We start from the raw sequence: 230,686 nt of genomic DNA on the forward strand, positions 1-230,686 counted from the left end.
GACATCCTGACGCAGGTGGCGGCCGTGACCAAGGCCCTGCACGCCGTCAGCCTGGGCCTGGTGGAAGAACACATAGGCCACTGCGTTGTCGGTGCAGCCTCCGAACCTGATCCCGACCTGCGGGCTGAAGCCATCGACCTCAAGGTCAAGGAGGCGGCGGGTGCCATCGGGCGCCTGCTGCGCTAGCCACAACCACCACCCACCAGCCGACCAACCCCGTCCTCACATCAACGTCGGCACACCTACAAGGAGTCAGCAATGAGCACCATCTCCACCAAAGTCCACGTCTCCGGCATGACCTGCGGGCACTGCGTATCGGCCGTAAGCGAGGAACTTGAGGCGCTGGCCGGCGTCGAGGAGATCGACATCGACCTCAATTCCGGCGGCGTTTCGACCGTCACCATCACCTCCACGCAGAAGCTCTCCCCCTCCGAAATCGGCGAGGCAGTGGCCGAGGCGGGCTACCTAGTGGTGGCCAACGAGGCCTGACCCGCCTCCCGTCCGCACCGCGCAACCAAGATCCAGCACGACCAGAGAAGGACCAGTCATGGGCACCGAACGCCTTTCCGCGGGCTCCGCCAGCCGGGTGATCGAACTCGACGTCGAGGGCATGACCTGCGCGTCGTGCGTCAACCGGGTGGAAAAGAAGCTCGCCAAGCTCGAAGGCGTCGAGGCCACCGTCAACCTCCCCCTGGAAACAGCGCACGTGACCGTCCCCGCCGGCATCACGGACCAACAGATCACAGACCAGGTTGCCTCCGCCGGCTACAAGGCCCGAATCAAAAATCCCGCATCTCCGGCCAACGACGGCGGTGCCGGCATGCGGAAGCGTGCGTCTAAGATGGGCCCACGCCGGCAGGGTACCCTGGCCGAGCTTGCGAGGCGAGGGAGCCGGTGGGGAGGAACGAGCGAGCACTCGGAGCATGGCGGACCGACGGAGGCGCCGGAGTACCACGAAGACCACATGGCGCACGGCGGCAAGGCGTCAGAGCTGAAACCGCGCCTGCTCGTCGCGGCAGTCCTGGCCGTGCCGGTGTTCCTCATCTCGATGTTCCCGGCTTTCCAGTTCCCCAACTGGGGCTGGGTGGCGGGCGCCCTGGCGCTGCCGGTGGTCAGCTGGGCGGCCTGGCCGTTCCACAAGGCGGCCGCCATCAATGCCCGCCACCTCGCCTCCACCATGGACACCCTGGTATCGCTCGGAGTCACCGCTGCCTACCTGTTTTCCGCATGGCAACTCCTGGCCGACCCGCGCCTGACCGAACACCCAGGCATGGAGCAGATGGGCGGCGCGGGTACCGGCGGACTGTACTTCGAGGTGGCCAGCGTGGTCACCACTTTCCTTCTACTGGGCCGGTTCCTGGAGGCGAACGCCAAGGCGAAGGCCGGTGACGCGCTCAGGGCCCTTCTGGACCTCGGCGCCAAGGACGCCACCATCGTGCAGGACGGCGCCGAGGTGAAGATCCCGGCAAGCCGGCTGGCGGTCGGGGACCTGATCGTGGTCCGCCCGGGCGAGAAGATTGCCACCGACGGCGTGGTGGTGGACGGCGCCTCAGCGGTGGACGCCTCGCTGGTCACCGGCGAATCCGTTCCCGTAGATGTCGGTCCGGGCAGCCATGTCACGGGTGCCACCATCAACACGTCCGGCCGGGTGCTGGTCCGGGCCACCCGTGTCGGCGCGGAAACCACCCTGGCTCAAATGGGGCGGCTCGTCTCCCAGGCGCAGACCGGAAAGGCGCCTATTGCCCGGCTTGCTGACCGCATCAGCGCAGTATTCGTGCCAGTGGTCCTGGCCATCGCGCTCCTCACGTTCGCTGGCTGGCTACTAGCCGCTGGGCCCGATATCACCGGGTCCGAGCTCCGCGCGGCCTTCACGGCCGCGGTGGCCGTGCTGGTCATCGCATGCCCCTGCGCCCTAGGCTTGGCCACCCCCGTGGGTCTCCTGACCGGCACCGGCCGCGGCGCGCAGCTGGGCATCCTCATCAAGGGCCCGCAGGTCCTGGAAGACACCCGCACGGTGGACACCATCCTGCTGGACAAGACCGGAACCGTCACCAGCGGCCAGCTCTCCGTCGAGGCCACCGTGGCATTCGTCCCGTTCAGCGAGGCGGAAGTCCTGCGGCTGGCCGGAGCGGTCGAGTCGGCGTCGGAGCATCCGATCGCCGTCGCGATCGCCGCCGCCGCACAGTCCGCCGCGTCTGCCATGCCCGCCGCGTCTGCCATGCCTGCCGTGCCCGCCATGGGGCGGCCGCCGCACACCATTCACGGCGGTAGTGAAGCGGGCGACGGCGCCGGCCTGCCCGCCGTCGTCGGCTTCCGGTCCGCACCCGGCGGCGGAGTGGTGGGAACCGTGGAAGGCCGGCTCGTGGTTGCCGGGCGCAGCGGGTGGCTGCGTGACAACGGCGTGGAGCCCACGCCGGCACAGGATCAGGCGCTCCGCACCGCGGAACAGTCCGGCGCGACGGCCATCTGGGTGGCAGTCGACGGCGAGCCTGCCGGCATCATTGAGCTGCGGGATACGGTCAAGGCGGGATCGGCGGCGGCCGTCGCGCGGCTCAAGGCCCTGGGCCTGCGGCCGATGCTGCTCACGGGTGACAACGCCGCGGTCGCAGCCCAGGTGGCCGCCGCCGTCGGAATAGCCGCGGACGACGTCTTCGCCGGCGTCCTGCCCGAGGGAAAGGTGGAAGCGGTACGTCGGCTGCAGGCTGGCGGTGCCACCGTGGCCATGGCAGGAGACGGCGTGAACGACGCCGCGGCCCTTGCCCAGGCCGATCTGGGCATCGCAATGGGCTCCGGCACGGACGTGGCGATCGAAGCCGCCGACCTGACCGTGATGGGCAACGACCTAGGGCAGGTGGCCACGGCGATCGAGCTGTCCCGCCGCACGCTGGCCACCATCAAGACCAACCTGTTCTGGGCCTTCTTCTACAACGCAATGGGCATTCCCCTGGCGGCCCTCGGCCTGCTCAATCCGATGATCGCAGGCGTGGCCATGGCAGCGAGCTCGGTGCTGGTGGTGGCCAACTCGCTCAGGCTCCGCCGCTTCGGCAGGTAGTAGCCCAGACCTAAGCGGTACCGAAGCGGATGGCCGAGCGGGCCTTCGCCTTGGCCGCCTCCTCGTCGCGGTCCTTGGCCGGGGCGTGGGTAACGAGGGCGTCGAGCAGGTGCTGGGTCACGTGCGCTATCTCGTGCACGGCCCATTCAAACGCCTCCTCATTGGCCTTCGACGGCTTGGTGCTGCCGCTGATTTTGCGCACGTACTGCAGTGCCGCGGCGTGGATCTCCTCGGACGTAGCGTGCGGTTCGTAGTTGTGGAGGGTACGGATATTCCGGCACATACCCTCATGCTAGGCTCTGGAACGCCGAGGATCGACCCTTTTCGCCCCGCTCGGGAGGACACCGTCCATGGGCAGGACTGCATGGGGAGCGCTGCCCATCGACACTCTTTTGGGCCGAAGGATAGTTTTGAGGCAATGGATCTTCCGGACGAGCCGGAGGCCACGGGGGATGCCGACTGGATCGGGTCCGTTGATTAAAGGAGATATATCTGATGGCAAATGTGTGGGGTGCAGACGTTGAGCAACTGCGGAACCTGAGCAGGCAGCTCAGTGCTGGTTCGGCCGAAATCCAGAGGCAGCGGAACCTGCTGACAAACGCGCTCACGAACACGGAATGGACGGGCCCGGACGCGGTGGCATTTCGCAGCCAGTGGGAGGGCGAGCACGTTCAGTCCCTCGCCAGGGTGGCAGAGGCTCTGGAACAGGCGGGCCAGCAGGCTACCCGCAACGCTCAGCAGCAGTACGACGCTTCCCAGGGCTAGACCGGGAACGCACCGGAGGGCCGGGCGCAGCATGCGTCCGGCCCTCCGGCATTTAAGCAGTAAAGGCTTAGGGGACGGGCTCGACGTCGTTCGCATGGTCAAGCGGCCTGGTCACAGCTGCCTGGTCCCCCGCTTTGGCTCCCCGGAGCTCATCCAGCCGGACGAACAATACCCCGCCTACAATCAGCACGCCGCCAAGGAGCTGGATGGGGCCGGGCAGTTCGCCAAGCAACAGCCAGGCCCAGATCACGGCGAACAGGACCTCAGTGAGGGACACGAACGAGGCCACCTTGGAGCCGAGTGCGCGTGCAGCCATCACTCCTGAGACGTAGGCCAGCACGGTGGCCAGCACCACGAGCCCGCCCAGCGGAACCCACCAGGGGGTGGTCCACGAGCCGAGTTTTGTATCGGCCGTGCTGATGGCCATGGGCAGGAGTCCCGTGGCTGCCGTCAGCCACATGACCGCCGCACCCACCAGAAGCCCTCCCGATGCAAGAACGATGGGCGGCAGGGTGTCATTCTGCTTGGCAGTGATGAAGAAGTACATGGCCAAGCAGACGGCAGCGGCGAGGCCCCAGAACACACCGACGGCGTCGACCTTCACCGCACCGGTGAGGTCCAGTACGAGGACAAGGCCGCCCAGGGACAGCAGCGTCCCCGCAATTGTCAGGGGGCGGGGTCGCTTCCGGCTGGCCACCCAGAGCCAGAGGACGATCAACACCGGAGCGAGGTATTCGAGCAGGAGCGCCACGCCAACGGACAGCCGGGCCACGGCGTTGAAGTAGAACAGCTGGCATGCAGCCACGCCGATCAGGCCAAACAGCACGATCGTGACCCAGTTGGACCGCAGCTGGCTCCAGCGGCCGCGAAGCGCCAGACCAGCAGGGATTGCAAGGATGAGTGCGGCCGCTGTCAGCCGGGCCGTGACGGCGGCCCCGGGCGTCCAGCCGGTTTCGAGCAGTGACTTGGCAAAGGAGCCGGAGAGCCCGAAGACGGCAGACGAAAAGAGCGCGATGCCCAGTCCTGATGCGAGGAAGCCAGAGGGCTTTGCCGAGGAGGCCGGAGCCGTGGCGGAAGCCGGAGCCGTAGCCGGAGCCGGAGAAAACAGCGCTGTGTTGGCGCGGCGGTTCGATGCGGACACGGAGGCCTCCCGTCAGGAGTAAAGTGGGGTATTGGTCCTGACATTACGCCCCGCATTGTAAGGAGTCAAGGTGGTTTTTGCCCCTGACACAGAGCTCTCACTGCGCTTCGTGGTGAACCTCATCAACTCTGCCGCCAACGGCGAGGAAAGCCTGGCCACGGTGAAGGACCTCGACGAGTTCCTGCAGCAGGAGGGCTTTACCGGATCCCGCACCCACGACGCCGCCGAACTGGCCAGCGTCCACGCACTGCGCGCAGAACTGGGAACTTTGTGGACCGCAGACGAGGATACAGCCGCGGCCGGTGTGAACCGGCTCCTGCGGGAAGCCCACGCGCTCCCCCAACTCCTCAAGCACGACCAGTGGGATTGGCACCTGCATGCCACCACGCACGATGCCCCACTGGCGGACAGGATGGGCACCGAAGCCGCCATGGCACTGGTGGACGTGATCCGCAGCAAGGAGATGGACCGTATGCTCGTGTGCGCGGCCGATGACTGCGACGCCGCTGTGCTGGACCTCAGCCGCAACCGGTCCAAGAGATACTGCGACACCGGAAACTGCGCCAACCGCGCGCACGTCGCGGCCTACCGCGCGCGCCGGGCCAGCGGGGAGTAAAGCGCCAGCGGGAAGGGTGTTAGGAGGCTCCGCCACCGGGCCCGGACTCACCGGTTCCGGCCGTACCAGCACCCGGGGCGTCCGGACGGCGCTGGGTTCCCTCACTCTGGGTCCCCTGCGTCCCGTGGCCGCCGTGTCCCGGCGAGGACTTCCGGGCCGAGCTGAGGTTCACGCCGGAGCCTTTACCCAGGTGGGCGGCGTTGTCCTTGTAGCTCATGGACAGCATCGCCGCGACGACGAGGGTGACAATGAAGGCGATGCCGGCCGCAATGAAGGCCAGGTCGAACCGCGGCGACCGGGCACTGCCGCCGGAGGCGAAGATCAGCACCGCGATGAACGCCACCACAGCCCAGAAGGCGGAGAACATCAGGGGTCCCTTGACCGAGGTCCGCAGATTGCGCGGTTCTCCTGGTTTCTGGTGTGCCAAGGTGATTCCTCCCGTGCGGGCGGCGCGATGCGGCCTGCCCGCTGTGCTGTGTGCTGGTCTTGAAGGGTACTGGTAGCCAAAGGCTGTTCTACAAGGAGTAGAACCCTTGGTACTAGTTTACGGCCTTTGACGCGGCCGCCCGCGCATCGTGCCGGAGCGAGAGGCCTGCCAGGATCCAGAGCACGCCCGAGATGATGGCGCCGCCGCCGGCAACGCCCAGCAGCGCGTGCGGGCCAAGCCCCACGAAGAACGGCAGGGTGCCGGCCGTGCCCAGCCCAATAATTCCCGATGCCAGCCAGTCGCGGGCCAAGACGTGCCGCCCGCGGAACCTGATGCCCAGGTATAGCTCGGACGCCGACGCCACGGCCAGCCCCACAGCACCAACAACGGCGAACACCAGGCTGCCCTGCAGGAACAGCAGGGCCACGCCGGCACCGGTCAGGGCAGCTCCCGCGGCGGAAAGAATGCGGCCGGCAGGCGCCTCACGGCGGAAGCCGGTCAGTGGAATGCCCCACAGCAGGATCAGGCCGGTGGCCAGCAGGTACACCCCGCCCGCGAGCGACATTCCGGTCACGGAAGGAGCCGCCCAGAACACAGTCACGGCACCGAACAGCAGTGCGGCGGCAGCCCGCAGCAGGGCGGGTTTCCACAGCTCCGACGAGGGGGCGGGCACGTCGGATTCGGCAGGCTTAGCGGGGGAAGTCACCGCTCCAGTTTAGTGCTCCGGCCTGCGCCGGCGAATCCGGGCCGCAGGCTACGAGCCGAGCACCATCCAGCGGTCTGTCCTGGCCCGCAGCCCCAGCGTCACGGCGCGGGCGCACATGTACCCCAGCGAAAAGGCTACCCACACCCAAACGAGCGCCGCCGCGCCGTCGGCCCCGGCCAGCGGCACCGCCAGCAGCAGCGGAAGGTACACCGCAAGATTTACGACGCCGGCAATCGCCAGATACTTCGCGTCGCCGGCCCCGATCAGCACCCCGTCGAGGACGAACACATACCCCGCCAGGGGCTGGCCCGCGGCCAGCACCCACAGCGCCGCGGTCAGGACCGACTGGACGCCGGCGTCCGGCGTGAAGAGGGCCCCTGCGAACGGAGCCGCCACGGCGAGCAGTGCGCCCGTGACCACCCCAAAGCCGGTACCCCAGCGGATCATGGTCCGGGTCAGGATCCGCGCCTTGCCGGGGTTGGAGGCTCCCAGCTCCTTGCCGATCAGCGCCTGGGCGGCGATGGCAAGGGCGTCCAGCGCGAAGGCGAGGAAGGTGAAGACAGTCATGGCCAGCTGGTGGGCAGCCAGGTTCACGGCACCCTGGGCCGTCACCACGAGCACGGTGGCAAGGATGGCGATGCGCAGGCTGAGTGTCCGCAGCATGAGCCAGGAGCCCACCTTGGTCATGGCCCGGATCCCATGCCAGTGGGGCAGCAGGCTGACGCCGTGGTGACGGGCGTTGCGCTGCACCATCACCAGATACACCGCGGCCATGGCCCACTGCGCGATGCTGGTTCCGACTGCAGATCCGACGACGGACAATCCGAGTCCGTAAACCAGCACCAGGTTCAGCACGATGTTCAGCGTGAAACCCGCCGTGGCCACCACCAACGGTGTCCGGGTGTCCTGCAGCCCCCTCAGCACGCCCGTGCCGGCAAAGATCAGCAGCATCGCCACCAGCCCGGGCATGGACCAGCGCAGGTAGTCCACGGCGAAGGTGCGGATTTCCGGACTCGGCCCCGTGAGCCCGATCAGCGGCTCCGCAGCGACGAACCCAGCCAGCGCCAGCGCGGTCCCGAGCAGCAGGGCCAGCCAGACGCCGTCGCGCCCGGCGGCAAGTGCCCTTCCGATCTGTCCATCACCCACCGCCCGCGCCACGGCAGGGGTGGTGGAGTATGCCAGGAAAACCATCAGCCCCACGGCGGTGTGCAGCACCGCCGAGGCCAGACCCACACCGGCCAACTGGCCAACACCTAGGTGCCCCACAATGGCCGAATCGGCCAGCAGAAAGAGCGGTTCGGCGATCAGCGCGCCGAAGGCGGGAACGGCAAGCCGGAGGATTTCCCGTCCGTGGCTGTCGGGCTTTGGGGTGGAAACGGCGGCGGAAGGCGATGGGGGCACCACTTCAGCCTAGCCGCCGAAAAAAAGATAACCGCGACACATTAGTTGACACTTCAACAAAAGTTCGGGACAGTGGAAAGGAAGCTTCATCCGGCGCGCTGCAGATCGCGTGCCCAAAAGAGACAACCCCCAATCGAACCGAACGGTGAGAATCTCCATGAACCAGTCCACCCAGACCACCACAGCCCTGACGATCCTGCGAGTCATCACGGGGTTCCTCTTCGCCGCGCACGGCTGGCAGAAGTTCAGCGAATTCACCATCGCCGGGACGCAGGCATCCTTCACCAAGATGGGGGTTCCGGCCGCTGAGGTCGCCGCCCCGGTCGTCGCCACCCTGGAGCTGGTGGGCGGCATCGCCCTCATCCTCGGCGTGCTGACCCGCGTCTTCGCCGCACTGCTTGCCCTGGACATGCTTGGCGCCCTCTTCCTGGTCCACGCCTCGGCCGGAGTCTTCGTCGCCACCGGCGGCTACGAGCTGGTTCTCCTGCTCGCAGCGGGGGCAGCGGCCATCGCCCTTGCCGGAGCCGGCCGCATCTCGGCGGACGCGGCCCTGTTCGGCCGCAGCAATTCCAAGCTCAAGGTACTTGCCTAGCCTTCCCTGAATGCGGCACCGCTCCAGAGCGGTGACTGTCAGGAAACGACGACGGCGGCCACTCGCCTGGGACTTCGGTTCCAGGTGGGCGGCCGCCGTCGTTCGTTTGTTTGCTCGTCAATTGGTCAGCCGGTAACACCCGACAGTTCGTCCGGAGTGTGAGCCAACGTTGCCGTGCGGACGGTTTTGCCCGACTTCAGGTCAACGGCATGGATTTTCCGCGTTGCCGGCTCGGTTACATAGGCGGTGGAGCCCTGGACGTACAGGGTTGGCCGGGGGTCCTGCCACGCCTCCGGCTCCTGCCAGGCGGCAACGACGGGGACCGTGGACACGGTGGTGCCTGTCACCGGGTTGAGGACGTGCAGCGCACCATCGGTGCCGAGGACCAGCGCTTCCCCGGCCGGCCCGCGCCCCAGCGACCGGAACGAATAGCTCGTGCCGAGTTCCACCAGCTTCAGGACCTTGGTATCCGTATTCACCAGCGAAATCCTGGTGGGCCGCTCCAGGACCGCGTCTTTGTCCACCTTGTAGTCCCCGAGCACCACGGGCGACGCCGGCGAGCCGGCCTGGTTGCCCATCCGGCCATAGGCGTCAGGACTGGAGATCTTGGAGAACCTGCCGTCCTTGAATACCAGCATCCCGTCCTCACACCCGAAGATCACGGCGTTTTCGCCGGCCACTGCCTCGCCATGGACGCCGGGGCAGTTCGGGCTACTTAGGATTTCCTTGCGGTCCGAACTTGTCTCCTTGGGGCCCGAACCCGCGGCCGGCCCCAGGAGGACCACCGCATTGCGGGCGTCCTCGTCGCCCGCGGTTACCAGCAGCTTCCCGTCCTCCAGCTCCACCGCCACGCCGTGGTGGGCCTCGGGCGCCGTATAGGTGATCGTTTCCGGAAGGCCGTCCTCCGACAGCTCGCCGAGGGCGGCCGACTCGAAGGACTCCACCTTGCCGGACCCGTCGCTGAACAGGACAGTTCTTCCGGCGTGCCGCACCACATGGCCGGGCTTGCTCGCCTCGAACGCATGATCCGTCAGCGCGGGCTGGGCGGCGTAGGAGTGGCCGTGGTCGCCGTGCCGCTCGGTCCAGACGCCGGCGTCGAGGACGCGGAACGAGTCATCCGCCGCCACCAGGACGTGGCGGCCGTCCCCGGCCGGGCTGATGCGGTTGTAGCCGTCCAGCTCGACGTCCGCGACAGGCTCGAGGGTTGCGGCGTCCAGCACTCCGATGCCTCCCTCGTAGCCGTACGCAAGGCGTGGTTTGGGGGCGCGAAGTTCCGCAGGTTCTGCGGTCTCGACGTTCCGGGAAGTGCCGGCAGAACTTTCTGCCGGCTCCTGACCGGGGCTTCCTGCGCAGCCGGACAAGAGGAGGGCAGCCCCGCAGGCCGCTGCCAACCGGATGGCGCGGGGTCTTGTGAACGGCAGTGTGAAGGGCCGGGCGAAAGCCGCGATGGGGCGGCCGCCCCGGCGCGTGGTAGTTCGGGCAGCAAGGACAGGTCGTCTCGGTAACATGACACTAATGATAATCATTATTAATAAGACGCAAACCATTCCTGCCCGTTCATGACGGCGGAGGCGCAGGCTGCCCGGGCTTATGGCGCGCGGGAGCGCGTTTGTGAAGTCGGGGATCTGCCCCGGGGACTGCGGTCAGTAAACTGCGACCATGAGCGAGACTGCCGCCAACTCAGTAACTCTCCGCTTCCTGGCCGCCCCCATGGATGTGGGCCACAGCGGATCCGTGGACGCCGGAACGGTGCTCGAGTGGGTGGACAAGGCGGCCTATGCGGCCGCCGTGGGCTGGGCCAAGTCCTACTGCGTCACCGCTTACGTAGGGAACATCCACTTCGCCGACCCGGTGAACGTTGGTGACATGGTGGAGGTCACCGCCACCATCGTCTATACGGGCCGCTCCTCCATGCATATTCGGACGGTGGTCTCCTCCGGGGACCCCAAAGGCGGGCCGGCCACCATGCGGAGCCAGTGCATGGTAATTTTTGTGGCGGTTGGCGAGGACGGGAAGCCCATCCCGGTAAAGCAGTTCGAGCCGGCAACGGCGGAAGAGCTGGAACAGCGGGACCATGCCCTGGCGCGGATCGGTATCCGTGAACAGATCGTCAAGGCCATGAGCGCCCAGGAATATACCGATGCCGGCACCGCTGAGCGCGTGGTCCTGCGGTTCATGGCGGCACCCACGGACGTGAACTGGGGCGGGAAGGTCCATGGCGGGATCGTCATGAAGTGGATCGATGAGGCCGCCTATGTATGCGCCTCACGCTACTGCGGCCGGGACACGGTGGCCGTCTTCTCCGGCGGAGTCCGGTTTTACCGGCCGCTGCTTATTGGCCATGTGGTGGAGGTGGAGGCGCGGCTGGTCTACACGGGCACCAAGGGCATGCACATTGCCGTACATGTCCGTTCCGGGGACCCCAAGGGCCGTGAGCTGAACCTGACCACCTACTGCCTCACCGTGATGGTTGCCCGCGACGCCGAGGGCACCTCGGTCCCCATCCCCGCATGGACGCCCGTGTCCGAGGAGGACAGGCGGCTCCACGCCCATGCGCGTGAGCTCCTGGAGATCAGGGCGGCAGCCCCGGGGAACAGGCTGCCCAACCACCTGCTGCAGTCACAGCCGGGCTAACACCGGCAGCCTAGAAGCCGCCGCCGCCTCCGGCATCCCCCGCCATGTTGGCGAACCGTGAGTAGTGGCCCTGGAAGGCCACAACAATGTCCTTGGTGGGACCGTTGCGGTGCTTGGCGATGAGGATGTCCGCCTCACCGGCGCGCGGGGACTCTTTGTCGTAGACGTCTTCTCGGTGCAGCAGGATCACCATGTCGGCGTCCTGCTCGATGGACCCCGACTCTCGCAGGTCGGAGACCATGGGTCGCTTGTCCTGGCGCTGCTCAGAACCACGGTTCAGCTGCGACAGGGCAATGACGGGGACCTGAAGTTCCTTGGCCAGCAGCTTCAGCGCACGCGAGAACTCGGAGACTTCCTGCTGGCGGGACTCCACCTTCTTGCCCGAGCTCATGAGCTGCAGGTAGTCGAGGATCACGAGCTTGAGGTCGTGCTGCTGTTTGAGGCGGCGGCACTTGGCGCGGATCTCCATGAGGGACATGTTGGGGCTGTCGTCAATGAACAGCGGGGCATCATTCATGCGCCCCATCGTGGTGGCGATCTTGGACCACTGCTCGTCCTTGATGGTGCCCTTGCGGAGGTCCTGCAGGCCGATGGTGGCCTCGGCCGAGAGGAGGCGCATGGCGATCTCGTTGCGGCCCATTTCGAGGGAGAACATCACTGTGGCGAGGTTGTTCTTGATGGCGGCCGAGCGGGCAAAGTCCAGCGCGAAGGTGGACTTACCCACGGCGGGCCGGGCGGCGATGACGATCATCTGGCCCGGATGCAGCCCGTGCGTCAACTCGTCCAGCTCGTAGAAGCCGGTGGGAACGCCCACCATGCCTTCACCGCGGTGGCCGGAGGCCTCGATCTCATCCACCGTGGACTCCATGACGTCCTTCAGGACGACGTAGTCTTCCGCGGTGCGGCGCTCGGCGACTGCGTAGACCTCCGCCTGGGCCTGGTTGACCAGGTCTTCGACTTCGCCGTCCTGGCCGTAGCCGAGCTGCACGATCTTGGTACCGGCATTGACCAGCCGCCGGAGCACGGCGCGCTCGGCCACGATCTCGGCGTAATAGCCTGCATTCGCGGCCGTGGGTACGGTCTGAATGAGCTCATGGAGGTAGGCCGGTCCGCCGATCCGGTTGATCTCCCCGCGCTTGGTCAGCTCATCGGACACCGTGACGGCATCTGCGGGTTCGCCGCGGCCGTAGAGGTCGATGACGGCCTCATAGATGGTTTCGTGTGCGGGGCGGTAGAAGTCCTGACCGCGCAGGATCTCAACCACGTCAGCAATGGCGTCCTTGGAGAGCATCATGCCGCCCAGGACGGACTGTTCGGCTGGGATGTCCTGGGGAGGTTTGCGGCTGCCTTCGGATTGGCGGGTACCTTCGATTGAATCCAGGTGCGTAACTGACAAAGCTGCCGTCCTCCATTGTGTCCGCAGTCCGTGCAGGAGGACTGCGGCGCGTGTGCCGTGTGCCGCGGTGTGCCGCGCAGCAAAACTGCTGCCCGGGCTAATGCAACTACACCAGCGGGCCCTGACATTTTTCGGTCCGGGCTATTGAACCCCGGCGACGCCTCATCCACAGGTTTTCCACAGGGCAGCACCAATCACCCAGAGTCCGGCTGTCCGCAGGCTCCGGTCTTCAGGCCGGAAGGGAAAACTCACCCGAATGGGGTGTCTCCGCTACGTTAGCGCCCGCCTGCCCACTCACAAAGCCCGCAGTTTCGCACCTCTGTGGATAACGTGTGCACAAGACACCGCTGCTTGTGCACAGCCTGTGGGGGAAGCTGTGGATAGAAATCTTCTTTTCGGCATATATGCGGCCTGACCTGCGTAAACATCCGGATTTTCCTGTGGACGAAATAAAGTTTTGCGCAAAACCTTCATCCACAGCCGTAAGCATCTGCTGGGGATACCGGCCGGTAATTCCAGCCTCAGTGGGCGTTTTCACCCACTACATTCCCGCTTTGTGAGGCGGGTCACCGACGTATGCCGAGTCCGTTCCCAGATGCATGCCGCACGGATGGATCTTGCTTTCCGGGGCCATGACCGGCGTCACGGGCGGAGCGCACCATGCGCAGCCCGGCATATGCTGTGGATAACGCGGATCTGGCGTTAAGCTCTAGGTATGGGCGACGTTCTGACAGTCTTGGTTCCTGCCCTTATCCTCGCTGCAGCCCTCTGGGCTCTCGCTACGGCGCTGAAGCCGCGTGACGGGGGCATGTCCGACGCAGACCGCTATCAGCTGGATCTGGCAAGGCGTTCCCAAGCCCACTACGCAGCCCAGGTCCAGGCAGCCATGGCGGCCCGGGCACGATTGGAGGCCGCGGCCCTGCCGAGCCAGAACCGGCAGCAGCAGATCCAGCAGCATGACCATCGCCAGACACTTCCGCCGGGTCACCCCGGCCATGATCCCGGCCACCACGCTGACTACCCGCACGGCTCCTACCCCGCGGCGCTTACGACCGGGACCACACTGAACCCGCAGCTGGCGCTGCAGCTGCAGACGTTGGTGCGCAACGGGCAGAAGCTCCAGGCCATCAGGCTTCTGCGCCAGGCCACCCACTCCAACCTTTTGACCGCCAAGCAATATGTAGATCGGCTGTAACCATGGAATCGCTCCTGATCCCCCTCCTGATCCTCGTGGCCGTTGCTGTGGCCGTGGCCCTCATGGCACGTGCGTTGGGCCGCCGCCGGCGCACGGTCAGAGAGCCGGCCAAACCGCCTGTGGTGTCCGCAGAGCTGGCAAGGGAGGCGGCAGCCAAGCTGTCCGAGGATGAGCACCGGCGGCTGTACGCACTCATCGCCCAGGGCCAGGCAATGGCCGCGATCAAGCTGTACTACGAGGTGTCAGGGCAGGGCTTGCGCGCGTCACGGGACGCGGTGGCCGCGCTGGCAGCCCACCCGCAGCCTTTCCAGTCCCCGGCCCAGAAACCCAGCGAACCCGAGGACGACGACGAGCCGCCGCAGCGGTTCCCGTACAGGTACCGGGCCATAGCCAGCAAAGGCGATGTCACCCGGGAGGTCAGCAGCAACATGCTCAATGACGAGATCTACGGCCGCATCCGCACACTCGCCAGGAGCGGAAATATCGAGGCCGCGGCCAACGCGCTGACCCGGCACTCGGACATCACGCTGAAACAGGCACGCGAATTCATCGCCCTGCTGGACGACTGACTACCGCCGGCCGATTGGCCGGCGCCACTCAGAAGTCGAACAGGTCCCCCAGCCAGCCTTCCTTCTTCTTGTGGCGGCGGCGGTCATAGTCGCGGTCGTATCCCTTGCCGTAGTTCCGGTCGTCGTAGCGCGGCTGGTCCCGTCGCGGCTCGTCACGCCGTGGTTCAAAGTTGCGGTACAGCGGCGGAGGTGCCATGCCAGGCGCAGGTGACGCAGGTGCAGGGGAAACCGGCGCCGCAGATGCCGCCGGCGCCCCGGCGTTGACGCGGTCGATGATTTTGTCCAGCTCGCCGCGGTCCAGCCACACACCCCGGCACTGCGGGCAGTAGTCGATTTCCACGCCGCTGCGTTCGCTCATGACCAGGTCTGAAGAATCAATGGGACATTTCATGCCCGGCACAACGAGCGGGTGCTGCGATTAGTTCGCGTTACCGCCCGCCTGAGATCCCGGCCAGCAGCTGTTCAAAGGGCAGCGACTCCAGCAGGGCGGGTTTGCGGCCCGGCTGGTCCCCTTCCAGGAGGCGGCTGAACTCGGCCGCCGCCCTTTCGATCCGCACCGAAAGGGGCGTGCCGCCGTCGTCCGTGTTACCCCAGTCCTGGGGTCCGGCGAAGACGGCCGTGGCCGCGGTCCGCGTGCGCAGGTAGCTGAAGAGCGGGCGCATGGCGTGGTCGAGCACCATCTGGTGGCGGTCCGTTCCGCCGGTGGCCCCCAGGAGGGCCGCTTTGCCGTCCAGGGACTTGGGGTCGAGGACGTCAATGAAGGACTTGAACAGCCCGCTGTAGGACGCGCTGAATACCGGTGACACCGCAATGATGCCGTCGGAGGCCTCGACGCCGGCGATCACCTCTGCCAACCGGGGCGGGGCAAAACCCGTGACGAAGTTGTTGGCGATGTCCACAGCCAGATCACGGAGCTCCACGACGTCGGTGGTCACCTCGTAGCCGGCGGCGGCCAGCTCCCGCGTAGCGGCGGCGGCCAGCTGGTCGGCCAGCAGGCGGGTCGACGACGGCACTCCCAGTCCGGCGGACAGAACGGTAATGTGGCGGGTCTCCATGGCGATCTCCTCTGGTTGGCGCTATATATGCATTTGCATCTAATCGCTCAACCGGGCAGCCCTGCCCTTTATTCCGCCACCCCCTAAACCGCCCAGTACACTGCCTCCATGGCGGAAAACAAGACACAGGTGACAGGGGTTTCGGCGGACGACTTCATTGCGGCTGTGGAGCACGCGGGCCGCCGGCAGGATGCCCTGCGGCTGCGTGCCCTGATGGCGGAACTGACGGGCCAGGAACCGGAGATGTGGGGCCCCACCATCGTTGGATTCGGCCGGGTGCATTACAAGTACGCCACCGGGCGCGAAGGGGACACTGCAGCCGTGGGGTTCTTCTCCGCGCAAGGCCAGTCTCTCGCTGTACGGCCTGACGAATGCGCCGGAGTCGGCCGCGCTCCTCGACCATCTGGGAAAGCACAGGACCGGCGCCGGCTGCCTCTATATCAACAAGCTGGCGGACGTCGATGAAGCCGTGCTGGCCGAGCTGATCAGCACCGGCTACCGCTACTGCACCACGGTCCTGCACCGACAGTAGGCAGCCGGCCTGAACCTGCCGGCAATGACGAAGCCCCCGCCGTCGGCTTCCCGGAGGAATCCGACGGCGGGGGCTGTCAGCAGTTCAGGACTGCGAAGCAGATCCGGCAAACGCCGGGACTACTACTTACCTGCGACTACGTCGAGTTCGATCACAGCGGCAACGTCGTCGTGCAGACGGACGTTGGCCTGGTAGGAACCAACCGACTTGATGTGAGCCGGCAATTCAACCTTGCGCTTGTCGATGCTGCCAAGGCCTGCGGCCTCAACAGCGTCGGCGACGTCGGCCTGCTTGACCGTGCCGAACAGGCGGCCGCTTTCGCCGGCCTTGACAACCAGCTTGACCGGCTTGGCGGACAGAGCGGCGGCCTGCTTCTGAGCATCTTCCAGGGAAGCGTGCTCGCGGGCGACGCGGGCAGCCTTGATGGACTCAACCTGCTTCTCGCCACCCTTCGACCAGGTCAGGGCGAAACCGCGGGGCAGCAGGTAGTTACGTGCGTAACCGTCCTTAACCTCGACAACGTCGCCAGCAGCACCGAGACCGGTTACTTCGTGGGTCAGAATGAGCTTTGCCATGTTAGTTAATCCCTTTCCTTAACCCCGGCCAGCGCCGGAGTAGGGCAGCAGGGCAACTTCGCGGGCGTTCTTGATTGCCTGGGCGATCTTGCGCTGCTCCTGGACCGTGACGCCAGTGACGCGACGGGCGCGGATCTTTCCGCGGTCGGAGATGAACTTGCGCAGCAATGCTACGTCCTTGTAGTCGATGACAGTGATGTCAGCGGCCTTCAAGGGGTTGGACTTTGGTTTGGGCTTACGGAGTTCAGCCTTAGCCATCGTGGAGCTCCTATTCTAGGGAGCCCGTGAATCGTGATCCACGGGATGGTGGTGGTCCGCCGCGGCGTGCAGAGAGTGCCGTACGGAACGCTCTGGCGGATACTGCGCCGGACCTTTGGTTTGTTGTTTAGAAGGGAGGTTCGGAATCCGGGCCGTTGCCCCAGCCGCCGCCCGCATTGCTGACTCCGGGCGTGGCCCAGGGGTCTTCCTGCGCTGCGGGCTGCTGGTTGCCGCCCCAGTTTCCTCCGGTGTTGCCGCCCTGGTTTCCACCCTGGCCGCCACCGAATCCACCGCCACCGAATCCGCCGCTGTTGCCGCCGCCGAAACCGCCCTGGCCGCCGGAGCGCTGGGTGCGGTTGACCTTGGCATTGGCGTAACGCAGGCTCGGGCCGATTTCATCGACTTCGAGCTCGATAACGGTGCGCTTCTCGCCTTCTTTTGTTTCGTAGGAACGGCTCTTCAGGCGGCCGGAAACAATCACGCGGGTGCCCTTGGTGAGGGACTCCGCGACGTTCTCCGCTGCCTCGCGCCAGACCGAAGCGCGGAGGAACAGGGTTTCCCCGTCCTTCCACTCATTGGACTGGCGGTCGAAGGTGCGAGGCGTGGACGCGATGGTGAAGTTCGCTACTGCCGAACCTGACGGTGTGAACCTCAGTTCGGGATCATTGGTGAGATTACCGATGACCGTAATAGTGGTTTCGCCTGCCATCTACTGCCTCCTTGTTCGTTCCTGCGGTGTAAAGAATGAAAGTTGGTAGCTGAAATTACTCAGCAACAACCTTCTGCTCTTCGGGGCGGGTGATCTTGGTGCGCATGATGGTCTCGTTGAGACCCAGCTGGCGGTCAAGTTCCTTGGCGGTAGCCGGCGTCGAGGTGAAGTTCACCACGGCGTAGATACCTTCGGACTTCTTCTTGATGTCGTAAGCCAGACGGCGACGGCCCCAGATGTCAACCTTTTCGATGGTTCCACCATCGTTGGTGATGACGTTCAGGAACTTCTGAAGCGACGGCTCTACGGTACGCTCTTCGACCTCGGGGTCGATGATTACCATCAATTCGTAAGGACGCATATGTGAACCCACCTCCTTTGGGCTAAGCGGTTACGGTATTTCCGTAACAGGAGGTTCATTTGCGATGCCGTGCAGGCCCGCGGCCAAAATAGGACCAGGGCGCAGCACAGACTTCACTATCTTAGTGCATCGGGAAGGGTTTCCGCGATTCGGTCAGCTCCAAGGCTATGGGCCACCCATGGTGGGCGGAAAGTACCGGCCCGCCTATGTGGAAAACGGTGAGGGGAATACTGGAGCCATGACGATTCTGAAGTCCGTGCTCCTTTTCACCCTGGCTGCCGTGGCGGAGATCGGCGGAGCCTGGCTGATCTGGCAGGCCGAGCGCGAGGACAGGGCGTGGTGGTGGGCCGGACTCGGAATCGTGGCGCTGGGGTTCTACGGCTTTGTGGCCGCCTTCCAGCCGGATGCCCATTTCGGCCGGGTCCTGGCGGCGTACGGCGGGGTCTTCATCGTCGGCTCCCTGGTGTGGGGCATGCTTCTGGACGGTTTCCGGCCCGACCGCTGGGACCTCATCGGAGCCGCCGTCTGCCTCGTCGGCGTCGCCGTCATCATGTTCGCCCCCAGGCAGGGCTGACCCCTATACAAAGACATCCGCCCGGTCGGGCCGTAAACGGCCAACCGGGCGGATGATTATTCAGAGTGCGGAAGTGTGGGCGGATTACGACGCCGGGCCGGACCCCACGCCTGCATCAGCGGTTTCCGCGGACGTCTCGGAGGCTGCCGGCACCCCAGCACGGCCCGGGCCGCCCTTGCGGTAGCGCCATACACCGATGCCGACCACCACGGCGGCCAGGGCCACGGAGAGCAGGAGCGACTCGCGGGTGGAATCCAGGATCACCATGCCGATGATGAGCGCCACGATGCTGCCAATGGCCAGCCAGGTGAGATAGGGGAAGAACCACATCTTCAGCGACAGGTCCTTGGCCGCGGCCCCCATCCGGCGGCGCAGCACCAGCTGGGACGCGGCAATGACCAGCCAGACGAACAGCGCAATCGCACCGGAGGTGTTCACCAGGAACAGGAAGACCGTGTCCGGGGCGATGTAGTTCAGTCCCACGGTGATGAAACCGACCACGGTGGAGGCCAGCACCGCTGCGGCAGGCACGCCGCGCTTGGAGATGCGGGTCCATGACTTCGGGGCGTCGCCGCGCTGCGAGAGCGAAAAGAGCATGCGGCTGGCCGTGTAGAGGCCCGAGTTCAGGCAGGACAGCACCGAGGTGAGCACCACGACGTCCATGATGGTGCCCGCGCCGGGGATGCCGAACAGCTCGATGACCGCGACGTAGGGGCTCTTGGCCACGTTGGCGGAGTTCCAGGGGAGCAGCGTGACAACAATCGCGATGGAGCCGATGTAGAAGACAAGGATGCGCCAGACCGTGGACTTCACGGCCTTCTTGACCGCTTCAACCGGGTTTTCGGATTCACCGGCTGCGATGGTGGCGATCTCAGCACCGAAGAACGCGAAGACCACCACGAGGATTCCGGCCAGGACTGCTCCCGGACCGTTGGGCAGGAAGCCCCCGTTGCCCGTCAGGTTGCTCAGGCCGGGCGCCGGAACTCCCGGAACCAGGCCGAGGATCGCTGCCACGCCGAAAAGGAGGAAAAGAATGATGGCTGTGACCTTGATGGAGGCGAACCAGAACTCGAACTCCCCGTAGGACTTCACCGAGCCCAAGTTGGTCAGCGTGAGCAGGACCATGAGCGCCAGGGCCCAGACCCACTGGTCGATGCCGGGTACCCACCGGTGCATGATGGCGGCACCGGCTGTGGCCTCGATGCCCAGCACGATGATCCAGAACCACGCGTAGAGCCAGCCGATGCTGAAGCCGGCCCAGCGGCCCAGTGCCTTGTCGGCGTAGGTGGAGAAGGATCCGGTTTCCGGGTTCGCGGCCGCCATCTCGCCAAGCATCCGCATGACGAGGATGACCACGATGCCCGCGGCCATGTAGGCCAGCAGGATGCCGGGACCGGCCTGCTGGATGGCCGCGCCGGAGCCGACGAACAGGCCGGCGCCGATGACCCCGGCAATGGCGATCATCGACAGGTGCCGGGGCTTTAGGGATTTCGACAGTTGTTGGTCAGCGTGCATGGCTGCGCCATCCTCGTTTTGATTGCAGGTTTTGGGGCGGTGGCCGGGCGGCAAGGCTGGAGACTGTGCCGGGGACCACACTGTGCGTTTCACACTAAGGGAGCCGGGGGCAGGTCCGGGCTGTGCAAAGTTACAGTTTACGGCACGCCAAAACAGACACCCTGCCAGCCATGCACCGCGGTGGGCAACAGAGGTTGCCTGATGGGCACTTTTGTAACCGCGCGGAAATCTGTCGCTTCCCTATCAGGCTTGCGCTGCGGCTCCAAAGAACAGCTCTGTCACCCGGGCAAGGCGGTGCGGATCCTCGACGCCGCAAAGCTCCCGGGCTGAATGCATTGAGAGCAGGGGAACGCCCACGTCCACGGTCCTGATGCCCAGCCGGGTGGCCGTCAGCGGGCCGATGGTGGAACCGCACGGCATCACGTTGTTGGACACAAACTCCTGGTAGGGAATCCCTGCCTCCCCGCACAGCCGCGCCCAGAGGGCAGCCCCGGCGGCGTCGGTGGCGTACCGCTGGTTGGCGTTGATCTTCAGCAGCGGCCCGCCATTGAGGACGGGGCGGTTGACGGGGTCGTGCCGTTCGGCGTAGTTGGGGTGGACGGCGTGGCCGGCGTCTGCGGAAACACAGAACGACGCCGCGAACGCCTGCCGCCGCTGGCTCGCCGAGGCGCCCAGCCCGTCGGAGATCCGGACCAGGATGTCTTCAAGCACCGGCCCGCAGGCCCCGGAGCGGGATGCCGAACCGATTTCCTCGTGGTCGAAGGCTGCGAGCACCGCAATCGGCGCGGTTTCCCCGGCAGCGTCCGGGCCGCCGTCGGAAGCGTCAGCGTGCGCGATGAGTGCCGTGATCCCGGCGTGCGTGGCGGAAAGGTTGTCCAGGCGCCCGGAGGCGAAGAACTCACTCCTGACCCCGAAAACCGCAGGCGGCTGCGTGTCCGCGATGATGACGTCGTACCCGCCGATCCGGGCCGGATCGACCGGCGTTCCGGCGCCGGACACCCGGTCGGCCAGTACCGCCAGCAGGTCCTCCCCGCCAGGATCGCCCAGCCCGAACACCGGGTTCATGTGCTGCTGCTTGTCTAGGGTGAGGCCTTCATTCACGGCCCGGTCCAGGTGGATGGCCAGCTGCGGAAAGCGCAGCAGCGGGCCGGTGGCCGTCAGGTGATGCGTGCCGTCGAGCATCACGAGGCGCCCGGCCAGCTGCAGTTCCCGGTCCAGCCACGAGTTCAGCAGCGGTCCGCCGTAGACCTCGACGCCGGCCTGAAGCCAGCCGAAGCGGCCGGTGGTCGGCTTGGGCTTGAGCTTGAACGACGGCGAATCCGTGTGGGCGCCCAAGATGTTGAACCCGGTGGTGGGCCCGGCATCCCCGGGGGTCACCCAGGCGATGAGCGCACCGTCCCGGATGACGTAGAACTTCCCTGCCGTGGCGTCCCAGGGCTGCAGCTCGTCCAGGCCGGTGAAGCCCGCCTCAGTCAGGCGCCGGGCGCCTTCGTGCGCGGCGTGAAAGCTCGACGGCGAGGCGCTGACGTAGGCGCCCAGGTCCCGGATGTGCTCTGCGGCGGAGGAATGGAGAGGCATGGCTCCGAGTCTAGCGTTGCCCTATATGGTGACGTTGAGCCCTGCCGTGTAGCCGCCGGAGACGGAACCGGACATGGTGGCCAGCTGGTAGATGCCGCCGTCCTCGCCGAAGACGTTGTCCGATCTCAGCGTGGTGTTGGGGAAGTTACGGGCGCTGGTCTCGTAGCCCGCGGAGGCGTAGACCTCCCGGCAGGCGGCGTCGGTGAGGGCGATCTGCGAGACTGCAAGCACCTGCCCGGCCGCCGTCGCGTTGTTCATGGACTTAAACACCTCGAAGTGGATGTGCGGCCAGCGGCCGTTGTAGGCGCCGGGATAGACGGTCTTGAAGGTGACCTGGCCGTTAGCGTCCGCCTCCTGCACGCCGCGCAGGAAGTTCTCGTTCTCCAGCCCCGAATCGTAGAGCGAGTACCGCCCCTCCTTGTCGCAGTGCCAGGCATAGACGGCTGCCCCGGCCAGCGGGACGCAGCCGTTGGCGTTGTCGAGCAGGGTCAGCGTGACAGTCAGCGGGACGCCGTCCGCTTTCGTGGTGGACGTGCCGAAGCTTGAGGTGATGTCCTGCCGGACCACACCCGAGGCTTCCAGGACGTTCGGTCCGTTGGATCCGTCGCCAGGGAATGGGCCGGCCGTCTCCTGCGGAATCTCCACGCCGCACTCGGCGATCGCCCGGGTCACGGTAGGGGACGCCGAAGCCGAGACGGCAGTGGAAGGTGCCGGCTCCGTCGTCGTCGTGGTGGCGGAAGCCGACGACGGCGGTCCCGATGGTGCTGATGGCGGCGCCGATGACGACCCTCCGGGAGTGCACGCCGCAAGTGCGGCCGCCGTGCCGGCGCCGAGGAACATGCCCAGCGAACGTCGTGACACCAGCGTGGATAGATCGAATTCGAGCCCGCGGTCATGGTTGGGATGCGGCTCGTGCCGGGGCTGCCGTCCTTCGGGGAGGCGGGGTGCGGTTGTCATGGCACCATCCAACTCCAGCGGGCTATGGCCTGCATAGAGTCCCGCTGTGCGGAAGCTGTGCATGCTTCGCCGAGCGGCCCGTTTCAGTAGTCGGGGTTGCTCGGGGTCACCAGGCCTGTTTCGTACGCGTACACCACGGCCTGGACGCGGTCGCGGAGGTGCAGCTTGGTCAGAATCCGCCGCACATGCGTCTTCACGGTGGCCTCGGACAGGAAATAGCGGTGCGCGATCTCGGCATTGGACAGCCCCTCGGACATCGCTTCGAGCATCTCGGTTTCCCGGGGGGTCAGGTCCTCCAGCAGCGGGTCGCGCGGAGCAGGTGCCGCGGCGGGCGGCGACGCCGTGCCCGGACCATCCGAAGCGGCGGCGGGTCCGGCCCCGCGGACATACGTTTCAAGTAGCCGCTGCGTGACCCGGGGCGCCACGACGGCGTCCCCGCTCGCCACCACCCGCACGGCCTGGACCAGTTCGGCGGGAGCCACATCCTTAAGCAGAAAGGCCGAGGCGCCGGCCTGGAGACCGGCGAAGGCGTACTCGTCCAGGTCGAAGGTGGTCAGGATGATGATCCTGGCGCGCGAGCCCGAACCGGTGATGGCCCGGGTGGCCTCGATCCCGTCAAGCGTGGGCATCCGGACGTCCATGAGCACGACGTCAGGATCGAGGTGTCCTACCTGGCGGACGGCGTCGGCCCCGTCGGAGGCCTCACCCACCACCTCAAGGCCGTCCTCCCCCTCCAGGATGAGCCGGAAACCCATCCGAAGCAGCGGCTGGTCGTCCGCCAGCAGGACCCGGAGGCGTCCGGACTCATTCATTTGTTCCCCCATGTTGCCGTTCTCCAAGTTGCCGTCCCGCATCCGGTCAGCGTGCTGCCGGCGTGGTGCCGGTCTGCATATTGCCGTTCAGCGTGCCGCCGTTTAGTGCCAGGACAGCCCGCACGCGCCAGCCGCCGCCGGCGGCCGGGCCTGCCTCCACCGTACCGCCGTAGATTCCGGCCCGTTCCTTCATCCCCGTCAGGCCCTGTCCGGTTCCGAGCGGCGCGGCAACAAGGGCGCCGCCCGGGCTGCCACCGCCGGGGGTGACGGCCTCAACGGTGCCCCGGCCGTCGTCGAGCACTTCAATGGTGACCGTGGAATCCTGGCGCACCACCAGCACGTCCACCCGGCTTAGCGCCCGGCCATAGCGCAGCACGTTGGTCAGCGATTCCTGCACGATCCGGTACACGGTCAGCTGCAAGGCCACGTCCTCCGGCAGTGCCGGGCCGGTGTGCGAGTAATGGACCGGAAGTCCCGCGGCCCGGAAGCCGTCCAGCAGCTTCCCGAAGCTGGTGCCGTCCGCCAGCGGCTCACGGGGCGCGTGGCCGGCGGCCGCGTCATCCCGCAGGACCCCAAGCACCCGGCGCATGTCCGCCAGTGCGGTGCGGCCCGTCCGGGACAGTTCCGCCAGGACCTCCGCTGCGCGTTCCGGATCCCTTCGAACCACGACGGCGGCGCCGTCGGACAGGGCCACCATGACAGTGAGCGAGTGGGCCACGACGTCGTGCATCTCCCGGGCAATCCTGTTGCGTTCGTTGACCGACCCCAGGCGGGCGGCCCGGGCCGCCCACGCTGCAGTTTCCTGCTCGTGCTCACGCCGTTGCCGGACCGAGATGCCGATTCCGGTGGCGATGACGTTGGAGAATACGATGCTGGTGCCCGCCGCAATGCTGGTCACGAGACGGAACTCCTCGGGTGAGGAGGGAGTTCTGGGCAGCTCCCGCTCGAGCGGCCCCACTGCGGCCAGGAAGTACAGCAGTGCCAGCGGCGCCGAGGCCACCGCCATCGTGACCAGGGCAAAACGGCGCGTATGCACCACGGCCACGGCGTAGAGCGAGAACCACAGCCCTGCCGACACGTTGGATCCCCACGGATGAAGCAGGGTCACGCCAACCTCAGCCAGCGCGATGAACACCACCACGGCCACCGGGCGCCGGCGCCGCAGGAACAGGGACAGCGCAACGGCGGCAAGCAGCCCTGTCGCGGCCCACCTGCCCGCATTCACGGCGTCGATCACGGTGGGCCCCACCAGCAGCGCATAGCAGGCGACCACCACAGCATCCATGACCCGCGGACGCCGGTACAGGTAGCGCCGGACCCGGCCCCGCCGCCGGGCAGCAAGCTCGGCAAAGGACGCGTCAGCCGGGGCGGCTGACGCGTCCTTTCCCAAAACAGCATTCGTCATGTGCAAGACCTGGCCCGGCTAGACGTCCCTTTTCTTCAGCAGGATCATGGCCAGGATCACCGGTACCACGACCCAGGTGCCCAGCACGAGGGCAGCCTGCCAGACTTCGAGCGTGTCCGGGACGTGCTCTACGGCGGTCATCGGGTTGATCGTGTTTCCGGGGAGGTACTTGCGGGCCTCCTCGAAGAAGTCGCCCGGGATGAGCTGGAACGCGATCGGTGCCACGAAGAACAGGCCAACGAGGGCCATGATGCCGCCGGCGGAATTCCGTAGCAATGTGCCGAGTGCCATGCCGATTGCGGCCACCGCGGCCACATAGGCGCTGGTGACGAGGAGAAGCTTGACCGATTGCGGGCTTGCAAGGTCCAGCTTGAGGCCGAAGTTGTCCAGGATGGGCACCGATACCAGGCCTGCGATGTAGGTGGATACGGCCGTCAGGACAAAGGCGCTGACGATGACCACCACGAGCTTGGCAACGAATGCGGGCAGCCGCTTGGGCACGGCAGCGAAGGTCGAACGGGCCATGCCGGTGGTGAACTCCGAGCTCATGAGCAGGACGCCCAGTGAGCCCAGGATCAGCTGCGCAAAGGATACGCCGGAGGTGGGCACCGTGACGGCGAGGTCACCGCCCTGTGCCGCGATCGCTGCAGCCGCCTCGGGGTCGGAGGCAGCCTGGTCCGCGAACTGGCCGGTTCCCCAGGCGGACAGGGCGCCGAAGCCAACCATGACGACGGCCGTCGAGGCGAGCAGGATCATGGTGGACAGGAGCGTGCGGAACTTGATGAATTCCGAATTCAGGACCCGGAAGAAGCTTGGACCGGGCCCCGGGCTAGCTGCGTTGCGGATGGCGGCGCGGCCGGGGCCGCCGGCGGGCTGGGTGGAAGTCGAAGTACTCATGGCGTCAGTTGCCTCCGGACTGGGCGGGAACCGGGGCTCCCGTAGTGATCAGCGAGTGGTATTCGACCTCGTCCTTGGTCAGCTCCATGTAGGCCTCCTCGAGGCTCGCCTGGAGCGGGGTGAGTTCGTAGATCAGTACCTGGTTGTCCAGGGCGCTCCGGGCAATCTGGCGCGGGTCCAGGCCAGTGACCTCAAGGAGCTCGTGGTCCTGCAGCTCCACCGAGACCCCGGTTCCGGCCAGGACGTGCATGAGCCTGTCGGGCTGGTTCGAGCGGACCCGGGTCCGGCTGTGGCCCTTGCCGGTGATGATGTCCTGGATGGGGGCGTCCGCAATGATCTTTCCGCGGCCGATCACGATCAGATGGTCGGCGGTCAGGGCCATCTCGCTCATAAGGTGGCTGGACAGGAACACCGTGCGCCCTTCGGAGGCCAGGTACTTCACCAGGTTGCGCACCCAGACCACGCCTTCCGGATCGAGGCCGTTGACGGGTTCGTCCAGGATGATGGTCTGCGGGTCGCCGAGGAGCGCGGCGGCGATGCCGAGCCGCTGGCCCATGCCAAGGGAGAAGCCCTTGACCTTTTTCCGGGCCACGTCCGCGAGCCCTGTCATGTCAATGACCTCGTGCACCCGCTTCCGCGGGATGCTGTGCGTGGCGGCCATGGCCAGCAGGTGGTTGTACGCTGTGCGGCTGGTGTGGACGGCCTTGGCGTCGAGCAGCGCCCCGATTTCCCGCAGTGGTGCCGCGTGCCGGGCGAACGGGACACCGTTGACGGTCACCGTTCCCGCCGTCGGGGTGTCCAGGCCCATGATCATGCGCATGGTGGTTGACTTGCCGGCCCCGTTGGGACCCAGGAAGCCGGTGACCTGGCCGGCTTGGACGGTGAAACTGACGCCGCCGACGGCGGTTTTGTCGCCGTAGACCTTTGTCAGGCCTTCTGCCTCAATCATGGAAGCTTTCCTTTGCATAGCTGCTGGCGTGCTGTCTGGTGTGCACGTTCCACGCTACCCACGCCGCCCGCCGAATTCGCCGGTCTCAGGGATGATTCAGGGGCCAATCAGGGTTTCCGGGCATCATCCGGTGGGATGAGGCCCTCAACTGTCTTCCCGCGGTGAGTAGTAGCGCAGGGCGGCCCGCTTCAGGGTGAACTCGGCAGCCCGGACCCCGGGCATGGCCTCGCCGTCCACCGCAAGCACCATGGGGGCCGTGCCGCTCTCCACACGGACACGGGTGGCCTCCGCGAGGTGGGTGATCCGGGACGTCGCAACCGTGCCGGTCAGCACGGACCACAGCATGCGCAGCCGGGCGAAGGACTCGTCGGCGGTGATCATCCTGACGTCGAGTACGCCGTCGTCCAGCACCGGCCGGACGAGCGGGGCGTGGTCCCTCGGGTAGTAGCGGCCACGGCCCAGGTACATGATCCAGAGCCTGTGCCGGACGCCGTTGACGATCAGTGTGATCGGCTTCTCCACGGCGAAGGTCCGGAACATCGCCACGACACCGGCGAGCGGCTTCCCCAGGGCGGGCTGCAGCTGTTCGCGGCGCCGCACCAAATTCGGGTACAGCCCGATGCTCGCGGTGTTGAGCATGATGAGCTCCACTTTTTCCGGATCGTCCGCGAGTCCGCGTTCAACGGCAACGGCGCCCACGTCGGCCAGCGCCGCTGCTCCGCTTTCCGCTGCGGCCACCGCCTCCACCAGGGAAGGCGTGCCGACGTCGCGGGCGAAGTGGTTGAGGGTTCCGCCCGCCAAAACCAGCAACGGAAGATCATGCTCGACGGCGGCCGCCGCGGCAGTCCCCACAGTTCCGTCCCCGCCCCACACCCCGAGCGCCCGGATGCCCGGAATGGTGGCCGCCTCCGTCATCCGCTGGGCAACATCGTCCTCCGGCGCCATGAGAGTTATATGTGCTAGCGGGAATACTTCCTTCAGCGCCGCTGCGGTTTCCTCGGTAAAGGAGCCCCCCAAGGTATTGACGGCGATGCTCAGCCCCTCCCCGTGAGGGACTTTGGCCACCTCCACCCGCCGCCTGGAGGTGGCAGGCATGGGCGGCCGCACCGGCCACCATTTCCTTGTCACGAGGGCAGCGCCGGCCCCGATCGCGGAACCAAAGAGCACATCCGAAGGCCAGTGGGCGCCGGTATGCACTCTGGAGTATGCGACGCCCGCGGCCACGGGGGCCACAACGGCTCCCAGCACCGGCTGCACCATGCCCGTGCCCAGGGCGAACGCCACGGCTGAGGCCGAGTGCCCGGACGGCATGGACGAACTGGTGGGCTGGGGATGGACGAACCGGAAGACCGGCAGATGCTCAGGCAGGGGCCGCGCGCGGGGAAGCAGGGTTTTGAAGACGAGGTTCGTCACGGCGGAGGCCACACCCTGTGCCAGCAATCCGTGAACCGCCGCGCGCCTGGTGCGTCCCGGAATGGCAGCAGCCACGGCCGCTACGCCAAACCAGAGCTTTCCCTTGTTGGCCGAAGCCGAGAGCCGCCGGAAAAAAGTGTCATGGTGCCCGCCCGGAAAGCCGGAGACGGCCCGCATCAGCGTGCGGTCGAGGGCGGCGACCCAGCCGGGTCCGCGGCGCAGCATTCGTCGCATTTCCCCACCCTACCGCCGGGTACGAGGATGTGATCCCGCTACGGCAGATTTCTGTCCCGGGCGGCGGGTCATTCCCTGACGGGAAGGGGCTTGGCTGCGCCGGCGAGCAGCAGGGCAACCAGGATGGGCACGCCGATGGCCAGCAGTGCCAGGTGGATTCCGGTCAGGTCCCCGAGGTAGCCCAGCAGCGGGGGACCGGCCAGGAAGGCGACGTAGCCGATGGTGGAAACCACCGACACCCTGGCCGCGGCGTGCCGCGGATCGTCCGCCGCGGCTGACATCCCCATCGGAAACGCCAATGCAGCCCCCACTCCCCACAGCGCCGCTCCAACAGCGGCCAGCCAGAGGTTTCCGGCGAATACGAACAGGGCCAGGCCGGCCGCGGCGGCGGCCATGCTTCCCCGCAGCACTGTCACCCGGCCGTACTTGTCGATGACGGTGCCGCCGAAGAAGCGCATGGCGGTCATGGCCAGCACGAAGAGTGCGAAGAGCAGGGCGCCTGTCGACTCGGAGGTTCCCAGACCGTCCACGGACGCCTTCGCGATCCAGTCGTTGCCCGCACCCTCGGTCAGGGTGGCTCCGAGGACCACCACGCCAATCAGCAGGGTGCGGCCGTCCCGCCATGCCGAGGGTCCGCGGGCAGCCTTGGGTTCGCCGTCGGCGGGCTGTTCAGGGGCGGTGTGCGGGAGGAAGTAGCGGGGCACCACGAATGTCAGCACGGCAACCGAAACGGCAATGACCAACAAGTGCTGCGGCAGGCCAACCCCAAGCCCGGACAGGCCCGCCCCGATCAGGGCACCCAGGAAGGCGCCGCCGCTGAACGCCGCGTGGAACTTGGGCATGACCGTCTTGCGGAGCCGGTGCTCGACGTCGGCCCCCTCAACGTTTTGGGACACGTCCCACAGCCCGATGCCGATGCCGAAGAAAAAGAGCGCGGCGGCGGTTCCGGGCACCGACTCAGCGAGGAGTGACGCGGCGATTCCCACGCCCGCCAGTGCGGCCAGGAAGCCGCTGGCCCGCACAGTGTTGGCGGTGCCTATCCTGTTGATGACGTGCCCGGCGGTGGGAAGCGCGATCAGCGATCCGACGGCCGTGCACAGCAGCAGGGTCCCCATCTGGCCCGACGAGATGCGCAGGATCTCCGTGACAGCCGGAATGCGGGCTGCCCAGCTCGCAAAGACCAGGCCGTTCGCTCCGAAAATGATGAACGTTGCCAGGGCGGCGGCGGAGACCTGCCGGCCGGCGAGCTGCTGGGTTGAGGTCATTCGACAACTCTAGTGCCGCCGACGCTCTCTCACTTCCCGCAGCAAATCGGCCGACGCTCTCTCATCGTGTGAGAGAGCGCCGCACCAAAACGTGCAGGAAATGAGAGAGCGTCCGGCGTCAGCGGGCGCGTTCCACCCGCTTCTCGTCCCAGACGGGCTCGGCCGACTCGTACACCTTGCCGTCGGAGCCGAAGACCAGGAAGCGGTCGAAGGTGCGGGCGAACCAGCGGTCGTGGGTGACGGCCAGGACCGTGCCCTCGAAGTGGTCGATGGCCCGTTCCAGCGCCTCGGCTGAGTGCAGGTCGAGGTTGTCCGTGGGCTCGTCCAGCAGGAGCAGCGTGGCACCGGAGAGCTGCAGCAGCAGGATCTGGAACCGCGCCTGCTGGCCGCCGGAGAGCGACTCGTACTTCTGCTCCGACTGTCCCGCCAGTCCGTAGCCGTCGAGTGCCCCGGCAGCGGCCTCGCGGCCCAGCCCGGAACGGTGCTCGTCGCCGCGGTGCAGGATTTCGAGCAGTGTGCGGTTCATCAGGTCGGGCCGGACGTGGGTCTGCGCGAAGAACCCGGGCCGGATACGGGCGCCAAGCTTCACGGTGCCCTCGTGGGGCACTTCGGCGATTTCGACGTCGGACACCGGAAGGTGTTCCCGCTCCGGATCCGTGCCGCCGGTAGCGAGCAGCCGCAGAAAGTGCGACTTGCCGGAGCCGTTCGAGCCCAGCACGCCCACCCGGTCCCCGAACCAGATCTCGGTGGAGAAGGCCCTCATGAGGCCGGTCAGCTCCAGCTTTTCGGCCACGATGGCGCGCTTGGCGGTGCGGCCGCCCTTGAGCCTCATCTGGACGTTCTGCTCGATCGGCAGGGCTTCCGGCGGCCCGACCTCAAGGAACTTGGCCAGACGGGTCTGGGCTGCGTGGTAGCGGTTGGCCATGTCTGAGCGGAAGGCGGCCTTGTTCTTGTACATGTTGACGAGTTCCTTGAGCTTTGCGTGCTCCTCGTCCCACCGCTTGCGGAGCTCCTCGAAGCGGGCGTTCCGGTCCGCCCGTGCCTCGACGTAGGAGCCGAAGCCGCCGCCGTGGATCCAGGCCCCTGCCCCGTTGATGCCGGGTTCAAGGGTGACGATGCGGCCGGCGGCGTTGTTCAGCAGCTCCCGGTCATGGCTGATGAAGAAGACTGTCTTCTTCGATTCATTGAGCTTGTCCTCGAGCCAGCGCTTGCCCGGGACGTCGAGGTAGTTGTCCGGTTCGTCGAGGAGCAGGAGTTCGTCGGGACCGGCGAAGAGCGCCTCCAGCACCAGCCGCTTCTGCTCGCCGCCGGACAGCGTGGACGCCCGGCGGTGCTGCGCGCGGTCAAAGGGCAGGCCCAGGGCGGCCATGCAGACCTCGTCCCAGACGGTTTCGACGTCGTACCCGCCGGCGTCCCCCCAGTCGACGATCGCCTGGGCGTACCGCATCTGGGTGGGCTCGTCGTCGTGCTCCATCATGGCGAGCTCCGCCTCATCCACGGCGCGGGCGGCGTCCGCCAGCGCCGGCGGTGCGGCGGATACGAGGAGGTCGCGGACTGTCGAGTCGTCGCGGACCTGCCCCACGAACTGCCGCATGATGCCCATGTTTCCGGAGCGGCCGATTACGCCTTCGTCCGGGGTCAGGTCGCCGGAGATGATGCGGAACAGGGTGGTTTTGCCCGTTCCGTTGGGTCCGATCAGCGCCGTCTTGGTGCCGTCCGGCACCTTGAAGGTCACCCCGTTCAGCAGCTGGGTGCCGTCGGAGAGGAAGTAGTCAATGCCGGAAACGTCAATATGGGCCACCGGGCAATTCTCCCATGCCCCGCCCGCCGGAGTTTTTGTCCAGATCGTGCCCAAGAGGGCCCTAAAGTCGCGACAATTGGACAAAAACTCCAGCGAAGGGTCAGCCGGCGGCGGTCAGGAACTTCTTCAGCAGCGGGCCGGAGGTGGTGGCGCCGAGCCCACCGTCCTCAACGAACACGGCAACGGCCAGGTCACCGTGCACGGCAATGATCCAGGCGTGCGTCTTGGGCGGGTTAGCGTTGCCGAACTCGGCGGTTCCCGTTTTGGCACCGACGGGTTCGCCGGGGACCTCGGCCAAGAACCCGGCGTGACCGGAAGTCACCACCGCCCGCATCATGTCTGCGAGGGCCGCGGCCTCCGCTTTGGTGACCGGCGTCTGGGCGGTCTTGGCCGGGGCTTCAGCTGTGACGGTCGACGACGGGGCGGAACCTTCCGGGGTCGGCGCCGGGCTGGCCGACGACGTTGCGGGAGCCGTCTCCTCCACGAGGACCGGTGACACGGGCGAGCCCTTCGCCACCGAGCCTGCCATCACTGCTGCCGCCAGCGGTGACATCAGCACCCGGCCCTGGCCGATCATGGCTGCCGCGTGCTCGGTACCCTCAGCCTCGCCGGGAACGGAGCCAAGGAACGCCTCGGCGCCCAGCTTCGGTGCCTCCACGGCCACCCCGAGGGAGGTGGCGGCCGACTCCAGCTGGGCCTGGGTGACCTTGTCCCGGGCGGCGATGAAGGCGGTGTTGCAGGAGTGCGCGAAGGCGTCACGCAGGGTCACGGATCCGAGCGAGTCCTTGGGATAGCCCTCGGCGTTCTTGAATTTCCTGCCGTCGACGGTGAGCGTGGGCGTGCATTCAACGGTGGAATCGGGGGTGAATCCGTTGCGCATCATGGCGAGGGAGTCCACCACCTTGAAGGTGGATCCCGGCGCGTACTGGCCGAGCATGGCGGTGTTGTAGCCGTTGCTTCCGGGTCCCGACGCTGCGGCCAGCACCGCTCCCGTGGACGGCCGGATCGCCACGATGGCGGATGCCGGCTTGATGTCGGCCAAGGTTTCCTCGGCGAGCTGCTGCAGCTTCGTGTCGAGGGTGGTCTGCAACGGTGTGCCGGGAACTCCCTGCACTTCAAAGACGGTGCGCCGCGGGTCCGTGGGTGCGGCCTGGATCTCTTCCCGGGTCAGATCGGCGCGCTGCACCCGGACGACGGTGCCATCCGTGCCGCGGAGCTGGGCGTCATACTGCTGCTGGAGTCCGCCGGTGCCGATCACGTCACCGGCGGTCAGGGCCCCGTTGGACTTTTCAATCTGCTCGGCGCTGGCTTCGCCCACCGTGCCGAGGACGGCCCGCGCGAAATTCCGCGTCGGTGCCAGCGGCAGTTGGTCCGGGATGGCCCGGCCACCGGGGATGGCCTCGATCTCGGCGTCGGTCACGGCGCGGTCGCTGGTGTTGCGCAGGGTGATGGCCGGAACGAACGCTTCCGCGCCGGATGCCGCCACCTGCTGCACGTAGGCCGCGGGATCCACGCCCACCAGCTTGGCGAGCTTGGTGGCGGAATCTGCGGCATCGGCGCCTCCCAGCTGGGGCTTGTCGATGCCTACCTTGACCACCGGTCGCAGCGTCACGAGCTTCTGGTTGCCGGCGCCGAGAATGTCGGCGCGCGGGGACGACTGGGTGGCCTTGCTGAGGATTTCCCCTTCGGCCAGGTTGGGGACGAGTAGCCCGGGCGACCATACGGTGAGCCACTTGTCGCCGGATTTCCGCAGGTCGGCCGAGACGGTGTACTTCCACTCGCCGGTGGAAATCTTCCAGCTGTAGTTGAGCGGGATACGGGCGGTGTCCCCGTCGAGCGTCAGCTCACCCGCTTCGACGGAGGGCTTGGCCGGCGCCAGCGCCTTGAAGACCTGGTTGAGCTGGTCATTGGCCACTGCCGAGTCGCGCCCGTCGAAGGCCACCGGGCGGAGGTCCAGGCCGGCGACGGCGGAGGCAAGCTGCTTCGCCGCGGCTTCCGCGCCGCCGCGGCCGTCGTCGCACGCCACCAGTGAGCCGCTGAGTATGAGACCGGCAAGGACAAGTGAAAGTTTTTTAGTGTTCCCCACTGCGTTATTATCCCCCGGCGGCTGCCCGACGCCAGCCACGCCACAGCAACACCCGTTCGCTCTTGTGGAAGAAGGGCGGGCTAAAGGCCAAGGGCAGGGACGTCCAGCCCAAATATGTCCTTGAGCGCGTGTTTGGCCGCGTGGAACCCGGGCATGCCGGTGACCCCGGGTCCCGGCGGCGTCGAGGAGGAGCAGAGATATACTCCGCGGGCCGGGGTGCGCCATGGAACGGACGAGACGACCGGACGCTGGACCAGGCCCCGGGGATCCAGGAGGCCGGCGCTGAAGTCGCCGCCGACGTAGTTCTCGTTGTAGGCGGCCAGTTCGGCCGCCGTCGTCACCTTGTGCCGTACGACGAGGTCCCGGAACCCGGGGGCGAAGCGTTCCAGCTGGTCCATGACGGCCTGGCCCATGTCCACCGTGGACCCCGCAGGGACGTGGCAGTAGGTCCAGAGGATATGCCTGCCCTCCGGCGCGCGGCCTGCGTCAACGACGGATGGCTGCGAGACCAGGACGTAGGGCCGCTCCGGGTGCCTGCCCTGGGACACTGCGTTCTCCGCCTCGGTCATCTCCGCCCGGGTGCCGCCCACGTGCACCGTTCCGGCCCCTGCCAGTCCCGCACCGGTCCACGGCACAGGCCCGGACAGGATGAAGTCCACCTTGCACGCGCCGTTGCCGAACCGGAAGGACTCCAGCGCGCGGCGGTAGGAGGCGGGCAGGCGGCTGCCGGCGATGCGAGCCAGGGCGGGAGGCGCAACGTCCAGAAGCACCGCCTTCGCCGGCTCGAGCTCCGCCAGCGAGGTGACGCGGAAACCCGTCTGCAGCACACCGCCGTGGGCTTCAATGTCCGTGGCCATCGCCTCGGCGATCGCAGAGGATCCGCCCACCGGAATGGGCCAGCCCCCGCTGTGTGCCAAAGCGTTCAGCAACAGGCCGGCCCCCGCCCCGGACAGTGACGGCAGGCGCCCCACCACGTGGGCGGCCACACCGCTGACCAGCGCAGGTGCCCTGTCCTCCCGGAACCGTAAATTCCAGGTCGGCGATCCCTGCTCAAGGGTCCGCAGGCCCAGAACGGCGGCGGCCAGCGGGTGACCGGGAATCCTCAGCAACTGGTCGGACGTGGTCTGCACGATGCCGTCAATGTGCCGCACCAGCGGAGCGATGAGCCTGCGGTAGGCGCGCCCGTCCCGGCCCAGCTCGTCCGCGGTACGGTCGAGCGACCGGTACGCAAGGGCCGAACGCCCACCGTCCAACGGGGAGCCGAACTGCACCGGCGGAAGCAGCAGGTCCACCCGCCGCGCCAGGTCGAACGCCCGGAAAAAGGGCGAGGCCAGTGCCATCGGGTGAACGGCGGAGCAGACGTCGTGCCAGTGCCCTTCCTCCATGACCTGGGACGTCCGGGAGCCCCCGCCGAGCTGGTCCGCGGCCTCATAGACGTGCACCTTGAGCCCCGCCCGCGCCATGACGACGCCGGCGGCGAGTCCGTTAGGTCCGGAACCTACGACGGCCACATCAGGCATCGGGGGCCACCGTCCGCCACGGGACCAGGGACGCCGAGGGACGGAGCAGGTCGATCCGCAGCCTGTCCGCGGCGTTGTCGAAGGGGCCGCCGTGGGGATCGTCCATGGCGTGCCGCCGGATCGGATCGTAACGGGGGTCCCAGATGTCCCAGGCGACCCGCAGCATGAGATATGCAGTTGCAAGCATATGGGCGGCTACGGCCAGGACGTAGTAGGGCATGTCGATGTTGTGCTGTGATACGCCGCCGCTGGTCACTTGGCCAAGATACATCCAGATGGCGGCCCAGTGCAGCCCCTCGATGCCCTGCCAGACCAGGAAGTCACGCCACTTCGGCCGGGCGAGGGCAAGCAGCGGCACCAGCCAGAGGACAAACTGGGGTGAGTAGACCTTATTGGTGAGGATGAAGGCCGCCACGATCAGGAAGGTCAGCTGCGCAATCCGCGGCCGTTGCGGGGCGGTCAGGGCCAGGACCGCAATGAGGACGCAGGCAAGCAGGAACACATTCAGGGCCAGCGAGTTGATGGCCTCCGGAGTAAGGAGCGTCCAGCGCACCCGCCCGGCCACCAGGTTGTACGCAAACCAGGGCGAGCTGTAGCCGGCGGGACGGTCCTGGGTGAACTCGAAAAAGTACTTCCAGCCGGCCGGGTCCCGCGCGGCAATGGGCAGGTTGACGGCGAGCCAGGCCGCGGCCGCGGAGGCTGCCGGGACCAGGAAGGCACGGATCTTCCCTGTGCGCAGGGCCAGCAGGAAGATGGCGCCGAAAACAAGGACGGGATAGAGCTTGGTGGCAGTCCCCAGTCCGATCAGGACGCCGGCCAGGACCAGCCGCTCCCTGGAAAGGAAGTACATGCCGAGAGCCAGCATTGCCACAGCCCACATGTCCCAGTTGATCACTCCGGCGAGGACGATGCCCGGCGCCAGGGCCACCATGGCTGCATCCCAGGGCCGCCGGCGGGCCATGCGGGCCGTGGCCAGTACCGTGACAATCCAGACCGCGGCAATCAGGGTGGCGTTAACATCGAAGTAGCCGAGGATGCGGGCGTTGGTGACTCCCTCCCCGGGCACCAGGCGGGCCGTGATGCCGGCAATCAAGCCCATCAGGACGGGATACTCGAAAAACGCATCCGGCGTGAAAAACGGAAAGGCCCCGTCGCCCAGGCCCCGGTTGCGGAATAGCTCCGGGAAGTCCGAGTAGCAGGTGGCGTAGAACTGCGACGGCGTCTCCCAGCCGTTCACCCGGCAGTAATCCTTGACGGCGATGGCAGCGAGGGCGGAGAGCACGGTCAGGATGATCAGCACGCGTTCCACTGTGAAGAAGCCGGGCGCAACCACCCCCGGGGCAGACCGCCGGCCCAGGGGCCCGCCGATGAGCTCGGTGAAGTTGCGCAGGAGCCGGTCGCTGCGGCTCGGCACCACCAGGCGCGCGAGCTTTCGATCGGGCGGCGGCTGTGTCTCCTGCATGGTCTCGAGCTTACCGGTGGCTCCCTGGCCTGCGGTTCAGCGCATACCGCTCATCTGCTGATGCATGAGCACATAGACGTCCTCGCGTTTCTGGTCCAGCAGCTGGCCGTCGAACTGTGATTGCTGGACCGGTGCAAGCCCGGAGCCGGAAAGGCCGGCATCACCGCTGGAACCGCGCTCGGAGAAAACCTCCTGTAGTTTGCGGAGCATAGTTTTTTCACCTCCCTTCGGAAAAGTGATGAGAAGAATCCGGGCGTGGCAATTACAGCCATTCGGGGATGCAAAGAAATGGCTGTAAAAAGGCAAAGAAATGCCCGGTAAAGGAAATGTAATTAGAAAAGGCGGCATTGGCCCGCGAAGCGGCAGCGCGGCAAGCCCAACAGGAAGCTGGGTTCCGAACTATGGGGGAGCTGCGCAACCGCGTGGTTCCGCTACGGCAGACTGCCGGGTCAGAGCTTCTGGGAAAGCGGCAGAATTGGCCGCCGCGGGCCGGCCTGCGCTCCCGTTACAAGTGGGAGACGGGCAGGGCCGTCAGAATTAGGCTCGGGTGAGTCCGTGAAGAGGGCGCGGGTCAGCAACGAAGGCCGGGAACGCGGTGATGGTCATCTTCCATCCGCTAGTCAAAGTAATCATTTTCCCAACCTCCTTTTCTGCTCTGCCGGTGCCGGCTGACTGGCCGGGCAACGGGCGCCATGACCCTGGCGGATCGCACTGGGGTCAGGAATAAAAGTACACCAGGAATGATCCGGTTGACTACTTATTTTCCGAAAATTCGAAAAACAAATGCAAAAGGAACCTTTTAGAGGCCCCAGCGGACAATGGCAGGCGTCCTTTTGTCCCAGCCCAGGGTGCAGACTTTTGCTGTTCCCAGAATGAAGTGCCGGCCCTCTTCAGGTTCGAGTTCCAGCCAGCGGGCGGTGAGGATGCGGGAAAAGTGGCCGTGGGCCACAATCAGGACGTTGTCCAGCCCTGACTCCAGGACCCGGGCCACGATCTTGTCTGCCCGGGCGGCCACATCATGCAGCTTCTCGCCGTTGGGGACGCCGTGCGTCCAGATCAGGTAGTCCGGGTTGTCCTTGCGGATCAGGTCCGAGCTGATGCCCTCATAGTCGCCATAGTCCCATTCCACGGCCAGCGGTTCGTGGACTGCATCCGGAAAACCGGCGAGTTCCGCGGTGCGCCGGGCGCGGCGCAGCGGAGAGGTCAGGACCAGGTCGAAATCAACGCTGTCCAGGACCCTGCGCGCCTCGACAGCCTGCTGCTCGCCCTCCACTGTCAGTGGCAGGTCCGTCAGCCCGGTGTACTGGCCACTCTTGGACCATTCGGTTTCGCCGTGCCGCAGGATCCAAAGCTGGGGTCGGGCGATGTTGGCGGCGTTCACTTGGACTCCTCGGTTAGGGAAGATTCGACGTCGGCGGGAGAGTCGGGAGACACAGAAGTAGCGGGAGCGTCGGCAGACTCAGATATAGCAGGAGCAACGGCTTCGGGCTGCTCAGCCCACCAGGCCCGCAGACGGGACTCGGCGTCGGCCGGGTCGAGCGGGCCGTTCTCCATCCGTTCCTCCAGCAGGAACTTGTACGCCCTGCCCACGACGGGCCCGGGCCTGAGGTCCAGCAGGGCCATGATCTCGGCGCCGTTCAGGTCCGGACGGACCGCGTCCAGGGATTCCTGCTCGCGGAGGGCCGCGATCCGGGATTCGAGGTCGTCGTACGCAAAGGACAGCCGGTCGGCTTTGCGCTGGTTGCGCGTGGTGACGTCGGAGCGGGTGAGGCGGTGCAGGCGCTCCAGCAGGGGCCCGGCGTCGGTCACATAGCGGCGCACGGCCGAGTCGGTCCAGCCGGCATCGCCGTAGCCGTAGAAGCGCATGTGCAGTTCCACGAGGCGGGCAACCGCCTTGATGGTGTCGTTGTCGAAGCGCAGGTTCTTCATCCGCTTCGTCGTCAGTTTGGACCCCACCATGTCGTGGTGGCGGAAGCTGACCGCGCCGCCCGGTTCGAACCGGCGCGTAGCCGGCTTCCCGACGTCGTGCATCAGCGCCGCAAAACGCAGGACAAAGTCGGGGCCGGGGACGGCGCCGTCGGAATCAGTCTCCAGGGCGGCCGCCTGCTCCAGGACTTGGAGGGAGTGCTGGTAGACGTCCTTGTGGCGGTGGTGTTCGTCTGCTTCGAGCCGGAGCGCGGACACCTCGGGCAGCACGAACTCGGCGAGGCCGGTGTCCACGAGCAGGTCGATGCCCACGCGGGGATGCCGCCCGCACACGAGTTTGACCAGCTCATCGCGGACGCGCTCGGCCGAGATGATGCTGATGCGCTCGGCCATCCGGGTCATGGCGACGCGGACATCGTCCCGCACGGACACTCCAAGCTGGGACGCAAACCTCGCCGCCCGCATCATCCGCAGGGGATCGTCGGAGAAGGATGCCTCGGGAGCGCCCGGGGTGGCCAGCGCGGAGGCGTGCAGGTCGCGGACTCCGCCAAACGGGTCCACAAGTTCCAGCGAAGGCAGCCGAAGGGCCATGGCGTTGATGGTGAAGTCGCGCCGCAGCAGGTCGTCCGTGAGGGAGGAGCCGAAGGCCACCACAGGTTTCCGGGACTCCGGGTCGTACGCTTCGGCACGGTAGGTGGTGATTTCAATCTGGAAGCCGGCCTTGCGCATGCCGATCGTTCCGAAGGCGCGGCCGATCTCCCAGAAGTTGTCCGCCCACTTCTTGATCAGGGCCACGGTCTGGTCGGGCGTCGCGTCCGTCGTGAAATCGAGGTCGGGGGAGGTGCGGCCCAGGAAGAGGTCCCGGACCGGGCCGCCAACGAGCGACAGCTCATGACCGGCGTCCACGAACCGCTGACCCAGCTCCAGGACCACCGGGTCCACCTGGAAGTCAACGGTGTGAAGATCAGTCTTTTGATGTGCGTGCGCCATAGTTACTTAAGCTTGTCAGAAAACCAAGCCACACCGCACCAAATCCCGTCATTGTGCGATGGCGCCGGCAAACCCCGTCACATGCAGTCCACCCGGAAGCCATGTCCCGGTCATCACGGCGGGGCAAGAGTCGTTAGAGTGGACTGCATGGCCCATCCAGTACCGAGCGCTCCCGGCAGGAGGACGAACCCACCGTTGCCGTCGGCAATCGGTGCCCACGTCGCGCCTGCACCGCACTCGGCCCCGGCCTCGCTCCCCACCGTCGAGGAGGTCTCCGCCGGAGGCGTCGTGGTGGACACGTCCGACGACGAACTGAGGGTAGCGATTATTGCCCGCCTTAACAGGGGCGGACGGCTGGAGTGGTGCCTGCCCAAGGGCCACCCCGAGGGTCGGGAGAACAACGAGGAAGCCGCGGTCCGTGAGATTGCCGAGGAAACCGGCATCGACGGTGACATTCTGGCCCCGCTGGGCAGCATCGATTATTGGTTTACCGTCAGCGGGCACCGCGTGCACAAAACGGTGCACCACTACCTGCTGCGCGCCACCGGCGGCGAACTCACCATCGAAAACGATCCTGACAAGGAAGCGGTTGATGTTGCCTGGGTTCCCATCCACGAGCTTGCGCGCAAGCTTTCGTTCCCCAATGAACGCCGCATCGCCGACCTGGCACGCGAAGTACTTCCGGAGCACCTCTGACCGTCCGGCAGTGCCTGCCGGACACCCCGTTGCGTGCCGCGATATCAGCGCCCAGGTGAGACGATGAAGACGATGTCAGCAGCCAATCCGTCCTCCGACCAGCCCGCGCAGCCGGGCGAAACACCTCCGGGTGTGACGCCCGCCAGCGACGCAGCCTCCAGTGCCGCGCAGCCCGGCGAGGCCCGTTCCAGCGCCATCATGGCTGCCGGGACGCTGGTGTCGCGTGTGCTGGGATTCGGCAAGACCTGGATGCTCGGCGCGGCGCTGGGCCTGGGCTCGACAGTGAATGACACGTTCATCAACGCCAACAACCTGCCCAACCTGATCTTCCTGCTCGTGGCCGGCGGGGTGTTCAATGCCGTGCTGGTCCCGCAGATCATCAAGGCCAGCAAGGCTCCGGACAGGGGAGCGGACTACATCAGCAGGCTGCTCACGCTGGCAGTTCTCGTGCTTCTGTCCCTTACCCTGCTGGTCACGCTGTTGGCGCCGGCCGTCATCGAACTCACCACGCAGGGCTACTCGCCGCAGCAAAAGGCACTGGCTGTTACCTTCGCCTTCTGGTGCCTGCCGCAGATCTTCTTCTATGGCCTCTACGCGCTGCTGACGCAGGTCCTTAATGCCAACGGCGCCTTCGGCCCGGCCATGTGGGCCCCCATCCTGAACAACATCGTGGCCATCGCCGGCCTTGGCATGTTCATCTGGATCTTCGGTGCCAACAGGGACAACCCGCACTCGCTGGATAACTGGGGTGCTTCCCAGACGTTCTTCATCGCCGGGTTCTCCACCATCGGCGTCCTCTCCCAGACGGCCATCCTCCTGGTCCCGGTATTCCGGCTGAAGCTGGGGCTCCGTCCGCGCTTTGGCTGGCGCGGGGTGGGGCTGGGCCATGCCGCGAGGCTAAGCGTCTGGACGCTCCTGACCGCGGCTGCGGGGCAGCTCGCGTTCCTGTACGTCATGCGGATCGCCACCATCCCCGGAGCCGAGCGGCTCCGGCTGCAGGAGGCCGGCGACCCAGCCGGCGACATGCTTCCGGGCAACGCGGTCCTGGAAGTGGCCAGCCAGCTGTACCTGCTCCCGCACTCGATCATCGCGCTCTCCCTGGCAACCGTGCTGTTCAACCGGATGACCCGCGCCTCGCAGGACGGCAACCGGGCGGAGCTCCGCGAAGCCCTGTCGCACGGGCTGCGGACCATGGCGGTGGCAACGGTGTTCGGTGCGCTGGCGCTGTTCGCCCTCGCCGGGCCGCTGGGCATGTTCTTCTCCGGCGGTACCCGCACGGACGGCGTAATGCTTGCGCAGACGCTTACCATCCTGGCGCTGAGCACCCCGTTCATGAGCGCCAACTTCATGATGTCCCGGGTCTTCTACGCCAACGAGGACGCGCGCACGCCGTTCTACATCCAGCTGGTGCTGGCCCTGGTGAATGTGGTGGCCGCGTTCTTCATCCAGTTCCTGCCGTTCGATCAGATCATTTTCGCCATCGCCGTACTTTACACCGCGGGGAACATCCTCTCGGTGGTCGTCTCCGCCATCTTCCTGCGCCGCCTGCTGGGGCACCTGGACGGTCCGCGGATCATCAACTCCTATATCCGTATGGGCTACGCCGCCCTCGGCTCGGCCATCGCCGGTGTGGGTGCGCTGTGGCTTATGGGCAGCTACAGCCCGGTGGGCTTCGCCTGGAGCAGCCGGCCGGCCGCCCTGGCGACCATCACCGTCGTCGGGCCTGTCATGCTGGCGGTGTACCTGATGCTGCTCAAGCTGTTCCGCGTCACCGAGCTGCGCGATCTGCTGCGGCCGCTGCTGGGGCGGCTTGGCCGCGGTTCCGGCGGGGATTCCAGTGCACCGGCGGCTGCGCCCGCTGCCGCGGCTAACACCGGGGATTCGGCTGCCGGAGCGTCCGCTGGCACCGCTGCTGTGCGGCGTCCGACGCCGGAACGCGCCACGGTCTCTTCGGACACCGGACTGATTCCCCGGATTTCCGGCGAGTTCGATTCCGCCTCCTTCCGCGCCGGGCCCGCGCCGCAGCCGGAACCGGAAGATTACGACGCCGCCACTTACCTTCCCGAGGAGGACGTCCCCGGGACGGCGCGTGGGAACGCCCTGCGCGGGGAGATCCCGCTCCCTGGCCGCCGGACCTACCAGGGAACCCCCGGCCAGAACCCCCACTTTCCGTCACGGCGGAGGAAGAAAAAGTAGCCCGGGAGAGAGCCGGTCAGCCCCGTCTTCCGCGGCCGTTGCACAGCATCGGCTAGGATCGAGGGGAACAAAGGTAGTTGCAGACCACGGGTCCGCCGGCGCGCCGGAGGCCTTTCAGGGCGATGCATCGCCAGGGCCAGAAGCATTTCCCGGACAGGCTAGGAGGAACACGTGTCCCACCCGATCGATGTCGGATCAGTACTTGGCGGCCGCTACAAGGTCACGGCCACAGTGCTGAGCTCGCATGACCAGGATCTGGTGCTGGACGGTGTGGACCAGGTGCTTAACCGTTCGGTCAGCATCCTGGTGGCCGGCCCGTACAACGCCGATCAGGTGGCCCAAAGTGCCCGTGAAGTGGCCACGGGGGAGCGCCCCGGGAACGTGCAGATTTTGGACCTTGGTGTCAGCGACGCCACGACCTACCTGATCACCAACCACACCTCCGCCGCTGACCTGCTGGACCTCGTGGTTGCTTCCAACCCGCCCTACGTGGAGCCTTTCTTCACGGACACCCTGGGCAGCGAGATCTTCGGCCAGGCGCGCTCCAACGAACCCGAAACCTACGACGAAGACGACGAGGTCGAAGCCGGGTACATCAACTACAGCGAAGGCCAGTCCGGACAGTATCCTGCCACCGCCCCGAGTCCCGCCGGCGGCCGGTCCGCCCACGGGGCAACGGTTCACGAGGCCTCGGCTCCGCAGGGGCGCGGGGAGCAGGCTCCTGCTCAGGCACCCACAGCGCCGGTGCGGAAGGCTCCCGTCGTGCCACCGCTTCCGGCTGCCCGCCCCGTCGCGGGGCCGGCTGCGGCAGGCGCGGCCGCCGCAGGTGCCGCCATCGGCGCTGCCGGTGCGCGGGGAAACCGGCAGAGCGTCCCGGAGACCACTGCGCCGCAGCCGGTTCAGCCGGACAGGGGCTACGAGCAGGACGCCGGCCACGAGTCCGCCCAGCACGACAACGTTGAGCAGGCGCTCCTGCAGCGCGACAGCAACCGTTCCGGAAACGCCGCACGCGGTGCCGCCGGTGCAGGTGCGGCAGCCGCAGCTTCCGCGGGGGCGTCCGGCGGCGGCCGCAGCTCATCCAAGGTGTCGCTGTGGTCCCAGAACGACTATGACTACGCCCCCGAAGACGGCTATGACGACGACGCCAGCGACGCGCACGAGCCGGACCGCCGGGCAGGCAATTTCCCTCCCGTCGCCCGTACCGGCGCTGCTCCCGCTGCCGACTATTACGACGATGAAGACGACGAGCCACAGAAGGAGCCGCGTTCCATGCGTTGGCTCGTTGGTGGCCTTCTCGCGGCCGTCCTGATCGTCGGACTCATCTTCGCCGTGACCAACCTCGGCAGCCTCTTCAAGAGTGCACCGCAATCGGAAGCAACCCCCGGAGCCAGCGCACCGCCGTCGGCTGCCACCCAGCCGAGTACCGCCACGCCGACCCAAAGCACCGCTCCGGCGGCAGGGCCGCCGGCCATCGAGGGGATCACCCGTCAGGGCAACTTTGATTTCGCTTCGACCTACGACGGCGACCTCGGCAAGGCGTCCGACGGAAACGCGGCGAGCTACTGGTCAGACATGGAGTTTGCCACCGAGGACTGGGGCGGCCTTGCTCCCGAGGGTGTCCCGCTGGTGGTCAAGCTTAAGAGCCCTTCCAAGGTCTCCTCGATCACACTGAACCAGCTGGGTGCCTCGGGTGGAAGCATTACGGTCTTCACCAACGACCGCCCGTCGCTGGACGGTGCAAAGCAGGTGGGAACCAACAGCTTCACCTCGCCTGACCTCACCATGCCTCTGGCCGAACCGGTGACCGCCCAGTACGTCATCGTCTCGATCAAGAACCTGCCCAAGCTCGCAGCCCCGAAAACCCGCTTTGGCTACGGCCTGCGGCTCGCAGAGATCAAGGTCCAGTAGAGGACAACGCCCCTTAGTGGACACCACGCAGTAGGGGACACTGCCCGTTCAGCGGTCACGTTCCTCCGGGGCGTAACCGGCATGCCCTGGGTGGCCGGAGACGGTACCCTTGTGGAAAGTCCCGTGGGCGGTGTTCTCGTGCAGGCACGGGCGTTTCGGCCTGCCTGCAAACACGTTTGGAATATTCCACACTGCCAATCAGTTGTGCCATGTGGCCGGCCGGAAGGCTGGCGCATCGACAAAGGAAGAGGTTCACCGTTCAGTGAGCACCGCAGAAAACAGCGCGTCAGAAGTACGTGATGTCATCATCGTCGGCTCCGGCCCGGCAGGCTACACGGCCGCCGTGTACACGGCCCGCGCCAACCTGAAGCCGCTGCTTCTGGCTGGCTCCGTCACCGCGGGCGGTGAGCTCATGAACACCACTGACGTCGAGAATTACCCTGGCTTCCCTGAGGGCATCATGGGACCTGACCTCATGGAGAACTTCGAAAAGCAGGCTGCGCGCTTCGGCACCGAAATCCAGTTTGAGGACGTCACCGCCCTGGATCTCGACGGCGACATCAAGACCGTCACCATCGCAACGGGGGAGACCTTCCGCGCCCGGGCCATCATCTTGTCCACCGGCTCGGCGTACCGCGAGCTCGGCCTGGCCAACGAAAAGCGCCTCTCTGGCCACGGCGTTAGCTGGTGCGCAACCTGCGACGGTTTCTTCTTCAAGGACCAGGACATCGCAGTGATCGGCGGCGGCGACTCGGCTATGGAAGAAGCGCTCTTCCTCACCAAGTTCGCCAAGTCCGTGACGGTGGTCCACCGCCGCGACACGCTGAAGGCCTCCAAGATCATGGGTGACCGGGCACAGGCCCACGAGAAGATCAACTTCGTCTGGAACACCGCCGTCGAGGACGTCCTCGGCGAAGCCAAGGTCACCGGCCTGAAGCTGAAGAACCTGGTCGACGGCACCGAGTCCGAACTTGCCGTGACCGGCGTCTTCGTGGCGATCGGCAACGATCCGCGCACCGAACTCGTCAAGGAAAGCCTGGAGATCACGGACGCGGGAACCATTGCCGTCGAGGGCCGCAGCTCCCGCACCAGCATCAAGGGCGTCTTCGCCGCCGGCGATGTTGTGGACCCGACCTACCGCCAGGCGATCACTGCGTCCGGCTCCGGCTGTGTTGCGGCGATCGACGTCGAGCACTACCTCGCAGACCTTCACGCCTGACCGGCGCTGAGAATCATTCGAAGAGAGAGACAAAGGTTATGAGCAACGCAAAAGACGTAACAGACGCAAGCTTCAGCAGTGACGTACTCGCCGCCGACAAGCCGGTAATCGTTGATTTCTGGGCCGAATGGTGCGGTCCGTGCCGGAAGCTGGGACCCATCCTGGACGAGATCTCGGTGGAGTACGGCGAGAAGGTCAACGTCGTCAAGGTGAATGTCGATGACAATCCTGCCATCGCTGCCGAGTACGGCATCACCTCCATTCCTGCCGTGTACCTGTTCCAGGGCGGCGAAGTGAAGAGCACGGTTATCGGTGCCAAGCCGAAGCAGTTCTTCGAGAAGGAATTCGCGGACGTCCTGTCCTAGCGCCAACGCCGGACGGGATATCTGACCGGCAGCGCCAGCAACGCGTGTCGCCAAAAGGTGGCCATTACTCCCAGGTGAGTGGTGGCCACTTTTTTGTTCCCCAGGTTCCTCTCGGCGGCCAAGGCAACGGCAGTGCCTGCCCAGCTTCGGGTGCGGGACGACTCTCCAGCAACGTAGGCCGAGCGATCCTCGAGCCGTGTCGTCGGCCCGATCTACGGTTCTCTGATTTTGCAGCCCTTCCCCGGTGGGGATCCTCCTGCAGTCGGTAGGAAACCTTTCCGGGTCTCGTTCTGTGCTGATCCTCGCCAGGATCCCTCAGGCAATCCGGGTTCGCGATACCGGTGACTTGCTGTCAATGATCAGCGCCAATCGCGACTCATCGAACCGCACTTCTTCCAATTCCGTCGCTCGACTTTGGAATGTGTAGATCTGGTCGCGCCACTCGACCGAGTGCCGAACCGCGCCTATTCCTGGAACCGCGCCTATTCCTGTTGGGAGGACGCTACATAGGTGGACTTGTTTCACGTGAAACGCTGCGGGCCATCTCTCTCCAGGACCAACGCCAAGCCGCGCGCCACGAGTCCAGGTCAACCCACTTTCCCGAAGGAATCTGAAAGCGTAACGCCTACAGTAGTTACATTGCGAACGTGAAATGCGCTTGTCCAATAGCGGGTACTGTGCCACTTGCTGTCTCGACAGTTCGACAAACCTCGTCTGCGAATGTCTTCATGAAAGCGTTTCGGGATCGCGACCATATCCATGTCCATCCCCGCCCAAGCTGGCGGAATGGCACCAAAGTCTGTACGCACCCGCAAAAAAGGCGCTACCGACAGCTCCTGAATAAGCCGCAGGTCCGCTGCCGATGGCACACTCAGCACGCAGCCGCCTCACCTGAAAGACAGTCGCTCAGGACGGTGGATCACGTCTCGGGGGACCGTACACAGCCACAGGGCCAGCAAACCAGCACCAATCAGTGGCAACCATGTTTCACGTGAAACATGAGCTCCTGGCGGAGCGATGGGATCTTGGCGTACCAACAGCAAAGAGCGGCGGCTAGTAGAACAAGAGAGGTTCGTTGCCGCACCCGGATGCTGGTCCCGCTCACGACGACAGCCTCAAACCTCCCGACCGACAAACCGATGTCTCCGCGAGTCTGCGCCGTGGGCCGCTATTCGTTAGCGGCCACAGCTCCACCCGGCACACCAAAAGCGTCCCCGACTGTCTGGCGGCGGCGAATCTACAGTCCATCTCGTGCCGAGCCCGGCGCTAGGCCCCATTCCGCAGCACGTCACCGCCGGGAAATACCACTGCGCGGATCAGGAGACACGCATCGATGCAATCAGACCGCCAGGCACTGTACGGACTGGTTCCCAAACGGGCGTTCGAGCCAGTAGTACGCAGTGCAGCCTGGACAGAGCTCCACCTCGCCCATTTGAGAAGAGTGTGCGCGCGCTGCATAATCGCAGTTTCTACTCGCGGCAGGACGAGGAATTGCCGTCGAAGTAGCCTCATGAAGCGCGGGCCAACTCCCACCGCATCGACACCCGTTGTCGCAGCGGCGCGACTGACTTCGTCGTCTGGGCCGCCCCGGTATTCGCGGTCACCTGTCATGATGGGAGCGCTCCGTGCGTTTGTTGCCATTTACCAACAGACATGTCGGGCGTGCGGAAGACGCAGTACCCCTGATTCCTTCCTCTCCTGACGTCGGAAACTAAGCAGCGCGTACCCCCGAGCGGAGCCCCAAGGCTCGCTTTCCGCCATCGGCGGGACGGTGCGGGTAGCGGCTGAATGAGGGGAGACCGTCTCCGGGGAGCGTTCAATGTTGTTCCTTGTTCGGCCCTTGGGTGACATGGGTTCAGGCCGTGCACGATCAGGCCAGCGGCCCGCGCCATGTTTCACATGAAACGACGGCGCTCCATCCTCCTGGCGGAAATGTGCGCCAAGGCTCTCAGTTTCACGTGAAACACTCCCCAGCACCGCACTGCACCCTGCAACAGCACCGCGACAGTCGGATGCACGGCCCCCCTTGCTTCCGACCGCCTATCCGCCACCGTGCGGCAGGGTGCTCGCTGCTCCGTCCGTCTTGCGTTGGTATCGATGCAACAGCCCCACCAGGTTGCTGACGAGCAATCCGACCTGGCCGTGAACGCCCAACCCGCAGACCAGCCTTTCGATATCACTATCAATACGTCGCATACACACCCATTGCGAGCCGCCTGAATACGCGTTTGTCAGGGGGAGCAGGGACGACTATTGTCGAACGGGCTCGCGCCTGGGCTGTCGCCGGTTTCACGTGAAACAAGAGCCAGACGGGGCCTAATAAACAAGAATCGATGCTATCGCGACCACGCCGTCATGTGTGTGCGGTGCTCTCCGGACCCGCGCCCGCCCTTGATGCCTCCATTCTTGTCACCAAACCACGGGCATACGGGGCCACAGCGGACAGCACGGCGGTACTCGAATCAATCCTTCCGTGGAGCGCGGCCACGGCTAGCATGTTGCAGATTCGCGCTGAGGGGGACGCAGCCAGCTCTACCGCCCATGGCTTTGACTGGCCTGCGTCCGCACTCCCCGAGCGCTGCAGAATTACGTCATCCACAGCCTCCATCCAGGGCCGGCCATGCTCGCAGTCGCAGAATGCCCTGGGTTCTGTCAGTGGCGATCAGCTGGCGAACCGGACAGCGGAAACCAGCGGTGCTGGACTGGATGATGGCTTCAACTTGGCTTCAAGCCCAGTGCTGACACAGCGTGCAGCACCAGACCTCGGGCGACATGATGCATGCGAGACGGAGAAGATCATGTGTTCACAGGCGGAGGGTGGGGCCGGTCGCTGCTCGGGGCTCTTTCCTGGCTGGTGACAACATATTCGCTTCAACGCAGGAACAGTGCTCTTGACCGCCTTCTTAGCCACATACGACGACGCATTGGTTCCCAAACATCCCACGGCACAGAACTGCGATCTCTGCCTGCAGCACAGAGGTCCCACTAGGGTGACAGCGTAACTGCAACTTTCGGCGACGCGCTGCAGAGCCGCCGCAGGACGCCACATCTCGATGGGGGATCGTGCACATGAAACTGCTCGACCCCGACTGCTTAGAAAGGGGGCGGGAGCATCCATGCGATGCTGTCTTCCTTCTTCTTGGAGGAGCAAAAATGGAAAGGCCGCGTCGACTCTTGACTAGGCCACGCCCCCTGCCGGCATACGTTACTGCCGCGGTAACGTCGAGCTCAACGATTAGGAGTGCCACGGCTTCATCACACCTCTTTCAATACCCGGACCAATCAATGCGTCACTGCCTTAGGATGCGGCTACAGGGCGGCTCCTATCGGCGACTACCAACAGTGAATTCTCGGGCAACTAGATGGGCTCACGGTCTGCCCCCTCACGGGACCACGCATCTGAGCGAGCGCACAGGGCCGGGCATCTCCGATGTTGGCGGTCCGCGTGCGCTGTCGGAAATCACTTCGGGGGGAATCGATCAACCCACTCCAGGCTGAGCCATTGGCTGACATACGCCAATATGCCAAGCCTCGCCATGACATTATTCACAGTCTTATCCACAGCCGAATCCACAGGTTTATCCACAGCAGCTCACCCCGCATGAGCGCGCGCCCGCGTTGTCCGTGAATACCCTCACACTGCATCCGATTTGAACCATGTCTCGTCGCCGGTCTGGCTGTGACACTTTCGCGCGGGTTACAGGTCGGCAAGCGCCGCTTATTGTGCCGAACATCACGCGCGAGTTAACCTTTTTCGTGCGATGACCGAGCCTCCGGCCCGCGGAGAAACGGCGTAACTCCTGAGGCTGTCCGGTTTCACGTGAAACACCCGCGGCTGTGCCGTAGCAACGAGCGGCGTACACGTGACAACCTGCTGGGACCACCACGCACTGAAGCGGGGCGCGTGGGCGATATCCACCTTTTTACCCACAGAGTTATCCACAGCCTTATCCACCGGCTTATCACCAGCTTTTGGAGCCACGGGACAAGGTCAAACACTTGCTCCAGCTCAGGCCGAACTGCACCCATCGTTCTGGTGGCGGACATCCACCGGCGGCGCCGCATCTCGCCCCGCTGCTGGCACCGGCGGGCAGGGGATAGCCACCCAGCGGTCTGCGTGAACGGAACGTTGCCGAGACCAACGCAACCGGCGACCCAGATTTCGGGAGCAGATCAGCGTGGAGGCTGCCGTTTCAGAGACCGTGAACGAGACGCGCAAGGGGAGGATCGAGTGCGAGGGCACGTTCCCATTCAACCAGTGCCATCCCCCGTGGTGGGGCCGGGCGGGACGCCGTGTCGTGTCGAAGCCGCCACCCTTTCCGCATACAGAGCCACCCGACCGAGATGCGGGTGTGCACGTTCTCTGTCGTCGGATCATCCAATCAGACCGAATAGCCGTGTAGGCCCCCAACGGCGCCCCACGCAATCCACTCAAGGCCATCATTGCTAATCTGAGCCCTTAGCCTGCTCGAAAGGCCCAGCAGGAACGTTTCACGTGAAACGAGGTACCGGCATTGCCTTGCGCGGCGAGTTGGGAATGGAAGCCATTCAGAGGCCCTGTTGAGGTCGCACGACGACCGGCGGCCAGGCTAGGCATCCGAACGATGCCTGGCCCATGCGAAGCACGCCGGCGCTGCCTCGGGAGCAGAGCCGATGAGCGAGACAGCAACCGTGATCATCAGCCGGGTCCGCGCCGCACCAGTAGTAGTGTGATGGGTGCACTGCTCACAGGCTTCGACTCGAGGCCGGAATTACTATTGAAGCCCGGTGTGGCTCACCCATCGACTGCTCTTCGTCATCGGGCCGTTGTTCCGTTCGAGACGACTGACCACTTTCCCTCCAGTCATCGAGTACACATACCCGGCTGCTAACGATGGGCAGTACGGCGTGCACACTCAAACCGCTCCGCTGTTGGCAGAAAGGCCTGTCGTTGCCCTATGCCCACCCAAGCAGGGGATAGCAGAACTGGCCGTCCGCCAGGACCATGAGCGGCTAACCTCGTGGAAGTAACCCCTTCCCTTGAACGACAAACAGGCGGGGCCATCGTTTCACGTGAAACATTTCCGAAGGGCACCCGTGCGCCGCTGGGCAGCACCCTCGCGGTTTCCAGGCGGACCCCCGCTGACGCCTGTGAGCTACGCAGGACGCCGCTGGCTACACTGCTAGACACGTCATCGTGGTCTTGTGACCGCCCCAGGCGAATAGCCGCGAGTGGATCTTTATGATCGAAGCGCTTCGCTAAGCCGAGAGCAGTCCAGCGCACTCTCAGTTTCCCGAGCGCCCAACCGTCCCCGTAGCTGGACACACTGTACCCAGGGCCTGGACGAAACGGTGTGCGTGCCTTCCTGCCTCAGCGTGATACATCGGATCGGCAGAGTTTGCACTGCATTGCTGGGTTGTGCAGATCAAACCGCATGAGTCCGGCCCGGACATTCGAGGATACAGGGGAGGCGCGCGCCTCGTGCGTTTGTGGCTGTGCGAGTACAGGAGATAGCACCACGCACCGCTAAATGCTTCTTATGGGTGGGGGGTCAAGCTAGCGAGGGCGGCTACTTTGCATACGTTTCACGTGAAACAGGGGCCGATCGACCTAGCCTCGAAGCTACTCAACTACTGAGGCCGTGAGGCCGATAAGACACCGCCAGCATTCATTTTCGCTCGACCAAGCATACGCAGAGCGCGCACTACGAGACTGCAGCCAGATAGAACGCTGAATCAGTGCAGGAGCGGTTAGGAGGGCGCTGAAAGCTGTCACAGGCTTCCTCCGGGCCGTACAACCCATCTATCCCCGGTTTACGCGCGCTTCCTTCCCAAGGCGCCAGTGCAGCCGGGCCGTATGGGTCGACCAGGACGGCTTAGGCGCATTTCATGGCCGGGTAAACGACAATTGGCCCGGGGTGACAGCTCAGTCGAGCTAAGCGGCGAAATGTTAGCCATGCTGAGCCGAGCACAATGCGCGGAGCCAGTTGCGGCCGTGCGCATACCCCACGGCGCAGGAAAATGACTCGTTCCGGAACTGCAGGCACTAGAAGTAGACAGATTACCGCGCCGGGCGTCCGCATGTGAGCCATTTCCTCCGCGCCGAGACGTTCCCTGTTGGTACGGCAATCGCGTGTGCCATCCGTGACCCAGTGCCTACATCCGTCGTCCGCCGCTCAATCCAGCTTGGCTGTACAGCCGATACAGATGCCGCAATGGCCCCCCGCGCACCCCGGCATTAGAGTCGATAAAAGCCACAGACGGGAACAAAACGCGCCGGAACAGAAAAGGGCCCGTTCGCCTGAACGGGCCCTTTCGACTGGTCCTTTAGTTTTCCGCCCCCGGAGCCAGGACGTCCATGATGCGGTTGAGGTCTTCAACGCTAGCGAACTCGATACTCACGCGGCCTTTACGCGCTCCGAGCGAGATCTTCACGTTGGTATCGAGCCTGTCCGAAAGCGACGACGCCAGGTAATCCAGCCGCTCGTGGCGTGCGCCCGGGCGGGGAATGTTGTTCTTGGCCGGCGACGCGGGTTCGCGGTGCAGGGTTACCGCTTCCTCGGTGGCACGGACCGACATGCCCTCAGCCACGATCTTCTGCGCCAGGCGTTCCATGGATGCCGCGTCGGGAAGGGAGAGAAGAGCCCTGGCGTGGCCGGCGGACAGCACGTTGGCCGCAACACGGCGCTGCACCAGCGGCGGGAGTTTCAACAGCCGCAGAGTGTTGGATACCTGCGGGCGCGAGCGGCCGATACGGTCGGCCAACTGCTCGTGCGTCGTTCCGAAGTCCTCCAGCAGCTGCTGGTAGGCGGCCGCCTCTTCGAGCGGATTCAGCTGGCTGCGGTGCAGGTTTTCCAGGAGTGCGTCGCGGAGCAGGTCGTCATCAGTGGTGTCCCGGACAATCGCGGGGATCGTGGAGAGCCCAGCGGCTTGGACTGCCCTCCAACGACGTTCACCCATGACCAGTTCATACGGTTCTCCACCCTTTTCGGTTGAAGTACGCACCACAATTGGCTGGAGGACGCCTATTTCACGGACGGAGTGAACGAGCTCCGCCATGTCGTCCTCATCGAAGACGGAACGGGGCTGTTTACGGTTTGGATGGATGTCCGTGACAGGAATTTCCGCAAAACGGACGCCTGGTACCTCGACGAGGTCAACACCGTTGTCCGGCACAGCAGCGGAGTCTACGTTCTTCCCGGCAGCGGCGGCCAGGGCCGAATCGGCATCCTTCCCATCCCCGGAGGACGTGTCCGGGCGAACGGCTTCGGACGTCGCTGCATCCTTGTCGGCCTTGGCCGCCCCGGTCTTTGCAGAAACCGCGCCCGGATCCGAAGCACCGCCGCTGGACGCGGCGGTCTTCGCCGTGGACTTGGCAGGGGAGAGCTCCACCGCATCCGAAGTACCCTTAGTGCCTGCGTCAGTGCCCGGCTCAGTCGGGGCCTCTGCCAAAGCCTTCCGGCCGGACCGGCGTGCAGGCGTTTCGTCGAGGTCAGACTCATCCGGTTCAACGGCCGGCACGGGTTCAGCCGTCTTGCGCGCCTCGGGGAAGAACAGATCCACAGGGCGCGACGGAGCTGCTCCGTTACCCGAAGCGCTTGCGGACGCGGAACTTGGAATGAGTGCGCCAAGACCGCGACCGAGCCCGCGTCGCTTATCGCTCATGGATGATTCCCTCCATCGGAAGAGCCCGGCTATGCCGGGCTCCGGCTGTTGCTGTGTTTGGAAAATTCTAACGCTCAGCGATTTCCGCTGCGGCTTCCAGATAGGACAACGCGCCGCTGGAGGATGGATCGTAGGTCATGACCGTCTGCTGGTAACTCGGCGCTTCGGAGATTCGCACGGAGCGCGGCACGACGGCGCCGAGGACCTGATCCGGGAAGTGCTGCCGGACTTCAGCTGCCACCTGGGCGGCCAGGTTGGTCCGTCCGTCGTACATGGTCAGCAGAATGGTGGAAACTTCCAGATCTGCATTCAGGTGCTTCTGAATCATCTCAATGTTCTTCAGCAGCTGGCTGAGTCCCTCGAGTGCATAGTATTCGCACTGGATGGGGATGAGCACCTCACCGGCTGCACAGAAGGCATTGACCGTCAGCAGGCCCAGGCTGGGCGGGCAGTCGATGAAGATGTAGTCGAGCCGCTGCTCGCCCTTCTTCTGCCGAGCCTTGGCATAAACGTCGATGGCGCGGCGGAGGCGCTGCTCCCGTGCCACCAGGGAGACGAGCTCGATCTCGGCGCCGGCCAAGTGGATGGTGGCCGGAGCGCAGATAAGGTTGCTGATGTCCGGGCACTGGGCGACGACGTCTTCGAGAGGCAGATCGTTGATCAGGACATCGTAGATGCTGTCAACGTCGGCATGGTGCTCAATGCCCAGTGCCGTGGACGCGTTGCCCTGCGGGTCGATGTCGATGACCAGGACGTTCAAGCCCGCAGCGGCCAGCGCCGCAGCGATGTTTACGGTGGTCGTGGTCTTTCCCACTCCACCCTTTTGGTTTGAAACCGTGAAGATGCGTGTCTTCTCCGGCTTCGGCAGGTTACGGCCGAGGAGCCGTTCCCGCCTCCTGTTCTCGTGCGCGAGCTCCCGTGCGATGGGGCTCGAGTCATCCAGGTTATCCAGGACGTTGCCGCGGGCTGCGGTTTCACGTGAAACCTTGGGAGCACTCGTGGCTGCAACCGGATTGGACTGATTTACTGTCGTAGCGACCGGTGATACGCCAAAGGCACGCGCCGACCCCAGAGACACGAACGGGGGGATCCGCTGCGTGGAGGTTTCGCTACTGGTCACTGGGACACACTCACTCTCGTTCGGCTTTCACTGCCGTTCTCTAGCCTAACCGCTACACCCTAAGGACCCGCGGCACCTTGCGGGCTAGGCCCTCTTTTGGGTCTTCTTAACTACGATGCGCACCACCGTGGTGGGCTCCTCGAGCAGATCCTGGCCAACAGTGACCACCGACGTCTCGACGCCGCCAAGCTTACGGATGGCCTTAGCCGCCTTCTCGATCTCATCGGCAGCGCTGCGGCCCTTGATGGCCACTACTTCACCCTCGCCGCCCAGAAGCGGAATGGTGAGGCCGGCAAGATTGCTCAGGGCGGACACCGCCCGGGCGGTCACGACGTCGGCCGTCACCATCCCAACGGCAAGCTCGGCGCGCGTGCGCATGACGGTGACATTACTTAAACCGAGATCGTCAACCACTTCCTGCAGCCAGATCACCCGGCGCTCCAGCGGTTCGATGAGGGTCAGTTCGAGGTCAGGACGGGCGATAGCCAGGCAAAGGCCCGGGAGTCCGGCGCCACTCCCGACGTCGGCCACGTGGCTGCCCTGGGCGATTTCGCTCTCGATTACCGCGCAGTTCAGGACGTGGCGTCCCCAGAGCCTGGGGATCTCCCGCGGTCCGATGAGCCCGCGCTCGGTGCCTGACGTAGCCAGGTGTTCGACGTACCGTTCAGCCAAGCCCAGGCGGTCGCCGAAGATCTTCTCCGCCGCCTGGCGCTCGGCTGCCGTCATTTCAACCATAAGTAAGTCAGCCAACGGTTCAGTCGGCGGAAACGACGATGTGCCGGCCTGCACCCTCGCCCTCGGACTCACTGACGAATCCAAGGTCGGCGACGGCGTCGTGGACGATCTTCCGCTCGTAAGCGCTCATGGGCGCCAGTGCGACGGCGTCGCCGGTTTCCTTGACGGAGGCGACGGCGTCTTCGGCGATCTTCTGCAGGTGGCCCGCGCGTTCCTTCCGGTAACCGTTGATGTCGAGCACCAGGCGTGAACGGTTTTCCGTCGCAGAAAGCACGGACAGCCGCGTCAGTTCCTGAAGGGCCTCCAGGACCTCGCCGTCGGGCCCAACGAGGCTTTCCAGCCCGGCAGACTCTTCCTCGGCCACGATCGAGATGTAGGTCCGGCCGTTGCGGACCTCAATGTCAATGTCGCCGTCGATGTCGGCGATGTCGAGCAGTTCCTCAAGGTAGTCGGCGGCTACATCGCCCTCTTCTTCCAGGCGGCTTGCCGTCGTGCCCTTGCCCGAATCTGCGGTAGCGGCAACGGAGTCCTGGTCTTCGCCGGCTTCAGCGGAAAGTGCGTGTTCAGAGCTCTCAACAGACATTACTTCTTCTTCCTGTTCTTGCGTTGTGGCTGAATGCGCTGCGTCCGGGCCTCGGCAACCGAGGCGGCGGCTTCCGCTTCGGGGTCAGCCTTCTTGCCGCCCAGGATGGGAAGAGCCGGAAGGCCCTTGGCGGCACGGCGCTCGGCGAGGGCCTTAGCGGCGGGGGATCCCGGCGTCGGCATGCGGCGGATGACAAAGAACTGCTGGGCCATGGTCCACAGGTTGGTGGTAGTCCAGTAGATGAGAACGCCGATGGGGAAGTTGATGCCGCCCACACCGAACACGATCGGCAAGATGTAGAGCATCATCTTCTGCTGGCGCATGAACGGGCTGGCCATGGCCTCCTCGGACATGTTCTTGGCCATGATCTGCTTCTGCGTGATGAACTGGGAGGCCGTCATGGCCAGGATCATGATGATGCTCAGGACGACGACGGCCACGTTGGTGACACCGCCGTGCAGCAGGGCAGCCGACAAGGGAGCCCCGAAAATGCTGGACTCATCGAACTGCACTACCTGTTCCTGGCTCATGGCTCCGATGCCCTGACCCTGCGTTTTGGCCGAGCTGATACCGGACAGAACCTGGAACAGCGCAAAGAAAAACGGCATCTGGATCAGCATGGGCAGGCAGGCCGAGAACGGGTTGGTCCCGTGCTTCTTGTACATGGCCATCTGCTCCTGCGCCATCGCCTGGCGGGAGAGCTGGTCTGTCTTGCCCTTGTACTTGTCCTGCAGCTTCTTCAGATCCGGCTGCAGCAGCTGCATGCCGCGCTGCGCCTTGATCTGCTTGACGAAAACGGGAATGAGGGCTGCCCGGATCACCAGCACCAGGCCGATGATGGACAGAGTCCACGTCCAGCCGGATGCCTCAGGCAGGCCGATGGCGCTGAGGCCTTCGTGGAAACCCACCATAATGATGGACACAAGCCACTTGAACGGAAACATGATTGTTTCAAAGAAGTCCATACGATATCCCTATTCGTCAGGCCGCAGCGCGGCCTTCTTCATCAGTCTGAGCAGCCAGATACTTGTCCGGGTTGTTCAGCACAACAATTGTGGGGGTCCGGTTTTCAGGCCATTCCCGGTGGCCGGCGGGGACATGGTCCACGCCACCGGCGTTCCACGGATGGCAGCGCGCCAGACGCCTGGCGGCGAGCCAGCTGCCCTTGACGGCACCGTGGACTGTGACTGCTTCAAGCGCATAGGCCGAGCAGGAGGGAAAGAAGCGGCAAACCTGGCCGTATAAGGGAGAAATCACCTTACGGTAGGCCAGGAGTAGAAGAATGAGGATATTGCGGGGCAGGTTCCAGATGAAGCTGCCCGCAGCCGCTGCTGCGGACTTGGGGTAAGGGACGACGGCGGCACTCGGGTCAAGCACGCTGTGTCCCCTCCTGTGTTGTTCCGTCCGGTCGCGTTCCGGCCGGCCTTGTTCCGGTTACCCCCGGGGGGCGGCCAGCCAGCCGCCTCATGGTGTTTGCCAGGGCAGCGTTGTAGTCCGCCAGGAGTTCATCCCAGCTGGCTGTTGCGGAGGCCGGCAAAGCACGCACCACAATAGCGAACCCGGTGCCGTACTCGTGCAACGAGACAGCGCCGGCTTCTCTAAGTCTCCTCTTAACGAGGTTCCTGGCAACAGCGTTCCCGACAGCTTTGGAAACGATGAAACCGATGCGGCTGGGTTCATCGGCTCCAATAGTTGCCGTATATAACACTACGTTCCGGCGTCCATTGCGGACGCCGGAACGCACAGTTGTTGAAAAATCGGTTGAAGTCCTCAGGCGGTTCCGGGTGGCAAGCACCGCTAATCTCGCAGAAGGAAGAAGACCGACAAGTCAGTATTTAGGCCGACAGTTCGGTGCGGCCCTTGCCACGACGGGCGGCCAGAATGGCCCGGCCGGCACGGGTGCGCATACGAAGGCGGAAGCCGTGCTTCTTGGCCCGACGGCGGTTATTCGGCTGAAAAGTCCGCTTGCTCACGTTAGTTACTCCAGTGGATCAAAGGTGCGCCCACCCGATCAGTAAAAGGGGAAGAACTGGCCGACGCTAAGTTTTGTATGTGTCTGCTTCCCCTGGATTTTCCCGGAACACGCAAAGTGTCCAGAAGTCCAAAATGGGGTCAGAAAGCAGGCACAAAGGACTCCACAACGTTAGGGCAAAACGCCGCCGGGAGTCAAACCGGCAGGCCATCCGGCGTGTTTCCCCAGCTGTGGCTAACGGTGCCCAGAACCTGTGGATGAAGCGGCTCGCGATCGCGGTTTTGGAACCACAACCGTGTAATTATCCACAAGGCACTTCCCAGCTATCTTCTAGGCTTTTCATCCCCTAGAGTGTCCCAGTAGCCGATTATCCACGCACTGTGCATAACCCTGTGGATTAAGCCGGGCCAGCACCCTGGCTTCGGGCTTGCGGCTGCATGTAATGCAGGCAGCAAGCTTTGAGGAACCAAATTTGATGACAGTAGACGAAGCCAACCACGCCAACACTGTCGGAAGTTCCTGGCGGCGCGTGGTGAATCTTCTCGAACAGGACGACCGCGTCTCACCCCGGCAACGCGGCTTTGTCATCCTCGCCCAGGCCCAGGGCCTCATCGGTTCCACCCTTCTCGTTGCTGTGCCCAACGAACTGACCAGGGAAGTGCTCCAGACCCAGGTCAAGGACGCACTCGATGATGCCCTCCGGAACGTGTTCTCGGACGACATCCGCTGCGCCATCGACGTAGACACCGATCTGGTGCCCATCCACGAAGAGCCGGAACCCGCCGTCGAGCTTTCCCTCGCAAACGATCCGTCCGTCGAACAGAAGCCGCAGCCCATGCTGCCGAGCACCTCGCACGAGTTCGGCCGGCTCGATCCCAAGTACGTTTTCGACACCTTCGTGATCGGCTCCTCCAACAGGTTTGCCCATGCTGCGGCCGTCGCCGTGGCGGAAGCCCCGGCCAAGGCGTACAACCCGCTGTTCATCTACGGCGATTCAGGCCTGGGCAAGACCCACCTGCTGCACGCCATCGGCCACTACGCCCGCCGCCTCTACAGCGGCATCCGCGTCAGGTACGTCAACTCCGAGGAATTCACCAACGACTTCATCAATTCGATCCGTGACGATGAAGGCGCCAGCTTCAAGACGACGTACCGCAACGTCGACGTCCTGCTGATCGACGACATCCAGTTCCTGGCAGGCAAGGACCGGACCCTGGAGGAGTTCTTCCACACGTTCAACTCGCTGCACAACAACAACAAGCAGGTGGTCATCACCTCGGACCAGCCTCCCAAGCTGCTGGCAGGCTTCGAGGACCGGATGAAGTCCCGCTTCGAGTGGGGCCTACTGACCGACATCCAGCCGCCGGAACTGGAAACCCGCATCGCCATCCTCCGGAAGAAGGCCCTCAGCGAAGGCCTCTCCGCCCCGGACGACGCCCTGGAGTACATCGCTTCGAAAATCGCGAGCAACATCCGCGAACTCGAAGGCGCCCTCATTCGTGTGACGGCGTTCGCCAGCCTCAACCGCCAGCCCGTGGACGTGGCCCTCGCTGAGATGGTGCTCAAGGACCTCATCACCGACGACGGCGCCCAGGAGATCACGTCGGGCCAGATCCTGCAGCAGACCGCGGAGTACTTCAAGCTCAGCATGGAGGAGCTCTGCAGCAAGTCGCGGACCCGGACGCTGGTGACCGCACGCCAGATCGCCATGTACCTATGCCGCGAACTGACCGACATGTCGCTTCCCAAGATCGGCCAGGAGCTCGGCGGCCGCGACCACACCACCGTGATCCACGCGGACCGAAAGATCCGTGAGCTCATGGCCGAGCGTCGTGTGATTTACAACCAGGTCACCGAGCTCACCAACCGGATCAAGCAGCAGCAGCGCGACTCCTGATCCCAGGTTCTTGACCTTATTAACAGGGGCGTGTGGATAACCCTGTGGACAGTTAAGGGGACAACCGCGGTTAATGGGCTTAAAACCCTTAAGGCGTCTGTGGATCACCGCAACGGGCCAAAAAGGTTGTCCCCATCCACACCCTGTTTAAAACGTGCCGAACCCACAGTCCATGAACAGGGCTTAACCGCGGATCCGAGCCGTGAGACCGGGTTATCCACAGTTTCCACAGCAGTTATTAACACTACTAATCCCAAAAAATTGAAATCCCTCAAATAACAATCTCGTTCCCGGACCTCCACCGCACCGGCCAAAGCATCGCCCACCGGGTCCCGGCTGAGCCGGCATCACCGGCGGGGATGGGGAAATCCTTGTAGTTCCGGCTAAGCTGTCTGCAGCGCTCCCATCCCTGGGTTTGTTTGCGGTCGCCCATGCGCGGACCATGCAGGTTCCGGGACTTTGGGGGCACCGGTCTTGTGGGCTCCTTGCGAGTTCCCGTTCAGAAAATGGCAGCAGCAATGAAAGGCGGCACCCTTCCGTGAAGTTCAGAGTCGAACGGGACGTCCTGGCAGAAGCCGTCACATGGACAGCCCGGTCGTTGTCTCCGCGGCCGCCAGTACCGGTACTCTCAGGCCTCCTTCTCAAGGCCGAATCCGGGACCGTCAGCCTGTCCAGCTTCGATTACGAGACCTCAGCAAGGCTTGAGATTCCTGCCGACATCAGGGACGAAGGCACCATCCTGGTTTCCGGCCGCCTGCTCGCGGACATCTGCCGAAGCCTGCCGTCGGCGCCGGTGGACATCGAAACCGACGGCAACAAGGTCACACTCACCTGCCGCCGAAGCAGCTTCCACCTGGCCACCATGCCCGAGGCGGAATACCCGCCCCTTCCTGCACTTCCCACCATCACCGGTACTGTCGCCGGCGACGCCTTCGCCCAGGCTGTGTCCCAGGTGATCATCGCGGCCAGCAAGGACGACACCCTTCCCATCCTCACCGGCGTGCGGATGGAGATCGAGGATGACCTCATCACCCTCCTGGCCACGGACCGCTACCGGCTAGCCATGCGGGAAGTACCCTGGAAGCCCGTCACTCCGGGCATTTCCACGAGTGCCTTGGTCAAAGCGAAAACGCTGAACGAGGTTGCCAAGACTTTGGGTGGCAGCGGCGACATCAACCTGGCCATCGCCGAGGACGACAGCCGGCTCATCGGCTTCGAAAGCGGCGGCCGCACCACCACGTCACTGCTGGTCGACGGCGACTACCCCAAGATCCGCTCGCTGTTTCCGGATTCCACGCCGATTCACGCCACGGTGCAGACCCAGGAACTTGTGGAGGCCGTCCGCCGGGTCTCGCTCGTTGCAGAACGCAACACTCCCGTCCGGCTCGCGTTTACGCAGGGCCAACTGCACCTCGACGCCGGCACCGGTGAGGACGCGCAGGCCTCCGAAGAGCTCGAAGCACAGCTGTCCGGCGAAGACATCACCGTGGCCTTCAACCCGCACTACCTCGTTGAAGGCCTCAGCGTGATCGAAACCAAGTTTGTGCGCTTCTCGTTCACTACGGCACCGAAGCCCGCCATGATCACCGCGCAGAATGACATCGACGGTGAGGACCAGGACGACTACCGCTACCTCGTGATGCCTGTGCGCCTCCCCAACTAAGCCTCTTGCCCAACTAGGTAGCAGCTGAGGGGCTTCTGAGCCCTCAGAACGCCCCGAGCTGCTACCTAGTTGGGTGATCCTGATTCCCCAACCATCCGCGCAGAAAAGAGTTCACACGGTGCATATCGGACTGATCGGCCTTGGAAAAATGGGTTTCAACATGCGCGAACGGCTGCGCAAGGGCGGGATCGATGTCACCGGCTTCGACCGCAACCCCGAGGTCACCGATGTTGCCTCCACGGACGAGCTCATCGCCGCACTTCCTGCCCCGCGCCTGATCTGGGTCATGGTTCCGGCCGGTGACATCACCGACGCCGTCATCACCGAACTCGGTGCGAAGCTGCAGCCCGGCGACATGGTGATCGACGGCGGCAACTCCCGCTTCACCGAGGACCAGAAGCATGGCGCGGCCCTGGCCGAAAAGGGAATCCGTTTCGCCGACTGCGGCGTCTCCGGCGGAGTCTGGGGCCTGCAGAACGGCTACGGCCTCATGGCCGGCGGCGACGCCGAGGACATCGACCGTGCCCTTCCCGTCTTCGATGCGCTCCGCCCGGAAGGTGAGCGCGCGGACAGCTTCGTCCATGTGGGCGGTGTCGGCGCAGGCCACTACGCCAAGATGGTGCACAACGGCATCGAATACGGCCTGATGCAGGCCTACGCCGAGGGCTATGAGCTCCTCGCCGCCAAGGAAATCGTCACGGACCTGCCAGGCACGTTCCGCGCCTGGCAGAAGGGGACCGTTGTCCGGTCCTGGCTGCTGGACCTCATGGTGAAAGCCTTGGACGAGGATCCCGGACTGGCCTCCATCGACGACTACGTCGAAGACTCCGGTGAAGGTCGCTGGACCGTGGAAGAGGCGATTGCCAATGCGGTTCCGGCGCCGGCCATTACTGCCGCGCTGTTTGCCCGCTTCGCCTCCCGCGAGGACAACTCGCCGGCCATGAAGATGGTGTCCGCACTGCGCCACCAGTTCGGCGGGCATGCCACCCGTCCAGCCAAGTAGTGTACCTAGAACACCTGTCCCTGACCGACTTCCGCAGTTACGCCCAGGTCGATCTCCAGTTTGATCCGGGCGTCACGGTTCTGGTCGGCTCGAACGGCATCGGCAAGACCAACCTCATGGAGGCCATCGGCTACCTGGCCACCTTGAGTTCGCACCGGGTCAGCGCCGACGGGCCGCTGCTGCGCTTCGGAACCGACCGTGCCCTGATCCGGGCGAAGCTGGTCCGCGGCGAACAGTCCACCATCCTGGAGCTCGAAATAAACGGCGGCCGGGCCAACCGCGGACGCATCAACCGCAGCAACCCGGTCCGTGCGCGCGACCTGTTGGGCATCTGCCACACGGTCCTGTTCGCCCCGGAGGACCTCGCGCTCGTCAAGGGCGATCCGTCGAACCGGCGCCGTTTCCTGGACGAGCTCCTGGTGAGCCTTATTCCGCGGCACGCTGCCACCCGCAGCGATTATGACCGGGTGCTTAAACAGCGGAACGCATTGCTGAAGTCGGCACGTGCCGGCAAGTTCACCGCCGGCCACGAGGCCACCCTCGATGTCTGGGACCAGCACATGGCACGGGCCGGGGCGGAGCTGCTGCACGCCAGGCTGGAACTCGTCGAGCGGCTCCGGCCGCACCTCAACAACGCCTACGCCCAGCTCACCGATGGCTCGAAGGCCGCCGATGCGGTCTATCGCTCAACGCTGCAGAACGTGATGGACGACGACGGCGAGCCGGCCAGCGCTTCGACGTCACAGTCCGGGCCGGGAAACCCGGCCGAGGATCTGCGCCTGCTGTCCGTGGACGAGCTTGCCGAACGCTACGTGCAAGCCTTCGCGGCGTCCCGCCGCAGAGAACGCGAGCGGGGCATCTCACTGGTGGGTCCGCACCGGGACGAGCTGGAACTCGTGCTGGGTCAGGCCCCCGCCAAGGGGTACGCATCGCACGGTGAAACATGGTCCATGTGCCTGTCCCTGCGGCTGGCGTCCTACTACGTCATGCTTGACGACGCCCGCACCGGAGGCTCCGCACCGATCCTCATCCTGGACGACGTTTTCGCCGAACTCGACGTCCAGCGGCGGCGTAAACTGGCCGCAATAGTTGCCGGCGCCGAGCAGGTGCTGGTCACCGCCGCTGTCGACGCCGATATTCCGGACGAGCTGTCGGGCCGGCGGGTGAAGGTAATCCCGGGAGGAATCGATGAACAGGGATAAGGACGGCGGCCTGCAGCCGGGCCGCGATCCCGATGAAATCGATGCCGCCCAGGCGGCGCTGAACAGAATGCGTGAGGCAGCGGCAGCCCGCGGCGAGATCCGCCGGAAGGCGCCGCGGGCCGGCGCCGGTCAAAAACCGCGATCCGCTTCCGGGGGAACGCGGGGCTTCAGCCAGTTCCACTCCACCGGACGCGATCCCTTGGGACTGGGAAAAGTGGTGGGGCGGCTGGTCGCCGAACGCGGCTGGACCTCCCCGGTGGCCGTCGGCTCGGTCATGGCCGAGTGGCCGGCGCTTGTGGGGCCGGAAATCTCTGCCCACTGCACCCCGGAGAGCTTCACCGATACCACCCTCCACGTCAGGTGTGATTCCACGGCGTGGGCGACTCAGCTCCGGCTGCTCAGCATGAGCCTGCTCGAAAAGTTCCGTTCCGAACTTGGTGATGGCGTGGTCACGAGCATCCAGGTGCTGGGCCCGGCGGCGCCGAGCTGGCGCAAGGGCGGGCGTACCGTCAACGGCCGCGGACCCCGGGACACCTACGGATAAGAGTGAAACCGGAAACGGCGTACAGGGCGCTCAAACCGCCGTCGGCCGTATAGGAGCCCAAAACGTGGTCTGCTGGAGCCTTGCAGGCGGAGTCAATGGCCAGCGAGAGGCACATCGGGCCGCGTCCGCGCCCCGCCAATGCAGGAAACAGCCGTGTTTCACGATAGAATTCCCCTAGATAACTGGGCGCCGGTGAAACGTTGACTGAGTCCGTTTTCCCGCGCTTTCTTCATGAGCGGGAGCGGTTCCGCAGGTCGACCAAGTAGCTGGCGCTACAGTGACGTGCCTTTTGGCGACCGCCCTTTGCTTCGGCGGACGGCGGAGGCCGGCCATCAACGAACATAGAGGAGTCGAAAGCGCCTGTGGCTAACGACAATGCAGATATCGAGGCAGTGGAGCCCGTAACGGAGGATGCCCCACCCGCGGGTAACCCGGCTGAGACTGCCACGCCGCGGGAGTACGGCGCCAGCGACATCACCGTTCTTGAGGGCCTCGAGGCCGTACGCAAACGGCCCGGCATGTACATCGGCTCCACCGGACTGCGCGGCCTGCACCACCTGGTGTACGAAGTGGTGGACAACTCTGTGGATGAGGCCCTCGCAGGCTACTGCACGCACATCGAGATTGTTCTGCAGGCGGACGGCGGCGTCAAGGTAACCGACGACGGCCGCGGCATCCCGGTGGACATCCACCCGACCGAGGGCAAGCCCACCGTCGAGGTGGTCATGACCATCCTGCACGCCGGCGGAAAGTTCGGCGGCGGTGGCTACGCCGTTTCCGGCGGCCTGCATGGTGTGGGCATCTCCGTAGTCAACGCCCTCTCCTCCCGCGTGAACACCGAGGTCCGCCGGCAGGGCCACGTTTGGCGGATGGCCTTTGCCGACGGCGGCAAGCCCCAGGGCGCCCTGGTCCAGGGTGAGGAGACCAGCGAGACCGGAACCACCCAGACCTTCTACCCGGATGCGAGCATTTTCGAATCGGTGGAATTCGACTTCGAAACGCTCCGCGCTCGGTTTCAGCAGATGGCTTTCCTCAACAAGGGATTGCGCATCACGCTCACTGACGAGCGCCAGGCAGCAGCCGGCACGGACGAAGCCGGCGACCTGGACCTGGACGGCGTCCTCACCGAGGGTGAGGTCCTCGCCGAGCACCGCACGGTGGTGTACCAGTACAACGACGGTCTCCTTGACTACGTCAAACACCTCAACTCGAGCAAGAAGGTGGATGTAGTCCACGAGGACGTCATCGCCTTCGAGACCGAGGACACCGAGCGGCACATCGCCGTCGAAATGGCCATGCAGTGGACCACCGCGTACTCCGAAAGCGTGCACACGTACGCCAACACCATCAACACCCACGAAGGCGGAACCCACGAAGAAGGGTTCCGCGCTGCGATGACGTCGCTTATCAACCGCTACGCGCGGGACAAGAGCATCATCAAGGAAAAAGAGGAGAACCTCACCGGCGACGACATCCGTGAAGGGCTGACGGCCGTCATCTCCGTGAAGCTGTCCGAGCCACAGTTCGAGGGCCAGACCAAGACCAAGCTGGGCAACTCCGAAGTCAAGGGCTTCGTCCAGCGCGTGGTCACCGATCAGCTCGGCGACTGGCTGGAACGCAACCCCGGCCCCGCGCGCGACGTGATCCGCAAGGCCATTTCCGCCGCTCAGGCCCGCATGGCCGCGCGCAAGGCCCGCGACAATGCGCGCCGGAAGAGCCCGCTGGAGTCCTTCGGCATGCCGGGCAAGCTCTCTGACTGCTCATCGAAGGACCCCTCGAAGTGCGAGGTCTACCTGGTGGAGGGCGACTCCGCAGGCGGTTCGGCCAAGCGCGGCCGCAACCCCGAAACGCAGGCCATCCTTCCGCTGCGCGGCAAGATCCTGAACGTGGAGCGGGCACGCCTGGACAAGGCACTGGGCAACAACGAGGTCCAGTCCATGATCACCGCGTTCGGCACGGGCATCGGCGAGGACTTCGACCTGAGCAAGCTGCGGTACCACAAGATCGTGCTGATGGCTGATGCCGACGTCGACGGCCAGCACATCACCACGCTGCTGATGACCCTGCTGTTCCGCTACATGCGCCCGCTGATCGAGAACGGTTACGTCTACCTCGCACAGCCCCCGCTGTACCGGATCAAGTGGTCCAACGCACCGCACGACTACGTCTACAGCGACCGTGAGCGTGACGCCGTCCTGGTTTCCGGCCAGGCCGCAGGGCGCAGGATTCCGAAGGAAAACGGCATCCAGCGCTACAAGGGTCTGGGCGAGATGGACTACACCGAACTCTGGGACACCACCATGGACCCGGACCGGCGCACCCTCCTGCAGGTGACCATGGAGGACGCCGCCGCCGCAGACCAGATTTTCGCCGTGCTGATGGGCGAGGATGTCGAGTCCCGCCGAAACTTCATTCAGCAGAACGCCAAGGACGTCAGGTTCCTCGATATCTAGCGGTTTCCGCGCCTGATATTCCAGAACCGACATATACCTGAAACGGAAAACACAGACTATGAGTGACGAAACACCCGAGGTCCCGGCCGAGTCTCCGGACGGCACGGAGCCGGTTCTGGAGGGCGACGTGCTGGTCGACCGCGTGGAGCAGGTGGACCTGCAGACGGAGATGCAGCGCTCCTACCTCGACTACGCCATGGCCGTCATCGTCGGCCGTGCGCTGCCGGACGTACGCGACGGGCTGAAGCCCGTCCACCGCCGCGTGCTGTACGCGATGTTCGACGGCGGGTACCGCCCGGACCGTGCTTTCAACAAGTGTGCCCGTGTGGTGGGCGAAGTTATGGGCCAGTACCACCCGCACGGCGACACGGCGATCTACGATGCCCTGGTGCGCCTGATCCAGGACTGGACCATGCGCTACCCGCTGGCGCTGGGCCAGGGCAACTTCGGCTCACCCGGCAACGACGGCGCCGCGGCCCCGCGGTACACGGAAACCAAGATGGCGCCGCTCGCCATGGAGATGGTCCGGGACATCGACGAGGAGACTGTCGACTTCCAGGACAACTACGACGGCAAGAACCAGGAACCCACCATCCTCCCGGCGCGGTTCCCCAACCTGCTGGTCAACGGGTCCTCGGGCATCGCCGTCGGCATGGCCACCAACATCCCGCCGCACAACCTCCGTGAGGTGGCCGACGGCGTCCAGTGGTACCTGGCCAACCCGACCGCCAGCCGCGAGGAACTCCTCGAGGAACTGCTGAAGCGCATCAAGGGACCCGATTTCCCCACCGGCGCCACCATCCTGGGCCACAAGGGCATCGAGGACGCTTACCGCACCGGCCGCGGCTCCATCACCATGCGCGCTGTGGTCAATGTGGAGGAGCTGCAGGGCCGCACCTGCCTCGTCGTCACTGAGCTGCCTTACCAGGCCAACCCGGACAACCTGGCCATCAAGATCGCCGAGCTGGTCAAGGACGGAAAAGTCCAGGGCATCGCCGACCTCCGCGATGAGACGTCCGGCCGCACCGGGCAGCGCCTGGTCATCGTCCTGAAGCGCGACGCCGTTGCCAAGGTGGTGCTGAACAACCTCTACAAGCACACCCAGCTGCAGGAGAACTTTGGCGCGAACATGCTGGCGATCGTGGACGGAGTTCCGCGCACCCTCAGCCTCGACGCCTTCATCAGGCACTGGGTCACCCACCAGCTGGATGTCATCGCCCGGCGCACACGCTACCGCCTGCGCAAGGCCGAGGAAGAAGCGCACATCCTGCGTGCCCTCCTCAAAGCACTGGACATGCTGGACGAGGTCATCGCCCTGATCCGCGCCTCGAGCACTACGGAGGCAGCACGCGATGGCCTGATGCAGCTGCTGGAAATCGACGAGATCCAGGCCCGCGCCATTCTCGACATGCAGCTCCGCCGGCTGGCTGCCCTGGAACGCCAGAAGATCCAGGACCGCCACGCCGAGCTCGAAGCGATGATTGCCGAGTACAACGCAATCCTCGCCTCGGAGGAACGCCAGCGCTCGATCATCAGCGAGGAACTCGCCGAGATCGTGGCGAAGCACGGGGACGAGCGCCGCACGCAGATTCTCATGGGCTACGACGGCGACATGTCCATGGAAGACCTCATTCCCGAAGAGGAAGTGGTGGTCACCATCACCCGGGGCGGCTACGTCAAGCGCACCCGGAGCGACAACTACCGCTCGCAGCAGCGCGGCGGCAAGGGCATCAAGGGTGCCCAGCTGCGCGGCGATGACGTGGTGGAACACTTCTTCGTCACCACCACCCACCACTGGCTGCTCTTCTTCACCAACTTCGGACGCGTGTACCGGGCCAAGGCCTACGAGCTTGCCGAGGGGGGCCGCGACACCAAGGGCCAGCACGTGGCAAACCTGCTGGCTTTCCAGCCGGACGAGCACATTGCCCAGGTGCTGGACCTGAAGGACTACCAGCACGCGCCGTACCTGGTGCTGGCCACCAAGCGCGGCCTGGTCAAGAAGACCCGGCTGGAGGACTACGACACCAACCGGTCTGCAGGCGTCATCGCCATCAACCTCCGGGATGAGGACGAACTGGTCTCCGCGCAGCTGGTCTCCGAGACGGACGACCTCATGCTGGTCTCCCGCAAGGGCCAGTCAATCCGCTTCACGGCGACCGATGACGCCCTCCGGCCCATGGGACGTGCCACGTCCGGTGTGACGGGCATGAAGTTCCGCGAGGATGACGAGCTGCTCGCCATGAACGTGATCGCCGAGGGATCCTACGTTTTCGTGGTGACCGAAGGCGGCTACGCCAAGCGCACCGCCGTCGAGGAATACCGGCTGCAGGGCCGCGGTGGCCTGGGCATCAAGGTGGCCAAGCTCGCCGAGGAACGCGGCGACCTTGTGGGGGCCCTGGTGGTCCAGGAGGAAGACGAAGTCCTCGTGGTCATGGGTGGCGGCAAGGTGGTCCGCTCATCCGTGGCCGGCGTCCCTGCCAAGGGGCGCGACACGATGGGCGTCATCTTCGCGAAGCCGGACAAGAACGACCGCATCATCGAGGTGGCCCGCAACACCGAACGCGGCCTCGAAGAGGAAGTCGAAGCCAGCGCAGAGCGTGAATCCGAGGCCGACCACACCGATGAACCGAGTGCGTCAGAAATCTTGGCTATCGCTGCCGATGACGTAACGTTGGCTGAAGATGCCGGACCAGACGAAGAAGCCGCAGAGGCGGATTCAGGACTGGCCGATGAAGCAGAAGGAACGTCCGGCGATGCTGAGGCGAACGAAGACAACACCGGAGGTAACGAGTGAGCAATTCCGACTCATTTCCCAAGCCGAGCAGTAATGGTCCCGGCGGGATGCGTCAGCCGGCATCCGCTCCCCGGGTGAATGCCCCGGTGCGTCCCCAGCAGAGCCCGGCCACGCCGTCGGGCCCTCCCGGACAGCGTCCCGCAGGTGCTGGACAGCGCCCGGCGCCAGCAGGACAGGGCCAGCGGCCGGCCGCACCGGCACAGCGCCCGGCAGCCCCCGGACAGCGGCCGCAGGCCCCACAGGGTGCGGCCGGACTGGTCAAGCCGGCTCCGAAGGCAAAGGTGCGCCGCGCCCGGCTTCTGGTCAGCAAGGTTGACCCCTGGTCCGTCCTGAAAATGGCGTTCCTGCTGTCTGTAGCGCTTGGCATCGTCACAGTCGTGGCCGCCATCGTGCTGTGGACCGTGCTGGACCTGACCGGCATCTTCGATCAGGTGGACAGCCTGCTGGGAACCCTCGCCGGTTCCGAGGGCGGCGGCTTCGAGCTGAAGAAGGTCGCATCGCTTGGCCAGGTGGCATCCTTCGCGACCATTATCGCCGTCGTGAACGTTGTCCTGCTGACCGCACTGTCCATGCTGTCGGCCGTCCTGTACAACATCTCGGCCACGCTTGTCGGCGGCATCGGCGTGACCCTCACCGACGACTAAAAACCCTGTATTTCCGCGGAAAAACTCCGGTGGAATGCCTCGATTTGAGATCGGGCCGGGATGTGCTGTAAAGTCTTGTCTCGGCCCGATGAGGCATCGGGGCGTATAGCTCAGGCGGTTAGAGCGCTTCGCTGATAACGAAGAGGTCCCAGGTTCAAGTCCTGGTACGCCCACGGAACCTGCACAGGTTCAAGACGAGGTTTAGGCCGGATTCCATAGGAATCAAGCCGGAACGGGGTGCATGTGAAGAAGTTGCTGGTTATTGCAGCTGCAGTCGCAGGCGCCCTCCTCTACAAGAAAAAGGTGCAGGAATCCGAAGCCCGGAAAACAGTCTGGAGCGAATCAACCGACAAGGTTGAATAGCCCGGATCCCGGTGCGGAGGCTGGTCAGCCAGGCTCCGGAACTAGGGTATTATTGACGGGTTGCTTCTTATGGGGGCATGGCGCAATTGGTAGCGCACCTGCTTTGCAAGCAGGGGGTTCGGGGTTCGAGTCCCCGTGCCTCCACCATAAGGAAGGTCCCGGCCGGAAACGGCCGGGACCTTTTGCTTTGCCTGGGTTTCGACAGGCTCAACCGTCGCGGCACACTACTGTGGAACAGTGAATCTTTTCCTTGCTGCCTTGGGTGTCCTGGGCGTGGCTTCGTCAGGACCGCTCATCGCCGCCACGCTCGGTGCCACCACTGTCACGGCCCTTGCCATCGCCTTCTGGCGCAATGCCATCGCGGCGGCCGTCATGGCCACCCCTACGCTGGTCCGGGAGCCGCGCCAGTTCGGCCGCATCGGGCGCTATGAGTTCCGCTGGTCGCTCGTGGCGGCCGTGGCCCTGGCCCTGCACTTCGCCTGCTTCATCACGTCCCTCCAGTTGACCTCCGTGGCTGCCGCTACGGCCCTCGTTTGCCTGCAGTCCGCCTGGATCGCCATCATTCAGCTCTTCCGCGGCGTGCGGCACCGCTGGCAGGTCCTGGTGGGCCTGGGCATCTCCTTCGGCGGCGTCGTGGCCATTACGGGTTTCGACATGGGGACGTCCACCGACGCCCTGCTGGGCGACCTCCTGGCCATGGCCGGCGGACTCCTCGCGGGAATCTACACCCTCGCCGGAGGCCGGGCCCGCCAGAGCATGACCACCGGAACCTACACGGCCCTCTGCTACGGCATGTGTGCTGTCCTGGTCGCGGTCCTGGCGCTCTTCACCAACCAGCCCCTGTCCGGGTTCGACGCCGGCGGCTGGCTCGGAATTCTGGCAATCACCGTGTGCGCCCAGCTCGTGGGACATACGGCATTCAACCATTTGCTGGCCACCATGAGCCCTCTGCTGGTGTCCATGATCATTCTGCTGGAAATACCGGGAGCGGCGCTGCTGGCTGCCGTGTTCCTGAACGAGACGCTGCCGGCGGGCACCTACGGCGGGCTGGCGCTCATTCTCGTGGGCCTCGCCGTCGTGGTTGCCGGGCAACGGAATGGCAAAGCCGAGCGGAACAAGCCGCCGGAGGAACGCCCGCTGGCGGAGCTGGGAGCTGACTGAGGAAGCCGGCCGGAATGACGGCGCTACTGGCCGCCGCGGCGGACTGGCTGGCTGGTGTTGACGGTGTGGATGGCACGCAGGAGCTTGGCGGGGAAATACACGGAGAAGAACACCACCATGGGCGCCTTAAGGGCCATCTTCTTGACGTTGTGGGCCTTGTATGTCCGGTCGAAACGCGTCACGTAGTACCGGTAGTCCCGGGGTGAATCCTCAAGCCGGCGGGCCGACATCCCGGAGACCATCTGCGGCCAGTACTGGACTTTGAGGTCGTGGTCCGCCAGATGCAGGGACAGGTCGATGTCCTCGTGCATCTCGTCCTTCTCGTCCCGGCAGGCTTCGGCGCGGATGGTCTCCCACGCAGAACGGCGGAGGGCCATGTTGGACCCGAACAGGAAGTGGTACTGGTGTTTGGCCAGCTTCAGCATCAGCTGGCGCATCTTGTCGTCGGCCTTTAGGCCGAAACGCCGCATCGGCATGTCGTAATAAACCACGGGGCCGGTGGCAGCCGAGGTGGACAGGTCTTCGAAGGCCTTCTGCACCTGCTCCACCCAGTCGGGTTCCACCACTGAGTCGGCATCGATCCGGCCCAGAATGTCCCCGGTGGCGTGGTCCAGGCCAAAGTTACGGGTGGGAATGAGCCCCTGCTCCCGATCCTGGCGGAGGAGGATGATGGGGCTCTCGGGATACTCCTGCTGCATTTGCGTGACGATCGACGCCGTGCGGTCCTTGGACATGTTGTCCACCACGATGATCTCGTGCGCCGGAACCGACTGGTACACCGCAGCGATGAGGCACTGCCGGATGACACCTTCCTCGTTGTATGCCGGGATAACAATCGATACGCGCGGCTCAGTGTCAGTCAAGGCATCCTCTGCGGATCTATCGGGTGACATCACCTCAAACTTAGCACCGATGCTTTCCATCCCGGCGGCACCGTGCCTTTCGGGCAGTGCGGTGTGCGGATGCTCCCGCACAGACGACAGGAGGGGCCCCGCGGCTGCGGAACCCCTCCTGTTAGTGCCCTTACGGGCAAATGGCTACGACTTCTTGTCTGCACCGTTCCCGATGTTGGATGCAGTCTTGGCATCCGAGGAAACTTCGCCGGCGTCGGAGTCCGCGTCCTCGGCAACGTGCTTTGCCTTGTCAGCAGAAGTGTCGGCTTCGTCCTCGGCGGCCAGCGCAAAGGCAGCATCGAGCGGTGTATCGGGGGTCGCGGAAGAAGAGCTGTCAGCCGGGGTGGCCGGAACCGGTGCCGGCGTCTCCGCAGCCGATCCAACACCCGCGGTGGATCCAACACCGGTGGCCGATGCCGCGGGGGTGGTGACCTCCGAGGTGGACGGTGCGGGCGTTACGGGCGCGGGGGTCTTCCACGGGTCCTCGACCGGCTTCGAAGCCTTCCACGCCGCAACGCCGGCGGCCACGGCCGCGGCGATCACACCGACAATCAGGAGGCCGCGCTTCTTGGGCTTCTCCGGCTCCACCACCAGGGCCTTGCCGGTCACCGCGCGGCCGGCCTCGGACGCGGCCGACTTCAGGTGCCCGCCAGCCAGATTCGCCTGCTCCTGGATGGTGTGGATGATGCCGACGTCGCCGAGTCGCTGGGCCACCGCGTCGATGCGTGCCGGCGTGCCTTCAAGGGTCCGGTGGACGGCCTCGGAAGCGGTTCCGATCTGGTCGGAGAACCGGGGAAGGTATTCCACCACCACGCGGTCGCGGGCCTGGGTGATGACGGGTGTTGCCCGGTCCAGGGCCTCGTGCATGCGCGGTGTGGCACCCTCCACGACGTCGTGGATCTTGGGTGCAAGCTGCGCCAGGCCGTCCTGAATGCGGGGCGTCACCGTGGCAACACCGCCGGCAAGGTTATGGGCCGCCACCTTGAGCCCCTCCTGGATTTTGGGGGAAGCGGTATCAATGCCTTGCTGCAGGCGCGGAACTGCCCAGTCCACTGCTGCTTCCACGCGGTCTTTTGCGTTCTCGACTGCAGAACTGACCGACAACTCCAGTTCGCGGGCAATACGATCCGATTTCTTCACAACTACCTCCCGATTAATGTGACGGTTCTGTTGTTAGCCTACGTGCACGAATAGCCGGGCTGCTATCGTTCCGGCGGATTCTCGGTGGATTTCACCCAGCGCGGAACTGTCTTTTCAGCCCGTGTTCGCGTTGACCCGCCGTGAAAGAATGGCCCTATGACTGCCTCAGCAACTGCAAAAGCAACCATCCACACCAGCCTCGGCGACATCGTCGTGAACCTCTTCGGCAACCACGCGCCCAAGACTGTTAAGAACTTCGTCGGACTTGCCACCGGCGAACAGGCCTGGACCCACCCGGAGACCGGCGAGGACAAGACCGGCACGCCGCTCTACGACGGCACCATTTTCCACCGCATCATCAAGGACTTCATGATCCAGGCCGGCGACCCGCTGGGCCGCGGCACCGGCGGACCGGGCTACCGTTTCGACGACGAGATCCACCCCGAGCTGAGCTTCAGCGCACCGTACAAGCTGGCCATGGCCAACGCCGGCATCCAGATGGGCAAGGGAACCAACGGTTCGCAGTTCTTCATCACCACCATCCCCACCGACTGGCTGCAGGGCAAGCACAGCATCTTCGGCGAAGTTGCCGATGAGGAATCCAAGAGGGTTGTGGACGCCATTGAAGGTGTGCGCACCGGCATGGGCGACCGCCCGGTTGAAGATGTGACCATCAACAGCATCGACATCGAGCAGCTCTAGCCACATGAGCTACGGAACTCCGGCGGCGGAGCCGTCAGCGCAGGCACCGGTGTGCCCACGGCACCCGGACCGGCCCTCGTATGTCAGCTGCCAGCGTTGCGGGCGGCCGGCATGCCCAGAGTGCCAGCGTGCGGCCGCCGTCGGATTCCAATGCGTTGACTGCGTCAACGAAGCAAAACGTACGACGCCGACAGCCCGGACCGTCTATGGCGGCGCCGTAGCGTCCGGAAAGCCTGTAGTAACGTTCGCGATCATCGCGGCGTGTGCACTCCTGTTTGTTCTGCAGTGGGTGCTTCCCGGAAACGTGGTGTTCCGGACCCTCGCCTACGCGTCGGTTTACGCAACGCCCGAGTACGGGGTGTTCCAGCCATGGCGGATGCTTACCTCCGCTTTTCTGCACTCCCAGGGCTTCCTGCTCCACATCGTCCTGAACATGTATACGCTGTGGATTTTCGGCCAGGCGCTGGAACCGCTGCTGGGGCGGATCCGCTTCCTTGCTGTGTACCTGCTGTCCGCCATCGGCGGGTCGGTGGGATACCTGCTTATGACGCCGATCCTGCCCGAGGGCGGCCCTGTGGGCCTGGTCGGTGCTTCCGGCGCGATCTTTGGACTGTTCGGCGCCATGCTCGTGGTGCAGCGGCACCGGGGCGGTGAGACCAGACAGCTCTGGGTGCTCATCGCCATCAACGGCGTCATCGGCTTCATGGTGCCGCAGATCGCCTGGCAGGCCCATTTGGGCGGCTTTATCACCGGCGCGCTGTGTGCGGCCGTGATTGCGTACGCCCCGCGCGGCCCACGGCGCAACATCCTGCAGGCCGGAGGACTGGCGCTCGTTCTGGCCCTGCTGGCCGTGGCTTCCTGGTACCGCGTGCTCCTGGTGTCCTGACAGCTTCTGACGGCCTCCTGGTCCGGCCCCTCCCCCTAATGCCCCTGCTTTCCGAAGCGGGGGCATTTTTGTGTCCACTGCCCGCGGCCGGGAACGCACGCCGTCCCGCGAGTTTTCCACAGGTGTTATCCACACTGTTAATAACTTACACAGTTGTAAGTCAACTGCCGGCCCCTCTGATAGCGGGCTGCTGGGCCGCTTCCGGTCATTTTGCACGGTTCCGTCCACACCTGTGGATAACTTTATGGCCCGCCCCTGTGGTTAAGTGGACAACTTTGCCCAAATTTGGCCTGAGCGCGGCGTCCTGGGCATAAGCAGGGACATCAGCGTCGACGACGGGACTTAATGGTCGTCCTTTCAACAGGGTTATTCACACTGTTAATAACTCAGAGGGATGCCATTCACTGATGGAGGTGCTCCACAACGCCTACATTCTGGTGTTTGCGCATCCACTACCCACAAGTTTTCCCCACCTGTGGATAACTTGTGGGTAGCCGCCTGTTGCTAAGTGGATAACCCGCCGTGTGCGCGCAGCGCGCCCGTGTAGTCTCTGACACACAGCCACGGGGATGAACCCGTGCGACCCCTAGGAGCAATGACTTGACTAGCCACAGCCACATTTATCTGGACAAGCAGCACCCCCCAGCCTGGCGGGCCCTGAACGGGCTCGGGTTGAAGGCCAAGGAAGCGATGCTGGAAGCCGGCCTGGACGAAAAGCTCATCGAACTGCTCAATGTCCGGATATCGCAGATCAACGGCTGTGCGTACTGCCTCGACATGCATGTCGCCGATGCCGTCAAGGGCGGTGAATCCACGCAGCGCCTGGCCGTCCTGCCAGCCTGGCGGGACACCGCGGTGTTTGAGGACCACGAGCGCGCCGCGCTGGCCCTGGCGGAGAGCATCACGGTTCTCCCGGACGCCCGTACGCGCGAGCTGGAGGACGCCTACGCGCGGGAGCAGCTCACCGACGAGCAATACTCAGCCGTGAGCTGGCTGGCCATCGCGATGAACGCCTTCAACCGCGTGTCCATCACCAGCCAGCATCCTGTCCGGCCTCAAAAGAACTGAACGCGGGGTTTTCCACAGCCATTTCCACAACTGTTAATAACTTGGGAAATGCAAGTTTGGCCGTCCGGACGCCGTCACCCGGGCATGCAGCGCCTTTGCCGCGGGCTGCAGTCGGCGAAGTTATCAACACTGTGGATATCTTTACTAACATGCGTGGACCGGTGGCGCAGGGCGCCGGTGCGGGGCCTCGCAGCGGCTCAACGCCCGGCAGCGGTCAGGCCCAGACGCCTGAGGTTCCCCTGCGGTGGCTGTCCACCAGGTGCGTGTCCACCATGCCGATGGCTTCCATCAGGGCGAACATGGTGGTGGGCCCCACGAAGGCGAAGCCCTTCTTCCGCAGCGCCTTGGAAAGGGCGATGGACTCGGGGGACGTGGTGGGCACGTCGGCATACGTGACGGGGGCGGGAGTCGAGGTTGGCCGGAACGCCCAGACAAAGTCGACGAGGCCGCCCTCGTCCCGCAGCGCGATGGTGGCACGGGCATTGGTAATCGCGGCACGGATCTTGAGGCGGTTTCGCACGATGCCGGGGTCCTGAAGCAGGCGCTCGACGTCGGCCTCGGTAAAGGCCGCCACCGTCTCGGGATGGAAGTCGTCGAAGGCCGCACGGAAGGCGGGGCGCTTGCGCAGGATCGTGGCCCAGGACAGGCCCGCCTGGAAAGCTTCGAGGCTGATGCGCTCGTAAAGGCCCTGCTCGTCCCGGACGGGCAGGCCCCACTCAGTGTCGTAATACTCCCGCAGAAGGGGATCCGTGGAAGCCCACAGCGGACGGGCCAGGCCATCCTCGCCGATGATGATGCCTTCTGCGGTCATGGGCGTCGGTTCAGGAGCGCCAGCGCGTGGTCATCAGGAAGCCGATGATCGCAATGCCGAACCCGGCCAGGATGTTCCAGGACTCCCATGCCTGCACGGGCAGCTGGCCTTCGCTGATGTAGAAGGTGATGATCCAGAGCAGCCCGATGATCATCAGGCCGAACATGACCGGCTTGAACCAGACCGGGTTCGGCTTGTAGGCCTCGGTGGAAACGGGCTCGGCCGGGCGGGCAGTCTTCTTACGTGGCTTTGACTCGGGCACATGTCCTCCTTGGCGGCTGAATCAAGAGGATGGACCGGGGCTTGATATCCTGCTGTAAGGGGATTGCCGGCGGTCCGCACACTCTTGGTCAGGTCTGAAGTCTTACTAGCAGCCAATTCTAGCTGTAGTTCAGTCCGCGCCGGTGCCCCGCAACCGCCTTGGAGGAGATCGCGTGGTACTGCAGGAGAAGGTGACGGCAACCGCTAAGCCGGCAACCGGCGTCGTCATCCTGCGAAAGGCCGTCCAGATCTTCGGTGAGCTGCTCATCACCGCCGGCATAGTGCTGCTCCTGTTTGTCGCATGGCAGCTTTGGTGGACCAACGTGGAGTCCGATGCCAAGCAAACCGCCGCGGTCAAGGACTTTGCCAGGGACCTGGGTGGTCCGGTGGCCCCCGCGCCCCCACCGGCTGCGACAGCCGGCACGGCCCCTTCCGCCGCGAAGGACTACGGAGCGCCAGCGGTGGGAGAAGCCCCCGGGCACGGCGGAACCATCGGAATCATGTACATTCCCCGCTTTGGTGAGAACTACACCCGGCCCATTGTCGAGGGCACCAGCGGCGATGTCCTGGACACCCTGGGCCTCGGCCACTACGGCAACACGTCCATGCCTGGCGCCGTGGGCAATTTTGCCGTGGCAGGCCACCGGCAGACACACGGCGCCGTGCTGGACAACATCCACACGCTGGTTCCCGGTGACCAGATCTACGTCCAGACGCGGGACGGTTACTACGTCTATGTGTTCCGCAACAACCGCATTGTTCTGCCGAGCGAAGCCGATGTCCTCCTCCCGGTGCCCAACCAGCCCGGGGTGCGCCCCACCGAAAGGCTTCTGACCATGACCAGCTGCAATCCACGCTTCGGCTCCGAGGAACGGATCATCGCCTATTCGGTGCTGGACCGGTGGCAGCCCGCCTCTGCCGGGCCGCCCGCCGAGATCGCAGCCCAGGTGGCACGGGCACGGGGGGAAGGCTAGGCATGTACGGCTGGATTTTCCGTCACCTGCCCGGGCCGCTCTGGCTCCGCGTCCTCACGTCGCTGCTGCTGGCTGCCGGCGCCGTGTTCCTGATGGTCGAGTTCCTTTTCCCCTGGATGTCCCAGTTCACCCAATTCACCGACTCAACGATTGGTGCGCCAAGAAACCCATGAGCACAGCAAAGATTCTCGTCGTGGACAACTACGACAGCTTCGTCTACACCCTGGTGGGCTACCTCCAGGAGCTGGGCGCCGAGACAACGGTGGTCCGCAATGACGATGTGACCCTCGCCGAAGCGATGGAAATGGCAGAAGCGCGCGACGGCGTACTCATCTCACCCGGCCCGGGCTCGCCGTCCGAAGCGGGCGTCTGCATCGAGCTGATCCGCTGGTGCGGGGAGAAGACGAAGCCGATGTTTGGCGTCTGCCTGGGGCACCAGGCCCTTGCGGAGGCGTACGGCGGGACGGTGACCCATGCCCCGGAGCTCATGCACGGCAAGACGTCCCTGGTCCAGCACGACGGGGCCAGCGTTTTCGCCGGCCTGCCCTCCCCCGTGACGGCCACGCGCTACCACTCCCTGGCCGCCGTCCGGGACACGATTCCCGAGATCCTGGAGATCACGGCGGAAACCGCCAGCGGCGTCATCATGGGCCTGCAGCACCGCACCGCGCCGCTGTGCGGTGTCCAGTTCCACCCCGAGTCCGTGCTGACCGAGGGCGGCTACCAGATGCTGGGCAACTGGCTCGAGTCGCTTGGCATGAAGGGCGCCGCCGAACGGGCAGCCAAGCTCAGCCCACTCATCCAGCACTAGGATTCGCGGGCGGAGGGCCTACTTGCCCTTCGTGGGGCTCGGTGTCGGCGTCGGCGTCGGGGTGGGTGCCGGCGCCGGGGCCTTGGCCACTGTCACTGTGATGGCCTTGCCCTGCTCCACGAGCGAGTTGACCGGGTCGCTCTGACCGGTCACCTGGCCCGGCTGGACCTGGGAGTTCTCCACCTCACTGATGACGGCAACCAGGCCGAGCTCCTTGAGCGCTGCCTCTGCCTCGGCACGGTTCATGCCGCGAAGCTCCGGCATAGCCACCTTGCCTGTGGACACCAGGATCTCAACGGTGCTCCCCACCGCCACCTGCTGGCCGGGCGCCGGCTTGGTGGTGATCACCAGGCCCGCCGGAACAGTGGCGCTGTTGGCCATGGTGGTGGACGGCGCGCCCACCAGTCCCGCCTGCCGCAGGATGTCGCGGGCTGCCGCCTCCGTCCGTCCCGGTAGCGTCTCCGGGATCTTGACGGCACTGGGGCCCGACGAGATGTTCAGGACAATTTCCGAGTTCGGTTCCAGCGACGATCCCGCCGGCGGCGCAGTGCCAATGGCGGTGCCCTTGGCGATCGAGTCGTGCTGCACCCGCTTGATCTGCGGCCGCAGCTTCGCGTCGTAGAGCGCCTGCAGCGCCTCTGATTCGGAGAGCTTTTCCACCGCGGGAATCGCCACGCGCACCGGTTCGGCAGGCGGCTGGTTGAGGAAGTTGTAGAACCACAGGCCGCCGCCGGCCAGCACCATGAGCGTGAAGATGACGAATGTCGTAATCCAGGCCCGACGGCGGGACGTCTGTAAGCCCGATCGCTCCCGTTCGCGGGGCAGGCCCAGGGGAAGTTCATCGTGCTCGGCCGTCTCGTAGACCGCCGCGGCCTCGGTGGGCAGCACGGACGCATCATCGTCCGTGTCCCGGGTACGGCGCAGGCGGCCCGCGGGGGCGTCATCGAGGAAGCTGGCTCCGGTCATGGAAAACGCTTCGGTGGGGGGCGTGCGGTGCTGCTCAGGAATGTCATTGGGGTCCGTCGGCGCTTCGCTTGGCGACAATGCCGGAACCGGGATCCCGTTCCTGGCAGCCCGCAGCGCACGGCGGAAGGCCGCGGCGTCCTGGAAACGGTCAGCGCGGTTCTTCTGCAGCGCCTTTTCCAGCACGCTGTCCAGTGCCCTGGAGATCTCCGGATTGAATTTGCTGGCTGGTTCCGGCTTCTCGCGGACATGCTGGTACGCCACGGATACGGGGCTTTCACCGACGAAGGGCGGGCGGCCGGTCAGCGTTTCGTACAGCAGGCAGCCTGCCGAGTACAGATCGCTGCGGGCATCCACTGCCTCGCCGCGGGCCTGCTCCGGCGACAGGTACTGCGCGGTGCCCACCACTGCCTGGGTCTGGGTCATGGTCGCGGAGGAATCGGCCACCGCGCGGGCAATGCCGAAGTCCATGACCTTGACCATGTCCGAGTTCGCGCAGTACATCACATTCGCCGGTTTGATGTCCCGGTGCACAATTCCGGCCTTGTGGCTGTATTCCAAAGCAGACAGGACACCCAGCGTGTACTCCACCGCCTGGTCAATGGTGATGTCACTGGCCCTGATCAGGTCCCGGAGCGTCTTGCCCGCCACGAACTCCATGACGATGTAGGGAACGCGGACCTGGTCATGCGCGTCGCCCGGTACGGTGTGTTCGCCCGTGTCGTAGATGGCCACGATCGACGGATGGTTCAGGGCTGCGACAGCCTGGGCCTCGCGCTTGAACCGGGCCTGGAACTGGGGATCACGGGCCAGGTCGGGCCGGAGCAGCTTGATGGCAACCGTCCGGCCCAGCCGGGTATCCAGGCCGCGGTGTACATCGGCCATGCCCCCGCGGCCGATGAGTTCGCCCAGTTCATAGCGTCCGTTCAGGACGCGCTGACTGGTCACCGGGATGTTGTCTTCCCGGTGTGACGGAGTTCGCGGCGTGGTCACGGGTTATGGTCCGCTGGGCGAGCCGCTTGGAGTCGGCGTGGATGTGGGTGTGGGAGTAGGGATCAGCGCCTCGGACAGGTGGTACGTCACGACAGTGCCTGCGTCCACCTCCCGGCCGCTTTCGGGCTCGGACCGGACGAACGTTCCGGCGTCCTGGCCGGGTTCGCCGGGCTCATCGGCACCTTTTTGCCAGCGCAGACCGGCTTTCTCGATGGCTGACTGGACTTCGGACTCGCTGCTGCCCGTCCCGATGTCCGGTACGGCGATCTTCTTCGGTCCCTTGGAATAGGTGACCTTGACGGTGTCGCCGGCCTGCAGCGGGCCGGACGGGTTGAGGTCCGTGACCGTGCCGGGGGTGGCCGGGTTGAAGACTTCATCTCCGTTAACCTTGAGCCCGAGCGCGATCAGTTCGGCGCGGACCTCGCTGTACTGCTTGCCGAGGTAGGCGTCCGGAATGACGTTGATGGCCTCGGGAGTGGACTGCGTGGGCGTCGGTGTGGGGGTCGGCGTCGGGGTTGCCGACGTCGGGGTCGGCGTGGGCGTGGAACTGGTGCTCACGCTGCGGCTGGGTGTGCTGGACGTGGTGGCGGCAGGACTCTGGCCCGGGAACAGGAGGCCGCCCTGGCTGAGAAGGATACCGGCGACGGCGAACAGCACCAGCAGGATCAGGGCGATCAGCGGCCAGGTCCACGGGCTGCGCTTCCGCCGCTCGGGCTCGTCGGCGGGTTCGCCGTCGTACGGTGCCGCGTACTGGTCCTCTTCCTGGTCCCAGCTGCGCTCGGCGGCCAGGGCATCGGCACGCGACAGCGTGCTCCCCGCCCGCGTGGGCGCGGCGTCAGAGGGGTTCCCGGCGGCCGCAGCAGCGGCGCCGCCGGCGGCTGCACCGGCGGCTGCCGCGCCGAGCACGGGCAGCGCGGAGGTGGCCGCCGTCGGGCTTTTCTCAGAACCGATTACGCCGGTGGGTGCCGTGGCGATGTTGACCGGGGCCGTCATGGCGCCGGTGCCCCCTTCGTACAGGAGCATGCCGGGAACAGCGGCATGGGCTGCCGAGATGTCACCGTTTCGGATGGCCTCTGCTGCCTCGGCCAGCTTGATGGCGTTGGCCGGGCGGTTCTTCGGATCCTTGGCCAGCATGGACATCAGGAGCGCCCGGACCGGCTTGGGCAGCGACTCCGGCAGGGGCGGCGGCGCGTCGTTGACCTGGGCCAGGGCGATGGCGATCTGGGATTCGCCGGAGAACGGCCGGTGCCCGGTGAGGCACTCGTAGCCGATGACCCCGAGCGAGTAGATGTCGGAGGCGCCGGTGGCGGTCTGGCCGGTGGCCTGTTCGGGGGCGAGGTACTGGGCGGTGCCCATGACCTGGCCGGTCTGGGTCAGCGGCACCTGGTCCGCCAGGCGGGCGATGCCGAAGTCGGTGACCTTGACCCGCCCGTCCGGGGTGATGAGCAGGTTTCCGGGCTTGATGTCACGGTGCACCAGGCCCTGGGCGTGGGCCACGGACAGTGCCCGCGCCGTCTGCGCCATGATGGACAGCGTACGGTCCGGTGAGAGCACCTGCTCATGCTCAATGATGCTGCTCAGGGGCTGGCCGGGGACCAGCTCCATCACGAGGTAGGCCGAGCCTTCCTCCTCGCCGTAATCGAAGACGTTGGCGATGCCCACGTGGTTGAGGAGCGCGGTGTGGCGGGCCTCGGCGCGGAACCGCTGGAGGAAGCCGGGGTCGCCCGTGTACTCCTCTTTGAGCACCTTGATGGCCACGATCCGGCCCAGGATCTGGTCCTTGGCCTTCCAGACTTCACCCATGCCGCCGATCGCAATACGCGTGGTCAACTGGAATCTGCCGCCGAGGGTGATTCCCGATGTAGGCCTCACTTATTCAACACCGCCTCAAAAATTCTCTTTGCGTTCGGACTGGTTAGCTGTGCTCCGGCGGTAATGTCCACGCCCTGCATGACGACGGTGACGGACACTTTCGGATCGTTAGCCGGGGCGAACCCCGTAAACCAAGAGTTGTTCAGGCCGTCCCCGAGTTCGGCGGTGCCGGTCTTGCCGGCGACCTCGACGCCGGGAACGGCGGCGCCGGAGCCGATGCCCTCGCTGACCACGCTGGTCATCCACTCGGTGATCTGCCCGGCGATCTCCGGCGTCGTGGAGGTCCGCAACGCCACCGGCTTCGGTTCGTCGATCACGCGGAGGTCAGGGGAACGTACGGCCTTGATGAGGTTCGGGGCCATCTGCACTCCGCTGTTCGCAATGGCCGAGGTCATCAGCGCGATCTGCAGCGGCGTCGCACGGACGTCGCGCTGGCCGATGGCGGACTGCGCCAGTCCTGCGTCGTCGAGCTCCGAGGGGAAGATGCTGGGGGCGTAGTCCAGCTTGAGCTGGTCGCCGAGGTCTGAATTGAAGCCGAACTTGCTGGCCTGCTCAGCGATCGCCTTTTCCCCGAGGTCGCGGGCAATACTGGCGAAGGGCGTGTTGCAGGACTGCTGCAGCGCGAACGCGAAGCTCGCTGTGTTCCGGGTGTAGCAGTTCCCGCCGGCGTAGTTGGGCAGCTGGTACTGGATGCCCGGGAAACTCATCTGGGCCGGGTTGGGCAGCACGCTGTCGGCGTTGTACTTGCCGGATTTCAGGGCTGCCGCCGTGTCCACCAGCTTGAAAACCGAGCCCGGTGCCAGCAGGGCGCCCGTGGGGCCGCTGACCGAGGGGTTCAGATTGATGCCCGGGACCTTGATGGCCGCGTTGTAGGCTGCCTGCTCCTTGGCCACGTCCTGGGTTGCGATGAGGTTGGGATCGTAGGAGGGCTTGCTGACCATGGCCAGGATGTTGCCCGTCTTGGGATCGGTCACCACGATCGAGCCCCGCTGGCCGTCCGGGATGAGGTCGTAAGCCAGCTTCTGGATCTTGGGGTCAATGGTCAGCTCGACGGACGCGCCCTTGGGCTGGTTGCCCAGGAAGAGCTGTCCTATCCGGTCGAAGAAGAGCTGGTCCGAGCTTCCGGCGAGCTGGGCATCCATCGCGCTTTCCAGGCCGGTGACCCCGTAGCTCCGGGAGAAGTATCCGGTCAGCCCGGCATAAAGCTCGGGCTGGTTGTACCGGCGCTGGAATTTGCAGGATTCGTTGCCTGGCACGGATTCAGCGATGGCGGAACCACCCACGAGGATCGCTCCCCGGTCATTGCAGTAGTTCTGCAGTATGGCTCGCCGGTTCCACGGATTGGCTTTGAGCTCGTCCGCGCCCACCACCTGGACGTAGCTGATCGCACCGAAAATCAGGGCGAACATGGCGATCGCAGCGATCCATGAATGTCGAATGGCCTGGTTCACAGGTGTTTCACCGCCTCGGTGGGAGCGTCTGGGAGAGTCTGGGTGGCGTTCCGGTCCTGCCGGCTTCCGGCGGCTGTCACCGGAGCCGGCTTCTGCGCCTCAGGTGTGCGGCCGGGCTGCATCGGCGAGGTGTCCACCGGGCCGCGGGCCGTGTGCGAGATCATCAGCAGCAGGCCAACGATGATCCAGTTGGCCAAAAGCGAGGAGCCGCCAGCGGCCAGGAACGGCGTGGTGAGGCCGGTCAGCGGAATCAGCCGCGTGACGCCGCCGATCACCACGAAGCACTGCAGCGCCACCGCGAAGGACAGGCCGCAGGCGAGGAGCTTGCCGAAGGCGTCGCGGGTGCCGAGGGCCGCACGGAAACCGCGGGTGAAGAGCAGCAGGTACATCATCACGATGGCGAACAGGCCGATCAGGCCCAGTTCCTCGCCGAAGGAGGCGATGATCATGTCGCTGTTGGCGAACGGCACCAGGTTGGGCCGGCCCTGTCCGAGGCCGGTGCCCACAAGTCCGCCGCTGGCCATGCCGAACAGGCCTTCCACGATCTGCCCACTGCCGCCGGGGGACCGCCCGAAGACTTCCTCGGTGAAAGCATTGAGCCAGCTGTCGATGCGCAGGCCAACGTGTGAGAAGACCTTGGACGCCACGAAACCGCCGCCGAGGATCAGGGTGAGGCCGATGACCACCCAGCTGATGCGGCTGGTGGCCACGTAGATCATCACGATGAACAGGCCGAAGAACAGCACGGACGATCCGAGGTCGCGCTGGAAGATCAGCACGCCGATGCTGACGAGCCACGCCGTGATCATAGGCCCCATGTCCTTGAATCGGGGGAACTGCATGGGCCCGATTTTGCGGCCGGCCAGCATGATGAGGTCGCGGTTCGAGGAAAGATATCCGGCGAAGAATATGGCGAGCGTGATCTTGGCAACCTCACCCGGCTGGAATGTCATCGGACCAAGGCGGATCCACACCCGGGCGCCGAGGATTTCGCCGGCGGAGATGCCGGGGACCAGCGGAAGTATGAGGAGCAGCGCGCTGACGGCCAGGGAAATGTAGGTGAAGCGGCGCAGCACACGGTGGTCCTTGAGGAACCAGATCACGGCGATGGCAACGGCCATGGCGATCACGGTCCAGCGCAGCTGGTTGTTGCCGGTGTCGTCACCTGGAGCGTCCAAGCGGTGGATCATCGCCAGGCCGAGGCCGTTCAGCGTAACCACCAGCGGAAGTATTACCGGATCGGCATACTTAGCGCGGAGCCGGAGGACCACATGGAACACCAGGGACGCGACGGCGAGCAGGCTGGACTGGAACCAGAAGTCAGTGTCCAGCGAGGTCTGCTCGTCAATGCTGATCAGTGCGTTGGCGCCGATGCTGACCAACAGGGCGAGCACCAGCAACAGCAGTTCCACGTTGCGCCGGGGTTTGGGCATGGTGTCGGCGTGGCTCATTGGCCCCCCTCACAGGTTGCGGTTGGGGTGGGTGCGGCCGAGGCTCCGGCCGTTGCGGTTGGCGATGCCGTCGGCTTGGCGGTTGTGGTCGCCTTCGGTGACGTGGCCGTCTGCTTCGGAGTGGCTGAGGCCTTGGCCGTGGCCGATGCCGTAGCCCTCGCCGAGGCGGTGGCCGTGGGAGACGGCGTCAGGCACTCATCCGAGGGTGCGGTGCTTCCCGTGCGCTCAAGGTTCTTGACGATCCGCTGGGCATCGTACAGATCCCGCGCAGGAACCGTCTGGCGGACCCGCTGCTGCGAGAACTGGGGCAGCGTATCCATCCGGATGTCCGTGACCGCTTCCAGGGTGGAGAGCTGGATGGGGCCGAGGCGCTGGGAGACGCCGTTGAAGATGGCCACCCGCTGGTCGAATTCACCGATGTAGTAGCGCGTCTGGGTCCAGGCGTAACCGAGCCAGAGGCCGACGGCGAGGACCACGAGTGCGGCACCCGCAATTCCCAGGGTAAGCCAGCGGCGCGGGCGCCTCGCGGGCGTGAACTCCTCGGCCTCATCGCGGGCATGGTCCGACTTGTGTGTCAGGACCGTTGCCGCGCGGCGCGCGACCGTACGGCCGGCAATGGTGGGGATGGAACCGGTCTCGGCAGCAGCGACGGCTGCGCCGACGAGGATGTGGGGCCGGGAGGACAGCTCCTCGCGCAGTACTTCCGCGGACAGGTGCTCGCCCAGATGCGGATCGGTGCTGGTGGCCGGTTCGTTCGACGGCGGTGTGCCGGCTGCCTCGCCCGTCGCGTCCCCGGATGTCCGGTCTGACTCGGAGTTGCCGGCCGCCGGGACTGCCGTTGGCGGGGCGGAAGGATCTGTGGATCCGGGCTTTGATTCCGTTGGCCCCGACTCGCCGGGTTCGGAAACCGGGGCGGCGGGTGGCTCATCCGGGGCCGCGGCCTTCGTCCCGGTGATCGCTTCCGGTTGTTCGGCGTCAGGGACGATGTCGACGGCGGCCGTGCTGACGTCGTCGGGCGTTTCCTCCACAATTTCCACCATGACAACGGTGACGTTGTCCGGTGCGCCCGCCTCGAGGGTGAGGTCAACGAGCGTCTCGACGCATTCGCTCAGATTCGGTGTTTCCCGCACGGTGCGCTCCACGACGTGGCCCGCGACGTAGTTCAGACCGTCGGAGCAGAGCAGCCAGCGCTCTCCGGGCTGCACCTCGATGGTGGCGAGGTCCAGTTCGGGGCTCGCATCGACGTCACCGAGGACGCGCATCAGGACGTTCTTGTGCGGATGGGTTTCCGCTTCTTCGGGACGCAGCCGGCCCTCGTCGATGAGGCGCTGGACGAAGGTGTGGTCGATGCTGATCTGCTCGAACTCGCCGTCGCGCAGGCGGTAGGCGCGGGAGTCGCCGATGTGGGCGAAATGGAGCTTGCCCTCGGCCAGCAGCAGGGCGGTCACCGTGGTGCCCATGCCCGCCAGCTTGGGATTGATATGAACGAGCTCCGAGAGCAGCGAGTTCGCGGTCTGGATTTCGTCTGCCAGCACGGTGCCGGCGTCGTCATCGTAGTCGTCGGTGTCCAGGTGGATCATGTCCAGGACAGTGGCGGCGGAAGCAACATCGCCGCCGGCGTGGCCGCCCATGCCGTCCGCCACGACGGCCAAGTGCCGGCCCACGTAGGCGGAGTCGTCGTTCTTCGCGCGGATGCGGCCGACGTCGGAACGTGCCGCATAGCGCAGGATGAGGGGCCGAGGCGAGGCTGGCACCTCGCCCGCGGGCATGTCCGGAGCGGCCATGGCTACGGCCTCAATTCAATGACCGTCTTGCCGATTCTCACGGGTACACCAAGGTCCACGGGCAGGGCCCTGGTGAGCTGCTGTTCGGCCAGATAGGTGCCGTTGGTGGAGCCGAGGTCCTCGATGAACCAGCGGCTTCCCTGTGGAAAGAGCCGGGCATGCCTGCCGGAAGCGTAGTCATCCTCGAGGACCAGTGTGGCCTCCTGGGCGCGGCCCAGCAGGATGGGGCTGGCAGCAAGGGGGACAGTACGGCCCTTGAGCGGGCCTTCGGTGACGAGCAGTTGGCGGGCCTGCTGCTTTGCCGGAGCGGGGGCCGGTTCGGCCAGTTCTGGGTTCTTACGCACCTGCCGGGCGGTGGGGGCACCGGTGGCGGCCTTGCGGCCAATCATGAGGTCGCGCCGCATGGCGGAGACGATGCTGAAGATGAGAACCCAGAGAAGAAGCAGGAACCCGAAGCGCAGGGCCGTAATGGTCAGTTCGCTCATGGGCGGCCGCCATTGTTGGCGGGCAGGAGGCGGAAGATGATTTTGGTCCGTCCCATCGTGATGGTGGAGCCGTCGGTGAGCTCCATGCTGCCGGCCACTTTGTGTCCGTTGACGTAGCTGCCGTTGGTGGAGCCCAGGTCGACGGCGGTGGTGGTGCCGCCCTGGGTCTGGATTTCCAGATGCCGGCGGGAGACTCCGGTGTCGTCCACTAGGATGTCAGCCTCTGATGAACGGCCCAGTACGACTGAGGGCGCATTGAGTGAATAGCGCTGTCCGTCGATGTCCAGGACTGGCTGGAGACGGACGGGCTGGCGGCTCGGCGCTGCCGGCACGTTAGCCCGCGGAGCAGCCGGCGCGGCCGGCGCTGCACCGGAGGACTTTTCGGTTTTGGAGGTGATCTCGAAGTCGCCGGGCCGGTGGGATTCGTCCCGGCGGAAAGAAATGCGGACCGGCCCCTGGAGGATGTAGCCCTGGCTGCGGACGTGGTTGATCACGACGTCGCAGAGTTCTTCGGCCAGGGGAGTTCCCCATTCCTGGGCGCGCTGGAAATCCTCGTCGCTCAGGAGCACGTCGAAGATGTTGGGCACCAAGGTGCGTCCGGCGGCGATCGTGATGGCCTTGTGGTCCACTTCGCGGCGAAGGCGGCTCGCGATTTCCACGGGCTCAACCTGGGCTTTGGAGCCGGTGGAGAAGACGCCGCGGACGGCCTTTTCAATGCCGCGTTCGACCTTGTCCAGCAAACCCATGGTCCTCTCCTTTCCTTGCTGCTGAGGGACAGCACGTCCCGTGGAACTCGTTCTGGCGATGCGGTCACAACAGAGCACCGTGCCCGCCGGAAGCGGGCCCCTATGTATCCGATACTACTTGCCACGTCTGCGAAAGACCTTAATTCACAACGCGCCGGGAACCCGATTCGTTCACGTTTCTTCAGAGGATGTGGGGGCCATCACAGGCCAAGACCCTGCCTCCGTAGTGGCGTCGAGGGCCAGTCGCAACCTCGGCACCGCCGGGGAAAACAGGCCGCAAGGGGGCTGCAATGCCCCGATTAGGAATTTGCGGGGAATGTCCGTTATGCTTGATCTCGCTGCTTTCACGAGGTGCAAAACCGGATTCCGGTTGGGCGAAGTGGAAGAAGTTGCGCGCGAGTGGCGGAACGGCAGACGCGCTGGCTTCAGGTGCCAGTGTCCGAAAGGGCGTGGGGGTTCAAATCCCCCCTCGCGCACGCATCAGAACCCCGGGAAATCAATGATTTCCCGGGGTTCTTTCTTGTTTCCGCGCCGTTCTGGGTCTGCAGCGCGGCTACGGACTTGTCCGCGTCCACCGGAACCTCCACCGGCTTCATGGCACTCGCGATTTTCTGCCCCTTCAGTTCGACCGTGTACGTCGAGCAGTCGCGGACGGCTGCATCGCTCTTGTCGAACTGGGCTGTCATGACGGCAGGGTCCTTAACCGCGAACACCGTCACGATCGTTGCAGTCTTGGCTTCCGCCGCCAGGCTTGCTCCCGCTGCGTAGGTGTTGCCTTCCGGAACCTGGGTGTTGTTGTCCGCCAGCACCCCGCAGGCTTCCGGCGTAATGACGGCGTTCTTGAGCAGTTCCCGGGCGACGACAAGCCCCTGGTCCAGCCGGGCGGCGGGAACCACTGTCAGGGCCCGTCCCTGCGCATCCTTGAGTCCTGTGACGATCGCCGTGAGGTCCTGGTGTAGGCCTTCGCCGCTGACGTCGGTGCGGCGGACGAGGTGGCTGGTTCCGCCGTCGTACTTGCCTCCGGTGAGGCGCTGGATGGAGCTGCCGTGCTTGACGGCGCCGGCCCCCCGCATCCTGCGAGGAAGAGTGCCGCGGCGGCGGCGAGGGAGATTGGTGCGATGCTGCGCTGCATGAGTGGATCCCCGTTCCCTGTGCCGGGTGTCCCGCGGGTTTTCGCGGGACTATCCCGAAAATCGCGCCAGCCGGGGGCCGGAGCGCAGGGAGCAGCGTTCGGCTTTCGCCCGGCCGCGTGCGATTGCTCCGAGCGTACGACGCTTGTCCTTTCAATGCCAGAGCCACGGCGACACAAGCGCAGCCCCTCGCAGGAGAAACGCCTCGGGGCGGGTGCCGGAATTCCGACACCCGCCCCGAGGGCCCAGGACACTGCTGGTAACGAAAGGCCGCTACTTCGCTGTTGACGGCTCCATCCGTGTTGAGGCAGGTGCCGCTGCCTTCTCCGTTACGTCGGAGGCCGGCTTCCGCTCTTTGAGGAAGTACACCAGGATGGCGGCCACCGTCGATGCCGCCGCCAGGGCGAACAGGCCAGGCACAACGCTTCCGGTCTGCTCCTTGATGATGCCGAACCCGAACGGTGCCACGAAACCGCCGAGGTTGCCCAGGGAGTTGATGATGGCGATGGCGGGGGCGAGGACCAGCGGGTGCAGGGCAGACTGCGGAATGGTCCAGAACAGTGGTGATGCGCTCTTGAAGCCCATGGCTGCGACGGCCAGGAACACCAGGGCAAGGACCGGGGAGGCGACGGCTGCGGCCAGGGTGCCGACGGCGGCCACGAGGAGTGCGGCGACCAGCAGAGGGCGCTTGGACTTCGCCTTGTCCTGCCACTTGGCGGCGAAGTACATGGCGAAGACGGCGCACACCCAGGGGATGGAGGAAAGGAAGCCGACGCTCAGGTCCGTGGTGCCGGGGATCTGCTTGACGATGGTGGGCAGCCAGAATGTGTTCGCGTAGATGGAGAGCTGCACGGAGAAGTAGATGCCGCACAGCAGGAGGATCTGCGGGTTGAGCAGCATCTTCCAGCGGTTGACCTTGCCGCCTTGTGTGCCATTGGCCGTCGTGTGCTGGGCGTCCTCCTGGGCGATGGTTGCTGTGAGAGCCGACTTCTCACCGGCGGTGAGCCACTTCGCATCCTGAACCTTTGCATCCAGGAAGAAGAACACCGTGATGCCGACGACGACGGAGAGCACTCCTTCGAAGCCAAACAGCCACTGCCAGCCGCGCAGGCCCAGGACGTCATGCAGGCTCAGGAGCAGGCCGGCGATGGGGCCGGACAGGGCGGCTGCCACTGAGGAGCCCGCGATGAAGACGGCGGTCGCCTTGCCGCGCTGGCCGGCGGGGACCCAGCGTGCGAAGTAGAAGATGACGGCCGGGAAGAAGCCCGCTTCCGCGGCACCGAGCAGGAACCGCAGCACGTAGAACATCGTCTCGTTCTGCACGAACGCCATCAGGAAGGACACGATGCCCCAGCTGATCATGATCCGGGTCAGCCAGATCTTGGCTCCGTACTTCTCCATCATCACGTTGCTCGGGAGCTCGAAAATCGCATACGCGAGGAAGAACAGCCCGGCGCCGAAGCCGTAGGCCGCGGCACCGATGCCGACGTCAGCCTGCAGATGGTCCTGGGCGTAGCCGATGTTGGACCTGTTCAGCTGGTTGCACACGAGCATCACCAGCATGATGGGCAGCACGCGCCGGAAAAACTTCTTCATGGCCGAAGCCAGATCCGTGACAGCGGTGTCTACAGACTGCATGGGGGAATCCTCTTTGATAGAGCAGCAAGATCACGCTGTGGGGACTACGGGGCAGGCCGTTGTGGTCCTCGCCACAGCACGTATTAACTGTAAGCAGTAGGTTTCATGCCCGTCCAACACGCATATTGCATGGCGCGATACCCGCAGGGAACTACTCCGGCTTACCGGGGCCCGACCTCGGCCTTTACTGCCGTACCAGGGCAGCCGGCCTCGAGGATCACCCGCTGGGCAGTGCTGCCGAGGAAGAGCTTTCCTACCGGGGAGCGGCGGCGGACCCCGATCACAATCAACTCGATGTCCTCCTCGTACGAGGCATCGATCATCAGGTCCGCCGCATCCGTGCCCTCGTTGTGGCGCAGTGAGGCATCCACGCCAACGGCCGCCGCGGCGGCGATGGCGTCCCTGATGTCCGACTCTGATGCGGCAGAGGCTTCGCCGGGCAGCGGGCCCATGATCTCCAGCCCGGTCTTGCGCAGTGCCGCCTCTCCGATAGCGGCGCTGAGTGCCGCACGGCCTTCCTGGGTGGCAACATAGCCCACGGCGACGCTCATGCGTGCACCGCCGTCAGCACAGAACCTGTGGTGACATAGGAACGCAGGTTGGCGAGGGTCAGTTGGGCCATGTCCGCCCTGGTCTCGTGGGTGCCGCTTCCCAGATGGGGCAGCAGGACCACATTGTCTAGGCCGAGGAGGTCTTCCGGAACCTTCGGTTCGTCTGCAAAAACGTCCAGTCCTGCGCCGGCGAGGCGTCCGGCCAGAAGGGCAGCCACGAGGGCTTCCTCGTCCACGACGGAGCCCCTGGCGATGTTGATCAGATACCCGTCCGGGCCCAGGGCCGCGATGACGTCGGCGTCAACCAGGCGTGCCGAGCGGGGACCGCCGGCGGCGGCCACTATCAGCACATCGCAGCCGGCCGCCAGTTCAACGGGGGAGGCCGCATATCGGTAGGCGACGCCGGCCACCGCATTACGGCTGTGGTAGCTGATGTCGCAGTCGAATCCTTCAAGCCTGCGCGCGATGACCCGTCCGATCCGGCCGAGCCCGAGGATGCCGACCCCCCGGCCGCTGGCCTTGGTGGCCAGCGGAAAATTGCCCTGGCTGAGCCAGTCCCCGCGGCGGACATAGCGGTCCGCGGCGCTGGTCTTGCGCAGCACGTCCAGGTAAAGGGCGACGGCGGTATCCGCCACACAGTCGTTGAGGACGTCGGGGGTGTTGCTGACGGTGATGCCGCGTTCGGCGGCCTGCGCAACGTCAGTCGTGTCATAGCCGACGCCGAAATTGATGACGGCGCGCAGGTTGGGCAGCGCCCGCATCAGCTCAGTTCCGACACCAAACTTTCCTGACGTCACGGCGATCTCGAAGGACGCGCCGTGCTCCTGCAGGAACCCCTCCCGCTCTGTACCGGCATCGGGGAGGCGGACGGCGCTGTAATCCTTCCGGATCGATTCTTGGACGGCTGGCATAAGGGGCCCGACCTGCAGGACGGCGATGTTCTTCATATCTGCACCCTAGGATTACGATCCATACGGGTCCAACATGTAAATGGCATTGATCGATGCCCGGAGTGAATCGATCTCCTTTCTTCTGCGGAACCACGCGGATTTCCTGACGACGTGCTGGCCGTCACAAGGTGCCACTGCGGCCCTGGCCGTCCTGCCGGCTCCTTCGGCGCCCCGCAAAATCCTTGTGGACCCCCTGGACCTCAATTAGCTTGAGTCCAGCGCGGCCCAAGTACCTGATCCTGACGCCCTGTTCCACTTGTGCAGGACCAATCGCTGCCGCAATCACCCGATCCGGAGGAAATACAATGACGTCTTCTTCAAAGCTCTCTTTTCCCGCCGCATTGCTCAAATGGCCGGCGCTGGCCTCAGTCGCGGTGCTCGGCCTCAGCGGCTGCTCAGTAGCCAATTCCGACGCCGGTGCCGCCTCCTCGAACACAGTCCGGGTGGTTTTGGGGCAGGAACCGCCCACCCTGGAAGCCTGCGAGTCGAACCTGACCTCCACCGGGGTTGTGGTGCGCTCGAACGTCACCGAGCCGCTGATCGAACGGAACCCCAAGACCGGTGAACTCGAGCCGAAGCTCGCCACGGAGTGGAAAGCCACGAGTGACACGGAATGGACGCTGAAGCTGCGTGAAGGCGTGAAGTTCCAGGACGGCACGCCGTTCAACGCCGAAGCAGCCGCCTTCACCATCGACAGGGCGGTCAACTCCAAGCTCGGCTGCAACGTGGAGGGCTACGTCTTTGGCGACGCGGACCTCAAGGTGAAGGCCGTGGACGCCACCACCCTGACCGTCACGACGCCCGAGCCCGATCCCATCCTGCCGCTTCGCCTGTCATTCCTTGAAGTGGTCCCGACGTCCACCAGCACCACAGCAAAGGTCCGTGAGCCGATCGGCACCGGCCCCTACAAGATCGAACAGTGGGACGCCGGCCAGAAGATCACCCTCGCCACCTGGGACGGCTACTGGGGTGACAAGCCCGCCTACGCCAAGGCCGAGTACCAGTGGCGCTCGGAAAGCTCCGTACGGGCTGCCATGATCACCAGCGGCGAGGCCGACGTCGCCATGGGACTCAGCCCGGATGACAACATCGGCGACCTCGGCGTCGACTACCCCAACAACGAAACAGTGGCCCTGCGCCTGGACGCCAACGCTGCGCCGCTCAACGACATCCGCGTCCGCCAGGCCATCAACTACGCCATCGACAAGGAGGGAATCGTCAACTCCCTCTACCAGGGCAAGCACAAGGTGGCCGCACAGCTGGTTCCCGAGGGCATCGTGGGCCACAACTCCGCACTGAAGGGCTGGCCGTTCGACCTGGACAAGGCCAAGTCCCTCGTCGCCGAAGCCAAGGCCGACGGCGTGGACACGTCCAAGCAGATCTCCATGGTGGTCCGCAGCGCCCAGTTCCCCAAGATCACTGAACTGGGCCAGGTCCTCCAGGAGCAGCTCAGCCAGGCGGGCCTGAACGTCAAGCTCAAGATGCTCGAAACCAGCCAGCACCTGACCTACCAGGTCCGTCCCTTCCCCAAGGATGAAGGCGCGGTGGCTCTGATGACCCAGCACGGCAACCAGGCCGGCGACGCAGCCTTCACCGTGGACCAGTACATGCTGTCAACCGGGGCCCAGAGCTACTTCGGCACCCCCGAGTTCGACGCCATGATCAAGAAGGCCGATGCGGCGTCCGGCGACGAGCGGAAGAAGGACTTCGAGGAGGTCTTCGCGTACCAGAACGACAAGATCGTGCAGTTCGCCCACATTTCGCACCAAACCGGCATCATCGGCAAGGCCAAGTCCGTGAACTACACGCCCAACTCGTCCAGCGGCGACGAGCTGCGCGTTTCGGAAATGACCCCGGCAAGCTAGCCCGGACTTCCGGGAGAGAAGGACAGCCATGCTGATCTACTTGAGAAAGCGGATTGTCTCCAGCGCACTGCCCCTGGTGGTGGTGATTGTCGGGGTGTTCGCCCTGGCCAGGATGACGGGAAATCCGGCCAGCCTGTACCTGCCGCTGAACGCCACCCAGCAGATGCGCGACGATTTCACGGCACGCAACGGCCTCGACCAACCGCTGCTGGTACAGATGGCCGACTACTTCGGCGGCGTGCTCCGGCTCGATTTCGGGCAGTCCCTGCGCACCGGTCAGGACGCGGCCGCCATGGCGCTGCGTGCCTTCCCGGCCACCCTGCAACTGGCCGCCACCACCATGGTGCTGGCCGTGCTGCTGGCACTCGTGGTGGGGTGCTGGGCCGCGCTGAAGCCGAACGGCATTGCCGACCGGATCTCAAGTTTCATCTCCATGGCTGCCGCTTCGATCCCGGATTTCTGGCTGGCAATCGTGGGCATCTGGGTATTCGCCATCACGCTGGGCTGGCTGCCGACGTCAGGTGTGTCGGGAGCCAGCGCCTGGGTGCTGCCCATCGCCACCCTGCTCCTGCGGCCGTTCGGGGTGCTGGTCCAGATTGTCCGTGGCTCCATGGTGTCGGCTCTCTCCGAGCCGTACATCAAGCTGGCCCGCAGCCGTGGCGCCGGCGAGCTCCGCGTGGTCACGCACCACGCGCTGCGCAACGCAGCCGCCCCGGCTCTGACGGTGGCAGGCGACCTGACCGTGGGACTGGTCAACGGCGCCGTCGTGGTGGAGACCATCTTCGGCTGGCCCGGGATTGGAAAGCTCATGATCGACTCGATCCTGCAGCGCGACTTTGCCGTCCTGCAGGCAGCCGTGCTGCTCACCGCCGTCGCGATCTTCACCCTGAACATCCTCATCGACATGGGTTACGCGCTGCTGGACGCGCGCGTGCGTCCCGTCACGGTCAAAGCCCACGTCCGGCCCGTCGCGGTTAAGGCTTAGGAGTAGCCATGCAGAGTTCACTGACTGAGAGCGCGACGCCGGAGCAGCTGCCGGAGGGAGCCCAACTCCCGGAGGGCGGCACCAAAGCTACCAAGGAAAGTAAGCAGGATGGGAAGCTGAGCCTGTTCCGCCTCCTGCTCAAGGACCGCTTCGCCACCGTCTCGGCGCTGGTTCTGGTTCTTGTCGGCCTGACGGCGCTCCTTGGCCCCGCCCTAATGGGAGACCTTGCCACCAAGCAGAACCTGCTGTTCGCCAACAAGGCACCGTTCACGCTGGCGCACGGTTGGGAGTACTTCCTGGGCAGCGATTCGCTGGGCCGGAGCATGCTGGCCCGGCTGGTGGTGGCCAGTCGGACCACCCTGTCTGTCGCCTTGCCTGCGGTGGCAGTGGCGCTGGTCATCGGGTCCCTGTGGGGCGTCTGGGCCGGCTACCACCGCGGCTGGCGGGAAAACGTGTCCATGCGCATCGCCGACGTCATCATGAGCTTCCCCTCCCTGCTGCTCGCCGTCGTCGTCCTCTACGTCTTCAGCCCCTCGGCCGCGAACATCGTCCTGATCCTCGCCCTGACCCGCATCCCGATCTACCTGCGAACCGCCCGCGCCGAATCGGCGGAGCTCCAAAGCCGGACGTTCGTGGACGCTGCCCGGACGTTCGGGGCCAAGCCCAACGCGATCATCGTCCGGCACGTCATCCCCGTGGTGCTGCCGACCCTGCTCACGCTGGCCACGCTCGAATTCTGCTACGTGATGCTCGCCGAGTCCTCGCTGAGCTTCCTGGGCATCGGCATCCAGCCGCCGGACGTCAGCTGGGGGCTCATGGTCTCCCAGGGCCGGCAGTACCTGCAGACCGCGTGGTGGCTGTCCATCTTCCCCGGCGTCGCCATCGTGGTGACCACCATCGCCGCCAACGTCCTCGCCGCCTGGCTGCGAATCGCCACCGATCCGGCCCAGCGCTGGCGCCTGGCACTTCCCCGCAAGCGGCTGATCGCCCGCATTCCAGTGAAGGAGACCCAGCCGTGAAAGCAGCTGCCGAACAAGCTCCCGTAAAACGCACCCGCGCCGCGGAAACGGCCGGCGCGGCCGCCCCAGAAGCGAAGGCCCACGACGTCGTCCTGCAGGTCCTCGACCTCGCCGTGGACATCCGCACGCACCGCGGCACCGTCCGTGCCGTCAACAGCGTGGGATTCGAAGCCCGTGCCGGGGAAACCCTGGCATTGCTCGGGGAATCCGGCTGCGGCAAGTCCATGACTGCGAAGGCCCTGGCCGGCATCATGGACCCCGTCTGCGACCTGGCCGACGGCGAGATCCTCCTCAACGGGACCGACCTCGCCGCCCTCAGCCCCAAGGAACGGCTCAAGTTTGCCGGCCCCGGCCTGGGTATCGTCTTCCAGGACGCCCTGACCGCTTTGAACCCCGTATATACAGTAGGAACCCAGCTCGGCGAGGCCTTCCGGATCCACCGCGGCCTGAACGCCAAGCAGGCGCGCATTGAGGCGATCGACCTGATGAAGCGGGTTGGCATTCCGGAGCCGGAATCACGCGTCAATTCCTACCCGCACCAGTTCTCCGGCGGCATGCGCCAGCGCATCCTCATCGCGATGGCCGTGGCCCTGAACCCGCGGCTGCTGATCGCCGATGAACCCACCACGGCCCTGGATGTCACCGTCCAGGCGCAGATCATGCAGCTGCTCCGCACCCTTCGTGAACAGGGCCAGATGGCCGTCATCCTCATCACCCATGACCTGGCGGTGGTGGCGGAGGAAGCGGACTCCGTGGCGGTGATGTATGCCGGCAACGTGGTGGAGAGCGGCCCGGTGTCCGAGGTTTTCGCCGACCCCCGGCATCCCTACACCAAGGGGCTCCTGGAATCGGTGCCCGTCCACCTGGAGCGCGGGGCGCAGCTGAAGTCCATTCCAGGCAGCCCGCCCGAGCTCCACGACATCCCGGCCGGCTGCGTCTACCAGTCGCGCTGCCCGCTGGTACAGGACATCTGCCGGGCCGAGCGCCCCGCCCTCCGGGCGGTTGATGGCTCGCCCGCCCGCACCGCCGCCTGCCACTTCAGTCAGGAAATCACCAATGCCTGAGCCGCTTCTGGCCATTGACGGCCTGACCAAGACATTCCACGTAGCCAAGAGCGCCAGCGGCAACACCCGGCTCAAAGCCCTGGACGGCATCAGCCTGACGGTTGGACGCGGGGAGACCCTCGGCCTGGTGGGCGAGTCCGGCTGTGGCAAGTCCACCCTGGCGAGGACCCTGATGATGCTGGAAACACCGGACGAGGGAACCGTCACCTTTGAGGGAACCAACCCGTTCGGGCTGCGCGGCAAGGAACTGCTGAGCTGGCGGCGCCGGGTGCAGATGGTGTTCCAGGACCCCTTTGCCTCCCTGAATGCCCGCATGAACGCCGGGGACATCATTGCCGAACCATGGGCCACGCACCGCAGCCTCTATCCGACGTCCAGGGAACGCGACGCCCGCGTCCGCGAACTGCTCCACATGGTGGGGCTGCGTCCCTCCGATGCCCGCAAGTCACCGCAGGAGTTCTCCGGCGGACAGCGCCAGCGCATTGGCATCGCCCGCGCCCTGGCACTGAACCCGGACGTCATCATCCTCGATGAGCCCGTGTCCGCCCTGGACCTCTCCGTTCAGGCGCAGGTCCTGAACCTCCTCAACGAGCTCCAGCAGGAACTCGGTGTTTCCTACATCTTCATCTCGCACGACCTGACAGTGGTCCGGCACGTGGCGGACCGGGTGGCCGTGATGTACCTCGGACGGATCATCGAAACCGGCGCCACCGAGGAGGTCTTTGACCACCCCCGGCACCCCTACACGGCGGCCCTGATGTCCGCGTCGCCCAAGCTGGATGTCAGCGGAACGCAGCGGGACAGGATCGTTCTCCGCGGGGAGCTGCCCTCGCCGCTGGATCCGCCGTCGGGCTGCCGTTTCCGGACCCGGTGCTGGAAGGCGCAGGACATCTGCGCCGAGGTTGCGCCTGAACCGCAGGTGCTGGCGGCCCCGGACGGCACGCGGCATGTTGCAGAGTGCCATTTCCCGCTCGATTCCATCAAGGGCCTGAGCGGAGCCGTGGCCACAGCATTGTGACGGCTGCCGAATACGCCCTCATCGCCGGCGTGATCTTCCTGGCGGCCTGCCTGCAGGCGTCCAGCGGCTTTGGCATGGGAATGCTGGCAGCGCCGGTGATCGCCATGGTGGATCCGGCGCTGCTGCCGGCCACACTGATCCTCCTGGCCCTGCTGGTCACGGTGCTGGTCACCGTGCGCGAGCGGCAGCACCTGGACCTGCGGGGCACCGGGTGGGCGTTGCTGGGCCGGATCCCTGGAAGTCTCCTCGGCGCGTGGCTGGTGGCAGTGCTCTCCCGCGAGGGCCTGGCCTGGGTGGTGGCGGCGGTGGTACTGACCGGACTGGTGCTGGCGGGGCGGGGCTGGGCGCCCCGGCCTGTCCGGGCCAACCTGATCGCTGCCGGTGCGGCCTCGGGCATCATGGGCACGGCCACCTCCATCGGCGGCCCGCCCATGGCGCTGATATGGCAGGGACACGACGGTCCCCGGATGCGCGGCACCATGAGCGCGTTCTTCATGGTGGGATCGACAATCTCGATGGCGATGCTCTCCATAGCCGGAGCGGTCACGGCGGAGATGCTGACGCTGGCACTCTGGATGGTTCCCGCAGTTGTGGGCGGCTACGCCGCATCGCGGTTCGTTAACCGATTCCTCAACCCGACGCGCCTAAGGGCCCTGGCGATCGCCGCGTCGGCGCTGGGAAGCGTGCTGCTCATCGCCCAGCTGGCATGGCAGCTGGTTCTGTAACCAAGCAAAAGGGTTCTGTTACCAGTGGTGTCTAAGCCGCCGGCACCGGACGGGCCACGAGGTTCACCAGGCCCTCGCCGCGGGCAAGCCGGCCGATGTTGGCGGCGATGTCGGCGGCCCGGCGTTCAAACGTGATGCGCGCGTGCCCGGAATGGTGCGGTGTGAGCACGGTGTTCTCCAGCTCCGCGAAGGGCAGAGCCGCCGGCGGGACCACGCCGTCCGCCGGCTGCCCCCACCAAACGTCGATGCCGGCCCCGGCGATGCGCCGTTCCTTCAGCGCCGCGTACAGTGCGGACTGGTCCACCACAGGCCCCCGCGCCACGTTGATCAGCAGGCCCGTGGCCTTCATGGCGGACAGTTCGGCGGCCCCGATCATCCCCTTGGTATCGGCGTCCAGGGGCACCGTGACCACCACGACGTCGGACGCGGACAGCAGCTCATGGAGCTGCCCGTTTCCGCCCACCCAGTCGAGCCGGACGCCGTCGGGAAGGGGAGCGGCCGGGTTGCGCCGGACGGCCCGGACCTTCATGCCCAGCGACCCGGCCACGCGGGCCACCTCGGCGCCGATGGATCCCAGGCCCACCAGTCCCAGCGTCAGGTCGGAGAGGACGGGATGGAACGGCACCTCGGCGTCCGTGGCGATGGTCCGCCACTCTCCCCGGCGGAGCGCGCGCTCGGCAGCGGCAACATTGCGCGACAGCATCAGCGTGACCATGAGGACATGCTCTGCGATGGGCCGCGCGTGGTGGAAGGTGTTGGCCACCAGGGCAGGGGGCGCCAGGTGCGGGAACGAGATCTTGTCGTACCCGGCGCCAGTGACGTGGACCAGGCGCACCCGGGACGCCGTCTCGGCCTCTGCGGGGCTGAGGAAGGAACAGACGACGACGTCGGCCCCCGCCAGCGCGTCCAGCCGCTGTTCCGGGGTCCAAGCCGCAGCCATGTCCCAGTGGTGTGCACCGCCGTCGTACTTTTAATTGGTCCGCAAAGCGGCTGATGATGGGGTCGGTGACCACAATCCGCAGGGATTCCGTGGCCGGCGCGCCGGCCTCTTCCGTCACCACCGTGGGCTCTGCAGCTCGTAGGAGGGGTGGAGCCGCTGCATGTAGCCGGTGTCGTCCCGGCTCCTGAGTCCGCAGTGCAGGTACTGGCGGTGCAGGCGTTCCAGGGCGTCACGGTCGATCTCCACGCCGAGGCCCGGCCCGGTGGGGACCTGCACGGCGCCGTCCGTGAACGTGAACACGCCGCCGGCAATGACGTCCTCGGACGGGTCTTTCCACGGCCAGTGCGTGTCGCAAGCGTAGTCGAGATTGGGCGTGGCCGCCGCGAGGTGGACCATGGCGGCAAGGCTGATGCCCAGGTGGGAGTTGGAGTGCATGGAGAGCCCCAGGCCGAACGTCTCGGTGATGCCGGCCAGGACCTGGCTCCGGCGCAGGCCGCCCCAGAAGTGGTGGTCCGAGAGGATGACGTCCACGGCGCCGGCGGCCACGGCGGGTGCCACATCGGCAAAGCTGACCACGCACATGTTCGTTGCCAGCGGCATGCCCACCTCGCGGCGGACGGCCGCCATGCCGTCAATGCCGGGCGTGGGGTCCTCGAGGTACTCCAAAACCCCGTGCAGCTCCTTGCCTACCCGGATGGAGGTTTCCACGGTCCAGGCGCCGTTGGGATCGATGCGGAGCGGCATGTCCGGGAATTCGGAGCGGAGGGCCTGGATGGCCGCAATCTCCTCCTCGGGCGGGAAGACGCCGGCCTTCAGCTTCAGCGCGGTGAAGCCGTAGCTGTCCACCATGGTCCTGGCCTGCCGGACGATCCCTTCAGGGTCCATAGCGGCGACCCAGGCGTCGTCCGCCTGGCCCGGGTGGCCTGCCCACTTGTAGAACAGGTAGCCGCTGAACTGCACCGACTCGCGGACGGCGCCCCCAAGGAGGTCGCTGACGGGCCTGCCCAGCAGCTTGCCCTGGATATCCAGTGCGGCGACGTCGAACGGGGACAGTACGCGGTCCGCTGTGCTCGACCCCGTGACCATGCCGCTCATGCCATGCCCACCCTGGATGGTGTCCTGCTGCAGCGCTTTGGCGATTTTGCTGCGCAGCAGATTGATGTTGAACACGTCGGTCCCGGGCAGGGCGGCGGCCGCGAGTTGGAGCCGGGCGAGGTGGCCGGCGTCGCCATAGGTCTCGCCGAAGCCCGAAACGCCGGCGTCCGTCTGGACTTCCACGATGGCCCGCAGGGCGAAGGGCTCGTGGACGCCCACGGTGTTCAGGAGCGGAGGGTCCTTGAACGCCACTGGCGTGATGGAGACGCCGGTGATTTCGGCCTGGTTTAGGTGCTGGGCGGGATCGTATGCCTGGTTCACTGCGCTGTGCTCCTTTTGGTCGGCTGATATTTCGCCAAAGGGGTTGATAAAACCTGCTTTGTTTACGACCATAAGGGGAGTCATCAATTCAAGTCCAAGCTAATTTCTGCACTCAACAATTCAGTAAGGGTATGGATGTTTTCGCTACCTCAGTTAGAAGCATTTGTGGCCGTTGCTGAAGAACTGCACTTCGGTGCTGCAGCGGAGAGGCTGAACATGACGCAGCCGCCGCTAAGCCGCCAGATCCAGATGCTCGAGAAGAAGCTGGGCGCGCAGCTTTTCGGGCGGACCAGCCGGAAGGTGGAGCTCACGGCCGCCGGCGCCACGCTGCTGCCGAGGGCGCGGCAGATCCTGGACATGTGCATCAAGACGGATCTTGACGTCCGCCGGGTCTCGTCGGGCCAGGCCGGCACCATCACGGTGGGCTACACGGCGATAGCAGGGCACAGTGCGCTGCCGCTGATGCTGCGCCGTGCGGCGGAGAACATGCCGAGGGTGTCCTTTGTGCTCCGGGAGCTGGTGTCAACGGACCAGATGGACGGGCTGGTGAAGGGGAACGTGGACATCGGCCTGCTGCGCCCCATCGTCGCCCGTCCCGGGGTGGTGTCCCGGCCCCTGATGCAGGACCGTCTGGTGGTGGCACTGCCCGAAGGCAGTTCGCTGCTGGGCAACATGGCGGGACGCAACGGTGAGCCGTTGCCGCTTGGCTACCTGGACCGGCTGCCGCTGCTGATGTATTCCACCAAGGAGGCGCGCTACTTCCACGACCTGGTGCTCCGGCTGTTCGCCAGCGCGGGCGCGCACGCCAACATCACCCAGTACGCCAGCCAGGTTCCGGCGCTCTTGGCCTTCGTGCAGGCCGGACTGGGAGTGACGCTTGTTCCTGCCTCGGCCATGGCTTTTGCCCCGGCCGGTGTGGAATTCCACGAGATCGACGGGCGGAACGGCGTGCAGGAACTGAACCGCGTGGAACTGGAGCTCGCATGGAACGAGGAGACGGCCAACCCCGCGGTTCTGAGGCTTCTGGACCTGATCGAGTCACCGGCCCAGCCCGCGCCCGCGACCGCCGAATAGACGCCGGTTGCGCGGGCGCTTATTCGCGCCCGGCCCGGAGCCTGCGCCGGGAGTTGGCCAGGTGGTTGCGCATCGCCGCGGAGGCTGCGGCGCCGTCGCTGTCCGCGATGGCGGCGAAGATGGACCCGTGTTCGTGCACCACCTGTTCGAAGTGGTCCCGGGCGTAGTGCTCGACGCCGGTCATCAGCCGGGTGCGCGGCATGGCGATCATGGTCTGGCCGAGGGAGGCGAGGCAGTCCGTGTAGAAGGGGTTTCCTGAGGCAGCGGCGATGGCTTTGTGGAATTCGAAGTCGGCCTTCATTGCGTGCGCGGGGTGCTCGCCGCTGTCCGTGAACTCGGCCAGCGCCTGCCGCAGGGCGTTCAGCTGCCGTTCCGTGCGGTTTCCGGCGGCCAGCGCGGCCGCTTCGGTTTCGACGCCGATCCGGAATTCCAGCAGGTGCAGCCGGTCCTCGGCGGTGACCACAGACCTGGTGGGCGGGCCCGACGTCGGACCCGCCGGGGGCGGGGTCAGCACAAAGCTGCCCCGCCCGCGTTCGGTTTCCACGAGGCCTTCTGCCTGGAGCCGCGTGAGCGCGGACCGGACGACGGTCCGGCTGACGCCGAACTCGCCGATCAGGGTGTTCTCGCTCGGAAGCTTCTCACCGGGCTGGATGGCGCCGTCGACGATGCGGGTGCGAAGATCGGCGGCGAGGTCCGCGGTCAGGTTCCGGCTCATGGATTCAAGGTTACGCGCCGAATTCCGCGGTCTCGGTGGTCCACGCGCGGGCCTGGTCGCTGAGGCTGACGCCGAGGCCCGGGCGGTCCGGAACGATCATGCGGCCGTCCTTGGTTTCGAGGCGTTCGTTGAACAGCGGGTCCAGCCAGTCGAAGTGCTCCACCCACGGTTCACGCGGGTAGGCGGCGGCCAGGTGAAGGTGGATTTCCATCGCGAAGTGCGGGGCCAGGCCCAGGCCGCGTTCGTCGGCCAGGGCTGCCAGGCGGAGGAACTGGGTGATGCCGCCAACACGCGGGGCGTCCGGCTGGATGATGTCGCAGCCGCTGGCGGCGATGAGGCCCTTGTGCTCGGCCACGGAGGCGAGCATTTCGCCGGTGGCGATGGGGGTGTCCAGGACCTGGGCGAGGTGGGCGTGGCCCTCGAAGTCGTAGGCGTCCAGCGGCTCTTCGATCCAGATGAGGTTGAATTCCTCGAGCTGGCGGCCCATGCGCAGTGCCGTGGCGCGGTCCCACTGCTGGTTGGCGTCCACCATGAGGGGCACGTCCCAGCCGATGTGTTCGCGGATGCCTGCCACGCGGCGCAGGTCTTCCTTGGTGTCCGGGAGGCCCACCTTGATCTTGATGCCGCCGATGCCCTCTTCCACGGACTGCGTGGCGCGGGCCTTCACCTCGTCGAGGGTGGCGTTCAGGAAGCCGCCGGAGGTGTTGTAGGTCTGGACCGAATCGCGGTAGGAGCCCAGGAGCTTGGCCAGGGGCAGGCCGGCGCGCTTGGCCTTGAGGTCGTACAGGGCGATGTCGATGGCGGCGAGGGCCTGGGTGGCAACACCCGAGCGGCCCACGGAGGCGCCGGCCCAGAGCAGCTTGTTGTACAGCTTGCCGATGTCGTTGGGGTCCTCGCAGATGATCCCTTCGGCAACTTCCTTGGCGTGGGCGTACTGGGCGGGGCCGCCGGCGCGCTTGGAGTAGCTGAAGCCGAGGCCGGTGTGCCCCTGCTCGGTGGTGATCTCAGCGAAGAGGAAGACGACTTCGGTCATGGGCTTCTGGCGGCCGGTGAAAACCTTGGCGTCGCTGATGGGCACGGCCAGCGGAAGTCGTGCGGTGGAAAGTTTGACGTGCCGGATCAGGTCGACGGTACTCATGAATTCTCCTTGGGAAGGTGGGCAACGTCGCCCGCACACTCAGGATATAAGTAGTGAACTTGTATTACAAGTAAGTACATTCGTGCGCCGCGAATCGGCCCAGTTAGGCGGCCACCCGCCGTCGTAGCACTTTGGAAATACGGCGCACTGTTACGGGCCCCGGCCGTAGTCTGTTTACATGCCTCGTTTTGCGCTTGATATTGACTCCGTCCCCCGTCCTGTCCGCTCGCAGGAGCTGCTCGACGCCGTGAACCAGCGGGTTGTCATTGCCGATGGGGCGATGGGCACCATGCTGCAGGACCGGGAACTGTCGCTTGAGGCCGACTTCCAGAACCTCGAGGGCTGCAACGAGATCCTCAACCACACGCGCCCTGATGTCATCGGGGACATCCACGACGCCTACTTCGCCACAGGCATCGACGCAGTCGAAACCAACACCTTCGGCGCGAACTGGTCAAACCTCTCCGACTACGGCATCGACGACCGGATCGAAGAGCTGGCGCGAAAGGGTGCTCAAATCGCCCGCGAGCGCGCAGAGGCTGCAGAAAAAACGGACGGCCGGATGCGCTGGGTCCTCGGCTCGATGGGGCCCGGCACCAAGCTCCCCAGCCTCGGGCACACCAGCTACGACTACCTCAAGCAGACCTTCGCCCTGCAGGCCGAGGGCCTCATCGATGGCGGAGCGGATGCCTTCCTCATCGAGACGAGCCAGGACCTCCTGCAGACCAAGGCTGCGGTCAACGGCTGCAAGCAGGCGATTGTGGCCCGCGGCGTCCGGCTCCCGATCTTCGTCGAGGTGACTGTCGAGACCACCGGAACCATGCTGATGGGATCCGAGATCGGCGCGGCGCTCACGGCGCTTGAGCCGCTGGGCGTCGACGCCATCGGCCTGAACTGTGCCACCGGGCCGGATGAGATGAGCGAGCACCTGCGCCACCTGTCCAAGCAGTCCTCCGTGGCCATCGCCTGCATGCCGAATGCCGGTCTGCCGGTGCTCACCGCCGACGGCGCGCACTATCCGCTCTCGCCTTCCGAACTCGCCACCTCGCACGAGCAGTTTGTGCGGGAATTCGGCCTGGGCCTCGTGGGCGGATGCTGCGGTACGACGCCGGAACACATGGCCGCCGTCGTCGAACGTCTTGCGCCCTTCCGCACCAGCGGCGCCGTCGCCGGCGGCGGGAGCGGCACCGCCAGCGGGAGCAAAACAGCCGGCCGCGTTCCCACCGAGCGCGAGCCAGGCATCGCTTCCCTCTACCATCACGTGAATTTCGACCAGGAGTCCGCGTACCTCGCCATCGGTGAGCGCACCAACGCGAACGGCTCGAAGGCGTTCCGCCAGGCGATGCTCGAGGAGCGCTGGGACGATTGCGTTGACATCGCCCGGGAGCAGGTCCGCGTCGGCGCGCACCTGCTGGACGTCTGCATCGACTACGTGGGGCGCGACGGCGTGGCCGACATCAAGGAGGTCGTCTCACGTTTCGCGTCGGCCTCCACACTCCCGCTCGTCATCGACTCCACCGAACCGCCCGTCCTGCAGGCCGGCCTCGAACTCATCGGCGGACGCCCGGTGGTCAACTCCGTCAACTACGAGGACGGCGACGGCCCCAACAGCCGCTTCGCGCGCATCATGCCGCTCGTGAAGGAACACGGAACCGCAGTGATCGCCCTGACCATCGACGAGCACGGCCAGGCGCGCACCACCGACGGCAAGGTGGCCATCGCCTCGCGCCTCGTCGATGCCCTGGTGGGCGAATGGGGGATGCGCGTCGAAGACATCATCGTCGACGCATTGACCTTCCCCATCGCCACCGGCCAGGAAGAAACGCGCCGGGACGCGATCGAAACGATCGAAGCCATCCGGCAGATCACCACGAAGTACCCCGGCATCCAAACCACCCTCGGCGTCTCGAACGTGTCCTTCGGCCTGAACCCGGCGGCGCGCATCGTCCTGAACTCGGTGTTCCTGCACGAGGCCGTGCAGGCGGGCCTGACCAGCGGCATTATCGACGCGGCCAAAATCGTGCCGCTCGCTTCACTCCCGGAGGACCAGCGCAAGGTGGCCCTGGACCTCGTCTGGGACCGCCGCGAATACGACGCCGAGGGCAACCTGACGTACGACCCGCTGGCCAGCATGCTGGACCTGTTCGCCGGCGTCGACACCGCAGCGCTGAAGGACCAGCGCGCGGCGGAACTCGCGGCGCTGCCCACCGGGGAGCGCCTGGAGCGGCGCATCATCGACGGCGAAGGCAAGGGCCTTGAAGAGGACCTGGACCTGGCCCGCGCCGAGGGACTGACGCCGCTCGGCATCATCAACGACTACCTGCTCGAAGGCATGAAGGTGGTGGGCGAGCGGTTCGGCGCAGGCGAGATGCAGCTGCCGTTCGTGCTGCAGTCCGCGGAGGTGATGAAGACCGCGGTGGCACTGCTCGAGCCGCACATGGAGAAGTCGGATGCTTCGGGCAAGGGCACCATGGTGATCGCCACCGTGCGCGGCGACGTGCACGACATCGGCAAGAACCTGGTGGACATCATCCTCACCAACAACGGCTACAAGGTGATCAACCTCGGCATCAAGCAGCCGATCGCCGACATCATCGCCGCGGCCGAGGAACACGACGCCGACGTGATCGGTATGTCCGGCCTGCTCGTGAAATCCACGGTGGTGATGAAGGAGAACCTGGCGGAGCTGCAGTCCCGGGGCCTCGGGAAGAAGTGGCCGATCATCCTCGGTGGCGCAGCCCTGACTCGTGCCTACGTCGAGCAGGACCTGGCGGGCCAGTTCGACGGCGAGGTGCGCTACGCGAAGGACGCCTTCGAAGGCTTGTCCCTCATGGAACCGCTGGTGCGCGTTGCCCGCGGTGAGGCGCCGGACGCCGTCGGCCTCCCCGCTTTGAAGAAACGGATCCATAAAGGAGGCCCGAAGTTTAAGGTGACCGAGCCGGAGGCCATGCCCGGGCGTTCCGACGTCGCCGCCGACAACCACGTTCCTTCGCCGCCGTTCTGGGGCACGCGCATCGTGCGCGGCGTCTCGCTCCACGACTTCGGTGCTTTCCTCGACGAGCGCGCCACATTCATGGGGCAGTGGGGGCTCAAACCTGGCCGCGGCGAGGACGGCGCCTCCTACGAGGAACTGGTGGAACGCGAGGGCCGGCCGCGCCTGCGGTACTGGATGGACCGCATCCTCGGCGAGGGAATGCTCGACGCGTCCGTCGCGTACGGCTACTTCCCGGTGGTCTCCGAGGGGGAACAGGTGGTGGTGCTGCACCACGGAGAGGACCGCGACGGCGTCCTCGGCACCGCGGGCCTGCTGGCCCCCGACGGCGGATCAGGCGGTCCGCTCGGCACCGAGCGGCTGCGCTTCGACTTCCCGCGGCAGCGCCGCGACCGGCACCTGTGCCTCGCCGATTTTGTGCGTTCGCGCGAATCGGGGCAGATCGACGTCCTGCCGGTGCAGCTGGTCACCGCAGGCGGCAATGTGGACGAGGTGACCGCCAAGCTGTTCGCCGGCGACCACTACCGCGACTACTACGAGCTCAACGGCCTGGTCATGCAGCTCACCGAGGCACTCGCGGAATTCTGGCACGCACGCATCCGCGAGGAGCTGGGCTTCGCAGCGGAGGACCCCAAGGACAAGGCAGGCCTGTTCAAGCTCGACTACCGCGGTGCGCGCTTCTCGCTCGGCTATCCCGCATGCCCGGACATGGAGGACCGCCGCAAGGTTGTGGAACTGCTGAAGCCCGAGCGGATGGGCGTGGTCCTGAGCGACGAGCTCATGCTGCACCCCGAACAGTCCACCGACGCGTTCGTGTTCCACCACCCGGAGGCGAAGTACTTCAAGGTGTGAGTTGGTGCCGGTCCCCGGCCCGGGAGGATTTAGCGTGTGCGGCCTGGCCGCCGGTGCTTCCGCCCGGGCTGGAGACCGGCTTGACCCGCCGCAGTGCGGCGAGGATTGCCCGCCCCACCACGGTGATTCCGATGATTGTGGTGACGGCGCGCAGGGTGTCCCAGCCCGCCGTCGAGGTCAGGAGCGAGTAGAGCAGGAAGCTGCTGAGGTTGGTGCCCAGCGGTGCGCCGGGCACGTAGGAGATGCCGGTGCCGGCGCCGACGGCGAAGGGCCAGAACCACAGGTTGGTCAGCAGGCCGAACACGTAGGACGCCAGGACGCCGTAGCCGCACAGCATCCAGAGCTCGGCTTTTCCCCGCACGCGTTGGGGGAGCAGGCCTGCCCCGGCGCCCACCCACGCGCAGGCGAAGATCTGGAACGGTGACCACGGGCCGATGCCGCTCCACAGGGCGCTTGAGACGGCGATGGTGGCGGCGCCGAGGAGCATGCCGAAACGCGCACCAAAGGCCCGGCCGGCCAGGATCAGCAGGATAAAGACTGCCTCCACACCCCCGACGCCGGTGCTGGCCACCCGCACTGCCGAGCCGACCGCGGCCAGGACGCCGAGCAACGCCACCGTGTGTGCGGAGCGGACCGAGCCGTCGAGGGACACCACGATGGCAACGACGGCAAGGGGTGCAATGGCAAGCGCGCCGTAGGGGACGGCCGCGGCGGCATCCTCGGGGAGGGCCGCGGCGAGCAATGGCCAGCAGAATGCACCGAGGGCCAGGAGGTTTGCAGCCGCGAGGACGGTGAGTTCCGCAGCCCGTGGCATCCGGATGCGGCGGGCTTTTTCGGCGGCGGGGAGGTCTGTTGGCCGGTCAACGAAGCGGGGTGCTGCGATTTCGACGACCGGCGCTGTGGCGGCGCTGGCCTGCACGGCTTCTGTCGGGGAAGCGGGGGCGACGCCGTCCTGCATCGGGAGGATCCGGGCGCCGAGGCCGTGCGCAAAATCGAGGTCGTGGGTGGCGATCAGGACCGCCGCGCCGGCGTCCGCTGCGGCCCGCAGCGCCACCGAGACTGCTGTACGCGCCGCTGGATCGAGTCCGCGCGTCGGCTCGTCGATCAGGAGCACCTGTGGGCTGTCCATGGTCTGCAGCGCGATGGCAAGGATCCGGCGTTCGCCTGCCGAGAGGTCCCGGGGATGCTCGTGTCCAATGGGGATCCGGACGTCCCCCCGCAAACGGGCAAGGTGTGCAGATGCGGCGCCACGGGCAGGCTGTCCGCCGTTCTTTCGGCGCGCCTGGCGTCGCTCTGCCGCATGGAGTTCTGCCGCGACGGTATCCCTGGTGAAGAGGTCGTCGGAGGCGTCCGGCACAAGGGCGACGCGGCCGCCGTCGGCCGCGTTTTCCCCGGGCGTGCCTTCATTGAGCGTGCCTTCACCGAGGGCGAGTGCCACAAGGAGGGACGACTTCCCGGCACCGTTCGGACCCACCAGGGCGACCACTTCACCGCGGTGCAGGGTCAGGGATGCGCTGCGCACGAGAGGCTTGCCCTCGCGGTGCACCGCGAGGTTTTTCACGGTCAGGACGGGCGCGTCCTGTACGTGGGGCTCCGCCGGCTGTGCCGGCGTCGTACGGTCGGCGACCGGACGCGAAGGTGCGGGACCAACACCCGGCACCAGGGCGCCGTCGTCGATGGTCCACCACGAGTCTGCAACGGGTACCAGGGGTTCCGCCCGGTGCTCCGCCACGATGACGCAGACGCCGGCGTCGCGGGCGAGGGCGTTGAGCACGGCAATGACGCGTCTGCGTGCTGCGGTGTCGAGGTCTGCAAGGGGCTCGTCAACCAGGAGGAGGGCCGGATGCTCCACTATCGCGGCGGCGATGGCTACGAGGGTTGCCTCACCCGCGGAGAGGGTGCCTAGATTCCGGTCCAGCAGCGCCGACACGCCAACACGCTCCGCAACCTCCAGCACCCAGCCTTTGGCGGTAGCGGATGCCACGCCGCGCAGCTCCAGTGCGAGGGAGATTTCGTCCCGGACCCGGGTGGTGGCGAATGCGGCGCGGGGGTTCTGCAATACGACGCCGACGAGCCGGGCAGTGTCGCGCGGTGGCGCGGTGGCGCGGTCCGTTCCGGCGACGCTCACCGTGCCGGAAATTTCTCCGCCGTCGACGTGGGAGAGGAGCCCCGCGATTCCCCGCAGGATTGTGGACTTGCCGGAGCCCGTCGGCCCGGTAATGACCGTGATTGACCCACTCGACGGCGCGAAATCGGTGACACGCACCTGGGCGTCACCAATGCGGAATTGTGCGTCCCGGACGAGAACCGGTGCTTCGATGCCACGCGCCGGCAGGTGTGGTGACCGGCTCCCGAAGCCGCGCAGCTCCAGGGCGGCGGCAACCCGGCCGGCGTGCTCAAGCGTGCGCTCGAGCACCGGAACAAGGGCGCGGGGTCCGAAGCGTTCGCCGCGCAACCGAAAAGCCAGCCGCACGGATTTCACGGCGTCGGAGAGCGCCGGGAGCGCCGCCCATGCCACCACAAGCATCCGGGCCATCCCCTGCATGGGGCCGCCGCGGGCTAAGTGCACAAAGCCGCGGGCCACATCCACCCAGGCGTTGAGCACGCCGAAACCGAGGATCATCCCCGCAATCGGCAGGGCGGACAGGACCGCTTCCCACAGGCCAGGTGTTGTGACCGGACCGAAGAGGACCACATGGGCGTACGGGGCAGGCAGCGGCAGCGGCGGGATGTTAAGCAGAACCGGGCTGCCCGTGCCCGCCCCGTTGAAGAGAATGCGGTAGATGACCCGCGCCGCGATGAAGACGGCGGCGAGAGCCGCCGCTGCGCGTAACGGCGCGGGTCGAAAGGTCACGCCGCGGGTGCGGCCGGTGCGCCGTCGACCGTGAAGAGCAGTTCCAGGCTCTGGCCTGGGCTAACTTTCAGGGTGGCGAGGCCTTCCTGTGCGTATGCCCAGGCTCCCGAGGCCGGCTTAACCCACAGTGCCCAGTAAGCAAAGGAGGCGGGCGTCTTCTTGCATTCTTCCTTGTACGTGCCGCCCTTGTGGGCGATGTCGAAGTCCGCGGCGGGCACACCGTTCACACGGCACACCAGTTCCGTGGGGTATTGGTCGGTGCCCTCGGTTTTCACCTTTGCCTCGTCGAGCACCTTGGACGCCAGGGTCGGCCCATCCACGGGGACGCAAACGGACGTGTCAGCGGCGGCCTGCTTCAGGGCGCCCGAATCGACGATGACGTTCACACCCGCGCAGGGCTCGGAGGCGGCGCTGGATGAAGCCGCTGCCGTGGCCGTGGCCGTTGCCGGGGAAGCCGGTGCTGAGGTGGAGGGCTGGGCAGCCGGCGTGGAACACGCGGCGAGAGTAAACAGGAGACCGGCGGCGGCGAGGGAGCTCGCGGCGGCGGTGCGGATCTTAGTCAAAGTCACCAGTCAAGGGTAGGACGTTGCTGGTCCGGATTGGATGCCGTCGCGTTGTGTGACGTGAGGTATCTGTCGACTAAGGTTGCGGCCCTCGGGGGAGGGGTGGGTCTGGTGAATTGGTGAACCGGACTCCTTGACGAAGCTAGGCTCGGCCGCTCGGGTCAGTGTAGCTCTTGAGGCACCCCCAGCGGACAGTATCTCGGGCAGGGCATACGCCAATCAAGAGGGCAGTATTCACGCGGAACTCTGGCAGTTGGGGTACGACTCCAGAGTGTCGCGTTGGAGGACCCGTATATGCGAGGTTCCCACCCAGGTCACGGATTCGGAAAAGAGGGAGCAAACCGTGCTGCAAGGTGGTGCAGCCACGCACTCGATCTTAGTGTCCACCAAGACGCAACGATTACGTCGCCATCCAAAGGGTCATCTAGAGGCTAAACGGGCCAAACCGACCGGCAGCTACGCCAGCGGCGAGGATGCCGAGGGTGATGTTGATGATGACGTTGGGTTTTTCGTTTCGTCGGGCATGGGTGACCGCCGCCCCTGCCATGAGGAGTGCGAGTCCTGTGGCGGCAGTGGGCACGAGGAACGTGGCGATGTTCAGCAGGGCAGGCAGGACCAGGCCCGCTGCGCCGAAAATTTCCACTGTACCGATGCTTTTCACGGCGCCGTCGGAGAAGTCTTCCACCCAGCCCTGGCCGGCTGCGGCGAGTTTCGCCTTGGGTTGGGCAAGTTTCATGGTTCCGGCGGCGAGGAAGAGGAGCGCAAGGATGGCGGTGATGATCCAAAGGGTGATGTTCATGATGGTGTTCTTTCTTTGAGGTGCGCTTTGGCGGCGGTGCTGGGGCGCCGGCTGTCAGCGAGGATTTCGCGGACCAGGGGCACGACCTTGCTGCCGTAGAGTTCCACGGCCTTCAGGCGGGCGCTGATCGGTTGGGCGCCTGAAGTGAAGATGAGGTCGAAGCGGCCGACGTCGAGGGAGGCCACTGCACGGGCGATTCTCTTGGCGACTGTGTCGGGTGAGCCGACATACATCGAACCGTGCTGTGTCTCGGCTTCGAATTCCTCACGCCGGACTGGTGGCCATCCGCGGAGGGCTCCGATGCGGTCCCGCACCACTTTGTAGTGGGGAAAGAAGATTTCCTTGGCTTCGTCGTCGGTATCGGCAATGAAACCGGGGGAATGCATGCCTACCGGCCAGGCGGTGGTCCCGAATTCACCGGCCGCCCGCTGGTAGAGGTCGATGAAGGGCATGAACCGTTCGGGCTGTCCGCCGATGATGGCCAGCATGAGTGGGAACCCGTACCGTGCCGTGCGGACTACGGACTGCGGTGTGCCTCCGACGCCGACCCAGGTTTTCAGTCCCCCCTCGGTTTTGGGGTACACGTCGGCGTCCGACAGGGGAGCCCGCGTGGTGCCGCTCCAGGTCACGGGTTTTTCGTGGAGGAGCCGGGCGAAGAGTTCAATCTTCTCCTCGAACAGGATGTCGTAGTCCTTGAGGTCGTAGCCGAAGAGAGGGAAGGATTCCGTGAAGGAGCCCCGGCCCAGGATCACTTCGGCGCGGCCGCTGGAGAGCGCATCCACCGTGGCGAACCGCTGAAAGACCCGCACGGGATCATCGGAGCTGAGCACGGTCACGCCGGAACCAAGGCGGATACGCTCGGTGCGGGTTGCCATGCCGGCCAGAACGGTTTCCGGCGCTGAGACTGAAAACTCTGCGCGGTGGTGTTCACCAACGGTAAAAACATCGACGCCGAGCTGGTCTGCGAGTACCGCCTCGTCCAGCAGCTGCCGAATGGCCCGTGCATGGCTGACGGGTACAGCGCTGTCATCCATGGGCACATCGCCGAACGTGTCCAGGCCAAAAATCAGTTCGCTCACGACTCTCCTCTAATTGACATGTCAATCACTTAATTGACGTGTCAATCATCTGTCGGTATGGTTGAGCTGTCAAGCGAGGGCAAGGTGGTCATGGGACATATTGAAAAGGGCGGCCGGCAGAGTCCGAGTCCCGATGAACTGGCCGTGTGGCGTGAGTACGTCGAGACCGCGGAGGCCCTTCGGCAGGCCTTGGCCGGAGGACTGCAGGCAACGTCGAACGTATCGCCGGGCGACTACGCCGTACTTCTGGCCCTCAGCGAGGCCGACGAACACAGGCTGCGCTCCTCGGTGCTCGCGGACGGCATCGGATGGGAGCGAAGCCGGCTTTCCCACCACCTCGGGCGGATGGAAAAACGGGGACTGGTCCGCCGCCACCGGTCCGGCTCCGACAGCAGGGGCGCGGAAATCGAGTTGACCGACGACGGCGCCAGGACCTTTCGCAGCTCCTCGGCATCACATTTGCGGCTGGTCCGCCGGCTCTTCATTGATGCACTCGCGCCGGAGGACCTCGAAGCCGCGGGCAGGGTCGCCCGGCGCCTGCGCCATCACCTAAGGGACTTTACCCTCGAGCAGGCCGCCGATTGACACTGCCCTTCACGGCAGGGGCCAGCAGCAAGATGTGATTGTCGCTGGATCCAGCTCTCAATTGGGCACGGAGGTCTTTGGATCAGGGATGACCTAAACGCGACATTGAATTCGGATGCCTCGTGCATCAATCGCCGGGGCCGCGGCCAGAATTCCCCGCGGAGCTTATCGCCACTGAACCGGCCGAAGTTGCATTCAACTTGACTTTGGCGCATCAGGGGCCTGTCTGCAGTTTGCGCTGACAGGCCCCGCGTTCTCAGCTTGAAAGGCAGGCCGAGGGCTCCCTGGGGTCAGACAAGCAGGCGAGATCTTGGGGCCGGGGAATGGGCATCAGTCAGTCTGTTTCTGGCCCCGTGCAGTAGAAGCAGTCGGTCTCCCCCGTGCCGTTGCATTGGCTTGTCTGTATGGTCAGCACGCCTTGTGGATCCTGTTCCGATTAACTTCAGTGTTAGGAGCGTGTAAGCACATGGTGGTCAATAAGGTGATCGGCTATGGACATGGCAGAGGTAGCAGCCGGTGATGGCGCATTCCGTAGAAGGGTAACGGGCCCGACCTGGTCGATGGCGAAATCGTCAAGGAGGGAGCCATCACTTGCCCATGCTTGGGCACGGACGCCGGCGGCGGTCTTAGCGGTTAGATCGCCAATTTCAAGTTCCGGGATGAATCGGCTTGCTTCCTTGAAGTACAGGGGCTTGATGAGGCTCGCTGCGATCTCCTTGGCGCCCATTTTCCAGTGCTGTTTGGCCAACGCAGGCGCCCCAGGCCAGCTTGCTGATTCCCAGGTGTCCTTCAGTGAGATGTTTCGCCACCCGTAGCCCTCGCGGGCAAGTGCTGGAACAGCGTTGGGTCCAACGTGGATGTCATCGTAGACGCCGCGTGTGAAGTGGACGCCGAGGAAGGGGAAACTGGGATCGGGAACGGGGTAGATCATGCCCTTGACCAGGTGCTGCTTCACCGCTGAGAGCGCCCAGTATTCTCCACGGAAAGGCAGGATTTTCGGGGAGGGCGATGCGCCAACGAACTGGGCAACCAGGTCTGATTGGAGTCCGGCGCACACGATGAGGCGGTCAAAGACCAGTTCTGCCGCGGTCGTGGTTACCCGGACCTTGCCGTTCGAGTTGGTGATGTCTGTCACTTCGTGTCCGAGCAGTATCCGGCCACCGCTTTGGCGAATATCTTCGGCCATAGCCTCTGTGATGGCGGCGTAGTCAACCACAGCTGTTTGTGGGGAGTGCAGGGCAGCAACTCCGGCAGCGTGTGGCTCGATCTCCTTGATTTGTTCGGCGTTGAGCCGGCGGAGGCCCGGTACGTTATTGGCGACGGACCGTTTTTCGATGTTCTCCAGTGCGGGCATTTCTTCAGCTGTCAGGGCAACCACGAGCTTGCCCACCTCGCGGTAGGGGAGGTTCTTGTCAAGGCAGTAGTCGCGGGTGAGGGCCCTGCCGCGTGCGCAGAGGGTCGCTTTGAGCGATCCGGGCGCATAGTAGAGTCCGGCGTGGACCACGCCGGAGTTGTGCCCTGTCTGGTGCATGGCAACGCGGTGCTCTTTTTCCACCACGGTGACGTCGCCGATACCGCGCTGGGTAAGGGCACGGGCGATGGCGATGCCTACAATGCCCCCGCCGATGATGCCAATCTGTTCGGTCATCGTTGTCTCTGTTTCATGTATGGCTCCCCTGGGGGATGCGTTTCAATTCTTGGATTAGTGCAAGGTCAGCTGGCGGTCCAGCCGCCGTCAACCATGAGTAGTTGACCGGTGACGTAGCTGGATGCGTCGGATGCCAGGAACACGGCGGCGCCGGCGAGTTCTTCCGGTTCGCCGAATCGGTTCATGGGGATCCGCTGAAGCATGCGCTGTTTCCGCTCCGTGTCGTTGAACACCGTCTCTGTGAGTTTGGTTCGGATGTAGCCGGGGCCGAGGCCGTTGACCCGGATTCCCCGTCCCGCCCACTCAAGGCTGAGGTTACGAAGGACTCCGTAGATCCCTGATTTGCTGGCCGTATAAGCCACAACGGAGGGTAGGGAGAGCTGGCTGGAGAGCGAGCCGATAAAGATGTGACTCCCATTGCGGCCTTTTTCCAGTTGGCGTTTTCCGAGTTCCTGGCTGAGCAGGAACGGCGCGGTGAGGTTGATGCTGATGACCCGATCCCACTCATTTGAGTCAAAGGACTCGGCGGGTTCGCGATGTTGAACCCCGGCCGCGTGCACAACGATGTCGATACCGCCGCCCAGGCCGTTTTCTATTTTGTCGAGAAGGGGGGCTGCGGCGCCGCGGACCGACACGTCCGCGGGGAAGGCGGTGGCGGCTGGGCCGATGTCCTTGGCTGCAGCGTGGAGCTCCTCTTCGCTGCGGGACACCAACGCCACCTCCGCACCAGCTTGCGCCAGTCCGTTTGCGATAGCAAACCCCAGTCCGCGACCGGCGCCCGTGACAAGTGCGCGTTTCCCTTCAAGGGAGAATTGGTTTCCTGCGCGCATTATTGGGTCCTGATCGCGGCAGTTTTGATGCGTGTGTAGAAGCTCAGAGCCTCTAGGCCCTGTTCCTTGAAGGGGGAGCCTGAGTCCTTGAACCCGCCAAAGGGATGGTGGATGTCCCATCCCGTGGTGGGCTGGTTCACCGAGACCTGGCCGGTGTCGACGCCATTGATGAAGGCATGCGCGTGGCCAAGGTCCTTGGTGAACACAGCGCTGGAGAGTCCGTAGGCCGAGTCGTTGACTGCGTCGATGGCTTCTTCCACCGTGTCCACAACAGTCATGGCCAGCACCGGTCCGAAGACTTCGTCCCTCCAGATATCCAGGTCAGTTGAGATGCCGAGGAGGGTTGGTTCAACAAAGGCGCCGGTCTTACGTTGTCCTTCGTCGAGTGGTGCAGTGGCGATGACTTCGGCGCCCTGTCCGATCGCTGCTGAGATGTGGGCTTGGATTTGCTGCTGCGCCTTCTTACTGACGACGGGACCGAGGCTGGCGCCCGGAGTGTTTCCGTTGCCAACTTTGAGTTCGGCTACGGCGTCGACCAGTCTGCTGCGGACCTGGGTTTCGATGCTCCGCTGCACGATGAGTCTGCTGGTGGCGGTACACCGTTGGCCGGCCTGGGCGAAAGCGCCGGCGATTATTGTGGGGACTGCTGCGTCCAGGTCGGCGTCTTCGAGAACCACTGCTGCATTTTTCCCGCCCATTTCGGTTTGAACGCGAATGCCTGTCCCGGCGAGTTCCTTTTGCAGCTGTATGCCGATCTCGGTCGAGCCTGTGAATGAAACGGCGCGCAGCTCCTGGTGGGAGGTGAGCTTATTCCCGATGTCTGCTCCGCGGCCTGTGACGGTGCCGAGGACTCCTGCCGGAAGCCCGGCCTGGTGGAGGAGTTCCGCGAGCTTGAGGGCGATGATCGGTGTTTCGCTGGCGGGCTTGAGCACAACGGCGTTGCCGGCGAGCAGGGCCGGGGCGAGTTTCCTCGCGGGTGTCAGCAGCGGGTCGTTCCACGGTGTGATGAGGAGGACGACCCCGATCGGTTCGCGGATCTGGCTGGCGAAAGTGCCAGGGCGGGCGTCCGGCAGGTACTCACCGAACGGTAAGCGGGCGAGGCCGCCGTAGTATTCGAAGAATTCGGCCGATTTCCCGACTTCCCCGGTGGCTTCCGCACGGGTTTTGCCCATCTCGGTGACGATGGTGGCAATCAACTCATCCGAGTGCTGCCTGATCAGGGAGGCCGCGTTCAGGAGGATCCGCCCGCGCTCCAGATGACCGGTCTTCTTCCATACCTTTGCGCCTTCCGCAGCCGCGGTGAAGACCTCGTCCAGGTCTTCCGGGCCCATGGACGGGACCCGACCGATGATGTCGCCATTTGTGGCCGGGTCCGTGACATCCAGGGTCATTCCCAGCCGGGCATCGACGAATTCGCCGTTCACCAGGTTCTTAACCAGTCCGATCGTCATCTCGTCTGCTCCTGCATGCTTCGTGCCGCCGTTGTGGGTTGCTGTGCTCATCGGTTCACCGCGGTTGTCCGCGCCGTGGCTTGGAAAGCCGCGGCAAGATCTCCTGTGCGCATCGCAGTGACGAGACGTTCGAGTGATTCTTCTTCCAGCGGTTCTGGGTTGGTGGGCCTGGGGTACTCCCGGACGCAGCGTTGCGCGATCGACGCTTCCGCATGCTCCGCGATGCTTGCTTCACCCAGTGTGGTCGGCAGTCCCAGCCTCTTGGACAGATCAAGAATTTCCTGTGCGGCCGTGTGCAGGTCCTCACTCCTCCCGCCAGTGATGGCGCGCGCCAGCGCAGACGCAAGGTCCGGATCCAGGTTCTGGTTATAGGCGATGCAATAGGGCAACGCCAATGCGCAAGAGGTGCCGTGTGGCATGGGGTGTTCGTACGACAGGCAGTACGCCAGCGAATGGCCCATAACAACCCCGGCGTTGAGCGCCTGCCCAGCCAGGTGCGAGCCCCAGAGGCAGCGCGCCAATGCGTCCTGGTCCCCGCCCGCAGCCTTCTCGAGGTTAGGCATCAGCAGCTGGATGGCACCCATTGCATGGTGGGCGGAGAGAGGGGAGGCGCTGGTGGCCATTAGCGATTCAATGGCGTGCGCCAGAGCATCCATTCCAGTCGAGGCCACCACACCGCGGGGCAGGGAGGCGACCAGATCGGGGTCAATGATGGCCGCCTGTGGAACGTACCGGGCACAGGAGGAGGCCCGCTTCGCACCGTCCACGGTGACCATGGCGATACGGGTGGCTTCCGCCCCGGTTCCGCAGGTCGTCGGGATAAGTACCAGCGGTGCCACCCCATGTGGTGGATCCACCGCGCCAAGCCAATCAGCTGACCCACCCTCGTTCCGCAGCAGCAAAGAGATGATCTTTGACGAGTCCAGTACAGAGCCACCGCCGATGCCGATGATGGCACCCGCCTTTGCGTTCCGCGCCTCCTGCGCTGCTTCGTCTACTATCTCCGCCGTGGGCTCGCTTCCAAAGCCTGTCCGAAGCACTACTTGGAAGCCACCGCCCTCAAGGGCAAGGAGCAGATTTTCTGCCAGCCCGAAATTCACCACAGCGTCATCGGCGGCAACGAGCACCGTTCCTCCATCGAGGCCGAACTGGGTGCGGAGGACCTTGACGATCTGCTTCGTGGCGCCGCGCCCGCCGATCACGGCAGTCGGCGCCAGGAACTCACTGGGGGCAGCAAGATCGGGAACCCATCGTTTTGACATCGTCGTCACACTTTCATGTATTGGATACAATTTCTATTCAAAACTAACCGACAGGGCCCTTCACCGTCAAGGCTGAAGACGGCGAATAAAAACTGGGAGATAGCCAAAGAGGCGCTATTCCAAGGCGAAAAGACGGCCTCTGCTGAACTGAGGCGCTGCGTTTGCCAGCACTCCGCGCTTCCGGGTTTGGCGGCAGAACCATTCGTTAGCAGCAGGTTTGGATACAATCGCCTTTATGCAAAAATCTCCGGACGCGAAGCAAGGTTGAGCCGGGTGCGACGGATGTGCCCTCGGACCAAGCTCGCTGCTGCCTCGTGGTCCTTCCTGACGATGCTGTCGACAATCAACCTGTGTTCGGCGTCAGTAGCCCATTGCCGGTCCAGGTCCAGCCCCTGCGCGAAAGCCCGCCGGTAGTGCTGGGTTGAGTTCCAGAAGCGCAGCACCAGATCATGCAGGAGGCTGAACTCGGCACCTGCATAGGTCAGCAAATGGAATTCCCGGTCGACGCGCAGGAACGTCTCCACATCGGTTGCAGCGGCAATCTCCTCTGCGAGTTCCCTCAAGCGCTCGACCTGGCTCGAGGAAAGGTGGTCGATGCTTTCCCTGATGGCCAACGACTCAACCTGTTCGCGAAGCTTGTAGGTCTGGTCAAATTCGAAGGCATCAAGTTTTGCCACCCACGCTCCGGCGTTGGGAACGATCGCCACCAAACCTTCAGCTTCCAGGAGCTTCAGTCCTTCCCGGACAGGGATGCGGCTGGCATTGAATCGCTCGGCGAGTTCCTCTTGGCCGATCCGTTCCCCCGGGCGTAGGGCGCCCTCAAGGATGTCTTGGCGGAGTTGCTGTGCTATCCGCCTACCTGTTGCCCCTGCGGCCTTCTCGTCCTTCATCCGACTTCTTCCATGTGTGAGTTTCCAGCTGTCAACCCAGTATGGACGGTGAAACGTTGAACCGAGGGGCCAGAGCAAGAGCAGGGTGTGGCCAAGGCCCCCTCAGCGCGAGGAGTCATGGGGGCCTTGGCGGCTGTCACTGAATGCCCACCAGACGTCCGACGGTCCGACGGATGTGCCGGCGGTTTTCGCTAGCGGGCATAGGGGTCGGCGATGCCGATGTACTGAGTGTAGAGGTACTCCTCGATGCCTTCGAGGCCGCCTTCACGGCCCAAGCCGGACTGCTTGACGCCGCCGAAGGGGGCGGCGGCGTTGGAGATGACACCGGCATTCAGTCCGAGCATCCCTGTTTCGAGTCGTTCGCCCATCCGGATGCCGCGGTTGAGGTCGCTGGTGAAGACGTAGGCGACGAGCCCGTATTCACTGTTGTTGGCCAGACGGACGGCTTCGTCTTCGCTGTTGAAGGTGATGATCGGTGCGACGGGCCCGAAAATTTCCTCGGACAGAATACGTGCCCCTTCTGTCACGCCGCTGAGGATGGTGGGCTGGTAGAAGTAGCCTGGCCCGTCCACGGCGTTCCCGCCCACTACTGCCGTGGCTCCCTCGGCTATGGCGTCGGTAACGAGTTGATGAACTTTATCCCGGCTCGTGGCGTCAATCAGCGGTCCCACCTTTGACTCCGCTTCGGTGCCGCGGGCGGTGGTCATTTCCTTCATCCTCGCGGCGAACTTGGCAGCGAATTCGTCAGCGACGGACACGTGCACGATGAACCGGTTGGCGGCGGTACAGGCTTCTCCCATGTTCCGCAGCTTGGCCAGCATGGCGCCGGCGACGGCGGCATCGAGGTCGGCGTCCTGGAAGACCACAAACGGGGCGTTGCCGCCCAGTTCCATCGACGTGCGCAGGACGGTTTCGGATGCATCAGCGAGCAGGCGGCGGCCCACCTCGGTGGAACCTGTAAAGGACAGCTTACGGAGTCTGGCGTCCTTGATCAGCGGCCCGGTAGTGGCGCCGGCGCTGGTTGAAGCGATGACGTTCAGGACACCGGCGGGCAGGCCGGCTTCCTGCATGACGGACGCGAACAGTTGCGAGGTTAGCGGTGTGAGTCTGGCCGGTTTGAGGATCATGGTGCAGCCCGCCGCAACAGCTGGGGCGATCTTCCGGGTGGCCATGGCCAGCGGGAAATTCCATGGAGTGATGAGCAGGCAGGGGCCCACGGGCTTCTTGGTCACCAGCAGCCGGGACTTCCCATCCGGGGAGATTGAGTAGCGTCCGAACGCCCGCACGGCTTCCTCGGAGAACCAGCGCAGGAATTCCGCGGCGTAAGTTACCTCTCCGCGGGCTTCAGCCAGTGGCTTGCCCATCTCCATTGTCATCAGCAGTGCGAAGTCCTCGCTACGCTCCGTCACCAGTTCAAAGGCGCGACGGAGTATTTCGCCCCGTTCCCGGGGAGGAACCTTCATCCAGGACTCCTGCGCCGCGGCAGCAGCGTCCAGGGCTGCGGCGCCGTCTTCAGCGCCGGCGTCGGCAATACTCATCAGAACTTTGCCTGTTGCAGGGTCCTCGACGTCGAAGGTTCCGGTGGAGATGGCTGGCCGCCATTGCCCGTTTATGAGGAGGCCCGTAGGAACAGAGTCCAGGAGTTCTAGTTCTTTCAATGCGGGAACAGACATTCTTTTTCCATTCGATGAGGCGACTGGTTTTTTGGTGGTGCTACCGGAAGCATTAGTAGGCTTTTATTCGTTGTTCGACCACAAGGTGGATGAGCGCGAACCGGCGGTCTTCGTCGATGGCTGTGAGAGCTGCCTCGATAGCGGCGGGAATGTCGCCGTCGTGTTCGACTTTGATACCGAAGCCCCCGAACGCCTGCGCCATCAGGGCAAATTCAGGGTTTTTGAGCTGGGTGCCGGAGACCCGGTCAGGGTAATGCCGTTCCTGATGGGTGCGGATGGTGCCGTATTCCTGGTTGTCCATCACGACCACCAGGGGAGTGGCCCCGTACTGTGCGGCGGTGGCGAGTTCCTGGCCGTTCATGAGGAATTCCCCGTCCCCGGCAATCGTCACCACGCGCCTGCCGGGGTAGGCCAGCGAAGCTGCGACGGCGGACGGAACCGAATAGCCCATGGAGCCGTTGCGGGCGCTGAGCATAGAAGCGTAGCGCTGGGTGGGGAAGTAGCGGTGTGCCCAGTTGGTGTGCTCCCCTGCGCCCAGCGTCACGATGGCGTCGGCGGGCAGTGTGGGTACGAGGTTGGCCATCAGCGTATCCATTCGTGCTTGTCCGGCCGACGGCGTGGCAGGCGGGAGGGCGGCGAAATCCTCCTGCTCCCTGCGCATCTTTGCTGTCCAGTTTCTCCATTCGTCCCTGACAGGGAGGTCGATCCTGATGAGGTCCCGGACGAAGACGTCGGGTTTGGCCACAATCTGGTAGGAGACCGGGCCGGAGCGGCCGCGGAGGGAAGGGTCAATAGTCACCAGGAAGTTCTTTTTCTTCCAATCCTGACGGCACAAGAACCCGTCGGTGATGACGTCACCGGGGACAGTGCCGACGAAGACCAGCAGATCAGTTTCTTCCAGCAGGTCATAGGTGGGCCGGGGCCGGCCGTAACCGATCGGACCGACGTAAGAGGGGGAGTCAAAGGGGACAGTACCTTCGGTGCGCCATTCTGCCGCGGCGGGAATATGGTGTTTTTCCAGCCAGCCGGTCAGCTGGCTGGCGCCGTCCTGGGTCCAGTCGTTTCCGCCGGTAACAAACAAGGGCTTACTGGAGGCGGAGAGGGCTTGGGCCAGTGCAGCCGAGTCCACCGTGGTCATTCCACCGGTGGCCACCGGAATAGGCGGATGCAGTTCGGCAGGTATCTGCTGGCGGATGACATCCTCGGGCAGACCGATGACGACCGGTCCGGGCCGTCCACTCATTGCGGCGAACATGGCCTCTGCGACGATTTCGGAGGCACGCTCCGCGTGGTCCAGGACCATGACACGCTTGGCTCCGGTATCGAACCAGGCTTTGATATCGAATTCCTGAAAGGCTTCGCGGTCACGGTGTGCGAAGGGAATCAGTCCAACGAACAGCACCATGGGCGTCGAGTCCTGCCACGCCGTGTGCAGGCCGACGTGGGCGTTCGCCGCCCCGGGCCCGCGGGTGACCATGGCGATGCCTGGAAGTTGGTTCATCTTGCCGTCGGCTTCGGCCATATAGGTAGCCCCACCCTCATGTCGGCACACGATCGTCTCAATGGTTGAGTCGTGTAGGCCGTCCAGGACGTCGAGGAAGCTTTCGCCCGGGACGACATGGGCGCGCTGAACTCCGTGTGCAACGAGTGAGTCAACAATGACGTGCCCTGCCGACTTGATCCCGATCCCGGCGGGCCCTGGGGTCGGCTCTATATCAGTGGTGGTCTGCGTCATCGGGAAAGCACCGGATCTCCCGCGGCAAGGCAGTTGCCTCCCCTGGCACAAGCTGCAATCAGCGGGGGAGTGGGGGACGGTAACTTCATTGTTTCTTCCTTTTCTATTTAGGTCTGCGTTGCAAGCGGGAACACGGCGGGGCGTTGCCCGGGTGCGCGGATAACGTCCACCACGAGCCCTGTTTAGCCGTCGTGGTCCGGGCTTCGCTGAAAGATGTCTGGGCGGGCTGCCAACTTCAAGCGCGTTCTCCTGATGTGTGCGCGGATGAGGTGTCCCGCGGTTTCGTCGTCTTTCCTCACGATGCTGTCCACGATGAGGTGGTGTTCAGCGTCGGTTGCCCACTGCTGTTCGAACTGGAGTTCCCGCGCGAAAATGCGTCGATAATGCACAGTGGAGTTCCAGCACCGGTGGACTATGTCGTGCAATAGCGGGAACGAGGCCCCCGCGTACGTCGACAGGTGAAAATCCTGGTCAAGGCGCATGAAGGTCTCGGCGTCGGGTGCCTTCGTGATGTCGTCGGCGAGCCTTTGGAGCCGATAAATCTGTGATGTGGACAGCCGATCAATGCTTTCGCGGAGAGCCAGGCTTTCCACCTGTTCACGCAACTTGTAGATCTGGTCGAACTCAAAGGCGTCCAGTCTCGAAACCCAGGCGCCGCTGTTGGGCACGATGGTGACGAGCCCTTCCGCCTCCAGGATCTTCAACCCTTCCCTGACGGGTATCCTGCTGGACTCGAAGCGTTCGGCCAGCATTGCCTGCCCGATGCGCTCACCTGGGGAGAGGAAGCCTTGGAGTATATCCTCGCGTAGCTGCTCGGCGATGTTCCGCCCGGTCCTCCCGGCCGTGCGAGTTGTTTCCATGAGTCGGCTTCCCCTTTCCGAAGCTCTTGTCCGCTTGCCTGAGGGTTCACGGTCCAAGAACTCCGTCGGCCCGGCGCAGTGTCGTGAGGCCGCCGGGCCGGCAGTAGTTGCAGAAGGTGGCGGTTTAGGACTGGAAGAATTCCAGCAGCCTGGGGTACACGATCTCTGGGATTTCGAGGGTGGGGCTGTGCCCCACCCTGTCGAAAATGACGAGTTCACTGTGGGGAAGTCCGTCTGCCACTTCCTGTGCCCAGGCCGGCGGGCGCGCGTTGTCCTCAGTTCCTGAAAATATGAGCACGGGAAAGTCGATCTTTGGGAGGAGGTCCAGGGCGCTCTCCCTCGTCATAACGCCCATCATTGCAGGCCGCAGTCGTCGCGGCACCGCGTTGATTCTGTCCCGCCAAAGCGACACCATAGCTGTCCGGTCAGGATCCGCGAGGCAGGTGGCTCCAAACATGATTCCCATCGTCTCTTCCAGGACTTCTCCAACGAAACCGTGGACGCTGGCGCGCTCGGTCCAGTCGACGTATTCCTTGTGCGTCTCACCGCGTGCGGAGGAACCGGCCATGACCATTTTGCGGAACAGCTCGGGCCGGCGCGCGGCGACCCGCACGCCAACATCTCCGCCCATTGACTGAACGACGAGGTGGATATCCGTCAGCCCCATTGTGTCGATCAAGGCCAGGATGTCCTCGGCGTTTTCGTCCATGGTGATGACGTCCGCGTCGTCAAGGTCACTCCTTCCCTGTCCGCGGAATTCCGGACGAATGATGCGATATTTCCCTGCAGCCGCTTCAACCAGACCATCGAACATGCGGGAATCGAGAAACAGCGAATGCAGGCATAGGATGACGGGCAAATCAGCTTCCCCGGTGTCATCGACAAAGAGGTGCGTGTCACGCACCTGCACAACTTCTTGGATCCTGGCCATGATTATCTAACTCCTAATAGTTCAGTGCTCTTGATGATGTCTTATGCAATCACCTGCGGAACGTCCGTCAGGCGAGGGTATTTGCCGGGGCCTGGTTGCAGCTTTTGGGAGAAACGAGTGCCCGGTCTTTGGCTTTGAATCTGCCCACGGTTTCGCGGGTAAACAGGGCCAGGAGAACAGCGGCGAAAATGCATGCCCCACCCATCACGTAAAGGCTCCAGTTGTATCCTGCAGCGGAACTGAATCCGCCACCAGCTCCGATCAGGAAACCCAGGGCAAGCGGGGAAGCACCGCCCAAGTACATTGTGGTCAGCAGAATCGAGTTGGCAGTACCCATGCCACCCCTTTCGGCGGCATCAGCGACGAAACCGTAGAGCACGGGGAAAATTCCGTTGGTTGCCATGCCCAGGAACAGTTGAAGGCCTACGAGCCAGATGAGGCCCTGGGACGCATACTGCAGCATGAAGATGCCGGCCCCGAGCCAAACAAAGGTAAGGATCGAGGTGAACTTCCGCCCGAAAATGTCAGAGACATGACCCCACAGAATCTGCCCCACACCGCCGGTAATGGTGAAGACCGCGGAATAGGCAGCTGCCTCGGCAAAGCTGTAATTGCCGACGAAGGCGATGTATTGCGGGAGCCAGAAGCTGACACCCGTGTAAACGGCGATGCCAAGAAGGGCAGCAACCGAAGGCACGATGACATTCGGATTTCGCAGGGCACGCCCCAATGCGCCGGGTGCTGCCGGCTGGTGCGGCTCGTCGCCGTCACGGAGGGGCGCCGTGTAGCCGGCTGCTACGACATCTTCCTCGAACCGGTCGTAGCGCTTCTTGGTAGCGAACAACCAATAGCCAATCCAGATCGGCACCATTGAGAGCGGAATGATCAGGAACGTATCGCGCCAGTTCTCTGTCCCCACCCAGGTCAGGATGCCACCGACCGCGACGGAGGTGATCAGTGTTCCCCACGGGTATGCGGTGTGCTGGAGTCCAAGGAACAGTCCACGCTTCTCCACAGGAGCTGATTCAGACATGCTGGAGACTTCAATGGCTTCCCCGGCACCACCAAAAGCGTTCTTGACGCTCTGCAGGGTAACGAAGGCCCAGATCGACGATGTCACAGCGGCTATTCCGCCGAGGATCGTGAAGATGAAGTAGCCGACCGCCATGACAGCATTCCGGTACTTGCGCGCCCACCCGTGACCCCCCTTGTCGAACCAGGGACCTAGGGGGAGTGCCAGCAACGACGCGGAAACCGTCACGATTGCCGACACGATACCGGTCATCTCCGGAGTGAGGTGGTACTCCGTGACGATCGACGGAAGAACGAAAAACAAGAGCTGGCGGGTGCTGGCATTCAGGGCGTAGACCAACCAGAGAAATACGAGGGCATAAAGGGTGTAGCTGGGAATTCCTTTATACGTCCGCTGCGGAGCAACGCGAGGTGGCGAAGAACTGGACATCGGTAAGCCTCTTTCAGGAAATCAAGCAGGTGTCGGAGAGAACGAAGCCGTCAGATGAAACTGGGGCCCGTAAAGGAGGGGACACGTGCGCACATCGACGGAGCTGCGGGGCTCGGGCAGGCTTAGCGCACCAAACGGGTGGCGTAAGCAAGTGAGTCATCATTGCCTCTTTGATTTATGCACGCGGGCGGCCATCTGGCCGTGAGATGCGGGTCCTATCCGGTGAAGCGGCTGAGGGTACGCAGCCCCCGTCTCCCCAATGAAACGGAGTAGCCACCCAAGCAAGATGCGGTGCTTCTCCTCACAATGCTAGAACTTTGGATACGAAATTGGCAATAGCTCTGAAGTGAGCCCCTAAAATGAGCGAATAGGAGCCGTCGGGTTGCTTCGATCGTATCCAAACGGTATGGTTTGTGACGGGCAACACTCATCCTTGGGGTTGCACTCGCGTACCCTTCGGTCCCAGCCAGGTGATTCGAAGAGGCAGACGCGAAACACAAGAACTGAAACATCCGACGGGTCAATGGAGACATGATGACTGAAACGCTTTCCGGAAAATGGTGGGAGCTGCTGGCTGAGGAGCTGAACACCGATGCGCGGTGGTCAGAAGCCGCTAGGTGGTTCCAAGCCCGTATTGAATTCCGCCACGAAAGTGGTGCTGTCTCCCTCGATGTACGCGGCGGCAAGGTCGTAAGCGTGACGGACGAACCCTCGGCCAGAGGTGCTGACATCCTCCTCAGCGCTCCCCGTGCCGAATGGGATCGTGTTGTAAACGGTCAAACGGACTGGTACAGAGGAACCTCGCCGGGGCTTGGAGAAATCACCCTCGGGGGTGACACTGTGCTCGCCATGAGGAACATCAAGGTCATGTGGCTACTGTTGGAGGCCATGAAGCGGGTGCGCGAGGAAGCTTCCGCCCGTCCGGAGCCGTCTCCGGCACCGCGTCCGTCCGGCAAGGAAATCATCGGGCGATACATCGATGTCAACGGCATCCGCACCTACTATGAGGAGGCCGGCGAAGGCCGCCCAATCATCTGCTTCCACGCCGCGAGCCAGGACAGCCTGATGTACCGCCATGTGCTTGACGGCCTTTCCGATGAATACCGCGTCATTGCCGTGGACGCACCGGGCCACTGCAAGACCCTGGTCCCGGAAGGCGGCCCCTTCGAAAGCCTTACCCGTCACGCGGAGTTCAATGAAGCGCTCATTGACGCCCTGGGCTTGGACAAACCCGCCATTGTGGGCTGTTCCATGGCCGGAAATATGGTTCTCGAACTGGCTGCGCGCCGGCCCGACGGTTACTCCGCTGTCATATCTTCCGAAGGCGCCGACTACACCCCTACGGTGTCCGAGTTCTTCCTGGACATGCTCAAAGTTGACGGGCAGCAGATCCTCGAATGCTGGTCCCAATCCCTTACCGGTGATCGGACGCCGGCAGACCGGGCAGAGGAAGTTGTGTGGCAAATCCAGCGCAATACTGCCAAAGTCGCCGCTGCAGACCTTACCGGTTATGCGGGGTTCGACGTCCGGGACCCAATGCATAAGGTCACGGCGCCGGTTCTCCTTCTGGCCGGTGACGCCGACTGGCTGGTCTACCCCGATCAGGTCAATTCCACGCAATCGCACATTCAAGGGAGCGAAATCGCGGTGCTCGCCGGCACCGGACACTACCCGATGATCGAGAACCCATACGAGTACAACGAAGCCGTTCGGTCCTTCCTGCATAAGAACGACTACAAGTAGCGGACCGGTCCTGGGGCTGCGGGCGGAGGAGGCCGGCCCGCAGGCCCGCCGCCCGGTACCAGATCTACTTGAACGACGCCGATGGCGCTTCGGCACCCCCTCCCTAGCCTCCCAATATGGGCGCTTCAGTGCCCTCCACGAACTGTTCTGGATCATCATCCCCGGCGGAAAGGACACCGCATGAACGAATTCATCGAGAACTGGGCTGAATTCGAAACAGACAATAGCGTGCGCCTCTATCGCAAAGGTGCACTCGTGGCCGCCGGAATTGTGGACGGCGTGATGCCCGACGGTTCCGCCATCTGGCTGAATCAAGGCACGTTCTTCGGCCGGGCGCTGTTCCTGAAATCCGACGGCGCCAATGCTGTGCGCGTGACTCCGGAACATTCGCTGCCGGGTGAACCAATTTCATAGAGACAAGGATAGGCATGACGTTCCCGCAGACACGGCCCCGGCGCCTCCGTACCACAGAGACCATGAGGCGTCTTGTGGCCGAGCATCGGCTTTCGGCCTCAGATCTCATCCTTCCGGTGTTCACCCGCGAAGGCCTGACCGAGCCGACATCAATCGTTTCCATGCCGGGCGTCGTACAGCATACGGCGGACTCCCTGAAGCGGGCTGCCGCACAGGCTGCGGAACAGAAACTGGGCGGGATTATGCTCTTTGGCATCCCTTCGCAACGCGATCATGCTGGCTCGGCTGCAGTTGACCCGGAAGGTGTCCTTAACGCCGCCATCCGAGACGTCCGGGCTGAAGTGGGTGACGACCTGGTGGTGATGAGCGACCTCTGCCTGGACGAGTTCACCGATCACGGTCACTGCGGTGTACTCGACGGCAACGGATATGTTGACAACGACGCGACAACAGAGATTTACGGACGGATGGCCATCGCCCAGGCTGAGGCCGGAGCGCACGTGGTTGCGCCATCGGGAATGATGGACGGCGGCACCGCTGCCGTCCGTCAGGCGTTGGAGAGCGCAGGACATCCCAACACCGCCGTGATGGCCTACACGGCGAAATATGCCTCAGCTTTTTATGGCCCCTTCCGGGAGGCTGTCGATTCTCAGCTCACAGGCGACAGGAAAACGTACCAGATGGATCCCGGGAACCGCCGTGAAGCCCGGACGGTGGTCAAGCTGGCCGTCGAGGAAGGTGCCGACATCGTGATCGTCAAACCGGCAATGAGTTATCTGGACATTCTGGCCGACGTGGCTGCGGAAAGCCCCGTACCCGTCGCCGCGTACCAGATCTCGGGCGAGTACGCGATGATCGAAGCCGCAGCAGCCAACGGATGGATAGACCGCCGCGGCGCGGTGATGGAGTCTCTGCTCGGAATCAAACGCGCGGGTGCGGACATGATGCTCACCTACTGGGCAGCCGAAGTGGCGGGCTGGCTCGAAGAATCGAACTAACTTAATCGTTTAGGTTTTCTAGACGATTAAAGCGCAGATCTTGAAAGGAGAAGAGATGAAGATGAACGTAACCGTGCCCCCCGCGGTGACCGCCTCCCGACCCCGGCCTGCCCCGTCGATCATGGCCCTGACGAAGTCAAGCTCCACCCCCGAAGACGTCAGCGTGCTCCAACGCCCAGTTCCCGAACTGGCGACCGGAGAACTGCTGGTGCAGACCTTGGCGTGCGGGCTCTGCGGCAGCGACGTCCATGCCTGGCGACAGGACAACGGCTACGAATGGGTGCAGTCCCCGGTCACGCTCGGCCATGAGGCCGTCGGTAGGGTCATCGCATGCGGCCCCGGGGTGCCCGAGGAATGGATAAACCGCCGCGTCGTTCCCATCGCCATAGACGGATGCGGAAACTGTGACCTGTGCACGCCGGGGACGCGCCAGCTGTGCCGCAGCCGCAGCGTGCTCGGCCTTTCATTTGACGGCTGCGCGAGTGAGAAGTTTTCCATCCCCGTCCATCGGGCCGTCCCCGTTGACAGCGCCCTTCCCGCTGAAACTCTTGCACTCACCGAGCCGCTTTCAGTGGCTTTCCACGCCGTAACCCGCCTTGAGGAGTCCCTGGGCAAGACCTCCAGAGTTGTCATCAGCGGACCCGGTCCTATAGGGCTCATGTGCGCGCTGCTCCTGAAAGACCACGGACATAGCGTGACGCTGATAGGCGCTCCCCGCGACGAAGAACAGCGCCTTCCGCTCGCGCGCACACTCGGCCTGGAAACCCTGTTGGCCGGGCAACCCCTCCCCCCTAACATCGTTGGATGGCTGGAAGCCTCCGGTGCACCGCAGGCGTTGAAAACCGCGATCTCCGCGGTTCATCCCGGCGGCACCATCGTGATGGCAGGACTGTTCCCCTCCCTTCCCGCTGTTGACGTCAACGTCCTGGCCCGCAACGAAGTCCGGCTGCTCGGAAGCTACGGCTCAGTGGCACAGGACTATCGTGACGCGCTGGCTGCACTCGAAGCTGCCCCGGAAAGGTGGCGGACACTGATCACGACGATTCCGCTCTCTGAGGGCACGCGCGCACTGCAGACCGCAGCTGATGCAGGCGCCCTCAAAGTTGTCCTCCTTCCCTAAATCCTCAAATGACCTCATACCGAGGCGTCCCTCTATTCCAAGGAACAAACCATGTCCTCTTCACATGTGAAGGCATCCGGCAATACCGCCGGAACCCGGCCAAAGAACTCCATACGCAAGGTTGTATTCGCCAGCCTGATCGGCACCGCGATCGAATGGTATGACTTCTTTCTCTACGGATCAGCTGCTGCGCTCGTCTTCGGGCCCCTGTTCTTCCCGAGTGACGAACCGGCGACAGGTGTTCTCCTCGCTTTCGGCACATACGCCGTTGGTTTTGTCGCCCGCCCCGTCGGAGGCATCATCTTCGGCCATTACGGGGACAGGGTCAGCCGTAAGAAGATGCTGGTCATCAGCCTGCTGATGATGGGAGCGGCGACGTTCGCGATCGGCCTGCTGCCCACGTACGGCACCGTGGGCCTTGCCGCTCCTTTGCTGCTGGTCTTCTGCCGTCTCCTTCAGGGGTTCGCCGTGGGCGGCGAATGGGGTGGAGCCGTGCTCATGGCGGCCGAGCACGGAGATGACCGCCACCGCGGCTTCTGGTCCTCCTGGGTGCAGGCCGGCGTTCCGTTGGGTAACCTTCTTTCCGCCATCGTGCTCTGGATTCTGGCCGCCGTGCAGTCTGATGCAGACTTCAATTCCTGGGGTTGGCGGGTCCCATTCCTGTTGAGCGCAGCACTGGTCCTCACCGGCCTGTGGGTCCGGATGAGCATTGAAGAATCCCCCGTGTTTGCCGAAGCCAAGAAACTGCAGCAGGCGGCAGGAAAAACAAAGGCCCCGATCCTCGAAGTCCTGCGTAAATACCCCAAGGAAGTCGCAGTCGCCATGGGTATGCGGCTGGCCGAGAACATTGCCTACTACGTGTTTACGATCGTGGTCATCACCTACATGGTGACATACCAGGGCATGAGGAAGGACGCGGCTATCGCCGGTGTCCTGGTCGGCTCCGTTTGCCAGTTCGTACTTACTCCCCTGATCGGCGCCTTGTCAGACAAGGTTGGCCGCCGGCCTCTGTATCTGATTGGCGCAGCGGGCACCGGTCTCTGGGGCTTTGCGTTCTTTCCGTTGGTCGATACACGCAATGACGGGCTGATCATGGTGGCAATCGTGGTGGGCCTTGTCTGCACAACGCTGATGTATGCACCCCAAGCGGCTTTCTTCTCTGAACTCTTTGGCACCTCGGTTCGCTACAGCGGGGCCTCACTCGGCTACCAACTGGCCTCCGTTTTTGCCGGTGGACTGGCACCCCTGATCGCGGTTGCCCTGTTGGGCAGCGTTGACCAAAAGAACGCTCTGGGAGTGAGTATCTACCTTGCCATTGCCGCTGCGATCACGTTCATCGCCGCCCTCGTCGCACGGGAAACGTCCGGTTCTTCGCTCCGGCATGACCGGGTGACCCAGCAGGAACCCGCCAACTGACCCACTGTTCGGCGTCTCCGGCGCATCGCACCCCTGCGGAGGGGGCCCTGGATTGCTCCAGGGCGCCCCTCCGCAAAAATCGTAGGAGAAGGAAATGCCGCAGATACCTGTACCGCACATGTCCGAACTGCTGGAGGGCTCGCCAACAAACTGGGGAAAGCGGGGCCCGGATGACGAAGCGGGCGGACTTAACTACCTGGACGAGAATCAGGTACTGAGAGGCACCCAGGAAATCAGGTCGGGGAAGACCTTTACGCTCCAAGTGCAGATCGGCCATCCGCACGGCGACCCGGCGTACCCAGGTCTGCGCAAGCCAGCCGCCCGCGTCAACACTATGGATCGGGGACACTACCTCAACGGCACCGGACTAAGCTTCCCGGGGGGCTTGAACTGGCCGACGACATGATCACAATGTACCTTCAGGGTTCCAGCCAGTACGACGCGCTGGGACACCTGTGGTAGGGCGACGAAATCCATAACGGCTACCCCGCCGAATCAACCACCGGAGGCATGAAGAAAGCCAGCATCCTGCCCATGGCCGAAAAGGGTATCGCCGGAAGGGGAATCCTCTTGGACGTTGCCCGGCACAGGGGCAAGGAGTGGCTCGACAAAGGCGAGACCTTCACTCACGAAGATCTCATGGACACCGCCGTGAGCCAGGGTTGCGAGATCCGCCCGCGGGACATCCTCCTAGTGCGGACCGGGTGCCTCGAGTACTTCTACGCGACGCCCAGGGAGGAGTTCTACGAGGGATTTAAGGAGCCGGGACTCACCTACAGCCGGGAGTTGGTCGAGTGGTTCCAAGAGATGGAGATTCCGAACCTGGTCACGGACACCATCGCTAATGAGGTCACGATCCACCCGGAATCCGGCGTCGCGCTACCACTGCACAATGCGCTGATGCGGAATCTGGGAGTTACCTTCGCCGAAATCATCAACCTCGCCACACTCGCTGCAGACTGCGCCGAGGACCGGCAATACACGTTCCTTACACTGCGGCACCCGTGATGGTTGTCAATGGCACCGGCGCTCCAGTCAGTCCCTTGGTTGTGAAGTAGGAAGCCCCAGGCCAGGAATAAAGGCGGGTCGCCCGATATCCGGGCGGGCCCTCCGTATTGGACGTCCGTTCCGGTGCGGGTGGCTGGCTGACGTAAACGATTAGGTCAAGGTCTATGCTGCAAACGGCATTTGGCATTTGGTAAGGCTTCGGAGCACTTCGGTTTGGGTCGCAGGTGGTCGTGCTTGTCAGCGGCTACGTGTTGTAGCCCTGATCTTCACCGTGTGGGGGAGTACTTCCTGGACTGGGGGCGCGTTCCAGCCGCTGATCCTTTGGTGCAGCAGTTCGAAGCCCCGGCGTCCCATCAGCGCGCGCGGAACTTCAACCGAAGTCAGCTGCAGAAGGCCGGCACTGGAAAAACTCAGGTCATCGAAACCGGCCACAGACACCTCATCAGGAACCCGCTTGCCCAGTTTCTGACAAACATCAAGGACGCCGAGTGCGATCAGGTCGTTGCCACAAAGGATGCCGGCGACGTTCGGGTGCGCCTTGAATAACTTCGTGGCGCGCAATGCCCCGGATTCCCGTGTCAGGGCTCCCCATACAGCGCCAGAATTCACGACCTGGGCTCCGGCGGATACTGCGCCTTCTCGGAAGCCTTTGACCCGGTCCCGCGAAACGCTGGACACCTCAGGGCCTCCGAGAACAGCTATCCGGCCGTCTCCGGACCGGCTGACGTATTCACCGAGTTCTCTGGCGGCGCCGAGGTTGTCGACCACGACTGAATCAGCGGGAACGCCTTCGAGAAAGCGGTGGAGTTGCACGAAGGGAACGCCTCCACTGAGCAGACGTTCGAGGAGTTCGCGGTCACGAGCGGCAACGGAGGTGAACAGAAGCCCTGCGGAGTTGCGGTCCAACTGCGCGCTGGCCGCATCGGTTTGGCGTTCACCATCGACTCCGACGTGGGACACAAATACCTCAAAGTCCTCATGGGATGCGGCCGCGATAACGCCGCTCGCCAGATCCGCATAAAACGGGTCGGCGATGTCGGCCAACAGCAGGCCGATGGCGTCGGTCTTTCCCCTGCGCAATTGTTGGGCGACCTTATTCGGTCGGTACCCCAGCTCCCGAGCGGCTTGAAGGACCCGCTCCCGTAGCGCTGCACTCACCTCAGCGCTACCGGTCAGGGCGTAGGACACGGACGCCGTGGAAACGCCCACGCGTGCCGCGACGTCACCGATGGTCACCCGCGACGTCGCAGTGCGCTTTCTACTGCGGCTTCGGCTTCCATCGGTCACAGCGGCATCTTAGACGTTTAAGCTGGGTGCGGCGAAGCTCGCGGCAGAGCGCGTCCTAATCTTGTGTTCGTTCCACGGCGTCTTTCGTTTAAGCTCGGGCAGTGTTTGTCTTTGAGGCAAGGACCTGCATTTCCGCACCGTGGTACATCTTGGTGAGCTCGGTGTAGCTGGCTGCGTTCTGGCTGCAGTGCTCGATTTCCTCGGTCGTTAGCTGGCGGCGCACCTTTCCGGGAACCCCTGCTACGAGTGAGCCTGGGGGTATCAACGTGCCCTCCAGGACGAGCGCTTGAGCTGCAATCAGGGAGCCGGCGCCGATGACGGCGCCATTCAGCACGGTCGCGTTCATGCCGACGAGAACACCGTCACCGATGGTGCAGCCGTGCAGCACGGCTCCGTGTCCGACGCTGACATTTTTGCCGATCTGTGCCGGGTGGCCCGGGTCGGCGTGTACAACTGCGTTGTCTTGGACGTTGCTGCCCGCACCGATGGTGATGACCTCCATGTCGGCCCGCACGACGGCGCCGTAAAAGATGCCGGTGCCGGCCGCTATGGTTGCTGAGCCGATGACTGTGGCCGTTGGAGCTACCCATGCTTCGCTGGAGACTGAGGGTTTGCGGCCGTCGAGGGCGTAGATGTTGGAGAGCATGAGGTCCTATTGCGTGGGGGGAGGAACGGAGCGCCATGTGCGTCGTCATCGTTTCCGGGCTGCGATCTGGGCTCCTGCGGCGGTCATCGCTGGCCCGTCGGTGGCGGTGATGATGTCGGCGAAGTTGCTGGCGTACCTCCCCAGGTCTTCGTGTATTGACCCCACCACCGCGTAGACAGGTACGCCGCGGCTGCGGGCGAGTATCGCCGAAATGATTTTGCCTTGGCCGGTTTGGGAGTCGAGACGGCCTTCGCCGACGATGACGGCTTCACTGGCGGCGATGTGCGCTTCCGCGCCCAGGAGGTCGAGAATGTAGTCCGCGCCGGAGACCAGAGATGCGTCGTGTTGAGCCCACATGCCGCCGGCGAAACCGCCGGCGGCCCCGCCCCGGTCGACGTTCCGGGGGTCACGTCTAAGGGTTTCGGCGAATCGCTCCAGCCGCTGTGTGAGGAGCTGGACGGTGGCCGGGTCGGCTCCTTTTTGGGGTCCGAAGACTTGGGCCGCGTCGGAGAATCTGGTGCTGACATCGGACAGGATGACCAGTTGTGCTCCGTGAAGTCCGCCTGCTTCCTCGATGGCAGTGATGGCTCCGGCACCGCCGTCGGTGGTTGCTGACCCGCCGGCGGCAACAAGAATTTGTCGGGCTCCGTGCCGGACTGCTTCAGCGATCAGGACGCCCGTGCCATAGGTGCTCGCTGTCAGGGGATCTCTTATCTGTGTGGTGGGCATGTTCAGGCCGCTCGCTGAGGCCAGTTCCACGATGGCTGTCCCGTCCTGGGTCAGACCGATGACCGCGGTGGTTTCGTCGCCCCAGGGACCGACGGTGCTGACGGTGAGCGGTTGGGCCTGCAGTCCTTGGAAGATGACGTCGAAGGTTCCCTCGCCGCCGTCCGCGACGGGCATCTCTCGGGCTGTTCCGCCGGCGGACCGTATCCCGTTCGCGATGTGGGCGGCGACCTGCGCTGCTGTGTAGGTGCCCTTGAAACTGTCGGGCGCGACCAGGATCATGCGGTTCGGTCCGGCGCGTACAGGACCATGGCGTCGCCCTGTCCGCCTCCGCCACACAGGGCTGCGACTCCCCGGCCTGTTCCGCGGCGGCCCAGTTCCAGGGCCGTGTGCAGGACCAAGCGGGCCCCGGATGCGCCGATGGGATGTCCCAGGGCGATTGCACCGCCGTTGGCGTTGATCTTCGCGGCGGGAATGCCGAGGGCCGCGGCGCTGGCGAGTGCGACAAGGGCGAAGGCTTCATTGATTTCGATGAGATCGAAGTCGGATGCTGTCAGTCCTGTCTTGGCGGCGGCCTGTTCGATGGCCCGCGCCGGTTGGTGCTGGAGGGTTGAGTCGGGTCCGGCAACGGATGCATAGGAGCCGATCTCGGCCAGCCAGGGCAGGCCAAGTTTTTCAGCCCGGTCGCGGCTCATGAGGATCAGGGCGGCGGCTCCATCCGAGATCGGCGAGGCGGTGGCAGCTGTGATGGTGCCGTCCGGTCCGAAGGCGGGGCGGAGTCCGGCCAGAGATTCGGCGGTGGTGTCGGTCCGCACCGATTCGTCGGCGGTGACGGTGAGCACCTGACCCCTGCGCAGCGGTACCTGGACGGGGACGATTTCCTGGTCGAAGGTCCCGTTTTTCTGTGCAAGGGCGGCCCGCTGGTGGCTGCGCGCGGCGTATTCGTCCTGCTGGTGGCGGGTGAATGCTTCCGGGCCTTGATTTGCGCTGTCGGTCAGGGCGCCCATGGACTGGTTGGTGAAGTAGTCCCAGAGCCCGTCGTGGTTCATGGAGTCCACGGCGGTGAAGTCCCCGTACCGGGTGCCTGTGCGCGAGGCGGGCAGCAGGTGCGGGGCCTGGGACATGGATTCCATTCCACCGGCAATGACCACCTGCGCGTCGCCGGAGCGGATGAGCCGGTCGGCATCTGCGATCGCGGCCATGCCCGAGAGGCAGACCTTGCTCACGTTCGTTGCCGGGACGTTCATGTCCAGGCCTGCCAGGGTGGCTGCTTGCCGTGCGGGGATCTGTCCTGCTCCGGCGGTGAGGACCTGTCCCATGACGACGTGATCGACAATGTCTGCCGGGATGTGGCAGCGGTCGAGAGCCGCCCGGATGGCTGCGGCGCCGAGCTCGGCAGCGGTCAGGGTAGATAACGAGCCGAGGAATTTGCCGAACGGTGTGCGGGCGCCTCCGATGATGACTGTTTTGTTGCGCGGGTCTGGTGCGGGGGTCATGGTGGTTTGTTCCTGTTCAGATGGCGGGTTCGGCCAGGTGGCTGTCGACGGTGAAGTCGGCCTCCGTGGCGGCACGAATGTCCTCTACGGTGACGCCCGGTGCCAGTTCCCGCAGCAGGAGGCCCTTGCCCGGTTCGACGTCCATGACAGCCAGGTCGGTGATGATCCTGTTGACCACTCCCCGTCCGGTGTACGGCAGGGAGCATTCCCGGACGATCTTGGGGCTTCCGTCTTTGGCGGTGTGTTCCATGAGGACGATGATCATGCGGGCGCCGTGGACGAGGTCCATCGCGCCGCCCATACCCTTGATCATTTTTCCGGGGATGGCCCAGTTGGCCAGGTCACCGGAAGCTGAGACCTGCATCGCGCCGAGGATGGCGGCGTCGATTTTGCCGCCGCGGATCATGCCGAAGCTGAGTGCGGAGTCAAAGGTTGACGCTCCCTTGCGAAGGGTCACTGTCTCTTTTCCCGCGTTGATCAGGTCCGGGTCGACCTGCTGGTCGTTGGGGTAGGGGCCGAGGCCCAGGAGGCCGTTTTCGGACTGCAGGGTGATTTCGACGTCGTCGGGGACGTGGTTGGGGACGAGCGTCGGAAGTCCGATGCCGAGGTTGACGTAGCTTCCGTCCTGCAGTTCCTGGGCGGCCCGGGCGGCCATTTCATCCCGGCTCCAGCCTTTGCCTGTGATCATCAGTTTCCCTCTGTTTCGGTGCTCGTGGTTCGTTTTTCTATCCGCTTTGCCGCTGTTTCCTCGGGGGACAGGACGACGACCCGGTGTACATAGACTCCAGGAAGGTGGATTTCGTCCGGTTCCAGTTCGCCGGGTTCGACCAGTTCTTCAACTTCGGCGATCGTGATCTTTCCGGCCATGGCGCACAGGGGATTGAAGTTGCGGGCGGCGCTGTGAAATTTGAGGTTGCCGTACCGGTCCGCTTTCGCCGCCCTGACGAGCGCGTAGTCGGCGGCCAGGGCGTGTTCAAGCACGTACTGGCCGGGCCGGCCGTCAATAGTGAATTCCGCGGTGGGTTTGGCCGGCGAGGCGATGGCCACGGTGCCGTCGCCGGCGTATTTCCAGGGCAGTCCGCCGTCGGCGACCTGGGTGCCGACCCCGGTGGCCGTGTAGAACGCCGGGATGCCTGACCCTCCGGCGCGCAGGCGCTCGGCGAGCGTGCCTTGCGGGGTGAGTTCAACCTCCAGCTCACCGGCGAGGTATTGGCGGGCGAACTCGCGGTTTTCGCCTACGTAGGAGGCGACCACCCTGCGGACGCGGCGGTCGGCGAGCAGCACACCGAGGCCCCAGTCATCCACCCCGCAGTTGTTGGAGATGAGCTCGAGATCGCTTGTTCCTTGCTCTCTGAGGGCGGTGATGAGCGCTGCCGGTATTCCGCAGAGCCCGAAACCTCCCACGGCCAGGGATGCTCCGTTGGGAATATCGGCGACGGCTTCGCTGGCGGAGGTGTATGTCTTATCCACGTTGATTGTCCTTTTGCTCCGGTCAGAAGCCGACGTTGTCTTTGCCCTTGAGGCCGAGCATTTGCCGGGCTTCATCGGGGGTCGCGATCTCGAAATTGAGCGCTTCCAGGATGGTGCGGATGCGGGTGACCTGCTCGGCGTTTGAGCTTGCGAGCTTGCCGGGTCCGATCCAGAGTGAGTCTTCGAGCCCGACTCGGACGTGGGAGCCCATGGCGGCGCCGATGGTGGCAAGTGGCATCTGGTTTTTGCCCGCGCCCAGGATGGACCATTCATAGTCCTGCCCCAGGAGCCGGTCAGCCGTGCGCCGCATGTGCATCAGGTCTTCGGGGTGGCCGCCGATGCCGCCGAGCAGGCCGAAGACTGATTGAACAAACAACGGTCCTTTGGCCAGTCCGCGGGAATGGAAGTGCGCGAGGTTGTTCAGGTGGGAGATGTCGTAGCATTCAAATTCGAAGCGTGTCCCGTTGGCGTTGCCGATTTCCAGAATGGTTTCGATGTCCTGGAAGGTGTTCTTGAAAACCAGGTCGCGGCTTCGTTCCAGTCCTTCGCGTTCCCATTCGTGGGCGAAATCCTTGAACCGGTCCAGCATCGGGTAGAGCCCGAAGTTCATCGATCCCATGTTCAAAGACGCCAGCTCGGGCTTGAACAGGGCGGCGGGTTGCATGCGTTCTTCGACGCTCATGTGGGGCGATCCGCCGGTCGTGATATTGATGACCGCGTTCGTGTTCCGCTTGAGCTTGTCCAGGATGGGTTCGAAGTGCTCAGGTTTCTGGGAGGGCCGGCCGTCGCGCGGATCGCGGGCGTGCATGTGCACGATGGCTGCCCCTGCTTCGGCTGCCCCAATCGCGGCGTCGGCGATTTCCTCCGATGAGACCGGAAGGTATTTGGACATGGAGGGCGTGTGGATGGCGCCGGTCACGGCGCTGGTGATGATGACCTTGCGTGCTGTTGCCACGAGAGGATCCCTTCGTCGGGCGTTTTAGTAGAGTTTTTCGGTGTTCCCGTCGACGGCCAGTGCCTGGCCGTTGACGTTGCGGGCCATGTCGCTGGCGGCGAAGGCGGCCATGTTGGCGATGTCTTCGGCTTCGATCAGCCGGCCCAGCGACGACTGGTTGTGGTAGAGCTCCGAGACCTTCTCGACCGGTTCGCCGAGCATTTCGGCTTTGGCGGTGATGACGGCGTCGATTCGGGGTCCGTTCACGGCGCCGGGGCAGATGGCGTTGACGCGGATGCCGTCGGTGCCGAGTTCGATGGCGAGGGTCTTGGTCAGTCCGATGACGGCCCACTTGGAGGCGGAGTAGGCGCTGCGTCCGGCCATGCCCAGGCGGCCGGCGGCGGAGGAGAGGTTGATGATGGAGGCCTCAGGAGCGCTGCGCAGCAGCGGGAGGGCATGTTTAATGCAGTAGAACTGGCCGTGGATGTTGACGTCGAACGTCGCCTTCCATGCATCACTGTCGAGGGTCTGAATGGGGCTTGTCGGTCCTGCTATTCCGGCGTTGTTCACGAGGATGTCGAGTCCGCCGAGTTCGTCACGGACTGTTGACATGAGTTCTTGGACCTGGGCCTCGTCAGAGACGTCGCTGACGGCGGCGTGGAAGCCCTCCACGCGTGCCTTCTCGACGGCGTCCGGGTTGATGTCGGTCACGAACACTGCTGCGCCGAGTGTTTTGAATTTGGTGGCGATAGCCAGTCCGATGCCGTTGGCGCCGGCCGTGACCAGGACTCGTTTGGTGCTGAAATCCATGGTGCTTCCTTACGTTGCTGGGTGTCAGTGGGCGGCCGGGGCGCCGTGGGGCTTTTCCGTGCCGCGCTTGAGCATGAGCGACAACAGGGCGCCGATCGCGCACATGCCGACGATGAACCACAGGCCTGAGAGTTTGGATCCGGTGATGTCCTGCATAAGTCCCATGACGTAGGGTCCGAGGAAGCCGCCGCAGAGGCCGATGGTGTTGACGAAGGCGATGCCGCCGGCGAGGGCGGAGCCGGTGAGCCGCGTGGCCGGGTAGGTGAAGAGGATCGGCTGCAGGGCGAAGAAATTGAAGGCCGCGAGGCAGAAGCCGATCATGCCGAGCACAGGCCCGCCGATGGCCCCGAGTGCAAAGCCTGCGATGATGCCGACCATCGTTCCGGTGACCAGCAGGCGTGAGCGGCGGCCGTTAGTGGCGAAGCGGGGGACCAGCAGTGCGCCGGCTGCGGAGAAGATCCACGGGATGGCTGTCAGAAGGCCGATTTGGAGCGGGTTGAGCTTCCCGTAAGTGCCGATGATGGAGGGCAGGAAGTAGGAGAGCGCATAGACAGCGATCTGGTGCGTGAAATAGACCCCGACCACGAGCAGGATCTGCTTGTCCTTCAGGACGTCGCGGAGTCGGTGGTTCCCCGAAGCGTCGGCTCCTGCTTTTTCTTCAGCGGCAATCCGGGCCTCGAGGTCCTCGGCCTCGGCGGGGCTGAGGAAGGTTGCCTTGGTGGGCCGGTCGGGAAGTTTCTTCCAGACGACCCAGGCGAGGATACATGCCGGCACGCCTTCGATGATGAACATCCACTGCCAGCCGTGCAGTCCGGCGAATCCGTCGAAGCTGGTCAGCAGCAGTCCACCGAGCGGGGCACCGACGATGTTCGCGATGGAGACGCCGAGCAGGAACATGCCATTGGCTTTGGCCCGGTCCTTGACCACAAACCATTGGGTGAGGAAGTACATGACGCCCGGGAAGAGTCCTGCCTCGGCGACGCCGAGGAGCATCCGCATGATGTAGAAGGACCATTCGCCCTGCACGAAGGCCATGCAGGCGGAGATGGTGCCCCAGGTGATCATGATCCTCATGATCCAGAAACGGGCGCCGACCTTGTGCATGATCAGGTTGGAGGGGATTTCCGAGAGCGCGTAGGTGAGGAAGAACAGACCAGCGCCGATGCCGTACGCCGTGGCTGAAATTCCCAGGTCAATCTCCAACCTGTCTTTGGCCATTCCGATGTTGGTTCGGTCCAGGAAGGCCATGATGTAGGCGGCGATAAGCAGCGGCATGATTTTGCGGAGAATGACGCCGTTAATCTCCCTAGGAGTACGCATCGTCATCGATGTTGATAAGGCTGACATGGGTATTCGTCCTTGAATAGTGGGGCCCACCGGGGTGGGGGATAGGCGTTTTTGGGCGTGGGGGGATCGAGGCGGCAGCGCTGGGAGCCGCTGGGGGATAGATGTAGAAGAGGGTGTCAGGACGGCGGTGCGTTACAGCCGCATGTCCTCCCGATATGCAAACGGTGCGGGCAGATCAACGAGTTGTAGGTGTTGGATGGGGATTCGACCCGGCGAAGCAACATGGCAAACGCCTCGTGGGCCATTTCCTGCTGGGGCTGAACAATGCTGGTCAGGTTGATCAAACCCGAGCGGCTGTGCGGAAGCCCATCGCAACCGGCCACGGCCACGTCCTCCGGAATTCGGAGACCCTGTGCCAGCGCATATTCCATGACGCCGATGGCCAGTTCGTCACTGCCGCAAACAACAGCGCGGGGTGCTCGTCGCGAGGAAAAGAGCCGTTCAGCAGCCAGGCGTCCGCCTTCGTTGTTCACCCGCGTACTGATTTTCCAGTCGCCGCTGATCGTGATGCCCGCCGCTGCCGCGGTGCGAACAAAAGCCTGCTCGCGGGCCAGGGACGCAGTGGAAAACCGGGGACCGATCACAGTAGCGATCTCAGTAAAACCGTGGCCGATCATGTGCTCCATCAACAACGAGGCAGCGGCGTCGTCATCAATACCCACAAAATCGCCCTGAAGGAAATCAGCCCTTCTCGACAAGCACACATAGGGGATCCGTGCAGCACGCAACGTGCGCAGCGCCGTCGCGTCCTCCCGTAGTGCGGCGGCCAAAATAACGCCGTCCACGTTCCGGTTTGCCAAGGTCGCTGTCACTTGCGCCAACGTCTCCGGATTATCCTGCGTCGTGGCAACAAAGACTTCATATCCGGATGCGGCCGCAGCAGTAATGATGCCCTGCGCCCAGCGCGGAAACATGGGATTGATGATGTTAGGCAGTATCAGTCCCACGACACGGGTCCGCAGGGGATCCGTGGACGAAGACGCCTTACGAGGCCTGAACCCAAGCTCGTTAGCAATGCCTATGATGTGACGCCGCGTTTCAACCGAAACGCCGCCTTTGCCATTCAATACATAAGACACCGTGGCGGGCGAAACACCAGCCGCACGTGCAACGGCTGCAGCAGAAACAGGAGACGGGCGCAAACCCACGGTTCCGTTTACACGATGTTCGCCCACGAACCTGCCTCCTGCCTTTGACCGAGTACCTATGTGACTTCAATTACAGTAGGAGTGCTCCCCTTCGTTAAGCAACGTTAAGTAAAAGGGTGGGGCCCGGGGGCGAATATGTGGTTCGGGCAACGAAACGAGGCAAGTCTGGTTTCGCTCGCTGACGGACGCCGATTTTTGATGTCCGACGCCAGCCGCAGGGGGTGTGCAGGGTGCGTAGATGGCAGGCGACGAACGCATCAGTGAACTCAGCCGAGCAGACACTGAGTTGCAGGAGGAAGATCGTTATCTGTGGTTCAGTCGGCGGTTTGCGGCGTTGTCCCTTCAAGCGCCTTAAGGTCAGCTCGTGGTACTCCTGGTTGCCCCCTGGTTTCGCGCGACATGGTCGGCGAAAGCTGGAAGTGGCGTCCGGCCATCGCTGGCGGGAGATGGAGAGCGACGCCGTTCCGCGTCTCGGGGAGATGTGGAGGGTCTCTGAAATGGCGGGCTCAGGCGCAGGAGAATTTCGCGGTCACACGCATTCAGGATCCAAGGTGAGACTGCAGACCAGCAGCGAGACTCCCGGGTACTCATGAATTGAATAGATGACAGAGAAAGTCGGGAACGGCCAGGGACAGGATGATCCTTGGCTATGCGCCGAAGCGGGGTTCGGGGAGTCCGCGGACACCGAGCCCGGAAATGCTGAAGAGGGAGCCGCGTTGCTGGCCGTCTTCGGGAAAGCGCGGTAAGGGTGGCCGTGCCATGGAAGTGACGAACAAGGTGTCCAAGTCCGCGCCGCCGAACGCCAGACTGGTGACCTTTAGGACCGGGGTTTTGATGATGCGATCCACCGTGCCGTCGGGGTCGTAGCGAATGATCTTTCCGCCGTATACAAGTGCCTGCCACAGGTAGCCCTCGGCGTCGACGGTTGCGCCATCGGCGGCACCGCCGGTGCTGGTGTCGACGGTGGCAAAGGTGCGGCGGTTGGCCGTCTGTCCGTTGGCCGTGTCGTAGTCGTAGGCCCAGATTTCCCCGGTCCAGGTGTCACTGAAGTACAGAGTGCGTCCGTTGGGGCTAAAGCAGGGGCCGTTGGAGACGACGATACCGCTGTCGAGCGTATTCAGCTGCCCGTCGGGAGTGTAGCTGTAAAGCCGGCCGGTTGCCTGTTCCTCCAGCGTATCCATCGAACCGAAGACGAAGCGGCCCTGTCGGTCGACCTTACCGTCGTTCAACCGGTTGTTCGGGAGCTCGGGTTCGGGATCAACAACGAGTTCCCGATGACCGCTGGATACGTCGATTCGATAGAGACCAGTCCTCAAGGCAGCCAGGAAGTAGCTGCCGTCTCGGGAGACCGCCATCGAACCGATGGCTTCTCCGACGTCCCAGCTGCGGAGCTCGCAGCCGTCCTGTGTCGCCCGGAAAATGCGCCCGTCCGCGCTGTCGATCCAGTATAGGCGTTGGGATTCGGCATCCCACAGAGGACCTTCACCCAACTTGGTCTTGACGTCGAGAAGCACTTCGATGTGCGGTGATTCGAGCATGACGAGAGAATCCTTCTGATGGACGGGGCGAATGACGCCCCTTCCCCGCTCTGTACGGTGAGAGTGATCGGCCACTCATTACTGATTAGAAGGCACACGTAAATATTAGGCAACGTTAACTGAAATCACCCGGACTGCTAGCCGCTTGGGGCCTGGGCAAAAATTGACGCAGATAATTGACCTTTCGTTAAGTCCGAGGCTGGTGGTTCCGCCCCTGAAAAAGCCCGCCGGAGGTAGGGCAGCTCAACGCTGCCTCCGTTGTCCGGGTTGCCCCGGCAACGGCATGCTAAGAGCGAACGTGGCTCTGGCCGCCCAGAGAACGCGGGTTTATGGGCCAGTAGGGTTCCGGCAGCTGTTCAGGACTGGCGAGATGTCGCACGTACCCCCATCGGGAGGTAACGGACGAGCACGGTCGTCCCTTAACGCGCCCGAATTTAGCTCCAGGGGAGTGGCTGCGTCCCGTGGTCCTTCTGTATTGGTTCGGCCGCTAAGCGGTGATTCGGAACGGGGCAGAGAGCATTCGGGGCCACGGCAGTGCTGGCCCCCTAGTAGTTCGATCTCCGACAAGCCGGCTTTGGTCCTGTTGGCGCGAATGCCCGAAAGCACATCAACAAGAGCAAGTATTTACGGTGGGAGTACGGCAAGCGGCGATTTTTGACCTGCTGACATAGCCGAGCTTCATACCCCCCTCTCCGGAACCTGGTGTGACGTTTTGGCGGGGCATGCAAGGGGGGCGGATTATGTTGTTTCGCCGGAAATGGGTTTAAAGGGCAATGTTTCCGCTGCGCCGGAAGTCCTGTTGGCTTGTCCGCTTAGGGATGCAAGATCGGCCGCGATGCGATCCATGACTGGTCGGTTGTCGATCCGTATGGTCGTCAGCCGGGGTGTTACCAGCTGCCCCTCAGCGGTGGCGTCGACTCCCATCACGGAAAGCTGCTCCGGCACACTAACGCCAAGTTCGCGGCCGGCGGCAAGCACGGCCATGGCTACTGCATCGTTGTAGCAGGCAACGCCGAGCGGTTGCCCCTCGGAAAGTTCCCGCTGGAGGGCCGACTGGGCACCGGCCAAGTCCAGCGGGACCTGAATTCGGTCAGGAGTAGGTAGCCCATGGACGTTCGTCCATTGCTTCATGCCTTCATATCGGGCGGGGCCGAACGGATCTGAACGCTCATCGAGCAGCGCGGCGAACACGATCCGCCGTGGTCCGCGGCTAAGCAGTTCTTCGAGCATCATTTGGCCAATGACAAAGTTGGGATTGTTTTCTAGGCTGTCCTCGGGACGCAGGCGGGGAATGACCACCGCCCCCGACGCCTCGAGGCTGCTTCGTTGCTCCGCACCAAGGACTCCCAGATCGACGACCGCGACGGGTCGAAAGTTCTGGACAGCGGCGAGAGTTTTGTCGGGGTCAGGTCCGGCGAAACGCACGACGACGCTGAGCCCATGCTTGTCAGCCCGGACCGTGATCTCATCGACGAGATCCTGCAGGTTACTCCCGAAGGTCGTGTACGGGATGACGACTACGACGATGTCGCTCCGGCCACGCACGAGCGCCCGGCCGGCGGGGGAAGGGGTGTACTGCAGTTCGGCGGCGGCCTCCAGGACGCGTTTGCGGGTTTCGTCGGGAAACCGGCCCTGGCCATTGAGGACGTGGCTGACGGTGGCGCGGGAAACACCGGCCCTTTTGGCCACGTCGAAGCTGGTGGGCCTTTTTTTCTGCTGCAGCTCGCTGTTCACCCATTGATCATCTCATAAACGTGTTGACACGTGATATCAGTCACCCTTACGGTTAGCTGACACGTGATATCACCCCTTGTTCTACACATCATTTCGAACACCTGACAAAGGAGTCATCCCATGGCCACAGCCGGGAATCAGCAGCAGGCGTCCACAGAGGACGCCGTTCCCCGCGGCATATCCACCAGCCCTGCTTCAACGTTGGGCGTGGTCCTTCCCGCAGTTCCGGAAGAAGTCACGATCACCCAGGCCGGTGAAGAGCCCTGCGTACGGCCGAAGGTATCGTCCCGGTACATCTGGGTCCTCCTCCTCGCTTCGTTCGGCGCCTTCGTTGCCTTCGTCACGCCGATCGCCCTCTCATTGGCCATCCGGGTCAAGGAACTTGCTCCCGACAACGAAGGATTCCTCGGCGTCGTTATCGGGGCCGGCGCAACTGTGTCGCTCATTTCCGGACCCATCACCGGTGTCCTCAGTGACCGCACCCGAAGCAGGTTTGGCCGCCGCCGTCCCTGGATTGCGGCCGGCACAGTCGTTGGCGTCGTTGGTCTGTTCGTTTTGGCCATCGCACCCGACCTTGCGGTTCTGACTCTGGGTTGGATCATCGCCGCACTGGGTTTCAACACAGTGCTCGCGAATCTGACCAACTCCCAGGCTGACAGTCTCCCGGAATCCCAGCGGGGAAGGGTCGGTGGACTGATCGGATTCGTCACTATGGCGGCTCCGATTTTTGGGGCAGTCCTCGGTGGGTTTCTGTCTGCCCAGCCGATCCTGCTGTTCATGATCCCTGGCGCGTTCGCCGTCGTTCTTGTAGCCCTCTTCGTGCTGCTGGTCCGTGAGCCGGACACCCGCGCCCTGACTTTCGACGAGAAACTCAATGCCAGGCTCCTGCTCACGAAATTCATCTACAACCCACGCAAGTACCCCGACTTCTCCTGGAACTGGCTTGGCCGTTTCCTGTTCTACTTCGGGCTCACGCTCAACACCACGTTCACCGCGTTCTTCTTCGCCTCACGACTGGGCACGGATGTAACCCACATTGGCGGGATCATCGCCATCTCCGGCTTGCTCAGCGCCGTCGCTGTCATGCTGGGAGCCATCGGTAGCGGCTTTATCTCCGACAAACTCCGCCGACGCAAGCCCTTTGTGCTCAGCGCAGGCGCACTGTTCTCCCTCGGCGCCGTGATCATGGCCTTCTCTCCGGGCATCGAACTGATCCTTGCCGGCACGTTCATCGCAAGCATCGGACTGGGCGTCTTCTCCGCCGTGGACCAGGCCTTGCTGCTGGACGTGATCCCTGAGCGCAATACTGACGCCGGCCGCTTCGTAGCGATCAACCAGTTTGCAACATCCATCCCGCAGGCCATCGCCCCGATCGTCGCACCGGCCTGTCTGGCCATCGGAGTCGCTCCGACCGATCCCCGAAACTACACGCTGCTGTACATCGTCGCCGCTGTGTTCACCGTGATGGGCGGCATGGCCGTACTTCGTGTGAAGTCAGTGCGCTGACGATAAAGACCTTCAACCAGAACACGAAACCTCATGAAGAATCCGGACATGCCTGACATTGATCTCTCCGCCATGACACTCGAGCAGAAAGCCTCACTCCTTACGGGCGGCGGATTCTGGTCCACCGCCGCGATCCCTGAGTTCGGAGTTGGCGAATTCATCCTCACCGACGGGCCGCACGGCGTACGGCGCCAGATCCAGGGAACCGATCACCTCGGCGTATACCACAGCGAACCGGCGACCTGCTTTCCACCTGCTGTCGCCGTGGGATCCAGTTGGAGCAAAGACGTCGCCGCTGCCATGGGATCGGCTCTGGCCGTTGAGTCACGGGCGTCTGGTGTGGACGTTCTGCTCGGGCCGGGCGTCAACATCAAGCGTTCCCCCCTGGGCGGGCGGAACTTCGAGTACTACTCCGAAGACCCGCTTCTTTCCGGTGCGCTTGGAACCGCCTACGTCAACGCGCTCCAGGCAGGAGGGGTGGGAGCCTCACTGAAACACTTCGCGGCCAACGACCAGGAAACCGAACGGATGGTGATCAGCTCCGACGTAGACGAACGCACCCTCCGCGAAATACATCTGGCCGCATTCGAGCACATCGTCAAGGAGGCCAACCCCGCTACTGTGATGTGCTCGTACAACAAGATCAACGGGGTGTATGCCTCGGAGAACCGGTGGCTGCTCACCGATGTGCTGCGCCGAGAGTGGGGTTATGCGGGCCCGGTGGTATCCGATTGGGGAGCGGTCCGTGACCGGGTGGCATCGCTGAGGGCCGGCCTCGACCTGGCCATGCCCGGGACCGGCCCTCGCGCGAAGCAGGCAATCGTCGATGCCGTTGCTGCGGGGCATTTGGAGGAAGGGGAAGTCGACGCCGCAGCGCAGCGGGTGCTTTCGCTTTCCGTTTACAGCGCCGATACTCCCGCATCAGCATTTGACGTGGACGCCCACCACAAATTGGCTGTGGACCTCGCGGCCGAGTGCGCCGTCCTGCTAAAGAACGACAACAGTGTTCTTCCCCTGAAAGCTGGGATGGACATTCTCGTGACTGGTGACTTCGCCGTTGAACCCCGGTTCCAGGGCGGCGGCAGCTCCCACGTGAACGCCACCCGGTTCGACGGGCCACTGGACTTCCTCAAGGCCAAGGCCGAAGCACACGGAGGCAGGATCCGCTTCACCCCAGGTCTCGCCTCCCACGGTGAGGGAGCTGATGCCCGTCCCGGCGCGGCTGAACTGGCGGCCGGCTGCGACGTCGCCCTTATTTTCGCAGGCCTGCCGGAAACAGATGAATCCGAGGGCTTCGACCGTCGGCACATCGACCTCCCAGAGCCACAAGTCCGTCTCATCCGCCAGGTCGCGGTCGTCGCTCCTCGAACCGTCGTTGTGCTGTCCAATGGCGGCGTCGTCTCCCTTGAAGGTTGGCATGACGACGTAGACGCCATTTTGGAAGGATTCCTGCTCGGCCAAGGCGGGTCAGAAGCAATCGCTGATCTCCTCTTCGGCGACAAGGTACCCTCGGGCCACCTGGCCGAGAGCATCCCCCTGCGACTCAAGGACGTCCCGACACACCTGAATTTTCCTGGGGAACAAGGGCATGTGCGCTACGGCGAGGGAGTGATGGTCGGATACCGGTACTACGAGACTGCCGACGTTCCCGTACGGTACCCCTTCGGGCACGGGCTAAGCTACACAACCTTCGAAACACGTAACCTGCAGGTGGTCGCCACCGGGCGCGGGGGCGCATCGGTTCGTGTCACGGTCACCAACACCGGCGCGTACGCTGGTAAGCACGTTGTCCAGGTCTATGTCTCAACCCAGTCTGGCCCCGTCCTGCGGCCAACCCGCGAGCTGAAGGCATTCGCCAAGGTGCACCTCGAAGCCGGGGAAAGCCGGACCGTGGAACTGGTCCTCGACCGGCGTGCCTTCGCATACTGGGATATCGTTCGCAGCAACTGGTCAGTCGCGCCAGGCCAGTACACCGTGCAAATCGGCCACAGCTCCTCTGATATCGTCGCGGAGCGCACCCTGACGCTCGACGGCGACGACGAGGCGCCACCCATCTCCCTGCAGTCCAGCGTCGGCGACTGGCTGGCCCACCCGACGGCCGGACCCGAGGTTAAGGACCGGGTCACGATGGTCATCGCCCAAAGCGGGCAGGACATCGCCGAGGACAGCGATCAAATGCGGATGATCACCTCGATGCCGATGATCCAGATGCTCGGACTCATGGGCGGCGCGATTGATAGCGATTGGCTGATGTCCCTGCTCGTTAATCCTCAGTCCCCCGCTGACACGCCGTCCGCGCCCGCCGCAGCTGACCCGGTCGGAATACGATGAGCAACCTCGTACGGCGTCTCGTGCACCGCGGCACGTCACCAGGCAGCGCCGTCTCAACCCGGGCTCCTCGCAAACACCACCGATCAGCTCGCAATTGACGTAGCCGTATGGCCTTATGCGCGCCGACGATAACACTGCCCTGCGCAAACTGAAGGCCCCGCAACCACCGGCGTCGGCTACAACGCCTTGGCCGATGCCCTCACCACCAACTCGCCCAGCTTGGGCGTGCAGCCCCCCACAACAGGAACAGCGACCCCGATGAATAAACCGATGGCCCCCGCAACAACAGCGCACTATACGTCAATCCGACCCGGGCAGACCTGGGTGGACACCAATGGAAACCGAATCCAGGCCCACGGCGGCTCCATCTTCACCGACGATGACGGCACTTTCTTTTGGTACGGCGAAAACAAGGAACGCACCACACCTGGAAGCGGCAACTGGCATTGGGGTGTTCGCGCCTACTCCTCGACAGACTTGTACAACTGGGAGGACCGAGGACTCATCATCCCGCCGGTGCTCGAGGACAAGGACTCGCCGCTGCACCCCGCACAGAAGATGGACCGGCCCCACATCATCTTCAACCAGCGAACTGGAAAGTACGTTTGCTGGCTGAAAGTCATGGGCGACGACGGCCAACGCACCCAGGCCTCCACCGTGCTGACAGCGGACACCTTCCTGGGCCCCTATGACATCGTGCGCACCGGGCTGCGGCCCTTGGGGATGGATGCCGGCGATTTCGACCTGGTCGTCGACCCGGAAGACCACCGCGCCTATTACTACTTCGAAAAGGTCCATACCGAGCTCATCTGCACCGAGCTGACCGAGGACTACACGGGAGTCAGTGGCAAGTTCAGCAGCCACTTCCCCCAGCCCGGCCCACCCTTCACCAGGGAAGCGCCGGGACATTTCGAACGCCAAGGCGTCCACTACCTGATCACCTCCGGCACCACCGGATACTTTCCCAACCACTCGGAAATCGCCTGCGCCCCGTCCCACCACGGCCCCTGGACGGTCCTGGGTGACCCGCACCCTACAGACGAATCCCGAACCTCATTCCGGTCCCAGATCAGTTCGGTGTTCCGCCACCCTCACAAAAAGGACCTATACATCGCCCTTGCGGACAGATGGCTTCCGCAACTCCCCGAAAACATGCCCAACGTATTCGACGTCATGGCCGCCATGGCCGAAGGGCGCATGCCGGCACGGGGCGCCGGAGAAGAAAGTGCGGCGAGCGTTGCCGGGCATGAGGAAAACACGGCAACCGCCGACTATGTCTGGCTCCCCATCAGGTTCGACGGCGACGTTCCCGTCATCGACTGGAAAGAAGAGTGGCGGATTGAGGACTTCGACTAGGACGCTGACCGGATCCACGACGCTGGGGACTGGCTGGAACGCGCGATCGGCGGTCCTCTGATCCTGGACTTCCTTACCGGGCAGGGCCAGGGCCCCGCGCAGCTCGGAGCGGCACGCGCCTTTCCCCCCGGACCAGCTCGTTGCCCTGCCACGGCAAGGTATCGCAGATGGCCGTCGATGACCTGGTCCGCGCTGGACGTGGCGGTGAACTCGTCACCGGCGACACGAAATTCCCCGGCGGCGATGTGCCAGCTTCCCCTACTCCGGTGCGCAGGGGCCTCCTCCTGACCGACATCCAAATCCGGGGCCCTTTCATCCTCCATGACCGCGCCAAATCCCTGTTTTATCTCTACGGAAGCACGGACAAAAAGTCCGCCGGTTCGGCTTCTGGAGCGAAGGCATGTACTGGGCGCCGGAGGTCCACAAGTACCGGGACCACTGGTTCATGTTTGCCACCTTCACGGCGCCGAATGGGTACCGCGGCACGGTCCTCAGGGCGGACGATCCCGCCGGGCTGTTCACCCCGTGGAGCGAGGGAGCAACCACGCCCAGAAAGTGGCAGTGCCTGGACGGTACGCTGTTCGTGGATCACCACGAACAGCCATGGATTGTGTTGTGCCACGAATGGACCCAGATCCGTGATGGAGCCGTCTATGCCCAGAGGCTCAGCGATGACCCGAGCCGGCCCACCGGCCAACCTGTCTTCATCTTCAACGCCTCAGATGCTGCCTGGTCCCGGCCCATGCAGGGCGCACCGTTCGACGATTACAAGTTTCCCGTGCACGTCACCGACGGCCCGTTCCTCTTTCGACTTCAGAGCAGGAGGAAAGCGCGCTGTCCACCGATGGCGGCCACGGCATGATCCTTCGCCTGAACAACGGAGATCTTGTCCTGACCCTGCACCAACCCAACAACACGCCCCATGAGCGGGCCGCCATCTACGCCCTGGTTGAGAAGGACAGCACTATAGCCATCGCCGACGGTGCTACAAAGGCACCCGCGAGCCGTAACGGGACCTGACGAATCCACTGCCGTCCCCCATCTCTGAGAACGCATCATGCCGAACGCAATGTCTGTGGGGGCCCGGGTAAGCCAGTCCCGTGCCGCCGAAAGAGATCATTGACACGTGATACCAGGGGAACGTACGCTGATGACACGTGATACCTATGCGGTGCTTACCCCCAGAAATCGCCGCCCCCAATCATCGTTTACGAGGGAGAAACCGATGACCCGTATGTCATTCAATAAGGGCTGGTCAGTCCGGCCGAAAGTCAGTATTTTCGCCCAGTTGTCCGGCCCTTCGGAGGCGGGGGAGCAGGTTACGCTTCCCCACGACGCCATGATCGGCATGGAACGGTCGGTCACCTCAGGCGGCGGTTCGCACAGCGGGCACTTCCCGGGCGGGACGGTGGAGTACTCGAAGGACTTCGACGTGCCGGAGAGCTACCGGGACAAGCGGGTATCGGTGGAGTTCCAGGGTGTCTACCGGGATGCCATGGTGTTCGTCAACGGAGATTTCGCCGGGCAGCGCCCCTACGGGTACTCGTCTTTCGAGGTGGCGCTGGATCCTTTTCTCGAATACGGGCAGAAGAATGTCATCCGGGTGGAGTCCCGGGCGTATGAGGACTCACGCTGGTACAGCGGTCTCGGCATCCACCGGGACACCACGCTGATCGTGGCCGGACTGGTGCACGTGCCCCATCAAGGAGTGCGCATCACGACGCCGGACATCACTGGCCGCCGGGCTGTCGTGGAGGCGTTAACGCCGGTCAGGAATGCGGGCCTTGAAACGACGACCGTGGACGTCGGCACCGAGATCCTGGATGCGGCGGGAACCACCGTCGCTTCAGCAACGTCCCCCGTCACCGTCCGTGCGGGCGAAACCGCCGTCGTGCGCCAACGGCTGTACGTGCGCGAGCCTATGCTCTGGGGAGTTGAATCCCCTTACCTTTACAGTGCCCGGACTTCCCTGCGGGACCTTACAGTGACCATCGATGACCACACCACGACGTTTGGCATCCGTTCGCTGCAGCTGGACCCGGAATCGGGCCTGCAGATCAATGGAGAGACGGTCAAGCTGCGCGGCGCCTGCATCCACCACGACAACGGCATCCTGGGCGCCGCGGCCATTGCCCGGGCGGAGGAACGCCGCATTGAGCTGCTCAAGGCCGCAGGATTCAATTCAATCCGCAGCTCCCACAATCCGATCAGCCAGGCCATGCTGGACGCCTGCGACAAGCACGGCATGCTGGTCATGGACGAAACCTTCGATATCTGGACCGAAAGCAAGTCTGCCTTCGACTACTCCCTGAACTTCCCAGAATGGTGGGAACGCGACGTTGAGGCGATGGTGACCAAGGACTTCAACCACCCCAGTGTCATCTTCTACTCCATCGGTAACGAGATCCCGGAAACAGGCAGCGGCCTCGGGTCCGGATGGGGCCGAAAGATCGCCGAAAAGATCAGGGGTCTGGACGGCACGCGATACGTCACGAATGGCATAAACGGCTTCGTCTCGACGCTGAAGGACGTCGCGGAGATGATGCGCGAACGCACGGGCGCCGGGGAGGCCGGCCAAGGGGGTGTCAACGGCATGATGAACCAGGCAGCTGAATTCATGGGTCGAATCAGTGCCTCCCCCCTGGTGAGCGAAAAGACCGCCGAGTCACACGCAGTAGTGGATGTCGCCGGACTGAACTACGGGGAAAGCCGCTACCTGCTGGATCGTGAGCTCTTCCCGAACCGCATCATCGTCGGCACCGAAACCTACCCGGGCCAGATCGACGCCAACTGGAAACTCGTCACCGAGAACCCGCACGTCATCGGCGACTACACGTGGACCGGTTGGGACTACCTCGGCGAAACCGGCATCGGCCGCGTTCGCTATGCCGGAGACGACGCCTTCGGTGCCCCCTACCCGTGGATCGCAGCGTGGTGCGGGGACATCGACCTCACTGGCTACCGCCGTCCCGCTTCGTACTACCGGGAAATCGTCTTTGGCCTGCGCCACGAACCCTATATCGCTGTCCAGCGGCCCGAGACGCACGCGGCGGACGCGGCCATGGGTCAGTGGTCATGGAGTGACTCCATCTCGAGCTGGACCTGGAACACGGCACCGGGATCACCGGTCAGGGTCGAGGTCTACAGTGACGCCGACGAAGTCGAACTGCTGCTCAACGGCACGTCCATTGGCCGGGCACCCACCGGTGCAGGGCACGCCTACCGCGCCACGTTCGACCTTCACTACCAGCCAGGTGAGCTGACAGCCGTCGGCTACCTCAATGGAAGAGAACAGTCGCGCACCACCCTCCACAGCGCGGCCGGACCGATCAGTCTCACCGCAACCCCCGACCGCGCCCTCATCCGGGCAGATGACACGGACCTCAGCTTTGTTGCCCTGGAATTCCGCGACGAAACCGGCACGCTGGCCACCCACGTGAACGGCAGCATCACGGTGACGGTGGAAGGCCCGGGCGTGCTGCAGGCTTTGGGAAGCGGCCGCCCCCACACGGAGGAAAAGTACACCGCCAACCAGCACACCAGCTTCGATGGCCGCGCCCTGGCCATCGTCCGCCCCACCGGGGCGGGCCCAATCACCCTCACCGGCCGGGCCGCAGGATACGAACCGGTCGGCCTGACCATTCGGGCCTCAGACGGTGAGCCCCACGAGCTGCAGGCCGCCCAAGCAGCAGGAGCATCCGCATGATCCCGGCCCAGGAGAAAACACAGACCCCAAAAACAGCCATCGACCGCCAAGCCGTCGTCGCCCGGCACGCTATCCGAGCCACTGGCCCGGACCCCCAGCACGTTCTCACCGTGGGCAACGGCGATTTCGCCTATACCGCTGACATCACCGGGATGCAGACCTTCACGGACTACCACGATGCCAAATCCGCGATGATGCGCGGCCAGGTCGCCGTGAACACCGCCACCCTGAGCTCATGGGGATGGCACGAAATGCCCAACCCGGAAGGCTACGTGCTCGAGGACGCCATATCCCGGTACGAAACGTCCCGGGGCCCTGTCTCGTACCCCGACCGGTATGACATGGAGCAGGCCATGCGCGGGCAGCTGACCGAGGACAACAAGCCAGGCGCCTGGCTGCACGCCAACCCCCAGCGGATCGACCTCGGCCGCATCGGCCTGCAACTTCGGCGCACTCCTACAGGCGACGTTGAAACTGATCCTGCAGCCCTTAGCAGCATTCATCAGGAACTGGACCTCTGGACCGGGATCATCGAGACGTCTTTCCGCTACGCCGGCGATATCGTCCGGATTCAAACGGTTGCCGCCCCGGACAGTGCGAGGGTAGCCTTCCGCATCAGTTCCGAACTGCTGCGCGACGGGAGGCTGACCGTGTCAGCGCGCTTCCCCTACGCGTCGGAGGGATTTTTCCAGACCTCCGACTGGGATTCTGCCCAGCGGCACACTTCCGTCCTGACACCTTGGGGGGCCGGCAGCGCCAGCATCCTCCGCCAACTCGACGCGACAACCTACCGGGTCGATTTGGACACCAACGGTGCCACCATCAGCCCGGCCGACCAGCCTCACCACTTCACCATTACCTCGACAGAGGCGACCCTGAACCTGGTCGCCGCATTCATCCCGGACCCCACGGCACCGCGGGAACAGGCAGCCGGCACCCCTCACTTTGGCTCGCTGCGGGATGCGTCCGCACGACATTGGAAATCCTTCTGGACCTCCGGGGCCGCCATCGATTTCCAAGGCAGCGACGATCCCCGCGCCCACGAGCTGGAACGCCGGATCGTGCTCTCGCAATACCTCACGGCCGTGAACAGCTCAGGGGTGACGCCGCCGCAAGAAACCGGCCTCATCACCAATTCCTGGCAGGGAAAGTTCCACCTGGAAATGCACCTGTGGCATGCCGCGCACTTTGCCACCTGGGGCCGGCCCGAACTGCTCGAACGCAGCATGCCCTGGTACCTGGACATCCTCGACCAGGCACGAGCCACCGCAGCCCGGCAAGGCTATCCGGGCGCCCGCTGGCCCAAGCATGTCGCCCCCGACGGCAGGGAAAGCCCCAGCCCCATCGGTTCTCTGCTGATCTGGCAGCAGCCACACCCGCTGTACCTGCTCGAACTGCTGTGGCAGGCATCTTCTCCGGAAAAGCGCACGGACATCGTCAGCACCTACACCGAACTCGTTCACGAGACAGCCACGTTCATGGCTGCCTTCACCGAGGAACGTGACGGCGTGTTCCATCTGCCGGCCCCCGTCATGCCGGCCCAGGAATTCTATGACTCCGCCACCACGGAAGACCCCACCTTCGAACTCGCGTACTGGTGGTGGGGCCTGGAAATCGCCCAACGCTGGCGGGAACGGACCGGTCAGCTCCGTGAGGACGAGTGGACGACAATTCAGGACCGACTCGCCCACCCCCGCACGGACGGGGACCGCTACGCGGCCGTCGCGACTGAACCCTACCTCAGGAGGGACGACCACCCATCGCTTCTGGCTGCTTACGGGCTCGTCCCGCCCACCCCGCTGATTGACCCGCAACGGATGGAGAAGACCCTTCTCGACGTCATCGAGAACTGGGACTGGCCCTCCGCGTGGGGCTGGGACTTTCCCGTCATGGCCATGACCGCCGCCCGCCTCGGACAGCCCTCTCTCGCCATCGACTGCCTGCTCAAGGACGAAGCGAAGAACCAGCACACTGCCGCCGGCCATAACCCGCAATTGGGGGGCATCCTTCCCCTCTACTTACCCGGTAACGGCGCGCTTCTGGCTGCGGTCTCTCTCATTGTCGGAGGCAGCGGCGCAAACTCCTGCGGATTCCCTGAAACGGAATGGACCGTCGCCGCGGAAGGCTTCGTCTCCTGGCCCTCACCCGATGCCCCACAGACAGGAACCAGAAAATGACACCCTTAAGCACCGAACAGTGGCAGGAAACCATGACCTCAGGACGATTTGACGGGAAAACCGTGATCGTCACGGACGCCGGCTCCGGAATCGGGCGGGCAACCGCCCTGCGGGTCGCCAAAGAAGGTGGCCGTGTCATCGCTGCAGACATCAGCAAGGACCGCCTCGATGCGCTGGTGGGGGAGAACGCCGGGTTGAACCTGGTCCCGGTGCCCGGCGACATCGCTACTGAGGAAACCATCGCAGCCATCATCACGGCCGCAGGCAGACGTGTGGACGCCCTGGCCAACGTAGCCGGAATCATGGACAATTTCACGCCCGTACATGAGGTCGACGACGAACTCTGGGAGCGTGTGTTCAGGATCAACGTCACCGCCACCATGCGGCTCACGCGCGCAGTGGTTCCGCTCATGCTGCAGGCAGGCGCAGGCTCAGTCCTGAATGTCGCATCCGAAGCGGGGCTGCGCGGCTCAGCCGCCGGAGTGGCCTACACCGCTTCAAAGCACGCCGTTGTGGGCCTGACGAAGAACTCCGCTGTCATGTATGGACCCCTGGGGCTTCGGTTCAATGCCGTTGCCCCCGGCCCGACCATCACAAACATCGTTGCCCAGTTCGGTTCACAGCTCGGAGCCGAACGACTCGGCCCCCTCATGAAAGCCAACATCCCCACGCCGGTGTCAGCACCGCAAATGGCAGCCTCCATCACTTTCCTGCTCAGCGACGACGCCACCAACATCAACGGGGCGATCCTCGCCTCCGATGGCGGCTGGTCAGCCGTCTAAACGCAGCAGCCAGGCCAGAACGGACCCGATACCGGGCGCCTACTGTCGGGGAAGGAAGCCAGCGACATGGGAGATCCCACGAGCGTGATCAGAAGAAAGAAATCCAGCCCGGCTGGGGAGACGGCCCCGGCCGGGCTGGAGGACTGCGTGGAGGCGCCCACCGGCGCCACAATGGGAAGATCCAGACAGCAGGCATCAATAACTGAAGTCGCCAAACTTGCCGGCGTCTCGACACAAACAGTCTCCCGGGTTGCCAATGGCAGCACCGAGGTCCGCGACAGCACCCGGCAGCAGGTCACGAGAGTGATGAAGGAGCTGGGGTACCGGCCCAACAGTGCGGCCCGGGCGCTGAAGCGCGGCAGCTTCCGGACCATCGGTGTGATCACGCTCTCACTGTCCTCGCTGGGGAGCACGCGGACACTGGAGGCCGTCGCACTGCACGCTGCTCGCCAAGACTACGCGATCACCTTGATCCCGGTGACGGCACCAACCCAGGCCGGAGTCCAAGGGGCCTTCTCCCGGATGGGTGAGCTCGCCGTGGACGCGGTGATCGCCATCATGGAGGTCCATTTACTGGACGCAGCGACGGTGACGCTGCCCCCGGGAGTGAAGGTCGTCGTCGTGGACTCCGACGCGGGCGACAACTACAGCGTGGTGGACACCGACCAGGCCGACGGCGCAAGCAAGGCCGTCCAGCACCTGCTGGATCTCGGGCACGTGACCGTTTGGCACGTCGCCGGCCCCGAGGAATCGTTCGCCAGCGAACGCCGAGCCGCCGCCTGGTGCGCCACCCTCAGTGCCGCCGGCAGGCCAGTCCCGCCGCTGCTCCGCGGCGACTGGTCAGCGGCCTCCGGCTATACCGCCGGCCTCCGGCTCGCCGACGAACCCGGCTGCACCGCCGTGTTCGCCGCGAACGACCACATGGCCCTCGGCCTGCTGCGGGCCTTCCGCGAAAAGGGAAAATCAGTTCCCGAAGACATCAGCCTTGTCGGTTTCGACGACGTCCCGGAAGCGTCCTCCTACGCTCCCCGCTCACCACGGTCCACCAGAACTTCGCCGATGTCGGCGAACGCTGCGTGGACAACATCCTGCAGCAACTCCGCACCAACACCACCGAACCCGGCGTCACCCTGGTGCCCACCGAACTGATGGTCCGTCAAAGCACCGCCGCACCGACGTCACTGACAGTCCCGGGGGCAGGTCCGGAGAGGGTGCTGTCAACACAGTCCGCGCCCGACAAGTCGAGGTCATGGACCTGCAGGACCTCCGGAACATAGGTCGAGGCGTCGTTTTCAGGCGATCCCGCAACAGCGGCGCACCCTTAGATCGGTGTTAAGCCCTTCAAGGAAGGAACTATGGAAAATCGAATCCCCCGGACGGATCCCTCTCTTCTCGCCCGGCTAGCCCCCAGTGACCAGGTGAAAATTCGTGATGGGAGGGGTGTCCGATGGGCCGGGACAGTCGATGTGGTTGCCGCCGACCTGGGAGTGATTTGGATATATACGGCCATCGGAGAGCGGCAAGCCCTCGACGTCTTCGATTACGAGATCACCGGCGGCTGATTCCCGTCTGCGGCTAAGCGATTACCGGACCAAGACGGGCCCAGGTTTTAGAAACATGACGCTGCCGCAGGACAGCGCCCTGACACACGGAAAACCAGCGCAGCCCCTGTAGGAACACTCCCCCGCCCCGGCATTAGTTGGCCGGATCCAATGGCCCTGGCACGACGGGGTGCGGCGTACGGATTTCCGTCGACGCCGGGAAACATAGCTCCCGTGACGTGGTGTCCCCCTTCGCCACATGCGCCGATGCCCGTCCCGCCGTGCTGCCGGACGACCTCGTGGCCGGTCGGGCGGCATTGACGCCGGAAGGACTGTCAATGCCGCCTGACCGGCGAGGATTCAGTTTTGGATGTGGATGGCCAGGACAGGGCACACGGCGGCGGCCTGACGGATTTCGGCTTCATGTTCCGGGCCGGGGTTTTCGGTCAGGAGGACGGCGATGCCGTCGTCGTCCCGCTGGTCGAATACGCTGCCGGCCGCGGTGACGCACTGGCCGGAGGCGACGCATTTGTCCTGTTCGAGGATTACTTTCAGTGTCATGGTTGTCTTTCCTTGTGTGGTTGTAGTGGTGGTGCCGGCTGTCCTGGTGGCTACCAGGTGACGGGTAGTTCGTAAACCCCGTATACGCCGCCGTCGTGTTTGAAGGGCACCTGATCAAGGGTGGTGGCCAACCGCAGGGTGGGGATCCGCTGGAACAGGGTTCGGTAGGCCACCTGGAGTTCCATGCGGGCCAGTGGCTGTCCGAGGCATTGGTGGACGCCGAAGCCGAATGCGACGTGGTGTCTGGCGTCCCGGCCAAGGTCGAGGGTGTCGGGATCCGGAAAGGCTTCGGGGTCGCGGTTGCCCAGGTCGGTGGCCACGATGACTCCCTCGCCGGCACGGATGACTTCGCCTGCGATCTCGATGTCATCGGTTGCCACGCGCTTGCGGCCATCGTGGGTGATGGTGAGGTAGCGCAGCAGTTCCTCGACGGCGGAAGTCAACAACCCCGGGTCATCTTCTGTGCGCAGGCGCTCGAGCTGGTCCGGGTGTTCCAGCAGGGCCAGGGTGCCCAGGGCTATCATGTTGGCCGTGGTTTCGTGGCCGGCAACCAGGAGCAGCACGCCCATCATGGCGGCGTCGTCACCGGTGAGGTCCCCTGCCTGAACGCGGCGGGCAAGGTCGGAGAACACATCCTCGGCCGGATGCTCGGTTTTCGTCCTGAGCAGACCGTGGAGGTACTGCACGAGGGCGCCGATGGCGTGGCGCTTTTGCTCGACGCTGGCCTCGCGGTTGATGAGGATTTTGCTGTTGGACTGGAACAGATCGTGGTCGGAGTACGGTACGCCCAGCAGCTGGCAGATCACGAGCGAGGGCATGGGGAGCGCATAGGCCTCGACAAGGTCGACGGGGCCGTCTGCGGTGAGCATGTCGTCGATCAGGTCATCGACGATCTTTTGTACTCCGGGCCGCATGGCTTCGATGCGTTTAACCATGAAGGGTGCCGTGACCATTCGCCGTAGGCGTGCGTGCTCAGGGTCATCCATCAGAATGAAGCTGAATCCGGAACTAGCACCTTCGGCGCCGCTGCCGCCCGTGTCGTTAGAGTACGAGCTGCCCGGGACCGGGTACCCGGGACGGGTGCTGTCCGCACTGAGCCGCGGATCACTGAGCAGCGACCTCTGTTCGGCGTAGCGGGTGATAAACCACGGGGTTGTCCCGTCAGAAAGCTCGACGCGGGTGAGTGCACCGGCTTCCTGCGCGGCGCGTCCTGTGGGTGGCGGATCAAACGGGCAGCGGGCTTCGCGCGTCATAGGGAACGCCCCGATGGGTTTGACGGCACCCCGGGTGCTCTCTTGTTCTTTGGCGATGGACATGCTGGACCTCCGGCCTGCACCGGGACGTGGTCCACGGCGCGGTTGATTCTTGTTTGGTGAAAGTTACGCCGCTGGGCGGCCAGTTCGCTTCTGGCTGGTTCCGGTCAGTTCGGTTTTGTCTGGTACCTGTCAGGGTGTCGGCGCCATGACCGATTCGAGTTCGGCCCGCCTGACACGGGTCTGCTTTGGCATGGCCCAGCCCAGAACCCCCACAGGGCGGTTATCGACAGCGTCCAGGGCAACTGCTACGAAGCGTCCCGATGACGGGTCGCCATCGGTTATCCGTAGGCGTGCATTAGCGGGAATGACGCCGTGGACCTGGATTCGGACCCCGAATTGGTCTGTCCAAAAGTAGGGGATGGGGGAGTAAGGCTCGCCTGAGCCCAGAATGTCAGCAGCAACGGCGATGGCCTGTTCTGCGGCATTGGTGCGATTCTCCAGCCGGAGGCTGCCCAATCCGGGATGCTCCCACCTTGCAACGTCGCCGACGGCCCAGATTCCGGAGGCAGCTCGGCAAAAAGCATCGCAGACGATGCCATCGTTGAGGTCAAGCCCGCTATGGTCCAGCCAATCGGTGGCCGGATCCGACCCGATGGCGATCACGACATCGTCCGCCGGCAGGACTTCGCCGGAATCGAGCAAGACGTGAATCGCGGTCCAGCCGCGGCTGACAGACGCCACACGGGATTCTCCGAGGAGCCGCACCCCGGCAGCTTCATGCTTGGCGGCAAGCAGGTACGAGGCAAATCCGCCCAGTGTGCCGGACATGGGAGCTACCGCCCGGCCCACGAGGGTGACGTCGACGCCCAGGGTGACCGCTGTGCAGGCGATTTCCGAGCCAAGGACGCCGTTGCCAATCACCACAAGCCGGTTCCCGGGACGAAGCCGCCCCTGCAGGTGGAGGGCGTCGTCCAGGCTGCGGAGCACGTGCGCGCCTTCAAGGCCTTCGCTCGACGGGAAGCGGCGCGGTACCACGCCGGTGGCCACAACGATGGCATCGGCGGTCAGGATCCTGCCCGAGGATGTGCGAACCGACCGGGCAGCGGTTTCAAGTCCTTCGGCCCGTTCGCCCAACACCCACTCGGCCCCGAGGGCGTCGAGCGCTTCGTTGGTGCGAAGGGCGACCTTGGATGGTTCCCACTGGCCCGAGAGGAGCTGTTTTGACAGGGGCGGCCGGTCGTAGGGAGCACGTTCCTCGGCGTCGAGCAGGGTGAGGCGTCCGCGGTGGCCTCCCCGGCGCAGTGCTTCGGCTGTCGAGAGCCCGGCGGCGGAGGCGCCGACAATCAGTACATCCTGGTGGCTCTCAGACATTGCTCACCCTCGTCTCGGAGTAGGGCGCCATCCAAAGGCCGGTAATGGCGTCAATCAGGCCGGTGGCGGCGTCCGACCACGAGGCGCGTGGTGTGGACCGGCCTTCAGCGAGGGCACCTTCCCTCTCGGCGCAGGTGTGCATCATCAACTGCCGCACCATGTCTTCACGTTCGGCACGCACTTCGGGGGGCAGATCCGGGCGGCTGGCTTCAAGACCTGCCAGAACCTGCCGCAGGGTCTCGTCCTCCAGTGCTTCTCGTTCCACAGCGGGGCGGAATTGTGGGTCAGTGAGCAACTGGGCACTGAACCGGGCGAACCAGGTGGGGGTACCGAGGGATTCGAGATGATCCGTCAGTGGCTGCACCAGGCAGGCAACCCAGTCCCTGACATTGGTGGAGCCCACCGTCCGGGCCAGCATCTCGCTGCGGAGACTGTCGATGGGCGCCTTATGCAGCCTGGACACGGCCAGCACCAGATCTATCTTCGTTCCGAAGTGGTAGCCGACCGCTGAGTTGTTGCCTTGGCCGGCGGCGTCGCTGATCTGGCGGTTGGACACCGCAGCGATGCCGTGCTCTGCGAACAGCCGCTCGGCCGCCAGCAGAATCAGCCGACGGCTCGTGTCCGACCGGCCGCCCCGCAGGGTTTGAGGTTGAGATGCCACTTTTGGACCTCCTGGCAGTGGGTGCGTTGTTACCAGTGAACCGTCCCCATTGATTTAAGTCAAGCAACTGACTTAGTATTCTTCCAATCCCCCTTTCTTTCGAATTTTTGGCGACCTTAAAGGACAGAACATGCCATCCACAGCCACCGTCCCTCGACTGCAAACCCCCGTATCACCACAGCGCGCCCCGGGCAAGGGAATTGTGTTAGTGCTTGCCTGCGCCGGCATCGTCGTTTCGTTGATGCAAAGCCTGATCATTCCCCTGGTACCCCAGCTCCCCAGGCTTCTCAACGCCTCGCCGGGCGATACGACGTGGGCAATAACGGCCACGCTCCTGGCTGGTGCCGTGGCGACGCCCACGGTGGGAAGGCTCGGCGACATGTACGGCAAACGGCGAATGCTCCTGGTCAGCCTGGTCCTCCTGAGCGCCGGATCCGTCGTTGGGGCCCTCAGCTCCGCACTGTTTCCGATGATCATCGCCCGGACCCTTCAGGGGCTTGCTGCAGGTGTCATCCCGCTGGGAATCAGCATCATGCGCGACGAGCTGCCAGCAGCGAAGCTGGGCGGGGCAACTGCGTTGATGAGCGCTTCGCTTGGTGTCGGTGGCGCCCTGGGGCTTCCCATCGCCGCATTGATTGCCGAGAATGCCGACTGGCACGTCCTGTTCTGGGTCTCGGCCGGGCTGGGTGTTGCGGCCCTGGTTCTCGTCCTTGCCCTGGTCCCGGAGTCGAGTGTCAAAGCCGGGGGCCGGTTCGACCTTGCGGGCGCGGCCGGGATCTCGGCGGCTCTGGTCGGACTCCTGCTGGCGGTGTCCAAGGGTGCCGAATGGGGTTGGGCCTCGGCAGCCACCCTCGGGTTGGGTACCGCCTCTGTTGCCGTATTCATCGGATGGGGCTTCTGGGAGCTGAAGACAAGCCAGCCTTTGGTGAACCTGCGCACTCTCGTACGCCGGCAGGTTCTGCTGACCAACATCGCGTCGCTCGTCTTTGCCTTTGCCATGTTTTCCATGTCCCTCACCCTCCCGCAGGTCATTCAGCTACCGACCGCCACGGGCTACGGCTTGGGGCAGTCACTGCTCGCTGTTGGCCTTGTCATGGCTCCGTCCGGATTCGTGATGATGGCCGTTGCGCCGCTGTCAGCAAAGATTTCCGCCACGTGGGGACCCAAATGGTCGCTGATGGCCGGGGCCCTGCTCGTCGCAGCCGGATACGGGTCCGGAGTATTCGCCCTGGGTGCCATCTGGCAGCTCGTGATAATCTCCAGCGTCATCGGGGCAGGGATCGGTATCGCGTACGGCGCCATGCCGGCGCTGGTCATGGGAGCCGTCCCTGCCACCGAAACGGCCTCCGCCAACAGCCTCAATACCCTGATGCGTTCCATCGGAACCTCGCTCTCCAGCGCCGTGGCGGGTGTGGTGCTGGCCCAGCTAACGGCCAGCATGGGCCCCGTCAGGATCCCCTCCCAGGCAGCGTTCCAGGCTGTCATGGGTATCGGAGCCGCCGCCGCCCTGACAGCGCTGGCCATCGCCGCGTTCCTGCCACAACAGCCGAAAGCACGCAACGGGTCAGCCGCACACTAGCTTTCCCCCTCGTCAGCCCTATCGCCCGCCGGAAATTGTTGTGCGGGCGATATGGCCTCTACTTCAAATGCAGTAGTTGGGGCGGTCACGTTGGACGATGGCACGGGCCGGCGGCGCTGACACGATCTGTAGGTAGCCTTTCTCCTGCCTCACGGCAGCCCCTACCTGAGGAGCCCTCGTGCCACGTCTCTTATCCTGGATCGGGTTGTTCAGCGCCCGACACCGCATCCTTGTGGTCAGTGTCTGGGTCGTCATCCTCGGCGCGCTGAGCGCGCTCACCGGCGTCGCTTTGTCATCACCGGCCGAGGGCGACAGCGCCGGGTCCACGCCGGCAACATCCGCTTCCAAGGCCTTGGAACAGCTCCAGAAAGAATTTCCGACACCGGCCGGGACCGGCGAAGACACGAACTCCCTCCACCTCGTCGTCCAGGCATCGGACGGCTCCCCGGTCTGGGGCAAGGCCACCGCCAGCGTCGAAAAATTGATAAAGGACGCTGCCCTGCTACCGAACGTGGCGACTGCCAGCGATCCGCTCGACCCGGCCCGGCCCTATGTGTCAAAAGACGGCACAACCGCCGTCGCCACGCTCACCTTCCGGAGCATGACAGACCAATCAGCGAAGGAAGCCTACGACGACGTCGTGACGCTTGCCGGCAATGCCCCCGCTGACCTGCACGTCGAAGTCGGTGGTGAACTTGTGGCATCGGAGGTCCAGGCCTTCGGCGCCGGCGAGGTCGTCGGCATTCTCGTGGCCTTCGTTGTGCTGCTGCTGACCTTTGGTTCGATGCTGGCCGCCGGAGCGAATCTCTTGGTTGCCCTGAGCGGAGTGGCTGTCGGAACGCTCGGCATTCTGGGGTTCGGTGCGATCAGCCCGATCCAAGACACGACGCTGACCCTTGCCACGATGCTTGGCCTTGCCGTCGGAATTGATTACAGCCTCTTCATCCTGACCCGCTTCCGTGCCGAGCTTCGGGACGGGCGCACGGTCACCGAGGCCGTCGGGCGGGCAACGGGAACTGCTGGAACGGCCGTCGTCTTCGCCGGCCTCACGGTAATTATCGCCCTCGTGGGCCTGAGCGTGGTCCAGATCAGCTTCATCACCGAGATGGGCATCGCAGGCGCGTTCGGCGTTCTGGTCGCTGTGCTCATGTCCCTCACCCTCCTTCCCGTCCTCCTGCGGTCACTGGGACGGCGCGTGCTGCCCCGCAGCGAACGCATTACTGCAGAACCAGGCGTGGGACCGGGAGTGCGGAATAAGGACGGCTCCTTCTTTGGCAAGTGGGCTGCCTTCCTGGTCCACCGCCCTGTCGTTTCGGTGCTGGCCGGAGTTATCGTTCTGCTGATCGTGGCCCTGCCCATGCTCAGCATGAAAACCGCATCCAACGTTCCCGGAGGCAGCGACCCCGACTCCACGGAACGCCGCGCCTACAGCCTGATCGTCGAAAAGTTCGGAGGCGTGCAAAGCCCCCTGCTAGTGCTCGCCAGCGGGAACGACGTCGCTGCCCGGATCAGCACGGTCCAGGAGCGTCTGGCCGACCTGCCGGGTGCGCAGACGGTCCTGCCCGGCAAGGTAAACGCGCGCGGTGATGTTGCCATGTTCACGGTAATACCCGCCGGCGGACCGATCGACGACGTGACAAAGGACCTCGTCAAGGAGATCCGGGAGGAATCGGGCTCCGTCTCCGGAACCCATTTGGAGGTTACTGGTGAAACCGCGATGGGGATCGACACCGACGCCGTCATGAATCAGGCACTTGTTAAGTTCCTCATCGTGATCGTCAGCCTGTCCTTTGTGCTGCTGGTGCTGCTGTTCCGTTCCATCCTGGTTCCGCTGGTGGCAACGCTGGGATTCCTGCTCTCGGTGGGCGCATCCTTCGGCGGAAGCGTTGCGGTGTTCCAGTGGGGCTGGCTCGACGCGATCATCCCGGCACCGCAGGGTGATCCCATGCTCAGCATCCTGCCCATTATCCTTGTGGGCGTTCTCTTCGGCCTGGCCATGGACTACCAACTGTTCCTCGTCTCCCGGATCCAGGAGCTGCACCGTAGGGGAGCCTCTCCCAAGGAAGCCATCACCAGCGGTTTCGGCAAGTCCGCACCGGTTCTGGTCGCAGCGGCAGCGATTATGGCCTTTGTTTTCGCCGGGTTCGCTTCCAGTCCCATGGCAGTCGCTGCGTCGATCGCCTTCGGCCTGGTCGTTGGCGTCATAGCCGATGCCTTTGTTGTCCGGCTGGTCCTCATGCCCGCCCTGCTGGCACTCCTCGGGGAGAAGGCTTGGTGGCTCCCGACCTGGCTGGACCGTCTGCTGCCCAATCTCGACGCGGAAGGCCATTCGCTCGACGACGACACACGATCCATTGAACCCGAGCGGGAACCTTCTCTCGTTCAGTAGCGCCACAAACGTACTCCATGGTTCCTTTCTTCCCCGTCCTAAGGGCGGGGAAGAAAGGAACCATTCCATGTCCGTCCAAGAAACGACCCTGAGTAGGAGGCAGCGCCTTGATGGCTGAGAATCGGTTCATGGCCTCGACGACAACTGCGGAAGCATGGCCCACCAGCCCACACTGGTTCCGGCTGCTCCCGATACTGGACCGGGCTGCCCTCGGCGTGAGCGTTCTGGCCGTCGCTGTCGAACTGGTGCGCGCGCTCAGCCTCGGTCCGGACATCGGTGGGCTGGCAGTGCTTCTGGCCACCCTGTCCGGGGTAGTGGTGAGCCGATTCCTGGCCTGGCCCGGCCTCCTTCTGGTCGCAGCCGGTTCCGTGATCGCCGGCCTCGTGTCCTGGAACCTGGATGTGCCGTGGACAGTCGCCGTTTTCACCCTCTTTTCGGTCACTGTCCGGGGGAGGAGTGCGCTTCCCATCGGTGTGACGACCGGACTTATCGTCTACCTGTCGTTTGTTTACGGTGAAGGCTTTAACTTCGGTGACCCTCTTGCCCTCGTCGCTCTGACGACGTCGTTGGCGTCCGCCGCATCCGGAACGGCGTTGCGGGCACGGCAGGGCTATTGGCTCGCACTTGAGCAGCGCGCGGCCGATGCAGTCGCCACCCGCGAAATCGAGGCGAACCGCCGGGTTGCTGAGGAGCGGGTGCGTATTGCCCGCGACCTGCATGATGTCGTGGGCCACGAGGTCGCTTTGCTGGGGATGCATTTGGGTGTTGCCGAGGTCAGCCTTCCACCGGGAGATTCTCCGGCCCGCACGGCCCTTGATACCGCCCGGGACAGCGTACGCCGAGTTCTGCACGAGACCCAGTTGATCCTGGACGTGCTCCGCGGCGGTGAAGAAGATGGTCAAGCCAAGCCGGCTCCAGACATCGAAGACATTCAGGCGTTGGTGGAGTCCTTTAGGGCCGCCGGGGTCGACATTGAGGCGCACATTGCCATCGACGGGGCGGAACTGGATCCAACGGTCAGTCTGGCGGGGTTCCGGATTGTGCAGGAAGCTTTGACAAATGCACGGCGCTACGGCCGGGGCCCGGTGCAACTGCAGGTCCGCTGCGCCGAGGGGTACCTGACCATCGTGGCGGAGAACGATCGTGCGGTCCGCCTGAAAAACGGTGACGACGGGCCGGGTTACGGGTTGGTGGGCATGCGTGAACGTGCCCTCTCGGCTGGCGGCCGGCTGACCGTGGACGGTGACTCCCGCCGGTTCCGTGTTCAGGCCACCTTGCGGACCGACGGAGGGAAAGTTCGATGATCCGCGTACTTATCGTTGATGACCAGGAGATGATCCGGGTCGGCCTGCGGGCGATTCTGGACGCCCAATCCAACATCTCCGTGGTGGGTGAAGCCGGAGACGGCCTGCAAGCAGTGCGAATGCTCGAGAACCTCGCGGTCGACGTGGTCCTGATGGACATCCGCATGCCGGGGGTTGACGGAGTGGAAGCGACGCGCAGAATCCGACAAAACATCCCCGCCGAAGACGTCCGCATCATCATCCTGACAACGTTTGACCACGATGAGACTGTGTTCGCAGCACTGCGCGCCGGGGCCAACGGCTTCCTCAGTAAGGGCGTTGGCCCCGCCGAACTCAGCGCCGGAATTGAGGAGGTCGCCGCTGGAGGAGGCGCCCTCTCCGCAACCGCGGCCGCAGCCCTGATCGATAAGGTCGCCGACGAGCGGCCGGCAGAGACTGACCCGGCTTTGGCACAGAGGTTCTCCGCCCTCACACCAAAGGAGCGTGAGGTAGTCTTGGCCATAGCCAAAGGGCAGAGCAATCAACAGATTGCCGAAACGATGTTTGTTTCGCCCTTTACCGTCAAGACCCACGCGAACAGGGCCATGACTAAGGTCGGCGCAAGAGACCGCGCCCAGCTTGTCGCCTTCGCGTACCGCTCGGGCCTCGCCCAATGATGTTTAACGGCGGACGTAGTAGACACGCCGCTTCCGCCGGACGACCCGTCACCCCCCCCGCGGTCCGGGACGATGCTGGAACAACCATGGGCCCCTGCTCGGCACAATGCAGCATGTCCGGGGCCACGACTTTGCGATGGGCCCGTGTGACGGCCGGAACAACCAGGCAATTAGCCCCTCCGGCCAAGGCCCAGACGCCGGGCTAACTGGAACACCCCGCCCAGGGCTGCGGCGACCAGGACCGCAAGAATCACTCCCAGGGCCGGCTGCCCGGCAGCGGTTCCGCCAACGAAGCCGATCGCGGTGTAGATCGCAGCCCATAGCGCGCACGCGGCTGCGCCGAACAGGATGAAGTAGTGCATCGGATAGCCCGCCAGTCCGAGGGCGATAATGACAGGCGCCCGTCCACCGGGCACCAGGCCTCCCGTGACAACAGCACTAAAGGCGTTCCGGGCAACCATGTCCCGGGCCTTGCCGACGCGGTTGGCTTCGTGCCGGTCCAAAGCCCTGACAAGAATGGGTGCGCGACTCTCTCGATTGTGGCGGGTGAAATTGGACACGGATAACCGTCCTTTCCTGGGTTCAAAGTGTTCCCGGTTACCCCGCTTTGGATGAAGCCCGCTGGAGGTCGGCCAAGAGCGACACTGCCTCGCATGCCCGGGCTGCCCCAGCTACGGGGTGTCGGGTAGAAAATGCAGTCTTTCGAGGCGAGGGAACGCGCATTCATAGCCTCCGTGGTTTTCAGGGGACGGTGCAGGTTCGAAAAATCGTGCCACATTTCGGACTCGACGACCCACCGAGAGATAGCTGACAAGCCGGATCTTCTATTCGCACCCGCAATTTAGCTAGATGACAGCGGCGTGGATGTGCCCGCCCCGATGGTGATGTCCTCCATATCGGCCCGCGCGACGGCGCCGTAAAAGATACCGTGGAGACAAGGCACAACGGGCATTCGGTCCAGGGAGGTCGACGGGAGCATTCCCGTGGTCCCTCTGTAATGGGTTCGGCGGCTAGGTGGTGATCCGGAACCGGGCCGAAAGCATCCGCGGGTCACGGCAGTGCCGACCCACTAGTAGCTCGAAGCTTCCCGGCTCAACAATCCGTTGACCGTTCTGGTCCACGATGGAGCAGGAGCGGGCGGCTACAGACAGATCCACTTCCACCGATTCTCCGGGCATTACCTGAACCTGGGTGAAGGTTTTCAGTTCGCGTTCGGCCCAGGTGACGCTGGTGACGAGGTCGGCAATATAGACCTGCACGGTATCGAGGGCCGGCCGGGTTCCGGTGTTGGTAAGGGTCACCGAGGCCTCAATCTGGCCGTCAGGGTTTAGCGTCTCGGATTGAAGCCGGAGGTTGCTGTACTCGACGGAGGTGTAGCTGAGCCCGTGGCCGAAGGGGAACAGGGGTTCCTGCGAGAGGTCGGCGTAGCGTTCGCCGTGCTGGCCCCGGACCTGGTTGTAGTAGATCGGCAGCTGGCCAGCATGGCTTGCAAACGAGATCGGCAGGCGTCCTGCCGGTTCGATCAGGCCCAGAACCAGCTCGGCTATGGCGCGGCCGCCTTGCATGCCTGGGTTGAAAGCCTCGATGATGGCAGCGGATTCCAGGACAGCCTTGGGCAGGACGGAGGGTTTGGATTGGATGAGGACGACGATGACGGGCACGCCGGTTTCGACGAGTCGTTCGACGAGCTCGATCTGGCCACCTTGCAGTTCGAGGGTTGCCGTTGATTTGTTTTCCCCTGCCAAGGCGACGGTGTCGCCGATGACAGCGACGACGTAGTCGGCGTCCTTGGCGGTGTTGACTGCCTCCTCGAGCATGGCTTCGTCACTGCTGGCAGGAATGAACAGCTTCGGGCGGGGTTGGCCGTCGATGAGGGTAGGACCGGCAGGGTCCGGGATTTCGTGCCCGATGTCGGCGCCTCTGGCGTGCGTGATCGTCCAGTCTTCGGGGGCGATGGCGCGGAAGCCGTCGAGCACGGTGCTGGTCAGGTGCCGGGGGTGCCCGTTGGGAAGCCATGGGATCTGACCTGAAGCGCCGGCCCAGTCTCCGAGCTGTGCGTGCTGGTCGTCGGCGTTCGGTCCAATCACGGCAATGGTCCGGGCCTGACCGGTCCCGTTTGCCCGTCCGCTGTCCGTCGCTGTCAAGCCGCCGGCCAGCGGCAGTGTGCCATCGTTGGTGAGGAGTACCAGCGCCTTGCGGGCCAGCTCCAGGTTGACCTGCGCGTGAGCGGCCGAGCCGATGACTTCTGCCTGCTGCTTGTCGTCCGGGATCCGGGGGTCTTCGAACAGGCCAAGCTCGAACTTGAGGGTGAGGAGGCGGCGGACTGCGTCATCGATCAGGCTTTCATCGAGGTCACCGCGGGCGACGGCTTCCTGGGCGCCTTCAAAGAATTGCGGTGTGGTCATGACAAGGTCATTGCCGGCTTCGACGGCGACCTTAGCGGCCTGGTTGTTGTCCTCACAGACTTTCTGTTCCCACACCATGCGCCCAACATTGTCCCAGTCGGTGACCAAAGTGCCCGTGAATCCCCACTCGCCCTTCAGGACTTCGTTCAACAGCCATTTGTTGGCGGTGACCGGGACACCGTCGATGGCTTGGTAGCCGAGCATGAAGGTGCGGCAGCCGGCGTCCACGGCGTCCTTGAACGGCGGAAGGAACCATGAGCGGAGCTTGCGGCGGCTGAGATCAGCTTCGCTGGCGTCGCGGCCACCTTGGGTTTCGGAGTACCCGGCAAAGTGCTTCGCCGTGGCGAGGATAGCGGTCCGGTCCGTGAGCCCGTCCCCCTGGTACCCGCGGATCATGGCTTGTCCGAGGGCGCCGATAAGGTGCGGGTCCTCGCCGAATGTCTCGTTCACGCGGCCCCAGCGCAGGTCACGGCTGATGCACAGGACCGGGGAGAAGGTCCAGTGAAGACCGGTTGAGGCGACCTCTACGGCCGTGGATCGGGCCCCGCGTTCGACAAGGGCAGGGTCCCAGGTGCAGGCCATGGACAGCTGGGTGGGGAAGATCGTCGCCCCGGGCCAGAAGGAGTGGCCGTGGATGCAGTCATCGGCCATCAGCAGAGGGATTTGCAGGCGGGTGGTCAGAACGAGTTCCCGGGCCTCGACGATGCGCTCGGGGGATGCATGGAGCAATGAGCCGACGAGCTTGCCCGTGACCAGTTCGGCCAGGTCACCGCGGGCGTCCAGCTGGAGCATTTGGCCGACCTTCTCTTCGAGTGTCATCCGTTGGAGAAGATCTTCCACCCGTTCCGGGATGGACAGGCCGGGGTTGGCGTAGGGGGCTGTTCGAAGGTCGCTGTGAGTGGTCATGGGAGTCTCGTTTCCTTGCCGGTGTGGTGAGGGGCGGGTCAGGGGAGCGTGAAGGTCAGGGTTCGCTGATGGTTCTCAAGCATTTCGGTGACGTCCGTGGCAGCATCGGAGGGCTTCAGCCCTAACGCGGGCGGGGCACAGACGGTGACTGTCCGTTGTCCTGGTCCGGTGCGTTGCCAACTGACGCTGACAGGGCCGTGGGGAGTAGGTACCGTGCCTTTGGCCCAGTCGAGGTCGCTGGGTGCTGGGTCGACGAGCGCGGTCGCGAAGCCTGCCGCTGCGGGCCGGAGGCCGAGGATGTAGCGCGGGAAGTGCTGCAACGGCACGCTTCCCCAGGCATGGCAATCGCTGCGCTGGCTCACGGTGTCTTCTTCCCAGGTGGTGAGGTTCATGGCAAGCATGTCTTCCCAGGGTTTCCAGTCGATGCGGTCATGAACCTGGGCGGTGCGCAGCGCGTCGAACAAGTCGAGCGTCGCGGCGTAGGAGCAGGGCGCGAGGGTGTCATCGGAGGTTGCCCGGCGCAGAAGGTCGGCGGCCTCCTCGCCGCTCACCGCTCCGGCTAGGACCGCCCACACCTGGGCGTGGACGCTTTCGGGGCGTCCGGTGTCGGTGTCCCGGTAGTATCCGGTGTTTTCGTCCCTGGCCGGCCCTGCGGCGATTGTCCGGGTGAGGGCGTTGGCGCGGGCAGTGTATTCAAGTCCGAGACCAGTGCGGTCGCAGAACTGGGCGATGGACGCGGCTGCCCGCAGCGCGGCGATGTACATGAACGTGGCGATCGTGTTCGCGTTGCGGGTGCCCAGGTCAGGAACACCGCGTCGGAAGCGCCATCGGTCGGTCCAGTCCACGAAGTTCCACACGGTGCCGTTGTCCTCGGGGGAGATGACGAAGCCGTCCTCGGAGACCCGGTCACCGTACCAGCCAAGTACGGCGTCGATTCTGCCGATGAAACGCTCGGTGAATGAGCGGTCCCCGATGTGGTCGACGTGGTCGGCGACCATCCTGATCCAGTACAGCGAGAACCCGGGAATGAATTGCGGTTCCACGCTCGGTGAGCGGCTTTCGGTCAGCCCCGTCGGATCACCTGAAGCGGCGAAATCCTCGATGGCACGCTTGATCAGCCGGTCATCGGAGGACAGGTGGAGGGAGAACAACGCTTCGGCCCGAGTGTCCATGGCATACTGCAGCTGCTCATAGAAGGGGCAGTCCTCGAACGTTTCATGCATGCAGTTCAACAGGGTGCGGACGCTGACCTCCCACAAGGCCCGGTCACGGGCCGAGGATGAGGCGAAGGTGCCGCTAATGTCCAGGGGGTAGTGGGTCCGGGTGAGGGACAAGGACTGGATCCGGACCGGTGCCTGTGCGGTTGTGATGCGCAGGCGCAGGTACCGGAACGTCCTGAACCAGTACGGAGAGTACGTTTCGGGCTGTTCCGGGGTGCCGGTACCGGCGATGCCGTAACGGTCCGGGTCGCCGTGGAGATCCCCGTTGACGTAGTCGGTGCGGTCACCTTTGCGGCGCAGCCACGGCACGGCGGTTGGTTCCTGCTCGTAGCACTCGGCAGCCGTGAGCTCCAGTGTCGCGCCGTGCCCGCCGTCGATGCCGATGGCCAGGAACGCGGTCATCAGGACGCCGGCGTCAAGATCGACGCGGACGTCCGTGTCTGCGGGCACTTCCAGTGGCTTGCCGCTCAGCAGCGCATACCAGTCCAGGGCTTCTCCAGTTGCGGTGACGATCTCCTGCACCGGTACCGGGTCAAGTGTCAGGTGGGGAATCGGGCGAGGGGACAGTGGCGGACGGGCGACGGTACTGAACGGTTCCTGGCTTTCCACGGCCGGCGCGGACCAGTCCGAGTCGTCGAAACCGTGGCGCTGCCAGCCGGTCTCCGACGTGCCACCGTCCACGGTTTCCTGGTTGCCGAGAAAGAGGGTGTTGCGGCCTTGATGGAAGCGGCGGCCCCGGACGGGCGCGCATTTCCATGCAGCTGATCTGGAAAGGTCCGCGCAACCAATCATTCCGCGGACGAACAGGCCGGGCCTGCCGGTCCGCGGAACCGAGGCGTTACCAAGTGTGGCCACGGAGTATGAGAGCACCTCGATGCCGATGATGTTCTCGCCCAGCACCAGGGCGGGCCCGAGATCTACCAGGTCCGCGTACCAGGTTCCCCCGGACGGTTTCGCTGGCCCGGCCGCCAGCAGCTCGCCGTTGACCGTCAGCCGGTACCGTGAGTCGGCGGCGACGTAGAGGTGTGTTCCGCCGTCAAGAAGCGGTTCGAAGTGGACCTTGGCGCGAAAGAGGGTTGTGGTGGCCACGCTGTCAGGATGACCGAGGGGTTTTCCGGGCAGCCCGAACCAGGGTCCGGTCAGGTCCTCGCCGGTGAGGTTCTGCTCGTCTTGCACCAATTCGTTCGTCATTTCTTCTCGGCCCGTCACGGTGGGTTGTGTATATGGAGGTGGGACACGCTCAGGTGCCAAGGCGGAGGCGGCGCCCATCGACGATGAACGCCGCCTCTGCGGGTGTGTTGCTGGCTACTTCAATGCGGCGGTGAAGGCTTCCTGCATAGAGGTCAGGACGTCCTTCGGGGTCTTGCTGCCACCGAGCATTTCCTGGACGCCCGTAAGGTGCAGCGACTGGACCTGCGGTGAGGGCCAGTCGACGTCCGGGAAGGAAGCGGTCTTGCCGTCTTTCACGAAGGGCACTTCGAGCTTGTTGATGTCGTTGGCTTCGATCTGGCCCGTGGGGGCGACGCCGAACTTGTCGGCCGTGAGGGCGCTGGCGTCCTTGCTGGCAAGGAATTCAACGAACTTCTTTGCCCCGTCGCTGTTCTTGGCCTTGGCGTTCACGCCCCAGCCCACGGCCAGGCCAAAGGCCAGACGGGTGTCGGAAGCGTTGCTGGTCGCCGGAATCGGTGCAAGCTGGACCTTCAGTTCCGGGTTGGCCTTGACCATGGAGTTTGCCATGGTGGACAGCTGGATGGCACCGAGGGCGCGACCGTCGGCGACCATCGCGGTCTGGTTATCCACCGAGGTTCCGAGGGCGTCCTTGTTGAAGCAGCCCTTGTCGAACATTTCCTTGTACTTGCTCATGGAATCGGCCCAGCCGCTGTCCTGGAAGGTGACTTCTTTGTTCAGCTGCTTCTGGTTGAAGTCCGGGTCCTTGCCGTAGACCTCCGTCGGGACCAGGGCGTAGGTGACCAGCTGGGTGACCCATTGCGTCTGGGCGCCCAGGGCGTAGGCGACCTTGCCGGCTTTCTGCGCGTCGGCGCAGAACGTCAGGAGCTCGGGGTAGGTCGTGGGGGCCTTCAGGCCGGCGTCGGCCAGGGCCTTGCTGTTGTACACGCCGCCGAGGGTGTTGGCGGTGGCCACGTCGGTGAACATGTACCGTTTGCCGTCATAGCTGGTCGGTCCTGTGGTGGCCTCCGGCTGGGAGGACGCCCAGCTCTCACTGGAGAGGTCCGCGAGGTAGCCGTTCTTGGCCAGGGTCCGGACGGCAGTGGCGTTGCCGCTTCCGGGGAAGACGTTCAGGACGTCCGGCGCGGTTCCTGCCGAGAGGCGGGTGCCCATCTGCTGGTTGTAGGCGTCGGTGGGGATGACGGTGTATTCGACGGTCAGGTCGGGGTTCAGCTCGTGGAACTTGTCCGCGATGGCCTTCCACTTGTCATCGGAACCGGAGAGACGGGCTACGGTGACCGTGCCGGAGCTGGTGGCAGCCGGTGCGTTCGTTGAACAGCCGGTGAGTGCGATGCCGGCCGCGGCGATCGCCCCGATGGCGGTGAGGACTTTCTGGTGACGCATGGTTCTCCCTTGAAGTGCGTGGAGTGGGGTGGTTGGGGGATGGGTGGTACCGGTTGGGCGTGGACGTTGCGTACGTCGCTCGCTCAACCCTTCAAACCTCCGGCGAAGCCCTTGATGATGCTCTTTTGCAAGAGGAAGTAGAAGATCAGGAGTGGAACCACGCCGATGATGAGGGCGGCGAAGATGGTTCCCCATTGGTTCACGTACTGTCCCGTGAACGAGTAGATGGCAATCGGGATGGTGTTGGTGCCGCTGCCCGAGAGGTACAGCAGCGGTGTGAAGAAGTCGTTCCAGACGTGGATCGTGTTCAGGATGACCACCGTGCCGGTGATGGGGCGCATCAGCGGGAAAACGACCTGCCAGAACACCCGGAACGGGCTGCCGCCGTCGAGGGTCGCTGCTTCCTCGAAGTCCAGCGGCAGGGACCGCAGGAACTGCACGTAAAGGAAGATCGAGAACGGCATCTGGGCGCCAACGTAAATCAGAATCAGGCCCCAGATGGAACCGATCAGATTCAAGTCCCGGAACGTGGTGTAAAGAGGGATTAGTGCCAGAAGTCCGGGGATCAGCAGGCCGCCAAGGAAGGACCCGAACGTCAGTTTGGACCAGGTCCGCGTGATGCGGGCCAGAGGGTACGCAGCTGACGCGCTGACCACCACGATCAGGAACACCGAGACGACGGTGACGATGATGTTGTTGATCATCGCCGGCCCGAGGCCCCCGCTGACCCACGCGGTGACGAAGTTGTCGAACGAAGGATCTGTGGTCGGAGCCAGGGAAGTGGTGACGCCGCCGGATTTGACCGCTGTGTTGAGCAGGACGTAGACGGGGGCCGCGAACAACAGAGCGACCAGGACCATGACGACCTCAAGGACGCCCGTCTTGAGGGTGTAGCGCTTCATTTGGCTTCTCCTCGGCGGAGCAGGGTGAACTGGATGAGGGAGGCGACCGCGACGAAGACGGTCAAAACGAGGGTCAGAGCGATGCTGTACCCGAACTGCTGGAACTGGAATGCGTCCTTGTAGGCGATCGTGCTCAGGGACTCGGTCGCGCTGCCCGGACCGCCCTGGGTCATGATCAGTACCTGGTCGAAGAGCTTCAGGCCACCGATCAGCGAGAGCATCAGGTTGATCGTCATCGAGGGGGCGAGCAGGGGCCTGGTGATGTTCCAGAAGGTCTTGAAGGACCCCGCACCATCCAGACTGGCTGCTTCATAGACGTCCTCCGGGATGCTTTGCAGCCCGGCCAGGAAGATCACCATCGAATAACCGGCGAACTGCCACACCACCACAGAGATAATGGCCGGAAGAGCGAGCTGGGCGTTGCCCAGCCAGTCCTGCGCCAGGAAGTCCAGGCCGACGGCCCGCAGCGCCGTGTTCAATGCACCCTGCGGCGCCAGAATGTACTGCCAAAGATTAGCCACCACCAGCGGAGTGACCACAGCGGGTGCAAAGAACAGCACACGCAACCAGTTGCGGGACCGGATCGCGGAGTTCACTCCGAGCGCCAGGAGCAGGCCGATGAAGTTCTGCACGACCATGATGCCGATTGCGTACAGTGCCGTGTTCATGATCGAGGCGCCGGCGGCGGAGTCCTTGAAAACCTTAAAGAAATTATCGAACCCGATGAACTTCACGTTCTGCGACAGTCCGTCCCAGTCAGTCAGGGCGTAGAAAGCACCCCGCCAGCTCGGGAGCACGACGATCAGCGTGAAGGCGAGCACCGCAGGAAGGAGGAACCACCATGGTGCCTTCACTCTGGCACCCCCGGATGACCCGAGCCGTCGCCGGCGGGCTTCGGCAGGCTTGGGCCGTGCAGGCGCTGAACGCCCAGACGCCACCGCCCGGTGCTCCGCTAGTTCACGTTGCGTCATTGCATTGTCCATTCTTTTCTCGAGGACGGGCCCGCTGCTGCGGAAGTGGAACCTTTGAGCGTGAATCGTTTCAGCCTGCGTCACGGAGATTCCGCGGGCATTTCGCCCTTTAGGAAACGCTGTCGTCCGATGCCTTATCTCTTGGTAGTACGTTCTACGAACGATATACTTATTTTACAACTTCTAGCGTGTAGTACGTACTACACTTTCTATAGCGTAGATCACAACGGGGCGATCTGCCAAGAGGCCAGCCCTCAGATGCGGTAAGAAGGGTTGTCTGGCATGTTCGAGCCAACGAAAGGGCGCAGCGATGGGCGAAGAAACAGCGAGTAAGCGGCCGACAATCGTCGACGTCGCCCGCCATGCCGGAGTCTCACCAGCTGCGGCGTCAAAAGTGCTCCGCAACGCCTATGGGGTTAGCGCTGAGATGAAGACCAAGGTCCAGGCGTCCATGAATGCTCTTGGATACCGACCTCTGGCCTCTGCCCGGGGGATGCGTGGCCGCACCCAGGCCATCGCGGTCGTCGTGGCCGACCTGCACAATGAATTCTCTTCGCTGCTCGTCGAAGGCGTGCGTCAGGAGTCAGTACGGCAAAAGTACCGTCTCTTGGTGGCCCCGTCAGGGTCAGGCAAGGATGCCCAGGACCGCATGGTAGATGACCTTATTGACAGGGGTATGGATGGCATTGTGCTGATTTCCCCCTTGGGAACTGATGCGGAGCTGGAAGCGCAGGCCAAGAGCATCCCGATGGTCGTGCTGGGCCGGCACGGCGGCAGCCAAGAGTTCGACTCCGTGGCAGCGGACGATTTTGCTGGTGCGGGGCTCGTCGTAGACCACCTTGTCGCACATGGACACAAGCGAATCGCTTATATCAACCACACCACGGACGGGAGAAATGATGCCCGCCTTCCAGAAGAGGTGCGTGTGAGAGGGTACGTCGATGCCATGATCCGACATGGCCTCGGGGACAGTATCGACATTGTCCAGACCCAATGGAGCCAGGAAGGCGGAGAGGAAGCAGGCCGAGTACTTCTGGCCCGCAAGAAACCGCCCACCGCCATTTTCGCCGGAGCCGATGTGGCTGCTATAGGCATCCTTACCTCACTCTGGGCGGCAGGTGTCAGCGTGCCGGGTGAGATGTCGGTCGCAGGTTTTGACAACATCTTTACGACATCTCTGGCGCCCATCTCAATGACAACCGTGGACCAGTCCGGCCTCGACATGGGTTCCAAGGCCGGCAGGCTGCTTTTGGAGCGGATCGCGGACCGGAAGGATGCCGTGAATTCCTTGATCCAGCCGAGCCTGATAGTACGAACCACCACCTCAGCACCCATGGTCCGGACCCTGTAATCATCGAATAGCTCCTCCTTAGCATGCACGCTCCCTCACGGCAGCGGCACGGATGCGCCAGTTCAACCTTGTCCCAGACCTGCCGGCCCCGTAGCCACTGCACCTGCGCTCTGCTACTGCGTCTAAGCTCTCTGACTGCACATCGCCGGCAGGGCAGCGCCTGAGATCACGGACCGTTGAGATCACCACGGGTGCGACATCAACAAGCAGAGAATGGAGCGAGATGAACTCCGGACCAGTTTTGGGGGAGAATGTCCCCGCGTCGCGCGCGTCCTGGCAAGGAGAGGACGACTGAACACAGCTTTCGGGGCGCTTCATTAAAATCCGGCCCGGTACACTCTTCTTGACCGGGGAACGTCGACATGGTGACCCAGAACGGTTCCATCCTGCGGGTGGCACAGGAAGAGGCAGTACTCCGCCGGATAATCGAAAAGACTCCGGGGGTCCGTGCGCGGGTGCGGGTCATACCTTGGCCGCTGACCCGCTCTTGAATCGATAGAGGCTGTGGACGGGGCGGGGTCAACGAGACCGGTGGGGTTTACTGGGCTGGGGGCCGGGGCGGAGGAATGATCCTCTGACCAGAGACCCCCGGCAGGGCACGTCACGTCATGGCTGCATCTTCTGGGCCGACGAGGGAAGTCCGCCAACAAAACGGTGTACCCCGGGGCCAACCGTCGTTTCAGTACATTCGGGGATGCGGACGACCGCTGAGGTTCCTTCCGGAACTTCAACGATGACCGTCAACACATCGCAGTCAAGGTCCCAGCGAACGGCCGCCCGGCCGTACGGAGTTTCCAGGCTGGTGGCTGCCCACGTAAGTTGACCTCCAGGCCGGGGTGTGACAAGGAACTTGCCATATCCGGGTTCGAGCGGCTCCAACCCGCCGATTACCCGGTGCATCCAGTCCCCCACGGAGCCAAAGGCGTAATGGTTGAAGCTGGTCATATCGCCGATGCCTCCGCCTGGGGGCGGGGGTGCGGAACAGGGCGGCGAAAGGCGCTCTGAATTCGAAGCAACAGCCACGCTTTGAATTGACTGGGGCGCGTCTAGAGGGGCGTCTACCTCTGGAGGGTGCGAAGATTCGGAGGTGTGTCGAGTTCACACTTGGCATGGCAGCCCCAATCTGCGCGGACAGGGAGACATGGAAAGGCTAGAGGCGAAGTGGACGGTCGGGAAACTCAAGCGACTTGGAAACGCGTTGCGGGACGGTGCGGAGCCGTCGTCCGGACTGCCTGACTATGACGAAGTCATGCTCTTCTACAATGAGGTGGCCGTGCAGGTGGAAGAAGAAATTGACCGACAGGACTGGGGCCCGGTCCTCGGTGAGTTGAGGCCCCGCGTTACTTCACGAGCGAAGTCGATCGACACTCTCCGCGAAAAGCTCCAGCGGATTAAGACGTATCAGCTGCCGAACATTCAGGACATCGCAGGAGTGCGGTTTGAGGCGGATATGTCCCTCGATCAGCAAAACCGGGTCGCCAAGCAGATAGCGGCCCTCCTCAACCCGGCCGGGGAAATAGACGACATCCGGATGGCTCCGCACAGTGGCTATAGGGCAATTCATGTACTGCTGCGGTTGCCCACATGGGACGGCGACCTCAAAGCTAGCCTGCAGGTGCGAGTGGAAGTGCAGATTCGGACACAGCTTCAGAGCGCATGGGCGAATATGTACGAGGCTGTCGCGGACGTATTGGGCCGCGGAATTCGTTACGACAAATACCCTGCCGAGTCGGAAGAGGCGAAGCTTGTAGCAGAACTGCAGCACTTGGCACTCGACCGCATCACCAAACTCGAACATCGGCGCAACGAGGCCGAGCGAGTTAACGGGTTGCACAGAGATTCACAACGGTATCTCCAGACCCTAATGCCAGGCCCGAAAGGGGAGAGAGCGGCGGAGGACGTACGTGCTTGGGGGGAGCGTCTCGAGTCCGTCATGGCATCCGTCCAAGTCCTGCAGCAGTCCTACTTAGAGGAGATGCAGTCAATAGAGAGTCGTTTTGCTACTATGCGAGAAGAGAGGAAGAGGTGACGATGCCTGGTTTCGTTATTGAGTACAACCGCCGTACCGGAGACCGGCTAGTGACCGAATTCCGCGGTAGGGACGGACACCGTAGGGCGTTGATACGCCGACTTGAGTTGGAGAAGCAACGACCTTCTACCGAGTGGGAAATTGTCTCGCTGAACAGCGACTCCATTGAGACCGTAATGAAGACTCACTCGCGATACTTCAAAGGTGCAGCGGTTAACCGAATGAGCGCCTGAGTAGCCTGTAGAACAATCGGACCGGTGATCTGCCCATCCAGCTCCATGAAGGCCGCTCCGGAACCAAGCTAGCGAAGAATGCTCGGGTCGGCCGAGTTCCGGCATGCATTCGGGGCACTCCGAGGACACACTTCCGAGGCCATTTTAGAACGCCGATAATCGGCGTTATGTAAAGTAAATTACTTGAAAAATTCAACTAGCTCCCCTCTCAAGCACACTGCATCGACACTACGCGAGCACAGTGGCCGCGCGTCATCGACTGAGCAAGGAGCAGGTGCGCAACCTGACGACCGATTCACGGCCGCCGCGCCGGGTCTGGGACCAATACGAGCGGGCCGAGAAAGAGCTCTTCGCCCGTCTGGAAGGGTTCGGCCGGGAAATCGAGAACCGCGTCACCGGCAACGACAGCAGCCGGCTCAAGGACCAAGGGCTGAAGGCTGAATGCACCTCGGCCGCCGACTATGCATCATCGGAGCGCCAGGAAGCTTTTGCCGCTTCCCTAGCCACGACTGGCGCCAATGAGAACCAAGTTCGTGGGCGGCTAGCTGCGGAACGCAGCGAGGCCACACACCCCAGCGGAGCCGTCACCATGGGCAAGGGGGCAGCCAAGGCAAAGAAGACCCGGACAGGGGCAGCCCTGGGCGCGGAGCGGACCAAGGGGGGCCCGCCCGGTAGTGCATCAACCGGCCGTCACACCAACGCGAAGAAGGGGAGACCGCCTATGGCTATCTCCCCTTCCCGTGTTCTGAATACCAGTTGCGCCTGCTACTTGCGCTTCTTCTTCCCTCGACTGCCCCGCAACCTGACTGTGCTGCGGCGAGCACTGGGAGGAAGTTTAGAGAACGTCATTTTGAGACTTCGCAGCGGGGCGATGTCTACGGCGTAGTCTCGGTCGATGGTTCGTTCCTGAGGCCGGCCGCGGTACCGTGTTCCGATTAGTGACCCATTAGGCTGACATAGAAGCAACATCGATCTGTCAGAGCGCGTCTGGTACTGCTTGGCATCCATATATTCGGCAAGGTGGTCCGTGCTCGCATCTTTTGGTGCGACCGATATGGTGAGTAACCAGGAGCCGTAGGAACCTGCACCGTGCGTTGTCAGGCTACGCTCAATGCCGCCACCCTGGGCTGTACGCCTCAGCTCCCTTAACTTCTTCCCGATATTTCGTTGGGCGCTTTCGCTCAGCCCTACCAGATCGGCGCCGAACATTAGCCATCCAGGAGTCTGGGCCGCTTCACTAGAGGATAGGTACTGCTCAACCCACGCCTGCTCGCGCCTTACGGGCTTTGCCGCCTGAGTCCGTGAAAGGCCTTCTTGCCAATAGAACCATGCATCTAGTGGATCAGTGAGCGTACCTAGCCGAACACGGGGCTGCTCTTCATAGCGGCGCGCGTCGGAAGCTTTGATGGGCGGTTCCAGTGGGAGTTGTTTTGCGATCTCCTGCGGGTCTGGGTCGAAGTACATGCCGCCGTTAAGGAACCACATGAACATGTCCAGCTCGTCGACGCCATTGACCATTGTTGCGAGCCTGCGGCCCCGGCGACGCCGCAGGTACTCGAGGAATTGGGCAGGGTGATCCATGGTTCGGCTTAGCACCATCAAGTCGTGCATGCTGACGATCCATGGGACTTCGGCGGACTCGATGATGCCTTTGTCCGCTAGCACATTCATCGACAATGACAGCGGCCCCATGTCATCAAGCATTACGACGATTGAATGGACCTCAGAAGCTGAAGACAGGTCAATCCATTCGCCTTCGACGGCCCAGACGCCTCCGTTAGTTGTTATGAGACGGGTCAGCCGGTCGGCCTGAGCGCTGCCCTCTTTAAGAGTTTTTTCCAGATCCTTGGCTAGCCGCTGCGCGTTGCCACTCCGGGATTTTTCGGTAATAGAGGCGGCTTTCACCTCAACACAGAGGGCGACCCCGTCGACCAGGAACAATATGTCGGACTCGAACTTGTCGGTATCTACAGCAGTACGGTCGGCTTCCTTCCCCAGATTGGGGGTGTCCGCGGCATCAATCGGGCCAATGTATTTCTGACCCTCCCAGTGCGGTTTAGCTCCATGTAGCAACTTGCCAAGAAGGTCAGCGGCTTTGGACTCGGAGTAAACCGCACGGCGCTTGTCATACTTTGGCCACATCTTGGCAGCGCTGTTCTTCTTCTCGGCAGCGGCTGCAATCAGCCCGCGTTCAAGGTTGCGGCGTAACTCGTCTTCGCTCAAGAAGCCGTTGAGGATGAGGTATTCGTCCTCGTCGGCGATGCACCCCCATGGGGCGGGAAGTTCACCCTCAACAAACCGTAGGACCGGGTTGACGTCGTTTTCCGCCGGCCGGGAGGTGCTGAAGAAGTCTAAGACTGCCCGCGCAGTCGTTTCTGCGATTCCGGAACGGGTGGCGACATCAGCCGGCGCAACGGCACCAAACAATCTGCACTCATTCATCATGAGATTGATGTCCCGTAGGAAAGCCTCGGGGTCGGCCGGTGCGCCGCCTTTGCTGGCTTCCCCAACCCGGTCTCGAGCGCCAAATAACCGCTCATTCATTAGTCCCGTTGATGCCTCGCGGACGGTGCGGATGTCGTCGAGGGTGAATCCGAACACACCCTTCATGACAGACCCAACGGACGGGTGGCCCAGGAGCTCGCTATTTACTTCCCTGGCAATCGATTCATACTGACGTCCGCGGACAGACAGTTCGTACCCCACGAACTCACCAGCGAGAGCGCCGAGCGGCTGGTTGGCTTGCTGGCCCTGAAAGAGGGCGAGCGTACGCGCCGCCGTCACGATCTCGGCTGCCAGGCCAAGTGCTTCTGCGGGGTTGGGTTGGCCGGAGTTGCCCCCGTTAAGGGCTGCCGCGGCAGCCCCATGCCCATCAGCGTCAGTGCCACCACATCCTGGGCAGCTTGGGAGCTCTCTACCTGACTATCGCTCTCACGGATGTCTGTGAAATCCCACGGCCCGGCGGCGAGGCGGATGAAGGCAAGCGCGTCGAATGAGTCAAAGCCCCGCAAGCACCTATCTAGAGAGGTGCGGGCAGATGCTATCGCGTTTCGCAGATATGCCTGAGGGTCCTCATCGGCGGCGATATTTTCTGCCATCTGCTGGTAATAGGCAACCGCTTTGTTGAGGTTGCTTGTCACGTTGCTGCCCACAAAGTTCAGGTGTCCGGGTGCGGAGGTCATGGCGCAAGTATTGCAGTGGCCTCGGACAAATTGAGCTGCGATTACTGCATGCCATTGGCCCTTCGCCTGCACCGGGCGCGAAGGACCATGATTTTTCTGAAGCTCCGGGCTCAAGTGCGGTCGGACCGGATCAGCTCACGAAGGCCGGAACGCGTGGTTGGTTGAACGGACTCCATTGCCCAACCACGGCGGGTTCCTGCACGGCGCGTGGACTTCTGGCTAATGAGGTGCCAGAAGATCAGGGTGGGGGACATCCTCGATAAATCCGTACCGGCGATCTAGCAGCCGCTGCTGCTGATTCGCCGCTGGGAATACGAAAGCAATTGTTCTCGAACTCGTGGTGTCGGTTTTCCGCGGCGAGCTGATCCAACTGGAAAAGAATGAACGTCTCAGTTTCGAGACAGGTGAGTGACCATTCGTCCGTACTGCCCTACGAACCAGCTGGACCGGAGCTCACCCCCATTCCACGCCCGAGACCCCTCCTCGATTAAACCGACCAGGCACCAAAGCCGATATGCCAATGCCATTGATCCAGGAACAGCGGTTGCAGGTCTTCTCGGCCGCTGCCGTAGGCGGGATTGTCACTGGAAGGATTCCCGGCCTAGCTGCGCCGGCGGCCAGGGTCTTCTTCGACCGGGTCTCAGACCAGGATCCACAAAGGGTCGACGTGTTTCCCGGCGCTCACACAACTGCAGGCGACGCGCCAGCCGACCAGCTGAGAGGCATGTGACGCAAAGGTGGCGCCGCAGGAACTGGACTAAACCCAATTCTGGCTCCACTCAGGTAATGAGTTTTACGGTCCAGGGTTCCTAATAGTAAAGGACGATCATTTATCGCCATATTTCCAAGAAAGTTGCAAACAATAATAGATTTAGCGAAACTAGACGCATGGGAAATCAACTCAAGAAATCGATGAACAGGTTCTACCACGAAACAAAGACGCCGAGAGGCAACTTTTGGGAGAAGTCTGCCGGCTCGATAGCTAGCCTTCTAGCGGTATTAAATGACGGCGCATCTGAAGCAAAAAACTTTGCGGCGACGCCGATCACCGCCGGCGTTGATGGCTCCAATTGTCCGCTTTTGGCCGCAGAACGCAAGGATGTAAGTGCCTACATGAAGCAGTTTCTCAGTACGGCTGAGGAAGTGTTTGTTGGACGATCCAGTGATTTCTCAACTATCGCATATTGTGACCTAACGCATAATTACATCTCCTTATCGGCCAAACATTTGAACCTGCTGGCGGTATATGCGGCATCCATCATGCAATTCCAAAGACTGGCTGAGGCTTCTCAATCAGAAACGTCACCCGACTCTACTCTACTCACTGCGCGCTCAGAGTTTGATGCAGTTCTTGCTGACTATGTCGAGGGAAACCTTGATCAAAGTCGTGGATCAGCCTTCGTGAAGGAAACGTATGGTGAGTACTCTATGAGTCATCTGAGACTAACTTCTAAAGCTGAATCATGGATGATAGCGCACGAATACGGTCATTTAATTGCTCGCAAGGATAAAAAGCGCTTGTTGGAGGCAAGCGATCCTTTCATGGCTTCGTTATTCGAGGTGCCACTTCTGCAACAAGAGTACTTAAGTTGGGGTGAAGAATGGCGGGAGGAGTTTAGATGCGATGCATTGGCCTGCCTGTACCTTTTGCGCGAAGCTGATCCGTCCACACTGAGAGAAGATACATTATTCCATCTGATGTCTGCACTTCAGGCGCCAATAGTCGCACTTTCCTGTGCTGAAACGCTAATAAGGCAGCCCGGCCTCGAAGAGGAGGACGACACACACCCAAGTTCCATTTCAAGGATCGTTCTTCTTGTCTTTTCCATCGTTCGCAGATGCGGCACTCTATATGCACGGCGGTCACTCGACACTGTTGGCGGTAGACTGCTTATGCCAACCCTATTCTTCTTCAGTGCGAGTTTGTTGGAGTATGTCTTGTGGATGCTGGGAGAGAAGGCCGCCACTGGCATGCATTTCCCGGGGGTGCAAGGCATGAGCGTAGGGGAAACAACGGAGTTCCGTTATAAGCACACGTATGAATTTCTAGTTGAGCTGAGTCTCGGGGATATCGCAGAAGACGCCATGGAGTATGGCATGTACTGGCTGTCTCTAGGTAAGGCAACCGCAAGCACCCCTTCAGGGAGTTCTTGATGACCAACGAATCTTATATCCCCGGCCGGGCTCAAAAGCCTCTGGAATAGTTTGTGGATGTTTCACTCAATCATGTTGGGTACTTCGTTTGTCCAAATCAGTCCAGGCATATGCTCCTTTCGGTGCCGCGACACACCACAGAGGTTCCGTCAGAAGAATTTTGCGGCGCAGGGTTGATAGCTGAGGAGACCAGGGCAGGCCCATAGGCGCACGACAGCGGCGCCTTGGTGTGCCTATTTCGACCGCTGCGCCCGCCGCCGATTGCAGGCATCCAGAAATCCCGGGTCTGACGTTGGGTTGCCGTGGTTGACCGGCGGGTAGCCAAGACCTGAGGAAAGGGCTAGACGGGAGTTGTAGTGGATTATGTCCTGTTATATGGACAACCCGACATAATCTTCATTATCGGCGTACGAAGTGGTTGGGGACCTGGAAGTCCTCATTTGTTGGCCTATCCTCAATGGAAACCGCCTGTTCCGAGGTGGAGGACTGATGTCGAGATGCCCCAAATTGCCATTTGCTTGAGGCGGCAGCAGCGGGTTCATCTAACTCGACTTGGAAAAAACCCACGACAGCGTAGCGGCCTACATTGGACGGTACATTCCTTTACTTGCCGATGAGCGATCTGTCAGCCGGCGGGGGACTGCCTGTGGGTCTTGGCCTGGTGATGTCCTCGATCGTGATGTTGATGAACGCTGACCGTTTCTTCAGGTGCTGTACAAGCTCAGTATGTGGCCACATCAGCTGGTCAAAGTACCTCCTGAACGACAGTCCGCTTGCCCCGGTGCGGTGTAGTTCCCGGGCACCTTTTGGTCTGTGATCCTTCTGCCGTAGGCGCGGCCTGGTCCGTATGGCGGCAGGGAGACCACCGGCCCATATGCGGACGACACGTCACACGGCGTACCGGTAGCCCAGAAAGGGTTAGGCAATCGTGACCCTCGGGGAGTCCCTCGGTGAAGCAGCACCCATTACTGTCAATGTCACCATCGGGAACGACGTAAGAGGCACCATGATCATCGACATCGGGCGCATCCTCAGTCATGAGGACGAAACGCACTTTGAAGCCCAGACTGAAGCTGTCACCGCAGCAATGCAACAGGTACGGAAACTGCACCCGGCATACAGCTGGGTGGGCACCGATGAGATTCGCTGCAGAGGATGCAATGCCGGCCTCGACATACCATCCCTCGCCAGCACGAACGCCAACGCCGAGAAGGCTTTTCGGGCGCACCAGACGGCCCAAGTCGACGCCCTGCCGGCCGCTGACACTCACTATTCGATTCGAAACTATTCGGCGAGTCATGATCCGCTGCGGGGCTTGAACCTGGCCGGGTGACCTATGGGCACCGGCACGGTGTCCTGCTTCCGATCGGATTCAGAGGTTCCACCGGCGCTGCCCGTGTCCTGGGCGGCACTGCCTGACGCGGCTACGGGAACAAAGACGCATCGGTAGGCGTTGCAGTCTCGTCAAAGAAGAACACCAAAGAAATGAGAATCACCTAAGTGGCAACCGATTACGACGAAGTCCGTTCCGACGTCAAAGAATCCCAGGACCGTTCGCTGGAGGCCTTGCAGTCAGCCAACGCTCCGGATGCCCGCAGCGTCGTCACGGAACTGGACGAAGCCGATGCCCTCGATGAAGGACTGACCCCCGGCGGAGAGATCGTCTCCGAGGAGCTCATCGTCCAGGTCATCCCCGAGGCCGCGGATGAATTCACCTGCTATTCCTGCTTCCTGGTCCGGCACCGGTCCCAACTCGCGCGCGAGAGCAACGGCTACTCATACTGCATCGAGTGCGAAGGCTAAGGCCGCTGCCGACGGAGTGCGGTGAAACCAATGGAGCGGCGAATCCCACGCCGGCCGCGCATCTTGCCTGCGTTTTCTCAGAGACCTTCAAGGTTCGGATGGGCATAATGCAACTGGAGCTCCGGTCAACCGCTATTTGACCGGAGCTTCGCCAAATTAAGGGCTGGCCGGTAACGCCGTCGACCGCCCCGGCCGCACGGGAACAACCAAACGCACCGAGTCATGGGTCTAGGATGCCAGACTGCCAAGTAGGCCCAATCCTGCATTTGACGGAATTTGAGCCCATCTACCTAAGACCATTTGTCGGCGTTCACAAATGGCCCAAGGGAGTGGCCTGAGAGGGTCCCAACGATCCCAACAGCGCCGCACCTCGGTGTGGGTGGTGGGTGTTTTCAGGGGGCGCAGCACATTGTCAGGCGCAGCTGGCACGATAGCTCCATGAATTCCGAAGCCCCGCTGTCCAGACGCTCTCTGCTGGCTGGTACGGCCGCCACAGCAGGCGGCGCGCTCGTCCTGTCCGCCTGCTCCGTCGCACCCTCGGGCAGCGCCACCGTCCCGGCGACTCCAGCGCCATCCGGCCGGCCCGTCCGCTATGACGCAACATGCACGCACGCCGGGTGCCCGGTGGCGCCGGCCGGTACGACCTTCGAATGCCCTTGTCACGGCTCCACGTTCAACGGATCGGACGGCAGCGTCATCAGCGGGCCGGCGCGCCGTCCGCTCACACCTCTGACCACCGCGATCGACGGAGACTGGATCACGGTCATCGCCTGACACCGAATCGAGGGCAGGCGCCCAAGAACCGGCCAAGACTGATGCAGAACACCTACCCCGCAGCCCAAGCAACCACAACCAGCGCCCCCACGCACAGGATGGTGGTGCAGAGGATAACGTCGCGGGCCACCGTCATGCCCCGGCCGTAGGGGGAGGCGAAGAGGAACACGTTCTGCGCCGTGGGCAGCGTCCCCATGATCACGCTCGCCAGCAGATGCTGCCCCTCCAGGCCAAAGACAAGACGCCCCAGCAGCCACACAATCAAAGGCATGCCGGCGATTTTCAGGAAGGTCGCCACAAGCGTTTCAACACGGCCGTCGTCCTTCTGCAGCGGCGCCCTCCCGGCCAGCGACAGGCCGAAGGCCAGAAGCACCATGGGAACAGCCCCGCCCGCCAGCATGTCGATGGGCTTCTGCAGCAGGTCCGGTTCCTGCCAGCCCGTCAGGGCAACCACCACTCCGAGTGCCGAGGCGATGATCATCGGGTTGGACAGCGGCTGGAGCAGCACCTTCTTCCACGAGATCCGGGCGCCGCCAAAGATTCCCAGAAGCGTGAGGTAGAAGGGGGCCAAAACCAGGAGCTGCACCAGCAGCACCGGCGCCACGTGCTGGGCGGTGCCAACAGCGTACAGCGAGACCGGAATGCCGATGTTGTTGGCGTTCGCGTAGCTGCTGGCCATCGCGCCGACGGCGGTCTCCGCAGCCGGGCGCCGGAAGAACACGAAGCTCAGCAGCCAGTAAAGAAGCCCCACCGCCGCTGCCGAAAGCAGCGCCAGCGGGGCGTCCGTTCCGAGGGCGGCCCGGATATCGGAGCCGGCCACCACGGTGTAAAGCAGGGCGGGGTTGGTGATGTAGAAGGCAGTGCGGGTCAGCGCACCCTGGACCTCGGTACCCAGAATGCGGAACCTTGCGGCGAGGTAACCGACGGCGATGACTGCCGAAACGATGAGTATTCCGGAGACAACGCCGCCCACTCTTGACCCTTCTATTTATCTGTAAGTTGGGTTTCCGCACGGCCGTCTCCCCGTTGCGGAGGGAGGGCGGCCGTGCGGAAGGTTAGAAAGCTAACGGACCAGGCAGGGCCGCTTCGGGTCGAAGGACCAGCCGTCGATGTAGTACTGCATGCCGATGCTGTCGTCGCGGGCATCCAGGCCGTGCTGGAGGTACAGCTGGTGCGCCTTGTCGAGGGCCTCGCGGTCCAGTTCGATGCCGAGCCCGGGCGCGGCCGGAACCTCGATGGCGCCGCCCTTGATCTGCAGCGGGTTCTTGGTCAGGCCCTGCCCGTCCTGCCAGATCCAGTGCGTGTCCAGCGCGGTGATCTCGCCGGGGGCTGCCGCGCCGGTATGCGTGAACATGGCCAGCGAGATGTCGAAGTGGTTGTTCGAATGCGAGCCCCAGGTCAGCCCGAACTCGTTGCACAGCTGCGCCACACGGACAGAACCGTGCATAGTCCAGAAGTGCGGGTCCGCAAGCGGGATGTCCACGGCGTTGCTGCGGATGGCGTGCGCCATTTCGCGCCAGTCCGTGGCGATCATGTTGGTGGCGGTCTTCAGCCCGGTGGCCCGGCGGAACTCCGCCATGACCTCGCGGCCGGAGAAGCGGCCTTCAGCGCCACAGGGGTCCTCGGCGTAGGCCACGACGCCCTGCATCCGCTTGCCCAGCCGGATGGCCTCCTCGAGCAGCCAGCCGCCGTTCGGGTCCAGCGTGACACGGGCATCGGGGAAGCGCTTCGCCAGTGCCGTGACCACGTCCACTTCGTCGTCGCCGGACAGCACGCCGCCCTTGAGCTTGAAGTCGCTGAAGCCATAGCGCTCCTGCGCCGCTTCGGCCAGCGCGACGACGGCTTCCGGAGTCATTGCCTCCTGTCGGCGCAGTTCCTCCCAGCGGTCCGACGGCGCGTCCTCCACGAGGTACGGCAGGTCCGTCCGCTTGTGGTCACCAATGAAGAACAGGTAGCCCAGCATCGGCACGGAGGTGCGCTGCTGGCCATCGCCCAGTAGTTCGGCCACCGGGACGCCAAGGAACTGGCCGTGCAGGTCCAGCAGCGCGGACTCGACGGCGGTGACGGCGTGGACGGTGGTGCGCAGGTCGAAGGTCTGCAGGCCACGGCCGCCGGCGTCGCGGTCCGCGAACTCCGCTGCGATCTCGCGCAGCAGCGAACGGTAGCGGGCCACCGGCCTGCCGGCGATCAGCGCGCCGGCTTCCTCGATGGTGGTGCGGATCTTCTCGCCGCCCGGGACCTCGCCGAGGCCAGTCCGGCCGTCGGAGTCGGTCACGATGACCACGTTCCGGGTGAAGAACGGCCCGTGGGCGCCGCTGAGGTTCATCAGCATGCTGTCGTAGCCCGCAACCGGGACTACCTCCACGCCGGCGATTGTCGGCTGGGCGGTCATGCGTTGACCTCCTCTTTCTCTGCCTGAGCGGCGTCGGCAGCGATAACCGTGCCGTCGATCCGGCGGTTCAGCTGCCACGGGTTGTCATCCTGCAGCGGTGCGGGCAGCAGTTCCTGGGGCAGGTTCTGGTAGGCGACCGGCCGGAGGAACCGGTTAATGGCCAGCGTACCCACGGAGGTGGTGCGCGTGTCAGAGGTGGCGGGGAAGGGTCCGCCGTGGACCATGGCGTGCCCAACTTCGACGCCGGTGGGCCAGCCGTTCACGATGATGCGTCCCACCTTCTGTTCCAGTGCCGGAATCAGCTGTGCCGCCGTCGGGTAGTCCTCTTCGGTGAGCTGCAGGGAAGCGGTGAGCTGCCCCTCGATCCGGTTGGTGGCCTCCACCAGTTCCTCGGCGGAGGAGTAGCGGATCACCAGGGACGCTGCGCCAAAGATTTCCGCGTGCAGCACCTCGTTGCTGATGAAGTCGCGGATTTCCGTGCCGTAGATAGCCGGTGCCGGGGCGTTCTCCGTGGGGCCGGGGGTTCCGGTGCCGACGACGGTCACGTTCTCGGCGGCGCCGAGCGCTTCGGTGCCGGAGTTCCAGGATCCGGCGATGCCGGCGGTCAGCATGGTCTGTCCGGCACAGGCGGAAACAGCGCGGCCGACGGCGGCAGCCAGTTGGTCGCCCGCCTCACCGGCCGGGGCGAACAGCAGGCCGGGGGAGGTGCAGAGCTGGCCGGAGCTGCCGGTGACGGCGGTGACGTACTGCTGTGCCAGCGCATCAATTTGTTCGGCGTCGCCGTTCAGGGCGCCCGGGAACACGAACACCGGGTTGAGGGAGGACATCTCCGCGTACACCGGGATGGGCTCCGGGCGGGCGGCGGCGGTGCGCATCAGGGCGATGCCGGCGCTCTGGGAACCCGTGAAGCCCACGGCCTTGATGGCCGGGTCCGCCACAAGGGCCTGGCCGATGCTGCTGCCCGGGCCGTAGATCAGGGAGAAAACGCCCGGGTGCAGGCCGAGGTCGGCAACCGCCTTGGCGATGGCCTGGCCCACGAGTTCGCTGGTGCCGGGGTGGGCGTTGTGCGCCTTGAAGACCACGGGGCAGCCGGCGGCGAGGGCAGAGGCGGTGTCCCCGCCCGCCGTCGAGAAGGCCAGCGGGAAGTTGCTCGCGCCGAAGACGGCAACAGGACCGAGCGGGATCTGGCGCTGGCGGATGTCGGCGCGCGGCAGGGGAGCCCGGTCCGGCAGCGCCGGATCGATGCGGACGCCGCGGAAGTCGCCCTGGCGGACCACGTTGGCGAAGAGCCGCAGCTGGCCGGTGGTGCGGGCGCCTTCGCCCTGCAGCCGGGCTGCGGGCAGACCCGTCTCCTGGCCGGCGCGGAGGGTCAGTTCGTCGCCGATGGCTTCGATGTTGTCCGCAATGGCGTCCAGGAACGCGGCGTGGGTTTCGGGGTCAAGCGTGCTGAACGAATCGAAGGCCTCGGCGGCCGCGGTGGTGGCGGCCTTGAGCTGCTCCTCGGTGAGCAGGGTGTAGGCCGGCTCGAGTTGTTCATTGGTGGCCGGGTTGAAGGCGAAGGTGGTCTTGCCTTCGCCGGCAACGGTCTGTCCGGCGATCAGGGAGTGTCCGGTGAGGGTCACGTTTGTTCCTCCTGGGTAATGGTGGGAGCCGGCGGATGGGCCGGCAGTGAGGAGAGAATCGGCTAGGAGACCTTGGCGATGAGTGCCTTGAGGTCGGCAAGGTCCTGCGGCGCGAGGTTCTGCAGCGGGGGACGGACGCCGCCGGCGGAACGGCCGATGGCGTCAAGGCCGCCCTTGACGATGGACACGGAGTAGCCCTTCACGCGGTCGCGGATGTCCAGGTACGGGATGACGAAGTCGTTGAGCTTCTGGTTCACGGCCACGCGGTCGTTGTTGCGGACGTCCTGGTAGAAGTCGAGCGCGAACTGCGGAACGAAGTTGTACATGGCGCTGGAGTAGGTGCTCATGCCCAGCTGCAGGAGCGGCAATGCGAAGGTCTCCGCGGTGGGGAGGCCGCCCAGGTAGAACAGGCGGTCGCCGAGCTTGGCGTAGACGCGGGCATCGTGCTCAAGGTCGCCCACGCCGTCCTTGAACCCGATGAGGTTTTCGTGGCGGTCAGCCAGAGCGGCAACCGTGGTGTCCTTGTAGATGGCGTTGGCGCGGTTGTAGATGATGACGCCCAGCGAGGTGGCGCTGCAGACGGCGCTGACGTGGTCGATCAGGCCGCCCTGGTCGGATTCGGTCAGGTACGGCGGCAGGAGCAGGATGCCCTCGGCACCGGCGGCCTCGGCGGCCTTGGCGTTTTCAATGGCCTGGGCGGTGGAACCGCCGGCGGAGGCCAGGACGGGGACGGTGCTGCCGACTTCCTCGACGGCGGCACGGACCACGCGGGCCGACTCGGCCGGAGTGAGGGAGAAGCCTTCACCCGTGCCGCCGGCGGCGAAGAGACCGGCAACGGGGTAGCTTGCCTGCCACGCCAGGTGCTTGCGGTAGTTTTCCTCGTCGAACTGCAGCGCTGCATCGAAGGAGGTCACGGGGAAGGACAGCAGCCCGTCCTTGAGGGTGTTGGCGAGTTCCTGGGGTGAAAATTTAGCCACGGGATTGTCCTTGGAGTCGGTGCCGGAGAGGCGGGAGTGTTGGTGGTTCCCTTTCAGCCTAGGGACACCGTCTATGCCTGTCTAAGTGCATTTTTGTATCCATTGATACCCTCGGCGCATTGAGCCTGCCCCCGCAGGAAGAGATTAGCCGGCTGCAAACTCAAGGTCGCGCAGCAGCCGGACCAACGCAGGGTTCTTGGCGTCCCTGTTCCAGATGGCATGGAGTTCCACGGGCTCCGCTTCGCCGCTGGCCAGCCGCAGGAATGACACCCCGCGGATTCCCAGCGCTGTTGCCGAGTGCGGCACGAAGGCCACGCCGCGCTTCGCTGCCACGAGCGAGACCATGGTGAGGATCTGGCTGACCGTGTGCACCACGTTCTCGTGCCGGATATCGTGCAGGCGGACCACGAGGTCATAGAAGTACCTGGCCTGCGTGGGGGAGTGCATGATGAGCGGCTCGTCCTTGAGGTCCTCGCTCTGGATATCCCGCTTGAGGTCCGCGAGCGGGTGTGACGCAGGAACCGCCAGCACCATCGACTCGCGGTATAGCAGGTGGGAGTCGAAAACTTCAGTGTCGAAGGGCGGCCGCGCGAGGCCCATGTCCAGTTCGCCGGTCAGCAGGCCCTGGATCTGCTCGCCCGTGACCAGCTCCTGGAGGTCGATGTCCACATCGGGCACGATGGCGCCGATCTCCTCAAGCAGGGGGCCCAGGATGCTGAACCCGCTGGCGGCTGTGAAGCCGATGCGGAGATGGCCCTGCCGGCCGGAGGCAATACGCCGTGCCGTCACAGGTGCCCGGCTGGCCAGGGCCATGAGCCTGCGGGCCTCGTCAAGGAAGGCCCGTCCGGCGGCGGTCAGTTCCACCCGGCGGTTATCCCGCTCGAGGAGTTGGGCCCCCACCGTTTTTTCCAGTTTCTGGATTTGGCGGCTCAGCGGCGGCTGGGTCATGTTGAGGCGCTCGGCGGCCCGGCCGAAGTGCAGTTCCTCGGCGACGGCAATGAACCCCGTCAGCTGGTCGAAGGTAAACGTGATGCCCTCCCGGTATTACTTGATGCATATTTGGGCTTAGACATGCATCATAGCGCCTCCCTACACTCGACCTAGCGAACCGGCAGTGACCCGGTTCACACAGACCTTCGGGCTGAGGCAGCCCGTAGTGCAAACGAGGAGTTTCAATGATGCACTTCCCCACCCGCCGCGCCGTTCTCGGAGCGGCGTCGGCCATCACCCTGCTGGCCATGACTGCATGCGGCAACGTTTCCGGCGGCAGCAGCGATTCGTCGAAGTACCCCAACGGCCCAGTCACCCTGACCGTGGGCCAGGCACCCGGCGGCAGCACCGACCTCATTGCACGGGCAGTTTCGGAAGGCGCGGCCAAGACCCTCGGCGCCCCGATCCCCGTGGTCAACAAGCCCGGCGCCAACGGCGCACTCGCCAGCAAGGAGGTGGCGGGCAAGCCGGCTGACGGCCAGAACCTGCTGCTGCTCACCGCTTCCCTGATCACCATCACCCCGCTGGCCGTGACCCATGACGAGGCCGTCAACATCGACGACTTCGACATCATCACCGGCCTGTCCCAGGACGACTACGTTCTGGTGGCCAGCGACAAGTCCGGCTTCAAGTCCATCAAGGACGTGACCTCGGCCGGCCGAAACATCACCTACGGCACCACCGGCGTCGGCACCGGCAGCCAGCTCGCCCAGACTGTCCTCTTCAAGCAGGCCAACGTGAAGGGCGCGGACGTTCCCTTCGACAGCGGCAAGCCGGCCCTGACCGCCGTCCTGGGCAACCAGGTGGAACTGGCCACCATCCAGCTCGGCGAGGCGATGCCGCAGATCCAGGCCGGCAAGGTCTCCCCGCTGCTGGTCTTCTCGGAGGAGCGCAATTCCTTCCTGCCGGACACGCCCACCGCCAAGGAATCCGGCTACGACGTCCCGGTCGCCCAATACCGCGCCGTCGCCGCTCCCAAGGGAACCCCGCAGGAAGTCAAGGACAAGCTCCTTGCCTCCATCCAGGACACCCTGAAGTCGGACGCGTACAAGGAGTTCAACAAGAAGAACATGCTGACCCCGAAGGAAATCTCCGGTGAGGAAGTAGTCACGCAGTGGAAGGACTACGCAGCCAAGTACAAGGCCCTGGTGGAGAAGTACGACATCAGCCTTGCCGGGAACAAGTGAGACCAGTGCAGGCAGCATCACCGGTATCCGGCGGAGGGAACAGCTCCAGCGCTGTTTCCTCCGCCGGGAACGGCACCCATGACCTTCCCGTCGCCGAGCCCGACGATCTGACTCCCGAACAGCTGGCAGCCCAGTGGGAGGAAGAAAAGCCCCCGGCCGCCGGCGCGCTGGCCAACGTGGGATCCTCCCTGGTGATCATCGGCGTCGGCATCGGAGCCGTGGTCCTGTCCATCGCGATGGGCCTGGGCACACCGTCCGCCCCGCAGCCCGGCCTGTGGCCGTTCATGATCAGCTGCGTCATGGTGGCCCTCGGGCTGTTCCAGCTGGTCATGGGCCGGCACAACCGCGACGCGGAGAAGTTCACCCGCATGTCCGTAGCCCCGCTGACCGGTCTGGTCACCCTGGCCGCCATGGTGGCACTCATGCCCGTGGCCGGCTTCGAACTGCCCGCCCTGGTGCTGTGCATCATCTGGATGCGCTTCCTCGGAGGCGAAACCTGGCGCTCCACGCTGGTGGTCAGCGCCGTCGTCGTGGCAGCTTTTTACGGCATCTTCGTGATGGCGCTCAACACGTCGATCCCCCACCTCTTCTAGGAGACCACCGTGGATTTTCTAAATCCAGTGATCAACGGATTTGCAGTCGTCCTGGAGCCAATGAACCTCCTGTACTGCCTGATCGGCGTCGTCATCGGCATGCTGATCGGTGTCTTGCCCGGTCTGGGGCCCGCGGCAACCATCGCCATCCTGCTCCCGCTCACCTACAACGTTGAGCCCGTCACCGCCATCATCATGCTGGCCGGCATCTTCTACGGTGCCCAGTACGGCGGCACCATCACCTCGGTGCTCCTGCGGCTTCCCGGCGAAGCATCCTCAGTGGTCACCGTCTTCGACGGCTACCAGATGGCCAAGCAGGGACGGGCCGGCACGGCCCTGGGCCTGGCCTCCATTGGCTCGTTCATTGGCGGCACCGCGGCCATCATCGGCCTGACGTTCCTGGCCCCGATCGTGGCCAGCTTTGCCCTGGACTTCGGCCCCGCCGAATACACCGCCCTGGCGCTGCTGGGCATCCTGCTGGTGGCCACCATCAGCAGCGGTTCCAAGACCAAGGCACTCATCGCGGCCGCCCTCGGCCTGCTGCTGGCGACCGTTGGCCGGGACATCTTCACCGGTGAAAACCGGTTCACCTTCGGCAGCCTTGAGCTGGCCGACGGCATCGACTTCGTGCCGATCGCCATGGGAATCTTCGGCCTGGGCGAGATCATGTACAACCTCGAAGAGCGGCACCGCGCCGCAAAGGCGCCCTCCGCCGTCGCAAACGTCTGGCCCTCCCGGGGTGACCTCAAGCAGGCCTCCGGCGCCATAGGACGCGGCTCGGTCCTCGGCTTCTTCCTGGGCATCCTGCCCGGCGGCGGCGCCACCATCGCCTCGATGGCCTCCTACGCCATGGAGAAGAAGCGGGCCAAGCAGCCCGAGCGCTTCGGCAAGGGCGCGCCGGAAGGCGTGGCCGGCCCGGAAACCGCTAACAACGCGGCGGCGACGTCCTCGTTCATACCGCTGCTGACCCTCGGCATCCCGGCCAACGCCACCATGGCACTGATGTTCGGCGCACTGCTCATCCAGGGCGTTACGCCCGGGCCGCAGCTCGTGGAGCAGGACCCGGGACTGTTCTGGGGCGTGGTGAACTCCATGTACATCGGAAACATCCTGCTGCTGATCATGAGCATGCCGCTGGTGGGGATCTTCGTGAAGATCCTCCGCGTGCGCGCCGCCATCCTGGCGCCCATCACGGCGCTGATCACCCTGCTCGGCGCGTACACGATCAACAACAGCATGTTTGACGTCACGCTCGTGGTGGTCTTCGGCATCGTGGGCTACTTGATGAAGAAATTCGGCTTCGAGCCCGGCCCGCTGGTGCTGGCATTCGTGTTGGGTTCGCTGCTGGAAAGCTCCCTGCGCCGCGCGCTGCTGGTGTTCGGCGGCGACCCGCTCGGCTTCTTCAGCCGGCCGATCTCCGCCACGCTCCTTATTGTCTTCGTCCTCGTGGCCGCGCTCCCGGGCATCCGCTCAGGGCTGGCCAGGCGCAAAGCCACCGTCCCTGCGCGAACCGCCGCCACAGAAATCAAGGAGAAGGTATGAGCATCATCGTTGGATTCGTCCCCACCCCGGCGGGGGAGGCTGCCCTCGCGGCAGGCATTGCGGAGGCCCGCCTCCGCAACCAGGAACTGGTGATCGTCAACTCCGCCCGTGAAGGCGCCCTGGTTGACAAGTCTGTGGCACCGGACGATGTCCTGGCCAAGGCCTCCAGGCAGGCGGCGGACGCAGGCGTCACGGCCCGCGTGATCCAGCCGCCCTACCAGCATGACCTGGCGGATGAGTTCCTCGACGTCGCCCGGGAGGAAGACGCCTCCCTGATTGTCATCGGGCTGCGGCACCGGACGCAGGTGGGCAAGTTCATCCTGGGCAGCCACGCCCAGCGCATCCTCATGCAGGCTGATCGCCCCGTTTTGGCCGTGAAGGCCGACGGCGGCCAGTTTTAGTACCCGAAGCACCGCTTGGTAAGAGGCGGGCCGGGCTCCCGTTCAGGATCCCGGCCCGCCTCAGCCATATCCCCGCACTTTACAAGGAAAGCCCCATGTCCACTTTGATCGCATCCACGTCCCGCCAGCACCGTTTGCGGGCGCAGCCAGCCTCTGGTGGCGAGCCCGCCCGCCTCAACCCGCTCGAGCCCGTCCCCAACTGGTGCAAGCTTTCGCGTGCCGACGAGGTGACCGTGTGCCGCGACCGCCGGAAGGTGGCGGCCGGCCGCGTTGACATGGTGGCCCTGGACGGCAGCGTTTTTCTGGGTCCTCCAGGAGGACGGAAAGGGCCGCGCCATGGTCCACCAGAAGGACGGGCTGACGGTCTTTCGGAAAGCCGGCAAGTCCCGGCGTCCCTGGCGCTACGGGACCTAGCCCGCCACGGCGCGGCCAGGAGCACCCTGCCGTGACGTCGGACTCTTAAACCGGCCCCAGGGAATAGCCGCCACCAAAAAGACCTTCCCTTAAGCGGGCTCCGACGATCGGCTGCCTCGTGAAAGGACCTCTTTGCCTACTGCCTTCATCCCGTTCACCATGTGCGCCACGGTCCGCGACGACCACAGCCGCTCCTTCCGCACTGACCTGGAACGCCTCACTTCCGCCCACCGTGGCTGGGCGCCCTTGGACATGGTCAAGTCGACCAACTCCAAGGCTCTCCTCCGCGGTGCGATCCCGCAGAGCGCTCATACTGCCACCGACGCGAGTCTTGCCCGCTACCTGCAGACCCGCCTTGCCGCCGACACGGACATCCACCTGGACCTCACCGTCAGCATCGAGCGGTAACGCCACCTTGCGCAGCCCCGGACCTTTTGGTCCGGGGCTTTTCTGTGCAGCGACACGAATGTCCGGCAGGCATAAGCTAATACCAGTAGGTCGCTTCCAGCCCCGGGGAGCTTATCGTGGACACTGAAACCGCCGACGTGACCGGTCATGACGTCACCACCATCACCTGCGTGTGCGGCAACACCGTCAGCAAGGACGGACTGATACAGGCCAACTCGCAAGGCGTCCCCGTTTATGCCGGAGGAAACACCTCCGTCCCCGTGGAGCTGGCGCAATGGCCCGCCGATGAGGATCTTTACACACTCTGTCCCGCATGCGGCCGCGTGTACCGTGACGCGACAATCGAAGAGACAGGGACCGCGCCCGTTGCCTTCCGGGTGGATGTCACCGCTAGTCCGATTGCAGAGGCAATCCGAGCCCACTGGAACCTCAGCACGTAGGCCGACTGGCCCGGCTGTGTGAACCGCTGACGGCAATAGTCGATATTCCCGCCGCCGTCGGCATAGGGTGGGCGAAGCGGACAAGCGTGAATACTCTCCAAATGCCGGGGTACGGAAAGACTTGAGAACACCCCGGGGATGCCACGCAGGAACCACCGATAAAGGAGCAGTCTGTGCGGGAAGCAAGCTTCAACCAGAGCGTTTCAGCAGCCGACGAGTTTGACGGCGAGAGCAACGGATTCGAACCCGAGGCAGGAGCGGTCCCGGCCGACGAAGCTGTTCCGGCTGGCTCGGCCTCCGAGGCGGCCGAAGCGCCAGAATTGGCCGAAGCAGGCGAAGCGCCGGAAGTCACCGAGGCAGCCGACATCACCTACGACGAGCAGTTCTATCCCGCCCGTCCCAAGGCGCTGAGGCCGATCGCCCGCCGTCGCCAGTTCTTTGCCGACCGCCCATCGCTCGAATTCGACGGGCGCAACGCGGCCTACGTCGAGTGGCTGCGGAACCAGGCCATGCTGGGGGACGCGAACGTCATGGCCCGGCAGCTCTCCGGGCAGGCCAGCATGTGGCAGAACTCGTATGCCCATCCCAACCCGCGGGCGGCCGTGGAACGCGCCCCCGTCTGGTTTACCGCCTACCCCCTGTCCTTCATCACCCGGCCGGGCCAGTCCTTCCTCTCGGCTTTGGGGGATCCTGAGCTGTGGGATGCCTTCCGCGAGATCGGCATCAGGGGCCTGCACACCGGTCCCGTCAAGCTCGCCGGCGGCATCAGCGGCTGGTCCCAGACGCCCAGCGTGGACGGGCACTTCGACCGCATCAGCATGGCGATCGACCCGGTGTTCGGCACCGAGGACGAATTCCGCAAGATGTGCGAGGTCGCGGCCAGCCATGACGGCACGGTGATCGACGACATCGTCCCCGGACACACGGGCAAGGGGGCCGACTTCCGCCTGGCCGCGATGAACTTCCGGGACTACCCCGGCATCTACCACATGATCGACATCCCGGAAGAGGACTGGCACCTGCTGCCGGACGTTCCCGAAGGCGAAGACTCGGTCAACATCAGCCCCGACGCGGAGCAGGCACTGCAGGAGGCCGGGTACATCATCGGCCGGCTGCAGCGCGTGATCTTCTACGAACCCGGGGTCAAGGAGACCAACTGGAGCGCCACCCGGGCGATCGTGGACACGGCCGGGAAAACCCGGCGCTGGGTCTACCTGCACTACTTCAAGGCCGGCCAGCCGTCCATCAACTGGCTGGATCCCACCTTTGCGGGCATGCGCCTGGTGGTCGGTGACGCGCTGCACTCGCTGCTCGACCTCGGCACGGGTGCGCTGCGGCTGGACGCGAACGGGTTCCTGGGTGTGGAGAAGAGCGCCGAGGAGCAGCCTGGCTGGTCCGAGGGGCACCCGCTGTCCGAGGCGGCAAACCAGCTGATCGGGTCCATGATCCGCAAGGTGGGCGGGTTCTCCTTCCAGGAACTCAACCTCACCATCGACGACATCAAGGCCACCTCGGAGGCGGGTCCCGACCTTTCCTACGACTTCGTCACCAGGCCGGCCTACCACTACGCGCTGGTGACTGCCGATACGGAATTCCTCCGCCTGACCCTGCGGCTCGCGATGGACATCGGCGTGGACCAGGCATCACTGGTCCATGCCCTGCAGAACCACGACGAACTGACTTACGAGCTGGTCCATTTCGCCGCCGGCCACAAGGACGATGTCTTCGAACTCAACGGCCAGGAACTCACCGGCGCGGAAATTGCCGAGCATGTCCAGCAGACCCTGCGGGAAAGGCTGACGGGCCCGGACACCCCGTACAACGCCCTGTTCACCACCAACGGCATCGCCTGCACCACGGCCAGCGTCATCATGGCCGCCCTGGGCATTCAGGACCCGGAGAACCTCACCGACGAACAGCAGGCCCAGATCCTGGACGTCCACATCCTGCTGTCCATGTACAACGCCCTGCAGCCCGGCGTCTTTGCCCTCTCCGGCTGGGACCTCACCGGCATAGTCACCCTTGACCGCCAGAAGGTGCGGGAACTCACCGCGCAGGGCGACACCCGCTGGATCAACCGCGGCGCACACGACATCATGGGCACCAGCCCTGAAGCGACGGCCTCCTCCGCCGGCATGCCGCGTGCCCGCAGCCTGTACGGCCCGCTGCCCGACCAGCTCAAGGACCCGGCGTCCTTCGCCCGGCGGCTGCAGAAGATCCTTGCCGTCCGGGAAGAAAGCGGCATTGCCACCAGCACCCTGCTGGACGTGCCCGAAGTTTCCCAGCGCGGCCTGCTGGTCATGGTCAACCGGCTGGGGGACGGAAACCTTCAGGCCACGGTGCTCAACTTCTCCGGCCAGGACATCGCGGGCAGCATCCAGTCGACCCACCTGGTTCCCGGCAGCAGCGTCCACGACCTCTTCAGCGGCGAGGCCGTGGGGCAGGTCGACGACCTGCACAGCTTCTTCCTGGAGCTGGGCGCCTATCAGGGCACGGCACTGGTCCTGAAGGAAGGCGAGAAGGACGACGACGGCGACGCCGAGTGAGCGGGCTCTGAGGCCGGCGCCGCGCCCACCGAGCCCCGGCGCACCAGCGTGGCTTTGAACTCCGGCGCCGGGGCCACAGGCGGGCGGCCCTCGATCTGTCTGATCAGGGCGCTCGCCGCCGCGGCCCCCATGTCGTAGACAGGCTGCGCCACCACCGTCAGGGGTGGCGTGGTCAGGCGGGTCCAGGCGAAGTCGTCGTACATCAGGAAAGACACGTCATCCGGGATTCGAAGCCCCATTTCCTGGATGGCTTCCACCACGCTGAGGGCAATCAGTCCGTCTGAAGCCACGACGGCGGTGGCCGGGTCAGCGCCGAGCAGCACCTCGCGCGTGAGGTTCCGGATGGAGCCGGCATCGCCGGCGTTGAGCCGCACGAGGTCCCCCGGAAACCCGCACCCCGCCTCAGCAAAGGCCCGCCGCATCCCCTCCAGGCGGTCCGAGATTTGCGATGAGTCCAGCCGCGTCCCCGCGGAGAACTCAGCGCCTGTGCGCAGCGTCGAGATGAAGGCGATCCTTCGGTGCCCGGCATCCAGAAGGTAGCGCGTTGATTCGTACGAGATGGTGGCCATGTCCACGGCGACCGTCTCCAGCGTGAGGCCATCAGCAGAGCGGTCCAGGAGCACCAGCGGGCGGCCCGATTCATGGACCCGCCGCAGGTGCTGCGTCTCCACCGATGACGCCGGAGCGACGATCAGGCCGTCCACCCTCTTGTCGAGCAGCACGCGGACAGCGTCCACTTCCGCCGCGGTGTTCTCGTCCGTGTTGATCAGGATGACGTTGAACCCGCTCTTCTTGGCGGTGTCCGTGATCCCCCTGGTGGTCAGGCCAAAATGCGGGTTCTCGATGTCGCCCACCACCACGCCGATGGTGTGCGATTTCCCGGTATTCATGCTGCGTGCCAGCTCGTTGGGCCGGTACTCCAGCTCCTCCGCGGCGGCCAGAACCCGCTCGCGGACGTCGTCGCTGACGGCACCGTAGTTGCCCAGCGCACGGGCGGCCTGGGCTTTGGAGACCTGGGCAGCTTTTGCGACGTCGGCAACTGTTACGTCCCGCCGTCTTGCTCCGTCACTGCTCATGTTCACCTTTCAGAGGGGCTGTTGACGCGGCGTGTGAGTTCCGCTACATTTCTAGCAATCGATGTGAGTCCGGTCTCAATCGTAGGGACTGAGACCGGACTCAGCAAGAGCTTCATCGACCAAATCCTTCGGCGGCCCCTGACAGCACCGCTTTCCCTCCCACGATTGGACAACGCTGTGATCAAATTGAACTTCCGCCCCGCCGCGGTGGCTGCGGCAGCCCTGGCGGCCATCCTCGCCCTCTCGGGCTGCGGCGGGTCGTCCTCCGCCACCTCCAGCCCGGCTGACAACCCGTACGGGCTGATCGAACCGGGCACCATCCGGGTCGCAAGCCTGGGCGACTCAAAGCCATACACCTTCACCGACACGCAGGGTAACTTCACCGGCTTCGACGTCGAACTGTTCAAGGACGTGGCCCACCGCGCCGGTGTAGACAAAGTGGTCTTCACCGGTCAGGACTTCTCCGGTCTGCTTTCCGCCGTGGCCAACGGCCAGTTCGACGTCGGCGTCGCCGCGATCGGCATCACGGACAAGCGCAAGGAAACCGTTGACTTCTCCAGCGGCTACCTCGCCGGCTACCTGACGGTCATCACCACCAAGACCTCGGGCATCAAGGACGTCGACGGCCTCAACGGCAAGCGCCTGGGCGTGGTCCAGGGAACGCTGCAGGAAGCGTACGCCGTCAAGAACTTCACGTCCGCCAGCCTGGTGCGTTTCCCGGACAACAACACCGCCGTCGCCGCCGTCAACAGCGGTTCCGTGGACGCGCACTTCCTCGACTACGAGGCCGCCAAGGCCTACCAGGAGCAGTACGGCCTGATCAGCGCGGCTGACATCCCGTCCTTCGACGCCCCCGCCGGCTTCGCCATTGCCAAGGACAAGCCGGCCTTCAAGGAAGCACTGAACAAGGGCCTCGCCGCAGCGATGGAAGACGGCACCTGGAAGAAGCTCTACCAGAAGTGGTTCCCGGGCTCCCCGATGCCGGAGCAGTACCTGCCCAAGGCCGAGCAGACCGCCACGCCGGCGCCAACCGCCAGCAAGTAAGCGGCAGCCGGGCCGATTCACCACCGGCCCCCCGGGCGGGCTGCACCCACAGCCCGCCCGGCACCCGAATCGAACAACTAACGTCTGAGAGCAATCAATGGACTGGCTCAACATCATCGGCCGCACCTTCTTCGACTTTGAAGCAATGCTCGAGGTGCTGCCCCAACTCCTCGGGGTTGGCCTTCTGAACACGCTTATCATCTCCGTCGCAGCGACCATCCTTGGCGTCGTGCTGGGCATGGTGGTGGCGGTCATGGGCATCTCGAGGTCCCGCTGGCTGCGCATCCCCGCCCGGATCTACACCGACCTCTTCCGCGGCCTGCCGGCCATTCTCACCATCCTGCTGATCGGCCAGGGCTTCGCCCGTTTCAGCCAGTCGATCTTCGGGCCCTCGCCCTACCCGCTGGGAATCATCGCACTGAGCCTCATCGCCAGTGCCTACATCGGCGAAATCTTCCGCGCCGGCATCCTCAGCGTGGAAAAGGGCCAGGGCGAGGCCTGCCGTGCGCTGGGCATGAGCTACGCCAAGTCGATGGCCCTGGTGGTGGTCCCGCAGGGCGTCCGCCGGGTCCTGCCGGCCCTGGTGAACCAATTCATCGCCATCGTCAAGGATTCCTCCCTGGTCTACTTCCTTGGCCTGCTGGTCAGCGAACGCGAACTCTTCCGCGTGGGCCAGGACGCCGCTGTGCTCTCCGGAAACCTCTCGCCGCTGGTCATGGCCGGCATCTTCTACCTGGTGATCACCGTGCCCCTGACCCACCTGGTCAACTACTTCGACAACAGGTTCCGCACCGGCCGCCGCCGGCCCACTCCGCCCACGTCCGGCCTGAAGGAAGTCACCGAACTCGACGCGGCCTCGCCGCTCACCACCGGGAGCAACACATGAACCTCACAAGCGCCAACACCAGCGCCAGCTCCAGCACCAGCAAAACAGCAGCTGACATCGAGACGTTCCACGGCTCCAGCCTCGAGCTGCAGAACCTGACCATGGCCTACGGGGACATCGAGGTCCTCCGCAACGTCAGCCTCAGTGTCGCCCCCGGCACCACCACGTGCATCATCGGGCCCTCAGGCTCGGGCAAGTCCACGCTGCTGCGCGGCGTCAACCGGCTGCACGAACCCAAAAGCGGCGACGTGCTGCTGGCCGGCGAAAGCGCCCTGCAGGTCAAGCCGGACACCCTCCGCCGCCGGATCGGCATGGTGTTCCAGCACTTCAACCTCTTTCCGGACCACACCGCGCTGGAAAACGTGGCGCTGGCCCTGTGGAGCGTCAAGGGAATGCCCAAGGCCGAGGCCATGGAACGTGCCCGCCGCCGGCTGGCCGAGGTGGGCCTGGCCGAGCGCGCTGACCACCGGCCCCGCGACCTGTCCGGAGGCCAGCAGCAGCGCGTGGCCATCGCCCGCGCGCTGGCCATGGAACCGGAGGTAATGCTTTTCGACGAAGCCACCAGCGCCCTGGACCCGGAACTGGTCAAGGGCGTCCTGAACCTGATGGCAGGGCTCGGCCGGCGCGGCATGACCATGCTGGTGGTCACCCACGAGATGGGCTTCGCCCGAAAGGTCGCCGACCAGGTGGTCTTCATGGACGAAGGCGAAGTCGTTGAGGCGGGAACACCGGCCGAACTGTTCGACAACCCGCGCAGCGAACGCTTGCAGCGCTTCCTCTCGGAGGTGCTGTGATGGGGAACGGTAGAGCGGTACCCATCCGGACCGCCGTCGTCGGTTTTGGAATCTCCGGCAAGGTTTTCCACGCCCCGCTGCTCGCGGCGGATCCGCAGTACTCACTGGACGTGATCGTGACGGCGGACCCGGCACGTGCCGCCGAGGCCGCCCGGCTTTACCCGCAGGCGCGCATCATCCCGACGCCCGAGGCGATGTTCGCCCTTGCCGGGGAACTGGACCTCGTCATCCTGGGCACTCCGCCGCACACCCATTTCGATCTGGCGGCTGCAGCCATTGCACACGGCCTCCACGTGGTGGTGGACAAGCCCTTTGTGCCCACCTCCGCCCAGGGGGCGGAACTGATTTCCCTGGCGTCCGACGGCGGGGTGCAGCTCACGGTGTTCCAGAACCGACGGTGGGACGCCGACTTCCTGACCCTGCAGAAGCTGCTGCGGTCGGGGGCTGTGGGTAAGGTGCGCACCTTCGAATCACGGTTCGAATGGTGGCGGCCCGAAGGCTTCGGAAACTGGCGCGACAGCGTCTCCCTGGTCCAGGGCGGCGGGATCCTCCACGACCTTGGCGCGCACCTGATCGACCAGGCCATCCAGCTGTTCGGACCCGTTGAAAAGAGCTACGGCGAGACCGCCAACCGCGGATCCGATCCGGAAGCCGCCGACACGGAAGCGTTTGTCTCCCTGCTCCACGGGTCCGGAGTCCGCACCAGGCTGTGGATGAACGGCATGGCAGCGCAGGTGGGGCCGCGCTTCCACGTCCTCGGCTCCGAAGCCGGTTACACGAAGTGGGGCCTGGACGGCCAGGAGCCCGCGCTTGCCGCCGGCATGCTGCCCTCGGATGCCGCCTACGGCATCGATCCCCGGGAGTCCTGGGGACTCCTGGGTGTGGACGGCGCCGCCGATCCCGTTCCCGCTGAGCGCGGCACGTACCCGGAGTTCTACGTTCAGCTCGCCGCCGCCCTGCGCGGGGAGGGACCGATGCCCGTCGATCCGGCCGAGCCGCTCGAAGTCCTCAAGGTCATCGAAGGCATCCACGCGCTGGCCTGAGCCATGGCGCCCGCCACCACTCCTGCCGCCATGCGCCGCCCACCCATTCCGGACGCGGCCTCGCGTCCTCATCAACCGTGTCCAAAATCCACAGAAAGGGAGAACTCATGTCCTCCACCGCCACCAAGCACGTCGCCATCATCGGCGGCGGCATCCTGGGCGTCTCCACCGCTGTCCACCTGCTCCGCGAAGGCGCCTCCGTGACGCTGCTGACCGAACGCGGCCTGGCCAGCGAAGCCACCGGCCGTTCGCTCTCCTGGCTCAACTCCGCCGGCGAACGGTCCACGCCCTACCACCAGCTCCGCCTCGCCGGCGTGGACCGGTACCGCACGCTCTTCGCTGCGGATCCCACCCGGGAGTGGCTGCAGTTCGGCGGTGGCCTGATGTGGAACGCCGCCGGGCAGCGGGGAATCACTGAGGCCCGCCACGCCTACGAGAAGTCCATCGGCTACGACTCGAAGCTGCTGGCGCCGGAAGACATCGCGGCATTCACGCCCGGCATCGACGCGGGAGCTGTTCCTGAAACCGCCATCTTCAACCCGGGGGAGGGCTGGGTCAGCCTGCCGGACCTGGTGGACTTCCTGATGGAGGAGTTCCACGAGCGCGGCGGCCGGCTGGTGCTGAACGCCGGCAGGGCCTCCGTGGTGGTCGACGGCGGCCGGGCGGTGGGCGTCGAAACATCCGCTGGCGAGACGTACGACGCCGACGCGGTACTGGTGGCGTGCGGCGCCGCGACACCCGCCGTCGTCGCACCCCTCGGCGTTGACATCCCCAATGGTTCCCCGGTGTCCATGCTGGTGCTGACCAAGCCGGTGGAGCACGGCGTACGAACGGTGATGAACACGCCGCGGGCCGCCGTGCGCCCCAACCCGGGCAGCACCTTTGCCCTGGACCACGACTGGTACGAGGAGCACATCACGGAGCATGGGGACGGTTCGTTCAGCATCCCCGACGACGTGGTCCAAGAACTCGCCGACGAGGCCTCCAAGCTCATTGCCGGCAACCCTGAGCTGAAGCCCGCGAGCTGGAAGATCGGCTACAAGCCCATTCCCGGCGACGGCGAGCCGGTGCTGGGCGAGCTTGGCCAGGTTCCCGGCTGCTTCGTGGCGTTCACCCACTCCGGTGCCACCCTGGGGCTCGTTGTCGGGGAACTCCTGGCCGGTGAGATCCTGAGCGGCGACAGGCACCCCATGCTGTCCACCTTCCGTCCGGCCCGGTTTTCCTGACAAGCCGGTTTCCTGACAGGCCGGTTTTCCTGGGCTAGCCAAGCGGAAGCCCCGCACCGTCCGTGAAAGGGCGGTGCGGGGCTTCTTTGGCGAATCCTCCGGGTATCCGGGGCCCCGGAGTGCTTCCCTAAAGCTACCGGCCGGTAACCAGAAGTCAAGGGGCGGTCACAATCACGAGACGGCTATCGGATGAACGCTGCCGGTGCCGTACGATACGAGTCACATGTGGTTGCCTTGTGCCCGTCGGGTGCTGTTGGGCGCATCTGATGCTGGGGGGCGGATGAAAACAGGCGTGATTCCAAACGGCCATCCACTGGGCCGCGGGAAGGGTCCGCGGCGCACGCTGTTGTGGCTCATGTGGGTGTTGCTGGGCCTGTACCTGGCTGGCTTGCTGCTGGACAGCGACGGGTTCAGTCCGCTTGTGAATGTCTGGATCGGGGTGCCCGCGGCGTGGGCGCCCGCGGCCGTGGCCTGGCTGTCGGCCTACCGCGCCAAGAACCACTGGGCCCTCGCCCTGGTGGCGATGGCGCTGTCTGCTTTTGCGGCGGGGAGCACCTACTACGTGGCCGCGCTCGCGGGGGCCAGCTCGCTGCCCTTCCCGTCGCCTGCCGATACCGGCTACCTGCTGTTTTACCCGCTCGCACTTGGCGGATTGTTCGTCTATTTGCTTCCGCTGCGACAGCGGCTGGCGCGCTCCGTGCTGCTGGACGCCGTCGTCGGCTCACTCGGGGCCGCCTCCGTCCTGGTGGTTCTGCTGAGTCCGCTGCTCTCGGCCGCCGGCGAGTTTTCCTCACTGGCTACGGCCGTGGCGGTGGCCTACCCTCTCCTGGATCTCGTCGTCCTGGCCGTGACCGCCGGGATGGCGGCAGTACCGGGCCTTGCCACGGCCCGCAGTGGGGCAACTCTGATGCTGGGGCTCACGGTGTTCGCCGCCGCTGACGTCGTCTATGCCTCCAGGCTGTCCACTGACGACTACGTGCTCGGCACGCCGCTGGATGCCGGCTGGACGGTGGGTTTGTGCCTCATTGCAACCTGGGCGGACGGGTTCGCCCGGCAGGAGGAGAAAGCCCCGGGTGCCACCGAAGGCTCGTGGACGCCGGCGGTTCCGATGGTTGCCACCGCCGCCGGGCTCGGGGTCCTGATCGTGGGCACCGGGGTCCCGGTGCCGGAACTTGCCGTCGGGCTCGCCGCGGCCACCCTGGTGTCCGCTGGCATCCGGACCCAGTTGGCTTTCCGCCAGCTGGTGACCCTCGCCGAGGTGCGCCGGCAGTCCAGGACGGACGAACTGACGGCGCTGCCCAACCGGCGGGCTCTGTACGCCGACGCTCCCGTCGTGCTCGAGGCGCGGCAGGGTGCACCGTGCGCCTTCCTCCTGCTGGACGCGGACAGATTCAAGGAGATCAACGACAGTCTGGGCCATGACGTGGGGGACAGGTTGCTGATCCAGGTCAGTGAACGGCTTCGCCGCTGCCTGGGCCCCGATGACCTGATAGCCCGGCTGGGCGGGGATGAGTTCGCCATCCTCCTCCTTGATGCCGGCGAGAGCGAGGCCCTGCAGCTCGCCGACCGGCTCCGCGCAGCCCTGAGTGAGCCCCTCACGCTGAGGGGCATTGCCCTTCAGGTCGGTGTCAGTGTGGGCATCGCCCTGTTCCCGGAGCAGGGGGAGGACCTGAAGACGCTGCTGCGCAAGGCGGACACCGCCATGTACCGGGCCAAAGCCTCGCGCAGTGGCAGGCACGTGTACGCCAGTGAGGACCACAGTCCGGGGGAAGAGCGGCTGAGGATGCTCCAGGAGCTCCGCGCCGCCCTCGTCGGGGACCAGCTGGTGCTGCACTACCAGCCCAAGGTGGACGTGCTCACCGGGGAAGCGAAGGGCGTGGAAGCACTGGTCCGCTGGAACCATCCCCGGCACGGACTGCTGGCCCCCGGTTCGTTCCTCCTGCTGGCAGAGGAAGGCGGGCTCATGAACGCTCTGAATGACCGCGTGCTCACCCTGGCCCTGGATCAGGCAGCCGTCTGGCATTCGCAGGGCAGGCCAATGACGGTGGCTGCAAACCTCTCGGCCAGCTCACTCATCGACGCCGAACTGCCGGACCGGATTGCCGCCATGATCAAGGAGCGGGGCCTCGCGGAGTCGGCCCTGATGGTCGAAATCACCGAGGATTTCATGATGCCGGACCGGGTCCGAGCCAGGGATATCCTGTCCGGGCTGCAGTCCCGCGGCATACGGGTGGCCATTGACGACTTCGGCACGGGCTACAGCTCGCTGGCGTACCTCAGGGACCTCCCCATCAACGAGCTGAAGCTTGACCGCTCCTTCATCGTTTCCATGACAGAGGACCCGCGGGCTGCTGCCCTGGTGGCCTCCACGATCAACCTCGCGCACAGCCTTGGCCTGACGGTGGTTGCAGAAGGGGTGGAGGACGGCGGTGCACTGGACCAGCTGGGCAGCTACGGCTGCGACCAGGCGCAGGGATTCCATATCCTCCGCCCCGTACCTGCCGCAGAGCTGGACGACTGGTTCACGGTGTCTGCGCTGTAGCCTGCTTGTTGTCAGGCCAGGATTTTCTTGTGGAAGAACACGAGGTAGTCGCCCGTGGCGTCCTCAAACCCGAAGTCCTTCCAGTACGCCCGCAGAGCTGATTTCGCCTCGTCATACGCCGGCGTGTCCTCCGGCGGGGACCCTTCGCCGCCTGTCGGCGCGGCGTGGACCACCACCAGGTTCACGGACCGGCCAACTGTTTCGACGATGGCGTTGAGCACCGAGTAGCCCGTCCTGCCGCCGCGGTACTCCGGGAAGATCTCGAGCGACGAGACGATCATGAGGTCCCCGCCGTCCTGCAGGTACTCCCTGATCAGGTCCGGACGGTCCATGGTGAGCATCTCAACGGCCTTGGCCATCTCCCGGTCTGCCGTGCCGGTGGTGAGGAAGAGGTTGATCATGCCCGCTTTGGGAACAACCTGGACGACGGCGCTCCCCAGTTGCCGCTCCTCGTGGCCGCCGGGAGTGGGACTTGGACAGCTCACCGCCACTTCCCAGCGCAGCGGATAGTCCGAGGGGTCATGCTCCAGTCCGGGCGTGCCGCGGTACCGGAGCTTGTACTCGAAGAACAGCGATTCCGGGTCGAACACGGTCATGGCGCCGTCCTTGAGCTCGCAACGTTGCGTATTAAGGAATTTTAGTCGCCTTGGACGGTGTGGGAAATGGGATCAGCCCCGAAGGCCGCCCAGCCCGCTGATCAGTGCCTCAAGGCCAAGGCTGAAGGCGACGTCGGCCGGGCGTTCGTGCCCCTGCTCGGCCAGGCTCCGGACGGCACCCGTGAAGCTCGGCGTCGCCTCCGCCATGGTTCCGGGATCAAAGATGTCCGCCGGTGCCGTGACGTCGTAGGCCGAGCCGAAGATGAAGGATTCCAGCGCCACGATGGAGGAGACGATCCGCTCGTCGGGAAAACCGGCGTCGCGGAAGCCGGCGCTGACCGTTTCATACATGGCCAGGGTCTGCGGCGCGTCGGTCACGGGCAGTACGGCAATGACCGGAATCAGCGGGGTGTGCTGGGAGAACACGTCGCGGTAGCTCCAGGCCCACGCCCGGACGGCATCCTCCCACGGGCCGGCGCCGAACGCCGAGACGTCCACGAGGGAGGCGAGGTGGTCCTCCAGCAGCAGGAGCACGTCCCGCTTGGATTTCACGTGGTTATAGAGGGCCGACGGCGCGACGTTCAGTGAGCGGGCCAGCGCGGCCATGGTCAGGCCGTCGTAGCCCTTCTTCTCGATCAGCCGCAGCGCGGCTTCCGTGATGCCGGCCTTGTCCAGCACGCCTCCGACAGGGCGTCCGGCGCGGCGCCGGCTGCCCTGGCCTGATGATGCTGCGCCAGCCGTCGCTGAACCGGCTGTTGCTACGGCTGGTGTTGCCGGCATGGCTGACCTTTCTGCGGGTGAACGTCCTTCGCATTATTTCATCAGCCTCTTCCGCTCCCTCGCCAAAGGCTCTATAGTTCTTATAAATGAATGGCATTCATTTAGTGGTTCGCATCACTCGCGGCCACAGAGAAAGGACATCATGCTGAATCTTGACCGCGACGTAGTGATCGTCGGCGCCGGCCCCTCAGGTCTCACCGCCGCCCGCGAGCTGAAAAAGGCGGGCCTGTCCGTCGCCGTGCTCGAAGCCCGTGACCGCGTGGGCGGCCGGACCTGGACCGACACCGTGGACGGTGCCATGCTCGAGATCGGCGGCCAGTGGGTATCGCCGGACCAGACCGCCCTGCTGGCCCTCCTGGAGGAGCTCGGCCTGAAAACGTACTCCCGTTACCGTGAAGGCGAGTCCGTCTATGTCGGGGCGGATGGCGCCCCGGTCCGCTACACCGGGGACATGTTCCCGGTCAGCGCCACCACGGCTGCCGAGATGGACAAGCTCATCGCACTGCTGGATGAACTGGCGGCCGAGGTCGGTCCCAGTGAACCGTGGGCGCACCCCAAGGCGCGGGAGCTGGACACCATCTCCTTCCATCACTGGCTGCGCCAGAACTCCCCGGACGAGGAGGCCTGCAACAACATCGGGCTCTTCATCGCCGGCGGCATGCTCACCAAGCCGGCGCACGCGTTCTCCGCCCTGCAGGCTGTCCTGATGGCCGCTTCTGCCGGCTCCTTCACCCACCTGACGGATGAGGATTTTCATCCTGGACAAGCGGGTCATCGGCGGGATGCAGCAGGTTTCCCTGCTGCAGGCAGCGGAACTTGGGGCCGACGTCGTCCTCAACAGCCCGGTGCGCGCCATCAACTGGGAGGCCGACGGCGAAAACGGTCACCGTGTTACTGCCGTTTCCGACCGGGCCACCGTGAACGCGCGGTTCGTGATCATGGCGGTGCCGCCCAACCTGTACTCGCGGGTCTCCTTCAACCCGCCGCTGCCGCGCCGCCAGCACCAGATGCACCAGCACCAGTCGCTGGGCCTGGTCATCAAGGTCCACGCCGTCTACAGCACGCCTTTCTGGCGCGAGGACGGGCTCTCCGGGACGGGGTTCGGCGCCGGCTCGCTGGTCCAGGAGGTCTACGACAACACCAACCACGGCGACGCCCGCGGAACGCTCGTGGGCTTCATCTCCGACGAAAAGGCCGACGCCGTCTTCGAGCTGAGTGCCGAGGACCGCAAGAAGGCCGTCCTGGAATCGATCGCCGGCTTCCTGGGCGAGAAGGCCCTCGAGCCTGAGGTGTACTACGAATCTGACTGGGGTTCCGAGGAATGGACGCGCGGCGCCTACGCCGCGAGCTACGACCTCGGCGGGCTGCATCGGTACGGCAAGGACCAGCACGCAGCTGTCGGCCCCATCTACTGGTGCTCCTCCGATCTCGCCGCCGAAGGCTACCAGCACGTGGACGGGGCGGTCCGCATGGGCCAGTCCACGGCCGCCCGCATTGCCGCAGCTGCGGCGTCCGCCGAAGCGCAGGGTGAGCCGGAACTGGCGAAAGCAACGGCCGCCGTCGGCTAATAGCAGCCGCGCATTTCCCATTCAACGATGAATGACAAGAGGCAATTCCATGAGTACAAAAGCCGCAGTCACCCCGGAGGCGCACAAGAGCCTGAGCGAAAAGGGCCTCAAGGCCGGGTCCGTCGGGCTGGTCGGGGCCGTGGTGATCGGGGTGTCCTGCATCGCGCCGGCGTACACGCTCACCGCGGCCCTCGGCCCCACCGTGTCCGAGGTGGGCGTGCACCTGCCGGCGGTCTTCCTCGTGGGATTCATTCCCATGCTCCTGGTGGCGCTGGGCTACCGGGAGCTGAACAACGCCATGCCCGACGCCGGAACCTCCTTCACGTGGGCAACGCGCGCCTTTGGTCCGTGGATCGGCTGGATGGGAGGGTGGGGGCTGATCGCCGCCACCATCATCGTGCTGTCCAACCTGGCGGCGGTCGCCGTCGACTTCTTCTACCTGATGCTCGCCCAGCTGCTCGGCAACCCCGGGATCGCTGAGCTGTCAAAGAATCTGCCGCTGAACATCGCCACCACCCTGGTGTTCATCGCGGCGGCGTGCTGGATCTCCTACCGCGGCATGGAAACCACCAAGGGCGTCCAGTACGTCCTGGTGGGGTTCCAGCTGCTGGTGCTGGGGTGGTTCGCCGTCTCCGCGTTCGTGCACGTGGCCAACGGGACCGCCTTCGACGCCACGGCCATCTCGCCGGACTGGTTCAACCCCTTCGCCGTGGACTCCTTCTCAGCCTTCGCGGCCGGGGTGTCACTGTCGATCTTCATCTACTGGGGCTGGGACGTGACCCTGACCATGAACGAGGAGACGCGGAACCCGGAGAAGACCCCCGGGCGGGCGGCGACGGTGACCGTCGTCGTCATCGTGGCCATCTACATGACGGCCGCGCTGGCCACCCTGTCCTTCGCGGGCGTGGGGGAGGCCGGCCTGGGCACCGGCAATCCGGACAACCAGTCCAGCATCTTCGCGGTGCTGTCCGGGCCGGTCATGGGGCCGTTCGCCATCCTGATGTCCCTGGCCATCCTGAGCAGTTCCGCGGCGTCGCTGCAGTCCACGTTCGTCTCCCCGGCCCGCACGCTGCTGGCCATGGGCCACTACAAGGCCCTGCCCGGCAAGTTCGGCAAGGTCAGCCCCACCTTCAAGTCACCGAGCTACGCCACGGTTGCGGCGGCTGTTGCTGCGGCCGCGTTCTATGTCATCACCCGGACCACGTCCGAGAACGCGCTGTGGGATACCATCACGGCGCTGGGCATGATGATCTGCTTCTACTACGGGATCACGGCGCTCGCGTGTGTCTGGTTCTTCCGTGCCATGGCCTTTAGCAGCGCCCGGGCGTTCCTCTTCAAGTTCCTGGCTCCGCTGCTGGGCGGGGTGATCCTGCTGGTGATGTTCGTCAAAACCGCGTACGACTCCATGGACCCGGAATACGGTTCCGGTTCATCCGTGGGCGGCGTGGGCATGGTGTTCATCCTGGGCATGGGCGTCATCCTCCTCGGCGTGGTCGCCATGCTGGTGATGGCCAGGATCCGGCCCGAGTTCTTCAAGGGCAGGGTGCTGGCGCGGGGGCTCTGATCACCGGGGGACTCCGACTGGAAACTAAGCACACTTATGAATAGGGTGGCTGGTAGGGCGTTGACCCGGTTCAACTGAACGTACTGAGAACGTACTCGAGCAGAACGAGGTGACAGCATGACGGGCACGGAAAGCATCAGCAAGGTCACGGACATCATCAACGATTCCCACATCGGAATGTTCACCACCATCAATGAAGAAGGCGTCCTGGTCAGCCGGCCGCTGGCCGTCCAGGACGTGAAGGACGACGGCGACATGTGGTTCTTCACCGGAGAAGGAACCTCCCAGGTGGCCCACGTGACTGCCGATGCCAGGGTCAACGTGTCCTTCGGCAAGCGGACCGAGTGGGTCTCGGTCGCCGGGACCGCCGAAGTGGTGCGCGACCGGGCCAAGATCCGCGAACTGTGGAACCAGTCCGTCGACGCCTGGTTCCCGGACGGGCCGGAAACCCCCGAGGTGGTGCTTCTGCGCGTGGACTCCGACTCCGCCGAGTACTGGACCAGTCCCGGCGGGACAGCGGCGACGGTCCTGCAGTGGGTCAAGTCGAAGGTCACCCACAGCCGCATGAGCGTCGGTGAAAGCGGCACCGTGGAGCTGTAGCTCCCGCTACCAACAGCAACGCGGGGTCACTTAGCGCCCAATCCGGACCCCGGAAAGGGCGATATCTGACCCCGCGTTGCTGTTGCTGCCCGCTTTGAGCTCGTGCGTCAGAGGCAGGAGTAGTCGTAGTCGAAGCCGCCGGAGACGTACTGGGTGAGCGAGACCTTGCCGCCGCCGGTTAACGGTGCACCCGAGCAGTTGCGGGAGGCTGCGGTCAGGGTCCGTGCTCCGGCCAGCCAACTGGGGAGCGTATACAGCGGGCTGGTAGCCGGGACGGTGCCGGCGATCTGTGACCACTGGGTGGCGGTGGAGTAGATGCCCGTCTTCGCGTTGATGCTGCCGAAGAAGGCGACCATTCCCTCCAGATCCGCTCGGTTGGCCACCTTGTCGCCGGACCAGGAGTTTCCGGTTTCCACATCCAGCCACCAAATGTAGCTGGACGGGTTGCTGATGCCGCGGATGTGCGCGTCGTCGTAGGCCTTGGCCCAGCCGTACATGTAGGAACAGGCCGGACCGACGTCGTTCGCTTTGCAGTCGCCGTAGGGGTTGAAGACCTTGGTTCCGGCGTAGGTGTTGCTGATGGGCCACCAGCTGCCGGCAAGTCCGGGATTGGCTGTATTGACGTATAGCTGCACCTTGGGTTGCGTCTGCGTACCCGGCGAGGACCCCGCCCAGGTCAGCTGTGTGGCCAGGCACGGGTTCGTGGTGTTCGCGAGACCGTTGTTGACCCCTACGATCCCGAAAGCCGGTCCCTTCGGCAGGGCCTTGCCGCACTGGGGCCAGGAAACATCATTGCCGACTCCTGCAGCGGCAGCCTGGGCGGGGACTGCCGGAAGCATCAGCAGCACGGCGGCAGCCAGCGCCGGAAGCAATCGGAATTTGGACAGAACGGATCGAGTAGCGGACATCATCGGCCTTCCTCGGCAGGGCTGTAAACGAAGGAACCAGCATCCGTTCCAATCGCGGTCGGGTCAAGAGGTGGTCCAGCTGGCGGGCAGCTCCTTGAGCCCGTAAATGATGGTGCTGTCCATCCGCTCAAGGCGGGCTCCCGGGGTGAGGGTAAGCCCGGGGAGCCGGTCCAGAATGCCCTGCAGCGCGATCCTGGCTTCGAGCCTGGCCAGCGGGGCGCCGAGGCAGAAGTGGATGCCGTGGCCGAAGGCGAGATGCCGGTTCGGTGTCCGGTCGATGTCGAACTGTTCGGGTTCACGGAATTGGTGTTCATCGCGGTTGGCCGATCCGATCCAGGCAACCAGCGGCGCCCCGGCCGGGACCGCGACGTCGCCCAGCGTGGTGTCAGCAGCTGTCACCCGGTACATCGACTGGACGGGGGAGCGGTAGCGCAGCACTTCTTCTATGGCCTGGGGTAGCAGGGACGGCTCGGCGCGGAGCCGTCCCATCGTTCCGGGCTCTTGGGTGAAGCTGAGGACCGCGTTGCCGATCAGGTTGGTGGTTGTTTCATTGCCGGCCACGAGCAGGAGGCTGCAGAAGCCGAGCAGTTCGGCCACGCTCAGCTTCTGCCCGTCGATCTCGGCCACGAGCAGGTTGCTGATCAGGTCAGTTCCGGGCTGGCGCCTGCGGTGTTCGATGAGGGCCAGGAAGTACTCGGTCATTTCCCGGTTGGTGGCGCTGTGGTCGGCGGTCTGCGCTCCGGTCTGCGTCTGGCTGACGATCACGTCGGACCAATGCTTGAAGCGGTCGCGGTCCTCGGCGGGGATGCCCATGAGCTCGGCGATCACGATCACCGGCAGCGGGTAGGCCAGTTCGGCAATGAGGTCTGCCGAACCCCGGGAAGCAATCCCGTCCAGCAGCTCCTCCGTCAGGGCCGAGATGCGCGGTGCAAGTGCGTCCACGGCCTTCGGGGTGAACGCCTGGGTCACGAGGGAGCGCAGCTGCCGGTGCCGGGGCGGGTCGGCGGTGATCAGGCTCGCCGCGAACAGCTGGCCCGTCTCGGATGGATCGTCCCCTCCCATTCTCGACGAGAAGGTGGCGTGTTCGGACAGAACCCGTTGGACGTCGTCGTACCTGTAGACATGCCAGCTTCCGGATGCCTCGTCCTGGAACACGGGTGCGGACTCCCGCATCTTTTCGTACTGCGGGAAGGGATCCAATGAAGGCCCGTCACTGTTCACGAAGTCCATTGGCAGAGTTTATTCCGGGAAGGCGCCGCCGTCAGTAGCTGGGCAGAACTCAGCCAAACAGCCAGGCCGCCCCCAGAAGCAGGGGGATTGCCAAGGCCGAGGTGGTGACGGCTGTGGATTGCGCAAGGTTCTGGCCCACGCCGTACCGGACTGCGTAAAGGACCACGTTCTGCCCGGTGGGAAGGATCGCGCAGGCCGTGACAACGAAGGTGCTGAAGGTGTCGAGGTGGAACACGAACACGGCCAGCAGCCACGCGAGAGCCGGCTGGACGGCGGACTTAAGAACGACGGCGAACAGGGTGGGGACGCGGTCCACCGAGTCTTGGCGCGGTGAGAGGCCGTGCAGCGACATGCCGAAGATGATCAGCATCAGCGGAACCGTCAGCTGGGCCACCAGTTTCAGAGGATCCAGCACCAGGTCCGGAAGTGCAATCCCGGCTGCGCTGACGATGACGCCGAGGATGGCTGCCACCGTGACGGGGTTGCGCAGGGGAGTGGACAGGATGCTCCACACGGATGTCCTTTTCCCCTCAGGATCGGTCAGGTCCAGGATGGTCAGCGCCACCGGGGTTACCAGCGCCAACTGAAACAGCATGATCGGCGTGACGAATGTGGCACTGCCGAGAATGTAGAGGGACAGCGGAACGCCGAGGTTTGTGGAATTGACGATTCCGGTGGCAAGTGCGCCGACCGTGGTGCGCCGGACGCCCCACCGGCCGATTGCCCCGCTGAGCGCGAACAGCGCCATGCAGCAAAGTGCCGTGACAACGGAGATGAGGCCTGTCTGGCTGAGGACTTCGGAGATGTGCCGCGAGGCGATCGTGGAGAACATCAGGCTCGGCAGCCCCACCATGAAGGTCAGGGTGGACAGCACTTTCGTCCCGTGCGGCCCAAGGGCGTTTGTCCTGGCCAAGATGTAGCCGACGAGCAGGACCATGCCCACCACAAAGAATCCCTTTAAGACTCCATCCAAGCCGCTGTCCTCGCTCGTCTGTTTCACCATTACGACGCCGGGGGTCCGGGCTTATCTAAGACTACAGTGTTATTTAGCGCAATCCCTGGATGGCGTTCCAGTAGAGGCGGCTGCAGCGCTGCACGAGTTGCTCGTCAGGCATACTTTTCACGGCCCGAAAATCCATGATCTCCCTGGAGTTGAACATGGCGTTGAACAGGGAAAGTGCGTAGGGAAGCTGGTCCCCGCCGATGTTGGCTTCCTCGAGCAACTGCCGGACGGGTGGCCCCCACACCCGTTCCAGGGCGTGGGCGTGGGGTTCGCCGGCCTGCAGCCTAGTGAGGAACCCTTCGCGGGAGCGGACGAGAACCATGGCCGGGCCGTACTCAGCCACCACCTTGAGCCATTGCGCCATGGTGTCCTTGAAGAGGTCCATTCCGGTGCTTTCCAGGCTCTTCGTCGACTCGTAAAGCTCGTCAATGACGCTCAGCATGAACTTGCGGTGAAGTTCATCGAGCGTCGGAAAGTACCGGTAGGCCGTGGCGAGGGAGAGGCCCGCGCGTTCTGCCACGGCGGGCATGGTTGCCGAGTCAGGGTCCTCGCGGAGAAGCTCGCCGACAGCCACCACGAGTTCCTGCTGGTTGCGGATCGAATCCTGCCGGAGGCGGCGCTGCCGCGGCGCAGCTTCTGGCTTCACGTCCTGCCCCTCCATCGGTTGACGTCGATCAGTGCTCTCTAGACGATAGTCCAGCGTCCGCGCACCCAGAAAAGACGGGTTCCCGCGCACAGTCGCGGGAACCCGTCTTTTCGGTACTGCGTCTTTTCGGTACTGCGGCCCGGCCGGAACCGGTTCGAGCCAGAACTCGATACAACTACAGCCCGAGGCCTCCAAGCTTGTCCCCCAACCCGCCGGGAAGCTTGCCCAGCAGGTCTGCAGGATTGATGCCGAGCTTGGAGAGCAGCCCGGCGTGCTGGTCGGTGTCCACCTGGTCAGGCAGCTCGTTGTCGGCCTGTGCAGCCTTGTCGTTGTCGCCTCGGGACTTGAGGAATTCGAGGATCTGGGACTTGTCGATCTGCATGGGATTCTCCTTTTGCGATTTCCGGAACTGCTAAGGATGCTTACTACCATTCCGGGAAAAAGGCCCCTCGAACAAGTGCCGGGCAGGAACCCGTGACCGAGGAACCTCAGACTAGGCGGGCCGGCTCCCGACGACTGAAGCCAAGGTCGCCAGGCCCTTCTCGAAGTCGCCACCCACCATCTTGTCCATGTTCATGAACAGCGCAAATACCTTTCCGATGCCTTTGTGCTCGCCGACCATGGTCCAAGTGACACGGGTTCCTCCACCCTCCGGAACGAACGTAAAGGCAGTGGGGTTGACCGCGTGGAAAGGCTTGGTGAACTCGAGCCGGATCCGAACGACGTCCGCTTCCTTCGACTCGACGATCTCCATGGTGCCGGCACCTGCCTTGCGGTTGCCGCTCCACGCATACTTGGCGCCGACGCCGGCTTCCGCGCCGGAGTAGGTCCGCTTCATGTCCGGGTCCACGGACTCCCAGGGCGACCACTTGGGCCATTCGCGGAAGCTGTTGACCAGCGGAAACACGTCCTTGGCCGGGGCGGGGATGACTGTGCTGCGCGTGACTGAGTACGTTGACATGGGCTCATCCTATGGCTGGCTCCTCCAACCTGCCCGCTGCAACCCGGGGGAAACAGCGGGCCGTTATCGCAGCCGCCGCTAGCTGTTGGCGGTGGCGTCGCCGGAGCCCTGCTGACCGCCGCGCCCGCCGGGACCGCCGAAGCCCTCCTCGGTACCGGTAACTGCGAAGTTCGCATCCAGCAACACGGTGGCACGGGTGCCGTCCGCCTTGGTGATGTGGGCTTCATAGGTAGCGCCGTCGGCGTCGGTTTCCATCCGGTCGATGGTGGCGCCGGGCTGGACGGCCTTGACGGCGGCCTCAACCTTGGCTGCCGTGTCGCCTGTCAGGATTTCCTCGGTTTTCCCGTTCGCCTGGTGTTGGCCTCGGGGTCCGCCGCCTCCGCTTCCGCCGGCGTCGCCGTAGCCGCCCTGTGCGTAGGTCGACGTCGAGGATGCCGTGCTGCTGTCCGCCATGGCGGGGAGGGCTGCGGCGCCGATCGCCCCGCCCCCGACGACGGCGGCAAGGACTATTCCTGCCGTCATCTTGTTGATTGTGGCCATTGTGAATCTCCTATTCTCCGGGCCCGGCGAAGGCCGGGCCGGCCGCTGGTGCGGCCTGGGAAAATAGTCCGATTCGGGTGTGTGATGCGGCTTCACCGCCTCTGTGCTGTGCCTGTGAGCCTTGTGCCTGTGAAAGGTGCCGGCCGCAGGGTGGCCGGGACTCCTGCTGCGGTTTCCGCGCGGTCCAGCGCCTGGCCGAGGCGATCCACTGCATGCGGATACCCGGAATCCCAGGCAGTTTTCAGCGTCTCCGCCTCCCGCAGGGCCTTCACGAAAGCAGCGGTCTCAGGCCGTGCGACGTCCGCAAGGTCCGGATAGCTGATGGCGAGTGCGGGGTCCAGTTCGTACCGCGCCCAGCGTCGCAGGATCTCTTCATGCACGACGGCGGCCGCCCGGCACAGCGGACCGTCCGCCCGCCGGCGCCGCCGGGTTTCGTACCAGGTGAGCACCGCCGGACTGCTGCGGTAGGCGGCAATGCCGCTCACCCCTGCCACGGCGGCCAGGGCCAGGCCCGCAGGCGGCGAGGCAACGGCGGGAATGAGCAGGGCCGGGGCGATCACCACCGCACCCCCGAAAAGGTCCCAGAACAGCAGGTCTGGACTGTCGCCGTCGGACGTCTTCATGTGGTGGCGCACGACGAGAACAGTGCAGGCGACGGCGGCCGCCAGCACTGCGCTCCAGAGGACCAGCTGCAGCAGCCCCAACGGGGCGGCTTCGGAAACTGCGGGCACCACTGCACCTCCCAAGGACGGGCGGGCCCGGCAATTCCGGCCGCACTTAAATTGCAGCCCCTATCGCGGCGCTGGTCAACGGCCGGTTTGCAGCGGCGGCCGTGCGGCGTAGCGTAGGCGCCATGCGACTCAAAATGTGCAGCATCCACGTTCAGGACCCTGCCGCGGCGCACTCCTTCTACACGGAGACCCTCGGCTTCGACACGCTCATGGCCATGCCCGAGCACAACCTCTTCATCATCAAGGACCCCGGAGCGGCCTCCGGTGCCGGCCTGCTGCTGGAGCCCAGCGACAACCCCATTGCCTCCGCCTACAGCAAGGGGCTGTACGACGCCGGGATCCCCGCCATCGTCTTTGGCGCACCGGACGTCAAGGCCGAGTACGAGCGGCTGTCCGCCGCCGGAGTCCGGTTCCGGGGCGAGCCTGCCGAGGACCCCTTCGGGATCACCGCAGTGTTCGATGACGGTTGCGGCAACTACATCCAGCTACACCAGGACTAGCCCTGAATGGACGCCGCAGACGCCCTCAACGAGATCGCCTTCTGGCTCGAGCGCTCCGCCGCGCCGACGTTCAAGGTCCAGGCCTTCCGGAAGGCGGCCGGCGTCATCAGCGGACTGACGCCGGACGAGGTGGCGGAGCGCACCCGCGACGGCAGGCTCAAGCGAACGAAGGGGATCGGGGACACCACCTTTAACGTCATCCGGCAGGCTGTGGACGGCGATGTGCCCGACTATCTGGAAAAGCTGCGGCAGGGCGGCGCCAAGCCACTCGCGGCCGGGGGAGACGGGCTCCGCGCGCAGCTCCGCGGCGACCTGCACAGCCACAGTGACTGGTCCGACGGCGGTTCCCCGCCGGAGCTGATGGCCGCCGCCGCCCGGCACCTGGGCCGCGAATACCTGGCCCTGACGGACCACTCGCCGAACCTGAAGATCGCGAACGGGCTGACTGCCGAGCGGCTCACCGAGCAGCTGGACGTGGTGGCCGGGCTGAACGGCGACGCCGACGGCGGCTTTCGGCTGCTGTCCGGCATCGAGGTGGACATCCTGGAAAACGGCGAGCTGGACCAGACGCCGGAGATGCTGGACCGGCTGGACGTGGTGGTGGCCAGCGTGCACTCCAAGCTCCGCTCGGACCGGCGCACCATGACGGAGCGGATGCTCGGCGGCATCTCCGATCCGCACACCAATGTGCTGGGCCACTGCACCGGCCGTCTGCTGCAGGGGTCCCGCGGGACCCGTCCTGAGTCAGAATTCGATGCCGAGCGGGTCTTCGCGGCCTGCGCGGCAGCCAATGTCGCCGTCGAAATTAACTCCCGGCCGGAACGGCAGGACCCGCCGGACAATCTGATGCAGCTGGCGCTCGAGGCCGGGTGCCTTTTCAGCATCGACAGTGACGCCCACGCGCCGGGGCAGCTGGACTTCCTGCAGTACGGCGCCGAGCGGGCCGAACGCAACGGGGTTCCGGCTGAACGCATCATCACCACGTGGCCCCTGGAACGGCTGCTGGAGTGGCTGGACAGCAGGAACTAGCGGCAGCCAATGGAAGGCTGCCTTCGCTCAAGAATTTAGTAAGCATAATGACTATCTGTGCACGGAGTGGTAAACCTTATCGTTCCGCCGAGGAACCCCGGCGGGTCCGTCTCTTCCTGCGAGGTGCACCATGAGCGCTGCGAATCCCGCGAACCATCTCGACGAACTTGGCCGGCGGACCCTTCGAAAAGTGCGCGGCCGGCTCATGCCGCTCATTGTGCTGCTCTACTTCGTGGCGTACCTGGACCGGAACAACGTGGGTTTCGCCAAGCTGACCATGAGCGAGGACATCGGCCTCAGTGCCGCGGCCTACGGCCTCGGTGCGGGCATGTTCTTCATCGGCTACGCACTGCTGGAGATCCCCAGCAACGCCGGCATGTACAGGTTCGGCGCCCGGAAGTGGATCGCACGCATCCTGATCTCGTGGGGCATCTTCGCCACGGCCATGGCGCTGGTGAACGGAGAGACCACCTTCTACATCATCCGCTTCCTGCTCGGCGCGGCCGAGGCAGGCTTCTTCCCGGCCATCCTCTTCTTCCTGACCCTGTGGTTCCCCGCCCAGCAGCGTGTGCTTGTACTGGGCATCTTCATCCTGGCGCAACCCGTCTCCAATGCGCTCGGTGCCCCGGTGTCCGGACTCCTACTCCAGATGGAGGGCGTCGCGGGCCTGCACGGCTGGCAGTGGCTGTACATCATCGAAGGCATTCCGGCGATCCTCCTCGGCCTGCTTACCCCTGTCCTCATGACTGACCGGCCAAGCCACGCGCACTGGCTCGCCGCGGATGAGCGGGAATGGCTCACCCGGACCATGGACGCGGAACTCGCCCACAAGCAAAAGGGCCAGCCGCACCACTTCCTCGCCGGCCTGAAGGATTCCCGGACCATCGCCTACTCGGCGCTGTACTTCGGCCTGGTCTGCGGTATCTACGGCCTGGGCCTGTGGATGCCTACGATCGTGGCCGCACTCGGCAAGTTCACCACCACGGAGGTGGGCTTCATCGTCGCCATCCCGTACACCATCGCCGCTGTGTTCGTTTACTACTGGGGCCGCCGGTCCGACCGCACTGGAAACCGCGTCATGCACGCCAGCATCAGCATGGTGATGGCCGCCGTCGGCCTGGTTGCTGCCGGCAGCCTGGTGCAGGTCAACGCCATCCTGGCCCTGATCGCCCTGACCTTGGCGGCCATGGGCATCTACTCCGCCATTGCCCCCTTCCTGGCGATGCCGTCCACAGCGTTGGTGGGAGCGGCGGCCGCGGCCGGCCTCGCGATGGTGAATTCACTCGGCAACCTGGGCGGCTTCGTGGCGCCGTACATCGTGGGTGTGCTCAATGATGCCACCGGCGACAACCGTTCCGGCCTGCTCTTCCTGTCCGCCTGCCTCGCTATTACCGCCGTCGCCACCTTCCTGTACGCCCGCAAACGTCCCGAAGGGCACGTGAAGCCGGGCACCCACGCTGCTGTCGGTGAAGAAGCAGTCGCCGCCGACGAGTTCGACGACACCAAGTACTGACACTGCAGCAAACGACGAGGGGATCACCGAAATGACGCACCACGACACGTTCCCGGCCGAACGCACCGCGGTGCTGACCGGGGCAGCCTCCGCACGGGGCATTGGCCGGGCGACGGCGGAAATGCTCGCCAGCCAGGGCTGGTCCGTGGCCATCCTCGATATCGACGGCGACGCTGCCCGGCGCGCGGCGGAGGACATCTCCTCGGTGTACGGCGTGGCGGCCAGGGGCGTGGGCGCCGACGTCTCCGACCAGGCCACCGTGAACGCCGCCATCGACGAGGTGGAGGCTAACCTGCCGCCCATCGTGGGACTGGCCAACCTGGCGGGCATCAGCTCACCCACGGAGTTCATGGACGAGACGCTCGAGGCCTGGGAGCGGGTGTTCCGGGTCAACATGACCGGCACGTTCCTGGTCACCCAGCGCGTGCTCCGCGGCATGATCGAACGCAGGCTCGGCCGGGTGGTCAGCGTCTCCTCCATCTCCGCGCAGCGCGGAGGCGGCACCTACTCCAAGGTCGCCTACAGCGCATCGAAGGCAGCCATCATCGGCTTCACCCGGGCGCTCGCACGGGAGATGGGCCAGTACAACATCACCGTCAACTGCATAGCCCCGGGGCCGGTGGACACCGATATCATGGGCGGCACCCTGACCGACGAACGCAAGGCGGACATGTCCAGGGACATCCTCATGGGCCGGGTGGGCACGGTCCGCGACATCGCCGCCCTCATGGCGTTCCTGATGGGGGAGGACGCCGGCTACATCACCGCCGCGACGTACGACATCAACGGCGGCCTGCAGATCTCCTAGTGCTTAGGCTGCGGCGGGGCTGCCCTGCGGCGGGCCGCTCAGGCTGCCGCGGGGCTGGGCGACATCTCGGCCGCCTGGCGCAGCGCCTCGATCATGCTGCGCACGTCCACGATGCCCTTGCCCGCGATGTCGAAGGCCGTGCCGTGGTCCACGGACGTGCGGATGACTGGCAGGCCCACCGTGATGTTGACGCCGGCCTCGATGCCGAGGACCTTGATCGGACCGTGGCCCTGGTCGTGGTACATCGCCACGATGAGGTCGTAGTCGCCGCGGCCGGCCAGGAAGAACGCGGTGTCCGCCGGGAGCGGGCCGCGGGCGTCGATGCCGTCGGCCTGGAGCTTTTCGATGGCCGGGGTGATCTTCTCGGCTTCCTCACCGTAGCCGAACAGACCGTTTTCGCCTGCGTGCGGGTTGATGGCGCACACGCCGATCTTGGGGTTGGCGATGCCGGCGCGCTGCATGGCGCTGTGGCCTCGGCGTACGGTCCGCTCCACCAGGCCGGGCTCAATCTTGTTGATCGCGTCGATAAGGCCGATGTGCGTGGTGACGTGGATGACCTTGACCTTGGGCGTGGACAGCATCATGGACACTTCCTCGACCCCCATGAAGTGCGCGAGCAGTTCGGTGTGGCCCGGGTAGATGTGGCCCGCCTTGTGCAGCGCAGCCTTGTTCAGGGGCGCCGTGCAGATGCCCTGGACCTGTCCGGCCATGCCCAGCTCGCATGCGATCCGGATGTAGTGGTAGGCGGCATTGCCGGCCTCGGCGGATTCCTGGCCCCACGGCAGGTCGGCCGAAAGCAGCTTCGGGTCGATCACGTTGATCCGGCCGGCTTCGAAGACGGCGTCGCCCACCGCCTCCACCTCGACGATGTTCGCTTCCACGCCCAGCGCCTTGGCACCCAGCTGCAGCCGGTGGACGTCGCCGATGACCACCGGGCGGCAGTCGCGGTAGGCGTTCTGGTCGAGAAGAGCACCGACAGTCACCTCGGCGCCGACGCCGGCGCCGTCGCCCATGGTCACGGCGATGAAGGGCCGGGTGTCCTGTTCGGTTGCGTTCACTGCAGATGTCATTGGAGCTCCAGGTGTGTGGGAGGGGTGGGAAGTGCCGGTGGAAGACCGAAGGTCTTTGATGGCGCAGTAGAGCTGGACGAGGGCGTCGCTGTCGCCGAAGCTGCCGGGCTTGGTGCCCACCAGCCGCCCGTCGTCGGAAAGGCTGACCACGGCGCCATGCTGTACGGACGCCAGCGGGGTCAGCGAGCGGATGCCGAGGGCGTCGAGGACCTCGCGGGCCGTTTCGCCGCCGGTAAGGATCAGGTCCGCGGCTGCCGCGGGACCTGCGGCTTGTGGACCAGTTGCCGCGGGACCAGTTGCCGCGCCGGCAGTTAGACGGGCGAGGTTCCGCACGATCGTGCCGGACTCCTCGGGATTGACGACGCCGGCGCTGACAGTCAGCACTGCCGGCTCGCCTGCCGCCAGGAGCTGCTGCGCTTCCGCGAGCCTGGACCGGAAATCCGCGGGATCCTGAAGCTCGCCGGGAGCGATCCGGAGGGCGGTGAAGCCGCCGGCTTCCAGGTTCCGCAGCTGAGCCGCGGCTTTCGCCGAGGCGGAGCCGACGGCGGCCAGCACTGTTCGTGGTCCGGCCGCGGCCGTCAGCCCGCGCAACGCCTGCTTTTGCGCGTTCCGCGCAGAATTGCTGCCCAGTTTCGCCGCGAGCAGCAGGGCCATGCCGCCGGTTCCGGCCAGCACGATGCGACGTCCTCCGGCCCTGAAGCCCAGGTCAAGCAGCGCGTCCGCCACAGCCTCCAGATCGGCCGGAGTCTCACCGTCGACGATCACGGCGGCGGGAGTGGCGCCGGAAAGGCGATCGGACAGGAAGCCGCGCAGGCCGCCTGACCGCACCGTGGACAGCTCCGCAAGCTGCGCCGCAGGGCCAGGGCCCAGCAGCTGCGCGAGTTCCGCGGGCGGGGCGGCTGGTTCTGCCCGCCACAGGTCCGTTCCGTCCAGCCGGACTCCGTCGGCAAAAGGCTTGCCGCCCACGACTGTCCGGTTCAACTGGGGGAGCGCGCCGGCCACCACAACATGGTGTCCCAGGGCCGAAAGCGCCGCGAGTTCCGGGCCAACATTGCCCCGCCACAGGGAGTCAATTTTCTTGAACAGGACGCCTGCGCCGTCTGCAGCTTCGCTGCTGAATACGGCAGCAGCAGCCGCGGCGGCGATGTCCGGGGCCACGGCCCGCGAGTGGGTGTCGACCACCAAAACGTCCGGGGCATTTTCGGTGCCGGCATCCCCGGGGGACAGGAGGAGGCGCGTGTCCAGCCCCTGGACCGCAAAGCATTGCCCCACTTCTGCTGCACCAGAAAAGTCATCGGCCTGGATGAGTACTGCAGCCACGTTGTCCTCCCTTCTTCTGGTTGTCGGTAGCACCATGATGGCATGACTGCGCGAATTGCGCTAGACCGGTTGCGCAATTCGCGCAGAGGTGGCAGAGTGATGCATGTAACACGGCGCAGGCCATCCGGCCCCCAGCCGTCCCATTCAACCGAGAGGTCAACGATGACCG

General features: G+C 64.5%; 197 protein-coding genes, 3 tRNA genes and 3 pseudogenes (2 of these 203 cut by a window edge). 92 read left to right on the forward strand and 111 right to left on the reverse strand.

Going from position 1 to position 230,686, the window contains the following annotated elements:
• From ACHMXB_RS16995 to ACHMXB_RS17005, 3 genes are all read left to right on the forward strand, one after another.
• Nucleotides 1–186, forward strand: the 3' portion of a protein-coding gene (locus ACHMXB_RS16995) for a metal-sensitive transcriptional regulator (RefSeq protein ID WP_307023984.1). 171 nt of this gene lie to the left of the window's left edge; the window shows 186 of its 357 coding nt (coding positions 172–357); its start codon lies beyond the left edge, outside the window; it ends in the stop codon at nt 184–186.
• A gap of 72 nt (nt 187–258) precedes the next feature.
• Nucleotides 259–489: a heavy-metal-associated domain-containing protein gene (locus ACHMXB_RS17000; RefSeq protein WP_395400229.1), complete on the forward strand. Its 231-nt coding sequence runs from the start codon at nt 259–261 to the stop codon at nt 487–489.
• 58 nt (nt 490–547) lie between these two features.
• Nucleotides 548–3,052, forward strand: a complete 2,505-nt coding sequence (locus tag ACHMXB_RS17005) for a heavy metal translocating P-type ATPase (RefSeq protein ID WP_395400231.1) — start codon at nt 548–550, stop codon at nt 3,050–3,052.
• Between the two features lie 10 nt (nt 3,053–3,062).
• On the opposite strand, the gene ACHMXB_RS17010 is transcribed toward ACHMXB_RS17005, so the two are convergent.
• Nucleotides 3,063–3,335, reverse strand: a complete 273-nt coding sequence (locus tag ACHMXB_RS17010) for a DUF2277 domain-containing protein (protein WP_395400233.1) — start codon at nt 3,333–3,335, stop codon at nt 3,063–3,065.
• Nucleotides 3,336–3,547: 212 nt separating this feature from the next.
• Between ACHMXB_RS17010 and ACHMXB_RS17015 the strand changes: the two genes are divergently transcribed.
• Nucleotides 3,548–3,817, forward strand: a complete 270-nt coding sequence (locus ACHMXB_RS17015; protein ID WP_395400235.1) for a hypothetical protein — start codon at nt 3,548–3,550, stop codon at nt 3,815–3,817.
• A 67-nt stretch (nt 3,818–3,884) separates the two neighbouring features.
• On the opposite strand, the gene ACHMXB_RS17020 is transcribed toward ACHMXB_RS17015, so the two are convergent.
• Nucleotides 3,885–4,838 carry an EamA family transporter gene (locus tag ACHMXB_RS17020; protein ID WP_395405316.1) on the reverse strand — a complete coding sequence of 318 codons (954 nt, stop codon included), beginning with the start codon at nt 4,836–4,838 and terminating at the stop codon, nt 3,885–3,887.
• A 190-nt stretch (nt 4,839–5,028) separates the two neighbouring features.
• Here ACHMXB_RS17020 and ACHMXB_RS17025 point away from each other — a divergent pair, with 190 nt between their 5' ends.
• Nucleotides 5,029–5,574, forward strand: a complete 546-nt coding sequence (locus tag ACHMXB_RS17025; protein ID WP_395400237.1) for a CGNR zinc finger domain-containing protein — start codon at nt 5,029–5,031, stop codon at nt 5,572–5,574.
• A gap of 19 nt (nt 5,575–5,593) precedes the next feature.
• Here the strand turns inward: ACHMXB_RS17025 and ACHMXB_RS17030 are convergent, their stop codons facing one another.
• The 3 genes from ACHMXB_RS17030 to ACHMXB_RS17040 form a co-directional block, all read right to left on the reverse strand.
• Nucleotides 5,594–6,001: a hypothetical protein gene (locus tag ACHMXB_RS17030; protein ID WP_395400239.1), complete on the reverse strand. Its 408-nt coding sequence runs from the start codon at nt 5,999–6,001 to the stop codon at nt 5,594–5,596.
• A gap of 112 nt (nt 6,002–6,113) precedes the next feature.
• Nucleotides 6,114–6,707, reverse strand: a complete 594-nt coding sequence (locus ACHMXB_RS17035; protein ID WP_395400241.1) for a hypothetical protein — start codon at nt 6,705–6,707, stop codon at nt 6,114–6,116.
• Between the two features lie 48 nt (nt 6,708–6,755).
• Nucleotides 6,756–8,108: an MATE family efflux transporter gene (locus tag ACHMXB_RS17040; RefSeq protein ID WP_395400243.1), complete on the reverse strand. Its 1,353-nt coding sequence runs from the start codon at nt 8,106–8,108 to the stop codon at nt 6,756–6,758.
• A 157-nt stretch (nt 8,109–8,265) separates the two neighbouring features.
• Here ACHMXB_RS17040 and ACHMXB_RS17045 point away from each other — a divergent pair, with 157 nt between their 5' ends.
• On the forward strand, nt 8,266–8,700 hold the full coding sequence (locus ACHMXB_RS17045) for a DoxX family protein (RefSeq protein WP_395400245.1): 435 nt from the start codon (nt 8,266–8,268) through the stop codon (nt 8,698–8,700).
• Nucleotides 8,701–8,825: 125 nt separating this feature from the next.
• On the opposite strand, the gene aztD is transcribed toward ACHMXB_RS17045, so the two are convergent.
• Nucleotides 8,826–10,226: a zinc metallochaperone AztD gene (gene aztD, locus ACHMXB_RS17050; protein ID WP_395400247.1), complete on the reverse strand. Its 1,401-nt coding sequence runs from the start codon at nt 10,224–10,226 to the stop codon at nt 8,826–8,828.
• A 133-nt stretch (nt 10,227–10,359) separates the two neighbouring features.
• Between aztD and ACHMXB_RS17055 the strand changes: the two genes are divergently transcribed.
• The gene (locus tag ACHMXB_RS17055; protein ID WP_395400249.1) at nt 10,360–11,334 is read left to right on the forward strand and encodes an acyl-CoA thioesterase; all 975 of its coding nucleotides are present in this window, start codon (nt 10,360–10,362) and stop codon (nt 11,332–11,334) included.
• A 10-nt stretch (nt 11,335–11,344) separates the two neighbouring features.
• Here ACHMXB_RS17055 and dnaB read toward each other — a convergent pair whose 3' ends face one another.
• Nucleotides 11,345–12,730 (reverse strand): replicative DNA helicase, encoded by a 1,386-nt coding sequence (dnaB, locus tag ACHMXB_RS17060; protein WP_395400251.1) that lies wholly within the window; start codon nt 12,728–12,730, stop codon nt 11,345–11,347.
• Between the two features lie 715 nt (nt 12,731–13,445).
• On the opposite strand from dnaB, the gene ACHMXB_RS17065 reads away from it, so the two are divergent.
• Nucleotides 13,446–13,925: a hypothetical protein gene (locus tag ACHMXB_RS17065; RefSeq protein ID WP_395400253.1), complete on the forward strand. Its 480-nt coding sequence runs from the start codon at nt 13,446–13,448 to the stop codon at nt 13,923–13,925.
• Nucleotides 13,926–13,927: 2 nt separating this feature from the next.
• Entirely contained in the window at nt 13,928–14,494 is a 567-nt protein-coding gene (locus ACHMXB_RS17070) for a hypothetical protein (RefSeq protein ID WP_395400255.1), read from the forward strand.
• Nucleotides 14,495–14,522: 28 nt separating this feature from the next.
• On the opposite strand, the gene ACHMXB_RS17075 is transcribed toward ACHMXB_RS17070, so the two are convergent.
• Together ACHMXB_RS17075 and ACHMXB_RS17080 are read right to left on the reverse strand one after the other, a co-directional pair.
• Nucleotides 14,523–14,885 carry a zf-TFIIB domain-containing protein gene (locus ACHMXB_RS17075; RefSeq protein ID WP_395400257.1) on the reverse strand — a complete coding sequence of 121 codons (363 nt, stop codon included), beginning with the start codon at nt 14,883–14,885 and terminating at the stop codon, nt 14,523–14,525.
• Nucleotides 14,886–14,922: 37 nt separating this feature from the next.
• Entirely contained in the window at nt 14,923–15,549 is a 627-nt protein-coding gene (locus tag ACHMXB_RS17080) for an FMN reductase (RefSeq protein ID WP_395400259.1), read from the reverse strand.
• Nucleotides 15,550–15,657: 108 nt separating this feature from the next.
• Between ACHMXB_RS17080 and ACHMXB_RS17085 the strand changes: the two are divergent.
• Nucleotides 15,658–16,081: pseudogene (locus ACHMXB_RS17085) on the forward strand (DUF1801 domain-containing protein).
• A 122-nt stretch (nt 16,082–16,203) separates the two neighbouring features.
• Here ACHMXB_RS17085 and rplI read toward each other — a convergent pair.
• The 4 genes from rplI to rpsF all read right to left on the reverse strand — a co-directional run bounded on the left by rplI (nt 16,204) and on the right by rpsF (nt 17,984).
• Nucleotides 16,204–16,656, reverse strand: coding sequence for a 50S ribosomal protein L9 (rplI, locus tag ACHMXB_RS17090; protein WP_102972562.1), 453 nt, complete (start codon nt 16,654–16,656; stop codon nt 16,204–16,206).
• 18 nt (nt 16,657–16,674) lie between these two features.
• On the reverse strand, nt 16,675–16,914 hold the full coding sequence (gene rpsR / locus ACHMXB_RS17095) for a 30S ribosomal protein S18 (protein ID WP_003800144.1): 240 nt from the start codon (nt 16,912–16,914) through the stop codon (nt 16,675–16,677).
• 127 nt (nt 16,915–17,041) lie between these two features.
• The gene (locus ACHMXB_RS17100; RefSeq protein ID WP_102972563.1) at nt 17,042–17,623 is read right to left on the reverse strand and encodes a single-stranded DNA-binding protein; all 582 of its coding nucleotides are present in this window, start codon (nt 17,621–17,623) and stop codon (nt 17,042–17,044) included.
• 55 nt (nt 17,624–17,678) lie between these two features.
• Nucleotides 17,679–17,984, reverse strand: a complete 306-nt coding sequence (gene rpsF, locus ACHMXB_RS17105) for a 30S ribosomal protein S6 (RefSeq protein WP_395400266.1) — start codon at nt 17,982–17,984, stop codon at nt 17,679–17,681.
• Between the two features lie 238 nt (nt 17,985–18,222).
• Here rpsF and ACHMXB_RS17110 point away from each other — a divergent pair, with 238 nt between their 5' ends.
• On the forward strand, nt 18,223–18,558 hold the full coding sequence (locus tag ACHMXB_RS17110; protein WP_395400268.1) for a YnfA family protein: 336 nt from the start codon (nt 18,223–18,225) through the stop codon (nt 18,556–18,558).
• A gap of 84 nt (nt 18,559–18,642) precedes the next feature.
• On the opposite strand, the gene ACHMXB_RS17115 is transcribed toward ACHMXB_RS17110, so the two are convergent.
• From ACHMXB_RS17115 to ACHMXB_RS17190, 16 genes are all read right to left on the reverse strand, one after another.
• Nucleotides 18,643–20,073, reverse strand: a complete 1,431-nt coding sequence (locus tag ACHMXB_RS17115; RefSeq protein WP_395400270.1) for an amino acid permease — start codon at nt 20,071–20,073, stop codon at nt 18,643–18,645.
• Nucleotides 20,074–20,316: 243 nt separating this feature from the next.
• Nucleotides 20,317–21,651 (reverse strand): M18 family aminopeptidase, encoded by a 1,335-nt coding sequence (locus ACHMXB_RS17120; protein ID WP_395400272.1) that lies wholly within the window; start codon nt 21,649–21,651, stop codon nt 20,317–20,319.
• Between the two features lie 21 nt (nt 21,652–21,672).
• The gene (locus ACHMXB_RS17125; RefSeq protein ID WP_395400274.1) at nt 21,673–22,608 is read right to left on the reverse strand and encodes an intradiol ring-cleavage dioxygenase; all 936 of its coding nucleotides are present in this window, start codon (nt 22,606–22,608) and stop codon (nt 21,673–21,675) included.
• 83 nt (nt 22,609–22,691) lie between these two features.
• The gene (locus ACHMXB_RS17130; RefSeq protein WP_395400276.1) at nt 22,692–23,420 is read right to left on the reverse strand and encodes a response regulator; all 729 of its coding nucleotides are present in this window, start codon (nt 23,418–23,420) and stop codon (nt 22,692–22,694) included.
• A 46-nt stretch (nt 23,421–23,466) separates the two neighbouring features.
• On the reverse strand, nt 23,467–24,825 hold the full coding sequence (locus tag ACHMXB_RS17135) for a sensor histidine kinase (RefSeq protein ID WP_395400278.1): 1,359 nt from the start codon (nt 24,823–24,825) through the stop codon (nt 23,467–23,469).
• Between the two features lie 18 nt (nt 24,826–24,843).
• The gene (locus ACHMXB_RS17140) at nt 24,844–25,722 is read right to left on the reverse strand and encodes an ABC transporter permease (RefSeq protein WP_395400280.1); all 879 of its coding nucleotides are present in this window, start codon (nt 25,720–25,722) and stop codon (nt 24,844–24,846) included.
• Between the two features lie 4 nt (nt 25,723–25,726).
• Nucleotides 25,727–26,671, reverse strand: a complete 945-nt coding sequence (locus tag ACHMXB_RS17145; RefSeq protein WP_395400282.1) for an ABC transporter ATP-binding protein — start codon at nt 26,669–26,671, stop codon at nt 25,727–25,729.
• Between the two features lie 144 nt (nt 26,672–26,815).
• Nucleotides 26,816–28,318 (reverse strand): bifunctional phosphatase PAP2/diacylglycerol kinase family protein, encoded by a 1,503-nt coding sequence (locus tag ACHMXB_RS17150; RefSeq protein ID WP_395400284.1) that lies wholly within the window; start codon nt 28,316–28,318, stop codon nt 26,816–26,818.
• A gap of 68 nt (nt 28,319–28,386) precedes the next feature.
• Nucleotides 28,387–29,583 carry an MFS transporter gene (locus ACHMXB_RS17155; RefSeq protein WP_395400286.1) on the reverse strand — a complete coding sequence of 399 codons (1,197 nt, stop codon included), beginning with the start codon at nt 29,581–29,583 and terminating at the stop codon, nt 28,387–28,389.
• A gap of 118 nt (nt 29,584–29,701) precedes the next feature.
• A complete protein-coding gene (locus ACHMXB_RS17160) occupies nt 29,702–31,384 on the reverse strand; it encodes an ABC-F family ATP-binding cassette domain-containing protein (RefSeq protein WP_395400288.1) in 1,683 nt (560 codons plus the stop codon).
• A gap of 100 nt (nt 31,385–31,484) precedes the next feature.
• The gene (locus ACHMXB_RS17165; RefSeq protein WP_395400290.1) at nt 31,485–33,470 is read right to left on the reverse strand and encodes a penicillin-binding transpeptidase domain-containing protein; all 1,986 of its coding nucleotides are present in this window, start codon (nt 33,468–33,470) and stop codon (nt 31,485–31,487) included.
• An 80-nt stretch (nt 33,471–33,550) separates the two neighbouring features.
• Nucleotides 33,551–34,990, reverse strand: coding sequence for a phytoene desaturase family protein (locus ACHMXB_RS17170; RefSeq protein ID WP_395400292.1), 1,440 nt, complete (start codon nt 34,988–34,990; stop codon nt 33,551–33,553).
• Nucleotides 34,983–36,452, reverse strand: coding sequence for a glycosyltransferase family 87 protein (locus tag ACHMXB_RS17175; RefSeq protein WP_395400294.1), 1,470 nt, complete (start codon nt 36,450–36,452; stop codon nt 34,983–34,985). Before ACHMXB_RS17175 ends, ACHMXB_RS17170 begins: the two co-directional genes overlap by 8 nt.
• Nucleotides 36,453–36,488: 36 nt before the next feature.
• Complete coding sequence (locus ACHMXB_RS17180; protein WP_395400296.1) at nt 36,489–36,662, reverse strand: hypothetical protein; 174 nt, start codon at nt 36,660–36,662, stop codon at nt 36,489–36,491.
• A gap of 589 nt (nt 36,663–37,251) precedes the next feature.
• A complete protein-coding gene (locus ACHMXB_RS17185; protein ID WP_395400298.1) occupies nt 37,252–37,833 on the reverse strand; it encodes a histidine phosphatase family protein in 582 nt (193 codons plus the stop codon).
• A complete protein-coding gene (locus ACHMXB_RS17190; protein ID WP_395400300.1) occupies nt 37,830–39,368 on the reverse strand; it encodes a CCA tRNA nucleotidyltransferase in 1,539 nt (512 codons plus the stop codon). Before ACHMXB_RS17190 ends, ACHMXB_RS17185 begins: the two co-directional genes overlap by 4 nt.
• 195 nt (nt 39,369–39,563) lie before the next feature.
• On the opposite strand from ACHMXB_RS17190, the gene ACHMXB_RS17195 reads away from it, so the two are divergent.
• The 5 genes from ACHMXB_RS17195 to trxA all read left to right on the forward strand — a co-directional run bounded on the left by ACHMXB_RS17195 (nt 39,564) and on the right by trxA (nt 45,752).
• Nucleotides 39,564–40,064, forward strand: coding sequence for an NUDIX hydrolase (locus ACHMXB_RS17195; RefSeq protein WP_003800186.1), 501 nt, complete (start codon nt 39,564–39,566; stop codon nt 40,062–40,064).
• Between the two features lie 72 nt (nt 40,065–40,136).
• A complete protein-coding gene (murJ, locus tag ACHMXB_RS17200) occupies nt 40,137–42,260 on the forward strand; it encodes a murein biosynthesis integral membrane protein MurJ (RefSeq protein WP_395405318.1) in 2,124 nt (707 codons plus the stop codon).
• Between the two features lie 171 nt (nt 42,261–42,431).
• The gene (locus ACHMXB_RS17205; protein WP_395400302.1) at nt 42,432–44,168 is read left to right on the forward strand and encodes an ABC transporter substrate-binding protein; all 1,737 of its coding nucleotides are present in this window, start codon (nt 42,432–42,434) and stop codon (nt 44,166–44,168) included.
• 262 nt (nt 44,169–44,430) lie between these two features.
• Nucleotides 44,431–45,387: a thioredoxin-disulfide reductase gene (trxB, locus tag ACHMXB_RS17210; RefSeq protein WP_395400304.1), complete on the forward strand. Its 957-nt coding sequence runs from the start codon at nt 44,431–44,433 to the stop codon at nt 45,385–45,387.
• A 38-nt stretch (nt 45,388–45,425) separates the two neighbouring features.
• Nucleotides 45,426–45,752, forward strand: a complete 327-nt coding sequence (gene trxA, locus ACHMXB_RS17215) for a thioredoxin (protein WP_111903149.1) — start codon at nt 45,426–45,428, stop codon at nt 45,750–45,752.
• A gap of 6,306 nt (nt 45,753–52,058) precedes the next feature.
• On the opposite strand, the gene ACHMXB_RS17220 is transcribed toward trxA, so the two are convergent.
• The 8 genes from ACHMXB_RS17220 to rpmH all read right to left on the reverse strand — a co-directional run bounded on the left by ACHMXB_RS17220 (nt 52,059) and on the right by rpmH (nt 57,807).
• Nucleotides 52,059–53,396, reverse strand: a complete 1,338-nt coding sequence (locus tag ACHMXB_RS17220; protein ID WP_395400306.1) for a ParB/RepB/Spo0J family partition protein — start codon at nt 53,394–53,396, stop codon at nt 52,059–52,061.
• 67 nt (nt 53,397–53,463) lie between these two features.
• On the reverse strand, nt 53,464–54,516 hold the full coding sequence (locus tag ACHMXB_RS17225) for a ParA family protein (RefSeq protein WP_395400308.1): 1,053 nt from the start codon (nt 54,514–54,516) through the stop codon (nt 53,464–53,466).
• A gap of 84 nt (nt 54,517–54,600) precedes the next feature.
• Nucleotides 54,601–55,251 (reverse strand): 16S rRNA (guanine(527)-N(7))-methyltransferase RsmG, encoded by a 651-nt coding sequence (gene rsmG / locus ACHMXB_RS17230; protein WP_395405320.1) that lies wholly within the window; start codon nt 55,249–55,251, stop codon nt 54,601–54,603.
• Between the two features lie 19 nt (nt 55,252–55,270).
• On the reverse strand, nt 55,271–55,834 hold the full coding sequence (locus ACHMXB_RS17235; protein WP_395400310.1) for a protein jag: 564 nt from the start codon (nt 55,832–55,834) through the stop codon (nt 55,271–55,273).
• A complete protein-coding gene (gene yidC / locus ACHMXB_RS17240; RefSeq protein ID WP_395400312.1) occupies nt 55,834–56,799 on the reverse strand; it encodes a membrane protein insertase YidC in 966 nt (321 codons plus the stop codon). Before yidC ends, ACHMXB_RS17235 begins: the two co-directional genes overlap by 1 nt.
• A gap of 16 nt (nt 56,800–56,815) precedes the next feature.
• Nucleotides 56,816–57,211 carry a membrane protein insertion efficiency factor YidD gene (yidD, locus tag ACHMXB_RS17245; RefSeq protein ID WP_395400314.1) on the reverse strand — a complete coding sequence of 132 codons (396 nt, stop codon included), beginning with the start codon at nt 57,209–57,211 and terminating at the stop codon, nt 56,816–56,818.
• Nucleotides 57,204–57,629, reverse strand: coding sequence for a ribonuclease P protein component (rnpA, locus tag ACHMXB_RS17250; protein ID WP_395400316.1), 426 nt, complete (start codon nt 57,627–57,629; stop codon nt 57,204–57,206). Before rnpA ends, yidD begins: the two co-directional genes overlap by 8 nt.
• Nucleotides 57,630–57,669: 40 nt before the next feature.
• Nucleotides 57,670–57,807 (reverse strand): 50S ribosomal protein L34, encoded by a 138-nt coding sequence (gene rpmH, locus ACHMXB_RS17255; RefSeq protein WP_003800212.1) that lies wholly within the window; start codon nt 57,805–57,807, stop codon nt 57,670–57,672.
• 474 nt (nt 57,808–58,281) lie between these two features.
• Between rpmH and dnaA the strand changes: the two genes are divergently transcribed.
• The 12 genes from dnaA to ACHMXB_RS17315 all read left to right on the forward strand — a co-directional run bounded on the left by dnaA (nt 58,282) and on the right by ACHMXB_RS17315 (nt 71,530).
• Nucleotides 58,282–59,703, forward strand: a complete 1,422-nt coding sequence (gene dnaA / locus ACHMXB_RS17260) for a chromosomal replication initiator protein DnaA (protein ID WP_395400319.1) — start codon at nt 58,282–58,284, stop codon at nt 59,701–59,703.
• 538 nt (nt 59,704–60,241) lie between these two features.
• Nucleotides 60,242–61,366 carry a DNA polymerase III subunit beta gene (gene dnaN, locus ACHMXB_RS17265; protein ID WP_190606294.1) on the forward strand — a complete coding sequence of 375 codons (1,125 nt, stop codon included), beginning with the start codon at nt 60,242–60,244 and terminating at the stop codon, nt 61,364–61,366.
• An 82-nt stretch (nt 61,367–61,448) separates the two neighbouring features.
• Complete coding sequence (gene gnd, locus ACHMXB_RS17270; protein ID WP_395405322.1) at nt 61,449–62,369, forward strand: phosphogluconate dehydrogenase (NAD(+)-dependent, decarboxylating); 921 nt, start codon at nt 61,449–61,451, stop codon at nt 62,367–62,369.
• The gene (gene recF, locus ACHMXB_RS17275) at nt 62,369–63,571 is read left to right on the forward strand and encodes a DNA replication/repair protein RecF (protein WP_395400322.1); all 1,203 of its coding nucleotides are present in this window, start codon (nt 62,369–62,371) and stop codon (nt 63,569–63,571) included. The genes gnd and recF overlap by 1 nt, the downstream gene beginning before the upstream one ends.
• On the forward strand, nt 63,558–64,115 hold the full coding sequence (locus tag ACHMXB_RS17280) for a DUF721 domain-containing protein (RefSeq protein ID WP_395400324.1): 558 nt from the start codon (nt 63,558–63,560) through the stop codon (nt 64,113–64,115). Before recF ends, ACHMXB_RS17280 begins: the two co-directional genes overlap by 14 nt.
• 362 nt (nt 64,116–64,477) lie before the next feature.
• A complete protein-coding gene (gyrB, locus tag ACHMXB_RS17285; RefSeq protein WP_395400326.1) occupies nt 64,478–66,568 on the forward strand; it encodes a DNA topoisomerase (ATP-hydrolyzing) subunit B in 2,091 nt (696 codons plus the stop codon).
• Between the two features lie 58 nt (nt 66,569–66,626).
• Complete coding sequence (gene gyrA, locus ACHMXB_RS17290; protein WP_395400328.1) at nt 66,627–69,362, forward strand: DNA gyrase subunit A; 2,736 nt, start codon at nt 66,627–66,629, stop codon at nt 69,360–69,362.
• Nucleotides 69,359–70,006 (forward strand): DUF3566 domain-containing protein, encoded by a 648-nt coding sequence (locus ACHMXB_RS17295; RefSeq protein ID WP_395400330.1) that lies wholly within the window; start codon nt 69,359–69,361, stop codon nt 70,004–70,006. The genes gyrA and ACHMXB_RS17295 overlap by 4 nt, the downstream gene beginning before the upstream one ends.
• A 99-nt stretch (nt 70,007–70,105) precedes the next feature.
• A tRNA-Ile gene (locus ACHMXB_RS17300) sits at nt 70,106–70,179 on the forward strand.
• A 70-nt stretch (nt 70,180–70,249) separates the two neighbouring features.
• Nucleotides 70,250–70,369 carry a DLW-39 family protein gene (locus ACHMXB_RS17305; protein ID WP_223256960.1) on the forward strand — a complete coding sequence of 40 codons (120 nt, stop codon included), beginning with the start codon at nt 70,250–70,252 and terminating at the stop codon, nt 70,367–70,369.
• A 71-nt stretch (nt 70,370–70,440) separates the two neighbouring features.
• Nucleotides 70,441–70,516: transfer RNA gene (locus tag ACHMXB_RS17310), tRNA-Ala, on the forward strand.
• 90 nt (nt 70,517–70,606) lie between these two features.
• Nucleotides 70,607–71,530: a DMT family transporter gene (locus tag ACHMXB_RS17315; RefSeq protein WP_395400332.1), complete on the forward strand. Its 924-nt coding sequence runs from the start codon at nt 70,607–70,609 to the stop codon at nt 71,528–71,530.
• 23 nt (nt 71,531–71,553) lie between these two features.
• Here ACHMXB_RS17315 and ACHMXB_RS17320 read toward each other — a convergent pair whose 3' ends face one another.
• Entirely contained in the window at nt 71,554–72,423 is an 870-nt protein-coding gene (locus tag ACHMXB_RS17320; protein ID WP_395400334.1) for a glycosyltransferase, read from the reverse strand.
• Between the two features lie 144 nt (nt 72,424–72,567).
• Entirely contained in the window at nt 72,568–73,563 is a 996-nt protein-coding gene (locus ACHMXB_RS17325; protein ID WP_395400336.1) for a hypothetical protein, read from the reverse strand.
• A 156-nt stretch (nt 73,564–73,719) separates the two neighbouring features.
• On the opposite strand from ACHMXB_RS17325, the gene ACHMXB_RS17330 reads away from it, so the two are divergent.
• The 3 genes from ACHMXB_RS17330 to ACHMXB_RS17340 all read left to right on the forward strand — a co-directional run bounded on the left by ACHMXB_RS17330 (nt 73,720) and on the right by ACHMXB_RS17340 (nt 76,219).
• Complete coding sequence (locus ACHMXB_RS17330) at nt 73,720–74,265, forward strand: peptidylprolyl isomerase (protein WP_395400338.1); 546 nt, start codon at nt 73,720–73,722, stop codon at nt 74,263–74,265.
• A 4-nt stretch (nt 74,266–74,269) separates the two neighbouring features.
• Nucleotides 74,270–75,151 carry a rhomboid family intramembrane serine protease gene (locus ACHMXB_RS17335; RefSeq protein ID WP_395400340.1) on the forward strand — a complete coding sequence of 294 codons (882 nt, stop codon included), beginning with the start codon at nt 74,270–74,272 and terminating at the stop codon, nt 75,149–75,151.
• Nucleotides 75,152–75,751: 600 nt separating this feature from the next.
• A complete protein-coding gene (locus ACHMXB_RS17340) occupies nt 75,752–76,219 on the forward strand; it encodes a carboxymuconolactone decarboxylase family protein (protein ID WP_395400342.1) in 468 nt (155 codons plus the stop codon).
• Nucleotides 76,220–76,433: 214 nt separating this feature from the next.
• Here ACHMXB_RS17340 and ACHMXB_RS17345 read toward each other — a convergent pair whose 3' ends face one another.
• Both ACHMXB_RS17345 and ACHMXB_RS17350 read right to left on the reverse strand, forming a co-directional pair.
• Nucleotides 76,434–77,030 (reverse strand): DNA-3-methyladenine glycosylase I, encoded by a 597-nt coding sequence (locus ACHMXB_RS17345; protein WP_395400344.1) that lies wholly within the window; start codon nt 77,028–77,030, stop codon nt 76,434–76,436.
• Between the two features lie 10 nt (nt 77,031–77,040).
• Entirely contained in the window at nt 77,041–77,292 is a 252-nt protein-coding gene (locus ACHMXB_RS17350) for a cell division protein CrgA (protein WP_395400346.1), read from the reverse strand.
• 172 nt (nt 77,293–77,464) lie between these two features.
• On the opposite strand from ACHMXB_RS17350, the gene ACHMXB_RS17355 reads away from it, so the two are divergent.
• From ACHMXB_RS17355 to ACHMXB_RS17365, 3 genes are read left to right on the forward strand one after another with little or no spacing between them, the layout of a single operon-like run.
• Nucleotides 77,465–78,265, forward strand: a complete 801-nt coding sequence (locus ACHMXB_RS17355; RefSeq protein ID WP_395400348.1) for a class E sortase — start codon at nt 77,465–77,467, stop codon at nt 78,263–78,265.
• Nucleotides 78,266–78,267: 2 nt separating this feature from the next.
• Nucleotides 78,268–78,438, forward strand: coding sequence for a hypothetical protein (locus ACHMXB_RS17360; protein WP_395400350.1), 171 nt, complete (start codon nt 78,268–78,270; stop codon nt 78,436–78,438).
• Entirely contained in the window at nt 78,435–79,076 is a 642-nt protein-coding gene (locus ACHMXB_RS17365; RefSeq protein ID WP_395400352.1) for an aminodeoxychorismate/anthranilate synthase component II, read from the forward strand. Before ACHMXB_RS17360 ends, ACHMXB_RS17365 begins: the two co-directional genes overlap by 4 nt.
• An 18-nt stretch (nt 79,077–79,094) precedes the next feature.
• On the opposite strand, the gene pknB is transcribed toward ACHMXB_RS17365, so the two are convergent.
• The 7 genes from pknB to ACHMXB_RS17400 are packed head-to-tail and all read right to left on the reverse strand — an operon-like array spanning nt 79,095 to nt 88,821.
• Entirely contained in the window at nt 79,095–80,987 is a 1,893-nt protein-coding gene (pknB, locus tag ACHMXB_RS17370; protein WP_395400354.1) for a Stk1 family PASTA domain-containing Ser/Thr kinase, read from the reverse strand.
• A gap of 48 nt (nt 80,988–81,035) precedes the next feature.
• On the reverse strand, nt 81,036–82,904 hold the full coding sequence (locus ACHMXB_RS17375; protein WP_395400356.1) for a protein kinase: 1,869 nt from the start codon (nt 82,902–82,904) through the stop codon (nt 81,036–81,038).
• Entirely contained in the window at nt 82,901–84,355 is a 1,455-nt protein-coding gene (locus ACHMXB_RS17380) for a peptidoglycan D,D-transpeptidase FtsI family protein (protein ID WP_395400358.1), read from the reverse strand. Before ACHMXB_RS17380 ends, ACHMXB_RS17375 begins: the two co-directional genes overlap by 4 nt.
• Nucleotides 84,352–85,806, reverse strand: coding sequence for an FtsW/RodA/SpoVE family cell cycle protein (locus ACHMXB_RS17385; protein WP_395400360.1), 1,455 nt, complete (start codon nt 85,804–85,806; stop codon nt 84,352–84,354). The genes ACHMXB_RS17380 and ACHMXB_RS17385 overlap by 4 nt, the downstream gene beginning before the upstream one ends.
• On the reverse strand, nt 85,803–87,590 hold the full coding sequence (locus tag ACHMXB_RS17390; RefSeq protein ID WP_395400362.1) for a protein phosphatase 2C domain-containing protein: 1,788 nt from the start codon (nt 87,588–87,590) through the stop codon (nt 85,803–85,805). Before ACHMXB_RS17390 ends, ACHMXB_RS17385 begins: the two co-directional genes overlap by 4 nt.
• A 2-nt stretch (nt 87,591–87,592) precedes the next feature.
• Entirely contained in the window at nt 87,593–88,075 is a 483-nt protein-coding gene (locus tag ACHMXB_RS17395) for an FHA domain-containing protein (protein WP_102972613.1), read from the reverse strand.
• Entirely contained in the window at nt 88,072–88,821 is a 750-nt protein-coding gene (locus ACHMXB_RS17400) for an FhaA domain-containing protein (RefSeq protein ID WP_395400365.1), read from the reverse strand. Before ACHMXB_RS17400 ends, ACHMXB_RS17395 begins: the two co-directional genes overlap by 4 nt.
• 393 nt (nt 88,822–89,214) lie before the next feature.
• Between ACHMXB_RS17400 and ACHMXB_RS17405 the strand changes: the two genes are divergently transcribed.
• A tRNA-Leu gene (locus ACHMXB_RS17405) sits at nt 89,215–89,297 on the forward strand.
• A gap of 927 nt (nt 89,298–90,224) precedes the next feature.
• Here ACHMXB_RS17405 and ACHMXB_RS17410 read toward each other — a convergent pair.
• The 3 genes from ACHMXB_RS17410 to ACHMXB_RS17420 form a co-directional block, all read right to left on the reverse strand.
• Nucleotides 90,225–91,589 carry an MFS transporter gene (locus tag ACHMXB_RS17410; protein WP_395400367.1) on the reverse strand — a complete coding sequence of 455 codons (1,365 nt, stop codon included), beginning with the start codon at nt 91,587–91,589 and terminating at the stop codon, nt 90,225–90,227.
• Between the two features lie 161 nt (nt 91,590–91,750).
• Nucleotides 91,751–92,140 (reverse strand): universal stress protein, encoded by a 390-nt coding sequence (locus ACHMXB_RS17415; protein WP_395400369.1) that lies wholly within the window; start codon nt 92,138–92,140, stop codon nt 91,751–91,753.
• Entirely contained in the window at nt 92,137–93,087 is a 951-nt protein-coding gene (locus ACHMXB_RS17420) for a 2-hydroxyacid dehydrogenase (RefSeq protein WP_395400371.1), read from the reverse strand. The genes ACHMXB_RS17415 and ACHMXB_RS17420 overlap by 4 nt, the downstream gene beginning before the upstream one ends.
• A 308-nt stretch (nt 93,088–93,395) precedes the next feature.
• Between ACHMXB_RS17420 and ACHMXB_RS17425 the strand changes: the two genes are divergently transcribed.
• The 6 genes from ACHMXB_RS17425 to ACHMXB_RS17450 are packed head-to-tail and all read left to right on the forward strand — an operon-like array spanning nt 93,396 to nt 99,766.
• The gene (locus tag ACHMXB_RS17425; protein ID WP_395400373.1) at nt 93,396–94,955 is read left to right on the forward strand and encodes an ABC transporter substrate-binding protein; all 1,560 of its coding nucleotides are present in this window, start codon (nt 93,396–93,398) and stop codon (nt 94,953–94,955) included.
• A 28-nt stretch (nt 94,956–94,983) separates the two neighbouring features.
• Nucleotides 94,984–95,940 (forward strand): ABC transporter permease, encoded by a 957-nt coding sequence (locus ACHMXB_RS17430; protein WP_395400375.1) that lies wholly within the window; start codon nt 94,984–94,986, stop codon nt 95,938–95,940.
• Between the two features lie 8 nt (nt 95,941–95,948).
• The gene (locus tag ACHMXB_RS17435; protein ID WP_395400377.1) at nt 95,949–96,959 is read left to right on the forward strand and encodes an ABC transporter permease; all 1,011 of its coding nucleotides are present in this window, start codon (nt 95,949–95,951) and stop codon (nt 96,957–96,959) included.
• Nucleotides 96,956–98,023, forward strand: coding sequence for an ABC transporter ATP-binding protein (locus ACHMXB_RS17440; protein WP_395400379.1), 1,068 nt, complete (start codon nt 96,956–96,958; stop codon nt 98,021–98,023). Before ACHMXB_RS17435 ends, ACHMXB_RS17440 begins: the two co-directional genes overlap by 4 nt.
• Nucleotides 98,016–99,041, forward strand: coding sequence for an ABC transporter ATP-binding protein (locus ACHMXB_RS17445; protein WP_395400381.1), 1,026 nt, complete (start codon nt 98,016–98,018; stop codon nt 99,039–99,041). Before ACHMXB_RS17440 ends, ACHMXB_RS17445 begins: the two co-directional genes overlap by 8 nt.
• Nucleotides 99,038–99,766 (forward strand): sulfite exporter TauE/SafE family protein, encoded by a 729-nt coding sequence (locus ACHMXB_RS17450; RefSeq protein WP_395400383.1) that lies wholly within the window; start codon nt 99,038–99,040, stop codon nt 99,764–99,766. Before ACHMXB_RS17445 ends, ACHMXB_RS17450 begins: the two co-directional genes overlap by 4 nt.
• Nucleotides 99,767–99,797: 31 nt before the next feature.
• Here ACHMXB_RS17450 and ACHMXB_RS17455 read toward each other — a convergent pair whose 3' ends face one another.
• Complete coding sequence (locus tag ACHMXB_RS17455; protein WP_395400385.1) at nt 99,798–100,706, reverse strand: 2-hydroxyacid dehydrogenase; 909 nt, start codon at nt 100,704–100,706, stop codon at nt 99,798–99,800.
• A 114-nt stretch (nt 100,707–100,820) separates the two neighbouring features.
• Nucleotides 100,821–102,122 (reverse strand): glucarate dehydratase family protein, encoded by a 1,302-nt coding sequence (locus tag ACHMXB_RS17460; RefSeq protein WP_395400387.1) that lies wholly within the window; start codon nt 102,120–102,122, stop codon nt 100,821–100,823.
• A gap of 135 nt (nt 102,123–102,257) precedes the next feature.
• On the opposite strand from ACHMXB_RS17460, the gene ACHMXB_RS17465 reads away from it, so the two are divergent.
• On the forward strand, nt 102,258–103,196 hold the full coding sequence (locus ACHMXB_RS17465) for a LysR family transcriptional regulator (protein ID WP_395400389.1): 939 nt from the start codon (nt 102,258–102,260) through the stop codon (nt 103,194–103,196).
• Nucleotides 103,197–103,215: 19 nt separating this feature from the next.
• Here ACHMXB_RS17465 and ACHMXB_RS17470 read toward each other — a convergent pair whose 3' ends face one another.
• Both ACHMXB_RS17470 and ACHMXB_RS17475 read right to left on the reverse strand, forming a co-directional pair.
• Nucleotides 103,216–103,911: a FadR/GntR family transcriptional regulator gene (locus tag ACHMXB_RS17470; RefSeq protein ID WP_395400391.1), complete on the reverse strand. Its 696-nt coding sequence runs from the start codon at nt 103,909–103,911 to the stop codon at nt 103,216–103,218.
• Between the two features lie 10 nt (nt 103,912–103,921).
• Complete coding sequence (locus ACHMXB_RS17475) at nt 103,922–105,049, reverse strand: mandelate racemase/muconate lactonizing enzyme family protein (RefSeq protein WP_395400393.1); 1,128 nt, start codon at nt 105,047–105,049, stop codon at nt 103,922–103,924.
• A 178-nt stretch (nt 105,050–105,227) separates the two neighbouring features.
• Here ACHMXB_RS17475 and metH point away from each other — a divergent pair, with 178 nt between their 5' ends.
• Nucleotides 105,228–108,893: a methionine synthase gene (gene metH, locus ACHMXB_RS17480; RefSeq protein WP_395400395.1), complete on the forward strand. Its 3,666-nt coding sequence runs from the start codon at nt 105,228–105,230 to the stop codon at nt 108,891–108,893.
• On the opposite strand, the gene ACHMXB_RS17485 is transcribed toward metH, so the two are convergent.
• From ACHMXB_RS17485 to ACHMXB_RS17500, 4 genes are all read right to left on the reverse strand, one after another.
• Entirely contained in the window at nt 108,883–111,747 is a 2,865-nt protein-coding gene (locus tag ACHMXB_RS17485) for an ATP-binding cassette domain-containing protein (protein ID WP_395400397.1), read from the reverse strand. The two genes, metH and ACHMXB_RS17485, sit on opposite strands and share 11 nt — an antisense overlap.
• Nucleotides 111,744–112,316: a hypothetical protein gene (locus tag ACHMXB_RS17490; protein WP_395400399.1), complete on the reverse strand. Its 573-nt coding sequence runs from the start codon at nt 112,314–112,316 to the stop codon at nt 111,744–111,746. The genes ACHMXB_RS17485 and ACHMXB_RS17490 overlap by 4 nt, the downstream gene beginning before the upstream one ends.
• Before the next feature lie 418 nt (nt 112,317–112,734).
• Nucleotides 112,735–113,109 carry a DoxX family protein gene (locus ACHMXB_RS17495; protein WP_395400401.1) on the reverse strand — a complete coding sequence of 125 codons (375 nt, stop codon included), beginning with the start codon at nt 113,107–113,109 and terminating at the stop codon, nt 112,735–112,737.
• Nucleotides 113,106–114,188 (reverse strand): LLM class flavin-dependent oxidoreductase, encoded by a 1,083-nt coding sequence (locus ACHMXB_RS17500; RefSeq protein WP_395400403.1) that lies wholly within the window; start codon nt 114,186–114,188, stop codon nt 113,106–113,108. Before ACHMXB_RS17500 ends, ACHMXB_RS17495 begins: the two co-directional genes overlap by 4 nt.
• A 57-nt stretch (nt 114,189–114,245) precedes the next feature.
• Here ACHMXB_RS17500 and ACHMXB_RS17505 point away from each other — a divergent pair, with 57 nt between their 5' ends.
• Complete coding sequence (locus tag ACHMXB_RS17505; RefSeq protein ID WP_395400405.1) at nt 114,246–114,773, forward strand: MarR family winged helix-turn-helix transcriptional regulator; 528 nt, start codon at nt 114,246–114,248, stop codon at nt 114,771–114,773.
• 448 nt (nt 114,774–115,221) lie between these two features.
• Here ACHMXB_RS17505 and lhgO read toward each other — a convergent pair whose 3' ends face one another.
• From lhgO to ACHMXB_RS17555, 10 genes are all read right to left on the reverse strand, one after another.
• Complete coding sequence (gene lhgO, locus ACHMXB_RS17510; RefSeq protein ID WP_395400407.1) at nt 115,222–116,421, reverse strand: L-2-hydroxyglutarate oxidase; 1,200 nt, start codon at nt 116,419–116,421, stop codon at nt 115,222–115,224.
• A gap of 65 nt (nt 116,422–116,486) precedes the next feature.
• Nucleotides 116,487–117,251, reverse strand: coding sequence for an SDR family oxidoreductase (locus tag ACHMXB_RS17515; protein ID WP_395400409.1), 765 nt, complete (start codon nt 117,249–117,251; stop codon nt 116,487–116,489).
• Nucleotides 117,251–118,753, reverse strand: a complete 1,503-nt coding sequence (locus tag ACHMXB_RS17520) for an aldehyde dehydrogenase family protein (protein ID WP_395400411.1) — start codon at nt 118,751–118,753, stop codon at nt 117,251–117,253. The genes ACHMXB_RS17515 and ACHMXB_RS17520 overlap by 1 nt, the downstream gene beginning before the upstream one ends.
• Nucleotides 118,750–119,964, reverse strand: coding sequence for an iron-containing alcohol dehydrogenase (locus tag ACHMXB_RS17525; RefSeq protein WP_395400413.1), 1,215 nt, complete (start codon nt 119,962–119,964; stop codon nt 118,750–118,752). Before ACHMXB_RS17525 ends, ACHMXB_RS17520 begins: the two co-directional genes overlap by 4 nt.
• Before the next feature lie 233 nt (nt 119,965–120,197).
• Complete coding sequence (locus ACHMXB_RS17530) at nt 120,198–120,854, reverse strand: GntR family transcriptional regulator (protein ID WP_395400415.1); 657 nt, start codon at nt 120,852–120,854, stop codon at nt 120,198–120,200.
• Between the two features lie 191 nt (nt 120,855–121,045).
• Complete coding sequence (locus ACHMXB_RS17535) at nt 121,046–122,527, reverse strand: NAD-dependent succinate-semialdehyde dehydrogenase (RefSeq protein WP_395400417.1); 1,482 nt, start codon at nt 122,525–122,527, stop codon at nt 121,046–121,048.
• Between the two features lie 52 nt (nt 122,528–122,579).
• Nucleotides 122,580–124,262 (reverse strand): thiamine pyrophosphate-dependent enzyme, encoded by a 1,683-nt coding sequence (locus ACHMXB_RS17540; protein WP_395400419.1) that lies wholly within the window; start codon nt 124,260–124,262, stop codon nt 122,580–122,582.
• A 182-nt stretch (nt 124,263–124,444) separates the two neighbouring features.
• Nucleotides 124,445–125,122 carry a GntR family transcriptional regulator gene (locus tag ACHMXB_RS17545; protein ID WP_395400421.1) on the reverse strand — a complete coding sequence of 226 codons (678 nt, stop codon included), beginning with the start codon at nt 125,120–125,122 and terminating at the stop codon, nt 124,445–124,447.
• Between the two features lie 124 nt (nt 125,123–125,246).
• Nucleotides 125,247–126,053: an alpha/beta fold hydrolase gene (locus ACHMXB_RS17550; RefSeq protein WP_395400423.1), complete on the reverse strand. Its 807-nt coding sequence runs from the start codon at nt 126,051–126,053 to the stop codon at nt 125,247–125,249.
• Between the two features lie 67 nt (nt 126,054–126,120).
• Nucleotides 126,121–127,515 (reverse strand): nitrate/nitrite transporter, encoded by a 1,395-nt coding sequence (locus ACHMXB_RS17555; RefSeq protein ID WP_395400425.1) that lies wholly within the window; start codon nt 127,513–127,515, stop codon nt 126,121–126,123.
• Between the two features lie 534 nt (nt 127,516–128,049).
• Between ACHMXB_RS17555 and ACHMXB_RS17560 the strand changes: the two genes are divergently transcribed.
• The 6 genes from ACHMXB_RS17560 to ACHMXB_RS17585 all read left to right on the forward strand — a co-directional run bounded on the left by ACHMXB_RS17560 (nt 128,050) and on the right by ACHMXB_RS17585 (nt 134,214).
• Nucleotides 128,050–129,258: an alpha/beta fold hydrolase gene (locus ACHMXB_RS17560; RefSeq protein WP_395400427.1), complete on the forward strand. Its 1,209-nt coding sequence runs from the start codon at nt 128,050–128,052 to the stop codon at nt 129,256–129,258.
• Between the two features lie 180 nt (nt 129,259–129,438).
• The gene (locus ACHMXB_RS17565; protein WP_395400429.1) at nt 129,439–129,672 is read left to right on the forward strand and encodes a hypothetical protein; all 234 of its coding nucleotides are present in this window, start codon (nt 129,439–129,441) and stop codon (nt 129,670–129,672) included.
• A 14-nt stretch (nt 129,673–129,686) separates the two neighbouring features.
• Entirely contained in the window at nt 129,687–130,670 is a 984-nt protein-coding gene (hemB, locus tag ACHMXB_RS17570) for a porphobilinogen synthase (RefSeq protein ID WP_395400431.1), read from the forward strand.
• Nucleotides 130,671–130,725: 55 nt separating this feature from the next.
• Nucleotides 130,726–131,790: a zinc-binding dehydrogenase gene (locus tag ACHMXB_RS17575; RefSeq protein WP_395400433.1), complete on the forward strand. Its 1,065-nt coding sequence runs from the start codon at nt 130,726–130,728 to the stop codon at nt 131,788–131,790.
• 51 nt (nt 131,791–131,841) lie between these two features.
• Nucleotides 131,842–133,206 carry an MFS transporter gene (locus tag ACHMXB_RS17580; protein ID WP_395400435.1) on the forward strand — a complete coding sequence of 455 codons (1,365 nt, stop codon included), beginning with the start codon at nt 131,842–131,844 and terminating at the stop codon, nt 133,204–133,206.
• A gap of 510 nt (nt 133,207–133,716) precedes the next feature.
• Nucleotides 133,717–134,214 (forward strand): cyclase family protein, encoded by a 498-nt coding sequence (locus ACHMXB_RS17585; RefSeq protein ID WP_395400437.1) that lies wholly within the window; start codon nt 133,717–133,719, stop codon nt 134,212–134,214.
• A 237-nt stretch (nt 134,215–134,451) separates the two neighbouring features.
• On the opposite strand, the gene ACHMXB_RS17590 is transcribed toward ACHMXB_RS17585, so the two are convergent.
• From ACHMXB_RS17590 to ACHMXB_RS17645, 12 genes are all read right to left on the reverse strand, one after another.
• Nucleotides 134,452–135,501, reverse strand: a complete 1,050-nt coding sequence (locus ACHMXB_RS17590; protein WP_395400439.1) for a LacI family DNA-binding transcriptional regulator — start codon at nt 135,499–135,501, stop codon at nt 134,452–134,454.
• Nucleotides 135,502–135,589: 88 nt separating this feature from the next.
• Nucleotides 135,590–136,147, reverse strand: a complete 558-nt coding sequence (locus ACHMXB_RS17595; protein ID WP_395400441.1) for a gamma carbonic anhydrase family protein — start codon at nt 136,145–136,147, stop codon at nt 135,590–135,592.
• 45 nt (nt 136,148–136,192) lie between these two features.
• A complete protein-coding gene (locus ACHMXB_RS17600; RefSeq protein ID WP_395400443.1) occupies nt 136,193–137,155 on the reverse strand; it encodes a glycerate kinase in 963 nt (320 codons plus the stop codon).
• Nucleotides 137,152–138,369 (reverse strand): acetyl-CoA C-acetyltransferase, encoded by a 1,218-nt coding sequence (locus ACHMXB_RS17605; RefSeq protein ID WP_395400445.1) that lies wholly within the window; start codon nt 138,367–138,369, stop codon nt 137,152–137,154. The genes ACHMXB_RS17600 and ACHMXB_RS17605 overlap by 4 nt, the downstream gene beginning before the upstream one ends.
• A gap of 16 nt (nt 138,370–138,385) precedes the next feature.
• Entirely contained in the window at nt 138,386–139,057 is a 672-nt protein-coding gene (locus ACHMXB_RS17610; protein ID WP_395400447.1) for a CoA transferase subunit B, read from the reverse strand.
• Complete coding sequence (locus tag ACHMXB_RS17615; protein ID WP_395400449.1) at nt 139,057–139,839, reverse strand: CoA transferase subunit A; 783 nt, start codon at nt 139,837–139,839, stop codon at nt 139,057–139,059. Before ACHMXB_RS17615 ends, ACHMXB_RS17610 begins: the two co-directional genes overlap by 1 nt.
• A gap of 22 nt (nt 139,840–139,861) precedes the next feature.
• Nucleotides 139,862–140,794: a 3-keto-5-aminohexanoate cleavage protein gene (locus ACHMXB_RS17620; protein ID WP_395400451.1), complete on the reverse strand. Its 933-nt coding sequence runs from the start codon at nt 140,792–140,794 to the stop codon at nt 139,862–139,864.
• Between the two features lie 24 nt (nt 140,795–140,818).
• Nucleotides 140,819–141,583, reverse strand: a complete 765-nt coding sequence (locus ACHMXB_RS17625) for an SDR family oxidoreductase (RefSeq protein WP_395400453.1) — start codon at nt 141,581–141,583, stop codon at nt 140,819–140,821.
• 24 nt (nt 141,584–141,607) lie between these two features.
• Entirely contained in the window at nt 141,608–142,930 is a 1,323-nt protein-coding gene (locus ACHMXB_RS17630; protein ID WP_395400455.1) for an MFS transporter, read from the reverse strand.
• Nucleotides 142,931–143,046: 116 nt separating this feature from the next.
• Nucleotides 143,047–144,105, reverse strand: a complete 1,059-nt coding sequence (locus tag ACHMXB_RS17635) for a LacI family DNA-binding transcriptional regulator (RefSeq protein WP_395400457.1) — start codon at nt 144,103–144,105, stop codon at nt 143,047–143,049.
• 620 nt (nt 144,106–144,725) lie between these two features.
• Entirely contained in the window at nt 144,726–145,616 is an 891-nt protein-coding gene (locus tag ACHMXB_RS17640; RefSeq protein ID WP_395400459.1) for an SMP-30/gluconolactonase/LRE family protein, read from the reverse strand.
• A 738-nt stretch (nt 145,617–146,354) separates the two neighbouring features.
• The gene (locus ACHMXB_RS17645; protein ID WP_395400461.1) at nt 146,355–147,350 is read right to left on the reverse strand and encodes a LacI family DNA-binding transcriptional regulator; all 996 of its coding nucleotides are present in this window, start codon (nt 147,348–147,350) and stop codon (nt 146,355–146,357) included.
• A gap of 120 nt (nt 147,351–147,470) precedes the next feature.
• Between ACHMXB_RS17645 and ACHMXB_RS17650 the strand changes: the two genes are divergently transcribed.
• From ACHMXB_RS17650 to ACHMXB_RS17695, 10 genes and pseudogenes are all read left to right on the forward strand, one after another.
• Nucleotides 147,471–148,856, forward strand: coding sequence for an MFS transporter (locus ACHMXB_RS17650; RefSeq protein ID WP_395400463.1), 1,386 nt, complete (start codon nt 147,471–147,473; stop codon nt 148,854–148,856).
• A 48-nt stretch (nt 148,857–148,904) separates the two neighbouring features.
• Nucleotides 148,905–151,187, forward strand: coding sequence for a beta-glucosidase (locus ACHMXB_RS17655; protein WP_395400465.1), 2,283 nt, complete (start codon nt 148,905–148,907; stop codon nt 151,185–151,187).
• Nucleotides 151,188–151,445: 258 nt separating this feature from the next.
• The gene (locus tag ACHMXB_RS17660; RefSeq protein WP_395400467.1) at nt 151,446–152,543 is read left to right on the forward strand and encodes a family 43 glycosylhydrolase; all 1,098 of its coding nucleotides are present in this window, start codon (nt 151,446–151,448) and stop codon (nt 152,541–152,543) included.
• A 400-nt stretch (nt 152,544–152,943) separates the two neighbouring features.
• Nucleotides 152,944–153,405: a family 43 glycosylhydrolase gene (locus ACHMXB_RS17665; RefSeq protein ID WP_395400469.1), complete on the forward strand. Its 462-nt coding sequence runs from the start codon at nt 152,944–152,946 to the stop codon at nt 153,403–153,405.
• Nucleotides 153,402–153,563, forward strand: a complete 162-nt coding sequence (locus ACHMXB_RS17670) for a hypothetical protein (RefSeq protein ID WP_395400471.1) — start codon at nt 153,402–153,404, stop codon at nt 153,561–153,563. The genes ACHMXB_RS17665 and ACHMXB_RS17670 overlap by 4 nt, the downstream gene beginning before the upstream one ends.
• A 205-nt stretch (nt 153,564–153,768) precedes the next feature.
• Complete coding sequence (locus ACHMXB_RS17675) at nt 153,769–156,249, forward strand: glycoside hydrolase family 2 TIM barrel-domain containing protein (protein WP_395400473.1); 2,481 nt, start codon at nt 153,769–153,771, stop codon at nt 156,247–156,249.
• Entirely contained in the window at nt 156,246–158,426 is a 2,181-nt protein-coding gene (locus tag ACHMXB_RS17680) for a hypothetical protein (RefSeq protein ID WP_395400475.1), read from the forward strand. The genes ACHMXB_RS17675 and ACHMXB_RS17680 overlap by 4 nt, the downstream gene beginning before the upstream one ends.
• Nucleotides 158,423–159,208: an SDR family NAD(P)-dependent oxidoreductase gene (locus ACHMXB_RS17685; RefSeq protein WP_395400477.1), complete on the forward strand. Its 786-nt coding sequence runs from the start codon at nt 158,423–158,425 to the stop codon at nt 159,206–159,208. The genes ACHMXB_RS17680 and ACHMXB_RS17685 overlap by 4 nt, the downstream gene beginning before the upstream one ends.
• A gap of 171 nt (nt 159,209–159,379) precedes the next feature.
• Nucleotides 159,380–160,485: pseudogene (locus ACHMXB_RS17690) on the forward strand (LacI family DNA-binding transcriptional regulator).
• Between the two features lie 78 nt (nt 160,486–160,563).
• A complete protein-coding gene (locus ACHMXB_RS17695; RefSeq protein WP_395400479.1) occupies nt 160,564–160,770 on the forward strand; it encodes a hypothetical protein in 207 nt (68 codons plus the stop codon).
• A 339-nt stretch (nt 160,771–161,109) separates the two neighbouring features.
• Here ACHMXB_RS17695 and ACHMXB_RS17700 read toward each other — a convergent pair whose 3' ends face one another.
• The 4 genes from ACHMXB_RS17700 to ACHMXB_RS17715 form a co-directional block, all read right to left on the reverse strand.
• Nucleotides 161,110–161,310, reverse strand: a complete 201-nt coding sequence (locus ACHMXB_RS17700; protein ID WP_395400481.1) for a ferredoxin — start codon at nt 161,308–161,310, stop codon at nt 161,110–161,112.
• A 50-nt stretch (nt 161,311–161,360) separates the two neighbouring features.
• Nucleotides 161,361–162,626, reverse strand: a complete 1,266-nt coding sequence (locus ACHMXB_RS17705; RefSeq protein WP_395400483.1) for a cytochrome P450 — start codon at nt 162,624–162,626, stop codon at nt 161,361–161,363.
• Between the two features lie 129 nt (nt 162,627–162,755).
• Nucleotides 162,756–163,937: an NAD(P)/FAD-dependent oxidoreductase gene (locus ACHMXB_RS17710; protein ID WP_395400485.1), complete on the reverse strand. Its 1,182-nt coding sequence runs from the start codon at nt 163,935–163,937 to the stop codon at nt 162,756–162,758.
• Nucleotides 163,930–164,598 carry a TetR/AcrR family transcriptional regulator gene (locus ACHMXB_RS17715; protein WP_395400487.1) on the reverse strand — a complete coding sequence of 223 codons (669 nt, stop codon included), beginning with the start codon at nt 164,596–164,598 and terminating at the stop codon, nt 163,930–163,932. The genes ACHMXB_RS17710 and ACHMXB_RS17715 overlap by 8 nt, the downstream gene beginning before the upstream one ends.
• 208 nt (nt 164,599–164,806) lie before the next feature.
• On the opposite strand from ACHMXB_RS17715, the gene ACHMXB_RS17720 reads away from it, so the two are divergent.
• The 4 genes from ACHMXB_RS17720 (at nt 164,807) to ACHMXB_RS17735 (ending at nt 170,526) form a co-directional block, all read left to right on the forward strand.
• Nucleotides 164,807–166,177, forward strand: coding sequence for an MFS transporter (locus ACHMXB_RS17720; protein WP_395400489.1), 1,371 nt, complete (start codon nt 164,807–164,809; stop codon nt 166,175–166,177).
• Nucleotides 166,178–166,355: 178 nt separating this feature from the next.
• Nucleotides 166,356–168,566, forward strand: coding sequence for an MMPL family transporter (locus tag ACHMXB_RS17725; RefSeq protein WP_395400491.1), 2,211 nt, complete (start codon nt 166,356–166,358; stop codon nt 168,564–168,566).
• 110 nt (nt 168,567–168,676) lie between these two features.
• Nucleotides 168,677–169,870, forward strand: a complete 1,194-nt coding sequence (locus tag ACHMXB_RS17730; RefSeq protein WP_395400493.1) for a sensor histidine kinase — start codon at nt 168,677–168,679, stop codon at nt 169,868–169,870.
• The gene (locus tag ACHMXB_RS17735; protein WP_395400495.1) at nt 169,867–170,526 is read left to right on the forward strand and encodes a response regulator; all 660 of its coding nucleotides are present in this window, start codon (nt 169,867–169,869) and stop codon (nt 170,524–170,526) included. The genes ACHMXB_RS17730 and ACHMXB_RS17735 overlap by 4 nt, the downstream gene beginning before the upstream one ends.
• A 170-nt stretch (nt 170,527–170,696) precedes the next feature.
• Here ACHMXB_RS17735 and ACHMXB_RS17740 read toward each other — a convergent pair whose 3' ends face one another.
• The 6 genes from ACHMXB_RS17740 to ACHMXB_RS17765 form a co-directional block, all read right to left on the reverse strand.
• A complete protein-coding gene (locus tag ACHMXB_RS17740; protein WP_395400497.1) occupies nt 170,697–171,086 on the reverse strand; it encodes a hypothetical protein in 390 nt (129 codons plus the stop codon).
• Nucleotides 171,087–171,536: 450 nt separating this feature from the next.
• Nucleotides 171,537–173,837: a glycoside hydrolase family 3 N-terminal domain-containing protein gene (locus tag ACHMXB_RS17745; protein ID WP_395400499.1), complete on the reverse strand. Its 2,301-nt coding sequence runs from the start codon at nt 173,835–173,837 to the stop codon at nt 171,537–171,539.
• Nucleotides 173,838–173,875: 38 nt separating this feature from the next.
• Complete coding sequence (locus tag ACHMXB_RS17750; protein WP_395400501.1) at nt 173,876–176,248, reverse strand: alpha-L-rhamnosidase C-terminal domain-containing protein; 2,373 nt, start codon at nt 176,246–176,248, stop codon at nt 173,876–173,878.
• Nucleotides 176,249–176,362: 114 nt separating this feature from the next.
• Nucleotides 176,363–177,628 (reverse strand): ABC transporter substrate-binding protein, encoded by a 1,266-nt coding sequence (locus tag ACHMXB_RS17755; RefSeq protein WP_395400503.1) that lies wholly within the window; start codon nt 177,626–177,628, stop codon nt 176,363–176,365.
• Nucleotides 177,629–177,711: 83 nt separating this feature from the next.
• Nucleotides 177,712–178,530, reverse strand: coding sequence for a carbohydrate ABC transporter permease (locus ACHMXB_RS17760; RefSeq protein ID WP_395400505.1), 819 nt, complete (start codon nt 178,528–178,530; stop codon nt 177,712–177,714).
• The gene (locus ACHMXB_RS17765) at nt 178,527–179,384 is read right to left on the reverse strand and encodes a carbohydrate ABC transporter permease (protein WP_395400507.1); all 858 of its coding nucleotides are present in this window, start codon (nt 179,382–179,384) and stop codon (nt 178,527–178,529) included. Before ACHMXB_RS17765 ends, ACHMXB_RS17760 begins: the two co-directional genes overlap by 4 nt.
• A 427-nt stretch (nt 179,385–179,811) precedes the next feature.
• Between ACHMXB_RS17765 and ACHMXB_RS17770 the strand changes: the two genes are divergently transcribed.
• Complete coding sequence (locus tag ACHMXB_RS17770; RefSeq protein WP_395400509.1) at nt 179,812–180,852, forward strand: LacI family DNA-binding transcriptional regulator; 1,041 nt, start codon at nt 179,812–179,814, stop codon at nt 180,850–180,852.
• 606 nt (nt 180,853–181,458) lie between these two features.
• Here ACHMXB_RS17770 and ACHMXB_RS17775 read toward each other — a convergent pair.
• Nucleotides 181,459–181,797, reverse strand: a complete 339-nt coding sequence (locus tag ACHMXB_RS17775) for an alpha-L-rhamnosidase C-terminal domain-containing protein (RefSeq protein WP_395400511.1) — start codon at nt 181,795–181,797, stop codon at nt 181,459–181,461.
• Between the two features lie 196 nt (nt 181,798–181,993).
• Between ACHMXB_RS17775 and ACHMXB_RS17780 the strand changes: the two genes are divergently transcribed.
• Nucleotides 181,994–182,881 carry a hypothetical protein gene (locus ACHMXB_RS17780; protein WP_395400513.1) on the forward strand — a complete coding sequence of 296 codons (888 nt, stop codon included), beginning with the start codon at nt 181,994–181,996 and terminating at the stop codon, nt 182,879–182,881.
• 998 nt (nt 182,882–183,879) lie between these two features.
• On the opposite strand, the gene ACHMXB_RS17785 is transcribed toward ACHMXB_RS17780, so the two are convergent.
• Nucleotides 183,880–185,898: a hypothetical protein gene (locus ACHMXB_RS17785; protein ID WP_395400515.1), complete on the reverse strand. Its 2,019-nt coding sequence runs from the start codon at nt 185,896–185,898 to the stop codon at nt 183,880–183,882.
• Entirely contained in the window at nt 185,895–186,296 is a 402-nt protein-coding gene (locus ACHMXB_RS17790; protein ID WP_395400517.1) for a hypothetical protein, read from the reverse strand. Before ACHMXB_RS17790 ends, ACHMXB_RS17785 begins: the two co-directional genes overlap by 4 nt.
• 888 nt (nt 186,297–187,184) lie before the next feature.
• On the opposite strand from ACHMXB_RS17790, the gene ACHMXB_RS17795 reads away from it, so the two are divergent.
• From ACHMXB_RS17795 to ACHMXB_RS17810, 4 genes are all read left to right on the forward strand, one after another.
• Nucleotides 187,185–188,450, forward strand: a complete 1,266-nt coding sequence (locus ACHMXB_RS17795) for a hypothetical protein (protein ID WP_395400519.1) — start codon at nt 187,185–187,187, stop codon at nt 188,448–188,450.
• Nucleotides 188,451–189,456: 1,006 nt separating this feature from the next.
• Nucleotides 189,457–189,783: a hypothetical protein gene (locus tag ACHMXB_RS17800; protein WP_395400521.1), complete on the forward strand. Its 327-nt coding sequence runs from the start codon at nt 189,457–189,459 to the stop codon at nt 189,781–189,783.
• Between the two features lie 167 nt (nt 189,784–189,950).
• Nucleotides 189,951–190,253 carry a DUF4193 domain-containing protein gene (locus ACHMXB_RS17805; RefSeq protein ID WP_395400523.1) on the forward strand — a complete coding sequence of 101 codons (303 nt, stop codon included), beginning with the start codon at nt 189,951–189,953 and terminating at the stop codon, nt 190,251–190,253.
• 438 nt (nt 190,254–190,691) lie between these two features.
• Complete coding sequence (locus tag ACHMXB_RS17810; RefSeq protein WP_395400525.1) at nt 190,692–191,027, forward strand: Rieske (2Fe-2S) protein; 336 nt, start codon at nt 190,692–190,694, stop codon at nt 191,025–191,027.
• A 52-nt stretch (nt 191,028–191,079) separates the two neighbouring features.
• On the opposite strand, the gene ACHMXB_RS17815 is transcribed toward ACHMXB_RS17810, so the two are convergent.
• From ACHMXB_RS17815 to ACHMXB_RS17835, 5 genes are all read right to left on the reverse strand, one after another.
• Entirely contained in the window at nt 191,080–192,000 is a 921-nt protein-coding gene (locus ACHMXB_RS17815; RefSeq protein ID WP_395400527.1) for an AEC family transporter, read from the reverse strand.
• A 90-nt stretch (nt 192,001–192,090) separates the two neighbouring features.
• A complete protein-coding gene (locus ACHMXB_RS17820) occupies nt 192,091–193,419 on the reverse strand; it encodes an enolase C-terminal domain-like protein (RefSeq protein ID WP_395400529.1) in 1,329 nt (442 codons plus the stop codon).
• On the reverse strand, nt 193,416–195,041 hold the full coding sequence (locus ACHMXB_RS17825) for an aldehyde dehydrogenase (NADP(+)) (RefSeq protein ID WP_395400531.1): 1,626 nt from the start codon (nt 195,039–195,041) through the stop codon (nt 193,416–193,418). The genes ACHMXB_RS17820 and ACHMXB_RS17825 overlap by 4 nt, the downstream gene beginning before the upstream one ends.
• A gap of 62 nt (nt 195,042–195,103) precedes the next feature.
• Nucleotides 195,104–196,018, reverse strand: coding sequence for a 5-dehydro-4-deoxyglucarate dehydratase (gene kdgD / locus ACHMXB_RS17830; RefSeq protein WP_395400533.1), 915 nt, complete (start codon nt 196,016–196,018; stop codon nt 195,104–195,106).
• A 144-nt stretch (nt 196,019–196,162) separates the two neighbouring features.
• Entirely contained in the window at nt 196,163–197,050 is an 888-nt protein-coding gene (locus ACHMXB_RS17835) for a LysR family transcriptional regulator (protein ID WP_395405324.1), read from the reverse strand.
• Between the two features lie 143 nt (nt 197,051–197,193).
• Between ACHMXB_RS17835 and ACHMXB_RS17840 the strand changes: the two genes are divergently transcribed.
• The 8 genes from ACHMXB_RS17840 to treS all read left to right on the forward strand — a co-directional run bounded on the left by ACHMXB_RS17840 (nt 197,194) and on the right by treS (nt 204,539).
• A complete protein-coding gene (locus ACHMXB_RS17840) occupies nt 197,194–198,195 on the forward strand; it encodes a Bug family tripartite tricarboxylate transporter substrate binding protein (RefSeq protein WP_395400535.1) in 1,002 nt (333 codons plus the stop codon).
• A gap of 5 nt (nt 198,196–198,200) precedes the next feature.
• Nucleotides 198,201–198,788 (forward strand): tripartite tricarboxylate transporter TctB family protein, encoded by a 588-nt coding sequence (locus ACHMXB_RS17845; protein ID WP_395400537.1) that lies wholly within the window; start codon nt 198,201–198,203, stop codon nt 198,786–198,788.
• Between the two features lie 9 nt (nt 198,789–198,797).
• The gene (locus ACHMXB_RS17850; RefSeq protein ID WP_395400539.1) at nt 198,798–200,330 is read left to right on the forward strand and encodes a tripartite tricarboxylate transporter permease; all 1,533 of its coding nucleotides are present in this window, start codon (nt 198,798–198,800) and stop codon (nt 200,328–200,330) included.
• Nucleotides 200,327–200,731: a universal stress protein gene (locus ACHMXB_RS17855; RefSeq protein ID WP_395400541.1), complete on the forward strand. Its 405-nt coding sequence runs from the start codon at nt 200,327–200,329 to the stop codon at nt 200,729–200,731. Before ACHMXB_RS17850 ends, ACHMXB_RS17855 begins: the two co-directional genes overlap by 4 nt.
• Before the next feature lie 95 nt (nt 200,732–200,826).
• Nucleotides 200,827–201,180, forward strand: coding sequence for a hypothetical protein (locus ACHMXB_RS17860; protein WP_395400543.1), 354 nt, complete (start codon nt 200,827–200,829; stop codon nt 201,178–201,180).
• 97 nt (nt 201,181–201,277) lie between these two features.
• Nucleotides 201,278–201,553: a hypothetical protein gene (locus ACHMXB_RS17865; protein WP_395400545.1), complete on the forward strand. Its 276-nt coding sequence runs from the start codon at nt 201,278–201,280 to the stop codon at nt 201,551–201,553.
• 116 nt (nt 201,554–201,669) lie between these two features.
• Nucleotides 201,670–201,993 (forward strand): hypothetical protein, encoded by a 324-nt coding sequence (locus ACHMXB_RS17870; protein WP_395400547.1) that lies wholly within the window; start codon nt 201,670–201,672, stop codon nt 201,991–201,993.
• A 320-nt stretch (nt 201,994–202,313) separates the two neighbouring features.
• Nucleotides 202,314–204,539 carry a maltose alpha-D-glucosyltransferase gene (treS, locus tag ACHMXB_RS17875; RefSeq protein ID WP_395405326.1) on the forward strand — a complete coding sequence of 742 codons (2,226 nt, stop codon included), beginning with the start codon at nt 202,314–202,316 and terminating at the stop codon, nt 204,537–204,539.
• On the opposite strand, the gene ACHMXB_RS17880 is transcribed toward treS, so the two are convergent.
• Nucleotides 204,479–205,615 carry a LacI family DNA-binding transcriptional regulator gene (locus ACHMXB_RS17880; RefSeq protein ID WP_395400549.1) on the reverse strand — a complete coding sequence of 379 codons (1,137 nt, stop codon included), beginning with the start codon at nt 205,613–205,615 and terminating at the stop codon, nt 204,479–204,481. The two genes, treS and ACHMXB_RS17880, sit on opposite strands and share 61 nt — an antisense overlap.
• Nucleotides 205,616–205,792: 177 nt before the next feature.
• Between ACHMXB_RS17880 and ACHMXB_RS17885 the strand changes: the two genes are divergently transcribed.
• The 6 genes from ACHMXB_RS17885 to ACHMXB_RS17910 all read left to right on the forward strand — a co-directional run bounded on the left by ACHMXB_RS17885 (nt 205,793) and on the right by ACHMXB_RS17910 (nt 213,150).
• Nucleotides 205,793–206,659: an ABC transporter substrate-binding protein gene (locus ACHMXB_RS17885; RefSeq protein WP_395400551.1), complete on the forward strand. Its 867-nt coding sequence runs from the start codon at nt 205,793–205,795 to the stop codon at nt 206,657–206,659.
• A 97-nt stretch (nt 206,660–206,756) separates the two neighbouring features.
• Complete coding sequence (locus tag ACHMXB_RS17890; protein WP_395400553.1) at nt 206,757–207,545, forward strand: amino acid ABC transporter permease; 789 nt, start codon at nt 206,757–206,759, stop codon at nt 207,543–207,545.
• A complete protein-coding gene (locus ACHMXB_RS17895; RefSeq protein WP_395400555.1) occupies nt 207,542–208,339 on the forward strand; it encodes an amino acid ABC transporter ATP-binding protein in 798 nt (265 codons plus the stop codon). Before ACHMXB_RS17890 ends, ACHMXB_RS17895 begins: the two co-directional genes overlap by 4 nt.
• Complete coding sequence (locus ACHMXB_RS17900; protein WP_395400557.1) at nt 208,339–209,382, forward strand: Gfo/Idh/MocA family oxidoreductase; 1,044 nt, start codon at nt 208,339–208,341, stop codon at nt 209,380–209,382. The genes ACHMXB_RS17895 and ACHMXB_RS17900 overlap by 1 nt, the downstream gene beginning before the upstream one ends.
• A 107-nt stretch (nt 209,383–209,489) precedes the next feature.
• Nucleotides 209,490–210,608 carry an NAD(P)/FAD-dependent oxidoreductase gene (locus tag ACHMXB_RS17905; protein ID WP_395400559.1) on the forward strand — a complete coding sequence of 373 codons (1,119 nt, stop codon included), beginning with the start codon at nt 209,490–209,492 and terminating at the stop codon, nt 210,606–210,608.
• 292 nt (nt 210,609–210,900) lie between these two features.
• A complete protein-coding gene (locus ACHMXB_RS17910; protein WP_395400561.1) occupies nt 210,901–213,150 on the forward strand; it encodes a putative bifunctional diguanylate cyclase/phosphodiesterase in 2,250 nt (749 codons plus the stop codon).
• An 11-nt stretch (nt 213,151–213,161) separates the two neighbouring features.
• Here ACHMXB_RS17910 and ACHMXB_RS17915 read toward each other — a convergent pair whose 3' ends face one another.
• Nucleotides 213,162–213,746, reverse strand: coding sequence for a hypothetical protein (locus tag ACHMXB_RS17915; RefSeq protein ID WP_395400563.1), 585 nt, complete (start codon nt 213,744–213,746; stop codon nt 213,162–213,164).
• Between the two features lie 72 nt (nt 213,747–213,818).
• Nucleotides 213,819–214,526 carry a TetR/AcrR family transcriptional regulator gene (locus ACHMXB_RS17920; protein ID WP_395400565.1) on the reverse strand — a complete coding sequence of 236 codons (708 nt, stop codon included), beginning with the start codon at nt 214,524–214,526 and terminating at the stop codon, nt 213,819–213,821.
• A gap of 142 nt (nt 214,527–214,668) precedes the next feature.
• Between ACHMXB_RS17920 and ACHMXB_RS17925 the strand changes: the two are divergent.
• The 3 genes and pseudogenes from ACHMXB_RS17925 to ACHMXB_RS17935 all read left to right on the forward strand — a co-directional run bounded on the left by ACHMXB_RS17925 (nt 214,669) and on the right by ACHMXB_RS17935 (nt 218,258).
• Nucleotides 214,669–216,094 (forward strand): annotated as a pseudogene (locus tag ACHMXB_RS17925) (flavin monoamine oxidase family protein).
• 49 nt (nt 216,095–216,143) lie between these two features.
• Complete coding sequence (locus ACHMXB_RS17930; RefSeq protein WP_395400567.1) at nt 216,144–217,658, forward strand: APC family permease; 1,515 nt, start codon at nt 216,144–216,146, stop codon at nt 217,656–217,658.
• A 117-nt stretch (nt 217,659–217,775) separates the two neighbouring features.
• A complete protein-coding gene (locus tag ACHMXB_RS17935; RefSeq protein ID WP_395400569.1) occupies nt 217,776–218,258 on the forward strand; it encodes a pyridoxamine 5'-phosphate oxidase family protein in 483 nt (160 codons plus the stop codon).
• 107 nt (nt 218,259–218,365) lie between these two features.
• Here ACHMXB_RS17935 and ACHMXB_RS17940 read toward each other — a convergent pair whose 3' ends face one another.
• The 8 genes from ACHMXB_RS17940 to ACHMXB_RS17975 form a co-directional block, all read right to left on the reverse strand.
• Nucleotides 218,366–219,169 carry a hypothetical protein gene (locus ACHMXB_RS17940; RefSeq protein ID WP_395400571.1) on the reverse strand — a complete coding sequence of 268 codons (804 nt, stop codon included), beginning with the start codon at nt 219,167–219,169 and terminating at the stop codon, nt 218,366–218,368.
• A gap of 60 nt (nt 219,170–219,229) precedes the next feature.
• The gene (locus ACHMXB_RS17945) at nt 219,230–220,396 is read right to left on the reverse strand and encodes a cytochrome P450 (protein WP_395400573.1); all 1,167 of its coding nucleotides are present in this window, start codon (nt 220,394–220,396) and stop codon (nt 219,230–219,232) included.
• 49 nt (nt 220,397–220,445) lie between these two features.
• Complete coding sequence (locus tag ACHMXB_RS17950) at nt 220,446–221,369, reverse strand: AEC family transporter (RefSeq protein ID WP_395400575.1); 924 nt, start codon at nt 221,367–221,369, stop codon at nt 220,446–220,448.
• 73 nt (nt 221,370–221,442) lie between these two features.
• Nucleotides 221,443–222,045: a TetR/AcrR family transcriptional regulator gene (locus ACHMXB_RS17955; protein WP_395400577.1), complete on the reverse strand. Its 603-nt coding sequence runs from the start codon at nt 222,043–222,045 to the stop codon at nt 221,443–221,445.
• A gap of 175 nt (nt 222,046–222,220) precedes the next feature.
• Complete coding sequence (locus ACHMXB_RS17960) at nt 222,221–222,427, reverse strand: hypothetical protein (RefSeq protein ID WP_395400579.1); 207 nt, start codon at nt 222,425–222,427, stop codon at nt 222,221–222,223.
• A 111-nt stretch (nt 222,428–222,538) separates the two neighbouring features.
• Nucleotides 222,539–223,006: an SRPBCC family protein gene (locus tag ACHMXB_RS17965; RefSeq protein ID WP_395400581.1), complete on the reverse strand. Its 468-nt coding sequence runs from the start codon at nt 223,004–223,006 to the stop codon at nt 222,539–222,541.
• 78 nt (nt 223,007–223,084) lie between these two features.
• A complete protein-coding gene (locus ACHMXB_RS17970) occupies nt 223,085–223,546 on the reverse strand; it encodes a hypothetical protein (protein ID WP_395400583.1) in 462 nt (153 codons plus the stop codon).
• 92 nt (nt 223,547–223,638) lie between these two features.
• Nucleotides 223,639–224,277 (reverse strand): hypothetical protein, encoded by a 639-nt coding sequence (locus tag ACHMXB_RS17975; RefSeq protein ID WP_395400585.1) that lies wholly within the window; start codon nt 224,275–224,277, stop codon nt 223,639–223,641.
• 122 nt (nt 224,278–224,399) lie between these two features.
• On the opposite strand from ACHMXB_RS17975, the gene ACHMXB_RS17980 reads away from it, so the two are divergent.
• The 4 genes from ACHMXB_RS17980 (at nt 224,400) to ACHMXB_RS17995 (ending at nt 228,127) form a co-directional block, all read left to right on the forward strand.
• A complete protein-coding gene (locus ACHMXB_RS17980) occupies nt 224,400–224,777 on the forward strand; it encodes a VOC family protein (protein ID WP_395400587.1) in 378 nt (125 codons plus the stop codon).
• Nucleotides 224,778–224,783: 6 nt separating this feature from the next.
• Nucleotides 224,784–225,806 (forward strand): PHP domain-containing protein, encoded by a 1,023-nt coding sequence (locus tag ACHMXB_RS17985; protein ID WP_395400589.1) that lies wholly within the window; start codon nt 224,784–224,786, stop codon nt 225,804–225,806.
• Between the two features lie 130 nt (nt 225,807–225,936).
• Nucleotides 225,937–227,319, forward strand: a complete 1,383-nt coding sequence (locus tag ACHMXB_RS17990; RefSeq protein ID WP_395400591.1) for an MFS transporter — start codon at nt 225,937–225,939, stop codon at nt 227,317–227,319.
• Nucleotides 227,320–227,350: 31 nt separating this feature from the next.
• Nucleotides 227,351–228,127, forward strand: a complete 777-nt coding sequence (locus ACHMXB_RS17995) for an SDR family NAD(P)-dependent oxidoreductase (RefSeq protein ID WP_395400593.1) — start codon at nt 227,351–227,353, stop codon at nt 228,125–228,127.
• 38 nt (nt 228,128–228,165) lie between these two features.
• On the opposite strand, the gene pdxA is transcribed toward ACHMXB_RS17995, so the two are convergent.
• Nucleotides 228,166–230,517 (reverse strand): 4-hydroxythreonine-4-phosphate dehydrogenase PdxA, encoded by a 2,352-nt coding sequence (gene pdxA, locus ACHMXB_RS18000; protein ID WP_395400595.1) that lies wholly within the window; start codon nt 230,515–230,517, stop codon nt 228,166–228,168.
• Nucleotides 230,518–230,679: 162 nt separating this feature from the next.
• Between pdxA and ACHMXB_RS18005 the strand changes: the two genes are divergently transcribed.
• Nucleotides 230,680–230,686 carry the beginning of an ABC transporter substrate-binding protein gene (locus ACHMXB_RS18005; RefSeq protein WP_395400597.1) on the forward strand. 1,568 nt of this gene lie beyond the right edge of the window, so only the first 7 of its 1,575 coding nucleotides appear in the window; it begins with the start codon at nt 230,680–230,682; its stop codon lies beyond the right edge, outside the window.

Source organism: Arthrobacter sp. UC242_113 (assembly GCF_044054585.1).
Lineage (GTDB): Bacteria > Actinomycetota > Actinomycetes > Actinomycetales > Micrococcaceae > Arthrobacter.

Bases quoted from the DNA above. Each gene is read 5' to 3' on its own strand.
- ACHMXB_RS17990 (WP_395400591.1), top strand. From the start codon at position 225,937: ATGAGCGCTGCGAATCCCGCGAACCATCTCGACGAACTTGGCCGGCGG.
- ACHMXB_RS17630 (WP_395400455.1), bottom strand. From the start codon at position 142,930: ATGTCAGCCTTATCAACATCGATGACGATGCGTACTCCTAGGGAGATT.
- ACHMXB_RS17080 (WP_395400259.1), bottom strand. From the start codon at position 15,549: ATGGAGACCCGCCACATTACCGTTCTGTCCGCCGGACTGGGAGTGCCG.
- hemB (WP_395400431.1), top strand. From the start codon at position 129,687: ATGACGTTCCCGCAGACACGGCCCCGGCGCCTCCGTACCACAGAGACC.
- ACHMXB_RS17705 (WP_395400483.1), bottom strand. From the start codon at position 162,626: ATGTCCATCGCCAAAGAACAAGAGAGCACCCGGGGTGCCGTCAAACCC.
- ACHMXB_RS17935 (WP_395400569.1), top strand. From the start codon at position 217,776: ATGACGGGCACGGAAAGCATCAGCAAGGTCACGGACATCATCAACGAT.
- ACHMXB_RS17425 (WP_395400373.1), top strand. From the start codon at position 93,396: ATGACGTCTTCTTCAAAGCTCTCTTTTCCCGCCGCATTGCTCAAATGG.
- ACHMXB_RS17390 (WP_395400362.1), bottom strand. From the start codon at position 87,590: ATGGCCGCTCCGGACATGCCCGCGGGCGAGGTGCCAGCCTCGCCTCGG.
- ACHMXB_RS17280 (WP_395400324.1), top strand. From the start codon at position 63,558: ATGAACAGGGATAAGGACGGCGGCCTGCAGCCGGGCCGCGATCCCGAT.
- ACHMXB_RS17330 (WP_395400338.1), top strand. From the start codon at position 73,720: ATGACTGCCTCAGCAACTGCAAAAGCAACCATCCACACCAGCCTCGGC.
- ACHMXB_RS17735 (WP_395400495.1), top strand. From the start codon at position 169,867: ATGATCCGCGTACTTATCGTTGATGACCAGGAGATGATCCGGGTCGGC.
- ACHMXB_RS17415 (WP_395400369.1), bottom strand. From the start codon at position 92,140: ATGAGCGTCGCCGTGGGCTATGTTGCCACCCAGGAAGGCCGTGCGGCA.
- murJ (WP_395405318.1), top strand. From the start codon at position 40,137: ATGTCAGCAGCCAATCCGTCCTCCGACCAGCCCGCGCAGCCGGGCGAA.
- ACHMXB_RS17760 (WP_395400505.1), bottom strand. From the start codon at position 178,530: ATGAAGCGCTACACCCTCAAGACGGGCGTCCTTGAGGTCGTCATGGTC.
- ACHMXB_RS17655 (WP_395400465.1), top strand. From the start codon at position 148,905: ATGCCTGACATTGATCTCTCCGCCATGACACTCGAGCAGAAAGCCTCA.
- ACHMXB_RS17670 (WP_395400471.1), top strand. From the start codon at position 153,402: ATGATCCTTCGCCTGAACAACGGAGATCTTGTCCTGACCCTGCACCAA.
- ACHMXB_RS17545 (WP_395400421.1), bottom strand. From the start codon at position 125,122: ATGGAAACAACTCGCACGGCCGGGAGGACCGGGCGGAACATCGCCGAG.
- ACHMXB_RS17335 (WP_395400340.1), top strand. From the start codon at position 74,270: ATGAGCTACGGAACTCCGGCGGCGGAGCCGTCAGCGCAGGCACCGGTG.
- ACHMXB_RS17535 (WP_395400417.1), bottom strand. From the start codon at position 122,527: ATGTCTGTTCCCGCATTGAAAGAACTAGAACTCCTGGACTCTGTTCCT.
- ACHMXB_RS17880 (WP_395400549.1), bottom strand. From the start codon at position 205,615: ATGAGCAGTGACGGAGCAAGACGGCGGGACGTAACAGTTGCCGACGTC.
- ACHMXB_RS17445 (WP_395400381.1), top strand. From the start codon at position 98,016: ATGCCTGAGCCGCTTCTGGCCATTGACGGCCTGACCAAGACATTCCAC.
- ACHMXB_RS17365 (WP_395400352.1), top strand. From the start codon at position 78,435: ATGAGCACAGCAAAGATTCTCGTCGTGGACAACTACGACAGCTTCGTC.
- ACHMXB_RS17530 (WP_395400415.1), bottom strand. From the start codon at position 120,854: ATGAAGGACGAGAAGGCCGCAGGGGCAACAGGTAGGCGGATAGCACAG.
- ACHMXB_RS17320 (WP_395400334.1), bottom strand. From the start codon at position 72,423: ATGTCACCCGATAGATCCGCAGAGGATGCCTTGACTGACACTGAGCCG.
- ACHMXB_RS17465 (WP_395400389.1), top strand. From the start codon at position 102,258: ATGTTTTCGCTACCTCAGTTAGAAGCATTTGTGGCCGTTGCTGAAGAA.
- ACHMXB_RS17540 (WP_395400419.1), bottom strand. From the start codon at position 124,262: ATGACGCAGACCACCACTGATATAGAGCCGACCCCAGGGCCCGCCGGG.
- ACHMXB_RS17070 (WP_395400255.1), top strand. From the start codon at position 13,928: ATGGAATCGCTCCTGATCCCCCTCCTGATCCTCGTGGCCGTTGCTGTG.
- ACHMXB_RS17700 (WP_395400481.1), bottom strand. From the start codon at position 161,310: ATGACACTGAAAGTAATCCTCGAACAGGACAAATGCGTCGCCTCCGGC.
- ACHMXB_RS17045 (WP_395400245.1), top strand. From the start codon at position 8,266: ATGAACCAGTCCACCCAGACCACCACAGCCCTGACGATCCTGCGAGTC.
- ACHMXB_RS17745 (WP_395400499.1), bottom strand. From the start codon at position 173,837: ATGACCACTCACAGCGACCTTCGAACAGCCCCCTACGCCAACCCCGGC.
- ACHMXB_RS17965 (WP_395400581.1), bottom strand. From the start codon at position 223,006: ATGTCAACGTACTCAGTCACGCGCAGCACAGTCATCCCCGCCCCGGCC.
- ACHMXB_RS17555 (WP_395400425.1), bottom strand. From the start codon at position 127,515: ATGTCCAGTTCTTCGCCACCTCGCGTTGCTCCGCAGCGGACGTATAAA.
- ACHMXB_RS17000 (WP_395400229.1), top strand. From the start codon at position 259: ATGAGCACCATCTCCACCAAAGTCCACGTCTCCGGCATGACCTGCGGG.
- ACHMXB_RS17075 (WP_395400257.1), bottom strand. From the start codon at position 14,885: ATGAAATGTCCCATTGATTCTTCAGACCTGGTCATGAGCGAACGCAGC.
- ACHMXB_RS17680 (WP_395400475.1), top strand. From the start codon at position 156,246: ATGATCCCGGCCCAGGAGAAAACACAGACCCCAAAAACAGCCATCGAC.
- ACHMXB_RS17980 (WP_395400587.1), top strand. From the start codon at position 224,400: ATGCGACTCAAAATGTGCAGCATCCACGTTCAGGACCCTGCCGCGGCG.
- ACHMXB_RS17155 (WP_395400286.1), bottom strand. From the start codon at position 29,583: ATGACCTCAACCCAGCAGCTCGCCGGCCGGCAGGTCTCCGCCGCCGCC.
- ACHMXB_RS17625 (WP_395400453.1), bottom strand. From the start codon at position 141,583: ATGGATTTCAGCACCAAACGAGTCCTGGTCACGGCCGGCGCCAACGGC.
- ACHMXB_RS17930 (WP_395400567.1), top strand. From the start codon at position 216,144: ATGAGTACAAAAGCCGCAGTCACCCCGGAGGCGCACAAGAGCCTGAGC.
- ACHMXB_RS17575 (WP_395400433.1), top strand. From the start codon at position 130,726: ATGAAGATGAACGTAACCGTGCCCCCCGCGGTGACCGCCTCCCGACCC.
- ACHMXB_RS17550 (WP_395400423.1), bottom strand. From the start codon at position 126,053: ATGGCCAGGATCCAAGAAGTTGTGCAGGTGCGTGACACGCACCTCTTT.
- ACHMXB_RS17695 (WP_395400479.1), top strand. From the start codon at position 160,564: ATGGAAAATCGAATCCCCCGGACGGATCCCTCTCTTCTCGCCCGGCTA.
- ACHMXB_RS17010 (WP_395400233.1), bottom strand. From the start codon at position 3,335: ATGTGCCGGAATATCCGTACCCTCCACAACTACGAACCGCACGCTACG.
- ACHMXB_RS17940 (WP_395400571.1), bottom strand. From the start codon at position 219,169: ATGATGTCCGCTACTCGATCCGTTCTGTCCAAATTCCGATTGCTTCCG.
- ACHMXB_RS17170 (WP_395400292.1), bottom strand. From the start codon at position 34,990: ATGCCTGATGTGGCCGTCGTAGGTTCCGGACCTAACGGACTCGCCGCC.
- ACHMXB_RS17125 (WP_395400274.1), bottom strand. From the start codon at position 22,608: ATGACAACCGCACCCCGCCTCCCCGAAGGACGGCAGCCCCGGCACGAG.
- ACHMXB_RS17190 (WP_395400300.1), bottom strand. From the start codon at position 39,368: ATGGCGCACGCACATCAAAAGACTGATCTTCACACCGTTGACTTCCAG.
- ACHMXB_RS17400 (WP_395400365.1), bottom strand. From the start codon at position 88,821: ATGGGTTTGCTGGACAAGGTCGAACGCGGCATTGAAAAGGCCGTCCGC.
- ACHMXB_RS17505 (WP_395400405.1), top strand. From the start codon at position 114,246: ATGGTTGAGCTGTCAAGCGAGGGCAAGGTGGTCATGGGACATATTGAA.
- ACHMXB_RS17430 (WP_395400375.1), top strand. From the start codon at position 94,984: ATGCTGATCTACTTGAGAAAGCGGATTGTCTCCAGCGCACTGCCCCTG.
- ACHMXB_RS17860 (WP_395400543.1), top strand. From the start codon at position 200,827: ATGTCCACTTTGATCGCATCCACGTCCCGCCAGCACCGTTTGCGGGCG.
- ACHMXB_RS17710 (WP_395400485.1), bottom strand. From the start codon at position 163,937: ATGTCTGAGAGCCACCAGGATGTACTGATTGTCGGCGCCTCCGCCGCC.
- ACHMXB_RS17455 (WP_395400385.1), bottom strand. From the start codon at position 100,706: ATGGCTGCGGCTTGGACCCCGGAACAGCGGCTGGACGCGCTGGCGGGG.
- ACHMXB_RS17470 (WP_395400391.1), bottom strand. From the start codon at position 103,911: ATGAGCCGGAACCTGACCGCGGACCTCGCCGCCGATCTTCGCACCCGC.
- ACHMXB_RS17055 (WP_395400249.1), top strand. From the start codon at position 10,360: ATGAGCGAGACTGCCGCCAACTCAGTAACTCTCCGCTTCCTGGCCGCC.
- ACHMXB_RS17065 (WP_395400253.1), top strand. From the start codon at position 13,446: ATGGGCGACGTTCTGACAGTCTTGGTTCCTGCCCTTATCCTCGCTGCA.
- aztD (WP_395400247.1), bottom strand. From the start codon at position 10,226: ATGATTATCATTAGTGTCATGTTACCGAGACGACCTGTCCTTGCTGCC.
- ACHMXB_RS17385 (WP_395400360.1), bottom strand. From the start codon at position 85,806: ATGAGCCACGCCGACACCATGCCCAAACCCCGGCGCAACGTGGAACTG.
- ACHMXB_RS17985 (WP_395400589.1), top strand. From the start codon at position 224,784: ATGGACGCCGCAGACGCCCTCAACGAGATCGCCTTCTGGCTCGAGCGC.
- ACHMXB_RS17145 (WP_395400282.1), bottom strand. From the start codon at position 26,671: ATGATTGAGGCAGAAGGCCTGACAAAGGTCTACGGCGACAAAACCGCC.
- ACHMXB_RS17515 (WP_395400409.1), bottom strand. From the start codon at position 117,251: ATGCGCGCAGGAAACCAATTCTCCCTTGAAGGGAAACGCGCACTTGTC.
- gyrA (WP_395400328.1), top strand. From the start codon at position 66,627: ATGAGTGACGAAACACCCGAGGTCCCGGCCGAGTCTCCGGACGGCACG.
- rpsR (WP_003800144.1), bottom strand. From the start codon at position 16,914: ATGGCTAAGGCTGAACTCCGTAAGCCCAAACCAAAGTCCAACCCCTTG.
- ACHMXB_RS17135 (WP_395400278.1), bottom strand. From the start codon at position 24,825: ATGACGAATGCTGTTTTGGGAAAGGACGCGTCAGCCGCCCCGGCTGAC.
- ACHMXB_RS17130 (WP_395400276.1), bottom strand. From the start codon at position 23,420: ATGAATGAGTCCGGACGCCTCCGGGTCCTGCTGGCGGACGACCAGCCG.
- ACHMXB_RS17150 (WP_395400284.1), bottom strand. From the start codon at position 28,318: ATGCGACGAATGCTGCGCCGCGGACCCGGCTGGGTCGCCGCCCTCGAC.
- ACHMXB_RS17610 (WP_395400447.1), bottom strand. From the start codon at position 139,057: ATGATCACAGGCAAAGGCTGGAGCCGGGATGAAATGGCCGCCCGGGCC.
- ACHMXB_RS17605 (WP_395400445.1), bottom strand. From the start codon at position 138,369: ATGACCCCCGCACCAGACCCGCGCAACAAAACAGTCATCATCGGAGGC.
- ACHMXB_RS17900 (WP_395400557.1), top strand. From the start codon at position 208,339: ATGGGGAACGGTAGAGCGGTACCCATCCGGACCGCCGTCGTCGGTTTT.
- ACHMXB_RS17005 (WP_395400231.1), top strand. From the start codon at position 548: ATGGGCACCGAACGCCTTTCCGCGGGCTCCGCCAGCCGGGTGATCGAA.
- rplI (WP_102972562.1), bottom strand. From the start codon at position 16,656: ATGGCAAAGCTCATTCTGACCCACGAAGTAACCGGTCTCGGTGCTGCT.
- ACHMXB_RS17775 (WP_395400511.1), bottom strand. From the start codon at position 181,797: ATGACCAGCTTCAACCATTACGCCTTTGGCTCCGTGGGGGACTGGATG.
- ACHMXB_RS17750 (WP_395400501.1), bottom strand. From the start codon at position 176,248: ATGACGAACGAATTGGTGCAAGACGAGCAGAACCTCACCGGCGAGGAC.
- ACHMXB_RS17565 (WP_395400429.1), top strand. From the start codon at position 129,439: ATGAACGAATTCATCGAGAACTGGGCTGAATTCGAAACAGACAATAGC.
- ACHMXB_RS17665 (WP_395400469.1), top strand. From the start codon at position 152,944: ATGTACTGGGCGCCGGAGGTCCACAAGTACCGGGACCACTGGTTCATG.
- ACHMXB_RS17595 (WP_395400441.1), bottom strand. From the start codon at position 136,147: ATGCTCTCCAACATCTACGCCCTCGACGGCCGCAAACCCTCAGTCTCC.
- ACHMXB_RS17475 (WP_395400393.1), bottom strand. From the start codon at position 105,049: ATGAGTACCGTCGACCTGATCCGGCACGTCAAACTTTCCACCGCACGA.
- ACHMXB_RS17730 (WP_395400493.1), top strand. From the start codon at position 168,677: ATGGCTGAGAATCGGTTCATGGCCTCGACGACAACTGCGGAAGCATGG.
- ACHMXB_RS17235 (WP_395400310.1), bottom strand. From the start codon at position 55,834: ATGTCTGTTGAGAGCTCTGAACACGCACTTTCCGCTGAAGCCGGCGAA.
- ACHMXB_RS17820 (WP_395400529.1), bottom strand. From the start codon at position 193,419: ATGACCGCCCAGCCGACAATCGCCGGCGTGGAGGTAGTCCCGGTTGCG.
- ACHMXB_RS17660 (WP_395400467.1), top strand. From the start codon at position 151,446: ATGAATAAACCGATGGCCCCCGCAACAACAGCGCACTATACGTCAATC.
- ACHMXB_RS17220 (WP_395400306.1), bottom strand. From the start codon at position 53,396: ATGAGCGATAAGCGACGCGGGCTCGGTCGCGGTCTTGGCGCACTCATT.
- ACHMXB_RS17175 (WP_395400294.1), bottom strand. From the start codon at position 36,452: ATGCAGGAGACACAGCCGCCGCCCGATCGAAAGCTCGCGCGCCTGGTG.
- ACHMXB_RS17810 (WP_395400525.1), top strand. From the start codon at position 190,692: ATGAATTCCGAAGCCCCGCTGTCCAGACGCTCTCTGCTGGCTGGTACG.
- ACHMXB_RS17585 (WP_395400437.1), top strand. From the start codon at position 133,717: ATGAAGAAAGCCAGCATCCTGCCCATGGCCGAAAAGGGTATCGCCGGA.
- ACHMXB_RS17675 (WP_395400473.1), top strand. From the start codon at position 153,769: ATGACCCGTATGTCATTCAATAAGGGCTGGTCAGTCCGGCCGAAAGTC.
- ACHMXB_RS17110 (WP_395400268.1), top strand. From the start codon at position 18,223: ATGACGATTCTGAAGTCCGTGCTCCTTTTCACCCTGGCTGCCGTGGCG.
- ACHMXB_RS17420 (WP_395400371.1), bottom strand. From the start codon at position 93,087: ATGAAGAACATCGCCGTCCTGCAGGTCGGGCCCCTTATGCCAGCCGTC.
- ACHMXB_RS17395 (WP_102972613.1), bottom strand. From the start codon at position 88,075: ATGAGCGAACTGACCATTACGGCCCTGCGCTTCGGGTTCCTGCTTCTT.
- dnaA (WP_395400319.1), top strand. From the start codon at position 58,282: ATGACAGTAGACGAAGCCAACCACGCCAACACTGTCGGAAGTTCCTGG.
- ACHMXB_RS17890 (WP_395400553.1), top strand. From the start codon at position 206,757: ATGGACTGGCTCAACATCATCGGCCGCACCTTCTTCGACTTTGAAGCA.
- ACHMXB_RS17790 (WP_395400517.1), bottom strand. From the start codon at position 186,296: ATGACCTCCGCACCCGGACACCTGAACTTTGTGGGCAGCAACGTGACA.
- ACHMXB_RS17015 (WP_395400235.1), top strand. From the start codon at position 3,548: ATGGCAAATGTGTGGGGTGCAGACGTTGAGCAACTGCGGAACCTGAGC.
- ACHMXB_RS17650 (WP_395400463.1), top strand. From the start codon at position 147,471: ATGGCCACAGCCGGGAATCAGCAGCAGGCGTCCACAGAGGACGCCGTT.
- ACHMXB_RS17915 (WP_395400563.1), bottom strand. From the start codon at position 213,746: ATGACCGTGTTCGACCCGGAATCGCTGTTCTTCGAGTACAAGCTCCGG.
- ACHMXB_RS17840 (WP_395400535.1), top strand. From the start codon at position 197,194: ATGATGCACTTCCCCACCCGCCGCGCCGTTCTCGGAGCGGCGTCGGCC.
- metH (WP_395400395.1), top strand. From the start codon at position 105,228: ATGCCTCGTTTTGCGCTTGATATTGACTCCGTCCCCCGTCCTGTCCGC.
- ACHMXB_RS17140 (WP_395400280.1), bottom strand. From the start codon at position 25,722: ATGAGTACTTCGACTTCCACCCAGCCCGCCGGCGGCCCCGGCCGCGCC.
- ACHMXB_RS17345 (WP_395400344.1), bottom strand. From the start codon at position 77,030: ATGACCGCAGAAGGCATCATCATCGGCGAGGATGGCCTGGCCCGTCCG.
- ACHMXB_RS17685 (WP_395400477.1), top strand. From the start codon at position 158,423: ATGACACCCTTAAGCACCGAACAGTGGCAGGAAACCATGACCTCAGGA.
- ACHMXB_RS17995 (WP_395400593.1), top strand. From the start codon at position 227,351: ATGACGCACCACGACACGTTCCCGGCCGAACGCACCGCGGTGCTGACC.
- ACHMXB_RS17520 (WP_395400411.1), bottom strand. From the start codon at position 118,753: ATGAGCACAGCAACCCACAACGGCGGCACGAAGCATGCAGGAGCAGAC.
- ACHMXB_RS17780 (WP_395400513.1), top strand. From the start codon at position 181,994: ATGGAAAGGCTAGAGGCGAAGTGGACGGTCGGGAAACTCAAGCGACTT.
- ACHMXB_RS17945 (WP_395400573.1), bottom strand. From the start codon at position 220,396: ATGGACTTCGTGAACAGTGACGGGCCTTCATTGGATCCCTTCCCGCAG.
- ACHMXB_RS17970 (WP_395400583.1), bottom strand. From the start codon at position 223,546: ATGGCCACAATCAACAAGATGACGGCAGGAATAGTCCTTGCCGCCGTC.
- ACHMXB_RS17495 (WP_395400401.1), bottom strand. From the start codon at position 113,109: ATGAACATCACCCTTTGGATCATCACCGCCATCCTTGCGCTCCTCTTC.
- yidC (WP_395400312.1), bottom strand. From the start codon at position 56,799: ATGGACTTCTTTGAAACAATCATGTTTCCGTTCAAGTGGCTTGTGTCC.
- rpsF (WP_395400266.1), bottom strand. From the start codon at position 17,984: ATGCGTCCTTACGAATTGATGGTAATCATCGACCCCGAGGTCGAAGAG.
- ACHMXB_RS17435 (WP_395400377.1), top strand. From the start codon at position 95,949: ATGCAGAGTTCACTGACTGAGAGCGCGACGCCGGAGCAGCTGCCGGAG.
- ACHMXB_RS17410 (WP_395400367.1), bottom strand. From the start codon at position 91,589: ATGCAGTCTGTAGACACCGCTGTCACGGATCTGGCTTCGGCCATGAAG.
- ACHMXB_RS17180 (WP_395400296.1), bottom strand. From the start codon at position 36,662: ATGCTCCGCAAACTACAGGAGGTTTTCTCCGAGCGCGGTTCCAGCGGT.
- ACHMXB_RS17115 (WP_395400270.1), bottom strand. From the start codon at position 20,073: ATGCACGCTGACCAACAACTGTCGAAATCCCTAAAGCCCCGGCACCTG.
- ACHMXB_RS17855 (WP_395400541.1), top strand. From the start codon at position 200,327: ATGAGCATCATCGTTGGATTCGTCCCCACCCCGGCGGGGGAGGCTGCC.
- ACHMXB_RS17795 (WP_395400519.1), top strand. From the start codon at position 187,185: ATGGGAAATCAACTCAAGAAATCGATGAACAGGTTCTACCACGAAACA.
- ACHMXB_RS17920 (WP_395400565.1), bottom strand. From the start codon at position 214,526: ATGCCGGCAACACCAGCCGTAGCAACAGCCGGTTCAGCGACGGCTGGC.
- ACHMXB_RS17360 (WP_395400350.1), top strand. From the start codon at position 78,268: ATGTACGGCTGGATTTTCCGTCACCTGCCCGGGCCGCTCTGGCTCCGC.
- trxA (WP_111903149.1), top strand. From the start codon at position 45,426: ATGAGCAACGCAAAAGACGTAACAGACGCAAGCTTCAGCAGTGACGTA.
- ACHMXB_RS17800 (WP_395400521.1), top strand. From the start codon at position 189,457: ATGATCATCGACATCGGGCGCATCCTCAGTCATGAGGACGAAACGCAC.
- ACHMXB_RS17960 (WP_395400579.1), bottom strand. From the start codon at position 222,427: ATGCAGATCGACAAGTCCCAGATCCTCGAATTCCTCAAGTCCCGAGGC.
- ACHMXB_RS17120 (WP_395400272.1), bottom strand. From the start codon at position 21,651: ATGCCTCTCCATTCCTCCGCCGCAGAGCACATCCGGGACCTGGGCGCC.
- ACHMXB_RS17580 (WP_395400435.1), top strand. From the start codon at position 131,842: ATGTCCTCTTCACATGTGAAGGCATCCGGCAATACCGCCGGAACCCGG.
- ACHMXB_RS17525 (WP_395400413.1), bottom strand. From the start codon at position 119,964: ATGTCAAAACGATGGGTTCCCGATCTTGCTGCCCCCAGTGAGTTCCTG.
- ACHMXB_RS17600 (WP_395400443.1), bottom strand. From the start codon at position 137,155: ATGATCCTGGTCGCGCCCGACAGTTTCAAGGGCACCTACACAGCAGCG.
- ACHMXB_RS17100 (WP_102972563.1), bottom strand. From the start codon at position 17,623: ATGGCAGGCGAAACCACTATTACGGTCATCGGTAATCTCACCAATGAT.
- rsmG (WP_395405320.1), bottom strand. From the start codon at position 55,251: ATGGTTGAAATGACGGCAGCCGAGCGCCAGGCGGCGGAGAAGATCTTC.
- ACHMXB_RS17895 (WP_395400555.1), top strand. From the start codon at position 207,542: ATGAACCTCACAAGCGCCAACACCAGCGCCAGCTCCAGCACCAGCAAA.
- ACHMXB_RS17905 (WP_395400559.1), top strand. From the start codon at position 209,490: ATGTCCTCCACCGCCACCAAGCACGTCGCCATCATCGGCGGCGGCATC.
- ACHMXB_RS17770 (WP_395400509.1), top strand. From the start codon at position 179,812: ATGGGCGAAGAAACAGCGAGTAAGCGGCCGACAATCGTCGACGTCGCC.
- ACHMXB_RS17640 (WP_395400459.1), bottom strand. From the start codon at position 145,616: ATGCTCGAATCACCGCACATCGAAGTGCTTCTCGACGTCAAGACCAAG.
- lhgO (WP_395400407.1), bottom strand. From the start codon at position 116,421: ATGACCGAACAGATTGGCATCATCGGCGGGGGCATTGTAGGCATCGCC.
- ACHMXB_RS17755 (WP_395400503.1), bottom strand. From the start codon at position 177,628: ATGCGTCACCAGAAAGTCCTCACCGCCATCGGGGCGATCGCCGCGGCC.
- ACHMXB_RS17560 (WP_395400427.1), top strand. From the start codon at position 128,050: ATGACTGAAACGCTTTCCGGAAAATGGTGGGAGCTGCTGGCTGAGGAG.